Genomic DNA, 230,686 nt, shown 5'->3' on the forward strand with positions numbered 1-230,686 from the left:
GGTGCTGGGGACCATGGTTGCGCTCACCTCCATCGGCGCCGGCGCCCTCGGCACCGTCGCGCTGTTTATCCTCTATCCGTTCCTGGCCACGCGCCGCCTGGTCGGCACCGAGATCGCCCACGCCGTGCCCCTGACCCTGGTGGCGGGCCTGGGCCATGCCGGCATGGGCAATATGGACTGGCACCTGCTGGGCTTTCTGCTGATGGGGTCGCTGCCGGGCATTTACTTCGGCAGCCACATGACCGGCAAGGTCCCGGACGGCGTATTGCGCCCGTGCCTGGCGATCATGTTGATGACCATCGGCTACAAATTGGCCTTTTGAGGCGTACACAGGATTCAAATACACAGGGGCCAAATGTGGGAGGGGGCAAGCCCTAATGCCAGTCAGTTAAGGAGGAACACTGTAACTGTGGTGAGCGGGCTTGCCCCGCGTTGGGCTGCGTAGCAGCCCCAAAACACAGCCCCGGACCTGCCTGGCACACTGCAGCGCTCTTATTGGGGCTGCTGCGCAGCCCAACGCGGGGCAAGCCCGCTCACCACAGGTTACTGTTTGCCCGTTCTATCTCTTAACTGATCGGCATAGCCCCCTCCCACAGTTTTGACCCCGCTCAGCCTCAGGCTTTCGCCGGGCCATTGCCGATCTGCCACACAAACGGCGGCTCGGTGCCATTGATCACCCAGTCCCCCACGATCCGCGCCTTGTAGATCACCGGGTTGTGCGACGACACGGTCCGCGCATTGCGCCAATGGCGGTCGAGGGACTTGCCCTGGCGCACATCCGACGCCCCCAGGGCGTTGAACAACTCACTGGTGGCGCGCTGGATCAGCTCCGACACCACCACTTGCGCGGTGGCTGACTCGATTTCGGCCGCGACGTTGGCTTCGCGCTCGGCGACTTCATCCCCACCGAACCGCGCCAGGTACGCCCGCTGCGCCGGCACAGCGGCTTTCAGCGCGCTGGCTTCGGCGGCGTAGACCAGGGCGGCGACTTCGCCCACCACCTGCTGGATCTGGGCATCCTGGCTGACGTGCTGGGCATTGCCGTGGCTGTAGATGCGCTTGCGGCTGCGCACCTGGTGGGCCACATCGCGCAACGCGGCACGGCCGATACCGGCGAGGCTGGCCAGCAGGACAAGTTGGTAGAACGCGGTCTGGTATTTGAAGCGGGTCGCGAAGTCGATGACGTTTTCCGCCTCCACCACCGCATCGGTAAAGCGCGAGGTGCCGCTGCCGGTGGTGCGCTGGCCAAAGCCGTCCCAGTCATCGCTGTGTTCCACGCCGGGCTGGCGCGCGCGGGTGGCGGCGATCACATCGCCGCCGGTGTCGCTGCGCTGGGCGTACACGTCGATCCAGTCGGAGAAAATACTGCCGGTGCTGTAGAACTTTTCACCGTTGAGTTTCCACCGATCGCCGTCCGGGCTGACCTTGGTGACAACCTCGCCGATGGCCACGGTGCCGATTTCGGTCCAGGCGCAGCCGACGATGTCGCCGTCGACAAAGCGCTTGAACCACAGGTCGCGGCCGGCACTGGGCGGCGCATTCAGGCGGTCTTCGGCAAAGGCGAAATGCCCGCGCAGGGCCTGGGGCACATTGGAGTCGGCCTCGGCCAGTTCGATCAGCAGTTCGAACAGTTGCGGCAGCGAAGCACCGCCACCGCCATATTCCACCGGCACCCGCACCGCGCCGAAGCCGGCTTCCTTGAGCCACTGGATCGGTTCATGGGGCAGGGCGCGGGTTTGTTCGCGCTCCACCGCGCCAGCGGCGATGCGCTGGAAAATCGGACGAAAGCGCGCCGCCAGCGTGGGGTAGTCGACGCCGACAGACAACGGGTTGATAACGTGGTGTTCGGTCATGAGCAAGGCTCCGGGGCAGTGATCGGTGCCGGGAGTGATTGCACACTCCGTGCCGGGTGCCAGGCCCAATGTTTACGGGGGGATGCACGCTGTTTACTGTTGCTCCAGCAACAGCAAACCGACAAAGCGCTGCAATCCCTGACATTGGCATTCCAAGCTTCCCAGCCCCGAATTCGTGTCGCAACCCTTGTGGCGCGGGCGTTTGCCCGCGTCTGGCACGCTTGCTGCTCAACCCCTCAGTACATTCCTTAGTGCGAGGTACCGTTCGATGAGTCAGCAAGCCGTGAAATTTGCCTATTGGGTGCCCAACGTCAGCGGTGGGCTGGTGGTCAGCAAGATCGAACAACGTACCCACTGGGGCATCGACTACAACCGCAAACTGGCGCAATTGGCCGAGGAAGCCGGCTTCGAATACGGCCTGACCCAGATCCGCTTCACCGCCGGCTACGGCGCCGAGAACCAGCATGAGTCCGTGGCGTTCAGCCATGCCTTGCTGGCCGCTACCACCAGGCTCAAGGTTATCGCCGCGATCCTGCCCGGCCCATGGCAACCGGCGCTGGCGGCCAAGCAACTGGCGACCATCGACCAGCTCACCAATGGCCGCATTGCGGTGAACATCGTCAGTGGCTGGTTCAAGGGCGAGTTCCAGGCCATCGGCGAACACTGGCTGGAGCACGACGAGCGCTATCGCCGTTCCGAAGAATTCATCCGCGCCCTCAAAGGCATCTGGACCCAGGACGACTTTACCTTCAAGGGCGACTTCTACCGTTTCAACAATTACACCCTCAAGCCCAAGCCCCTGGGCCAGCCGGAAGTGTTCCAGGGCGGCAGCTCGCGGGCCGCGCGAGACATGGCGGCCCGCGTGTCGGACTGGTACTTCACCAACGGCAACACCCCGGAAGGCATCAAGGCCCAGGTCGATGACATTCGCGCCAAGGCCGCCGCCAACAACCATTCGGTCAAGGTCGGCGTGAATGCGTTCATCATCGCCCGCGACACCGAGGAAGAAGCCCGCGCCGTGCTCGCAGAGATCATCGACAAGGCCGACCCGGAAGCCGTGAACGCCTTTGGCGACGCGGCCAGGCAGGCCGGCAAGGCATCACCCGAAGGCGAGGGCAACTGGGCCAAGTCGAGCTTTGAAGACCTGGTGCAGTACAACGATGGCTTCAAGACCAACCTGATCGGCACCCCGCAGCAGATTGCCGAGCGCATCGTCGCACTCAAGGCAGTGGGCGTGGACCTGGTGCTGGCGGGCTTCCTGCACTTCCAGGAAGAAGTGGAGTACTTCGGCAAACGTGTATTGCCGCTGGTGCGCGAGCTGGAAGCCAAGGCCGGGATCAAGCAGGTGGCCTGACCAGGGTTTTCTCCAGGCGCAGGGCCGGGGTGTGGTCTGCGTAGTAGTCGTTGACCTGGGCGAAACGCCGGTAGCCGTTGCGTTCATACAGCGCCAGGGCGCCGCGGTTGTCGGTGCGCACCTCCAGGCGCAGGTGGGCGCACCCGTGCGTCACCCCGCAGGCCTCGACATGGCTGAGCAACTGCTTGCCCAGCCCGAGGCCGCGTGCGTGCTCGGCAATGGCGATGGAATACAGGCGCGCGAACACGCTGCCACGACGAAACAGCACCAGCGCATAACCGAGCAACTGCCCGTCCTGTTCCGCCACCAGCAACTGGCCGTGGGCGCGGCTGATCATCCAGTGAAAACTGCGCGATGAGAGCCGGTCGGTGGTGAAACACTGGTGCTCCAATGCCACTAATGCCGGTATATCACCGGGTAATGCAATGCGAGAGAAAAGAGCCATATAACCGCCGTAAAAGTTGCGTAACGAAACGGGACTTCCCTAAAAGATCGTGCTTAATAGAAAAGGTCGAGTTCTCTAAAGCGGATCAAATATTATGTCGGCGGTACAAGGTCATTGGCGTGAAGTATCCGAGCAAATCGTCGCGGCGACAATAACATCGAAGGGCTTTTTTTCTTCGCCGCCTCGAAGTAACAGTCAAGTGGTGATCATTGTTGAACGCAAGGAAGATTGGGCCTCCTACTTTCCCAGCGAAGACATCGTCACCGCCCAGGAGTACCTGGAGCAAACCCGCCAGAACGAGTCAGGCAAGCGGGTGCAGGTGATCAACCTGTGCCGCAGCTACAAGTACCTGGGGCACGGCTACTACTGCTCGTTGCTGGCCGAAGCGCGCGGACACAAGGTGATTCCTTCGATGCGCACCATCAGTGAGCTGACCAGGAAGTCGCTGTACGGCCTGGCGCTGGACGACTTGGATAAAACCCTTGATAAAGCCTTGAGTCATCACCTCTACAGTAATACCGAAGGGTTTACCCTGACACTTTACTTCGGCAGGACCACTATAGAGCCGTTGCAGGAATTGGCCCGCCAGTTGTTTGAAACATTCCCATGTCCGATCTTGTTAGTTGAGTTCAGAAAACATAACGGTTGGCATATCGTAGGGGTCAAGTCCGGCGTATTGCACAAGTTACGCGACGACCAGGAAGATCAATTCGCCCACGCCCTCGATAACTTCAGCCGCAGGATCTGGCGCCAGCCCCGTTCACGGCGCCTGGCCCGTTATGACCTGGCGATCCTCCATGATCCCCAGGAGCAATTGCCGCCGTCCAATGCCAAGGCTTTGGATAACTTCATCCGCGTCGGCAAGGGCCTGGGCATCGATGTGGAACTGATCGAGCGCAAGGACTACGCGCGCCTGGCCGAATACGACGCCTTGCTGATCCGCGAGACCACCAGTGTCGACAACCATACCTACCGCTTTGCCAAAAAAGCCGAAAGTGAAGGCCTGGTGGTGATGGACGACCCGGCGTCGATCCTGCGTTGTACCAACAAGGTCTACCTTACCGACCTGCTCAACAGCCATCAGTTGGGTATGCCTGCCACCGAGATTCTCTACAAGGAACGACCGCAGGACTTTGAACGGGTCGGCGAGCGCCTCGGGTTTCCGCTGGTGTTGAAGATTCCCGACGGGTGTTTCTCCCGTGGCGTGATCAAGGTCGAAAGCCAGGCAGCCTTGCTCAAGGCCACCGCCGAGTTGTTCGAGCATTCGGTGCTGCTGCTGGCCCAGGAATTCTTCTACACCGAGTATGACTGGCGCATCGGCGTACTCAACCGCAAGCCGATCTTTGCCTGCCAGTACTTCATGTCCAAGGGCCATTGGCAGATCTATAACCACAAGGCCCTCGGCCAGGCCATCAACGGCGAATGCCGCACCCTGGCCGTCCATGAAGCCCCCAGGGCGGTGGTGGAACTGGCGGTGAAGACCGCCAACCTGATCGGCGACGGCCTCTACGGTGTGGACCTCAAGCAGTCCGGCGACAAGGTGGTGGTGATCGAGGTCAACGACAACCCCAACCTGGATGCCGGCATCGAAGACGCCTACCTGCAGGACGATCTGTACAGCCTGGTGCTGGAAGAGTTCGTGCGGCGCCTGGAGTTGAAACGCCAGGGCCAGGTCTGGTGAGGTTCAAGGCGGTATCTACGGCGGTGGGTGAATCAAGGGCGGGTTTGCAGGGTCAGCACTTCAAAGCCATCCGCCGTCACCGCCACCGTATGCTCCCACTGCGCCGACAGGCTGTTGTCCTTGGTCACCACCGTCCAGCCGTCTTTCAGGCTGCGCACCTTGGCGCCGCCCTGGTTGAGCATCGGTTCGATGGTGAACACCATGCCTTCACGCAGTTCCAGCCCGGTGCGAGGGCGGCCGAAGTGCAGGACCTGCGGTTCTTCATGCATCTGCTTGCCGATGCCGTGGCCGCAGTATTCACGCACCACGCTGTAGCCATTGGCCTGTGCATGGCTCTGGATCGCATGGCCGATATCACCCAGGCGCGCGCCGGGCTTGACCTGGCGGATCCCGGCCCACATCGCCTCGAAAGTCATGTCCACCAGGCGCCGCGCCTTGGGCGCGACGGTGCCGATCATGTACATCTTGCTGGAATCGGCGATAAAGCCGCCTTTTTCCAGGGTGATGTCGATGTTGACGATGTCGCCGTCCTTGAGGATTTCCTTGGCGCTGGGCATGCCATGGCACACCACCTCGTTGATCGAGGTGTTGATGGAGAAGGGGTAGTCGTATTGCCCGAGGCTGGCGGGGCGGGCTTTCAATTCGTTGCGGATAAAGGCTTCGACGGCGCTGTCCAGTTCCAGGGTGGAACGGCCGGCGGCGACAAAACCGTCGAGCATGTCGAACACTTGGGCCAGCAGGCGTCCGGACTCGCGCATCACAGCCAGTTGGGCGGCGGTCTTGATCATCAGCTGCGCCCCCGGATCAGGTCGGGCTTGTCCAGCAACAGTTTGTTGATCAGCTCGTGGTAGGGCAGGCTGGGATTGAGTTCGGCGAGCAGGCCGACCTTGATCCAGAACTCGGCCTGGGCGTTGATGGAGCGGTCCATGGCCGCACTGGCCAGCCGGAGTTGTTCGTGCAGTTGGTCGCTGATCTTGACGATGCCCATGAGGTTCACTGTAGTGGTTGGATATACGAATCGTATATGTTTCATATGTCGTCAGTAAACATGATGTTGACTTGATCCGGATGGCCGGTTAATTTCCAGGCATGACCTATCCAGCCTTCCGCAGCCAGCCAAGCATTATTACCGCCATTCCTCATTTGGCGGGATAGCACACGGCTGCACCCCAACCCGCCTTAGAGGCGGGTTTTGTTTGTTCCGTCTCCAGGGCCTTTAAAAACCAGGAGACACCCATGAGCACGTGCCCCGCACCGCCTACCGCTGATACGGCATTGCTTGAACACTATGTGAAAAAGATCCTCGCCGCGCCGGTCTATGACCTCGCGGTGCGTACGCCCCTGCAAGCCGTGCCGGCACTCTCGGCAATGCTCGGCAACCAGGTGCTGCTCAAGCGCGAAGACCTGCAACCGACCTTTTCCTTCAAGATTCGCGGCGCCTACAACAAGCTGGTGCAGCTTACCGGCGCGCAGAAAGCGCGCGGTGTGGTGACGGCGTCGGCGGGTAACCATGCGCAAGGCGTGGCACTGGCGGCGAAGACGCTGGGGCTCCAGGCGCGGATCGTGATGCCGTGCAGCACGCCGGAATTGAAGGTGCTGGGCGTGCGCTCCCGGGGCGCCGAAGCGGTGCTGCACGGCGAGAGCTTCCCGTTTGCCCTGGCCCATGCGCTGCAACTGGCCGAGATGTCCGGCTGCACCTTCGTTTCGCCCTTCGATGACCCGGAAGTGATCGCCGGCCAGGGCACGGTGGCCATGGAAATCCTGCGCCAGCAACAAGGCCCCTTGGACGCGATCTTCGTGCCCGTGGGCGGCGGCGGCCTGATCGCCGGCATTGCGGCCTACGTCAAATACCTGCGGCCCGAAGTGCGCATCATCGGGGTCGAGCCCGAAGGCTCCAGTTGCCTGCTCGCCGCGCTGCGGGCCGGGGAACGGGTGGTGTTGCCGAGTGTCGACGGGTTCGCCGATGGCACCGCAGTCGCGCAGATCGGCGCCTATGGCTTTGAGATCTGCCGCGATTGGGTCGACGAAGTGATCACCGTCAGCAATGACGAACTGTGCAGCGCGATGAAGTTGATCTATGACGATACGCGTTCCATCACCGAACCTTCCGGTGCGCTGGCGGTGGCGGGGGTTCGCAAGTACGTGGCCAGTCGGGGGGTAAGTGGGCAGACCTTGGTCGCGGTTAATTCAGGTGCAAATATCAACTTTGATAGTTTGCGATATGTTGCTGAAAGAGTGGCGGCACAAGTTGCAGTTTAATTCGAAGCGTGGGGTTAAACGATTAATCGAAGCGGTTCGACGATGATTTAACTGATGTGATCTAAGCTATATAAATTCCTACATTGCTTATGAAGAAAAGTTACAACAAAAACGGAATTTGCCGAGTAGGCTGGTAAAGGTAAGCGTCTTCCAGGGCTGGCGAGACGTGGCAGGCACGCGCCTGCAGACTTATAACAATCGATTGGCAAGTCTCAAAAAAGGAGAGGTTGGCCATGCTTTCGGAATTAGAACTTCGCAGCATTATTGAAGGAAGTTTCCTGCCTAAACGGTGCGAATGCACCAAAGCCGAAGATGCTTCGCTGACGATCAAGGTCTATGACGACCGCGACCGTGACCGGGTGGATTTGGAGGTCAAAGGTATCAATGCTGACAAACTCGACAGCAGTCGAGCTATTTGCAACCTCATTACCGGGTTGCGTGAAGACCTCAAGCACAGCCATGCACCTGTCCAGCAGCGGGCTGGAGGGCGCGGTTACTACTGATCGTTGGTCATGAACGGTGGGCCTGGTAAATGCCAGGCCCAATGCTGTGTATGTTTGCCCATCAATTCTGGAAATCGCAGGCTTCGGACATTTTCCGGTAGCTCACGTCTTCCACTTTGCCCGCCTTGTCCAGGAACTTGATATCCGCATCAATGACTTTGCAGTCGCCGGTTGGGGTTTCGTTCATGGCCAGGACCTTGGCAATGTTCATCGGCATGCCGTAATGATAAGGCACGGGTTTGACCGCCTGGGTTTGATCGTCAGCCTGGGCCAGGCCCGATACTGCCGACAGCGCCAGGGCGCCGCCGAGCATTAAGGTGTGCAGTTTCATGGTGGTGCTCCGCAAGTGAGTGGAATTTCACTCTCGACTTGCGGGATTAACCATCGATTAATTTTGCCCTGGCTGACAAAACCTTCATCCAAGCTGCTGGCGATACGGCAAGTCCGGCCCGGTCTTGCCGCACGTCAGTGCCGCAGCGCGGATGGCGAAGCCGAGCATGGCGTCGATCTGCGCGCGGGTCAGTTGTTGCAGGCCTTGCACCGAGTCCAGCTGGTGCTCGGTCAGCCAGGCAATCAACGCAGCCTGGAAGGTATCCCCGGCACCCACGGTATCCGCCATCACCACGCGCTGTGCCGGTTGCGACCAGGTGCCATGCTGACGGCTGAACACACTGGCGCCATCGCCGCCACGGGTGAGGAACACCAGCTGGCAACGGTGTTGCAGCCAGCCCTGCAGCACGCTTTCCGGCGACTGGCCGGGGTAGAGCAGGTGCAGGTCTTCGTCGCTGACCTTGATCAGGTCGGCATGCTTGGCCAACTCGGCGACGCGGTCGCGCCACAGTTGGATATCCGGCTGCGGATTAAGGCGCACGTTGGGGTCGAGGCTGATCAGGCGCTTGCCGCTTTCGCGCTTGACCAGGTTCAGCAGGGTGTCGCCGATCGGTTGCACCACCAGGGAGAACGAGCCGACATGCAGGCCGCGCACCTCATCGCCAAGGACCGGCAAATGCGCGACTTCCAGCAGTCGGTCGGCGCAGCCTTCACCCCGGAAGTTGTACTGCGGTGAACCGTCGGCGCCCACGGCGACCATCGACAAGGTGGTCGGCGCGGCAAACTCCACCAGGAACCGCTCGCTGACGCCTTCATCCCTGAGCACCTGCAACAGCCGGCGCCCGAGGAAGTCGTTGGACAGGCCGCCGAACAACCCGGCCTCGATGCCCAGGCGGCGCAAACCCACCGCGACGTTGAACGGTGAACCACCGGCAATCGCCTTGTAAGTGACCTTGGAGGCCTGCCCACTGGCATCTTCCTCGCTGAAAAAATCAAACAGCGCTTCACCACACACCAGATACATAGTCGTTCGCTCTTAAAGGGTTGCCACGTGCTGTTGATAGCGTTCGTAAGCCAGTTGGTAGGCGCTGACATTGGCCGCCACCGGCAGGGTACGGCTGGCGGGGTCGACGCTCACGCATTTGTCGCACAGGCTGGCCAGGGACTCGCCGGACTGGCTCCACGCCGCCTGGATCGCCGCGCCCAGGGCGGCGGCTTCGCTTTGTTCGGTGCAGATCACTTCGGTGTTCATGATATCGGCGACCATCTGCCGCCACACCGGGCTTTTCGAACCCCCGCCGATCAGGCGGATGCTCTGGCTTTGCAGGCCGGTGTGACGTAGCAGGTCGAGGCCGTAGCGCAGGCCGAAGGTGGTGCCTTCGACCACCGCGCGGCACAGGTTGGCACGGGTCAGGTTGGTCATGGTCAGCCCATGCAGGCTGCCGGTGGCGTGGGGCAGGGCGGGTACGCGTTCGCCGTTGAGGAACGGCAGCATGCTGACGCCATCGGCGCCAATCGGGGCTTGCTCGACCAGTGCGTTGAAAGCGTTGAGGTCCAGCTCGAACAACTCGCGGATCACCCCGGTAGCGTTGGTCAGGTTCATGGTGCAGATCAACGGCAGCCAGCCGCCGCTGGACGAGCAGAAGGTGGCGACCGACGCCTGGGGGCTGACATTGGGCTGGTCGGCGAAGGCATACACGGTGCCGGATGAGCCCAGGCTCATGGTGATCACGCCGGGGGCGATATTGCCCGTGCCGATGGCACCCATCATGTTGTCGCCGCCGCCACTGGACACCCTGGCATTGGGGTTGATACCCAGGCGTTCGGCGATGGCCGGCAGGATCGTGCCTACGCTTTGATCGGCTTCGATCAATGTCGGCAGCGCAGCTTCAAGGCGGCCGCTGGGGTCGATGTGCTTGAGCAGCGCCATATCCCAGGTGCGGGTGCGCACGTTGAAGTAACCGGTGCCCGAGGCATCGCCATATTCCGCGACCGCGCGGCCGGTGAGCCAGTAGTTGAGGTAGTCGTGGGGCAGCAGCACATGGGCGATGCGCGCGAACACATCCGGGTGCTGCTCGCGGGTCCACAGCAGTTTCGACACGGTGTAGCCCGGCGCAATCGCCACGCCCAGGCGCTCCAGCGAGCCACTCTCGCCGCCCAGGTAGGCCAGCAGGCGCTCGTTCTCCGGCGCGGTTTCGGTGTCGCACCACAGCTTGGCCGGGCGCAGCACCTGGCCGCTTTCATCCAGCAACACCAGGCCGTGCTGCTGGCCGGATACGCCGATGCCGAGGATGTCCTGGCCGTCCACGCCGGCCTGTTGCAAGGCGCGGTGGGTGGCTTCGGTAAAGGCGTCCAGCCATTCCTGGGTGTGCTGCTCGCGACGGCCATTGGCGCCGCTGATCAGGGTGTGCGCGGCGGCGCCCAGGCCCAGTACCTTGCCGCTGGACGCGTCGAGGACGATGGCCTTGGTGCCTTGGGTGCCGCAGTCGATGCCGAGGAACAGGTTTTGCTGGGTCATGAGGGTGTGCTCAGCAGTGTTATTTTTTTGGATTGGCAACCCGGTCCAGTGTGGGAGGGGGCTTGGCCCCTCCCACACTTAAATCGGTTTCTTCAGGAGGTGCTTCAGGGTAGCGGTTACGCCTTTGTCACGCAGGCTCCCATAGCACCGCTCGAACGCTGCCACAAACTCAGGCGAGTTGGGAATAGCCGTACCGAAAATCTCTTCCACTGCCAGCAACCGCTGGCTGATCAACCCCTCATCGCTCACCAGCCCCTGGCAGAATGCTGCGCGCGGATCGGGGATCGTGTAGCTCACGCCATTCTCATCCACACCCTTCAAATACAAGGCCCACGCCGCGACCACCAGCGCCGCACGCTCGGTCTCGCGCCCATCGACTATCAGGCGGTTGATGGTCGGCACGGTGAACTTGGGAAACTTCGACGAGCCGTCCGAACACACCCGTTCCAACTGGTCGGCAATCGCCTGGTTGGAGAAGCGGTCCACCAGGGTCTGCTTGTAGTCGCTCAGGTCGATGCCCGGTACCGGCGCCAGGTTCGGCGTGACGTCGAGGTCCATGTAGGCGCGCATGTAGGCCACGAACAGCGGGTCGTTCATGGTCTCGTGCACAAACCGATAACCCTTGAGAAACCCCAGGTAGGTCAGGGCCAGGTGGCTGCCGTTGAGCAAGCCGATCTTCATCTCTTCATAGGGCGTCACATCGTCGGTGAACTGCACGCCGACCTTTTCCCACGCCGGGCGGCCGTTGACGAATTTGTCTTCCAGCACCCACTGCACAAAGGGTTCGCAAACCACTGGCCAGGCGTCGTCGATGCCGTGTTCATCGTGCAGTTGCAGGCGGTGGGCGGTGCTGGTCATCGGCGTGATGCGGTCGACCATGGCGTTCGGGAAGCTCACATGGGCCTTGATCCAGTCATGCAGCTCGGCATCGTGCAGGGCGGCGAACGCCAGCAGTGCATTGCGCGTGACAGCGCCATTGTGGGGCAGGTTATCGCAGGACATCACGGTAAACGCCGGGACGCCGGCCGCGCGGCGCTGGGTCAATGCCGCGCAGATAAAACCGAACACGGTTTTTGGCGACGACGGATGAGCCAGGTCATGCTGGATCTGCGGCAGGTGGGCCATGAACTCGCCGTTGCTGTCGTCGATGCAGTAGCCGCCTTCGGTGATGGTCAGCGAGACGATGCGAATCTCGGGACTGGCCAGTTTGTCGATCAATGCCTGGGCGCCGTCTTCGGCCAGCAGCATGTCGCTGATCGCGCCGATCACACGCACTTCGGTGTCGTCGGTGTCGCCCAGTTCGTACAGGGTGAACAGGTAGTCCTGGCCGGCCAGGTCGTCGCGGGCCTTGCGGTCCTCGCTGCGCAGGCCGACGCCGCAGATGCTCCAGTCCAGGCCCTCGCCGGTGTTCATCAGTGCATCGGTGTAATAGGCCTGGTGCGCGCGGTGGAAGCCGCCGACGCCGATATGGGCGATACCTTGGGAGGTACTCGCAATGGCATAGGCCGGCAGTTTGACTTCCGGCGCCAGCTGGGTGAGGTTCTGCTTATTCAGTTTCATCGGTCAATACTCGCGAAATCAGGCGGCGGCGCGCAGTGGACGGGCCACGGCAACACCGTCGGTGTCGAACAGATGGCAGTGCGCCGGGTCCAGGTGCAGGTGCAGCGTTTCGCCATACTGGCTGGCCATGTCGCCGCGAATCCGCATGGTCAGCGGCTCGCCGTTCGAGGTGATGACGTGGCAGAAGGTGTCGCTGCCCAGGCGCTCGCCGACGTCGGCGGTGACGGTCAGGGCGGTTTGCCCAGGCGACGCGATTTCCAGGTGCTCCGGACGAATGCCCAGGTTCACCGCACTGCCCACGCTCAGGCTGGCGCCGCTCAGCGGCAGGCTGATCAGGGTGCCGGCGTCCAGCTGCACCTCACAGCCCTGGCCGTCGACGCGGGTGACCTTGCCTTTGAGGAAGCCCATTTTCGGCGTGCCGAGAAAGCCCGCCACAAACAGGTTGGCCGGCTGGTGGTACAGCTCCAGCGGCGAGCCGACCTGCTCGATACGCCCGCTGTTCAACACGACCACCTTGTCGGCCAGGGTCATGGCTTCGACCTGGTCGTGGGTCACGTAGATCATGGTCGCTTGCAGCTCTTTGTGCAGGCGCGACAGCTCCAGGCGCATCTGCACGCGCAGGGCGGCGTCGAGGTTGGACAGCGGTTCGTCGAACAGGAAAATCTTCGGGTTGCGCACGATGGCGCGGCCGATCGCCACGCGCTGGCGCTGGCCACCGGAGAGTTGCTTGGGCTTGCGTTCCAGCAGCGGGCCCAACTCGAGAATGCGTGCGGCTTCGTTGACCTTGCTCTCCACCAGCTGCTTGTCGACGCCGGCCAGGTCCAGGGCAAACGACATGTTCTTGCGCACGCTCATATGCGGGTACAGCGCGTAGGTCTGGAACACCATGGCCAGGTCGCGTTTGGCTGGGGTGACTTCGGTGATGTCGCGGCCATCCAGTTCGATGGTGCCTTCGCTCACCTCTTCGAGGCCGGCGATCAGGCGCAGCAGGGTGGATTTACCGCAGCCCGAGGGGCCGACGAAGACTACGAATTCCTTGTCGTTCACTTCCAGGTCGATGCCCTTGATGATCGAGAAACCTTCGAAGCCTTTTTGCAGATTCTTGATTTTGAGGTTGGCCATGATGGGCCCTCCGCTAGAAATTATTATTTAACTGCACCGAAGGACAAACCGCGCACCAGCTGTTTCTGGCTGATCCAGCCAAAGATCAGGATCGGCGCACAGGCCAGGGTCGAGACGGCAGACAATTTGGCCCAGAACAAGCCTTCGGGGCTGGAGTAGGAGGCGATCAGTGCGGTCAAGGGCGCGGCGTTGGACGAGGTCAGGTTCAGCGACCAGAAGGCCTCGTTCCAGCACAGGATCAGCGACAGCAACACCGTGGAGGCCAGGCCGCCCTTGGCGATCGGCAGCAGCACCCGGACCATTTCCTGCCACAGGGTGGCGCCGTCCAGGCGCGCGGCTTCGAGGATGTCCTTGGGGATGTCCTTGAAGTAGGTGTAAACCATCCAGACCACGATCGGCAGGTTGATCAGGGTGTAGATGATGATCAGCGCAATGCGCGTGTCCAGCAGGCCAAAGCTCTTGGCCAGCAGGTAGATCGGCATCAGCACGCCCACGGGCGGCAGCATCTTGGTGGAGAGCATCCACAGCAGCGTGCTCTTGGTGCGTTTGGTTTCGTAGAACGCCATGGAGTAGGCGGCCGGCACCGAAATCAGCAGGCACAGGGCGGTGGCGCTGAATGAAATCAGCACCGAGTTCCAGGCATAGCTGAAGTAGTTGCTGCGCTCGTTGATGTGCAGGTAGTTCTCCAGGGTCGGCGTGAAGATGAACTGCGGCGGCGTGGCGAACGCGTCGATTTCGGTCTTGAAGCTGGTCAGCACCATCCAGAAGATCGGGAAGAAGATCAGGATCGCGATGGCCCAGGCCAGGGTGCCGAGCAACAGGCTTTGCAGGCGGCGGGATTGTTGAAGCGTCATGGCGCGGCCCTCAAGGCTTGTCAGTCAGGTTTTTGCCGATCATCCGCACCAGGATGATCGCCGCGATATTGGCGATGACCACGGCGATCAAGCCGCCGGCCGAGGCCATGCCCACGTCGAACTGCACCAATGCCTGGTTGTAGATCAGGTAGGCGAGGTTGGTCGAGGCGTAGCCGGGGCCACCGTTGGTGGTGGTGAAGATTTCGGCGAATACCGAGAGCAGGAAGATGGTCTCGATCATCACCACCACGGCAATCGGGCGGGCCAGGTGGGGCAGGGTCAGGTGCCAGAAAATCGCGATGGCGCCGGCACCGTCCAGGCGCGCAGCTTCCTTTTGTTCCTGGTCGAGGGACTGCATGGCAGTCATCAGCAGCAGGATGGCGAACGGCAGCCATTGCCACGACACAATGATGATGATCGACAGCAGCGGATAGTGCGCCAGCCAGTCCACCGGCTCGGCGCCGAAGAACTTCCACACGGCGGCGAGAATCCCCGACACCGGGTGGAAAATCAGGTTCTTCCAGATCAGCGCACCGACGGTGGGCATGATGAAGAACGGCGAAATCAACAACACCCGGACGATGCCACGCCCGAGGAACTCACTGGCCTCCAGCAGCGCACTGATCAACACGCCGAACACCACGCTGATCAACAGCACGCTGCCCACCAGCAACAACGTATTGGTGGCGCCGGGCAGGAAACCCGAGTCGGTGATGAAGTAGGTGAAGTTCTCCAGCCCCACGAATTGGTTCTCGCCGGGGTAGAGCAGGTTGTAGCGGATCAGTGAAAAGTACAGGGTCATGCCCAGCGGCACGATCATCCACAGCAGCAGCAGGGCGACCGAGGGCGTGACGAGGAACCAGCCGGGGTTGGCCAGGCGGTTTTTGGCGGATGTATTCATGATAATCAAGGCCAGTGCGGAGCAAGGATCGGAGTGCGGTCAGTGTGGGAGGGGGCTTGCCCCCGATGGCGGAGTGTCAGTCGATGAATCAGTTGGCTGATCCACTGCCATCGGGGGCAAGCCCCCTCCCACATTTGACGGTGGTGACGCTCAGGTTACTTGGGGTAACCGGCCCGCTTCATTTCCCGCTCGGTGGTGGTCTGCGCGGCGGTCAGTGCAGCATCGACCGTTTGCTGACCGGTCAGCGCGCCGGAGAAGAACTTGCCGACCTGGGTCCCAATCGCCTGGAACTCGGGAATGGTCACCAGCTGGATACCGATATACGGCACCGGCTTGAGGGTCGGTTTGGTCGGGTCGGCGACTTTCAGCGATTCCAGGGTCACCTTGGCGAACGGTGCAGCCTTCATGTATTCGTCGCTGTAGGTCGACTTGCGCGTACCTGGCGGCACGTTGGCAACGCCGTCGGTCTTGGCGACCAAGGCACCGTATTCCTTGGAGGTGGCCCAACTGGTGAACACCTTGGCGGCGTCCTTGGCCTTGGAGCTGGTCGGGATCGCCAGGCTCCAGGAATACAGCCACGACGTGCCCTTGTCGGTTTTTTCGTGGGGGGCAAAGGTGAAGCCCACATGGTCGGCCACTTTGCTTTGGGTCTTGTCGGTGACGAACGAGCCGGCGACGCTGGCATCGACCCAGATCGCGCACTTGCCGCTGTTGAACAGCGCCAGGTTTTCGTTGAAACCGTTGCTGGAAGCACCCGGCGGGCCGGATTTCTTCATGTTGTCGACGTAGAAGTTCAGCGCGTCCTTCCACTCGGGGCCGTTGAATTCAGGCTGCCACTTTTCATCGAACCAGCGCGCACCGTAGCCGTTGGCCAGGGTGGTGATCAGCGCCATGTTCTCGCCCCAACCGGCTTTGCCGCGCAGGCACAGGCCGTATTGCTCTTTGCTCTTGTCGGTGAGTTTGGCCGCGAATTCGCCGATCTGGCTCCAGGTCGGGTGTTCGGGCATGCTCAGCCCGGCGTCCTTGAACAGGTCGGTGCGGTAATAGGTGATCGAGCTTTCCGCATAGAACGGCAGGGCGTACAGCGAACCCTTGACCGACAAACCGTCACGCACGGAAGGGAATACGTCGTCGAGGTCGTAGGACGCCGGCAGGTCCTTCATCGGCTCCAGCCAACCCTTGGCGCCCCAGAGTGCGGCTTCGTACATGCCGATGGTTAACACATCGAACTGCCCGCCCTGGGTGGCGATGTCGGTAGTGAGGCGTTGGCGCAGCACGTTTTCTTCCAGCACCACCCAGTTCAGCTTGATCTCCGGATGCTCGGCCTCGAAGGTTTTCGAGAGCTTCTGCATGCGGATCATGTCGCTGTTGTTGACGGTGGCAATGGTCAGGGTTTGCGCGCCAAGGCTGACGGCGCTGAGGGTCATACAGGTACAGGCAAGCAGAGCTTTTGCTGTGAACTTCATCGCGCACTCCATTTCCGCGCCCAGGGGCTACGGAAGGACAGTTATTGTTGTTGTGTCTTCCTACGGGGAGTCAGGAAGAGTGTGCGTTGATTACAGCCTTCAAATGGGGTTGTGACAAATCCTTGGGAGCACTTGGACTGATACTTTTTTGCACTCGATGATCGTGCCCATGCTTACCTGGGAACGATCTCCATTAGGCCAGGTTCTGCTCGGTCAAGCGTTGTACCGCCAGGCGGCGGTAGTGAGAGGGGGTCATACCCTTGAGTTGCTGAAAGCGCCGGTTGAAGTTGGAAATGTTGTTGAAACCCGACTCGAAACACACATCCGTCACGGCCTTGTCGCCATCGGCCAGCAGCTCGCAGGACTTGCTGATGCGCAGCCGATTTACAAACTCGATAAACGTGCGCCCGGTCGCCTGCTTGAACACCCGGGAAAAGTACGTCGGCTTCATCCCCAGGTGCTCCGCCACTTCCTCCAGGGGCAACTCGCGCGCGTAGTGGGCGAAAATGTAGTCCACCGCGCGGTTGGTGCGGTCGATACTGTGTTCATCCGCCAGTTGCGGCGTGGTCACGCCGGACAGCAACTGGTAGTCCTCACAGCTGCTCAACACTTCCAGCAGGATAAAGAAGTGCCCCAGGCGCGCCATGCCCCGGGCATCTTCGATACGCTGCATCAGGGTCATGGCCTGGGCGATGGTTTTCTTGCAGCGAAACTCGATGCCGGACTGCGCGCGCTCCAGCATGGGTGTCAAGGTCTTGAGCTCGGCGAAAATATGGCTGCCCTGCTCGAACAGCTCATCGGTGAAGTTCACCAGCATGTCGCGCTTGGGCACCACTTCGTCTTCCTCCACCTGGCTGATCCAGTTGTGGGGCAGGTTGGGCCCTGTGAGGAACAGGCTTTCCGGATAGAAGTTGCCGATATAGTCGCCGATAAACACCTTGCCGGAACTGGCGACGATCAGGTGCAGTTCGTATTCCTTGTGGAAATGCCAGCGCACCAGCGGGCAGGGGAAACCATGCTGGCGATAGATGATGGACAGGCCGTTGTGATCGTCCATCAGCTCGTAGGAAGGGTCAGTGATACGCGTTGCTCGGGTCATGCTGCCGTCGCTTTATTGTGGTTGCTGCTGGGGATAATGCCCCCTCGCGCACGACCTCGCCAGCGCCGCGGTTCACAGGCTACGGTTTTTCGCCTCGATCCACTGGGACATGTACTGCGTACTTTTATGGGCATGGTGGCGCAGCATGCTGCCGGTGAAGTTGCTGCGGCGATGGGCGGCGAGGTGGCTGCGGCAGTGTTGCAGGCACTCCACCAGTGCAGGCCCGTGGACAGTGCGGTCATAACGGCCGGCAATCAGTTGGCGCCCATCCTGCTGGGCCTGGGTCCAGCGTTCGCGATCCTGATAAAGCGCCACGGCCGCCGCCGCCAGGGCTTCGGCGCATTGCTCGATGGCGCCGGGCCATGGCCGCTCGTCGCCCATGGCCTCGGCGCCGATGGGGGTGGTGATATTGGGGGTGCCGCAGAGCATCGCATCGGCCAGCTTGCCCTTGATACCCGCGCCAAAGCGCAGGGGCGCCAGGCAGATGCGCGCGGCGCTCATCACTTGCAGGGCATCTTCGGCCCAGTTCATCACATGAAAGCCCTGCGCCGGGTTGTGCAGGGCGGTGGCCTTGGGCGGGGTGTAGGCGCCGTAGATATGCAGCTGGGCACCGGGCAATTGCTGGCGAATCAATGGCCAGACGCTGTTCTTCATCCACAGTACGGCGTCCCAGTTCGGCGCATGGCGGAAGTTACCGATGCTGAGGAAGTGTGCACGCTCTTCGAACGGTACGAAGGCCTCGGTTGGCGGCGTCATCATCAGCGGGCACCAGTGGAGCAGGGCGGCGGGCAGCTTGAACTGTTCGGTGAGCAGGCGGATTTCCACGTCGGAGATCATCAGGCTGATGTCGCAGCGGTAAATCGCGGCGATTTCGCGCTTGGCCAGGTCGGTGTCGGCCATCAGTTGGAACGCCTCCTCCAGGGCCGGGGCGAACAGCGCGCTGAAGTCGTCGCTGCCCGGGTGGGCCTTGAGGTGCGCCTTGAGGCGCTGCTGACGGGCGTCGCGCAGGCTTTGCAGGTCGGAGGTCTCCAGCACGCGCAGGGCGTCGGGGCAACACTTCTCCACGCGCCAGCCAAACTGTTCTTCCATCATGAAACGGTCGAACAGCACGATGTCCGGGGCCAGTTCGCGGATAAAATCGTCGAAACTGCTGTTATTGAGCTCAATCGCGCATTCGGCGATGCCCAGCGCCAGCAGGTCGGCCTTGTGCTCGCCCAGTGCTGCCGGGCTGCTGAAGGTAATATCCCAACCTTGCGTAAGAAAAGTTTCGAGGATCTGCATCATATGCCCGCCCGCGGCCGAGGAACGGGGCTCCGGCCAGACATAACCAATGACCAGGACTTTGGTGGCGGGCTGATTCATTAACAACGGTTTCCTTGGAGGGCAGGCGCAAAGCGCGCAATTAAACCACAACCGCGTGGCATGACAATTTGTGTCTGGCGGTAGGTAGCCACGGTACTTTGTGGTTAACTTCCGCCTCTCGAATTCGTTTAACCAAAACCCAGCATAAGGATTCTGTTCATGGCTCAAGTCACTCTTCGCGGTAACCCTGTCCAGGTTGAAGGCGAATTGCCGAAAGTCGGCTCTGAAGCAGCAGACTTCACCCTGACCGCCGGCGATCTGTCGGATGCAACCCTGGCTACCTTTGCCGGCAAGCGCAAAGTGCTGAATATCTTCCCAAGCGTCGACACCCCGACCTGCGCCACGTCGGTACGCAAGTTCAACGCCCAGGCCAACGAACTGAACAACGCCGTCGTACTGTGTATCTCCACCGACCTGCCATTCGCCCAGGCGCGTTTCTGCGGCGCCGAAGGCCTGGAAAACGTGAAGAACCTGTCGGACTTCCGTGACCCTGGTTTTGCCGTCGATTACGGCGTAGCGATTGCCGATGGCCCGCTCAAAGGCCTGACCGCCCGTGCGGTCGTGGTGCTGGACGAAAACAACACCGTGCTGCACAGCGAACTGGTTTCGGAAATCGGCCAGGAGCCGAACTACGAAGCGGCCCTGGCTGTTTTGAAGTAACTGTTTCGGCGCGTTACTGTCGTTTTGCAGTAACACCCGTAAGACATGATTGCGGCCTGGCCTAGTCCAGGCCGTTTTCATTTGTGGCTCAGACGTTTAGCGAAATAGCCCGCAGACTAAGCCGCAGAAGTTAAAAGTTGTAAGCCCAAGGTAAATAGCCGGTAAAGGCGCTTTTCTTAACGCGCTCCAGTGCTTATCTTTCAGCCTCCCGAAGAAGAAGCTCTCGCGCCCAATGGTTGATCACTCCATGCAATCCTCCCCCCGCAACTCCCGCCGCTGGCTGTTCGGCCTGCTCGTGCTGCTGGTTATCGCCGGCCTGTGCTGGAAATTCTGGCCAGGCGGCGCCGCCCACAAAGACGCACCGGCCGGGCATACCGGTAAAACCGGCATGGCGCGCCCGGGGTTCGGCGGGTCCACCGGCCCGGTGCCGGTGCGTGTAGCGCCGGCGGTGCTGGGGGAGTTCCCGGTGTACTACAAGGCCTTGGGCACGGTCACCGCGCTCAATACCATCAATGTGCGCAGCCGGGTGGGTGGCGAGCTGGTCAAGATCGCCTTTGAAGAAGGGCAGATGGTCAAGGCCGGCGACCTGCTGGCCGAGATCGACCCGCGCAGCTACCAGAATGCCTTGCTCCAGGCCCAGGGCACGCTGATGCAGAACCAGGCCCAGTTGAAAAACGCCCAGGTCGACGTGCAGCGTTATCGCGACCTGTACGCCCAGGACAGTATCGCCAAGCAGACCCTGGACACCGCCGAAGCGCTGGTCCTGCAATACCAGGGCACGGTCAAGACCAACCAGGGCGCGGTGGACGACGCCAAGCTCAACCTCGAGTTCACCAAGATCCGCGCGCCTATCAGTGGTCGCGTCGGCTTGCGCCAGGTCGATGTGGGCAACCTGGTGGCGGCCAACGACACCACCTTCCTTGCGGTGATCACCCAGACCCAACCGATCAGCGTGGCCTTCACCCTGCCGGAAAACACCCTGGAAACCGTGCTCGCCCGTTATCACGCCGGCAACAAGCTGCCCGTGGAAGCCTGGGACCGTGGCGACGTCAAGCGCCAGGCCACTGGTGTGCTGCAAAGCCTGGACAACCAGATCGACGTCACCACCGGCACCCTGAAATTCAAGGCGCGTTTCGATAACAAGGACCAGGCGCTGTTCCCCAACCAGTTCGTCAACGTGCATTTGCTCGCCGATACCTTGCACAACGTGGTGCTGGCGCCGTCCGCCGCGATTCAGTTCGGCAACACCGGTACCTTTGTCTACAAGCTCGATGGCGACAAGAAGGTCAAGGTCCAGCCGCTGGTGGTGGGTGACACCGATGGCGACAACACTGTGATCAAGGAAGGCCTGGTCGCCGGCGACCGTGTGGTGCTGGAAGGCACCGACCGCCTCAAGGACGGCAGCGAGATCGAAGTGGTCAACGACAGCAGCGAAGTGCCGACGACGCCCACCGAACACCTGCAAGGCAAGCCGGCGGCTAAAGGGGAGACCGGCACCACCGCCGGCAAGGCGCAAAAGGTCGGTTCATGAACCTGTCGCGGCTGTTTATCCTTCGCCCGGTCGCCACCACGCTGAGCATGCTGGCGATTGTTTTGGCCGGCATTATTTCCTACCGCTTGTTGCCGGTCTCGGCGCTGCCCCAGGTGGATTACCCGACCATCCGGGTGATGACCCTGTACCCCGGTGCCAGCCCCGATGTGATGACCAGCGCGGTCACCGCGCCCCTTGAGCGCCAGTTCGGGCAGATGCCCGGCCTGACCCAGATGGCGTCCACCAGTTCCGGCGGCGCCTCGGTGCTGACCCTGCGTTTCAACCTCGACATCAATATGGATGTCGCCGAGCAACAGGTGCAGGCCGCGATCAACGCCGCCACCAACCTGCTGCCCAAGGATTTGCCGGCGCCGCCGGTGTACAACAAGGTCAACCCCGCGGATACCCCGGTGCTGACCCTGGCCATCACCTCCAAGACCATGCTGCTGCCCAAGCTCAATGACCTGGTCGACACACGCATGGCGCAGAAAATCGCCCAGATCAGCGGCGTCGGCATGGTCAGCATCGCCGGTGGCCAGCGCCAGGCCGTGCGCATCAAGGTCAACCCCGAAGCCCTGGCGGCCAACGGCTTGAACCTCTCCGATGTGCGCACCCTGATCGCCGCGTCCAACGTCAACCAGCCCAAGGGTAACTTCGACGGCCCCACGCGGGTGTCGATGCTCGATGCCAACGACCAGTTGGTGTCGCCCCAGCAATACGCCGAGCTGATCCTGGCCTACAACAATGGCGCGCCTTTGCGCCTCAAGGATGTGGCGCAGATCGTCGACGGAGCCGAAAACGAACGCCTTGCCGCCTGGGCCAATGAAAACCAGGCCGTACTCCTCAATATCCAGCGCCAGCCGGGCGCCAACGTGATCGAGGTGGTCGACCGCATCAAGGCGCTGCTGCCGAGCATCACCGACAACCTGCCGGCCGGCCTCGACGTGACGGTGCTGACCGATCGCACCCAGACCATCCGCGCCTCGGTCACCGATGTGCAGCACGAATTGCTGATCGCCATCGCCCTGGTGGTGATGGTGACGTTCCTGTTCCTGCGGCGGGTCAGCGCCACGATCATTCCGTCGATTGCCGTGCCGCTGTCGCTGGTGGGCACCTTCGGGGTGATGTACCTGGCCGGGTTCTCCATCAATAACCTGACGCTGATGGCCCTGACCATTGCCACCGGTTTCGTGGTGGACGATGCCATCGTGATGCTGGAGAACATTTCCCGCTATATCGAGGAAGGCGAGACGCCGCTGGCTGCTGCGCTCAAGGGCGCCAGGCAAATCGGCTTCACCCTGATTTCCCTGACCCTGTCACTGATCGCCGTATTGATCCCGCTGCTGTTCATGGCTGACGTGGTGGGACGGCTGTTCCGCGAATTTGCCATCACCCTGGCGGTGGCGATCCTGATTTCCCTGGTGGTGTCCCTGACGCTCACGCCGATGATGTGCGCGCGTTTGCTCAAGCGCGAACCCAAGGAAGAAGAACAGAGCCGGTTCTACAAGGCCAGCGGCGCCTGGATCGACTGGCTGATCGAAGCCTACGGGCGCAAGTTGCAATGGGTGCTCAGGCACCAGCCGCTGACCCTGCTGGTGGCCATCGCGACCCTGGGCCTGACCGTGGTGCTGTACCTGGTGGTGCCCAAGGGCTTCTTCCCGGTGCAGGACACCGGGGTGATCCAGGGGATCTCCGAGGCGCCGCAGTCGATTTCCTTTGCTGCCATGAGCCAGCGCCAGCAGGAACTGGCGCAGATCATCCTCACCGACCCGGCGGTGGAAAGCCTGTCGTCCTATATCGGCGTGGATGGCGATAACGCCACCCTCAACAGCGGCCGCTTGCTGATCAACCTCAAGCCCCACGGCCAGCGCGACTTGAGCGCGGCCCAGGTGATCACGCGCCTGCAACCGCTAATCGACAAGCTGGTGGGTATCCGCCTGTTCATGCAGCCGGTGCAGGACCTGACCATCGAAGACCGTGTGAGCCGCACCCAGTACCAGTTCAGCATGTCCTCGCCGGACGCCGACCTGCTGGCCCTGTGGAGCGGCAAGCTGGTGCACGCACTGAGCCAGATGCCGGAACTCACCGACGTCGCCAGCGACCTGCAGGACAAGGGCCTGCAGGTGTACCTGGTGATCGACCGCGATGCGGCTTCGCGCCTCGGGGTGAGTGTGTCGACCATCACCGATGCCCTGTATGACGCGTTCGGCCAGCGGCAGATTTCCACCATCTACACCCAGGCCAGCCAGTACCGCGTGGTCTTGCAGGCCCAGTCGGGGGAAACCCTGGGCCCGGCGGCGCTGAACCAGATCCATGTGAAGACCACCGACGGCGGCCAGGTGCGCCTGTCCAGCCTGGCCCATGTGGAACAGCGCCAGGCGCAGTTGGCGATTGCGCACATCGGCCAGTTCCCGGCGGTGATGATGTCGTTCAACCTGGCCCCCGGCGTTGCCCTGGGCAAAGGCGTGGAGCTGATCAACCAGGCGCAGAAGGACATCGGCATGCCGGTGGGCGTGCAGACCCAGTTCCAGGGCGCGGCCCAGGCGTTCGAAGCGTCGCTGTCGAGCACCTTGCTGCTGATCCTGGCGGCGGTGGTCACCATGTACATCGTGCTGGGTGTGCTCTACGAGAGCTATATCCACCCGATCACCATTCTCTCGACCTTGCCCTCGGCCGCGGTGGGGGCCTTGCTGGCCTTGCTGCTCAGTGGCAACGACCTGGGCATGATCGCGATCATCGGCATCATCCTGCTGATCGGTATCGTCAAGAAGAACGCGATCATGATGATCGACTTCGCCCTCGACGCCGAACGCAACCAGGGCCTGGACCCGCAGACCGCGATCTACCAGGCGGCGCTGCTGCGCTTCCGGCCGATCCTGATGACTACCCTGGCCGCCCTGTTCGGTGCAGTGCCGTTGATGCTCGCCACCGGCTCCGGTGCCGAACTGCGCCAGCCCCTGGGCCTGGTGATGGTCGGCGGCCTGCTGGTGAGCCAGGTGTTGACGCTGTTCACCACGCCGGTGATCTACCTGTATTTCGATCGCCTCGGCCGCCGCTGGCGCAAAGAGCCGCAAAGCCTGGAGCCGGTTGAGTCATGAACCTGTCCGGACCTTTCATTCGCCGGCCGGTAGCGACCCTGCTGCTGAGCCTGGCGATCATGTTGCTGGGCGGGGTCAGCTTCAACCTGCTGCCGGTGTCGCCGCTGCCACAGATCGATTTCCCGGTGATCGTGGTCTCGGCCAGCCTGCCCGGCGCCAGCCCCGAGGTGATGGCCTCCACGGTGGCCACGCCGCTGGAGCGTTCCTTCGGCGCGATTGCCGGCATCACCACCATGAGCAGCTCGTCGAGCCAGGGCTCCACCCGGGTGATCCTGGCGTTCGACTCCGACCGTGATATCAACGGTGCCGCGCGGGAAGTGCAGGCGGCGATCAACGCCTCGCGCAACCTGCTGCCCAGCGGCATGCGCAGCATGCCCACCTACAAGAAGATCAACCCGTCCCAGGCACCGATCATGGTGCTGTCGCTGACCTCGGACGTGTTGCAGAAGGGCCAGTTGTACGACCTGGCCTCGACCATCCTCTCCCAAAGCCTGTCCCAGGTGCCGGGCGTGGGCGAGGTGCAGATCGGCGGCAGCTCCCTGCCGGCGGTGCGCATCGAGCTGGAGCCCAAGGCCCTCGACCAGTACGGCGTGGCCCTGGACGACGTGCGCAACACCATCGCCGCTGCCAACCAGCGTCGGCCCAAGGGCTCCCTGGAAGACAGTGAGCGCAACTGGCAGATCCAGGCCAACGACCAGCTGGAAAAGGCCAAGGACTACGAGCCGCTGCTGATTCGCTACCAGGACGGCGCCGCCCTGCGACTCAAGGATGTGGCGAAGATCAGCGACGGCGTGGAAGACCGCTACAACAGTGGCTTCTTCAACAATGATTCGGCGGTGCTGCTGGTGATCAACCGCCAGTCCGGCGCCAACATCATCGAGACCGTCAGGCAGATCAAGGCGCAACTGCCGGCGTTGCAGGCGGTGCTGCCGTCCAGCGTCAAGCTCAGCCTGGCCATGGACCGCTCGCCGGTGATCACCGCGACCCTGCATGAAGCCGAGATGACCCTGCTGATTGCGGTGGGGCTGGTGATCCTGGTGGTGTACCTGTTCCTCGGCAACTTCCGTGCCTCGCTGATTCCAACCCTGGCGGTGCCGGTGTCGCTGGTGGGCACGTTCGCGATCATGTACCTGTACGGGTTCTCACTGAACAACTTCTCGCTGATGGCGCTGATCCTGGCCACCGGCCTGGTGGTGGACGATGCCATCGTGGTGCTGGAGAACATTTCCCGGCATATCGACGCGGGCGTGCCGCCGATGAAGGCCGCTTACCTGGGCGCCGAGGAAGTCGGTTTTACCTTGCTGTCGATGAACGTATCGCTGGTGGCGGTGTTCCTCTCGATCCTGTTCATGGGCGGGATCGTCACCAACCTGTTCCGCGAGTTTTCCATCACCTTGTCGGCGGCGATCATCGTGTCGCTGATCGTGTCGCTGACGTTGACGCCGATGCTCTGCGCCCGTTGGCTCAAGCCCCACGTGAAAGGGCAGATGACCGGCCTGCAGCGCTGGAGCCAGAAGATCAACGACCGCATGGTGGCCGGCTACGCCACCAGCCTGGACTGGGTGCTGCGCCATCGCCGCCTGACCTTGCTCAGCCTGCTGCTGACCATTGGCGTGAACGTGGCGCTGTACGTGGTGGTCCCGAAGACCTTTATGCCGCAACAGGACACCGGCCAATTGATCGGCTTTGTGCGCGGGGACGACGGCCTGTCGTTCAGCGTCATGCAGCCGAAGATGGAAATCTTCCGCAAGGCGGTGCTCAACGACCCGGCGGTGCTCAGCGTGGCCGGCTTTATCGGCGGCAACAACGGTACCAACAACGCGGTGATGCTGGTCCGCCTCAAGCCCATCAGCGAACGCAAGGTGTCCGCCCAGGCGGTGATCGAGCGGCTGCGCAAGGATGTGCCGCTGGTGCCGGGCGGGCGCCTGTTCCTGATGGCCGACCAGGACCTGCAATTCGGCGGCAGCCGTGACCAGACCAGCGCGCAGTATTCCTACATCCTGCAAAGCGGCGACCTGGCCGCGCTGCGCCTGTGGTACCCGAAAGTGGTCGCGGCGCTGCGTGAGCTGCCGGAACTGACCGCCATCGACGCCCGCGAAGGCCGGGGCGCGGCCCAGGTCACGCTGATTGTCGACCGTGACCAGGCCAAGCGCCTGGGCATCGACATGGACATGGTCACTGCGGTGCTCAACAACGCCTACAGCCAGCGGCAGATTTCCACCATCTACGACAGCCTCAACCAGTACCAGGTGGTGATGGAGGTCAACCCCAAATATGCCCAGGACCCGATCACCCTCAACCAGATGCAGGTGATCACCTCCAGCGGCGCGCGGGTGCCGTTGTCGACCATTGCCCATTACGAGAACAGCCTGGCGGACGACCGCGTCAGCCACGAAGGCCAGTTCGCCTCGGAAAACATCGCCTTCGACATGGCCCCCGGGGTCACGGTGGAGCAGGGCACGGCGGCCATCGAGCGGGCGATTGCCAAGGTCGGCCTGCCGGAAGATGTGATCGCCAAGATGGCCGGCACCGCCGATGCCTTTGCGGCCACGCAGAAGGGCCAGCCGTTCATGATCCTCGGCGCGCTGGTGGCGGTGTACCTGGTGCTGGGCATTCTGTATGAGAGCTACATTCATCCGCTGACGATCCTCTCGACCCTGCCGTCGGCCGGCGTCGGCGCGATGCTTGCCATCTACCTGACGGGAGGGGAGTTCAGCCTGATTTCCCTGCTCGGCCTGTTCCTGTTGATCGGGGTGGTGAAGAAGAACGCGATCCTGATGATCGACCTGGCGTTGCAGCTGGAACGCAACGATGGCCTGGGCCCGCTGGAATCGATTCGCAGCGCCTGCCTGTTGCGTCTGCGGCCGATCCTGATGACCACCCTGGCGGCCATCCTCGGCGCCTTGCCGTTGCTGCTGGGCACCGGCGATGGCGCGGAAATGCGCCATCCCCTGGGCCTGACCATCATTGGCGGCCTGATTTTCAGCCAGGTCCTGACCCTCTACACCACCCCGGTGGTTTACCTCTATCTCGACCGCGCGCGCCACCGCTTCAATGCCTGGCGCGGCGTGCGTACCGATGCTGCCCTGGACACTGCGCTATGACCGATTCAACCTTTGCCAAATTGGCCATGACCCGGGGTTCCCGTGTTGCGAGCCTGGTGCTTTGCGGCGCACTGCTCAGCGCTTGCGCCGTCGGCCCCGATTACCATCGCCCGGAAGTCACTGAACCCGCGCAGTTCAAGGAGGCCCAGGGCTGGCGCCAGGCCGCGCCGAGTGATTCCCTGGCCCGTGGCGCCTGGTGGGAGCTGTACGGCGATCGCCAACTCAACGACCTGGTGCTGCGCCTGAATAATTCCAACCAGACCGTGGCCCAGGCCGAAGCGCGTTTTCGCCAGGCCCAGGCCCTGGTGCGCAGCTCACGCGGGGCGTTTTACCCCAGCGTCGACCTGAGCGCGGGTAAAACCCGCGCCAGCCAGGGCACCGGCAGCAGCAGCGCCAGCCTCAGCAGTTCCAGCAGCGGGATCCGTGACACCCTCAACGCGCAGCTCGGCGTGAGCTGGGAAGCCGATATCTGGGGCAAATTGCGCCGTGGCCTGGAGGCCAACGAGGCCAGCGCCGAAGCCAGCTCGGCAGACTTGGCCGCGATGCGCCTGAGCCAACAGTCGGAACTGGTGCAAAGCTACCTGCAACTGCGGGTCATGGACGAGCAGACCCGCCTGCTGCAAGCCACCCTGGACACCTACCAGCGCTCCCTGCAAATGACCGAAAACCAGTACCGCGCCGGTGTCTCCGGCAAGGACGCGGTGGCCCAGGCGCAAACCCAGCTCAAGACCACCCAGGCCAGCCTGATCGACCTGATCTGGCAACGCGCCCAACTGGAAAACGCCATCGCCGTGTTGATCGGCGAGGCACCGGCCAACTTCAACCTGGCGGTGAGCAAGGACATCCCGGCCCTGCCGCAGATTCCGGTCAGCCTGCCGTCGCAATTGCTTGAACGGCGCCCGGACATCGCCTCGGCCGAACGCTCGGTGATCGCCGCCAACGCCAATATCGGCGTGGCCAAGGCCGCCTATTACCCGGACCTGACGCTGAGCCTGGCCGGCGGCTATTCCAGCAGCACCTATGCCGACTGGATCAGCCTGCCGAACCGCTTCTGGTCGGTAGGGCCGAAACTGGCCATGACCCTGTTCGACGGCGGCCAGCGCTCGGCGGAAGTCGACCGCAGCGTGGCGTCCTACGACGAAACCGTGGCCAAGTACCGCCAGACCGTGCTCGACGGCTTCCGTGAAGTGGAAAACTACATGGTCCAGCTCAAGGTGCTGGAAGACGAGGCGGTGGTCAGCAACGAAGCCCTCGAGGCCGCCCGAGAATCGCTGCGCTTGACCCAGAACCAGTACAAGGCCGGGCTGATTGCCTATCTGGATGTGGTGACGGTCCAGGCCACGGCGCTGAGCAACGAGCGCACCGTGTTGACCCTGTTGCAGAGCCGCCTGGTGGCCAGCGTGCAACTGATCGCCGCGCTGGGCGGTGGCTGGGATGGGCAGACGCCGATTGCCGAGAAGGATTGATTACGCGTCAAGTGGGGGCCTTGACCTGGCTGAGGGCCCTGAGCTTGCGCCGACGCTTGACCCGCAACATGCCGGTGTAGCGGCGGTGGTTTTTTGAGTTGAGGACCAGGACATAGATCAAGGCCGAGATGAGCGTGGATAGGTTGAGCAGCGTAGGTGGGTGACTGGCGAGATAACCGGTCGCCAATAGAATATTCACGATTGCCACGAGCATGAGTACTCGGGCCGCATAACGAAACCCTTGGCATAGCATTATTTGCCCAGTGTTAAAAACTAGGCAAAGCGTCATGCCGGTCGCAAAAGCATATTCATTGGGCAAGTGATGGCTTTCTGCGTAGTACGCCAGGCTAAGTGACATGTTGGCGGCGATATTGTTGAGACTAAGCAATAGAGCACCGCCGAACGACGGCAAGAATCGATAGGCGTAACGGCGCCATATCCGGTACTCGCGCAGAGGGTCGGTGTCATCAGTCATGGCTGTCGAACTCCTCATACAGGGCAATAATCATGTGGCTGATATTCCCTGACAGCGCGCTGCCAGTAACCGATAGGGTCGCTCCGATTTGATCTTTGATTTGAGTGAGGATGTCCTGGCGTAATTGTGGATTGCTATACCGTTTGGGTAACTCCCCGGCCAGTTGTTTCAGCCGGACGATTTCGAATGGGTGGCGGGGATTTTTAAGCCGCAGGATTTCGTCCGTTAACGCTGCCCGTTCCTGACGGCTCATGGCCCGCAGGATGTCCGTCATGTGGCGCCCCGTCGAACGCCGTATGGCCAACACTGATTTGACCGCTGCGAAGCTGCTGGAGCCTGCTCCCACAAGTGAGATGCCGTCTAAGGCAAGCGTCGTTGCCTGATACCACCTTAACGTGTCGTAGTGATCATTCTGGGCGGGATTGATTAACTCGTTTCGGGTCCTCCATAAACTGTTCAAACACTGTGCCCCACTGGCCGCTGTCCCGACAAAAGCGATGTAGGTCAATACTAGGCTCGCACCTAGGGTAAATGGCGCTGCCGCAATACCCGTTTTCGCCACGATGTAGCTAATCACAGCTCCGCCGCAGGAAATCGCCATCCCCGATGCCTCCTTCCATAGCTGTGATTCACGCGGGGAACTTGCCGCCAGTTCTGCATATTCGTCGGCAGTCTTAATAGGCCCGGCCGCCTCGCGCAAAATCACCCGTTTGGGCTTGATACTGCACAGCGGCACAAACTCGCGTAACACTGTTACCTGATAGTCGCTGCCGATATGCACCACTCCAGCACCAACGATGCCGGGGTCGGCGTCGATGGTTCGATAGAGTTCGGGCAGGTCCAACAGACTCATGAGTCGTTGACGGGTGGTGGAGTGTGCATCCGGCACACCGCTACGCAGGAAATCGCTTGGCATCCTTTCACCGGTGAGTCGATAGAGGTGAAAGAGCCTGGGGAATAGTTCCCGGTTTTTATGTCAGGCCGTTCGCTATGTTTTGTAGGATCATGCCTGCCAGTTATCTGATGCTTTTGAGTCGGTGAATTGACGTCAAATTGCCACTAATGGCCCTCTGATAATTAATCAACTGTCCAAGAATTATTCTCGCTACAATCGCCCGCTTTGCCACTTGGCACGGGCGTTTCGGGTCCGTTGCCCACGAGAAGTCCCATGCTTATCGGTAGCTATTCCCCTTCGCTGGTCGCGATCTCGCTGTTTGTCGCGATCCTCGCTTCCTACACCGCCCTGGACCTTACCGGCCGCATCGCGACCGCCAAGGGGCGCGCTGTGTATTTATGGATAGCCGGCGGGGCCATGGCGATGGGGGTAGGCGTCTGGTCCATGCACTTTATCGGCATGCTGGCGTTGCGCCTGCCGTTTGCCTTGGGCTTTGATATCGGTATCACCGCGCTGTCGTTGTTGATCGCGGTATTGTCCTGCGGCTTTGCATTATGGCTGGTCAGCCAAGCGCGTTTGCCTGCCTGGCAACTGGCGTTTGGCGCGCTGGTCATGGGCAGCGGTATTGCCACCATGCACTACACCGGCATGGCCGCGATGCGCATGACGCCGGGCATCGACTATGACCCCACGCTATTTGGCCTATCGTTGCTGATCGCGGTGGTGGCGTCCGGCGCCGCGCTGTTGATTGCGTTCAACCTGCGCCGCAACACGCCTTACGTACGCCTGGCCCGTGGTGGTGCGGCGGTGGTGATGGGCTTTGCAATCGTCGGCATGCATTACACCGGCATGGCGGCCGCACGCTTTGCCGATGAAAGCTACTGCGCCGCTGTGCTGGACGGTTTGAGTGGCAAGGGCCTGGATAACCTGGTGTTGGTGACGACCCTGGCGGTACTGGCCATCGCGTTGCTGACGTCGTTGCTCGACGCGCGCCTGGAAGCCCGCACTGCGGTGCTCGCCGACTCACTGACCCAAGCCAACCAGGAACTGACCCACCTGGCCCTGCACGATATGCTCACCGGCCTGCCCAATCGCACCTTGCTGGCCGATCGTATTCAACAGGCCATCGAGGCGGTAAAGGAGCAGGGCGGTTGCTTTGCCCTGATGTTCATCGACCTGGATGGCTTCAAGCCGGTCAACGATGCTTTTGGCCATCACATGGGCGACCAGTTGTTGCGCGAAGTCGGCCTGCGCCTGCGCGAAGACCTGCGCAGTCACGACACCCTGGCGCGCATCGGCGGCGATGAGTTTGTATTGCTGGTGCAGTTGACCCAGCCCGACGATGCCCTCGGCCTTGCCGAACGCCAGGTGGTGCTGATCAACCGCGCGTTCCAGGTGGCCGAGCATGAGCTGAAGATTTCCGCCAGCGTCGGCATCGCCATGTTCCCGGGCAATGGCAACACCCCCCAGGAACTGCTGATGAACGCCGACGCCGCCATGTACCATGCCAAGGGCATGGGCAAGAACGGCTACAGCTTCTTTGATGTGTCGATGAACACCAATGCGCGCAAGCAATTGCAGCTGCTGCAAGACCTGCGCAATGCCCTTGAGCACGAGCAGTTCCGGCTGTATTACCAGCCCAAGTTTGATGCGATCAGTGGGATCCCGGTGGGCGCCGAAGCGCTGGTGCGCTGGGAGCATCCGCAACAAGGCTTGTTGTTGCCGGCGACCTTTATCGAACTGGCGGAAAAAACCGGCCTGATCATCCCCATCGGCGAATGGGTGCTCAATGAAGCCTGTCGCCAAATGAGCCTGTGGTACGCCCAGGGTTATGAGCACTGGCGCATTGCGGTGAACTTGTCGGCGTTGCAGTTTTGCCACGCCGGGCTGGTCAACAGCGTGGCCGGCGCCCTGGCGCGGCACCGGTTGCCGGCCAACAGCCTGACCCTGGAAATCACCGAAACCACCGCGATGAGCGATGCCGATGCGAGCATGACGGTGTTGCAGCAGCTGTCGGACATGGGCGTGGACCTGTCCATCGATGATTTCGGCACGGGCTACTCCAGCCTGATGTATCTCAAGCGCCTGCCGGCCAACGAGTTGAAGATCGACCGTGGTTTTGTGCGTGACCTGGAGCATGACAGCGACGACGCCGCCATCGTGTCTGCCATTGTTGCCTTGGGCCAGGCGCTGGGGCTGCGAATCGTCGCCGAAGGTGTGGAAACCGATGTGCAGCAGAGTTTTCTCACACGGTTGGGGTGCAACTCCCTGCAAGGCTACCTGCTCGGCCACCCGTTGCCGGCGGACGGTTTCATGGACCATATCCAGCGCGGTGAAGACGCAGCGGCGCCTGACAAAAGCCGTGCGTGACGGTTAGTATCGGATCCAACCCTAAACACCAGGTTGGATCAGGAGACCGCACGCATGGACAAAGTCCTCATCATCACCGGGGGAAGCCGTGGTATCGGCGCCGAGACGGCATTGCTGGCTGCCCGCGAGGGCTATCGCCTCTGCATCAACTATCGCTCCGATGAAAAAGCCGCCCACAGCGTGCTCGAGCAGGTTCGCGGCCTCGGTGCCCAGGCGATTGCGGTGCGCGCGGATGTCAGTATCGAAGATGAAGTGATTGCGCTGTTTCATCGTGTGGACGCCGAACTGGGCCGGGTCACCGCGTTGGTGAACAATGCCGGCACCGTGGGCCACAAGTCGCGGGTGGATGAGATGTCCGAGTTCCGCATCCTGAACATTCTCAAGACCAATGTGCTCGGTCCGATCCTGTGCGCCAAACACGCGGTGCTGCGGATGTCGCCCAAGCATGGCGGGCAGGGAGGCAGTATCGTCAACGTGTCGTCGGTGGCCGCACGCCTGGGTTCGCCGGGTGAATACGTCGACTACGCCGCATCCAAGGGCGCACTCGACACCTTCACCCTGGGCCTGTCCAAAGAAGTGGCGGGCGAGGGCATCCGCGTCAATGCGGTGCGCCCCGGCTACATCTTCACCGACTTCCATGCCCTGAGCGGCGACCCGGACCGGGTCAGCAAGCTCGAATCCGGTATTCCCATGGCCCGTGGCGGGCGGCCGGATGAAGTGGCGGAAGCGATTATCTGGCTGCTGTCGGACAAGGCTTCGTATGCCACGGGGACTTTTCTGGATTTGGGTGGCGGTCGCTAGCTCATGCAGTGCCTGCACCGGCGCCATCGGGGGTAAGCCCCCTCCCACACTGAGCGTATTCACAGCCCAAAATGTGGGAGGGGGCTTGCCCCCGATGGCGTCAGAAAGCGCAACGCCATCACTCAAAACGACCGCACAATCCGCCCCAACGTCTCCATCGCCTTCTCCGAGGTCTCGGTCCACGGGCTGCCGTAGTTCAGGCGAATACAGTTGCGAAAGCGCTGGGTCGCCGAAAAGATCGGCCCCGGCGCAATGCTGATGCCTTGCGCCAGGGCCATCTGGAACAACTTCAACGAATCGGTCTGCTCCGGCAATTCCAACCACAGGAAATACCCGCCGGCCGGCTGGCTCACCCGTGTCTGCGCCGGGAAGTAGCGGGCGATCGCCGCCAGCATGGCGCTTTGCTGTTCTTCCAGGGCATAACGCAGTTTGCGTAAATGCCGGTCATAGCCGCCGTGTTGCAGGTAGTCGGCAATCGCCGCTTGCGCCGGCATCGAGGGGCACAGCGAGGTCATCAGCTTCAAGCGCTCGACCTTCTGGGCGTAGCGCCCGGCCGCCACCCAGCCGACGCGATAGCCCGGCGCCAGGCTCTTGGCGAAGGAGCCGCAGTGCATCACCAGGCCTTCGGTGTCGAAGGCCTTGGCCGGCTTGGGTGCCTGCTGCCCGTAGTACAACTCGGCGTACACGTCGTCCTCGATCAACGGCACCTGATGGCTGCGCAATAACTCGACCAGCGCCTGCTTCTTTGCTTCCGGCAATGTCGCGCCCATGGGGTTCTGGAAGCTGGTCATGGTCCAGCAGGCCTTGATCGGGTAGCGCTCCAGGGTTTGCGCCAGGGCACCCAGGTCGATGCCGTTGCGCGGGTGCACGGGGATTTCCACCGCCTTGAGCTTCAGGCGTTCCAGCACTTGCAGGCAGGCGTAGAACGCCGGGGCCTCGATCGCCACCAGGTCGCCCGGTTCGGTGACCGCCTGCAGGCACAGGTTCAACGCTTCCAGGGCGCCGTTGGTGATCAGCAGCTCCTCCATGGGCAGCATCAGGCCGCCGACCATATAGCGCAGGGCAATCTGCCGACGCAGTTGCGGGTTGCCCGGCGACATGTCGGTGACCACCAGGCGCGGGTCCATCTCGCGGCTGGCGCTGGCCAGGGAGCGGGCCAGGCGCGGCAGCGGGAACAGCATGGGGCTGGGGAAGGCCGAGCCGAAGGGCACGGTGTTGGGGTCTTTGATCGAATCGAGTACCGAGAACACCAGTTCGCTGACATCGACTTCGGTGGACTCATGCACCTGCTCGCTCACCACCGGTTCGGAGAACGGGCTGGGTGCATGGGTGTTGACGAAATAGCCGGAGCGCGGCCGTGCCCGGATCAGCCCGCGACGCTCCAACAGGTAGTAGGCCTGGAACACCGTGGACGGGCTGACGCCATAGGTCTGGCTGGCATAGCGCACCGACGGCACACGCTGGCCGGGGCCGAGCACGCCGGAGCGGATCAGTTCTGCGATGTCGTCGGCGAATTTTTCGTAGCGTTTCATGTTGGCCTTAAACAAATAAATAATATGAGTGCAGCCCCTCTCACATTTGATCTGCATCATTTTCGACAGCGAGGTCTCAGCGGTTCAGTGGTGCCACAAAGCGACTGTCGGCGGCGCTGTAGATCCACGGCTCGTCCACATCCGAAACCTTGAAGCGCACTGTCTGCGAGCTGCTCGCCGGCTTGTCGGCCAGCAACGCCACCGACACCGGCACATCGACGATTTCCCCCGGTGCCAGGCTGATCTCGGTCTTGCCTTGCAGTTGGAAACCCTGCGCATCCAGCAGCTCCACCCGATATTCCTGGCGCTGCTGTGTCTTGTTGATGACCTTGAGGCTGTAGATGTTTTCGATCTGGCCCTGGGCGTTCTCGCGGAACATGCCACGGTCCTTGGTCACGTCCAGCGATACCATCGGCCGCTCCAGCAGTGCCACCACCAACGCCGCAATCATCACCAGCAGCACCGCACTGTAGCCGATCAGGCGCGGCCTGAGCAGGTGGGTCTTGCCGCCTTGCAGTTGATGCTCGGAGGTGTAGCTCACCAAGCCCCGCGCATAGCCCATCTTGTCCATGATCGAATCGCAGGCGTCGATGCACGCCGCACAGCCGATGCATTCCATTTGCAGGCCGTCGCGGATGTCGATGCCGGTGGGGCAGACCTGCACGCACAGCTGGCAGTCAATACAGTCGCCCAGGCCGACAGCGGCCGGCGTGACCTCGCGTTTACGCGGGCCGCGATGTTCGCCACGGGCGCTATCGTAGGAAATGGTCAGGGTGTCTTTATCGAACATCACGCTCTGGAACCGCGCATACGGACACATGTGCATGCACACCGCTTCACGCAGCCAGCCGGCGTTGATGTAGGTGGCTGCGGTAAAAAACAGCACCCAGAACAGACTCACGCCGCCCATTTGCCAGGTCAGCAGTTCGGCGGCCAGGGGGCGGATCGGCGTGAAGTAGCCGACAAAGGTCAGCCCGGTGAGCACGCTGATGCCCAGCCACAACGTGTGTTTGGCCGAGCGTCGCGCGAGTTTGTTCAGGCTCCAGGGCGCCGCTTGCAGCTTGATACGCTGGTTGCGCTCGCCCTCGGTGACCTTTTCGCACCACATGAACAGCCAGGTAAACGAGCTTTGCGGACAGGTGTAGCCACACCACACGCGGCCGGCGAACACCGTAATCGCAAACAGGCCGAAGGCACAGATGATCAGCAAAGCCGATAACAGGATGAAATCCTGGGGCCAAAAGGTGGCGCCGAAAATATGGAATTTGCTTTCGGCCAAGTCCCACAGCACGGCTTGCCGCCCACCCCAGTTCAGCCACACCGTGCCGAAGAACGCCAGGAACAGAAAGCCCGCGCCAACCACGCGCAAGGTGCGGAACAGGCCGGTGAAACTGCGGGTATGGATCAGGTTATCGCTGGATTTGGCCTTCACCTTCTTTGGGTGCATCGGCTCAAAGGTTTCCACGGTTGGGATTCGTTCGCTCATGGTCGTTCGCTCATCAGCCTCCATCAGGCCGATGAACTATGCGCGCCGGTCTGTTTGCGTAACAGACTCAGGTATGGCGATAAAAAGCGGATCAGATGGGCTTTGGCCAGGGGCCTGCGTCAATGTGCTGCACCCCATGGCGCGTGAGGTGCAGGCAGATCTGGCGCGTGCTGATACAGATCAATTAAATCAGCGAACCAGGTTCTTCAGCCTTTACATGTTGGCGCCCATCATGGGCACCTGCCACCGTCAGGGCGTCGGCCTCGGCCTCGGTGATATAGATCCGCTCGGCCGCCAGTTCCACGTACGACATGGATTTGTCGGTGTCGGTAACGATATGGACGCGGGTCGCCGGCACGCTCTGTTCCTGGCCATTGTCATCGAGCATGAAGTAGCACAGTTGGTTTTCGATACGCAGGGGCATGCCGGTCTCCTTTTTCATGGGGTATGAAGGTTAGGGGGCAGCAAGGTGTGTGGGTTCAAGGCAACTGACTGGCGGTCGCCGCTGTCCATCCTTTATCCATAAATAAAGGACAGCATCCATGGACGCCTGGTGGCACGAAGTGTGGCAAACCCTGCAGGCCGAATTCGCCGACCTTGGCGACGCGAAACAGCTCACTCAAATCACTGTTCGCCTGCTGATCGCAGCGCTGTTGGGCGGCATCCTCGGGTTTGAGCGCGAGCACAAGGGCAAGGCTGCCGGTGTGCGCACCCATATGCTGGTGGCAATGGGCGCCGCATTGTTTGTGCTGGTACCGCAGATGTCTGGCAATCAGGCGGATGCCATGAGTCGTGTGGTCCAGGGGGTGATCGCGGGGATTGGTTTCCTCGGCGCAGGGACGATCCTCAAGGGCAAGGAAGACGAAGAGGGCCAGCACGTCAAAGGCCTGACCACCGCTGCCGGGTTATGGATGACCGCCGCCATTGGGGTGGCGGCGGGAATGGGCCGCGAGTCGACGGCGGTGTTGAGTACGCTGTTGGCATTGGCGGTGTTCAGCGTGATGCCCAGGATTGTCAAATCATTGGAAAAGGAGCCCTGATTAAAAGGAAATCTTCGCTACTTGAGTGGACGAATTACCCGCGTTGGGATTGGCGGTGTCAGGTCCCCGGGAGGCGTGACCAATGCCTGAGGGCGAACGTAGGGCGTCGAGGTTATTCTTCGTCAACAAGCCGCCGAGATCAGAGAAGGACTTGGCTGTTGAGTCAATGTTGGAAAACTTTTGCTGGAGGTTGTCCAGGGCGATGTCGTTTGCGAGGAGGGTGTTCAGCACACCATCGCTTCCATCGGCGTCAATTAATCTTGTCAAATTATTCAGGGCCTGCAGTTCCAATAGATTTATCTGGTGCTTTGTTACCGCGTTCTTGGCCGAGCTCAGGCTTGGGGCAAGTTGGTCTTTTCCGAGTTTATGCCCGATGGTTTCAAGGACTTGTGCGTTAGCTTGAGCGTTAGCGCCCTGCAACATTGAGCGGAGATTGGCTGGGCTCAATGTCGAACGGGTCAGATCAATAATTTCACGGGATTCCTTAGAGTGGGGGTTGCGCATGATCCGATTGAGGTTGGTGGGGGTCAGTAAGGCGTTAACGTCGTTCAGGCTGCTGTGCGCCTGTGTTGCGTCCAGTGAGGGTGCCAGGGGGGTGGATGCACTTGCCGGGTAAGACGACGGTTGTGGGGCGCGGTCTGGTTGAGGAAGTTGAGAAAGAGGCGAAGTGTGCTGGGGGGAGATGATTGACATAAGTATCCTCGCGATCAGATGAATTGTCGTAACGCTACGTCCCTGGATATCGGACGAAGCGTTTACGCGAGGTGAGTATAAAAACCAATGGAGTAACGTTCTTTCAGCCGTAGTTTCCAGATTGTGCAGGAAGCTTCTGTTTTGTTTGTGGTCCGCTCGCGGGGGGACAGCTTTTTTTGTCGAGCGAACCTCAAGCCTCATCGAGTCTTTCAGACAATTACCGGTGGCATGGTCGTCGGCGGTTCTTCCACGGGGGGCGGTTCATTTTCCGGCGGTTCCTTCTCGGGAATGGGTTGCGGTTCTGTAGGCGGCAGGGTCGGGTTGTCGATATTCGGGTCCGGGGTTTCAGCCGGGATCGGGATATTCATCGGTGTGGCCTCCTTTGTGCTTTGCTCTAGCGGTGGACATCCACCGGGGCCAATTGATTCCCCGCCCAATGGCGGAACATCCAGCTGAACTTTTAACCTTGGCCCAGGCTCGGACCTATAGCGGCCCTGCTCAGGGAGAGCGCTGCCGTATCGGAATTCGGATCAAGCAAAGAGCGTCCACAGGGCGTAAGGGGAAGATGCTCGATGACTGCTGAAACACTGGCTCCAGAAGACTCCATATTGCCGCTGTCCCAGGCGCTGTTGCTGCCCAGGATCGCGATTGAAAGCACTTCACCCGTGATCGACGGCGGCGAATTTGCCGTGAAGGCCGTGGTGGGCCAGCGGGTCAACGTCACCAGCAAGGTATTCGCCGATGGCCACGACAAGCTGGCCGTATTGATCCGTTGGCGCCCGCTGCATGACGAAAGCTGGCACAGCGTGGTCATGAACGACGTGGGCAACAATGGCTGGGAAGGGGCGTTTACCGTCACCGTCCAGGGCCCTCACGAATACTGCATCGAGGCCTGGATCGATACCTTCGCCAGCTTCTGCTATGAACTGCGCAAAAAACATGAAGCCGGCGTGCCGGTCAGCCTGGAGTTGCAGGAAGGCCGCAGCCTGGTGCTGCAGGCCGCGGAGCGCAGCGACAACGAACTACGCGACCGCCTGATGCTGTTGCACCACGAACTCTCCGGTTTGCTGGAAACCGAGCAGGTCGCGCTGTTTTTGCACGAAGACAGTGCACACCTGATGACCCAGGCCGACCACCGCGCCTACTTGAGCATCAGCACCGTCTACCCGATTGATGTGGAGCGCGAGGCGGCGCAGTTTGCCAGTTGGTACGAGCTGTTTCCCCGTTCGATCACCGACGATCCGGCCCGCCACGGTACCTTCAACGACGTGCACTCGCGCTTGTCGATGATCCATGACATGGGGTTCGACGTGCTGTACTTCCCGCCGATCCACCCGATCGGGCGCAGCCACCGCAAAGGCAAGAACAATTCCCTGACCGCAGGCCCCGACGATCCGGGCAGCCCCTATGCCATCGGCAGCGAGGAGGGCGGCCACGAGGCCATCCACCCGCAGTTGGGCAGCCGTGATGACTTCCGGCGCCTGGTCAAGGCCGCCGCCGAGCATGGCCTGGAGATCGCCCTGGATTTCGCCATCCAGTGCTCCCAGGACCACCCGTGGCTCAAAGAGCACCCGGGCTGGTTCAACTGGCGCCCGGACGGCACGATCAAATATGCCGAGAACCCGCCGAAGAAGTACCAGGACATCGTCAACGTCGACTTCTATGCCGCGGATGCGATCCCGGGCCTGTGGACCGAGCTGCGTGACATCGTGGTGGGCTGGGTGGAAGAAGGCGTGAAGACCTTTCGCGTCGACAATCCCCACACCAAGCCGCTGCCCTTTTGGCAGTGGCTGATCGCCGATGTACGGGCAAAGTATCCCGAGGTGATCTTCCTCGCCGAAGCCTTCACCACCCCGGCGATGATGGCGCGCCTGGGCAAGGTCGGTTACTCCCAGAGCTATACCTACTTCACTTGGCGCAATACCAAGGCCGAACTGGCCGAATACCTGGCGCAATTGAACGAGTCGCCGTGGCGCGAATGCTACCGGCCGAATTTTTTCGTCAACACACCGGATATCAACCCAGGTTTCCTGCATGAATCCGGGCGTCCGGGCTTTTTGATCCGCGCCGCGCTGGCCACCATGGGTTCGGGCCTGTGGGGCATGTATTCGGGGTTTGAGCTGTGTGAAGCGGCACCGGTGCCGGGCAAAGAGGAATACCTGGACTCGGAGAAATACGAGATTCGTCCTCGGGACTTCACCGCACCCGGCAATATCATCGCCGAGATCGCCCAGCTCAACCGCATCCGCCGCCAAAACCCGGCCTTGCAGACCCACCTGGGGCTGAAGCTCTACAACGCCTGGAACGACAATATCCTGTACTTCGGCAAGCGCAGCGAGGATGGCAGCAACTTCATTCTCGTAGCGGTCAACCTCGATCCGTTCAATGCCCAGGAGGCCCACTTCGAGTTGCCGTTGTGGGAATTGGGCCTGCCGGACGATGCGCACACCCAGGGTGAAGACCTGATGAACGGCCATCGCTGGACCTGGTATGGCAAGACCCAGTGGACGCGGCTGGAGCCGCAGATGCCGTTCGGGATCTGGCGCATCAGCACCTCCTGAGCCTGGTGAAGATCAACATGTGGGAGGGGGCTTGCCCCCTCCCACATTGACCCGGTTCAGTCTGCACGATTTTTCGAGTATTTCAGGAGTTTCCAATGGCGAAGAAACCCAAGGCTGCCACCTTCATCAAAGACCCGCTCTGGTACAAGGACGCGGTGATCTACCAGGTTCACGTCAAATCCTATTTCGACTCCAACAACGACGGCATCGGTGACTTTCCCGGCCTGATCGCCAAGCTCGACTACATCGCCGACCTGGGTGTCAACACCATCTGGCTGCTGCCGTTCTACCCCTCGCCACGCCGCGATGACGGCTATGACATTGCCGAATACCGGGGCGTGCACAGCGACTACGGAACCATGGCCGATGCCCGGCGCTTTATCGCCGAAGCCCACAAGCGCGGGTTGCGGGTCATCACTGAGCTGGTGATCAACCACACCTCCGATCAGCACCCGTGGTTCCAGAGGGCACGCAAGGCCAAGCCGGGCTCGGCGGCGCGGGACTTCTACGTGTGGTCCGATGACGATCAGAAATACGACGGCACCCGCATCATTTTCCTCGACACCGAAAAGTCCAACTGGACCTGGGACCCGGTCGCCGGCCAGTACTTCTGGCACCGCTTCTATTCCCACCAGCCGGACCTCAATTTCGACAACCCGCAGGTGATGAAAGCCGTGCTGTCGGTGATGCGCTACTGGCTGGACATGGGCATCGACGGCCTGCGCCTGGACGCCATCCCTTACCTGATCGAGCGCGATGGCACCAACAACGAAAACCTGCCGGAAACCCACGACGTCCTCAAGCAGATCCGCGCCGAGATCGACGCCCATTACCCCGACCGCATGCTGCTTGCCGAGGCCAACCAATGGCCGGAAGACACGCAACTGTATTTCGGCGACCGCAAGGGCGATGACGGCGATGAGTGCCACATGGCGTTCCACTTCCCGCTGATGCCGCGCATGTACATGGCGCTGGCCCAGGAGGATCGCTTCCCGATCACCGATATCCTGCGCCAGACCCCGGAGATCCCCGCCAACTGCCAATGGGCGATCTTCCTGCGCAACCACGATGAACTGACCCTGGAAATGGTCACCGATAAAGAGCGCGACTACCTGTGGAACTACTACGCCGCTGACCGCCGCGCACGCATCAACCTGGGCATTCGCCGGCGCCTCGCGCCCTTGATGGAGCGTGATCGCCGCCGTGTGGAGTTGCTCAACAGCCTGCTGCTGTCGATGCCTGGCACGCCGACCCTGTATTACGGCGACGAAATCGGCATGGGCGACAATATCTACCTCGGCGACCGTGATGGCGTGCGCACGCCGATGCAATGGTCCATTGACCGCAACGGCGGTTTCTCCCGCGCCGACCCGGCCAGCCTGGTGCTGCCACCGATCATGGATCCGCAATACGGCTACCTGTCGGTCAACGTCGAAACCCAGGCCCAGGACCCGCACTCACTGTTGAACTGGACCCGCCGCATGCTGGCGGTGCGCAAGCAGTCCAAGGCGTTTGGGCGCGGCAGCCTGAAAATGCTCTCCCCAAGCAATCGCCGCATCCTGGCGTATACCCGCGAATTCACCGGCGAAGACGGGCGCAACGAAATCATCCTGTGTGTGGCCAACGTCTCGCGCAGCGCCCAGGCGGCTGAGCTGGACCTGTCGGCCTTTGCCGGCATGGTTCCGGTGGAGATGCTCGGCGGCAATGCGTTCCCGCCCATCGGCCAACTGAATTTCCTGCTGACCCTGGCGCCGTATGGCTTCTATTGGTTCGTGCTGGCGGCGGAAAACCAGATGCCCAGCTGGCACGTGGAGCCGGCGCAAAGCATGCCGGACTTCACCACCCTGGTGCTGAAAAAACGCATGGAAGAGCTGCTCGACGAACCGTGCCGCACCACCCTCGAACAGACCTCGCTGCCCGCCTGGCTGCCCAAGCGCCGTTGGTTTGCCGGCAAGGACACCGCCATCGACAGCGTGCGCATCGCCTACGGTGTGCGCTTTGGCGACCCGCAGCACCCGGTCTTGCTCAGCGAGCTGGAAGTGACCGCCGGTGGCCAGGTCAGCCGTTATCAGCTGCCGTTCGGTTTTCTTGGCGAAGATCAGTTCACCAGCGCCTTGCCGCAACAGTTGGCCCTGGCCCGCGTACGGCGGGTGCGTCAGGTGGGCCTGGTGACAGACGCCTTCAGCCTGGAGCACTTTATTCGCGCGGTGATCCAAGGTCTGCAGGCCGGTACCGTGTTAAACGGCAGCGACGGCGACCTGCGTTTTGAAGCCACGCCACACTTGGACACGCTGCAACTGACGGACGAGTCGCCGGTGCGTTACTTGTCTGCCGAGCAGTCCAACAGCTCGGTGGTGGTGGGCGAGAGCCTGGTGCTCAAGCTGATCCGCAAAGTCAGCGCCGGGGTGCACCCCGAGCTGGAAATGAGCGCCTACCTGACGCAGGCGGGTTATCCGAATATCTCGCCGCTGATGGGCTCGGTGATTCGCCATGATGGCGCCGGCCAGGACAACCTGCTGATGATCGCCCAGGGCTACTTGAGCAACCAGGGTGACGCATGGAGCTGGACCCAGAACAACCTGGAACGTGCCATTCGCGATGAACTGGCCGAGGCCATCTCCGAACAGGAACAGCATTACAACGCACTGGGCGAGCTGGCGGACTTCGCCGGGCTGCTCGGCCAGCGCCTGGGTGAAATGCACGGGGTGCTGGGGGCCAAAACGACCAATAAGGACTTCAAGCCCGAACCGACCAGCGCCAAGGATACCCAAGCCTGGGCCAAGGACGTTGGTGCGCAGATCGACCGTGCATTGCAATTGCTCAAGCTGCATCAAAGCCAATTGAACCCTGCCGATCAGGCGCTGGTCAGTGAATTGCTGGCGCAGAAAAAAGCCATCGGCGCGCATGTCCAGGCGCTGGCGAAAGCCACCTTGGGCGGGCTGCGCATTCGCGTCCACGGTGACTTGCACCTGGGCCAGGTGCTGGTGGTGAAGGGCGATGCCTACCTGATCGACTTTGAAGGCGAACCGGCGCGGCCGCTGCATGAACGGCGCGGCAAGCACAGCCCGTATAAAGATGTGAGCGGCGTGTTGCGCTCCTTTGACTACGCGGCGGCCATGGCCTTGAACGTACAAGGGGTGGATCACTCGCCCGCAGCGGACCAGGCGCGCAGGCGCGTGACCGATCGCTACCTGAAAGAGGCCCGCCAGGCATTTATCCAGGCTTATCAGGCCGCTGCGTCTACACTGGCGCATGACTGGCAGGATGCCAAGGGCCAGGACGCCGCGCTGACGTTGTTCAGCCTGGAGAAGGCCGCGTATGAGGTAGCGTACGAAGCGGAAAACCGCCCGACCTGGTTGCCGGTGCCCCTGCAGGGCTTGCACGGGTTGTTGAGCGGGATTACATCTAAATCGAACACTGCACGCGGTGGGGAGACGTCATGAGCTTTACGAATAAAGAACCGCTGCAACCGAAGTTGACAGCCATGCCGGCGTCCAAGGACGTCGAAGCGCTGGTGCGCGCCGAGCACCACGACCCGTTTTCCATTCTCGGGCCACACGATGACGAGCAGGGCGGCCAATTTATCCGCGCGTTCCTGCCGGAAGCCTTGAGTGTCCAGGTGCTGAGCCGCGATGGCGGTGAACAGATCGGCAGCCTGGATGCGACCCAGGTGCCGGGCCTGTTCGTCGGGCAGTTCAACACCCGCCAGGCGTACTTGCTGAAAATCCAGTGGGCCGGTGGCGAGCAGATCACCGAAGACCCTTACAGCTTCCAGCAACTGTTGCTGGGGGAGATGGACCTGTACCTGTTCGCCGAAGGCAACCACCGTGACCTCAGCAGTTGCCTGGGGGCCCAGGTGACCAGCGTCGATGGCGTAGACGGCGTGCGTTTTGCCGTGTGGGCACCGAATGCGCGGCGGGTTTCGGTGGTGGGAGACTTCAATATCTGGGACGGCCGCCGCCACCCGATGCGCCTGCGGCATCCGTCGGGCGTGTGGGAGATCTTCATTCCACGCCTGCAACCTGGCGCCGCCTACAAGTACGAAATCCTCGGTGCCCACGGGATTCTGCCGCTCAAGGCCGACCCGATGGCGCTGGCGACCCAGTTGCCACCCGATACCGCCTCGAAAGTCGCCGCGCCGTTGCAGGTGGACTGGCAGGACCACGAGTGGATGCAAGCGCGGGTCGAGCGCCAGAAGGCCACGGCGCCGCTGTCGATCTATGAGCTGCACGTGGGCTCCTGGCAGTGCGAGCTGGACGAGGCCGGCGAAGTGGCGCGCCAATACACCTGGCGCGAGCTGGCGGAGCGGTTGGTGCCGTATGTGCAGCAACTGGGCTTCACCCACGTTGAATTGATGCCGATCATGGAACACCCGTTCGGCGGTTCGTGGGGTTACCAGGCGCTTTCACAGTTCGCACCGACGGCGCGTTTTGGCTCGCCGGAGGACTTCGCCTATTTTATCAACGCGCTCCATCAGGCCGATATCGGCGTGATCCTCGACTGGGTGCCGGCGCATTTCCCTACCGACACCCATGGCCTGGCGCAATTCGACGGCACTGCGTTGTATGAATACGCCAACCCGCTGGAAGGCTTCCACCAGGACTGGGACACGCTGATCTACAACCTGGGCCGCACTGAGGTCCACGGCTTCATGCTGGCCTCGGCGCTGCATTGGCTCAAACACTTCCACATTGACGGGCTGCGGGTGGATGCGGTGGCGTCGATGCTGTACCGCGACTATTCGCGCAAGGCCGGCGAATGGGTGCCCAACCGCCATGGCGGGCGCGAGAACCTGGAAGCCATCGACTTCCTGCGCCATTTGAACGACGTGGTTGCACTGGAAGCGCCCGGCGCCCTGGTGATCGCCGAAGAGTCCACCGCCTGGCCCGGCGTCAGCCAGCCCACCCAACAGGGCGGCCTGGGCTTCAACTACAAGTGGAACATGGGCTGGATGCACGATTCTTTGCATTACATCCAGCAGGATCCGGTCTATCGCGCCCATCACCATAACGAGTTGAGCTTCGGCCTGGTGTATGCGTGGTCCGAGCGCTTCATCCTGCCGATTTCCCACGATGAAGTGGTGCACGGCAAGCACTCTCTGATCGACAAGATGCCCGGCGACCGTTGGCAGAAGTTTGCCAACCTGCGCGCCTACCTGGCGTTCATGTGGATGCATCCGGGCAAGAAGCTGCTGTTCATGGGCTGCGAATTCGGCCAGTGGCGCGAGTGGAACCACGACCAGCAACTGGACTGGTACTTGCTGCAGTACGCCGAGCACAAAGGCGTGCAAAAGCTGGTGGGTGACTTGAATCGCCTGTATCGCGAAGAGCCGGCCCTGCACGAGCAGGATGATGCGCCTCAGGGTTTCCAGTGGCTGATCGGCGACGACGCGATCAACAGCGTCTACGCCTGGCTGCGCTGGAGCAAGGACGGCAAGCCGGTGCTGGTGGTGGCCAATTTCACCCCGGTGCCCCGTGAGGCCTACAAGGTGGGCGTACCGTTTGGTGGGCGTTGGAGCGAGGTGATCAACAGTGACGCCGATACCTACGCGGGTTCCAATTACGGCAATGGCGGTGGCGTGTTCACCGAGGATGAGCCACGCCATGGGCAACCGGTGTCACTGTCGTTGAACCTGCCGCCGTTGGGGGTGCTGATTTTGCGGCCTGACGGGAGTTAAAGGCTCTACCCTGCTGGATTCAGTTGTCCACGCTGGTGGCAGGGCGCCACAATGGCGCCTTTGTCATGGCAGTCGAATCAGGCGAATTTCATGAATGGCCTTGGGCATGGGCGGGACCAGGATTGCTTTATAGAGGCACAGGTGCGAACCGACCGTTTGCACCAGTTGTTTCGCCAGTCATTTGCAGCCATTTTCGGCAGCTACATGGCAGCCGCCATGCTCTGCTGGCTGTGCTGGGAGCGCTTCGATCACACGTTGATGCTGGTGTGGCTGGTGGTGTTGGGCGCGTCGTCGCTGCTGCGGGTCAAGATGTTCCTGGACTGGTTCCGCTGCCCCAACAGCGAACGCACCCCGGACCGCTGGGAGCGCCGCTACTGGGTCACGCTGGTACTGTCCGCGGGCATTTGGGGGGCTGGGGCACTCGCGCTGATGCCCCCCGATGATCGGTTGTCCCAGGCGCTGGTGATGCTGTTCACCGTGGGGATGTCGGTCAGTGCGGTGTCGTGTTATTCGGCCTATCGCTATATGACCCTGGTGTCCATCGGCCTGGTGTTGCTGCCGTGCACCCTGTGGCTGTTGTTCCAGCCCACATCGATGCAAGTGGGCATCGGCATCGCGGTCCTGGTGTTTTCCACGTTTGTGGCCAGTGCCACGCGCAAATTGTCCGATGCACTGGAGAAAGCCTTTCGCCTGACCCGGCAAATGGAACGGGCCCATAACATCTCGACCCGTGCCGCACAGACCGATGAGCTGACCGGCCTGATGAACCGCCGGGCGTTTTTCGAACATGCGCAATTGCTGTATGCGCAATGCCGTCATAACCAGCAGCCGCTGTGCGTGCTGATGATGGACATGGACCACTTCAAGCAAATCAACGACACCTATGGGCACCAGGCCGGCGATCAGGTCTTGCGCCAGATTGGCGGGGTGATCAGTGCGTCGTTCCGCAAGGCCGATGTGTATGGTCGCTTGGGCGGCGAAGAGTTTGCCGTGTTGTTGCCCAATACGTCGTTGGACACCGCGCGCACTATTGCCGAGGACCTGATCAAGGCTATCGCCGGTTTGGCCGCCGAGCCGGTCAAGGGGCTGTCAGCCAGCCTTGGGGTGGCGTTCACCCATGCCGTGGACGAGGACCTGCACGGCCTGATGAACAGCGCCGACAAAGCGCTGTACCGGGCCAAGGCATTGGGCCGCAACCAGGTGGCCGTGGCGGAGTAGGGCGCGGCTCAGTCCTTGTGCATGGCCTTGATCAATACCCGCGAAACCTGCTCGGCAGAGTAAGGCTTGGGCAGGAACTCGAAGCCGTCATAGCCATTGTCTGCCAGCTCTTCGCTGTAGCCCGAGGTCAGTATCACCGGCAGGTCCGCTCGACGCTGGCGCAACAGCTTGGCCATGGCGACCCCGGTGATGCCGGGCATGACCACGTCGGAGAAGATCACATCGAAGGCCCTCCCATCGTGCCCGGCAAGGGTCAGGGCCTGTTCGGCATCGGTCACCCAGGTGGCCTGGTAGCCCAGGTCTTGAAGAATCTGGCTGGCAAACCGCCCGATCTCCAGATTGTCCTCCACAATCAGCACCCGGCACTGTGATGTGTCGTGGGACGAAGCCGGCGCTTCCTCGCAGGGGAGTGGCAGTGCTGCTTCGGCTTCGACCTGGGGCAGATACAAGGTGAATACGCTGCCTTGGCCGGGCGTGCTGGTCACATCGATATTGCCCCCCGACTGCTTGGCGAAGCCGAAGACCTGCGACAGGCCCAGGCCGGTGCCTTTACCCACCGCCTTGGTGGTGAAGAACGGCTCGAAAATGCGTTCGACGGTGTCTTCGGGAATGCCGGGGCCGGTATCGGCGAGCGAAATGGCGACATACGCCTTACCCGACCCGGCGTCGCCGCGAATATGGGGCAACGGCTGTGCCCCGAGGACTTTCAGGGTCAGGGTGCCCTGGCCCTCCATTGCGTCCCGTGCATTGAGGGCGATGTTGATCAGTGCGGTTTCAAACTGGCTGGCATCGATCCGCGCAAAACACGGCTGCGAAGGCATCTCGACACGTACATGAATGCGCGCGCCTGTGACGCTCTCCAGCATCTCGCCGATGTTCTGAACGCGCTGGCCCACGTCGAAGACTTCCGGGTTCAGCGGTTGGCGGCGGGCAAAGGCGAGCAATTGGCTGGTCAACTTGCTGGCCCGCTCTACGGTATCCGCCACTGCGCCCATATAGCGCTGGCGACGCTGCTCCGACAGGTCTGGCTGACGCAGGAAGTCCACCGATGAGCGGATGATCGTCAGCAGGTTGTTGAAGTCATGGGCCACGCCGCCGGTGAGTTGGCCGATGGCTTCGAGTTTCTGCGACTGGCGCAGCGCGGCTTCGGCCTTGGCCAGCGCCAGGGTGCGTTCTTCGACGCGCTGTTCGAGAGTGGTGTTCAGTTCGGCATAGGCCGCCAGGCCCTTGCGCACATCGGCATCGGCACGCACGCGCTCGATATGCGCCCAGGAGCGCTCGGTGACTTCCCGCAACAGGGCCAGGTCGTAGGGTGACCAGGGGCGTGGGCTTTTGTCATGGACGGCCATCAGGGCGGTCAGGCGACCGTTCTTGATCAGCGGCATGCAGATCGTCGCCGTCACCCCCAGGGCCTGGAAGGTGGCGGACTCTGCGGGCGGCAACTCGCGCAGATTGTCGTGGATCACCAGGGGGTCGCCGGCGCGCAGGCATTTGACGGCCATCTCGCCGAACGCCGCCAGGCTGTAGCGGCCAATGATGCTGGGCGAGCCGGGCGCGGTCCAATTGTCTCGAATGGTAAAGCCGTCTTCATCGGCGTCCATGTCGGCGTAGGCGCAATTGCTCACCTGCAGGTGCTCGGCCAGCAACCGGGTGGTGCTGGTCATGATGGCTTCGGCATCGACGGCGTTGACCACCGCGTTGCCGATGGCGTCCAGCACCGCCAGGCGGCGTGCCAGGAACACCGTGGCGGTGGTCTCGGTGACGGTGTCGAGCATGCCGACCACCTTGCCTTGGGGATCGCGGATCGGGCTGTAGCAGAAGGTGAAGTACGCCTGCTCCCGCCTCGGGCCGCGTTCAATCACCAGGGGGAAGTTTTCGATATAGGTGGCGTGGCCCTCGAAGGCGGCGTTGGCGATGTGGCTGACGTCATCCCACACCTCGGCCCACACTTCGTTGAACGGGCGCCCCAACGCGTAGGGCTTGCTGCCCAGGATCGGGATAAACGCATCGTTGTAGAGCGTGATCAGTTGCGGGCCCCAGACAATCGCCTGGGGAAAGCTGGAGGCGAAGCACAGCGCCACGGTGGTCTTTAACACGTCCGGCCACTGTTCCAGCGGTCCTAGGGGCGTACTGGCCCAATCATGCTGACGTACTTGCTCAGCCATGTCGCTGCTGCTTTGCAGCCAATTCATCATTGGGAGAACACCTTGTATTCCGGAATCTTCAACGCGCCCGCAAGGATGTGGCGTAAAGCTACAGACCTGTCTGGTCGCTGCCAGTTCAGCACGATTATCCGCTAGATGGCATTTTGATGCTGTATTCGTTTGAAAGAGCGAAGGGCCGGGGGGTGGGCGATTGCCCAACCCTTATTGCGTGCCGAATAAAGCGGTCCAGTAGATGCCCGCGTCACTCTTCGGGTCCATGGCATAGGCTGCGCCCAATTCGCGAAACTGGGGGTTCATCAGGTTGGCGCAATGACCCGGGCTGGCGAGCCAGCCGTCGACCACCTTGCGCGGGGTGTCCAGGCCGGCGGCGATGTTTTCGCCGATGTTTTTCGCGATATACCCGGCCAGTTCCGCGCGGTCGCCAGGCGTGCGGCCGTCGTGGTCCAGGTGGTCGAAGAAATTGCCGTTGGCCATGTTGCGCGTGTGGCTGTTGGCGGCCCCGGCCAACGCCTCGTTCCACGACAATGGCGTGGTCGCGGTAAACGCCTGGGTGCCGCACTGGCGCGGTTGCGTGCGGGCGGCATTGATCAGGTCGAGCAGCTTGCGGCCTTCGGTTTGCCAATCGCCCAGGCCGCTGGACAGCAACGGGCGGGCCAGCACGATGCGCCAGTCCTGGCCGCTGTTGCTCACGCCGATGTCGACGAATTGCGGGTCCAGCACCACCCGGCAGAAACTCTCGCGCACGGCTTTCATGGCTGCCTGGGCGTCCTTGGGCCCGGACAGGCTGATGGCCTGCACATTGACCATCGGGTACGCGGCCCGGGCCAGGGCCTGCTGCAGGTCGCCGACGTTATTGGCCGGCAGCACCAGCCGTGTATCGTTGGCCAACGGTGGCAGTTCCTGGGAACCCTGGTCGCCGCAGCGCTGCACCTGGCTGCGGTACTCGTTGATCTGTTGCACCAACTGACTTTCTTCATTCGCCATCGCGCTGGCGCAGAACACCGTACTGGCGGCCAGCGTCGTAAGACCCATCATCAATGACAGAACGCGCATGGACGTTACCCTTGAGCTTGAAAGTGCCCATGATGCGCGATGTAACCCCGTCTGGCGCAACGCCTTTTTTGTTTTTTTGCCTCAACGGGCATTCTGTGGGGCATTCACGGCGCGGATGCGGCCCGCTGTCATCGCGGTGGCCAGCAGGATCAAGCCCACGGCGACGGTGAAAGTCGCATGCAGGCCACTGGTCACGGATTGCGCGGTGGCGCGGGTGACATCCGGGGTCGCCCAGGCGAACACCGCCCCCAGGGCCGAGGTACCGAAGATCAGCCCGATATTGCGTGACAGGTTGAGCAAGCCTGCGACCGTACCTCGGCGCGCACCGTCTACATCGCACATCACCGCAGTATTGTTGGCGGCCTGGAACAGGCTATAGCCCGTCGTCAGAATCACCAGCCCCCCAAGGTAGGCGATCAATCCCGAGGCCAACGACAATAGTAATGCGCCGCAAACCAGGATGCCCAACCCGGCGAAAGTCATAAGGCGCCAGCCGTGGCGGTCGGTGAGGCGCCCCGCCGGTACACCGCTGAGCGCCGCGACACAGGGCCCGACGGCCATGGCCAGGCCCATCCATTGCGGGTCCAGCCCCAGCCCCTTGGACAGGTAGAAAGGGCCGACCACAAAGGTTGCCATGATCACCGCCGCTACTAACGCACTCATCGCGAGACTCGTGCGCAATGATGCTTCCTTCAACGGTGACCAGACGCTGGAAGGTGAGCCTGCTTGGCGTCGATCAACCGGCAAGTAGCGCCACGCGAGGCTGGCCGTGAGTAACCCCAAGGGCATGCCCACCAGAAACAGCGCGCGCCAGCCCCACACACTGAGCAATAACCCGCCAGCGGCGGGGCCCATGGCGGTACCGACGGCTGACATTGTGCCCAGCAGGCCCATCACCCGGCCGGTGCGTTCCTTGGGCACCGTGTCGCCGACCATCCCCAGCGCCATGGCCATCATGCTCGCCGCGCCCAAGCCCTGCAGGAGGCGTGCGGCAATCAGCCAGCCCAGCGAGGGCGCGCCTGCACACAGCCCACTGCCCAGCGCAAACAGCAGCAGCCCGGCGAGCAACAGCCGGCGACGGCCCAGGCGATCGCCCATTCGGCCGGCCATGACAATCACCGCCGTGATCGCCATCAGGTAGGCGAGCACCACCCACTGCACGGCATGAAACGACGCATCGAATGCCTGTACCAGGCTGGGCAGGCCGACATTGGCGATGCTGGTGCCGAGGGCGGCGAGCAACATGGACAGCGACAGGCTGGCAAGGCCGCCCCGTGAAGACGTATGCATGGAAGATTCCTTGGGTGGACGCAACTGTCACAAATCTACGACCTCGCCTAACATGGCGGAAGACGCAGGGTTTGCAGTTAATACCTGCGTCAAACGCCTGCTAAGGAGCGCCCATGCCCGACTTTAATCTGCTGATCACCCTGGATGTCTTGCTGGCCGAAGGCAGTGTCGCCCGAGCGGCCAAGCGCTTGCAGTTGAGCCCCTCGGCCATGAGCCGGGCGCTGGCGCGCTTGCGTGAGACCACCGGCGATCCGCTGTTGGTCCGCGCCGGGCGCGGGCTGGTGCCGACGCCGCGGGCGCAGGCATTGCGTGAGCAGGTCAGCCGCCTGGTGCAGGACGCCCACGCAGTGCTGCGCCCGGCACACGCCCTGGACCTGGCCCAGGTGGAGCGCACGTTCACCTTGCGCACCAGTGAAGAGTTCGTCGAAAACTTCGGTCCTGCGTTGCTGGCGCGCATCGCACGGGAGGCGCCTGGTGTACGCCTGCGTTTCGTCAGCAAGACCGACAAGGACAGCACGTTGCTGCGCGAAGGCAGCGTCGACCTGGAGACCGGTGTGGTCGACCCCGACGCCAGCCCCGAAGTGCTGACCCAGGCGCTGTTTCGCGACCGTTTGATTGGCGTGGTGCGCAGCGGCCATCCCCTGAGCCAGGGCGACATCAGTGCCGAGCGGTTTGCCCTGGGGCGGCACGTCTATGTCTCGCGGCGCGGGCAGGAGCGCGGCCAGATCGACGATGGGCTTGAAGCCCTGGGCTTGACGCGGCAGATCGGCACCGTCGTCGCCGGGTTCGCCACGGCCATCGCCCTGGCCCGCGACACCGACCTGATTGCCAGCGTGCCCGAACGCTACACTGCCCATCAGCGCGAAGGCCTGTACAGCTTTGCGTTGCCGTTGACGCTGGCACCGTTCACCGTGGCGATGCTCTGGCATCCGCGGCTGGATGCCGACCTGGCCCACCGCTGGTTGCGCGGGTGCGTGCGTGAGGTGTGCGGGCACTGAACGGCCTGCAACAGGTACAATCGCCGCTGCCTTGACGCGAAACCCCAGGAATCTGCATGTTCAGCCTTACCCGCTATACCACACCGTGCCCCGAGCCCATCAATGCCCAGATCCTGCAGATGGTGGTGGACAACCTCACCGACATCAGCAGCGTCGCACTGCCGCCGAGCAACCTGCTCTACAACATTTACCAATACGCCATCGGCTTTGAGGTGCACCTGTACCTGGAGGCAGTGGGCGGGTCGAAGGGGATTGCCGTTGAGTTGATCGTGGCGATGCTCGAGGAGCAGGTGATTGGCTTTTGCCTGTATCTGCCGGTGAAGGATGATCCTGAGGCCTGTGGCATCGCCTTCATGGCGGTGCAGGCTGGTTTCCGGCGCCAGGGTGTGGCGCGCGGGATGATGGCGGACGTGCTGGCGCGCTATCCCCATGCGGAGTTGGCCTGTGCCGTGGAGAAGGTAGCGGCCTTCGAGGCCATGGGGTTTGAAGTGCGGGGTGCGCGGGGCACCCAGGTGTTGATGAATACCCGGGACTACGGCACCGATGGCTTGATGGGCGTGTTGGATGTGGCGGCGATCTACAGTTCGCTGGAGGTACGCCAGATCCATACCTACCTGCTGCAAAAACATGGCAAGCGGGCGATGGTGGACGCCGAGAAACAGCGTGATCGGCACCTCGATCAACTGGCCCGCAAGGTCCAGCTGTTTGTGGCAGGGCGTTAGCCTGGCCTGGTTGGCTTTTTTTGTGGTGAGCGGGCTTCTGTGGTGAGCTTGCCTCTGTGGTGAGCGGGCTTGTTGTGGTGAGCGGGCTTGCCCCGCGCTGGGCTGCGAAGCGGCCCCAGAAACAGCCCCGGATCTGCCTGGCACACTGCAGCGCTCTTATCGGGGCCGCTTCGCAGCCCAGCGCGGGGCAAGCCCGCTCACCACAACAAGCCTGCTCACCACAACAAGCCTGTTCACCACAACAAGCCTGTTCACCACAACAAGTCTGCTCACCACAGCAAAGTTCGTTTACCACAGAAGCTTCTTCAGTCTTCAACGCCGTGGGCGGTTGACCATTGCCAGGATGGTCGCCAGCAACTCATCTTGCGCCTCTTCACGGCTGATCTCGCCACTGGCCGCAGCGTAGGACAACGCTTCCGCAGCGCCCAGCATCGCCCTTAATCCTGCCTGTGATACGTGGCCAAAGGGTTCCAATGCGGCACGGCATTTGTCGAGAAAAATCGCCTCGTACTTACGCTTGAGCGCTTCCAGCTCCGGCGAGCTGCTCAGTGCGGCAATCACCCCCGGAATTTCCCGGCCCTGCAATAACACGCAATCGACATAGCACGAGGCGATCACCCCGGCGCGTTCTTCCAAGGTCGCGCGGCTGGCGTCGAGGGCTTCGGCAAACACTTGGGTCTGACGCGCGTCGAAGTCTTCATACAGCGCGGCGAGCAGCCCGGCACGGGTGACGAAATGGTCGTAGACCACCGGTTTGGTGACGCCGGCCAGTTCCGCCAGGCGGCCCAGGGTCAGGGCTTCGGTGCCTTCCTCGCGCACCAGCTGCCAGGCCACCTCCAATAACTGACGCAGGCGATCTTCACGGGACAGGCGACGACGTGGGGCAGGGGATTCAGGGCTTGACATGCTTATATACCAAAAGTAACTTGTTGGCGTTAACTTACCAAAAGTAGCTTAAACCCAAACGGAGTCAAAGTCATGCACGCACTCATCGTCGTTGCCCATCACGACCCACAATCCCTCACCCACGCCGTGGCCGCGCAGGTGGCTGCCGGCCTGACTGCTGAGGGCCACACCTTCGAAATCGCCGACCTCGCCGCCGAAGGCTTCGACCCGCGCTACACCGCCGCCGATCACCGGGTACACCGCACCCAGGCCACGCCCCCGGCCGACGTGCTGGCGGAACAGGCGCGCATCGAGCGCGCCGATGCCTTGGTGCTGGCGTTCCCGATCTACTGGTGGTCGCTGCCGGGCCTGCTCAAGGGCTGGGTCGACCGTGTGTTCGTCAACGGCTGGGCGATCGACTACGGCCCGGATACCCCGGTGGTGAAAAAACTGCGGCATTTGCAGGTGCACTTGCTGGCCCTCGGCGGTGCGGATGACAGCGCGTTTGACCGTCATGGCTATGCCAAGGCGATGCGCACCCAAATCGACTACGGCATCTTCGATTACTGCGGGGCGAAGGTGATGACGTCCGAGCTGTTGCTGGATTCGGAAGGCGGCGCGGCCCCGGCGCATCTGAAGACGGCGAAAGCGATCGGGCAGAGGCTGTTCGAGGCCGAGACGGTCGCCGGTTGATTCAACCTTCGCGAAACAGGTCGTGGGCGTCCAGCAGGCGGTAGGCAATTTCCGGGTTTTTCTCCAGGCCCCGGCGAATCGCCGCCGGGATCGCTTGCCGGGTCTTGCGGCACATGCCTGGCAGCTCGTCGATGACGATCTGGATGCCGCGCATGCTCTTGACCTCGGTGTGCCCCGGCGCGACATGCACGCGGATGCCCAATAACTCGTGCATCCGCTGTTGCATGCGCTCCAGGTCTTGCAGGCTTTGCAGGTTTTCCAGGCGCTCGACCAGGCGTTTTTCTTCCTGGCGGGTCAGGCTGAGGATACGCAGGTCGGCGCCGGGGGCCTCCAGCAGCTGTTCACGGTCGCAGACACAGGCGCCGGGTGGGCAGGGTTGGCGAATGGTCATGATCCTTACCTCCCCATTCCGACGCCGTTGAGTCAGTCGCTCAACGCGACCCCAAGGCTGCCCAGGGCCTTCCAGTACCCAGGATAGGTCTTGGCCACGCAGTCCGGGTCCTGGATGCGGATCCCCGCGATTTTCAACCCCGCCAGGGCAAAGCACATGGCGATGCGGTGGTCGGCATGGGTGTCGATCAGGGCGTTGCACGACGTGCCGGCCAGCGCCGGGTCGGCCGCGACCAGCAGATCATCGCCTTCAATGCTGGCGAGGCCCGGACGGATCGCATTGAGGCCGTCATGCAGGGCCTGTACGCGATCGCATTCCTTGACCCGCAGGTTTGCCAGCTCCGTGAAGCGCACCGGGGTGTTGTTGAAGGCAGCCAGCACCGCCAGGGTCGGGATCGCGTCCTGCATCTGCGAACCCACCACGGTGGCCTGCATATTCGGGAACTGCGCGATCACCGCCTGGGCCTTGGCGTCCGGTTGGGTGAAGGCGTGGGCGGCCACGCCGATGTCGATGCGGCCACCGGTCAACACTTCGGCAGCCCACAAGTAGGTGGCGGCGGACGCGTCGGGTTCGATCAGGTAATCATGGGCGGTGTAGCCGGTGGGGGCCACGCGCCAGGTGGTGTCGTCGACCACCTCGACCTGGGCGCCGAAGGCCCGCATGCAGTCCAGGGTCAGGTCCACGTAGCCACGGGCACCGATGTCCTTGCCGGTCAGTGCCACTTCAATCGGCGCTTCGCCGCACGCGGCCAGCATCAACAGGGCGGAGACATACTGGCTGGACAAACCGCCGTCGATCTCGAAGCGCCTGGCCTGGACCTTGCCCACGCCGTGCACCGTCACCGGCGGGCAACCGGTCGGGCTGTCGACCTGGATACCGTTCCGGCCGAGGGTGGCCAGCAGCGGGCCGATCGGACGTTTCTGCATATACGCGTCGCCGTCCAGTACCACGGTGCCTTGCACGGTAGCCACGGCGGCCGTCAGGAAGCGCATGGCGGTGCCGGCATTGCCGAGGAACAACGGCTGCGCCGGCAATTGCAGCTTGCCGGTGCCGGTGACCACGAAGGTGGTGTCGTCCGGCTCGTCGATGGTCACGCCCATCTGGCGCAGGGCCACCGACATATGCCGGGTGTCATCGCTCTTCAGGGCGCCGCTCAGGCGGCTGGTGCCTTTGGCCAGGGCCGCCAGCAGCAAGGCACGGTTGGTAATGGATTTGGAGCCGGGGGGCGCGACCTTGCCATTCAGGGGGAAGTTGGGCGGTGTAACGGTCACGGTTTTCTGCGAACTCAAGGTGCAAGGCTCCTGATCAAGGCAAGGTGGTACGGAGTGGCCGACGGGCGGACCCGAATAATCGGCCAAAGGTGCGGTGCTTGTCGAGGTCTAGCGCTTGCTCAACCAGTAATCGTGCAGTGCCCGTGCGGCCGGTTCGATAGCGCTGACCCGTTGCTGATGCAGCTTCACATCCAGGTCGGCGGGCAACTCGAAGTTGTCCTGCTCGGCGCACCAGGAGATTTTCTCCAGGTTCGCTGCCTGCTCCGCGGGCAACTCAGGCCAATTGCCGATAGCGGCGCCACGGATATAACCAAAGCACCATTCTTCGGCGAGGGTCACGACTTGGTCCTGGTGTTCGGTTTCATCGAAGCGTGCCTTAAAGGCCTTGGCGTCAGTCGCCAGTTGTGCGGCCAGGGTGTTGATATGACGCACGCACAGGTCAAGGAACTGCTGGGCCTCTTCGGCGCTTTCCCACTCCGGGTTCTGCCCGCCCCAGATCGCCGGGAACCACTCGGCGATGTCCACCTGTGCCGGGCTGGACACCAGCGCGGTGAAGTAGCCGTCGAGTTCGGCCAGGTTCAGCACCGAATGGTCGTCGCCGTATTTCAACAGGGTTTCTTCGATGAATTCGAAATCGGCGGGGGCGAGGGGTTGGGTGTGCATGGGCATATCCTTTAAACGTCGAACGCCGCTGATGGGGCGGCTCAAAGCGCGAAGGATGGCGTGTGCCGGGGCTTTTATCCAGCGTCTTTTCCATCGCCGTTGCCAGTCCCGCTTTTGGCCGATGCGCCGTCACGTACCCTTGTTATAGTTCAGGCCTTATCACTCGCCAGCCAGGGATCACTGCCATGTCCGAATACCAAGCTTTCGTCGTCGAACTCAGCGGCAACGTAGCCCATGTGCAGATCAACCGCCCGGAAAAGATCAACGCGATGAACGCGGCGTTCTGGACCGAGATCATCGACATCTTCCAATGGATCGAAGACACCGACGCCGTACGCGCCGTGGTGCTCAGCGGTGCCGGCAAGCATTTTTCCTCCGGCATCGACCTGATGATGCTCGCCTCGGTGGCCAACGACTTCGGCAAGGACGTGGGCCGCAATGCGCGCCTGCTGCGGCGCAAGATCCTCGAGCTGCAAGCCTCGTTCAATGCCGTCGATAACTGCCGCAAGCCGGTACTGGCGGCGATCCAGGGTTACTGCATCGGTGGCGCCATCGACCTGATCAGCGCCTGCGACATGCGCTACGCGGCTGAAGACGCGCAATTCTCGATCAAGGAAATCGACATCGGCATGGCCGCCGACGTCGGCACCCTGCAACGCCTGCCACGCATCATCGGCGACGGCATGCTGCGTGAGCTGGCCTACACCGGCCGCCCGTTCGGTGCCGAGGAGGCGCGCAGCATCGGCCTGGTCAATCGCGTGTATGCCGACCAGGAAAGCCTGTTGGCCGGGGTGTTCGAGATCGCCCATGAAATCGCGGCCAAGTCGCCGATTGCGGTCACCGGCACCAAGGCCATGATCAGCTACATGCGTGACCATACGGTCAATGACGGTCTGGAATACGTTGCCACCTGGAACTCGGCTATGTTGCAATCCAACGACCTGCGCGTGGCCATCGCGGCCCATATGAGCAAGCAGAAACCCGAATTCGTGGATTGACTGACATGACCCCAGGCTGGATTACCACAACGCTGCTGGACAACGACGCCCCCGGCGGCTGGGCCGTCGCCCGCAGCCGCGAGGGCTTTTTGCATGACGCCAACGGCCCGCTGTTCCCTCGGGAATGGCTCAAGCGCCAGGAGCTTTCGGTGTTTGCCGAACACGGCATCGGCCACCTCGACGGTGAGCCGGTGTACCTGCTGGAACTCGACTCGGCGGGCGAAGTGCCGGGTTGCGGCTGGCAGGGCCTGCGCGGCTTCATGCTGCAAGGTGATCACACCCTCTACAAAGTGCTGGGCTACGCCGCGCAGATCGGCACCTGGGCGCGGGAGCATCGGTTCTGCGGCAGTTGCGGCCAGGCCATGGTCCAGGTGCCACGGGAACGGGCGATGTATTGCCAGGCCTGCGACCTGCGCAGCTACCCACGGATTTCGCCGAGCATGATCGTGCTGGTGACCCGTGGCGACGAGATCCTGCTGGCGCGCTCGCCACGTTTTGTCACCGGGGTCTACAGCACCTTGGCCGGCTTTGCCGAGCCGGGTGAGTCGGCCGAGGACTGCCTGATCCGCGAGGTGCGCGAAGAAGTGCAGGTGGAGGTCAGGAACATCCAGTACATGGGCAGCCAGTGCTGGCCGTTCCCCCATTCGATGATGCTGGGCTTCCATGCCGAGTACGCCGGTGGCGACATCGTGCCCCAGGCCGACGAGATCGAGGACGCGCAGTGGTTCAGCATCCACGACCTGCCGCCGTTGCCGGCGTCACGCTCGATTGCGCGCTACCTGATCGACCTCTACCTGGCCCGTCGCCTAGGCCACGCTGAACCAGTGCTGCCAGGCTAGGCGCACGGTCAGGCCGAGAACCACGGTGATAAACACCGGGCGAATGAATTTGGCGCCGCCGCTGATCGCGCTGCGCGCGCCAAAAAATGCGCCACACATCACCGACACGCCCATCGCCAGGCCGACAATCCAATCCACCGAGCCGTTGAAGATAAACACCGACAGCGCCGCCGCGTTGCTGACGAAGTTCATGCTGCGCGCCACGCCGCTGGCCTTCACCAGGTCGATGGGGTGCAACAGCAGGGTGCTCACGGTCCAGAATGCACCGGTACCGGGGCCGGCCACGCCGTCGTAGAAGCCCAGGCCGAAACCCTGGGTGCCTTGCCATTTCTTCTTGATCGGTGCGTCGGCGTCCAGTGGCGCCTTGGGCGTGCCACCAAACAGCAAATACACACCGCAAGCGAATACGATCACCGGCAGCATTTTGTTGAGGGTTTCGGCGGGCAGGTAGTGGGCAACCACCGCACCGGCCAGCGCACCGATCAAGGTGCCGACGATCGCATGCACCCACTGGCGCGGGTGGAACAGCTTGCGACGGTAGAAGGTGAAACTGGCCGTGGCCGAACCGAAGGTGGAGCTGAGCTTGTTGGTGCCCAGTACCAGGTGGGGCGGCATCCCGGCGGTGAGCAGCGCCGGGGTGGTAAGCAGGCCGCCGCCGCCGGCGATGGCGTCGATAAAGCCGGCGATAAAGGCCACGACGGCGAGAATGGCGAGGGTGGTGAGGTCTACGCTGAGTTCGAAAGGCATGGGAGGGCTTATGGTTGGCAGGGCGCTGTGCGAAGGGGCGCCATCTTACCTGCCTGATGTGCGCAGAACCAACTGTGGGAGCAAGCCCTCTCCCACAGTTGAACAGTGTTCATCTGGCTATTTGTGGGTTCCCATCCACTCCAGCGCCGTGCGCCACACGCAGATCCCGAGGAAATACGCGGACATCACCGACCACAACCCAAACGTCCACGGGTTGGTGTTGGGATAATCCACCACCATCAAGAAGCTGCAGAGCAACCAGATGGTGGTCACTGCGATATTGATCGGCATGAAGCGCTTGACCCGGAACGGGTGCAGGAACTTCATCGGCGTCACGGTCAGCAGGGCCAGGCCGATCACGGTCAGCAAGGTGACCCAGGCATCCGGCTGGATGATGTATACGCACAAGGCCACCACGTTCCAGGCGGCGGGGAAGCCGACGAAGTAGTTGTCCTTGCTCTTCATGTTCACGTTGCAGAAGCAGAACAGCGATGAAACCAGGATCACCGACACCGTGAACAGGTGGGTAAAGTCCGGCAGGTCGATATAGCGGTAGATAAACAGGGCCGGAATAAACACATAGGTGAGGTAATCGATCACCAGGTCCAGTACCGAGCCGTCAAAGCTGGGCAATACCGTGCTGACATTCACCCGTCGCGCCAGGGAACCATCCACGCCGTCTACCACCAGGGCCAGGCCCAGCCAGAGCAGGCAGGCCTTGGGGGAGTTTTCCAGCAGCGCCAGGGTGGCCAGGAAGGCCAATACCACACCGGTGGCGGTAAAGCCGTGGGCGCCCCAGGCTTTGATTCTGGCTACATGCAGGGTCGATATCACGGGCGGTTCTCCAAAAGGTGAAACGGGGCAGCCGACAACGTGACGCTGTCGAGTCTGGCCGGGGAATGCAGGTATCGACCGGGAAGGGGGTCATAAGGTTCACCGCCCGGCGCATCACATAGCGTAGCAAGCGTAGGACGTTTCGGCATCAGCCCTGGCGAAACACCAGTGCCTTGAGGCCACTTTGCGTGTCGATATCCGGAAATTCCGGCGGGTTTTCCAGCCGTTCAATAAAGCGCAGGCCCGGTGCTTCGCGGGTGACGCCGTCGATCAGGAAGTCTTCGCCGAAGGCCGGGTCGTTCATGCACGCCAGGACAGTGCCCTGGGCCGTGAGTAAATCCGGCAGGCGACGCAGTACGCGCTGGTAGTCCTTGGTCAGCAGGAAGCTGCCTTTCTGGAAGGACGGCGGGTCGATGATCACCAGGTCGTAGGGGCCGCTGTGGGTGACCTTGGCCCAGGATTTGAACAGGTCGTGGCCGAGGAAGGTGACCTTGCTCAGGTCATGACCGTTCAGGCGGTGGTTATCGCGGCCGCGGCTCAGGGCGCCACGGGCCATGTCCAGGTTCACCACGTGGCTGGCGCCGCCCTCGATGGCCGCGACCGAGAAGCCGCAGGTGTAGGCAAACAGGTTGAGCACCCGCTGGCCCTTGGCCTGTTCGCGCACCCAGTTGCGGCCGTAGCGCATGTCGAGGAACAGCCCGCTGTTCTGCTTTTTGCCCAGGTCGATGAGGTAACGCAGGCCGCCTTCGGTGATGGTCAGCTCGTCGATGGCTGCGCCCACCAGCCATTCCGTGGTGCTTTGCGGCAGGTAGCGGTGTTGCAGCGCCACGCTGTGGGCGCCGGATTGGCCCCAGTCGAAGTCGATCAACAGCTGTTTCAACCCCTCCAGGTGGGGCGCTTCGGGCTCTTTGAACAGCGCGACCAGCACCACGCCTTGCAGCCAGTCCACGGTCAATTGCTCCAGGCCCGGCCAGCAGCGGCCACGGCCATGGAACAGGCGCCGGGTTTCAGCCGGCGGGTTGGCCAGGGCGGTGAGCAGGTGGGCGTGCAGGGTAGCGAGTGCGTCTGGGTTCATCGTTGAGCGTCGGTCATTGAGCGGGCGGCATTTTAAACACACTGGTGAGGTTTCGGGTTGTTTGAGCACAACGTGCTGGGAAAAAGCCCATAGGCAGTGATTCATGCTCAAAATTCTGCAAGCTGCGCCTGATAACAGGCAAAAAATCCTCAGGCACCGACATAAACTGGAAAAAAACCCGGAGGTGCCCATGAACGGTTTCGCGAGTGCAGTGAATCACACAGCCCTGGATCAACCAGAGCTCGACGAATGGCGTGACGCGCTGGCGTCGCTGGTAGCCAATGCCGGCCCTGAGCGCGCACGCCAGATCCTCGACCTGCTGGCCCGCGCTGCCAGCGCTGCGCACATCGACTGGAAACCCCGCCACGGCACGCCCTACATCAATAGCATCAGCGTCGAGCAGCAACCGGCGTTTCCCGGCGACCTGGCCACCGAAGAGCGCCTGGCCTCGCTGGTACGCTGGAACGCCCTGGCCATGGTGGTGCGGGCCAACCAGGCCTATGGCGAGCTCGGTGGCCACATTGCCAGTTACGCCAGTGCGGCGGATTTGTTCGAGGTGGGTTTCAATCACTTTTTCCGCGCCCGCAATCACGACTTTGGCGGCGACCTGGTGTTCTACCAGCCGCATTCGGCCCCCGGCATTTATGCGCGCGCCTTCCTTGAAGGGCGCTTGAACGCGGACGACCTGGCCCACTATCGCCAGGAACTCGGTGGCGCCAAGGCCGGGGCGCGTGGGCTGTGCAGCTACCCGCACCCGTGGTTGATGCCGGACTTCTGGCAGTTCCCCACCGGTTCCATGGGCATTGGCCCCATCAGTTCGATTTTCCAGGCGCGCTTCATGCGCTATCTGCAGCATCGCGGCTTGCAGGACACCGCCGAGCGCCATGTGTGGGGTGTCTTCGGCGACGGCGAGATGGACGAGCCGGAAAGCATGTCGGCCCTGACCCTGGCCGCGCGCGAAGGCCTCGACAACCTGACCTGGGTGGTCAACTGCAACCTGCAACGCCTCGACGGCCCGGTGCGTGGCAACGGGCGGATCATCGACGAGCTGGAGGCATTGTTCGCGGGGGCGGGCTGGAACGTGATCAAGTTGGTCTGGGGTTCGGACTGGGACCCCTTGCTCGCCAAGGACGCCGACGGCTCCCTGGTCAACACGTTGTCGAGCACCGTGGACGGCCAATTCCAGACCTTCGCCGCCAAGGACGGGGCCTACAACCGCGAACACTTCTTCGGCCAGAGCGCGGCGCTGGCCAGCCTGGTCGAGGGCATGAGCGATGAGCAGATCGACCGGCTCAAGCGTGGCGGCCACGACATGGTCAAGATCCATGCCGCCTATCACGCAGCGCGCCGGGTCAAGGGCAAGCCCACGGTGATCCTGGCCCAGACCAAAAAGGGTTTCGGCATGGGCGAGGCCGGGCAGGGCAAGATGACCACTCACCAGCAGAAGAAGCTCGATCGCGAGGCGCTGCTCGCGTTCCGCAACCGCTTCCAGTTGCCGCTGAGCGATGAACAGGCCGAGTCGCTGAGCTTCTTCAAGCCTGCGGATGACAGCCTCGAATTGCGCTACCTGCATCAGCGGCGCACGGCCCTGGGCGGCTACGTGCCCAGCCGTAGCAAGGCCGCAGCACCGGTGAACGTCCCGCCCGTGAGCGGTTACGCCGGTTTCGCCACGGCGGCCGACGGCAAGGAAATGTCCACCACCATGGCCTTCGTGCGCATGCTGACCAACCTGCTCAAGGACAAGGCGCTCGGGCCGCGCATCGTGCCCATCGTGGCGGATGAGGCGCGTACTTTCGGCATGGCCAACCTGTTCAAGCAGATCGGCATCTATTCCAGCGTCGGCCAGCGCTATGAGCCGGAAGACATTGGTTCGATCCTCAGCTACCGCGAAGCCACCGACGGGCAGATTCTTGAAGAAGGCATCAGCGAGGCCAGTGCCATCAGTTCCTGGGTCGCGGCGGCCACCAGCTATTCGGTGCATGGCCTGCGCATGCTGCCGTTCTACATCTATTACTCGATGTTCGGCTTCCAGCGCGTCGGCGACCTGATCTGGGCCGCCGCCGACCAGCGCGCCCGTGGCTTCCTGCTCGGTGCCACGGCCGGGCGGACCACACTCGGCGGTGAGGGCTTGCAGCACCAGGACGGCAGCAGCCATCTCACCGCCGCCACCGTGCCCAACTGCCGCGCCTACGATCCGGCGTTTGCCGGGGAATTTGCGGTGATCCTCGACCACGGCATGCGCCAGATGCTGGAACAGGATGTGGACGAGTTCTACTACGTGACCCTGATGAACGAAAACTACCCGCAGCCAAGCCTGCCCGCAGGCGTGGAGGCGGCGGTCATCAAGGGCCTGTATCGCCTGGAAGGCGCCGCTGACGCCCGGGTACGCCTGCTCGGTTCGGGCACCTTGCTGCGTGAAGCCCAGGCCGCCGCGCGGTTACTGGCTGAGGATTGGCTCGTGGCGAGCGAGGTGTACAGCGTGACCAGTTTCAGCGAACTGGCACGGGAGGCGCGGGAAGTGGAGCGCTGGAACCGCTTGCATCCGCAGGCCGGCAAGCGCGTCAGTCACCTGAATGACTGCTTGCCGGCAGGTGCGCCAGTGGTTGCCGTGTCCGACTACGTACGCGCAGTACCGCAGATGATTGCGTCCTATCTGGACTCCAGCTACACCGTGCTCGGCACCGACGGGTTTGGTCGCAGTGATACACGGGCGGCGCTGCGGGATTTCTTTGAGGTGGATCGGCATCACATCGTGCTGGCGGCGCTTACCGCGTTGGTGGAGCAGGGCAGTCTTGAGCGGCACGTGTGCCAGCAGGCGATTGAGCGGTATGGCTTGCAGGTGGATCGCGCAGCTTCCTGGACCTGCTGATTCCCTCGGCAGCTGCTACGACGGTCACATGCTGCTGGCGATGAGAGGCTGACCGAACACTTCGCGTATAAACCCCGGGGCGATATACCGCTCGTAATGCGCCTCGGACAGCAGGAAAAACTCCCGGTCAATGGCATCGCGCAAATCCGCCAGGCTGCGTTCGCGAAACTCCGGCAACAACGCCAAGCCATAGGCGTCCAGCCTGGAAATCACCCGCGCGCCCCGGGCAATCAGCTGGTACGCCCAGCAATACGGCGACTGGTGCGGCATAAAGCGAATCTTGCGGTCTTCCAGTTGTTGGCGCAGGCGCTGGGGGTCGAACACTTCCAGCTTGCTGGCCATCACCTGCACCAGCAATTGCTCAAGGCGCAGCCATACCGCCTGCTTTTCCTCGGCGTTGTAGCCATTCCACTGGATCACTTCATGGTGATAACGCTTGCAGCCCCGGCAGACCAGGTCGCCGTAAACGGTGGAGCACAGGCCGACGCAGGGGGTCTTGATGGTGTGAGGCATTTTCAAGCCTTTGAAGAAAGTGTAAGCGGGTTTTGTCGGTGTTTCTTTATTGCCAGGTGGACAACGATGCCCCCAGTCCACTGAGAGCACCCAGCATGAAAAACCCGATCAACGCTTCAGGTTATTGGCTAAGCGCCCTGATGGTTGCTGCCCTTGCCGGATGTACCAGCCCACCCCGTGAAAGAGTCACTGCCATGCACAAACCCCTGGTTTCCCTCGCCGTACTCAAGGCCAAACCCGGCAAGCAACAGGCCCTTAAAGCAGGCTTGTTGAACCTGATCGAGCCGACGCGCACCGAACCAGGCAACCTTGACTATGTGTTGTTCGAGCAGCGGGACGAACCCGGTACGTTCTACATGCGTGAGGCGTTCAAGGACCAGGCGGCACTCGATGCGCATTTTGCGACGCCATACTTCCAGCGCTTCGCCGCAGCGGCGGATGACTGGCTCGATGAGCCTTTGCAGTTGATCTTTCTGGAGCAGGTCTCGGACTGAACCCCGCCCATGGACCGTGATGCTACGGTCCATGGGGCTGCGGGGTTAATCCCAGCTTAATGCGCCGCCGGTCTGATACTCAATAACCCGAGTCTCAAAGAAATTCTTCTCTTTCTTCAAGTCCATGATCTCGCTCATCCATGGGAACGGGTTGGTCGTCCCCGGATACTCTTCCTTCAAGCCGATCTGCGACAGGCGGCGGTTAGCGATGAACTTGAGGTAATCCTCCATCATCGCCGCATTCATCCCCAGCACGCCACGCGGCATGGTATCCCGCGCATATTCAATCTCCAGCTGAGTCCCCTGCAGGATCATCTGGGTCGCTTCTTCCTTCATCTCGGCATCCCACAAGTGCGGGTTTTCGATCTTGATCTGGTTGATCACATCGATACCGAAGTTCAGGTGCATCGACTCATCGCGCAGGATGTACTGGAACTGCTCGGCCACGCCGGTCATTTTGTTGCGGCGGCCCATGGACAGGATCTGGGTGAAGCCGCAGTAGAAGAAGATGCCTTCCAGCACGCAGTAGTAGGCGACCAGGTTGCGCAGCAGTTCCTTGTCGGTGTCGACGGTGCCGGTTTCGAACTTCGGATCGGAGATCGAACGGGTGTATTTCAGGCCCCAGGCTGCCTTCTTAGCCACCGATGGAATCTCGTGGTACATGTTGAAGATCTCGCCTTCATCCATGGCCAACGATTCGATGCAGTACTGGTAGGCGTGGGTGTGGATCGCTTCTTCGAAGGCCTGGCGCAGGATGTACTGGCGGCACTCCGGGTTGGTGATCAGGCGGTACACGGCCAGGACCAGGTTATTCGCGACCAACGAATCCGCAGTGGAGAAGAAGCCGAGGTTGCGCATGACGATGCGGCGTTCGTCGTCGGTCAGGCCTTCGGGGTTTTTCCACAGGGCGATGTCGGCGGTCATGTTGACCTCCTGCGGCATCCAGTGGTTGGCGCAGCCGTCGAGGTACTTTTGCCAGGCCCAGTCGTACTTGAAGGGCACGAGTTGGTTGAGGTCGGCGCGGCAGTTGATCATGCGCTTTTCGTCAACGGCGACGCGGGCGGAGGCGCCTTCGAGTTCGGCAAGGCCTTCGGCGACGTCGAGTTTGTCCAGGGCAGCCTTGGCGCGCACGATGGCGGCGGAGTCACTGGCGGTGACGGCGCGGGCTTCGATGGCGGCAGCGGCGCCGGCACCGTCGAGGCGGTCCATGTTGGCTTCGCTGGCATGGCCGGCGTTGGCGCCCTTGATCACGGCTGCACCGGTGTCCTCGTTGTCGACTTCATCCCAACTCAGCATTGAAATACTCCCTTCTGTTCTGGTTTGACGGCATGTGAACCCGTCCAAAAAAATCTGATTTGCAGGCTGTCAGGCATTGAAATACTGCGCAGAGTGTGGTCGGTGATTACCGATACTGCACACTATGTAGTGGTCTGTTCTGTTTGTGGGCACACTATATGGTGTGTGGGGGGCATGGTCAACGCACAAGATGTGCGGTCCTGGGTCGCTCCCCGGCGCTCATTCGGCTATAAAGCGTGGGTTCATTGGCCTCGCTCGGAATCTCAAGGGAATGAAAAAACTGCTGATCCGCCCAGCCATCCAGGACGACGCTGAAAGCCTCTTCCTGGTGCATAGACACTCTGTCGAACACCTGTGCAAGGCCGACTATGGCACCGAACAGATTGCCATGTGGCTGGACGGACGCTCGCCCGACACGTACCGCGAAGCCATCGCTGCCGGCAACCTTTGGCTGGCGTACACCGACACTGTGCAAGGTTTCGTCGAGGTGGACGGGCATGAGGTCAGCAAGCTGTTCATTCGTGGGGATGCGGCCGGGCAGGGCGTCGGCGCCCGTCTGCTGACCAAAGCGCTGCTGCTTATCGAGGCTGCCGGCCATAGGTGCGCCTACCTCGAAGCCACCCTTACCGCCGAAAAATTCTATGCCGCGTTCGGTTTTCGCAAGATTGGCGAAGGCACCTTCAGCCGTGGCAACAGTGCGATTTCAATCGAGATCATCAAGATGGAACGCGCCTTCCAGTAGTGGCCGGCGTGGGCTGTGGGGCCGACCCCGACGGCTCGGTAACACAGAAGCTCACCGGCGCACGGCCGTCGGGAGTAAACCCGTCTCATGTTAGGGGGGCGGGGGAGCCCCATCGGATGCAGCCTGCAACAGCGCCGCAAACACCTGCTGCACCCGTGGCTCATCACTGTGGGCCACATTGAAGCGCATCGAGTCGCGGTGCGCCGGGTCATTACCGAACAACGCACCCGGCGCCAGCACCATGCCTTGTTTCAACGCATCCTGGGCCAGTTGCTCGCCGCTTACCCCAGGTGGCAGACGCGCCCAGATAAACATCCCGCCCTCATAGGGCATCGGCAGTTCGCAGCCGCAACGCCGCAGCCACTGTTCGACACGTCCGCCGGCCTCCATCAGGCGCTGGACCATGCGCTTGCGATGCTTGGTGTAGCTGCCTTCGCTGAGCGTGCGGTAGACGATCTGTTCAAGCAGCTCCGAGGTCACGCCGCCACTCATCAGCTTCATATGGGTAAGGTTGGCCGCCAGTTGCGGTGCGGCCACCACATAGCTGACACGGGCGTTGGCGCTGAGGACTTTGGAGAAGCCCGAAAGGTAGGTGACCTGGTCGAGGCCGGCGACAGTGGCCAGGCGCGGCGGCGGGTTGGGGTGCAGGTCGGCGTAGAGGTCATCTTCGATGATATGGCAGTGATACTGCTGGGTCAGTTGCAACAGGCGAAACGCCTGGCTGGGGCTGAAGGAGTGGCCGGTGGGGTTATGCAGCACGCTGGTGGTCAGGTACAGGCTGGGACGATGTTCGGCCAGCAACTGCTCGAGAACGCTGAAGTCGAAGCCGTCGGGGCGCCGCTCGATGGTCACGATCTTGACCCCGTGCAAGGCCAGGTTGGCGTGAAAGTTGAAATAGCACGGTGCGTCCAGCAGCACCGTGTCGCCGGGCCTGGCGAGCAGGCGCATGAGCATGTCCAGGCCCTGCACGGTGTTGGGGGTGGTGATGATTTGTTCCACCGGCACCGACAAACCGTCGGCATGCAGCTTCTGTTGCAGGGCCTGGCGCAAGGGCAGCAGCCCGGCGGATGTGCCCAGTGCGGCGATGCGCAGCGACGGCGCACGCACGGTGCTGCGCATGGCCTGGCGGAAGGCTTCGTTATCCAGCCACGCTTCTGGCAAGTGGCCGCCGCCGGGGCGCAGGTCGCCGTAGACTGAGGCGAGGGGGCGGCGCAATACGCTGAGCAGGTCCTGGGGCAGCAGGTCGACCCAGCTCGCCGAGGCCGGGCGCACCCTGTCAACGGCCACGAAGTAGCCACGGCCCTGGCTGGAGGTGAGCAGGTTGCGCCCGCGCAGGCGGTCCAGGGCTTCGTTGAGGGTGAACTTGCTGACACCCAGGGCCTGGGTCAACTCACGCACCGACGGCAACTTGCTGCCGGGTGCCCATTCGCCGGTCTCGATGAGCTGGCTGAACGCCTCGACGATCTGCTGCACCTTGGGTGTGCCGTTCACAAACGCGATGGCGGGTATAAACATAAACCTTCCTTGTGTTTACCGGTGATTTTACCGGTGAAGTTCGGCCGGATTAGGCCTGACTTTACCTGCCTTATGCAACGCCGCTTGCCTAAACTGCACGCCTTCTCGTCTCAGGTCCAAGGCCATGACCAGCGCATTGACGCTCTCTTCGTTTCTCTACTTCCTGCTGTTTTGCGCCACCATGACCTTCAGCCCCGGCCCCATGACCCTGCTGCTGTTGAGCCTGGGCTTGAAGAGCGGTTTGCGCAGTTCGATCCCGGCGCAACTCGGTGCCAGTGTGTCGTACCTGATTTCCATCCTGATCTTTGCCGTGGGCTTTTCGGCACTGATCAAGGGCAATCTCGCCATCACCCTGACCATTCAGTTGGTCGGAGTGGCCTACATTCTCTATCTGGCCTACAAGCAGTGGACCGGCAGCGGCGTGTCGATCGGCAAGGCGGCTGCCGTGGAGGGCTCGCGCAGCCTGTTCGGCAAAGGACTGCTGACCGGCTTTTCCAACCCCAAGACCCTCATCATGTTCAGCGCTGTATTCCCACAGTTCGCCGGGGCAGGGGAGCACCGTGCAGCGGTGGATATCGCCATCCTCGGGGCGACCTTTCTGGTGCTGCAATTTGCCAGCGGTTGCCTGTATTGCTACTTCGGCCAGCGCATCAAGCACGTGCTGGAAAACCCCCAGCGCCGTGTGCTATTGCAGCGGATCACGGCGGTGCTGCTGCTGGGGGTGGCGTTGATGCTGGCCCGCGGTTTTTCCCACTGAATGTTTTGGCGGGGGAGTGAGCAATGGTGGCTAATTGCTGGCGCCCTGATAGACTCCAGGCATTCATCCAGGATTACAGCCCTCCATGCCAGCCGTCGGAGGAAAAGGACTTCCGCTCGCTACCCGTTTGTATAAATCCCGCACCTTGGGGCTGACGCTCGGTTTCGTGTGCGTGGTGTTTGGCATGTACCCGCTGGATCCGGCGCCATGGGTGTGGGCCTGGATGGTGATCAACGCCTTTGTCTGGCCGGTCGTGGCCTTTCAGCGCTCGTTGCGGACTACCCATACGCTGCGCAGTGAGCGCCGCAATTTGCTGTTCGATTCGTTTTGCGGCGGTTTCTGGGTCGCGGCCATGCACTTCAACCCGCTTCCCGGTGTGACGACCCTGTCGATGATGACCATGAACAACGTCGCCATCGGCGGTCCGCGCTTCATGCTGGCGGGCTGGGCGGCGCAGGCGCTGGGCATCGGCACGTCGCTGTTGATATTCACCCCGGCCTTTATCGCCACGACCACCCCGGTCCAGCTCTATGCCTGCCTGCCGATTCTGATGGTGTACCCGCTGGCGCTGGGTTGGATCTGTTACCGCCAGGCGGTGACCCTGGCCCGGCACAAACGCGAACTGCTGGCGCTGAGTCGCACCGACAGCCTGACCGGCCTGCTCAACCATGGCGCGTGGAAAGACCACCTGGAGATCGAGTTCCAACGTTGCTGCCGCGAACAGCAAGGGGCCGCGATTGCGTTGATCGACATCGACCATTTCAAGCTTATCAACGACACCTATGGCCACGTCACCGGCGACATCGTCCTGCGCCAGCTCGGCAAAGTGCTGCGCCAGAACCTGCGCGCCACTGACCTGGCCGGGCGCTATGGCGGCGATGAGTTCTGCGTGATCCTGCCGGGCATGCCGCTCAACCGCGCCACCGAAGTGATGGATGCGTTGCGCGATCGCTTCAACGCGTTGGCCTACGCCCAGGACCCGTCATTGCGCGCCAGCTTGAGCATCGGCCTGGCGCCGTATCAACCAGGGCACGCCGACTCGACCCGTTGGCTCAATGAGGCAGACCTGGCGCTGTATGAAGCCAAGAGCAGCGGGCGCAACCGGGTCAGTTCGGTGCAAGGCACTTGGTTGCGGTCGGTCTAGTGGGGTAGGGTGAGGCGGCACCCCAACAAAAAACAAGGATCGGTTCATGCCCTTCACCTTCCCGCGTACTTTCCTGGCCGCCACGTTGGCCTTGTCTTTTGCAGTCCCGGCCTACAGCGCCGAACCCCACAAACAGATCCAGGCCGACGCCGAGCAGTACAAGGCCCCGGCCTTGAAACTGCTGGAGCGCCTGGTGAATATCGATTCGGGCTCCGGCTACGGGCCAGGCTTGACCCAGGTGAGTGACATCGCCGTCGATGAACTCAAACAACTGGGCTTCACCATTGAACGGGTGCCGGATGCCGCCGCCAACAGCAGCCATGTGATCGCCACCCTCAAGGGCGACGGCAAGGCCAAAATCCTGCTGATGGCCCACATGGACACCGTGTTCAAGGAAGGTTCGGCGGCCGAACGGCCGTTTCATATCAAGGATGGCCGCGCCTATGGCCCCGGCGTGATGGATGACAAGGGCGGCATCGTCGCCGGCATCTACGCGCTCAAAGTCCTGAAGAACCAAGGGTTCAAGGACTATGCACAGATTACCTTCCTGCTCGATGCCAGCGAAGAAACCGGTTCCGACATCGCCTCTGAACTGATCCGTAACACCGCCAAGGCCCACGACGTCACGCTGAACCTGGAGCCCGGCCGCCCAGCCGACGGCCTGGTGGTGTGGCGCAAAGGCAGTGCCACCGCCGTGGTCGAAGTCAAAGGCAAAGCCGCCCACGCCGGCGTCGCCCCGGAGCTGGGACGCAACGCCGCCATGGAAGCCGCGCACCAGATTCTGCAACTGGGCAAACTCGGCGATGAAGACAAGAAGACCACCATCAACTTCACCGTGATCAACGCGGGCGACCGCACCAACGTCATCCCCGACCAAGCCACCGCCAAGGCCGATGTGCGTGCGGCATTGCCGGAAGAGTTCGACCGGATCGAGAAGGACTTGGTGCGGGTCTCCGCCAACAAATTGATCCCGGAAACCGAAGTGACCACCACCCTCAAACGCGGCCTGCCGCCCATGCCGCAGACGCCGGAGTCGGACAAGCTGGTGGCGATTGCCCAGGGGATTTATGGGGAGCTGGGTAAAAAGTTGACCATTGAAGGCAGCGGCGGCGCGGCGGATGCCAGTTTGTCCGCCGGGGTAGGGACGCCGACGTTGGATGGGTTTGGGATAGTGGGGGGGAATATTCATACGCCGCAGGAGTATGCGGAGGTGGAGAGCGTGGCACCGCGGATTTACTTGCTGAGTCGGATGATTATGGAACTGAGTAAACGCTGATCAGCCTGGGAGGCTCGCCCATTCAATTTGGCTGAGCCTTCATTCCTTGTGGTGAGCAGGCTTGCCCTGCGTGGACTGCGCAGCAGGCCAAAATATTAATAGCAAAGATCGTTATACGGCTGTTTTTTAAGTTGAATATTGGTTTTTTTGTAGGTGTTCATCAAACTTTCGAACTATGTGATTTAGCCATAACGGGCCTGAGGCCCATTGGTGTGGATAGTAGTAATAGCAATGCTGTATATGCAGTAAATTTTCTTGAAGGTCTGGCTCATTGGTATACGAATTTATCAGCTCTAAAATTTCCTGTTTTACTGTCATGATTATTTCTCCAGGCGAGTCCAGTAGAAATGTATCGATGACATCATCGGCCGATGAATGATCTTCCGCCCAATCCTGATTAAAGTAAGCACCAAAAAATTGTTGTAGCTCTGTTAATGGTTCATTCATTTTTCTGGGTATCCTGTTAGCAATAGATAGCCATCTGGCATTTTAGGAGCTCGTTTTATGACTAATAGGAACTTATAAACAGGTACGGATTTTGTTGCTCCATTTAGCATGCTTACCCCTACGGGTTGACTTGAGCTGCCTTTAATTAAGAGTTTTTCCTTGTTTCCACTTAAAAATGTAGTTATTTCTTGCTGGTGTGCAGTCAAGCTTTTGGACACTATAGCCTCAGCCTCTTCTAGAGTTTTGAAGGTGGATGAGGCTGGGATGTGCGGTTCTGATTCAAATCTTGCCGCTAACTGTTCGTCTGTTCGACCGACATGTTTTTCAATCAGGTGTCCTCCAGCCTTCTCGTGAGTAGTTAATACTCCAGGAGGTGCTTTTTTTGTTAAATCGTTTTTTGAATCCGGGCAATTTCCAATCTTACAGCTTAACCCTAACGGATCCACCCACCCCGTCGGATTGGGCACGTACCGGTACGCGTTGATCCCACCCGCCAGCTTCACCGGATCTGGCGTCAGGTAACACCCAATATCCGGATTGTAGTAGCGATGGCGGTTGTAGTGCAGTCCGCTTTCCTGATCGAAGTACTGACCCTGAAAACGTAGCGGGTTGTCGATTGTGCCTTTGTCGAGTCGGCTGATCTGGCCGTAGGCGCGGTAGTGCGCGGACCAGACGATGTCGCCGTCGGGGTCGGTGAGTTCCTGCGGCGTGCCGAGGTGGTCGAGTTGGTAGTGGTAGGGCTTGGTATCTTTTGGGCCGAAGCCTTCCAACAAAACCAGCGGGCGAAAGCTGTCGGGTTCGTAGAGATAGCTGCGATGGCGGTCTGCATGGTGTTCGGCAATCAGCCTGTCGCCTTGCCAGAAAAACTCCGTGGTTATGCCGTCCACGGTTTTGCTGATGCGCCGCCCAAACGGGTCATAGCGATAGCTGGCGGTTTGGCCGTTGGGTTGGGTGATGCCGATCAGTCGGTGCTGGCAGTCGTAGCGGTATTCGGTGACGAGTTGATGCCCTTTGCCGCGTCGTTCACGGATCAGGTTCCCGAAGGCGTCGTAGTCATAGTGGCGGTCGCCCTGGATCATCAGGCGGTTGCCGGCAACGATGTCGGGGCCGGGGCGGTCTTGCATGAGCAGGTTGCCGGCGGGGGTGTGGCCGAAGCGTTCCTGCAGGTCTTGGGAGTGGTCGGCGCGGGTGAGGCGGCCTAGCGGGTCGTAGTGGTAGTGGTGTTCGCCTTTGCGGGTGTCGAGCAGGCGGGTGAGGTTGCCGGTTTTGTCGTAGTCGTATTGGCGTTGGTAGAGGTGGTCTTGTTGCTGGGTGATTGCGTGGGCGTGCAGGCGGTGTTGGTCGTCGTAGTGGTAGTGGCTGAGGAGTTGGCCTTGTTGGCGCTGATGTTCCTGGCCGGCCTTGAATAGGTGAGACGTCAGCAGCGCGCCGTTTAATTCGATGGTGGCGAGGTGGCCGCCTTTGCTGTGGTTGAACACCAGGCGGTTGTTGTCCGGCAGGCGCAGGTGTTGAAGCTGGCCGCAGGCGTCGTAGCCGTAGCGCAAGGTGCCCCAGCCCTGATGTTCGGCGGTGAGGCGGTTTTGTTGATCGTATTCGTAGGCCAGCGCCCAATGGCCGTCGTCGACGCTGAGCAGGTTGCCCTGGCGGTCGTAGGCATATTCAACAACGCTGGCGTCGGGCAGGGTTTTTCGTACGAGGCGTCCGGCGTGATCGCGCTCGTAACGGGTAACGAGCTGACTGCCATCGTCACCGTGTTCGGTTTTTTCCTGCAGGTTGCCATTGAGGTCGTAGACGTAGGCCGTACGCTGCCCGTCAAACCCGGTTTCCTGCAGGATCAGGCCATTGGGGTGGTAGTCAAGTCGGTAGGTCTCGCCGACCTCGTTTTCGATCTCGGTCAGCAATAACCGCACGTTGTCGTAGCGGTAGTTGACCTGAGTGCCATCAGCGTTGATGCGGCGACTGATCAGGTGCAACCCGTCGGCGTATTCGTAGCGGATGACGTGGCCCAGTTCGTCGCGTTCGGCGGTGATTTTTCCGTAGGGGTTGTAGCTGTATTCCCGACATGCACCGCCTGGTAATACGACGCGAACCAAGCGACCCACGCTGTCCCACTGATACTGGGTCAGCGCGCCATGCTCATCCTCGCGGGCCACCGGCCGGCCAAGATCGTCATAGCGATAACGCTTGATCCCGCCATTTGGCAGTTGCTCTTCAAGCAACTGTCCGCGCTCATTCCACACCAGCCGCTGACAACTGTGATCCGGGTACCAAACCCCAACCAGTTGCCCGTATTTGTCGTAGCTGTAGTCGGTGATATTGCCGTCGGGATCGGTCTTGCGGATGACATCGCCCTGGTCATTACGCTCGTACTTCCAGACTGCCAGACCCCGCCTTACAACCCGTACGAAGCCATTGTCATGCTCGTAGGACGTCGGCTCATCATCCCCGGGAAACAACGCCACCAAGCGTCCGGCTTCGTCGTACTGATACGCCGTCACCGACCCCAGCGGATCCTGCTCAACCGTCAGCCGGCCTTTGGCATCGTAGGATTTGAAATGCTGTGCACCGTCCGGATCAATCCGCTGCACCAGTCGCGCCCGGTCGTCATGGGCGTACACTTCCTGACTGCCATCGGCGTTATGCAGCGTGACCCGGCCGTCGTCCCCCCAGGCATACCGCGTATCCATCTGCGAAAAACTGGCCCAATGCCGGACACATCGCGCCGCTTTGCCGGACCGTTCCCATTCCCAAAAGAAACTCGCCCCACCGGCCAGTCCACGTTCAAGAATGACGTGCTGATCGTCGTAGCGATAAACCTCGCTTTCACCTACCGCATTGGTCGCCGAGACCAGTCGGCCAGCGTCGTCATAGGCGTAGGAAACGACGGTCTGCTCGGTAATCCAGACATACGGGCCACGGCCTTCGGCCCGCTGCACCTGGTAGTCCACCGCGACGATGCGTGCCGACGCATAGCGCAGGAACAGCGCACACCCCGCACCGTTATCCAGCCGCTCAATCCGCCCCAGAAAATCCCGAGAAATCCGCAGCCGGTTGTCGTACGCATCACTGATCGAGACCAGCACACCGTCGCGAAAGTGATAAAACCGCGACGCCTGGGCCAACACCAGTTCATCCGGCGACGCGCCCAAATAGATCGCTGCTTCCGCGAGGCTATTGGTGATGGCGGGTCGAGCAACAGTCGGCAGTGGAAACCCAATCGAGCGATTCTCATGGTCCGTCCACACCACCGAATCGCCCGACACCGCAAGCCGATGCGCCAGCGAATGACTCCAGCCAAACCCCAACCCGCCATCCACTTCCACCGCACTGGTGCGGTACAACCGCGTCCACTCGAACGGCAAGATTCCATCCAACGTGCCGTCGGTGAGGGTGAGCAATTCCTCCCCGGTAACCATCGACACGGGGCAGCCGTTGGTGACGGTCTTATCCGAAGGGGCCGCCGCATCCCCGTTCGGGTTCTTCCCTGAAACCGGCACATCATCGACAGGCTCCTGCCTGACCAACGCGGTCTTCTGTGTCTTGTTACGAACCGCCGGCACCGGGTTCGAAACCACATGCTCCCCCGCCTTCAACGGCGCAACCGGTACGGTCTTGATCGACGTCGCAGGGCCACCCAGCAGAACCGGTCTGGCGAGCTCTACATGCTCATCCATGGGCGATTTTCCGAACTGCCCCGCCATGCGCTCCAACCATCGGCGCGCCCGTTGAGACTTGATGCCGCCCAGCACGTTGGTACTTATTCGAACCGCCATCCCCATCCCGGCAGTGGCGAGGCACAGCAACAAGTTGATCAATACGTCGGCGCTGATTTCCCCGAGCAACTCGTTCATATAGGGCGGCGGCAACAGGCGCATCCAGCTGACCATTGCCGACAGATAAATGAACAGCAGCGGCTCGTCGCTGAGCACCAACAAGCCCTTGGCGAGGGTGTCGGCGCCGAGGCTCAGCAGCTTTTCAAGTTCGTCCGCTGACAGGTAGTGCAGCAGTTGTTCGGCATAGGCCAACGGGTCGCCAAGCCACTGGAACAGCTGCTTGACAGTGTCCCAGAGCGAGTAGAGCGCTTCGCCGAAGCCGCGGGCGTAGGCTTGATGCAGGGCGAGGTAACGCTTGGGGAGGCTGGCTTCGGCGTAACCCTTCCACAACGGTTCGAAGATGGTCTCCCATTCACTGCGCAACCAAGCGTCCAGCGGGGCGATAACCGACTGATAAGAGGCATACAGCGCCTTGAAATGGTCTTTGGAGACGTTGGGGTAGAAGCTGATCCGGTACTGTTGGTTGCGATCACACTCGGTGATTTCGAGGATGCCGCTGGGGCCGATGGTCTTGTGGATCGGCTCGCCCAGGGGACCGCCCTCTGGATCGATGCGTTGCACCATCACGGGCGTATTGCCAATGGGCACGAACCGAGCGCTCTGGAACATATGCACCAGGGTCAACGTGCCGTTTGCCTGGCACATTGCGGTCGTGCTGCTGGGAAGGATGGCGCGGTTGATCGGCGCGACGAGCGCCACGTCATCCCCGACCTTGAAGACCTGTTCGATATCCAGGGCCGAAAAGCTAAAGAAGCTTTCCGCCCAGGTCTCGTAGGTATTGAGGCAGCGCCCGAAGTCGCTGAGAACGGATTCGACGTCCCGCGTCTTTGAATCCATGGCGGCCAGCACCAGGTAGCCAATGGCTTGGCGGGTCACCTCGATCATGAAACAGCCCCGTCAACCGGGGCCTTAACGAAAACCACCATCTGCAATCCCTCGCACTGTGTATTCAGGCGAGGGACTTTGCAGCGGTTTTCAGGGCAGGGGAGTAGCGCTTATCCGGCGCTTACGTGGGGCGTTTCGACAATTTTTGTCTTCTCCCGCCCCAGCACCAGGCTGCACAGCGCCGGCAGAAATAACAGCGTCAACACCGTGCCCACCAGCACCCCGCCAATCAGCACGAATGCCAGGGACGACCAGAACACCGACAGCGTCAGCGGAATAAACGCCAGCGCCGCCGCCAGCGCGGTCAATATCACCGGCCGCGCGCGCCGCACCGTGGCCTCGACAATCGCCGCGTGGATCGCCATGCCATGTTCCTGGTTCTGGCGGATCTGGTCGGTAAAGATCAACGTGTTGCGCATCAGGATCCCGCCGATCCCGATCAAGCCCAGGATCGCGTTGAACCCGAACGGCTGGTTGAACAGCAGCAAGGTCGGCACCGCACCAATCAAGCCCAGCGGCGCGGTGGCGAAGACCATGAACATCACGCCGAAGGAACGCACCTGGAACATGATCACCGTGAGGGTCAGCAGGATCATGATCGGGAACAGCGCCGCCAGCGCCACGTTGGCCTTGGCGCTTTCTTCCACCGGGCCGCCGATGTCGATCCGGTAACCGGCCGGCAGCCGGGCGATCAGCGGTTGCAGGTCTTTGTACACGGCCATTTCCACGTCGGGCGGTTGCACGCCGTCGATGATGTCGGCGCGCACTTCCACGGTGCTCGCGCGGTTGCGGCGCTTGAGGATCGGTTCTTCCATCACCGCCTGGAACTGCCCGACCTGGGCCAGGGGCACCGACGTGCCGGCGCTGTTGGTCAGGGTCATGTTGTTGAGGTTGCCGAGGTTCTCGCGCTGGTTGCCCTGGGCCCGGGCGACCACGGACACGGTGCGGTTGCCCTCACGCACTTCGGTGATCGGGTTGCCGCTGAGCAAGGCGTTGAGCTGGGATTTGACCTCGTTGGGGGTAAAGCCCAGCAGGCGCAGGCGGTCTTGATCCAGCACCAGGCGATAACCACTGGTGCGCTCGCCCCAATCGAGAAAGGCGTCCTTGGTCAGCGTGTTGGCGGCAACGACCTTGCGCACGTCCTCGGACACCCCGCGCAGCACCTCCACATTCGGGCCGGACACGCGGAACACCACCGGGAAGGGCACCGGCGGACCGAACAGCAGTTGGGTGACCCGCACCCGCGCCGCCGGAAACTCACCGGCCGCAATTCGCTCACGCATGCGCAGCTTCAAGGCGTCGCGGGCGTGAGAGTCCGGCGTCTGCACGATCAACTTGGCAAACGCCGGGTCCGGCATTTCGGGGTTCAGCGACAGGAAGAAACGCGGTGCACCACCGCCCACATAGGTGTCGACCATGCTGGTCTGCGGCTCTTGCAGCAGTGCCTTTTCCAACTGCGCCGCCACCGCCTCGGTGCTCTTGAAGGCACTGCCGGGCGGCATATACACCTCAAGAATCAGCTCGGAACGGTCGGAGTTGGGGAAGAACTGTTTCTTCACCACGGCCATGCCCAGTACGCACAGTACAAAGGCAGCGATCACCAACCCGGTCACCAGCCACCGTCTGCGTACGCAGGCTTCGACCAAATCACGCAGCTTCTGGTAATAGCGCCCGGCATAAATCGCGTCGTGACCACCGGGCACCGGTTTGATCTGCGGCAGCAACTTCACGCCCAGGTACGGCGTGAACACCACCGCCACCAGCCAGGACGAGATCAGTGCAAAGCCGACGATCCAGAAGATATTGCCGGCGTATTCCCCCGCACCGGACCGTGCAAACCCCACCGGCAGAAAGCCGATGATCGTCACCAGCGTACCGGTAAGCATCGGTGCCGCCGTGGAACTCCAGGCGAAGGTGGCCGCATGAATCCGGTCAAAACCTTCCTCCAGTTTCACCACCATCATCTCAATGGCGATGATGGCGTCATCCACCAGCAGGCCCAGGGAAATGATCAGCGCGCCCAGGGTAATGCGGTCGAACTCACGCCCGGTGAGCAGCATGATCACAAACACCACCGACAAGGTCAGCGGCACCGCCGCCGCCACCACCAGGCCGACGCGAAAGCCCAGGGCCAACAGGCTGATGATCATCACCACCGCCAGGGCGACGAAGAATTTGAGCATGAATTCATTCACCGCCAGGCTGATGTTTTTCGCCTGGTCGGAGACTTTGGCGAAGTTCACGCCCAACGGCAGGTCCGCCTGGATCCGGGCTTCCTCGGCCTTGAGGCTTTTGTCCAGCTCCAGACCGTTCCAGTGCTTTTCCATGATCACGCCGAGCATCAGCGCCGGGTCGCCCTGGTGACGGATGCGGTAGCTCGGCGGGTCTTCATAACCGCGGCTGACGCTGGCCACATCGGCAATGCGCAGCACGCGACCGTTGACTTCCAGGGGCACGTTTTCGATCAGCGCCAGGCTGTCGAAGGCACCGTCGATACGGATATAGGCGCGCGCGCCTGCGGTTTCGACAAAACCTGACGGGGCCACGGCGTTCTGTGCGGCGAGGGCGGCGAAGATCTGCTCCGGCTTGATCCCCAGGGTCGCCAGGCGCTCATAGGAGAACTCGACAAAAATCCGCTGCGCCTGCTCGCCGAGGATATTGACCTTCTTCACCCCCGGCAGGTTGAGCAGGCCCTGGCGCAAGGCCTCGGCCATCTGCACCTGTTGCCGATGGGGCAGGTGCTCGGCCTCCAGGGCGTACAGGGCGAAGTACACATCGGAATATTCATCGTTGAAGAACGGCCCGATCACCCCGCTGGGCAGCCTCGCGGCTTCATCGCTGAGTTTTTTGCGCGTCTGGTAGAACAGCTCCTGGATTTCGCTGGGGCGCGTGGACTCCTTGTAGGTCATGCGCATCGACACAAAGCCCGGCTGGGCGATGGTCTCGACGCGGTCGTAGTAGTCCAGTTCCTGCAGGCGCTTCTCCAGGCGGTCGGCCACCTGCTCCTGCATCTCCTGGGCAGTGGCGCCGGGCCAGGCGGCGGTAATGGTCATGACCTTGACGGTAAACGACGGGTCTTCGGCGCGCCCCAGTTTGCCGAACGAGAAGATCCCGGCGGCGAGGATCGCAATGATCAAAAACAGCGTGACTGCGCGGTGCTTGACCGCCAGTTCCGAGAGGTTGATGCCGCGCATGCTCATTGGTCCTGTTTGCGGTTGAGGGCCAGTACCTGGGCGGGCAACAGGCGCACCGCGTCGCCGCTGTGCAACAGGTGCGCACCGAGGGCGACGACGACCTGGCCGGGGTTCACGCCGCTGTCGAGCAGGGCGTCTTCCTGGCCGAGGCTGGCGACCTTGACGGCGGCGAAGCTGACCTTGTCATCCGCGCCGATCAACCACACACCGGTGCCTTGCCCTGCATCGTGCAAGGCGCCGATCGGTACGCGGGTTTGTTGTGCCTGGCCGTCGCCTTGCAGGCGCACGGTGATGGTCGAGCCGAGGGCGAAGCGCTCGACGTTACCGTGCAGCACATAACGGGCGCGGTAGGTGCGGGTGGTGGGATCGGCGCTGGCCGACAGTTCGCGCAAGGTCGCCGTCACCGCCTGGTCCGGGGCGCCGAAGGGGAAGGCCAGGGCTTTTTGCGCGGCCTGGTCGCGCTGGTTTTCCGGCAGGTTGACGATGGCTTCGCGGGCGCCGTCATGGGCCAGGCGCGCGACGACTTGCCCTTCGGCGACCACTTGGCCGCGGTCCACCCGCACGTCGGTGATGATGCCGTCGCCATCGGCCTTGAGCACCGAATAAGTGCGGCGGTTCTCGATCTGGCTGGCGTCGGATTGCGCCGCGGCCAACTCGGCCTCGGCCACGCGCAGGTTGGTGGCCGACTGGTCGAAGATCTGCCGTGACACCGCACCGGTACTGGACAGGCGCTGGTAGCGGTTTTCATCGTCGCGGCGCTGACGCAGCTGGGCCTGGGCGGCGTTGACGCGGTTTTTCGCCGAACGCAGGGCGAGCTCGAAGTCGCCGATGTCCAGCACCAGCAGGGTGTCGCCACGGGAGACATGCTGGCCGGGGTCGACCTTGCGTTCGATGACCTTGCCGCCGACCCGGAAGCCCAGGTCGCTTTCCGTACGTGCAGCCACCACGCCGGTATAGGCGCTTTGCTGAGTGCCGGCGGCGTCGACCTTGGCGGCGAGTACCGGGCGTGGTTGCGGCGCTTGGGCGGTGGTGTCGGCCTGGCTGTTGCAGCCGCTGAGGACGATCAACACGGCCAGGGGCGTGAGAAGGCGCGAGGGGAGAGGGATCATGTCGGGCTCCGGGGATGACCAGTGGGCAAAAAATTATGGACATAATTTTTTACGCATATTATGGTCGAAATATAAATAAAACCAGCCCCGGATAATCCCCATGTCGAACGCCCCGGCCCCATCGCGAAGCTTGTTGTTTTTACTGGTGGCCTTGACGGCGCTGGGTGAAGTCTCGACCCAATTGATCATTCCAGGCTTGGGTCTGATCGAGCATGCCCTGTTGGCGCCACCGGGTTCGGCGTTGATGGCACTGTCGGCGTTTGTCGCCGCCTTTGGCCTGGGGCAACTGCTGTTCGGCCCGCTGTCGGACCGTATCGGCCGCCGTCCGGTGCTGATCGGCGGGCTGCTGCTGTATGTGCTGGCGACCTTGTCGATGCTGCTGGTCAATGACATCCAGCAATTTATCGCCGCTCGCGTCGTACAAGGCCTCGGCGCCTGCGCTGCGCTGGTACTGGCGCGCACCGTGGTGCGTGACGTGTGGAAGGCCCAGGCGGGGCCGGCGCTGGCGCTGACCATGATCGGCATGCTGTACGCCATCGTCGTCGCACCGATGGTCGGCGGCCTGCTGATCAAGCTGCTGGGCTGGCGTGCGCCGATCCTGCTGGCACTGGCGATTGGCAGTGGGGTGTTGCTGCTGGCGCTGCTGTTCTTCCGCGAGAGCAACCACTTCCTCGACCCCAAGGCCGGCCACTGGCGCACCCTCGGCGGGCAATACCTGGACCTGCTCAAGGGCCGCCCGTACCGCGCGTTCGCCGTGGCGCTGGCGTGTACCTATGGCGCCATGTTCGCGGTGATCGCCGGTTCCTCGGCGGTGTATATCAATCTGCTGGGCTTGAGCAGCCTGGAGTACGGCATCAATTTTGGCCTGATCGTGTCGATGCTGATCATCGGTTCCACCTACACCCGACGCAACATCCAGCGCCTGGGGCCGCAACGGATTGTGGCGATGGGCGTGACGCTGGTGGCCATGGGCGGGATTGCCGCACTGGTGATTTATGCGCTGTTTGGCCTGTCGGTACTGGGCCTGGATATTCCCATTGCGCTGGCGACCCTCGGCGGCGGCCTGGTATTGCCCGGGTCGGTGACCGGAGGGGTCATGCCCAACGCTCACCGCGCCGGTTTGGCGGCGGGCTTGATGGGCTTTGCGCAGATGTTCGGCGCGACCTGCAGCGGCCTGTTACTGAGCCATCTGCGCGACGGCAGTGCCACACCGATGATCGTGATCCAGGCGTGTTTTGCCGTGACGGCCTTCGTGGCCTTCCATCTGTTGCGTGAGCGCCGTACCGCGGAGGTCGCGGCGGCTTGAGTTGTCACACTTTGTCCAAGTTATTCGGGGCTGGATGATTACGATTCTCTTTTGAGTCTAATCCGAAGGTCTTCGCCCATGCTGCCTGCTTTTCGTTTCTCGCCCCTGGCCCTGCTAGTGGCCGCCAGTCTTCATGCCCACGCCGATGAGCCTGTTGCACTGGAACTCAATGATGTAGTGGTGACTGCATCCGGTTTTGCGCAAAGCGTGGAAGACGCGCCGGCCTCGGTCACCGTGATCGATGGCGAGGCGCTGCGTCGCAAGTCCTACCGCGACCTCGGCGACGCGGTTAAAGACGTGGAAGGCGTCACCGTCAACGGCGGTGCGAATGAAACCGACATCTCCATCCGTGGCATGCCGGCCGACTACACCCTGATCATGGTCGACGGCAAGCGCCAGAGTGCGCGGGAATCGCGGGTCAACGGCAACAGTGGCTATGAACAGAGCTTCGTGCCACCCGCTGCGGCCATCGAGCGGATTGAAGTGGTGCGCGGGCCGATGTCGTCGCTGTACGGCTCGGATGCCATCGGCGGGGTGATCAACGTGATCACGCGCAAGGTCTCACCGACCTGGGGCGGCTCCGTCGGGTACGACTACTCGGCGCGCCAGCACAGCGACCAGGGTAATGCACGCCAGACCCAGTTCTACCTCAGTGGTCCGCTCAAGGAAGATTTCCTCGGTTTGCAGGTGTGGGGCCGCTACCTGGACCGCCAGGCCGATGACGACATCGAGCAGACCAATGGCTTCAGCAAGGCTGACCACCGCGACCTCACCGCGCGCCTGGCCTTCACCCCCACTATCGACCACGACATCCTGCTGGAAGCCGGCGCCACGCGCTTGAAGAATGGCGACGGCATGAGCGCCAACTGGGCCACCCGCGAACAGGAAAACAACCGCGATCACTGGTCGCTGTCCCATCAGGGCCGCTGGGGCTGGGCCACCTCGGACATTGCCTTGTCCCAGGAAACCTCCAGCCGTGAAGGCAAGGCGACACCGGCGCAGACTGACATCTACGGGCGCAAACCCGAGATCAAGAACAGCGTGTTCGACGCCAAGCTGGTGGTGCCCACCGCCCACAACGTCAGCACCGTGGGCGTGCAATGGAATAAAAGCGAGCTGACCGACTGGAACCAGGGCCTCGGTGACCGCGTCGACTATAAATTCTCGGTGGTGCAAAAAGCCCTGTTCGCGGAAAACGAGTGGTCGATGACCGACAACTTCGCCCTGACCACCGGCCTGCGCCTGGATGAGCACGAAGAGTACGGCGCCCACCTCAGCCCACGGGTCTACGGGGTGTGGCGCGCCACCGAGCAGTGGACGTTCAAGGGCGGTGTTGCACGTGGCTTTAAGGCCCCCGAACTGCGTGCAGTCGTCGAGGATTACGCCTACCTGCGCCGCAACCGCTTCGTGATGTTCGGCAACCCGGACCTCAAGCCCGAGACCAGTACCAACTACGAAGTCTCGGCGCTGTGGAGCAACCGCGACAACCTGTCCGGCGGCGTGACGCTGTTTTACAACGACTTCCAGGACAAGCTTTCCACCGTCACCACCGACCGGCGCTGGAACGGCTACACCATCATGGAGCGGGTCAACGTCGACAAGGCGATCATCCAGGGCGTTGAGCTCAACGGCCAATGGGACATCAACCCCAGCGTGCTGCTCAAGGCCAACTACACCTACACCGACTCCGAGCAGAAAAGCGGTGCCAACAAAGGTGCGCCCCTGGCCCTCACCCCTGAGCAAAAAGCCAATGTGCGTACCGAGTGGACTATTAACGATCGCACCCAGGCCTGGGCCTCGCTGAGCTACTACGGCGAGGAAACCGGCAACACCATCACCACCGACGAACCGGCGCCGGGCTACACCACCGCCGACCTGGGCGGCTCCTATGACGTGAGCGATTCGTTGACCCTCAACGCCTCCCTCAACAACCTCACCGACAAGCGCCTGGACGATGAAACCTATGGCACGGTGAACTACGGCCGCACCCTGTGGATGGGCGCCACGCTCAACTTCTAGAGCGCTGTGGGCAATCGTACCACCGCGCACAGGCCGGCCGGTGGGCGATTCTCCAAGACCAGTTCACCGCCATGGGCCTGGATGCACGAGCGTGCGATCGCCAGGCCCAGCCCCACGCCGCCGTCACTGACACCCCGTTGTACGAAGGGCTCGAAGACTTTGCTCAACCACGCCTCGGGTAGACCTTGGCCGTGGTCGAGAATCTCGATGCGCAGCCAACCGTTGTCCTCGCGCGCCAGGCTCAGGTCGGCGTCGCCGGCATGGCGCAGGGCGTTGTCAATCAGGTTGGTCAGTGCGCGCTTGAGCGCCAGCGGGCGGCAGGTCAGCAGCAACGCGGGTGCGCCGGCCCAGGTGACGGGCTGTCGCAGGCGTTGGTAACGCTTGGCCAGGTCATCCAGCAAGTCGCTCAACGAAAGCGTGGCAGTCGCTTCCTGCACCGCGTCGTCGCGCACGAAATCCAGGGTTTCACGCACCATCGCACTCAGTTCCCCGAGGCTTTCGAGCATGTCATCGCGGGCTGCGCCGGACTCCAGCAACTCCACTTGCAGGCGCAGTTCGGTGATCGGCGTATTCAAGTCATGGCTGACCGCTGCGAGCATCCGCGTGCGCCCTTCGACATGCCGTGCGAGGTTGACCTGCATGGTGTTGAAGGCGGCAGTGAGGTCGCGGGCTTCCTGTGGGCCGGTTTCCGCCAGCGGGGCGATCCATTCACCGCGGCTGACGCGCTCGGTGGCCTGGGCCAGGGTCTTGATCGGGCGCACCACGCGGGCAATGAAAAACATCACGATCAGCAGCACCGGCAGTGTGGTCACCGGCAGGCTGTAAGCCAGGACGCGACCCCATTCATAGGCGCCGGCGGGGTATTGCACGGCATTCAGGTAGGTACCGTTGGGCAGCGGCACGCTGCTGCGCAGGCGCAACGGCGCCCAGCCGGCGGGGCTGAACACATGGGTGCGGGCGTCGGCGCCGCTGATGCGTTCCAACTGCATGCCAATGGCGGCGCTGTTATCCAGCTGTAATTGGCGGCGCAGCTCGTTGGCCAGGCGCTGTTCTTCCGGGCGTTGCGCAAACGGCGCCACCTCCGGCGTGGGGCCGATCCAGAAGCGCGTGTCGTCGGTGCTCATGCCGGCCAGCAGGTGCGCGGTTTCACCTGGGGTCAGGTCGATTGCCGTGTGATGGGCAATCCCCAGGCGTTCCAGGCTGAAACTGCGCGACAGCGGGTGGATCAGGCTGCCGGTGCGTTGCAAAAACAACATCGCAATGGCGTTCGACGCCAGCAGTGCCAACAACAACAACAGGCTCAATTGCCGTGCCAGGGTGCGCGGCCACAGCCGGTTCAGGGCGTGCATTCGCTGACCTCGGCGGCCAATAGATAACCGCCGCCCCAGATGGTGCGCAACAGTTCCGGCGCCGCATCGCCCTGGGCCAGCTTGCGGCGCAGGCGGCTGACTTGCCGGTCGATGGCGCGGTCGCTGACATCGCTGTCGGCGGCGGCGGTGAGGTCGATCAAGCGTTCGCGGGGCAGCAGGGTGTTGGGGTGGGCGAGGAACACCTGCAGCAACCGGCTTTCAGCGGTGCTGAGTTGGATGTCGGGGTGGGCATCGCGGCGTAAGGTGGCGCTGGTCACACTGAAGTGCCAGCCGGCAAACTCATAGGCCCGTGCGCCGGCGCCGGGCGCGGTGGGGCCGGTAGCGCGGCCCTGACGACGCAGCACGCTGTTGATACGCGCCACCAGCTCCCGGGGCTCGAACGGCTTGGTGACGTAATCGTCGGCACCCAGGTCCAGGCCGCGTATGCGGTCGGCGGCAGTGTCGCGGGCGGTCAGCAGGATCACCGGGGTGTTGCTGCGCCGATGCAACTGGTTGCACAACTCAAAGCCATCGCCATCCGGCAGCAGCACGTCGAGCACCACCACATCGAACGCCTGGGTCTTGAGCAATTGCCACATGCCGGCCGCGTCTTCAGCGGTGCGCACCTCAAAGGTGTAACGTCGCAGGTACGTGGCCAGGGGTTCACGAATCTTGCGGTGGTCATCCACCACCAGTACGCGCGGTGCGGCAGGCGCAGGGGCAAACGGCATTGCAGCCCTCGAGGGTTGAGCGGGAGAGGGTGGATATTACTACGAGTCATTATCATTAACGCTGTTTTTGTGAGGATGCCGCCGTAGATCGTCCTGCCGGTAGGACGATCAAGGTTGTTTTTACCGTCTAGCGCCGAATTGCTGCGAGTTTTAAGGTGTATGCACTTTGGAGGACTACCATGAAAAAACTCATCGGCATCTACACCAGCCCTCGCGCCCATTGGGTCGGCGACGGCTTCCCCGTGCGTACGCTGTTTTCCTACGACTCGATGGGCAAGCACATCAGCCCATTCCTGCTCCTGGACCACGCCGGCCCGGCCGATTTCACCCCGACAGACCAGCGTCGCGGCGTCGGCCAGCACCCCCATCGCGGTTTTGAAACCGTGACCATCGTCTACGATGGCGAAGTCGAACACCGCGACTCCACCGGCGCCGGCGGCAAAATCGGCCCGGGCGATGTGCAATGGATGACCGCCGCCAAGGGCATCCTCCACGAGGAATTCCACTCCGCCGCCTTCGCCCGCAGCGGCGGTGCGTTGGAGATGGTGCAACTGTGGGTCAACCTGCCCGCCAAGGACAAAATGGCCGACGCGGGCTACCAGACCATCGTCGACGGCGATATCCCCTTGCTGCCCCTGGCCAACGACGCCGGCCACCTGCGGCTGATCGCCGGTGAATTCGCCGGCACCCAGGGCCCGGCGCGCACCTTTACGCCGATCGATGTGTGGGACCTGCGCCTCAACGCCGGCAAGCCCGTCACCCTCGACCTGCACGCCGGGCGCAACACCGCCCTGGTGATCCTGCGCGGCACGGTGCTGGTCAATGGCGAAGAAGTCGCACGCCAAGGCCAACTGGCGTTATTCGAACGCGACGGCCGCCAACTCACCCTGGAGGCCAACGACGACGCCAAGGTCCTGCTGCTCAGCGGCGAACCGATTGACGAGCCTATCGTTGGGCATGGACCGTTTGTGATGAATACCGAGCAGGAGATTCACCAGGCGTTTGCGGATTTCCAATCGGGTCGTTTCGGACAGATGCAGGATTAAGGTCGGCCACAAGGCCAATGTGGGAGGGGCGGTGCGACGATTCGACTTGCCCCCGATGGCGGTGGATCAGGTACAGAGGTTCAACCTGACACTCGGCTATCGGAGGCAAGCCTCCTCCCACTTTTTTTCGCTATACCCTGTAACGGCATTTCATGCGATCTTCCCGTCATTCGCCCTGGAGTCGCCTGGATGCCCTAATCTTTAAAGATTAGGCGACGTTCAGTTAAATCGATCGACTGAAAAAGCTGACAGCGAAAAGCTTGCTTGTTGACCAATGGCCATATTAGCCAAGGCATCCCCAATAGCCGGCGCAAATTTAAATCCGTGTCCTGAGCACGCAGAAGCGAAATAGGTTGACTCCAGTGCTTTAGAGTGTCCTATCAAAAAAGATTCATCGCGACTCATTGTATAGAAACAGTTCTTTGCTTGTGTCGGGATACCTTCAAGTTTAGGGAATATGGACTCTATGATTGGGGGGATTTCCGTTATATATCTATGTTGTACGGGAACATTTTCCCAGCCGGGGAGCGAGGGACTTTGCTGCCTATTGTGAAAGCCGATTTTTACGTCGGGTTCATTACTGACTATTGAGGGAACGCCGTAGAGAAGTCCGCCATCCTGCCTCTCGTAAAGAAAAATGGGAAATTGTTCTTGAGAAAATGGAGTTTCGCAGCCTGCTTTTGGTTTGAACCAATAAATTGGTACTCGACGTGGTTCTAGGAACCTAGTGAGCTCCGGCATAAGGTTGGTAGTGATCCACGGTCCTGTTGTGACTATTACCGAGCCAGCAAAATAAATACATCCACTTTTGGTCGTTACACGCACGCCAGTGCCATGTTTCTCGAGTTTTACGACATTGTTGCCGAATTCAGTGAAAGCGCCATTTAGAACGGCATCGTTCAGCATTGCCAGTCTCGCCTCGCTGGCCGAAATTGCATATGCACCAGGCTCGTAAACAACTGCCATCTCATCCTGTATGTTGAATGCTGGCAAATGCTTTCTAGCATCTGAAGCGATCCATACCTCGTGCTCAATTTTTCCCTTTTTCGCGGTTTCAATGCTTCCGGACACTATACGGCTGGATTTATCTCCGATGAAAACTCCTCCCGTGCGAAACAGCAGGTGTCTTTGAGTTACTTGCTCCAGTTCTTTCCACAGCAAAACAGCGTGATTAAGTAGTTGAAGATATTTTTCGCCCTCCCAGTACGCCCGGCGAAATATCCTCGACGCTCCATGGGAGGATCCGTGGCAATGGCTGGGGCCGGATGCGTCGATTCCTAATGATCGGGTGCATTTTGATGCGACTCTCCACAACGCAGCAGCCCCCATAATCCCAAGGCCGATAACGATAACGTCATAGCTTCTGTTCATTTGTGAGTCCTGTTTTTAGAATTTTGGATACTTGTAGTTTTATAAGTTGTGAGGGCGATTAAAATGCTAATTATTATAAGTGGTTATTCTGGTGGTGTGTCTGATGTCTTTTAAGTGTGTGTGAGTATTGAAACTAAAATAAGCGTGGCGGGCAGTATGAATTGTAGGAGGCCAGTTAGGGATAGCGGTATTTTTCCTGTTGAGTAAGACAGCATTAATAAAGGAACTATGGATACTCCGCCCGCCAGCCAGATTAGCTTGTTTGAGTGGGTGAAAAAATCGCTGGGATACATAACTGGAAGGCTGAATGCTAGAGTAGCTATTGCTAGGCATGCAGTTAAGAATATGGTTTCTACAAGCAGTCCGCTTACCATGTCTAAGGGGGTGAGTTTTTTGATGTAGGTGTAAAGCCCCCATGTTGTGGAAATTATAATGTAAGTCAAATGGTTTAGGTTGTTGGAGGATATGATTAGCGCGATTATGAGGCTGAGTGCGATTAGTGCGGAGAGGGCTTTTTTAAAAGTGATTGACTCGTGGTAAAGTGTTATCCCTAAGGCAATAGAAAAGAAAGGAGCTAACAGGTAGCCAAGGCCACTTTCTAAAAAAAGCCCGTGAATGGAGGCCCAGATGAAAGATCCCCAATTTACTGCGATGAGTAACGAAGCAATGCAATGTAGAAAAACTAATTTTATAGTGAGTTTTTTTATGTTTCTTTTTTGACGAAACAAACCGACGAAAAGAGTGAGGATGGCAGCGGATAGTGTGATTCGATAGGCGATCAATGTTATGGGCGAAATATCGCTGAGCTCTCTCCAGTAAAGAGATGAGATCCCCAGGAGAAAGTTTGCCAGTCCACATAGAAATATGGAAAGCGCGTGCGTTGATCTAGATGTTTTATATGCGCTCATGATCGGTTATTTCTGGTGATGAGAAAATTCGATAATTTCATATGACCAGTAAATATCGCCATTTTTATCGGTGGAGTATGTGGCTAAATCCAAAGCCTGCCACTTTTCAAACTCTAATTTTAAGTGTTTCTCTAGTGCTTTCCAGTGCGTTGAATAATGAATAAGTGGGAGCGTGTGTCGCTCAATTAGTTTATAGGTTAATGGAAGGGCGTTGCTATATTTTTGGTTGTACCTTTCCAAAATGTCGCGTATTCCTACCAGCGAGTTTAACCCGACAATTGCTACCCCTGTGGGGTTAAGATATTTTGGTAACTCATTAAGAAAGCGGCTTATAACCTCATCACCGTAGAACATACTGTGTATGGGCAACTGGCCTGTCCGGCCTCGGGTTTCCAATCGCTGAATCAGTGATCGAGAGGGTGTTCGCCAACCAGGAGGGTTAAAAACGATAGTTTGGAATCGTTGTTCCGAAAGACCATCAAATAAATCACTCACAAAAAAGGAAATGGTCGGTTGTTTGAAGTTGAGATGTTCGTTGATTTTTGCCTGTGCAATGGATTTTTCGCAGATATCTGTAGCTGTAATATCATTGCCACCGAGCTTGCGCATCAATAGCGCAAGGACTCCACTTCCTGTGCCAATATCCAAAAAACTGCTATTGAGGTTTTTTGGATTTAATGATTGTACTAGGTAATTTCCTAGTCTTATGCCTGCACGGCTCACTTTAAAGACGTCAGGAGCCTGAGTCAGGCTCACGCTTTGCCCTAAGCCAAAATAAATTTTATAGGGCTCATCAAGACATTTCTTGCAGTTATTTTCAACGTGAAAATTACCTGCCGAGCCATGATCAATTAATCCCAGCATACCTAAGGTCTCCGTCCAAGTTCTCTTGAGCGTGCACAGGCGTATTTCAGCCCGTCCATAATGATTGCTTGTACCTTTTTCTCCTTGAAAAAACTTATGGCTTTTTCTGTTGTTCCATTTGGCGTCATGACGTTTTCACAAATTTTTGCTGGCGACTCTTTATACGACTCCAGAAGCGCTGAGGATCCTCGCAGAGTTTGCGCAACCATGGAATAAGCGTCAGGTTTGTCGAAGCCTGCCATCAAAGCGTACTCAATAAGAGCTTGTGCAAAGTAAGAAACGTAGGCGGGACCTCCGCCTACCAACGCTGTGGCATCGTCAATGAGCTTTTCCTCTTCCACGATGAGAAAACTACCGAGTTTCGAGAATAGTTCGTTAACGACTCGCCTGTTTTTCTGCATAGTTCGGGGTGCGTACATTAATACACTCATGCCTTCGTTGACAGCGCAAGAAAGATTTGGAATGGCTCGGCAGACTTGGGAGGTTTCAAGATGGCCTACTAGATCAGATAGATTGATTCCTGCCATGACTGAAACTGTTATTCCGGCATGATGCTTAATCTGCGAATTGATTTCTGCGAATTTTATAAATGCTTGGGGTGGGATGGCCAGAATCATGACTTTCGAAGCTGAGTGCTCTGGCAAGCTGTTTAGTACATGGATGCCCATATCTTCCATTTCTTTGTCGTGGACATGATCAAGGTCAATAGCTGCTATCGATATGTTTGGAGATGATTGTATTAAACCGGTAGCGATTGCATACCCCATATGGCCCGCCCCAATAATTGAAACGTCTTTTGCTATGGTCATGATTAATTTCCTATTGGCTTTCGCTTACAGCCTCGTACTAAATTTTGTTATTTTCAAAGCAATCACGTCCCAAAGACATGTAGTACATTTCTTTTGGTCTTGGATCGTGAGCGTGTTTAGACTGAGTGGTTTGAATTGTTCGTGATGTTTGTAATGTGTTTAGACGCTTCTTCAGAATTATCTGAAGGAAGTTGTATATGCTAATACCCCTCAGTTAAAACTCTCCTGTCTGTGGTTTTCGAATCACTGTGCCATTGCCCGAATATTTTTTCTGCGCTATACCCGCAACCTCTATTTCATGCGATCTTCCCGTCATTCGCCCTGGAGTCGCCTGGATGCCCTCATTTATCGCTGATCACCCGATGCTGTGCGCCGTGGCGCTGATCTTTATCGACATCGCCGTGTGGCGCCTGATCTCTGCCGACCTGGCCAATTGGAAGCTGGCTGCGCGACTGGCGATTTTTGCCGTGTTCAGTGCCGTGCTGTTCAACGACGGCATGAACCCCATGCAACTTGCGCCCTATGCCGACAGTACCGCCTTGCACCTGGCCGCCACGGCCCTGCAGATCGGCTGGTGGCTGTTTGCGGCGCGCACGCTGACGGTGTTGCTGGGCGCGGTGATGATGCAGCGGGTGGGTCACACCGGGCGGTTGTTGCAGGACTTGATGGGCGCGGTGATTTTCCTCATCGCGATCATCGCCGCCATGGCCTACGTGCTCGACCTGCCGGTCAAGGGCGTGCTGGCCACCTCCGGCGCGGTGGCGATCATCGTCGGCCTGGCGTTGCAAAGTACCCTCAGCGATGTGTTTTCCGGGATCGTGCTCAACACCACCAAGCCTTATCAGATCGATGACTGGATCTCCATCGACGGCACCGAAGGGCGGGTCACCGACATCGACTGGCGCGCCACGCGCCTGCAAACCTCCCAGGGCAGCCTGGCGGTGATCCCCAACTCCCTGGCGGCCAAGGCCAAGATCATCAACTTTTCGCGCCCGGCGGATATGTTCGGCCTGGCGGTCAGCCTGCAGGTCAGCCCCCATGCGCGCCCGCAAACCGTGATCGAGGCGCTGGAGCGTGCGATGCAGGGGTGTCGGCCACTGTTGGCCAAGCCGGCGCCGAGCGTGGCGTTCAAGACCTCTGCCAGTGGCGGCGTGGAGTATGAAATCAGCGGCTTCGTGCCAGCCATGGCCCTCAAGCGCGAGGTGCGCAACCAGCTCTATGACCTGGCGTTCCGGCACCTGCAGGCGGCGGGCGTGGCTGTGCTGTCCGCCACCGAAAGCAGCGCGCCGCCGGCCATGTCCGCCGCGCGGGCGTTGCTGGAGCGGTCGTCGATTTTCTCCACCCTGCGCCAGGAAGAGAAAGACACCTTCAGCCAGAACATGACCCTGCACACCTACCGCGCCGGCGAGATGATCCTGCCGGCGGGGGAGGTCAGCGATCATTTGTTTATCGTCGAGTCCGGTGTGGTTTCGGTGATGTTGACCAAGGGCGGCCATGTATTCGAAGCCGGGCGCATGGGGCCGGGAGAAGTGATTGGCGAGGCCGGGATCTTGTCCGACCAGGCCGCGCTGGCGGACTTTTCCGCCAAGACCTTCTGCACGCTGTACCGCATCGAGAATGAATACTTGAAACCGTGCCTGGACGCGCGTCACGACATCGGCGAGGCGATGAAGGCGCTGCTGGATTTCCGCCTGCACGCCGCCCAGGTCCTGACCCAGGAAGCGCCGGTGGTGCCGGTGAAAAAGGGCTTTTTGCAGTGGTTGCGCAAGCGCGGTCTGTGAGAGGCGAGGGCCTGGAAGTGCTGTACTCGAGGTCGAATGATCGCCAATGTGGGTTTCTTGACTGTCTCTGACCACGTGAGGGCTCGACCTTGATTCGACTCACCGACTACATCGCCAACCTTGCTCAATCCCCCTTGGCCCCGTGGGCCGGCCTGGCGCCCTGGGCCCTGGTCGCCCAGGCGCCGGCCGTTGTTCGTCAGATGCTCGCCGAACTGCCGGCCGACGACTACCGCGTGCACGACGAAGTCGCCATCCACCGTACCGCCATCGTCGAACCCGGTGCCTTGCTCAAGCCGCCCCTGATCATCGGCGCCCATTGCTTTATCGCCAGCGGCTCGCTGCTGCGCGGTGGGTGCTGGGTGGATGAGCACTGCATCATCGGCCCCGGCGCCGAACTGAAAACCACCTTCATGTTCAGCGGCAGCAAACTGGCTCACTTCAACTTTGTCGGTGATTCAGTGCTGGGCCATGGGGTCAACCTCGAGGCGGGAAGTATCGTCGCCAACTACCGCAACGAGCGGGACGACAAGGAAGTACTGGTACGGGTTGACGGGGTGTTGCAGCGCAGCGGCTGCGACAAGTTCGGCGCGTTGCTGGGGGATCAATGCCGGATCGGCGCTAACGCGGTGCTGGCGCCTGGGGCGCTGTTGGTGCCAGGCAGTGTCGTGGGGCGTGGGCGGGTTTTTGATGCCGAGGCGTCGGTATAAACGCGAAGTTGAAAAGATCATGGTGTCCCGGCACGATATTAAATAGAATGAATCTCATTTGAGACTCAATCGCGCCGTGCAGGTTGTTGCCATGACTGATGCTGTTGTCCCCACGCACGCTTCTGAACTGACGCTATCGAGCTTGTACCGTGACCATCGCAGTTGGCTGGAAAGCTGGCTGCGGCGGCGCCTGGGCAACGCCTGGGATGCGGCCGACCTGAGCCAGGATACGTTCCTGCGGGTGCTTGCCAGTGCGCAGCCGATTGCGCAGATGCAGGAACCCCGGGCGTACCTGGTAACGGTGGGCAAGCGCCTGCTGGTGAATTTTCATCAGCGCCGCAGTTTGGAACAGGCGTATCTGAATGCCCTGGCCACCTTGCCCGACACCTGTGTGCCGTCGCCCGAACAGCGCTGGCTGGTGCTGGAAACCCTGCAAGCCCTGGATGAATTGCTCGACGGCTTGCCCGTGCTGGTGCGCCGTGCGTTTCTATGGAGCCAGCTGGAAGGCCTGGGTTACCGCGAGATTGCCGAGCGCCTTGACGTGTCCGAACGTACGGTGAAGCGCTACATGGCCCAGGCCTACGAGCATTGCCTGCTGGTGGAGCTGTGAGCCGCGACGTCGCGCGCGCCGCCGCCCAGTGGCTGGCGCTGCTCGAATCCGGCGCGGCCACCGAGCGCGATCACGTCGCCTTGCAGCACTGGCGCGACAGCCATCCCCAGCATGAACAGACCTGGCAAAGAGCCCAAACCCTGCGCCAGCGTTTCAGCGATTTGCCCCAGGCGCTCGCCATGGCCAGCCTCGACCGCCCGCAACCGGGGCGACGTGCCGTGCTCAAGCGCGCCCTGGGGGGGGCGGCGCTGGTGCCGGCGGCCTGGCTGATCAGCCGCCAGTTGCCCATCGACGCCTGGCGTGCCGATTTGCACACCGCTACCGGCGAACGCAAACGCCTGCCGTTGGCCGAGGGGGGCAGCCTGCAACTCAATACCGCTACAGCCGTAGACGTGGACCTGGCACAACGGCGCATCACCCTGGTCGACGGTGAGCTGGCGCTGAACGTTCCGGGTACGGCGGCGATGACGGTGCAAACCCGCTACGGCCAATTGCTCGTCAGCCAGGCCGAGGTGTGCGTGCGTCAACTGCCTTCCGGCTGCCTGGTGTCGGTGCTCAAGGGCACGGTGCAGGTGCGTGATTTGCGCGCAAACCTGGCGACATTGCAGGGGGGCCAGCAAGCGCCGTTGAAAGCCGCCGGGCTTGGCGCCTCGGTGCCCTTCGATGTGCTGCAATTAGGCTGGCGCGACGGCGTGTTGACCGCACAGAACCAGTTGCTGGGGGATTTTCTGCGCGAGCTGGAACGCTATCGTCCGGGCGTATTGCGCTGGGATCCCAGCCTGGAAACGCTGCGGGTGACCGGCAGTTTTCGCCTGGATGACACCGACCGCATCCTCAACCTGCTGGCCTCGACCCTGGGGCTGGAGGTGCAAGCTCGAACCCGCTATTGGGTGAGCCTGCGCAAGGCGGCATGATGCGGTTTTGTGGCCAGCCTGCTTGTTGCGGTGAACAAGCTTATTGTGCTGAGCGGGCTTGCTGTGGTGAGCGGGCTTGCCCCGCGCTGGGCTGCGCAGCAGCCCCAATCAGGCTCCCTGTGTTCTGTCAGGTAAACCGCAGCGCCTGGTTTTGGGTCTGCTTCGCAGCCCAGCGCGGGGCAAGCCCGCTCACCACAGGTTACGAGTAGTCCTCAGATCACGTGGGGCGTGGAGGTGCAATCTCGAATGCGTTATCGGGTGAGCTTGCGCAAGCTTATTGTGGTGAGCGGGATTGCCACAGGTTACGAGTAGTCCTCAGATCACGTGGGCACGCTGCAACTCGGTCAAGGCCCGCGCCTTGAGCCGGGCCAGCAACGGATCACGCCGATCCCTCGGGTGCGGCAGGTCGATCGTCAGCTCCTGGCGGATGCTGCTGGGCCGGTTGTCCATCACCAGCACCCGGTCACTCAGGTACAGCGCTTCGTCCACATCATGGGTCACCAGCAACAGGGCGATGGCGTGGTGCGCGGCCAGTTGCAGCAGCAAGTCCTGGAGCTTCATGCGGGTGAAGGCATCCACCGCACTGAACGGTTCGTCGAGCAGCAACACCTGCGGACGTGAATACAGGCCGCGTGCGATCGCCACCCGCTGTGCCATGCCGCCGGACAACGCCTTGGGCAGCGCCTGGGCGAAGCCCTTGAGGCCGACTTCCTCGATCAATTGTGTGACCCAGGCCCTGTCGTAGCGGTTGTCATCGCTGAAACCAATGTTCTGCTCCACCGTGAGCCAGGGCATCAGGCGCGGTTCCTGGAACACGAACGCCACGTCGCCGTCAGGGCTGCGCAGTTCGCCCTGGAAGTCCTTTTCCAACCCGGCGACGATCCGCAGCAGGGTACTTTTGCCACAGCCACTGGGGCCCAGAAGGCTGACCGCTTCGCGCGGCTGCAAGGCCAGGCGTACGTCTTTCAACACGGTGGTGCTGGCAAAGCTTTTACGCTCCACCCGAATGTCCAATAACGGCTGCGTACTCATTGTTCCGCTCCTTGGCCGGTGAAGGTGTCGCGCCAGGCCAGGCAGCGTTTCTCCAGCGCCGCGAGCAGGCCGTCGCTGACCTTGCCCAGTAGCGCCAATACGATGATGGCGGCCAGCACAATGTCGGGCCGTGAGGTTTCCCGCCCATCGCTGAGCAGGTAACCCAAACCCTTGGTCGCCGCGATCAGTTCGGCCGCCACGAGGAACATCCACGCCAGGCTCAAGCCACTGCGCAGCCCGGTGAACAGGCCGGGCAGGGCCGCGGGCAGCAGGATCCGGCGCACCAGGCGGCGGCGACTGAAACCGTACATTTGCCCGACTTCCACCAGCTTGCGATCAATATCGCGAATCGCCGCGACGCCATTGAGGTACACCGGGAAAAACGCGCCAATGGCGATCAGCACAATCTTCGAGGTTTCATCGATGCCCAGCCAAAGCAGCAGCAAGGGCACCCAGGCCAGGCTCGGGATCGAACGCAGGCCGGCGAAGGTCGGCTCCAGGTAGGCTTCGGCTTCACGGCTCAAACCGACCCAGGCGGCAAACACCAGGGCCAGGCTGGCGCCGATGGCAAAGCCCAGCAGCACGCGGGCGAGGCTGGCGCTGATGTGTTTCCACAAGGCGCCCTCGGCCAGGTCGGTGAGGGTCACGGCGATCTCGCTGGGGGCCGGCATCTGGTAGGACGGCAGCCAGCCCACCCGCACGACCACTTCCAGGATCAACAGTATCAGCACCGGCAGGACCAGGCCTTTGAACCGTCGTGGCCAGGCGCTGCGCTGGCTGACCGCGGGGACCGGAAGGGGCAATGCCTGGCTTTTGCTGGTCATCGCGCGCCCCTTATTGCTTCGACAGGGTTTGGCCGAACGAAGGGTCGATCAGTTGATCGATCACCTGGTCCACATTCACCCCGCGACGCACCAATTCCTCGGACACCAGGATCGGCGCCGCCGCCTTCGACGACTGCACATCCTTGGCGCTCAACAACGGCGTGCTCAGATCGGTGCGCGACAATTGCAGCTTGGCCACTTCCAGCGGCAGGCCGGATTCATCCGCCAGCAACCTGGCGAATTCATCGGGGTGCTTCACCGCCCAATCCCGGGCTTTTTCATACGCCCCGAGCACCTTGGTGATGGTCTGTGGGTGCGCCTTGGCGAACTGCTCGGTGACGCTCACCACGCCATAGCTGTTGAAATCCTTGTTGCGGTACAGCAGGCGCGAACCGGCCTGGATTTCACTCGCGGCCATGTGCGGGTCGAGGCCGGCCCAGGCGTCCACGTCACCTTTTTCCAGGGCGGTGCGGCCGTCCGGGTGTTGCAGGTGCACCAGTTCCACGTCGTCTTTTTTCAGCCCGGCCTGTTGCAGGCTGCGCAGGGTGAACAGGTACGGGTCGGTGCCTTTGGTCGCGGCGATTTTCTTGCCCTTCAGGTCGCTGACGCTGTTGAGCGGCGAGTCCTTGCGCACCACCAGGGCGGTCCACTCGGCGCGGCTGTAGACGTACACCGATTTGATCGGGCTGCCATTGGCGCGGCTCAACACGGCGGACAAGCTGGCGGACGAAGCGAAATCCACGCCGCCGCTGTTGAGGTATTCCAGGGAGCGGTTGCTGCCCTGGCTGAGTACCCAGCCGACCTTGCTGTGGGGCAGGGCCTGTTCCAGCCAGCCGAAGTGCTTGAGCACCAGGCTGACCGGCGAGTAGTAGGCGTAGTCGAGGTTGACTTCGGCGGGATCGGTTTCGGCGGCATAGGCATGTGCCTGCAGGCTCAGGATGAGGGCGCAGGCGCCGAGTAGACGCTGGGTGAAGGGTTTCATGGAACAGCTCCGGACAAGGCGTTGAGAGAAGGCTTTTCTTATATTCAGAAAGATGATTTTTAATGTCTCATCATGCTTTACAGGAATATGCAGTCTCTATGCCAAGGTTACCGCTACCCCGCGTAGAGATCGTCTTAACCGTAAATATCGCCTTATCCAAATCCGCAGCTGCTACGGGGGTAGCAAATTGTTGATCGGCTGTTGGTGGGGCAACAGTGCGCATATATTTTTATGGAATAAATAAAGAGTTATATATTCCTTTTAATGTTCTGCGTGATGGCGCACTTTGAGGGCCTGCGCATTCGTGCGGATTGACCCAACAGCCAAAAGGAAAGCCGACATGACCATTAAAGCGATCAACGTGCGCAACCAGTTCAAGGGTGTGATCAAGGAAATCCTGCTGGGGGAGGTGGTGTCCGAAATCGACGTGCAAACCGCGTCCGGCATCGTCACCTCGGTGATCACCACCCGCTCGGTGCGTGACCTGGAATTGAAGGTGGGCAGCGAAGTGATTGCCTTCGTGAAGTCCACCGAAGTGTCCATCGCCAAGCTGTGAAGCCCACCGGATGTGGGAGCGCTGCTCCCACATCCATAAAGCCTGCCTCAGCGTTGCTGCAGCGCACGCTCCATACGTTGCAGACCCTCTTCCAGCAAAGCCCGTGGGCAGCCGAAGTTCAGGCGCACGAACTGCTGGCTGTCGTCACCGAATTCGATCCCCGCACTCAGCCCGACCTTGGCCTGTTCGAGGAAGAACTGCTGTGGGTCGTCCAGGCCCAGGGCGCTGCAGTCCAGCCAGGCGAGGAAGGTGCCTTGCGGCGCATGCATCACCACGCCGGGCAAACGGGTTTGCACGGCGTCGAGAAGGTAATCGCGGTTGGCTTGCAGGTAGTGCTTCAGCGCGTCGAGCCATTCACCGCACTGGCTGTAGGCAGCGCGGGTGGCTTCCAGCCCCAGGGGGCTGACGCTGTCGACCATGCCGCAGCGGGCCTGGTTGAAGCGCTCGCGGATCTCGGCGTTCTGGATCACCGCAAAGCAGGTCTTCAGGCCGGCCACGTTGTAGGCCTTGCTCGCCGACATCAGCGTGATGGTGCGCTGGGCAATCTCAGGGCTAAGGCTGGCGGTGGGGATGTGGCGGCGGCCGTCGAAGCACAGTTCGGCGTGGATTTCGTCGCTGATGATCAGCGCGCCGTTTTCCAGGCAGGCAGTGGCCAGGGCCAGCAGTTCTTCGCGGGGGAAGACCTTGCCGATCGGGTTGTGCGGGTTGCTCAGCAGCAGTGCGCCGGCGCCGCTCAGGGCCTCGCGCAGGGCGGGCATGGGGGTGACGTATTCAGCGTTGTTCAATTCGAACGGTACTTCGATGCGCGGCAGGTTCCAGTGGCCGGGCGCCAGGCGAATCGGCCGGTAGTTGGGGGTTTGCAGCACCACCGGCTGGCCCGGTTGGACGAAGGCGTGCAGCGCCATATTGAAGCCAGGCTCAACGCCGGGCAGGAACAGCAGGTCGTCGGGCTGCACGCGCCAGGCGTACTTGGCCCACAGGTCGGCCACGATGGCCTCGCGTACATCCGGGCCGGCCACGCTGTAGCCGAGAATCTGCTGGTCGAGGCGCGCGTGCAGGGCCTGCAGCACGGCGGGCGGCGCGGCGATGTCCATGTCGGCGATCCACATCGGCAACACATCGGCCGGGTAGCGGTTCCACTTGGTGCTGCCGGTGCCGAGGCGGGGGTGGATCGTGTCGAAATCAAAGCTCATGAAGGGGCTCGTGTCAGGGAGGGCAGGCGGGAATGGCGATGATTCTAACGGGATAAAATCCAGATGCCAGCCCCGTCTTTACAGGCCCTGGCTGCCCCGAATCAAGTCATACGCCTTGCGCGCAATCGGGTTCGCCGTATTCGGCCGAATCCACAGGTAATACGTGACCTCCGGCAACCTCGGCAACCCATCCGTTTCGCCCAGCACGCGCATGTCCGGGCCGAGCATTTCCATGCTGCGCGGCGTCACCCCCAGGCCCGCGCGAGTGGCCGCTTTAATCCCGATCAGGTTCGACGCCAGGTACGCCTGGCGCCAGGGAATGTTCGCCCGTTCCAGCGCCTCCAGCGCGTAGCGCCGGTAGATGCTCGGCTCATCCACCAGGATCAGCGGCAGCGGCTCGCTCGGCTGGTGGATGTACTGCGCCGAACAGATCCACCACACCGGCGACGTACGCAGCGCAAAGCCTTCCAGGTTCGGGTCGGCGCGGGTGGAGATCACCATGTCCACCTTGCCCCGGTGCAGGTCGTCCATCAGGAACGGACTGCGGCCCACGTCGATCTCCAGGCGCAGGCGCGGCGCCGAGCGGGCGATATGGCTGAGGATCGGCGGCAGGATGGTGTCGGCAATATCGTGGGGCGAGCCGATGCGCAGCACACCGCTCAGGCTGCTCTCGCGCAGGGAATTCAAGGCATCGTCATTCAGCGCCAGCATCTGCCGCGCATGACGCAGCAGTTGCAGGCCGGGCTCGGTCAGTTGTTTTTGCCGGCCGCGCTTCTCGAACAGGCTGACCCCCACTTGCTGCTCCAGGCGCTGCATATGCTGGGTCACGGACGACTGGGTGCGCGCCAGGTGCGTGCCGGCTTCGGCGAAACTGTGGTGGTCGACCACGGCGATAAAGGTGCGCAGGAGTTCAAGGTCGAGGGTCGACATGGCCATTTCCAGGGGCGGTTTTATATCAAGGACGTGAAGTTAAACATTACAGATATTTATGCTTTTCTGAAGATTATTTTTGCGTGGGTCAATAAATAAAGGGTTATGCCAAAAACGAAGGCGGGGTAGACACGGCAAGTTATAATGATATGAGATATTTGCATTTCCGTTGCCCGCGCACTCTCCCTAGCATGCCCCTCCATCAGGTCGGGGTACGCCGATCATTCGCCAGGGGGAAGTCCAATGATGTTGAAGAAATGGTTGCCGGTGGCCCTGGGGTCGATGATCGCCCTGGGCGGCAGTGTGGCGGCGCAGGCCGATGCGACCCTGGACAAGATCGAGCAGCGCCATGTGCTGGTGGTGGGCGTGTTGTTGTCCGGCGGGCCGTTTGGCAGCATCGATCCGGCCACGCAACAGCCCAAGGGCTTGAACGTCGACCTGGCCAATGAGCTGGGCCGTCAACTCAAGGCCGAAGTGCAACTGGTGCCGGTATTGCCGGCCAACCGTGTGCAGTTCCTGCAGCAGGGCAAGGTCGACCTGCTCATCGCCAATATGGAATGGACCGCCGAACGCGGTGAAATCCTCGGCTTCGTGCCGACGCCGTTCTACCGCGTCGGCGGTGCGGCTGCGGTGCTCAAAGACAGCCAGATCACCCGCTGGGAAGACCTCAAGGACCAACCCGTGTGCACCTCCCAGGGCAGCAGCTACGTCAAGCCGCTGACCGGGTTCGGCGCGCAGCTCAAGGCGTTCAAGAGCTCGTCCGAATCGCTGCTGGCCCTGCGGGGCAACAACTGCGTCGCGGCGGTACACGACTCTACCCTGATCAACCCGTTGATCAACGACAGTGCCGAATGGAAGGACTACCGCGTCCTTGGTCCGGAACTCAACCCGGCACCGTCGGTGATCTGGACCCGTCGTGGCGAGAATGACACCCAGGCCAGGCTCGACCCGATCGTCAAGGAACTGCACCGCAGCGGCTGGCTGATCAACGCCCAGACCCGCAACCGCATCAGTCCGGCATCACCGGCCCTGGTGGAATTGCAGAAACAGTTCAAGGGCGCCTGAGCATGAACCTGAGAACCTTCACCGCACTCGGCCTGGCCCTGTGCGCGGGCCTCGCCCATGCCGACGCCACCCTCGACAAGATCCAGCAACGCCACGTCGTCAGCGTCGGCGTGATCCTCAGCGGTCCGCCGTTCGGCACCATTGATCCCAAGACCGGCGAACACCTGGGCTACAACGTCGAGCTGGCCAAAGGCATCGGCCAGGCGCTGGGTGTCGAGACCCAGACTGTCTCGGTGCTGGCGCCCAACCGCGTGCAGTTCCTGCAACAGGGCAAGGTCGACATCCTGATCGCCAATATGCAGTTCACCGAAGAGCGCGCCGAAATCCTCGACTACGTGCCTACGCCCTATGAAGAAGTCGGCGGCGCTGCGTTGATTCGCAAAGGCGCCGGCATCCAGCAGTGGGCCGACCTCAAGGGCCAGCCGGTGTGCGTGTCCCAGGGCAGCAACTTCATCAAGCCTTTGCAGGAGATCTACGGCGCACAGATCAAGGCGTTCCGCAGCCAATCCGAATCGCTGCTCTCGCTGCGTGGCAATGGTTGCGTGGCCGCCGTACATGTCAGCCCGACCATGCATGCGCTGCTCAGCGATGCCGAGTGGGCCGGTTATGAAATCCCGTTGCCTGGCGATTTGATCCCGTCGAAATCGGTGATCTGGATTCGCAAGGGCGAGCACGACACCCAGGCCAGACTCGATGCCATCGTGAAGGGCTGGCATAAAAGCGGCTTCCTGATCGCCCTCGGCGAGCGCACCGGCATGGCGCCGTCCCAGGCCTTGCGCGACCTGCATGAGCAGTTCAGCCATGAGTGATGCGCTGTTCGCCACCTTGCAACAACTGCTCGGCGCGGCCCATGTACAAACCAGTGATGAGGCGGCGCACCGCCTCACCGATAAACAGGGGCGCTACAGCGGGCGGGTGGTTGCGGCGGTGCACCCAGGGAATACCGAAGAAGTTGCCGCGGTGGTGCGCGCCTGTGTGGCGTTGAAAGCGCCCATCGTGGTGCAGGGCGGCAACACTGGCCTGATGGCCGGCGCGACGCCGGATGCCAGCGGGCGCTCGGTGTTGCTGTTGCTCGACCGCATGAACCGTGTGCGCAATGTCGATACCGACAATGACACCCTCACGGTAGAAGCCGGCTGCATCCTGCAAAACATCCAGGACCTGGCCCGCGAGGCCGGCCGTCTGTTTCCGTTGAGCCTGGGCGCCGAAGGCAGTTGCACCCTCGGCGGCAACCTCGGCACCAATGCCGGCGGCACCGCAGTGCTGCGCTATGGCAACACCCGTGAGCTGACCCTGGGCCTGGAGGTCGTCACCGCCGAAGGCGAGATATGGGATGGCCTGCGCGGTTTGCGCAAGGACAATACCGGCTACGACCTGCGCGACCTGTACATCGGCAGCGAAGGCACCCTTGGCATTATTACTGCCGCCACCTTGAAGTTGTTCCCGCTGCCCAAGGCCCAGGCCACCGCACTGTTGGCCTTTGATGAGCTGGCCCAGGCGGTGGCGTTCCTGTCCCACGCCCGTGCCGGTTTTGGCGCCAATCTCACCGCTTTCGAATTACTCAGCGCCGATTGCCTGGCCTTGCTGCGCGACCAGTTCCCTGAAGGCCCCCAGCCGTTCAGCAGCGCGCGCCAACCCTGGTTTGCCTTGATCGAACTCTCGGATAACCATGGCGAAAGCCATGCCCGCGAGGCTTTTGAACACGTGCTTGGCGAAGCCTTCGAGCACGAATTGATCGCCGACGCCCTGATCGCCGAAAGCCTGGCGCAAAGCGACGCCTTGTGGCTGCTGCGCGAGAACATGAGTGAGGCGCAGAAACGTGCCGGGGGCAACATGAAGCACGACATCTCGGTGCCGATTTCTCAGGTGGTGGCCTTCGTTGCCCACACCGATGCAGTGCTCCAGGAACATTTCCCCGGCGTGCGCAACTTCACCTTTGGCCATCTGGGCGACGGCAACCTGCATTACAACGTGGCCCATCCGCTGGATTCGACGGTGGAGGCGCATATGGCCCATTACGCGCAATTGAGCGCGCTGGTGCATGACAGCGCCAACGCCCACGGCGGTTCGATCAGCGCCGAGCATGGCATCGGCCAGCGCAAGGTCGGCCTGCTCGGCCGCTATAAAAGCCCGGTGGAGCTGGACCTGATGCGCCGCATCAAGCAGGCGCTGGATCCGCACAACCTGCTCAACCCCGGCAAAGTCCTCGAGGTTCAGCCATGACCGTACGCCTGTCCCGGCGCGTGCAGCGAGTGTCGCTGTCCGCCAACGCCGCGGCCAAATCCCGCGCGACTGAATTGCGCGATGCCGGTCGCGACATCCTCGACCTCACCACCGGCGAGCCGGATTTCGACACGCCCGAGCACATCAAGCAGGCCGCCTGCGCAGCCATCGCTGCCGGTGCGACCAAATACACACCGACGCCGGGCGTTAAAGCCTTGCGCGTCGCGGTGCAGCGCAAGCTGGCCGAAGAAAACCAACTCGACTACCCGCTGGCGTCCATCGTGATTGCCAATGGCGCCAAGCAGATCATCTTCAATGCCTTCGCCGCTACCCTGGATGACGGTGATGAAGTGCTGGTGCCGACGCCGTACTGGCCGTCTTTCCCGGACAGCGTGCGTTTCAATGGCGGCGAACCGGTGTTTATCGAATGCGACCTGGAGCAGGGCTGCAAGCTGCTGCCGGCGCAATTGGAGCAGCACATCGGCGCACGCACACGCTGGCTGATCCTCAATGGCCCCGGCAACCCCAGTGGCGCGGTGTACAGCGAAGCCGAGCTGCAGGCGCTGGCCGAGGTGCTGCGGCGTCATTCCCACGTATTGATCCTGCTGGACGAGCTGTATGAACACATCCGCTTCGATGGTCGCCCGGCGCAGAGCCTGTTGAATGTCGCGCCGGATTTGCAGGCGCGCTGCCTGCTGGTGGGCGGCGTGTCCAAGACCTACGCCATGACCGGCTGGCGCATCGGCTTTGGGGCGGGGCCGAAAACCCTCACCGACGCCATGGCGGTGGTGCAATCCCAATCCACTTCCGGCGCCTCATCGGTGGGGCAGGCGGCAGCGTTGGCGGCGTATACCGGCGGGTTGGACTTCCTCGCGGAGCAGGTCGCAGCCTATCAATTGCGCCGCGACATGCTGGTCGAGGCGCTGAAAAACATCGATGGACTGGACGTACTCGAGCCCCAAGGCGGCTTCTTCGTCTTCGTGCGTTGCGCCGGGCTGGTGGGGCGTTCTCGTCCGGACGGCCAGCGTATCGACAATGACGCCGATGTGGTGGCCTGGTTGCTGGAGGAAGGCGTGGCCGGCGTGGCGGGCAGTGCCTATGGCCTGTCGCCGTGGTTCCGCCTGTCCATCGCCACCGCGACCGACAGCGTTGCCGAAGCCGGGCGGCGTATCGCGACAGCCTGCGGAAAATTGCAATGATGGAGCTTTTCGTCGATTGGGCCGCGCGTATCGGCCTGAACTACACCTTCCTGCTCGACGCCTATCAGCGCGGCAGCCTGGTCCAGGGCGCGCTGACCACCGGCCTGCTGTGCCTGTTCACGATCCTCGGCAGCTTGCTGGCGGGGATCACGCTGGCGGCGATGCTGACTTCAGGCAACCTCTGGCTGGCCAAGCCGGCGCGGGTGTTCGTGGAAGTCACGCGCAACACGCCGACACTGGTGCAGCTGTACTGCGCGTTCCTGGTGTTGAACATGCTGTTGACCCAGGCGGTCGGCGCGGCCAACCCGCTGACGCCGTTCGCCTGGGTGGTGATCGTGATCTCGCTGCACAAGGGCGCGTTCCATGCCGAGGCCTTGCGCGCCGGCATCGAAGCGGCGCCCGCCGTCACGCTGGAGGCCGCCAGCTCCCTGGCCTTCAGCCGCCGCCAGTTGCTGTGGAATGTGCAGTTGCCCCTGGCGCTGCGCTTTGCCTTGCCATCGCTGATCAACAACCTGATCGACCTGGTGAAGATGACCGCCGTGGCCTCCGCGATTGCGGTGGGCGACATCACCTACGCGGCGATCATGATCTGGACCCAGAGTGACAACGTGCTGGAGCTGATGCTCCTGATCCTGAGCTTTTTCGGCCTGCTGAGTTTTATCGTCAATTGTGTGGGGCGCTGGCTTGAAGCGCGCCTGAGGATGCCCGGCTATGGCCATTGATTCATTTCCCGTGCTGTCGGCGTTGTGGCAATGGTCGCCGGCGCTGGTCGCAGGCTTTGGCCAGAACATTCTGATCAGCCTGCTGGCGATCGGCATTGGTTCGGTGCTGGGCCTGTTGATCGGTGCATTGGCATTGTCGCCCCTGGGCTTTGTGGCGCGGCTGTGGGTGCAGGTGTTTCGTAATGCGCCATGGCTGGTGCTGATCTACTTCACCACCTATGTGTTCCCGTTCGAGATCCGGATCGGCAGCGGCTACGTGTCGTTCCCCGACTGGGTCAAGGTCACTATCGGCCTGGCCTTGCCGGCCAGCGCCAATGTCGCGGAAATCTTCCGTGGCGCCATCGGTTCGATCCCCAGCACCCAATGGGAAGCCGCGCGGTCCCTGGCGTTCACCCGTGGCCAGCTGTTTCGCTCGATCATCCTGCCGCAGTGCTTCAAGCGCATGTTGCCGCCGTGGATGAACCTCTACGCGGTGGTCACCATGGGCACCGCGCTGGCCTCGCTGGTGGGCGTGCATGATGTGATCGACACCGCGCAGATCGCCAGCAACACCGTGAACATGACCGGCTTTACCGTGGTGATCTACCTGAGCCTGCTGGTGCTGTTCTTTGCGTACTGCTACCCGATTTCCCGCCTGACCCAACACCTGGAGCGCCGTTATGCCTTCTACTGAACCCCTGGTGAGCCTGCGGGATGTGCACTTGTCGTTCGGCGCCAACCCGGTGCTCAAGGGCATCGACCTCGACGTGCTGCGCGGCCAGGCCGTGTCGATCATCGGCCCGTCGGGCTCGGGCAAGTCCACGATCCTGCGCTGCATCACCGGGCTGTTGCAGCCCCAGCGCGGCAGCATTCGCGTGGACCAGACCCAGGTCGACAGCCTGGTCCAGGAAGCCCAGCGCATCGAGTTGCGCAAGCGCGTCGGCTTTGTGTTCCAGCAATACAACCTGTTCCCGCACTTGTCGGTGCTGGAAAACCTGGTGATCGCCCCGCGCAAGGTGCTCGGTCGCAGCCGTGCCGATGCGGAAAAAGACGCGCGGGCGCTGCTGGCCAAGGTGCGCATGGAGCACAAGGCCGATGCGTACCCGGGCCAGTTGTCCGGCGGCCAGCAGCAGCGCGTGGCGATTGCCCGCGCCCTGGCGATGCGCCCGGAGCTGATCCTGTTTGACGAAGTGACCTCGGCGCTCGACCCGGAAACCGTCGGCGAAGTGCTGACGGTGATCCGCGAGTTGACCGAAGAGGGCATGACCTGCGTGCTGGTCACCCACGAAATGCGCTTCGCCGAAGAGATCAGCGACGTCGTGTACTTCACCGAAAACGGCGTGATTGTCGAGCATGGCAGCGCCGCGCAGATCTTCCAGAACCCTGGCAACGAACGCACCCAGACGTTCCTGCGCCATGCCTTGGGCGATTCGGGGCGCCGTGGCCCCATCCACCATGACCCGTACCTGTTGACCCATTTGAGCCGTTACAGCCTGTCAGTCTGATAAGAGGAAAACCGTGATGAGCAACGCAAACCGTGCCGCCGTGATCGAGGCGTTTTTGCAGCAGATCCGCGTCATCAACCAGCGCGGCGTAGACCGTGCGGCCCTGGTGGAAATCGTCGGCCTGCTGGAGCAATTGGCCGAGCGCCGCGACCTGTTCAACTTCGAGGCATTCCCCGCACCTGTGCCAGGGCAGGGCAGCACCGCATTCCGCTATCGCCTCAACGACGACGGCGATACGCCGACCCTGTACCTCAACTCGCTGTTGCCGGGCAAAAGCACGCTCCCGCACAACCATGAGACCTGGGCGATCATCAGCGCGGTGGAAGGCCAGGAGATCAACTACGTCTATGCGCGCAATGACGAAGGCCGCGAACCGGGCTTCACCACCCTCAGCCTGGAGAAAGAAGTGATCGTGCAGCCAGGCACGTCGATCTCGTTCCTCGGTGAAGACCTGCATGGCATCAAGGTTGAAGGTGAGCAGGCAACGTTGCATTTCCACCTGTATGGCTTGCCGTTGGAATCCCTCAATGGCCGCTACGGCGTGGACGCGGACGGCCGCATCCTCAACTACAACGCCTCGCAGATGGCGCCGTCTATTCGCGCTTACTGATCGCGGGGTGTCAACCGGATCAAATGTGGGAGGGGGCTTGCCCCCGATGGCAGAGTGCCAGTCACCGGATGGATTAACTGACACGCCCTCATCGGGGGCAAGCCCCCCCCACAGTTGGTGTTGCAGTCACTTTTCTCTTAATTGTTGGGACTTCCATGAGCCAGACCATCACCCCACTTCAACTGCAGCAATGGCTGTTCGATGGGCAGGAAATCGCCGTGTTCGACGTGCGCGAGCACGGGCAATACGGCGAAGCCCACCTGTTCCATGGGGTGAACCTGCCCTATAGCCGCCTGGAGCTGGAAGTACGCCGCCTGGCGCCCAACCCGCAGGTGCGGCTGGTGATCTATGACCAGGATGGCGGCGAGGTGGCGGCGCTGGTTGCCGCGCGTTTGCAGGCGCTGGGCTACCGCTGCGTGCATGTGCTGGAGGGCGGTGCCGAGGGTTGGCAGGCGGCGGGGTTGCAGCTGTTTGCCGGTGTGCACGTACCGTCCAAGGCCTTTGGTGAGTTAGTGGAAGAGGCCAGTCACACGCCCCATGTCACTGCGCGGCAGCTGGCGGATTGGCAGGCGCGCGGCGAGCCGCTGGTGGTGCTGGACGGACGACCGTTCGAGGAGTACCGCAAGATGACCATCCCCGGTTCCATCTGCTGCCCCAACGGTGAGCTGGGCTACCGCGTACAGGACCTGGTGCCGGATGAAAGCACGCCCGTCGTTATCAACTGTGCAGGACGCACCCGCAGCATTATCGGCGCCCAGACCCTGATCAACCTGGGCCTGAAAAACCCTGTCTATGCCTTGGAAAACGGGACCCAGGGCTGGTACCTGGAAGATTTCCAGCTGGAACATGGCAGTACTCGGCGCTATGCCGATCAGGTCAGCACTGACCTGGCTCGGCAGCGCCTGGCTGCGCGGCAATTGGCAGAGCGGTCAGGGGTGGTGACGGTATCGGCGGATCAGGTTCGACAATGGGCCGAGGACGCGCAACGCAGCCTGTTCCTGTGTGATGTGCGCACCGCTGAAGAGTTTGCCCTTGGCTCGTTGCCAGGCGCGCAACATACACCGGGCGGGCAGTTGATCCAGTCCACCGACTTGTATATCGGCGTGCGCCAGGCACGCATCGTGCTGGTGGACAGCGATGGTGTGCGTGCGCCGATTGTCGCCAGTTGGCTGCGTCAACTCGGGCACGAAGCCTATGTGCTCAGCGGTGGTATCGACAGCGGCCTGGCGCTGCCGGTGTTGCCGACGGTGGCGTACGAGCCGTTGCCGCTGATCAGCGCCCAGGCCCTGGCGCTGGAATTGAGCGATGTGAACCTGATCGACCTGCGCCCGAGCATGGCCTACCGCAAGGGCCATATTGCCGGGTCCCGCTGGTCGATTCGTGCGCGGCTCAAGACCGATCATCGTCCCTTGGTGTTGGTGGCGGATGACCCGGCATTGGCGGCCTTTGCTGCCGAAGGCCTGTCGGCCAGGTTGCTCGACGGTGGCTTCGCTGCCTGGGTCTCGGCCGGCCTGCCGGTCAACCAAGATCCGCAGACACCGCCCGACGCCGAGTGCATCGACTTCCTGTTTTTCACCCACGACCGTCACAGCGGCAACAAGGACGCCGCGCGCCAGTACCTGGCCTGGGAAATCGGCCTGCTCGCACAAATGAGCGAAGCGGAAATCGCCAGCTTCAAGCCGCTGGTACCTGTGTCGCGGGTGCGCACGCGCTTGATCCATGCCGCGCGTACCGAAAAAGGCCACGGCGGCCGCGCCGTCAACGTACCCGTCACGCGCCTGAGCACCGTGCTGTTCGACAACCTGGCGCAGATGCGCGACGCCCGTGCCCGCCGCGACAGCGAACGGGTGCTCAGCTACGGCGCGCGTGGCAACCCGACCTCCCATGCGCTGGAAGACCTGGTCACCGAGCTGGAGGGCGGCTTTCGCACACGGCTCTACGGTACGGGCCTGGCGGCGGCGGCCCAGGTGTTCCTGGCCTACCTGCGCCCCGGCGATCATGTGCTGATCACCGACGCGGTGTATTCCCCGGTGCGCAAGCTGGCACGGGAATTCCTCCAGCCGTTCGGCATCGAGGTCGGCTACTTCGCACCCGATGGCAAGGGGCTGGAAGCGCAACTGCAAGCCAATACCCGGCTGGTCTACGCCGAAGTGCCGGGCTCACTGTTGTATGAGCTGTGCGATCTGCCGGCGATTGCCGCGTTGTGCAAGCCTCGCGACATCCTGCTCGCCGTCGACAACACCTGGGGCTCGGGCTACCTGTACCGGCCACTGGCGTTGGGCGCGGATATTTCGATCATGGCCCTGACCAAATACCTCGGCGGCCACAGCGACGTGATGATGGGCAGCGTGTGCACCACACCAGCGGCCTGGCCGGCGCTGGGCAGGATGAGCGACACCTTCGGCAACGCGGTGAGTGCCGACGACGCCTACCTGATCCTGCGCGGCGCCCGCACCCTGGCCTCGCGCCTGGATGTGCACGAACGCCAGGCCGTGGACATCGCCCTGTGGTTGCAGGGGCAACCCCAGGTCAAGCGCGTGTTCCACCCGGCCTTGCCCGGGCATCCGGGGCATGGGTTGTGGCGCCGGGACTTCACCGGCAGCAATGGCTTGGTGTCGTTTGAACTGGTGAATGCCGAGGCCGCCTACGTCGAGCGGTTTATCGACGGCTTGCAGCTGTTCGGCCTGGGCGCTTCGTGGGGCGGCTATGAAAGCCTGGTCACCGTGGCCGACACCGGCGACCGCGACAGTGCGGCGGACCGTGGGCTGAACCCGGTGGTGCGCCTGCATATCGGTCTGGAAGATGTGGCGGCATTGATCGAGGATCTGCAACGCGGCTTTGCACGTGCCGTTCTGTGACCGACAGGTTCTGTAATAAAAACGCCATTGCGCTGGGGATTAAATTCGGGACGGGCTATTTTGGTGCATCTCAATAACTAGAGTAGCCATGGATGAAATACCAACCCTTCAGCCGCACACTGATTGCCACCGCCCTGGTGTTGACGGTCAGCGGCGTGCAAGCCGCGTCCCAGGCCCCGGTGGCCGGTGAAAATGGCATGGTGGTGACCGCCCAGCATTTGGCCACGCATGTCGGCGTGGATGTACTCAAGGCCGGCGGTAACGCGGTGGATGCCGCCGTGGCGGTCGGCTACGCGCTGGCGGTGGTGTACCCGGCGGCGGGTAACCTGGGCGGCGGCGGGTTCATGACCGTGCAACTGGCGGATGGGCGCAAGACCTTCCTCGACTTCCGCGAAAAGGCCCCGTTGGCGGCCACCGCCGATATGTACCTGGACAAGGCCGGCAATGTGGTCGAAGGCCTGAGTGCCAAGGGGCACCTGGCGGTCGGCGTGCCCGGCACCGTGTCCGGCATGGAGCTGGCCCTGAGCAAGTACGGCACCCTCAAGCGCGCCCAGGTGATTGCCCCGGCGATCAAGCTGGCGGAAAACGGCTTTGCCCTGGAGCAGGGCGATATCGACCTGCTGCACACCGCCACCGGTGAGTTCGAAAAAGACAAGGATATGCGCGGGATCTTCCTGCACAACGGCCAGCCGCTGCAGGTCGGCCAGAAGCTGGTGCAGAAAGACCTGGCCAGGACCCTCAAGGAAATCTCCGCCAAGGGCAGCGACGGTTTCTATAAGGGTTGGGTCGCCAAGGCCCTGGTGGATTCCAGCCAGGCCGGCAAGGGCATCATCACCCAGTCCGACTTGGACAAGTACAAGACCCGCGAACTGGCGCCCATCGAGTGCGACTACCGCGGCTACCACGTGGTCTCGGCACCGCCGCCAAGCTCGGGCGGCGTGGTGATCTGCCAGATCATGAACATCCTCGAAGGCTACCCGATGGCCGACCTGGGCTATCACTCGGCCCAGGGCCTGCACTACCAGATCGAAGCCATGCGTCACGCCTACGTGGACCGTAACAGCTACCTGGGCGATCCGGATTTCGTGAAGAACCCGATCGAGCATCTGCTGGACAAGAACTACGCGGCCAAGCTGCGTGACGCCATCGAGCCGCAGAAGGCCGGGGATTCCCAGGCGATCAAGCCGGGTGTGTCTCCGCACGAAGGCAATAACACCACGCACTACTCGATCGTGGACAAGTGGGGCAACGCGGTCTCTGTCACTTACACCCTCAACGACTGGTTCGGTGCGGGCGTGATGGCGAGCAAGACCGGGGTGATCCTCAACGATGAAATGGATGACTTCACCGTCAAGGTCGGGGTGCCGAACATGTACGGCCTGGTCCAGGGTGAAGCCAACGCCATCGCACCGGGCAAGGCGCCGCTGTCGTCGATGAGCCCTACCATCGTGACCAAGGACGGCAAGGCCGTGATGGTCGTAGGTACGCCGGGCGGCAGCCGCATCATTACCGCGACCCTGCTGACCATCCTGAATGTCATCGACTACAAGATGAATATCCAGGAAGCCGTGGACGCGCCGCGTTTCCACCAGCAATGGATGCCGGAAACCACCAACCTGGAGACCTTCGCGGTCAGCCCGGACACCCAGAAGATTCTGGAAAGCTGGGGCCACAAGTTTGCCGGGCCGCAGGATGCCAACCACCTGGCGGCGATCCTGGTGGGGGCACCGTCCCTGGATGGCAAGCCGGTGGGCAACAACCGCTTCTATGGCGCGAATGACCCGCGTCGTAATACCGGCCTGTCGCTGGGCTACTAACCCCCCCCTAAAACCAAACACCGCGTCCTGTCTGGCAGGCTGCGGTGTTTTTATTGGGGCGGCTTCGCCACCCAGCGCGGGGCAAGCCCGCTCACTACAACAGCTGTTCTACCGCAGCAAACGCGGCGGTGCGGCGCTCCTCCCAACTCCCCCTGATGACCACCACCGCCTGTCGATGCGCCTGCATCCACGCCAGGCTGTCCTGGAAAAACGCCTGGCGGTCGGCCAGTTCCGGTTGGCAGCGCTGCCCGTCGGCGGTCCATTCCACATCATCCGGCGACAGCAGCAGGTGCAGGTCGTAGTGACGCGCCAGCAGTTCGTCGTCGAGCCATGCCGGGTAGTCTCCGAACAGGGTCTGGCTCCAGAGTTTGTTGGTCAGCAGGTGCGTGTCGAGGACCAGCAGGCGCGGCTGCCGGGCGCGGGCGGCATCTTCCCAGGCCAGTTGGCCGTGGGCGATGGCCGGGATATCCGCCAGGCTGGTGTCGCGCTGGTGGCGGTCCATGAAATCGCGCACGTATTCACGCACCATCAGCCCACCGAAATGCGCGTGCAACTCGGCAGCCAGCCAGCTTTTACCGCTGGATTCGGGTCCGGCCAGTACCACCACCTTCATGGTTGCAACGCCGGGTCGGCGCGCCATTCACGCCAGCCTTGCACGGCGATCACGGTGAACAGGGCGTAGAGCGCAGCGGTGAGGTACAAGCCCTTGTAGAGGAACAGCCCGACAAAAATCACGTCCACGGTGATCCACAGCGGCCAGCATTGCACGCGTTTCTGCGCCATCCACATTTGCGCCACCAGGCTGAAACCGGTGAGGGCGGCATCCAGCCAGGGTTGCGCGGCGTCGGTCCAGTGCGCCATCGCAGCGCCCAGCAGCAGGCTGCCGACCGCACCGATGGTCATGCTGATCATGATTGCCGGCCAACCCAGGCGGGTGACCTGGCGCCCTTGCCTGACCTCGCCGGCGCGGGTCCACTGCCACCAGCCGTAGACTTGCAGGGCGGCGTAGACCACTTGCAGCAGCATGTCGGAATAGAGCTTCACGTCATAGAACACCCAGGTGTACAGCAACACCATCACCAGGCCGATGGGCCAGCACCAGGGGTTTTGCTTGACCGTCAGCCAGACAGCGATCACCCCCAGGGCGGCGGCGAACAGTTCAAGCCCGGACATGGCGGTTCCTTGGGAGAGTGGGAGAGGGCGGGGATTGTAACCAGAGGCCAGCAATCTTCAAAACACAGTAAGGCAAATGTGGGAGAGGGCTTGCCCCGATAGCGGAGGGTCAGCTGCACATATGCAGACTGATGTATCGCCATCGGGGTGTAGCCCCCTCCCACATTTGGAGCAGTGTTAGACCTTGAACTGGCGCAAGAGGCCGTCGAGCTGCTCGCTCAGCCCGCGTAAATGCACGCTGGCCACGTTGGACTGCTCGGCCGCCATTGCGGTGCTGTGGGACAGGCTCGCAGCCTGGGTGACGTTCTGGTTGATGTCTTCCACCACATGGGCCTGTTGCAGGGTGGCGCTGGCAATCGAGGCATTCAAACCGTTGAGGTTGTGCAGCGCCTGGCCGATGGCGGTAAGGCTGGCACCGGCCTGGCCGGCTTGTTCGATGGTCAGTTGCGAGGCGCTGTGGCTGTCGCTGATCACCTTGACCGCGGCTTCCGAGTGACCTTGCAGGCGCTCGATCATCGCCTGGATCTCGGCGGTGGATTTTTGCGTGCGCTGGGCCAGCAGGCGGACTTCATCGGCCACCACGGCAAAACCACGGCCTTGTTCCCCGGCGCGCGCCGCTTCGATGGCGGCGTTGAGGGCCAGCAGGTTGGTCTGGTCGGCGATGGAGCGGATCACTTCCAACACGCCACCGATCTGCGTGCTTTCGCTGGACAAGGTGCGGATCACTTCCACGGCCTGGCTGATGGTGGTGGAGAGCTGGTCGATCTGCTGCAGGCTGCTGTCGATATTGACCTGGCCTTGCTGCGCCTGGGCCTGGGCATCGCGCATTTCGCTGGCGGCGTGTTCGGCGTTCTTGGCCACGTCCTGCACGCCGTAGGTGACTTCATTGATGGCGGTGGCCACCAGTTCCATCTGCTGGGACTGCTGCTGGCTGCGGTCGTGGGCCTGGGTCGCGTTGTTGCCCAGTTCCGTGGAGGACTGGCCCAGGGCGTTGGCGCACACCTGCAACTGGCTGACGACCTGGCGCAGCTTGGCCGTGAAGGTGTTGAAGTGCTGGGACAGCTGGGTGACTTCGTCGCGGCCGTGGGTGTCGAGGCTGCGGGTCAGGTCGCTTTCGCCGCTGGCGATGTTGCCCATGGCGTTCACCGCATCCTGCAGGGGGCGCACGATGCTGCGGGCAATCAGCGATACGAGCAGGGCCATCACCAGTGCGATGCCGAGGACGATAAGCGAGGCCTTCCACACTTGGCTGTTGAACTCGGCCTGCACATCGTCCACGTACACGCCGGAGCCGATGATCCAGCCCCACGGCTCGAACAACTGGATATACGAGGTTTTCGCCACCGGCGCCTCCGCGCCCGGCTTCGGCCAGCGGTAGTTGATGATGCCGGCACCCTTGGCCTTGGCCAGGATCACGAACTCGTTGAACACGGCAAACCCGTCGGGATCGCGGATGGCCGAGAGGTTCTGGCCGTCCAGCTTGGGGTTGGCCGGGTGCATGATCATCACGGGGGTGAGGTCATTGATCCAGAAATAGTCGTCGTGGTCATAGCGCAAGCCGCGCACCGCGCTCAGGGCTTGTTTTTGCGCGGCTTCGCGGGTCATCACGCCGGTGGTTTCGAGGCTGTGATAAAACGTCAGGATCCCGCTGGCGGTCTGGACCACGTGCTGGGTCTGCTGGCGCTTGGCCTGGTACAGGTCGTCGTGGATCTGCTTGAGCATCAGCAAACCCAGGGCCATCAGCATCAGCACGGCGACGATCAGGATCATCCAGAGGCGTCGGCTGATCGACATATTGCGCAAACTGTTCATCGTCCTGTCACTCCGGGCTTTTTATAATTGTGGGCGTCGCATCGACTTTTACGCCTCGTCTGATAGGCTTTCGGCCTGAAATCGCAAAACCTGAGTACTGCCTGATTTTTCACAGAATTTTTGCAGGCCGGCATTGACCATGGTCAACACCGGGCACTTGAGTGCGCTCGTCAGTGAACCATTAAAAGATTGATAAGGCATGCCACAGCGCATGACCTTTGGGGGAAGCATGGATTTTTGGACCGCCATTCAGGCATTGATTCTTGGCGTCGTGGAGGGGCTTACCGAGTTCCTGCCGATCTCCAGCACCGGACACCAGATTATCGTCGCCGATTTGCTCGACTTCGGCGGCGAACGCGCCATGGCGTTCAACATCATCATCCAGCTGGGCGCCATCCTCGCGGTGGTCTGGGAATTCCGGCGCAAGATCCTCGATGTGGTCACCGGCTTGCCGACCCAGCGCAACGCCCAACGCTTCACGGTCAACCTGCTGATCGCGTTCCTGCCCGCCGTGGTGCTGGGGGTGATCTTTGCCGACCTGATCCACCATTACCTGTTCAACCCGATCACCGTGGCCGCCGCGTTGGTGATCGGCGGCATCGTCATGCTGTGGGCCGAGCGCCGCGAGCATGAAGTGCACGCCGAAAGCGTCGATGACATCACCTGGAAAGACGCGCTCAAGGTCGGTTTTGCCCAGTGCCTGGCGATGATCCCGGGTACGTCGCGCTCCGGCTCGACCATCATTGGCGGCCTGCTGTTCGGCCTGTCGCGCAAGACCGCCACCGAGTTTTCGTTCTTCCTGGCCATGCCGACCATGGTCGGTGCGGCGGTGTACTCGGGCTACAAATACCGCGACCTGTTCCAGCCGGCGGACCTGCCGGTGTTCGCCATCGGCTTCGTCACCTCGTTCATCTTCGCGATGATCGCGGTCAAGGGCCTGCTCAAGTTCATCGCCAGCCATAGCTACGCGGCGTTCGCCTGGTACCGCATTGCGTTCGGCCTGCTGATCCTGGCGACCTGGCAATTCGGCTGGATCGACTGGGCAGCGGCCAAGGCATGATGATTCAGCATCCGCGCTTGAAAGCGGCGATCTTTGTGCTGCTGTGCGCGGCGCCGCTGGTGGGGTCGGTATTGGTGTGGCAACGCGGCGAAACCGTGATCCCGCTGGTGGCCTATGGGGTGGTCAGCATGATCGCGTTTTTCCTGTACTGGAGCGACAAGCGCAAGGCCCGCACCGACAGTTGGCGCACTCCGGAAAACATTCTCCACGCCGTGGAACTGGCGGGCGGCTGGCCAGGGGCGCTGATTGCCCAGCAGGTGTTCCGGCACAAGACACGCAAGGTGTCTTACCAGGTGCTGTTCTGGGTGCTCGTGCTGTTGCACCAGGTGTTCTGGCTGGACCAATTGTTCCTCGGTGGCACGCTACTGTCCGTTCTCTAGCAGCAACCCCACCTGCGTGCGCTTGGGCAGTTTGCTCACCACCAACTGGTGGGAGCGCTGCAACAGGCTACGCAGTTCCTCGGCCCCCAGCGGGTAGGGCGTGTTCATGATGATCCACTGCGCGCGTGCCAGGTACGGCGCCGGGTGGATGCCGGGACGGTCCACATGGCCGAGGAACAAGTCCTTGTCGACCTTGAACGCCAGCGAGTCGCCGCGCAGGTTTTGCAGGGCAAACATCTTGTTGCCTGCTATCGAGAACACCCGCACGCCACCCCATTTGTAGTCTTCCCGCGCGCCGGGCAGGCTCAGGCAGAACGTTGCGACCTGTGCTTCGGTCATTTTCATAGCAGGCGGTCTCCGCAGCTTTTGAAGCCTTCTTCCAGGTAATCGATCCAGGCGCGAATCGCCGGCAGCACGCCACGGCGATGCGGGTAGACGGCCTGCAGCCAGCCGCCCGGCAACGACCATTCCGGCAGCAATTGTACGAGCCGGCCGCTGGCCAGTTCTTCTTCGCAGTACATCATCGGCAGCACGGTAAAGCCCAGGCCCATGATGGCGCTGGCCTTGCGTACGTTGAAGTCATCGACGCCCAGGCGCGCTTCCATCACCAGGTCGTGGGGGTTGCCTTCGGGATCGAGGATGCGTTGGTGCACCATGCGGTCTGCTTCCAGCGCGCCGAGTATCGGCAGTTGCTTGAGGTCGTCGAGGCTGTTGATGTGCCGACCGTGCAAAAAGTTCGGGCTGGCGACCAGTGCCGTCTGGGCCGGGCGCAGGCGCTTGGTGACCAGCAGCGGGTCTTCATCGCCCAGTTCGCGCACGCGCAGCGCCACATCGATGCCTTCGGCTACCAGGTCGACACGGCGGTTGACCAGGGTCATCTCCAACTGCACCTGGGGGTGGGCGGCCAGGAAACCCGCGACCACATCCGGCATCATGTTTTGCGCCAGGCCCACCGGACACGTCACCCTCAGCCGCCCACGGGGTTCGCTGGACATGCTGGCGACGGCCTCGTCGGCCATTTCCGCTTCGAGCAGCATCGCCTGGCAGTGGCGCAGGTAGCGCTCGCCGACGGCGGTCAGGGTCAGTTGCCGCGTGGTGCGTTGCAGCAGGCGCGCGCCGAGGCGTTCTTCCAGCTCGGCAATGCGCCGCGACAGCCGCGACTTGGGAATGCCCAACAGCCGCCCGGCCGCCGCAAAGCCGCCGGCTTCGACGACTTTGGCAAAATAGTAGAGGTCGTTGAGGTCTTGCATGGTCAGCCTATTGTCCTGTCAGTGGGACAAACTATCGCATTTCAGGCGTCTTATCGACTATTGGTTTCATGCGTAGCATCCCCTTCATCTGATCGCCACTGTCGATCCCACCCTCGGAGATCCACCATGAAACTGTTGCACATCGATTCCAGTATCCTCGGCGACAACTCGGCTTCCCGGCAGCTCAGCGCTGGCGTGGTCAAGGCCTGGCAAGCGGCCGAGCCAGGTGTGGAAGTGACCTACCGTGACCTCGCCAGCGAAGGCATCAACCACTTCTCCGGCGCGACCCTGGGCGCCCTGGGCACCGCCGCCGAACTGCGTGACGCCGCACAACAGCACGAGGCCGACCTGAGCGCCAACAGCCTGGCCGAATTCCTCGCCGCCGACGCCGTGGTGATCGGTGCGCCGATGTACAACTTCACCATTCCAACCCAGTTGAAAGCCTGGATCGACCGCATCGCCGTTGCCGGCCAGACCTTCCGTTACACCGAAGCGGGCCCTGAAGGCCTGTGCGGTAACAAGAAAGTCATCATTGTGTCCACCTCCGGCGGCATGCATGTCGGCCAGGCAACCGGTGTGGCCCACGAGGAATACCTCAAGGTGATGCTGGGCTTCCTCGGTATTACCGACATCGAATTCGTCCGCGCCCATGGCCTGGCCTACGGTGATGAAGTGCGCAGCAAATCCCTGAGCGACGCCAACGTGCTCATCAACGAACAATTGTTCGCTGCTGCGTAAGGCTTGTGTAAATTTCGCCTCTGCTCGGTTTCAATCCGAAGCCGGGCGCCTAAACTCTGTATTCTTGTCGCCTGAAACGACTGGAGTACGGAGTTTTTTCGTTTACCCGCTGTCATTACTTTGGCCCAGGTTATGCACGCATGGGTTTATCACCCGATGCGAGTGCCTTGAACCATGGACTTTTCATATAGACATGCCGCGGGTGTTGAACGTGGTCACGCAGCAAAGGTGGACATCCTCATGATGCGTCTTTGTGCTGTTATGGTTCTTTCCCTGCTCGGCGGCCTGATTTCAGTGCACGCCGCGCCCGCGCCGCACCCCCATTGGAGTGTGGGCTTCCACCGCATGAGCTTTCTCGACCCGCTGGACCTGCAGCCGATGAAAGCCGTGGCCTTCTACCCGTCCACCGACGATGAACACAGCACGCAACTGGGTCCCTACCACGTCGCCGCCAGCGAAGATTCCAAGATCGCGATTGGCCGCTTTCCGATGTTGATGCTGTCCCATGGCAACACCGGTACGCCGCTGGCCCTGCATGACCTGGCCACCTCCCTGGCGCGCAAAGGCTTTGTGGTGGTCGCGGTGTTGCATCCCGGCGATAACTATAAGGACCACAGCCGCCTGGGCACGGTGAGTAACCTGTACGGCCGGCCGATCCAGATTTCCGAAGCGATCACCGCGACCCTGGCCGACCCGATGCTGTCGCCGTTCGTCAACGTCGATCAGGTGGGCGTTATCGGCTATTCGGCCGGTGGCGAAACCGCGTTGATCCTGGCGGGAGCCAAGCCGGACTTCGACCGCCTGCGCCGCTATTGCCAGGAACGCCCCGAAGATCGTGATGCCTGCACCACCAAGGGCGAACTGGTGGTGGACCGTGACGACCTGCAACCGCAATCCGACCCGCGCATTCATGCCTTGATGTTGATGGCGCCGTTGAGCCTGATGTTCGGCCGCCACACCCTGGCCGACGTGCATGTGCCGGTGCTGCTCTACAGCGGCGATGGTGACAAGCTGGTGGCGGTCGACAAGAATGCCGCCGCCCTGGCACGCAAACTGCCGGAGCCACCGGACTTCAAGCTGCTGGCGGGGGCAGGGCACTTCGTGTTCATGGCGCCGTGCGACAGCGACCAACTGGCCGCGATGCCGGCCATCTGCACCGATGCGGACGGCGTCGACCGTGAAGGCATCCACCGCGACCTGATCTCCGAAGCCGGGCGTTTTTTCACCCATACCCTCGGCCAGGCTACCCGCGCCGGCTTGCAGACCGCCGATCAGTAAGCGCGGCGCTTGAGCAGCAAGGTCACGCCCAGCGCCGTGACCGATAACAGCGCTGCGCAGAAGAAAATCCAGCTGTAACCCAGGTTCAACGCCACGGCGCCCATCAACGGCCCGGCAATCGCCAGGGCCAGGTCGAAAAACACCGCATAGGCACTCAGGCCGGCACCGCGGCTGCTGTTGGGCACCTGCTTGATGGCCTCAACGCCGAGCGCCGGGTACACCAGCGACAAGCCAAAGCCGGTCAGCCCTGCACCGATCAAGGCTACGCCGGTGGACGGTGCCAGCCATAGCAGTGTCAGGCCCAGGGTCTCGATGATCATGCAGGCAATCGCCGCCCTGAAGCCGCCAAACCGGCTGATCGCGGAGATGAACAGTAGCCGCGAGAGGATAAAACATACGCCAAACACCGTGAGGCAGTACGCCGCGCCGGCCCAGCCGCGATTGAGGTAATACAGGGTGATAAAGGTGGTCAGGGTGCCGTAGCCGATGGATGCCAGGCACAGGCTGGCACCAAAGGGTGCGATGCGCCCGAACACCGCCCAGAACGGCAGGCGCTCGCCACGCACCACCGGCACCGAGGGTTTGTTGCGGATCAGCATCAGGCCCAGCGCCGCCAACACCGACAGCGCGATACCCAGGCTGGTGTAGCCATATTCGGCGACCATCACCACTCCGAGCGGCGCGCCGATGGCGATGGCACCGTAGGAGGCAATGCCATTCCACGAAATCGACCGCGCCGTGTGCTCCGCCCCGACCTGGCCCATGCACCAACTGATGGTGCCCACGCCGATCAGACCCTGGGCCACGCCCAGTAACAGCCGGCCGACGATCAGAATCCCCAGGCTCAGGCTGGGCAGGCTGTCCACCAGGGTGGCGAAGAACGTCAATACACCGCTGACCAGGATGCCCGCCAGCCCCAGCACAATCGCGCGCTTGGTGCCGACGTTGTCGGACATGCGCCCGGCCATGGGGCGGCTGAGCAGGGTTGCCAGGTACTGCGAGCCGATGGTAATCCCGGCCACCACCGCGCTGAAGCCCAGTTGCTCATGGACATAGCCCGGGATTACCGCAATCGGCAGGCCGATGCAGATAAAGGCGATGAAGGTGTAGAACACGATGGAGACGATCTGCAGGGTGATCGACAGGGAGGAGGGGGCGGCGTTGGACATGGGCACTCGTTCGCGGGCGGGCGGTGAATGCATCATGGCAAGGGCTTGGGGGAAAAGGAAGCAGGCTAACTACTTTGGCTGAGAAACCGGCCTACTGTGGTGAGCAGGCTTGTTGTGGTGAGCGGGCTTGCCCCGCGCTGGGCTGCGCAGCAGCCCTGAAAACGAACACCGCGTTTTGCCTGGCAGAATGCGGTGTTTTTTATTGGGGCTGCTGCGCAGCCCAGCGCGGGGCAAGCCCGCTCACCACAAAAGCCCGCTCACCACAAAAGCCTGCTCACCACAAAAGCCCGTTCACCACAACGAGCCTGTTCCCCAGGGTTTCACGTCGCTACTGTTAGAACACCACGCCCTGGCTGCGCAGGTAATCGTCGTAGGTGCCGCTGAAGTCGATCACGCCGTTGGCGCTCAACTCGATGATGCGGGTGGCCAGGGACGATACGAACTCACGGTCATGGCTGACGAAAATCAGCGTGCCCGGGTAGTTCTCCAGCGCCAGGTTCAGCGCCTCAATGGATTCCATGTCCAAGTGGTTGGTCGGTTCGTCCATGATCAGCACGTTCGGCTTTTGCAGGATCAGCTTGCCGAACAGCATGCGGCCTTGCTCACCACCGGAGATCACCTTGACGGACTTCTGGATTTCATCGTTGGAGAACAGCATACGACCCAGGGTGCCACGGATCATTTGCTCGCCTTGGGTCCACTGGCCCATCCAGTCGAACAGTGTGACGTCGTCTTCGAAGTCGTGGGCGTGGTCCTGGGCGTAGTAGCCCAGTTCCGCGGCGTCGGTCCACTTGATGCTGCCGGCATCCGGGGTCAGTTCGTTGACCAGGGTGCGCAGCAGGGTGGTCTTGCCGATACCGTTCGGGCCGATGATCGCCACGCGCTCGCCGGCTTCGATCTGGAAGCTGAAGTCCTTGAACAGCGGCTTGCCGTCGAAACCTTTGGCCATGCGCTCGACGATGACCGCCTGGCGATGCAGCTTCTTGTTCTGTTCGAAACGGATGAACGGGCTCACACGGCTCGAAGGCTTGACCTCGGCCAGTTGGATCTTGTCGATCGCCTTGGCGCGGGAAGTGGCCTGCTTGGCTTTCGAGGCGTTGGCCGAGAAGCGGCTGACGAAGGACTGCAGCTCGGAGATCTGCGCTTTCTTCTTGGCGTTGTCCGACAGCAGTTGCTCGCGGGACTGGGTCGCCACGGTCATGTACTCGTCGTAGTTGCCCGGGAACAGGCGCAGCTCGCCGTAGTCCAGGTCAGCCATGTGGGTGCACACGCTGTTCAGGAAGTGACGGTCGTGAGAGATGATGATCATCAGGCTGGAGCGCTGGGTCAGGATGTTTTCCAGCCAGCGGATGGTGTTGATGTCCAGGTGGTTGGTCGGTTCGTCGAGCAACAGCACTTCCGGGTCCGAGAACAGTGCCTGGGCCAGCAACACACGCAGTTTCCAGCCGGGGGAGACTTCGCTCATCGGGCCGAAATGCTGTTCCAGGGGAATACCCAGGCCCAGCAGCAGTTCACCGGCACGGGATTCGGCGGTGTAGCCGTCCATCTCGGCGAATTCGGTTTCCAGCTCGGCCACGGCCATGCCGTCGTCTTCGCTCATTTCCGGAAGCGAGTAGATACGGTCGCGCTCGGCCTTGACCTTCCACAGCTCCTCGTGGCCCATGATCACGGTGTCGAGCACGGTGAATTCTTCGTAGGCGAACTGGTCCTGGCGCAGCTTGCCCAGGCGCACATTCGGCTCCAGCATGACCTGGCCGCCGGACGGATCGAGGTCGCCGCCGAGGATTTTCATGAAGGTCGACTTGCCGCAACCGTTGGCACCGATCAGACCATACCGGTTGCCGGCGCCGAACTTGACCGAGACGTTCTCAAAGAGCGGCTTGGCGCCGAACTGCATGGTGATGTTAGCTGTGGAGATCAATTACTTTACCTATCAATGGGTTGCGAGCGTGGCGGCAGGAGCCTTCAGGCATGCATCAACAGCGACATCAAGGCGCGAAACCCGGTCGCTGAGCAAAAAATGGGGGATGTGTGTTGGAATTTGGCGCGCATTGTCGCATATGTCAGGCGACAGTTGTATGGCGGCCGACGACGGATGTTCAGCGTTTTGAATGTGGCAAGCCGTTCTCGACGAGGCCGCGCTCAGTAAGTTGTTGCGATTGCCTGTGCGAGCTGCATATCGGTCATGGGGCGCGTGTGAGGGGCCGAGCGGTAGTGTAGAGATGCCTGCTCAAACTGAGCGCCGCGAATTTCGCCCTCGGAGCCAATGAATGCAAGGGCATCATCCTTCGCTTTTTTCATTACTGAGGGCGAGTAGACCGTAAATGCCGTGGTCCCGCCGAGGACAATGGTCGGGAACAGGGTGGTGGCGCTCAGCGCTCTCTCGACCGGGTTCTCCACATACCATGCCATAGCGTTGGTGCTGATCGATGCCATGAGGGCGATTGCCAGCGTCTTCCAGGAATTCATTCTTCGATGCTTCCATTGCGGTCGAAGGACGCACGGTAACAGAGTCGGCTGAGCGCCAGAAACCCGGCCCGTCAGCAATTAAACACAGGCGCATAACGCTCTTCGCGTTTCTTGAAGTGAATCGGGGCCATAGGGACTTTTTCACCGTTGACGAATATGTCCGGGAAGGTGAGCGTGAAATCATCCATGTCGCCTTGGCCCAATGCTGTCCCTTTGAACTCGCTGTGGAATGTTTTCCTGGGGTCGAAACCGGTTTTGAGTTGTTCAATGGTGACAGGATAGCTTTGCCCATTCGCCAGGGTGACCGTGACAACGGGCGACGCTGCACTGACCCAAAGCGCCGGGTCGGCCTGTTTGACGGCTGCTGTGCTATTGGATGGGTAGAGCCGTCCGAACAGGCGCAGTTCAGCAGCGGTTGAGCGCTGGTTACCCGGCCAGCTGGATGTGCCGGGTGGCGCCACATAGACCAGCACATGAACCCAGTTGAGTTCTTCTGCCAGTGGGGCATAGCTCATCGCCGCTTTCGGGCCGGGGCAGGTGCGCGAAAGCAGGGCGTTGCTGCCCACCGTCGACTCCGGATGCAGATAGGGCCCCGTGCTGCATCCTGCGAGCAGAAGCAGTAGCGGATACAGGATGTATTTCTTCATAGGGGCAACTCCATTTGCTGTTTGGGTTCGGCGCACAGTGTCGCTTATATCATGCGGCAGATGCGTGGGGGGCCAAGATGGGCTTCGCCAGCGTCTCCGGCATCGCCAGCCATAACAGCGCCAACGCGACGCCCGCCACCCCGGCCAGGGTGAGGAAGGCCGCATTGTAGCCCGCCTGCTGCACCACAAAACCGGCCAGGCTGCTGCTCAAGGCCGCGCCCAGCCCAAATACGGTGGACAGCGCCCCCAGGCTGACGTTGAAACGCCCGGTGCCCTGGGTCAGGTCCTTGACGATCACCGGGAACAGCGCACCGAAGATCCCTGCGCCGATACCGTCGAGCATCTGCACGGCCACCAGCCAGTAGGGATCGCTGGACAGGGTATAGAGCACGCCACGCAGCGGCAGGATCATGAAGCCGAACAGCAACAGCGGCTTGCGCCCCCACACGTCGGCCTTGCTGCCCACCAGCCAGGCCATCGGCACCATCACCAATTGTGCGGCGACAATACAGGCCGAGGTCAGCGGCGTGGCCATCTGCAGGTTGATCTGCGAGAGCTTCTGGCTGACCAGTGGCAGCATCGCCGCATTGGCCAGGTGGAAGAGGGCGCAGCAGACGGCAAACAGTAATAACGGCCGGTTGGCCAGCAAGACCGCAATGCCGGACGGCTGCTCATGGTCGCTGTGGTGGGCAGGGTCGAAGCCCCGGGCCACCTCATGGTCGATCGCCTTGGCGGAGACGCAACTGACCGCGACGACGCTGGCCACCGCCATAAAGGCCATCAGGTAGAACACCACCACGGGTCCGAACAGGTACGCCAGGCCACCGGCCAACAGCGCCGCCACAGCGTTGCCGGCGTGGTTGAAGGTTTCGTTGCGCCCGGTGCGCCGGGTGAACGCACGTGGCCCGGTAATGCCCAGGGAAATCGCGGAAATCGCCGGCGCGAACACCGAGGCGGCGATGGCACTGGCCGCCTGGGTCAAGGCAACCAGGCTGAATGAACTGACGAAGGGCAGCAACAGGCAACTGCCGGTCACCAGCAGGGCGGCAACGGCAATCACCGCGCGTTTGCTGCGCGTGCGGTCGATCAGGGCACCCGCCGGGCCCTGGGTGATCAGCGCGGCGATACCTGCCAGGGTCATGACTACGCCGATACTGGCCGGATCCCATTTGTGCACCGCCAGCAAGTAGATGGCCAGGTATGGACCGAGGCCGTCGCGCACATCCGCCAGGAAAAAATTCAGGCTGTCCAGGGACAGGGTATTACGCAGGTCGGCGTGTGTGGCCATGATCAGGACTTCGCAGGGGGCGTTCAAAGGCTGAACACTCATTGCGCTAGTGACCTGCGCGCAGTTCATTTAGTTTCGCCTGCTGCTGGGGTTTTAATCTGCGGGCTTGTGGCTTATTTTCTTTGCCTCGCCGTATGACTTATCTGGAGACGCAATGGACATGCCCTCAGCTCAACAGGCGATTGCCTGCAACAAGGACGCCTGGGATCAATCCGCCGACCTGCACAAAACCACCGAGACCTGGAGCGCCCTGCTTAACGGGGTCCGCGACCCTGGGTTTTCGTGCCTGGACCCCACCCTTACCGGGCTGTTGCAAGACATCGGCGTTGCCGGCAAAGAGGTGGTGCAGGTGTGCTGCAATAACGGCCGCGAAAGCCTGTCGCTGTTTGGCCTGGGCGCGCGTTTGGTGGTCGGTGTGGATCAATCCCGGGCGTTCCTGCAGCAGGCCCGTGAGCTTGCCGACGTTTCGCCCCACAACCCGGAATTCATCGAAAGCGATATCCACCAGTTGCCATCCCGCTTGCACGAGCGCTTCGACATTGCCTTGGTGACCATCGGCGTGCTGGGCTGGATGCCGGATGTGGCGCTGTTCATGCGCCATGTTGCGAGGACCTTGAAACCCGGTGGCACGCTGGTGATGTATGAAACCCACCCGTTTCTGGAAATGTTCGACCCGCGCGCGCCAGACCCACTGTTGCCGGCCAGTTCGTACTTCCAGCGTGAGCCTTTTGTGCTGCAGGAGTCGATTGTCTATGAGGGGCAGGGCGAAGTGGCGGGGCCGACCTCCTATTGGTATGTGCACACCCTGGGGGATGTGGTGAGCGCGGCGATTGCTGCGCAATTGCAGATCGACCATCTGCAGGAATATGCCCACTCCAATCGCGAAGAACTTTACGACCAGTACGAGCACCAGCCTGCCCAGTTGCCCCTGTGCTTCACGCTGGCCGCCACCAAGCGTCCCGCCTGAGCCGATTCGCACCAGGCAAAAAAAAGCCCGCGAACTGGCGGGCCAAGGGATTTACTGGAGTAGGTAGGCTTCACCCTATAGGGCTGAAAGTGAAGGCTTTGTGAAAATGCTGTCACGCGTTCGGATGGCGTACAGCATCAAGCGCGGCGCACGAAAGTGCGCATGGTTTGGCCTGGGCCGGTACTGAACACGATGGGCCTGGGCATACCTTCATCCGCCGCAATGAACACAAATGAATCCCCCTCGAGGCGATAACTGGCGGGCAGGTGCTTACCGGCGTCATCGCCCAGGGCGTCCACCCAGGTAATGCTTTTGGGAACCGTGCTGCTGTCGAGGAAAAACCGACCCGCCAACAACACCTCGCCACTGACGGTCTTCACTTCGAAGCGGTCGCCGCTGATAGTGGTTAAAGCACCCGGAGCGCTGTGGGCATCGATGGGATTGAGTACGCCACTGTCTTCGAGTGAGGTTTGCTCCCAGGCGCCTTGAAGGGCTTGAATATCCGGGTCTGAAATGGATGACATACAAATTCCTTTTTGCTGCAGGAGTAATTGCCGGACGTTGCCGGCGGTGCTGCCTTTTACCATCTTTCGCCGTTCGATGATCGGTGGTTGCCGGGCCCCAAGGCCAGCCCGTCGAGGCGTCTGCAAGGCACATTCGGTAGACAGGTTTTCACAATTCTTGATTAACTTTTGGTTACAAACTGTGGCTAAATAACTGCCACGGACCACGTATCGGGACATTACTCAGCCGTTCGTGCCAATTGTGTGAATTGTGATTTCAGATGCTGCTATCCATCCTCAGCCGTTGTGGGCGCGCAGGAGCAGCCTGTTTTCTCCTGACATGTGACGAAATCCCTTGAAACTCATCATTGTTGTTCTCTACGTTGCCTCCATTGCGTATGTACACCTGCGTGGTCGGGTGCGGCATAAGCTGGGCCGCCAACTCAGTGATCATTCGACCTTCCTGGCCCCGATCAACTGCTTGCTGTACCTGTGCTCCAGGTTACCCGGCCGTCCCTACCTGTCACCCAGTGACTTTCCTGACTTGAGCCCCCTTGAGGCGCATTGGAAGGAGATTCGCGAGGAGGGCCTTAACCTCATGCACATGGGTGAAATCAAGCGCTCGGACCAGTACAACGATGTAGGTTTCAACTCGTTCTTCAAGTCTGGCTGGAAACGCTTTTACCTGAAATGGTACGGCGAAAGCCATCCTTCGGCGATGAAACTGTGCCCGCGTACTACCGAGCTGTTGCAGGGCATCGGCTCGATCAAGGCGGCAATGTTCGCCGAGTTGCCACCGGGCTCCAAGCTGGTGCGCCACCGTGACCCCTACGCCGGTTCGTACCGTTATCACTTGGGTCTGGTGACCCCGAATGATCCGGGCTGCTATATCAATGTGGACGGCGAGAACTATTACTGGCGTGACGGTGAGGCAGTGATGTTTGACGAGACCTACATCCACTACGCCGAAAACACCACGCAGCAGAACCGCATCATCCTGTTTTGCGATATCGAGCGGCCGATGAAATATCGCTGGGCTGCCACGTTCAACCGTTGGTTCAGTCGTAACGTCATGGCCGCTGCAGGCTCGCCCAACGATGCAGGCGACAAGACCGGCGGGCTCAATCGCGCATTTAACCGGCTGTACAAGATTCGCTTGCGTGGCAAAGAGCTGAAAAAACGCAACCGCACACGTTACTACCTGGAAAAATGGGCGATCTTCGCGGCCCTGGCACTCATCTTCATACTGATTTGAAGTCGATTCGGGCGTTAGTCACTCCGGTGGCTTTGCGCCCAACTTTTCCCACATTTTTTTACTGATCTTCTGCCGATTGGCGTAGCCGGCCCAAGGATCAACCTTCAGCTCCTGCAAGCGTTGGTGCAGGTTGGCCACCGTCCATTGCTGAGCGCCGCGCAATCCCTTCAATTCCTCGCGACTGACCGGCACCGACACCGGCAGCCCAGCGCGTGCGCGCACCGAATAAGCCGCCACGGTGCTCGCGCCTCGTGCATTGCGCAGGTAATCGATAAAGATCTTGCCTACACGGTTTTTCGGCCCGGAGGTGGCGGTGAAGCGCTCGGGCAGTTGCTCGGTCATGAAATGGGCAATGGCCTTGGCAAAGGCCTTTACGCTGTCCCAGCCATCCCGCCGCGCCAACGGTATGACCAGGTGCAAGCCTTTGCCGCCGCTGGTCTTGACGAAGGCTTCCAACCCCAGCTCGTCGAGTACCGACAAGGTGAGCTGAGCGGCTTCCAGCATGGTTTTCCAGGGCAGCGCCGGGTCCGGGTCAAGGTCCAGCACAAACAGGTCCGGGGTTTCGATCTTGTCCGAGGTGGCGCCCCAGGTATGCAGTTCGAGGGTGCCCATTTGCACGGCCCCAATCAGCGCTTTTGTCGTGTCGATCTCCATCAGGCGCGCATGGCCTGGGTCCAGTGCCGGGTCCAGTTGCTTGATGTTCGGAATCGCCAGGCGCTCCGCGTGCTTCTGGAAGAACTGCTCGCCCTCGATGCCTTCCGGAGCCCTGAGCAGGGACACGGGGCGATGGCGCAGGAAGGGCAGGATCCATTCGCTGATGCCTTCGTAGAACTGCGCCAATTGCTGTTTCTGCGTGCCGCTTTGCGGGTCGATGACGCGGTCGGGGTGAGTGATCGTCACCCCGCTGGCTTTGCGGGCCGCCGGTGCTTTCAGGGTTTTGGCCGCGCGGGGCTGCTCCCGGATGACCTGCGCGGCGGGTTTGTCCGTGCGCAACCCCACAAACGCTGCCTGGCGTACCACGCCCTCTCGGGTCCATTGGGCAAACTGCACCTCGCCCACCAGTGTCGGCTCCACCCAATGTACGCCGCGCGCCTGGGCGCCGGTAAGCGGTTTTGCCAGGGGCGACGCGGTGCGTTCCAAAGGCTTGAGCCGGGCATGGATATTTTTCAGTGAGGCCTGGTCGAACCCGGTGCCCACGCGCCCGGCATAGACCAGCGCGCCATCGGCATGGACGGCCAGCAGCAGCGCACCAAAACCGCTGCGTGAGCCCTGGGGGAGGGTGTAGCCGACGATCACGAACTCCTGGCGCAGGCGGCATTTGAGCTTGATCCAATCGGTACTTCGACTGGAGACGTAGGGACTGCCCTTACGTTTGCCGATCACGCCTTCCAAGGCCAGCTCGCATGCGCTTTCGACAATATCGCGCTGGTTGGCGGCAAACGCCTCGGAGAAACGCAGCAATTTGCTGCGGCTGCCGGACAAGGCGTCTTTGAGCGCGGCGCGACGCTCCTCCAGTGGCGCCTGGCGCTGATCGCTGCCGTTTAAAAACGGCGCGTCGAACAGGTAGTAGACGATGTCCAGGCTGCGGCCGAGCTCAAAGGCATTTTGCAGCGCCTGGAAGTCCGGCAGGCCGTCGTCATTGAGGCTGACCACCTCGCCATCGAGCCAGCTGTCCTTGAGCTTCAGGGCCTGCAGGGCCTTGACCTGGCGTGGCAGGCGCTCGGTCCAGTCGTGGCCATTGCGGGTAAACAGGCGTACCTCGCCGTCGCGGATGCGGGCGAGCATGCGGTAACCATCGAACTTGATCTCGTAGTGCCAGTCGCCTTCGGGCGCACGGTCCACCAGGGTCGCCAGTTGCGGGGCGAACTGCTCGGGGAGGGCCGTTGCCCGCTTCTGTGGTTTGGCGCGAGGCCTGGTCTTGGGTTCACCGACCGAGGCGTCACTGAGCACGCTCTTTGGCTGGGCCTGGACGATATCGTATTCGGTGGCGGGGCGGGCCTGCTGGTCTTTTTCCTTGATCAGCAGCCACTGCTCCTTGTCGCCGCTGCCCTTGAGGCGCGTACGTACCAGCGCCCAGTCACCGGAGAGCTTTTCACCGACCAGGGTAAATTTGAGTTTGCCGGCGGCATAGGCCTTGCGCGGGTCGTCGTGGGGTTGCCAGATGCCGCGGTCCCACACGATCACATCGCCGGCGCCGTACTGGCCGGCCGGGATGCTGCCCTCGAAACCGCCATAGCTCAGGGGATGATCTTCAACGTGCACGGCCAGGCGTTTCTGGCTCGGGTCCAGGCTCGGCCCCTTGGGCACTGCCCAACTGAGCAGCACTCCGTCAAGCTCAAGACGGAAGTCATAGTGCAGGTTGCGCGCAGCGTGCTTCTGGATCACGAAGCTCAGGGTCGACGCCTTGGGCTTACGGCCCGGTGCGCGGCCTGATGGCTCGGCGGTGACCTCGAAATCGCGTTTACGGTTGTATTCGCTCAGGGGCTTGGCCATGTGGTTCTCCCGCATACGTCAGGCTCAAGAGGCCTTTTTGCCGGTTTTTTTCGCGGCCGGTTTTTTCGTCGTCGGCTTGCCGGCCAGGCTGCGCTTGAGCAGCTCGGTCAGGTCGATCACATCGGCGGACTTGCGTTCCTCGCTGCCTTCCTGGGATTCGACGTCTTCGATCTTGCCGGCCTTGGCCTTCCTGGCCACCAGCGCCATGATCTTTTCCTGAAAGCTGTCGCGATATGCCTCGGGCTGCCAGTCGGCGCTCATGTCTTCCACCAGGCGCCTGGCCATGTCCAGCTCGCCCTTGGCCAGGCTGGGTTTGGTCACATCGCTGGGCAGTTCCAATTCATCCAGGCTGCGCACTTCAGCCGGCCAGCGCAGCATCACCAGCACCAGCGCCGACTCCAGGGGCATCAGTGCCGCCAGGTGTTGCTTGGTGTGCAACACCACATTGGCCAGGGCCACCTTGCGGGTTTTCTTCAACGTTTCGCGCAGCAGTGCGTAGACCTTGCCACCGCGTTTATCCGGGGCCAGGAAGTAGGGCGTGTCGATGTTCTGCAACGGAATCTGGTCGCTGGCGACAAACGCGATGATTTCGATGGTCTGGGTCGACTTGGGGTGGGCAGAGCGGATCTCATCTTCGCTGAGTACCACATAGCGGCCTTTCTCAAACGCTACGCCCTTGACGATATTCTCCTTGGTGACCTCCTTGCCGGTGGCCTTGTTGATGCGCTTGTAGCCCACCGGGTCCATGCTGCGCTTGTCCAGCCAGTCGAAATCCACGCCCTGGGCGGACGTGGCCGAGACCAGCGATACCGGAATATGAACCAGGCCGAAACTGATGGCGCCTTTCCAGATTGCCCGTGGCATACGTGCGATTCCTTAACAAGAAGCTGTGTTCTGGTGACTCGAAGGCTGCGTGAAAAGTTTCGCCGGGCAGATGCGTGGACAGATCTCGTTACACCTGATCAGAAACTATTTAGTTACGAAAGCCGAACCCAGGGCGTAGCGTGGTATCGAAAGCACGTACTCCTCGCCCCAGAGAGGCTTTGTCATGAACAGCTGTGTGCGTCATCTCGCGGTGCTGGTGTTGGGCCTGGCACTTGGGCCAGTTGCCCTCGCGCAAAACCTGCCCGGCAGAAGCGATTCCAATACCGGCCCGATCCACCGGGCCAACCCCAACAGCATGCAGGGCACCCAGCCCAATACGCCGGTGGTGCGTGGTATTCAGACCGTGCCAACGCCGCGCACACCGACCCTGGAAAACGGTGGTATCGGCAATCGCTACCCGCAACGCGATGCGGCCCCCAGCCGTCCCGCCACCGAAACCAAAGCCCCCACCTATGATGCCAACGGCAATCGCCGGTAAGGACGCTGTCTTATGTTTATACGCAAAACCCTGCTCGCCACCCTGTGCGCCACCGCGCTGCTTGCGCAGACGGCCGTTTATGCCGCCGATGGGCAGCAGTTCCCCAGTGAACAAGGCAGCATCACCGCGACTCCGATTGCCAAAGGCCTCGATCACCCGTGGGCCGTGGCGTTTCTACCCGACCAGCAAGGTTTCCTGGTGACCGAGCGTCCGGGGCGCCTGCGCTTTGTCAGTCCGGACGGCAAGCTGTCTGCGCCGTTGACCGGCGTGCCTGAGGTGTGGGCCAAGGGGCAGGGCGGTTTGCTCGATGTGGTGCTGTCGCCGGACTTCAAGCAGGACCGCATGGTCTACCTGACGTACGCCGAAGGCGGTGGCAAGGGCGGCACGGCCGGCACCGCTGTGGGTCGCGGGCGCCTGGCGCCGGACCTGAGTGGCTTGACCGATTTCAACGTGATCCTGCGCCAGGAGCCGAAACTCTCCACCGGCAACCACTTCGGTTCGCGCCTGGCCTTCGACCGCGATGGCTACCTGTTCGTGACCCTGGGGGAAAACAACGACCGCCCGACCGCCCAGGACCTGGACAAGCTGCAGGGCAAAGTCGTACGGATCTACCCGGATGGCCGCGTACCCGATGACAACCCGTTTGTCGGTCAAGCCGGGGTACGTCCCGAGATCTGGTCCTACGGCCAGCGCAATCCGCAAGGGCTGGCGCTGAACCCATGGAGTGGCACGCTCTGGGAAAACGAACACGGGCCGCGCGGCGGTGATGAAATCAACATTATCGAGCGGGGCAAGAACTACGGCTGGCCGCTGGCGACTCACGGCATCAACTATTCGCTCACACCGATTCCCGAGGCCAGGGGCAAGACCGCAGAAGGCACCGTGGCGCCCCATCATGTGTGGGAGAAATCACCGGCCATCAGTGGCATGGCCTTCTACGACGCCGACCGGTTCAAGGCGTGGCAGCACAACGTGTTCATCGGTGCGCTGGCCAGCCAGGAACTGATTCGTCTGCAGTTCGATGGCGACAAGGTTATCCATGAAGAGCGCTTGCTGGGCGGCTTGAAGGCACGCATTCGCGATGTGCGGCAGGGGCCGGATGGCTTTCTGTATGTGCTGACGGATGAGGACGATGGCGTGCTGTATCGAGTGGGCCTCAATCAGGATTGAGCAATGAACCGCAAGCTTGAAGTTTCAAGCTTGCGGCTTCAGTCAAAGCCCGAGTTCGGACAACCCCGGATGCTCATCCGGGCGCCGTCCCAGCGGCCAGTGGAACTTGCGCTCGCTCTCATTGATTGGCAGGTCGTTGATGCAGGCAAAACGATTGGCCATCAGGCCATTCTCGTCGAACTCCCAGTTCTCATTGCCATAGGAGCGGAACCAGTTACCCGAGTCGTCGTGCCATTCGTAGGCATAGCGCACGGCGATGCGGTTGTCGGTAAAGGCCCATAGCTCCTTGATCAGCCGATACTCCAGCTCCCTGGCCCATTTCCGGGTGAGAAAGCCCTTGGCCTCTTCGCGGTTATGGGCGAATTCGGCGCGGTTACGCCACTGCGTGTCCAGGGTGTAAGCCAGCGACACCCGATGCGGGTCGCGGGAATTCCAGCCGTCTTCGGCCAGGCGCACTTTTTCAATCGCCGATTCACGGGTAAACGGCGGCAAGGGCGGACGTGTTTCTGCGGTAGATGACATCAGGCGGCTCCTCAAAACCATACAGCGTTATCGAAAGTTGCCAGGCGGGTGCGTTCACAGTCCCAATAACGTTCGCGCCATGCATTGCGCATTATCGGCAGCTGTTGAATCACCCATGACCAGGGCAACGGTAATGGCGCCATCGATCAGGATCAGCAGTTGCGCGGCCTGCCGTTCGGGGTCGGGGGTACCATGTGCTTGGCACAGTTCGAGTGCGTACTCGAACAGTTTCTGTTTATGGGCCTTGGCCAGCAGGCGGACCGGGTCGTGCGGGTCGCCGGTTTCGCCACTGGTGTTGATAAAGGCGCAGCCGCGAAAATCCGCCGAGCCGAACCAGGCCTTGAGCGCGTCGAACAGCGCGAGCAAGCGTGCGCCGCTGCCATCGACGCGCTCCACTTCGGCGCGCAGCCAGTGCATCCAACGCTCGTCACGGCGCTGCAGGGCCGCGATCACCAGCTCATCTTTATTGGCGAAGTAACGGTAAATGCTTTTTCGCGAGACGCCGGCGGTTTTCACCAGGAAGTCCATGCCGGTGGCGGCGATGCCGTGGCGATAGATCAACTTCTCGGTGACGTCGAGGATAATGTCGCGTGTTTCATTGGGGGTCATATCGTTCATGGCTGCTAAAGTAGAACGATCGTTCTTCTTGGTCAACAGGAATTTTACTCTCTGCCACTGCGAGACCTGAGCACCCCCATGGTGTAAGCTCGGGGCCTCTTCGGATTCGACCCATTGCGAGCCTTATGCCGTCGTTCTTCAAACGCTCCCTGTTGCCCAAACTGCGCGGTTTTCCCCTGACCCCCGACGCCATTGACGTGCTGTCCGGCGCTGACGCGTTCCGTCGCTGCCTGCTGGAGAACATCGCCACGGCCACCCGCCGCATCTACATCGTCGCGTTGTACCTGCAGCAGGACGAGGCAGGGCAGGAGATCTACGACGCCCTGCACGCCGCCAAGGCCGCACGGCCGGAGCTGGACATCGTGGTGGTGGTCGACTGGCTGCGCGCCCAGCGCGGGCTGATCGGTGCCGGCAAGCAACCGGGCAACAGCGCCTGGTACCAGGCCATGACGCAGCGCCATGCCAGTGAAGTGCCGGTGTACGGCGTACCGGTGCAAACCCGCGAGCTGTTCGGCGTGCTGCACCTCAAGGGCTTCGTGATCGATGACAGCGTGTTGTACAGCGGTGCCAGCCTGAACAACGTGTACCTGCACAAGTTCGATAAATACCGCTTTGACCGTTACCACCTGATCCACAGCCAGCCCCTGGCGGATTCCATGCAGCACTTGGTGGAACACGGCCTGGTGGCCTCCAAGGCCGTGCACCGCCTCGACCTGCCCAACCCGCCGACCACCCGCAGCCTGCGCAACGACATCGGCGACCTGCGCAGCCGTCTCAAGCACGCGGCCTACGACACCACCGCAGGGCAGTTGCCCAACGGCCACCTGTCTGTCAGCCCGTTGCTCGGCGTGGGCAAGAACAACCCGTTGAACCGCGTGATCCTCGAACTGATCGCCAGCGCCCAGCACCAACTGACCATCTGTACGCCGTACTTCAACCTGCCGCTGCCGGTGACCCGGGAGATCAACCGCGCCCTGGCGCGTGGGGTGAAGGTCGACATCATCGTCGGCGACAAGACCGCCAACGATTTCTACATCCCGCCCAGCGAACCCTTCAAGGTGATCTCGGCACTGCCGTACCTGTACGAAATCAGCCTGCGCCGTTTCGCAAAACGCCATCAACCGGTGATCGACAGCGGCCAGTTGAACCTGCACCTGTGGCGCGACGGCGACAACACCTACCACCTCAAGGGCATGTGGGTCGATCAGCGCTACACCTTGCTCACCGGCAACAACCTCAACCCACGGGCGTTTCGTCTCGACCTGGAAAACGCCTTGCTCGTCGATGACCCCCAAGGCCAGTGGCTGGAGCCGCGACGCACGGAGCTGGCGCAGATCTTCCAGCACACCACGCGGATCGAGCGTTACCAGGACTTGCAAACCCTGGTGGATTATCCGCAGGCGGTGGGCAAGTTCCTGCGTCGCGTCAGCCGGGTGAGGATTGAGCGATTGCTGTACCGAATCCTTTAAGCCGCCTTGTGAAATCATCAGCAATGCAATCGTAGAGGGTATCGGACAGTTCCTATATCCAGCCTGGGATAAGCGTCTTTAGATTGCCTCTCACCGTTCACGGATGGACGGATCCATTCTTAATGGACTCATCCGAGAGAGCGATGACTATGTTGATGCTACTGCCTCACAGCCGCCCATCCGTTCCGGAGTTTCCCACCCCACCCAGCGCAGTGCCTGCTGCGCCTGATCCCATACCGACTCAACCACCCACCCTGCGCAGGCGGCGATCCACTGCCGATGCAACGCCGGCCGCGGCTGGCCCGTGGACGCGACTGCCTCCCCGGGATCAGGCGCGCACTGCCGCCGCCGACACTCAGTTGGCTGAGCGCGTTGCCGCCGCTGAAAGCAGCGGCTACACGATGGTCGAGGTGCCGCCGGACAGCAGTCCGGGCCTGGCAACGCGCTTGTACCAACACCTGCTGAACCGGCCAGCGTTGCAACAGTGGATTGCCGAGCAGCGCCTTGAGCCTGCGACCCTGACCTTTCACCGCGATCATATCGAGGGCTACGCCAACCATAATGGTGTACGCAGCGCCGTCAGATTCAGCCTGACCGATAACTCCGGCTGGAACGAAGTTTCCCGCACCCTGAGGCCGATTCGAGAACTGCTGGACCCCTCGGACCAGGGGCTGCCTTTTATCGGGCCAGACGACGCATTGTGGCTGCCGCGCCAAGGGGTCGGCCAGATCACTGCCGGCAACCTTGAGCAGACCTGGCAAGTGATCAGCGAACTGGAGGAGCGCCTTGCCCTGGCCGATCGCCTTGAAGCAGAACTTGAAGAACTGCCGGACACTGCGCGTACGGACTGGTCGGATCATGAGACCGAGCTTTCACCGGCATCGTCATTGCCCCGGCATAGCCAGGCTGCGGTGGAGCGTTTGCAGCGGTTTGTCACGTGCCCGCAAATGGTTCGCCTGCTGGAGCAGGAGGGCTTCGCCTGGGCCGGTGCGCCATTCAGGGTGTCTGAAGGCAGGCTTGAGCGCCTGAGTCCGGTAGGCGGTTGGGTGAATCTGACCCGCTACGTGGAAGCCGTACCGGAACTGAACGATGAGTTCGAGGCACTGGCGGCGCTCAGCGTGCCCTTGGGCAACGCCCTGTACTCGACGCCACGCTACGACATGCGCCAGCTCCTGGATTTCAAGGGCTTGGGCTCGGCGCGTACCGTGAGTGAAACGCGCAACCTGGTTGCCTGGTTGCGCACTGCCTTGCCAACGCCGCCGCCATTGGGGGACTACGGCGCGTTGTTGCCCCAGGAGTGGAAGCCGGGCACCTTGACCGCAGACGATCAAAAGCACATGGGCACCATGGCCGACATCCGCCTGCGCGGTCCCCTGGCTCGTGGGTTCAGCGCATTGTCCGGGGTCACATTGCAGGCGTTGCAGGCCGACCCGCAGGCTCACCTGGACAGGCTGCTGGACAGCCCGGATGCCTTGGCGTTCGGCGAGCAAATGGCTGGCGCGCTGCGCTGGCAGGTGGGCCAGGGCGCTAACTCGACGCTGCCCAGGACGCTGCTCCAGCAACTGGTAACCGCCGCGATCAAGCTGCACGTCGATCCCTCGATGTCCGACAAGCCCGGGGAAGTGGCGGGCTATCCGATCTACCAGCCGACGAACATGGGGCGCTCGTTCAGTCAGGTACGCCGTGACATCGAGCGCCACCTTCAGCACAACAAAGGCCTGGACCCCAAGCTGGCGGTGTTGGCTGCCCACGTGTGCCTGGCGCAGGCGGCGCCGGAAATGCTCGTGCGCGATGTGCCCGAGTCCGTGAGTATCGGCACGCCGGCCTGGATGGAGCTGCGCCTGGGCTGCGCATTGGCCGATCACAATGCGCCAGGGACGTCGAGGATGATGAATGAACAGCAGGTCACCGACTTGACCACCCTGGAACCCGTCAGTGACGCGCAGGCGACGCTGATGCAACTCAATGCCTTGAAAGTCATCGCTGATTGGGGGGTGTTGAACGGCTGTATCAGGCAGCGCAGTGACAGTGGATACTCGTCGGGGGATATCCAGGAGGCTGCGCGGGTATTTTTCCGCCAGCGTGAAGACGTCGCCACCGCCTTCACGACTGCGAGCAGTGAACTGCCGACGCGCAAGGCGCTGGCGATCAAGGAATTGCTGCGCGTGTTTCCTGGTATCACCCAGGCCGAACTGGAAGGCATGACCGTGCATGTGGCCAGTGCAGAGGATCGTCGCAACCTGCCGGTCTCGGAACCGCGCACCCGCTCGTTGGTGGAGACCTATATGACCGGCGACCTGGCACCGGGCAAATGGGTGCTCAGTGACGACATGCCTGCTTTCCCCGCGACGGCGAAAACGCCTTACCAGCACGCGCGGGCACCCCAGGTAACCGAGGCGGCGCGGGCCAGGCTCGATACACGTATTCGCCGTCTGCCCGAGCTGGATAAGTTGCTGGAAAACTCGGTGCTCCAGCACCGGAAAAAGCTCCAGGACGCGTACGCCACCAAGCTTAAGCTGATGTTTGCCGAGTTGCCTCTGGAGGATCGCAAGTTGCTTGAACTGGGCAAGGTCGAACTGTTCACCTTGCGCCGGGAAACCGGGAAGATCCAGGCCGAGGAGACCGACGCACTCAAAGACGCCAGCAGGGCGCGCCACGGCACCCTGATGCGCGTTGAGCATGGACCCACGGTCGTGCATTTCGAGGTGTTCGCCAACGGCAAGATCATCAAGCGTACGGATCTACCCGACGCGATGGAGCTCGACGGCGTCATTCACCGCGAGGGTTTTCCATCACCCCATGGCCCGGTGTATTTACCGGTGGTACGCGGCGCGCAGATGAACCTTGATTTGGACGCCTATGCCAACGGTTCCCATCCTGATCCCAACCCAGCATTCCAGGCGGTGATCGTGTCGGCGTTGGGCGGCGCATTTGCTGCGCGAGAATTACCGCCCAGCCATACGCCGGAATCGTTCGTCCCGGACACCTACAGTTCGCGAAAAACAGCGAGCATCGTCAACAGGATCGCCCAGGACAACTTTTACGAGCCCGCCGAAAGCATGTTGCAACGCGCAAGCGAGTCACTGCCGCTGGAGAAGCACCGTGAAGCGCGGGCACGCGATCATGCCTTTCTACTGGGGTTCGTGCCGTTCGTGGGGGCGTATCAGGAGTTCAAACAAGGCAATATCAGCGCAGGTCTGGCCAACCTGGCACTGGATGTAGTCGGCGTGGCCATTGGTGCGGGTAGCCAGGCCCGGGCGCTGATCCGCTCGGCCAGGGCCCTGGTGCCCAGCCGCCTGACCCAGCTTGTTACACGACTCAAGCCATCGGCGATTGCAGTGCCCCAGGTGAAAGCTGGAGCGAGTTTCAGCGATCGAGCATTTGACTTCATCAAGCAGTCCGGTTTGTTTACCAGTGCGGCGCTGAACCCGCTGGATGGTTACCCGCAGATGATCAATGCCGCGACCAAGGGACTGGTAAAACTGCCGGCGTTGCTGGCGGGTGGGGCAATGAAGTGGGGCAAGACGGTCCCGCATCTGGTGACCGCCGAGGAGAAGTTGCGTGCGTATCTGCTGATTGCAGCCGGGCAGGCGAGCGGCACGGAGGCGCCCGTGGTGACACCGACAGCGGGCAAGGCGGGGCGTTATCGGGAGGTTGACGTGCACGCCACGCCATACAACGGCCGCTGGTATGCGATTGACCCGCGCAGCGGCACGCCTTTCGGCACGCCACTGAACGGCTTCCAGCCAACCCGTTGAGCCGACGACCTCCCGCGCCAGGCGCGGGAGGCCGTATCAGTTCAGGCCCAGCTTGCCGCGCAGGGTCGACAGGTCTTCGGCCAGGGTGTTGACCGGACCTACCAGCGCCTTGCGGTCGTTTTCCTTGACCTTGTCGTAGGTCTGGAAGCCGCCGTCCTTGGTCTTGTACTTGGCCAGGATCTTGTCCACGCTGGCGAAGTTCTTGTCGACCTTGGCCAGGAAAGCCTTGTCCTGTTTCTCGATCTGGCCACGGAACAGGTCGACGATTTTCTTCGCACCGTCGATGTTGCCCTGGAAATCATACAGGTCGGTGTGGCTGTAGCGGTCTTCTTCACCGGAGATCTTGGTGGCGGCAACTTCTTCCAGCAACGCAGCGGCACCGCCGACGACTTTCTCCGGCGGGAAGGTCAGGCCGTCGACACGGGTTTTCAGGTCGTTGACGTCAGTGTTGAGCTTGGCCGTCAGGGCTTCCAGGCCTTTGGTGGTGTTCTGGGAGAACAGCGCGTACTCGATGCGGTGGAAACCGGTGAAGTCTTCGGCGGTCACGCCTTTTTCGTGGTCATCGACCCGGGAGTCAATGGACGCATCCAGGTCGCTGAACAGCTCGGCGATCGGCTCGATGGACTCATAGTGCACGCGGGTCGGCGCGTAGAGCTTCTTGGCGGTGGCCAGGTCGCCTTGGTTGATGGCGTCGGTGAACGCCTGGGTCTGGGTGACCAGCTCGCCGATTTCTTCGGTGACGTAGATCTTGTAGTCCGACACCGGGCCTACCAGGTCCAACGGCGCGGTAGCGGCAAACGCTGCCAGCGGCGAAAGGGTCATTAACAACGACAACGCGATAGTCGACTTCTTCATGGGACGTGTTCCGCTCTGGTTTGTTTTAGGTGTGGGCAGTGGTTTGAAAAGGCGTTGCAGCGAGCAGCGTGCGCCCGATGAAATCCTTAGGTCCGGTGACCCCCGGCAAGGTGAAGAAATACCCGCCGCCGACCGGCTTGAGGTATTCCTCCAGGGGTTCGCCGTTGAGCCGGGTTTGCACGCTGATAAAGCCTTTCTCCAGGTCAGCCTGGTAGCAGATGAATAACAGCCCCATGTCCAGCTGACCGTTTTTATTGACGCCGTTGGAGTAGTTGAACGGCCGACGCAGGATCAGGTTGGCCTGGGTCTGCGGGGTGCGCGGGTTGGCCAGGCGGATATGGGCATCGAGCTTGGTCAGCTTGCCTTCCGGGTCCTTGCTGTAGTCGGGCACCTGGGATTCTTTCTGGCCATCCATGGGCGCGCCGCTGGTCTTCACACGGCCGATGATGCTTTCCTGCTCCTGCAGGGGCGTGCGGTCCCAGCGTTCGACGAAGTTGCGGATGATGCGCACCGCCTGGTAGCTGCCATGGGCCGCCCAGCTCGGTTCGTCGCTGCCGGGTTGGACCCACACAATCTGGTCCATGGCCTTGTTGTCGTTGGAGTTGGGGTTGGCCGAGCCGTCGCGGAAACCCAGGAAGTTGCGCGCGCTTTGTGCCGGTTCGCCGGGTTTGGCCGGTGCCTGGGGCGGCACGCTGCCTTCCTGCTTCCAGCGCACCAGCAGCAGGTCGGGCAGGTTTTTCACGATGTCGCGCAGGGCGTGGATATTGGTGTCCGGGGTGTTGGAGCTGAATTGCAGGCTCAGGTCGCCGTGGCACTGCGCCGGTTCCAGCGCATCGTTGGGGAAGCCCACCATGCGGATCAGGCGCTTGGGTTTGACGGCGGCCAGGCCGAAGCGCTCATCGAACAACGATGCGCCGACGGACACGGTGATGGTCAGGTTATCCGGCGTGACCACCGGGCCGAGGATGCCGGAATCGGTGGGCGGCAGCTTCGGTTCGACCTGGGGTACGGTGCCGCCGGTCATCAGGAAGCCGATGCGTTCGTTCAAGGTGCGGAACAGGCGCTCCAGGTCTTCGCGGTCGCTGGCCAGGACGTCGAACGCCACGAGCATGCCGCAGGCCGGGCGTGGGGTGACGATGCCGCTCTGGTGCTGGCCGAAAAAATCGTGGTGGTCCTGGGTCTTGTCGCTGCGCGGTGCGGTGGTGACTTGCTCGGCGGCGGCCGCCATGGCCGGGCAGGTCAGGGTGCTGCCGGCAATGGCGGCACCGGTGGCGGCCATGCCCAGGAGGACACGGCGACGTTGTGCTGAAAACTGTTCTGAATCACTCATGTGTGCGGTCGTCTTCACTGCAGGCCGGAAAGGCCAAGGGCGGGGTCGATTCCATCGAGTGCGGCGGCCAGAGCCTTGGCCTTGTCGGCGATCTGCTTGCGCTGATCGGCGGTAACGCTGTCATACGTGGCGTAGCCCTTATCGAGCTTGAAACCCTGGAGCTCGGCATCGAAGGCGGCGAGGGCGCTGTCGACTGTCGGCAGCAGGTCGGCGGCGGACTTGGTCAGCAGCGGACGCATCAGTTCGACCACCTTGTGCGCGGCCTCCAGGTTGGCGGCGAAACCATTCAGGTCGACATGGCTGTAGCGCTCTTCTTCACCGCTGATGGCGCGTACATCCGCCAGGCTGTTGAGGTTGCGCACCACGATGCTCACCAGTTGTTCCGGCGGCAGTGACTGCGCCAGCAACTGCTGTTTGAGGCGGGTGACATCGGTGACCAGGCGCTGCGCAATCGGCCCCAGGCCATCAAGGCTGCGTTGCTGGAACAGGCTGTATTCGAGGCGATGGAAGCCGCTGAAGGCCGGGTCTTGCTCACGTTTTTCAAAGTAATCGGCCCGGGCGTTGATGGCGTTGTCCAGCTCGGCCAGGCGCTGCGAGGCCGGGGCCAGGCGTTGGTAAGCCTCACGGGCCGGCACGTACAGCGCTTGCGCCTGAGCCAGGTCACCGGCGTCGATCGCCTGTTGCAGGGCGGTCACGGCCTTGACCAGGGCACTGCCCTGGCTGCTCAGGTACACGCGAAACTCCGACAGCGGGCCGATAAACGCCACCATCGACGGCTTGGCCTTGGCCTGTGCGTCGGATTCTGCGGTTGGCGTCACATGCAGGGTGCCGCGCGGGTTGCTCAGCAGGCCGCAGGTAATTGCATAGTCGCCTGGCAGCAGGTTGGCGTTGATCACCTGGCTCAGGCCGGGGGCGATGTTTTCGCGCTCTTCGACCACCAGCACGCCGTCGAGGATTTCCCACTCCACCGCCCGGTCAGAGCGGTTGATGATGCGAAAGCTCGCCCGGCCGGCCGGCACCGTCAGTGCATTGGGCTCGCAGGCATGGCCATGGATGGTCACGGCGATTTCATCGTGGTTGGTCTGGCGCTTGCTGGCCGCCAGTTGCGAGGCGTAATAGAACAGGCCACCGGCGGCGATCATCACGACCACCGAGCCGGCTACCGCCCAGCGCAGGGCGCGGGGGGGCGAAGCGGGTTGAGGCGTTGGGTTGGACAAGAGACGGTCCTTACTGGCTGGAAACGGAAGAAGGGCTGGCGGCAGGCTTGGGCGGTGCCGCGGGCAGGAAAAACATCACCAGCGCCACCACCAGATACATCAGATAGGCGCCCAGGGTGCTGACGGTCGGCGCTTCCTGATAGCCGAACATGCCGGCCAGTACCGAACCGAGCGGGCTGTCCATCGGCAGCTCGGCGCTGAAATCGAACAGCACGGTCTGCCAGTGGTTCCACACGCCGGCTTCATGCAGGGCTTGCACCGAGTTGGCGAGGATGCCGGCGGCGACCACGAGAATGAACAGGCCGGTCCAGCGGAAAAATGCACCGAGGTTCAGGCGCATGCTGCCGGTGTAGATCAGGAAGCCGACGATGATCGCCAGGACCAGGCCGAGCAGGGCGCCAATCGGTGCGCCTGGGCCTTCGCTCTGTTGGAACACCGCCAGCAGGAAGAACACGGTTTCCAGGCCTTCACGAGCGACGGCGAAGAACACCATGAGGATCAACGCCGTGACCTGGTGTTTGGAACCGGTCAACGCCTGATCGAGGGAGGCATGCAGCGAATGTTTGATGGAGCGCGCGACCTTGCGCATCCAGAACACCATGGAGCTGAGGATGCCCACGGCGACCAGGCCGACGATGCCTTCGAACAATTCCTGCTGTTTCTGCGGAAACTCGGCACTGACCAGTTCCAGGCCACCGCCCACCAGCAAGGCCAGGGCCGCGGCGAGGAACACGCCGATCCACACCGCCGGCATCCACTGGCCGCGGCCGGTTTGTTGCAGGTAACTGGCGATGATGCCGACGATCAGCGCGGCTTCAATGCCTTCGCGCAGCATGATTAAAAAGGGAACAAGCATCGGGCACCGCAGCTTAAGTAGATAGGAAGCTAAGTTGTAACATAATGATACTCATTGCTAAACAGGAAAACTTGACGTTTGCTGAACAATGGCTGAACGGTGGTGGCGAATCGCAAGCCACCTTATGATGCGCGGCATCGATAGCGCCGCCGGATTGCCCAACCTCCCATGTCGGAAAAAGACACCATCTCCATCCATCTCGTGCGCGAGGCCTTGTTGCAGAGCTGCGCACCGGGGCCGGCCACCGTCGAAGCCTTGAGCAAGGTCGGGATCGATCCAGCATTGCTGGAGCAACCCGACGCCCGGGTTCCGGCCACCGCCTACGCCCGTTTGTGGCGTCTGCTGGCCAGGCGCATGGACGATGAGTTCTTCGGCATGGACCCGCGCAAGCTCAAGTCCGGTAGCCTCGAGTTCCTTTGTCGCGCCGCCATTGCACAGCCCAGCCTGGCATCGGGCCTGCACACCGGCCTGGGGTTCCTCTCGCTGATGCTGGAACACCTGCCAGCCCAGCTGGTGCGCCAACAGAGCCTGGCGGAAATTGTGTTGCAAGAACCCGAGCCAGCGCCCAAGCGCGCATTCACCTATTTCACCTACTGGATGATCGTGCACGGCGTCGCCTGCTGGCTGGCAGGCCGGCGCATCCCGATCCTGGCCATCGAACTGCGCTGCCCGCAGCCGGACTTTTGCGATGACTACCAGGTGATGTTTTCCGACAACCTGCGTTTTGATCGGCCACGCACGCGGATGATCTTCTCCGCCGACTGCCTCGACCTGCCGATCAAGCGCAGCCCGGAAGAACTCAAGCGCTTCCTCGCCCATGCGCCGGCCAACATCCTGGTCAAATACCGCAACCCCGACAGCCTGGCTACACGCATCAAGCACGACCTGCGGCAAATGCCTCCCGACACCTGGCCTGAGACCGAGGGCCTTGCGGCCACGCTGTGTATCTCCGCTTCCACGCTGCGCCGCCGCCTGGCGGAAGAAGGGCAGAGCTACCAGGGACTCAAGGACAGCGTGCGCAAGGAGTTGGCGATTGTCTGGCTGGCCGAACCGCAGATCAGCTTTGCCGAGATCGCGGCGCGGTTGGGGTTTGCCGATACCAGTTCGTTTTATAAGGCGTTTCGCAAGTGGGTGGGGTCCAATCCTGGGCATTACCGAAGTTTGATCCTGGGGGAACCTCGTTGAGTCGCGCACAGGCTGCTGGCGGCCAGGACTTTTCCGATCCCATCCATTCGTGTTCCGGGGCAGGGTAGACACTCTTCAATCGTGAAAGCGAGTTCTCCTGATGTCCAAGGTCGTTGCTACGCCTGAACCTGTTGCAGTGGGTTTGCCATCCACGGCCGCCGGGATTCAGCCAGATCGTTCCCCAGAGGTCATCCGTCCGGAGCCTTTGCTGCGCCCTTCGACACTGGTTCATCACATTCCAGGCCAATTGCAGGGCATCAGCGATTTTTCGCAAGCCCTGCTCGACACGGCGATACTGGAAGCCAGAAATAAGGAACGCTGGATCGCTGCCCTGGAGCACCACGTGCAGGGCAAGGCGGATCAGGACACTATCGACCTCGCCGAGATCCGCTTTTCAAGCGTCACGAGATCCACGCTGGCGACCGATGTACAGCGTGGGCGCAAGGCCCTGGCCGCTTTGGCAAATCGTCCCGGCATGCAGGCGGCCTTGGAAAAATATGGAATCGACAGCCAGACTGCCCATCTACGCATCTTCGATGGACGCTTGGAGGTATTGGACAGTGCAGGGCGCTGGATCGATTTGAGCGACTCTGTATCCGCCCGGCCAGGCTTGAAGAAACGCTTCGACACGCTGTTGGATATGGCGCAAACCACCGGACATATTCTGCACTCCACGGGCGAAGTCGATGCATTGCAGATGCTGCGCGTGACGCTGCCCAACGCCGACGGGCAGGATGTCCCGCGCTCGGCCAAGGTCATTCGCAACCTGATTGGCTGGCAGCGCCATCCGCTTCCCTCCAGCCCGCCGATGGGCAACTATACCGGGCCCTGGCTGGCGCTGGACTCGCCGCTGAAACTCAGCCAGCAAGACCGCCAAACGCTGGTTGGGTCCTTTGAACGCTTCGTCGGCCCGCAGTGGCTGGATAAGCAGCCGCCTCTTTCCGGAGACGTCGATGCGCACATCCTTGGGCGGTTACGCAGCCAGAAGAATCTCAATGTGTACCGCCAGCACCGCTTGCTGGAAGGGCTGAACGCTCCCCACGATGGTTGGCGCAAACAGCAGCTCAATCAGTTGCAGGTTACCGCCCATCTGTTGCGTATTGATCCGCACCTGGGGCAGCAGAGAAATCACGTGGCGGGGTATGACCTGTACTCGCTGCAAAATGCCGGGCTCAAGATGGCCGATGCCCGCGAAGACCTGCACATGCACCTGGTGCACCGCAAAGGCGTGAGTCCGGACGCCGTGGAGGTTGTCAGCCATCTATTCCTGGCGACTGTCGCGCCGGAATTTCTGGTGCGGGATATCCCCGACACCGTGCATATCGGTTCTCCCGCCTGGCTGGTGTTGAGGAAAACCGTTGCCCTGCTTGAAGCCCACGCGCCAGGATCGAGTCGGACCCTGACCTATGCTCAGGTGCTGGAACGCGCGGCTCTCCAGCCTCCGGCACCCCCACTGGTGCCGTTGTTCCAGGCAGCCGAGGCAGATGCGTTGCTGGATTGGGGCGTGCTCAATGGCGTGATCGCGGGCCGTGCCGATGACCGTTACACCGTGGAAGATCTGCGCAAGAGCGCGGGCAAATACAAGGACTATATCGAGACCACTCAAAAGGCCACTGCGGTCCTGCAGACCCCTCCCGTGACGCGCAGAGCCTTGGCCCAGGCGGACCTCAAGGCGGTGTTCCCAGGGCGGGACTTGGATAAGCCCGTGCAGAGAGATACCTATCCGATGCCTTTTTTCATGGCTGATCCCTCCCATGAATTGAGCTTGATCGACCTGCATATGATGGGGGCGTTGAAGAACGGTGGGTATGCGCAAAAAGTGGCCAACGGCCCCTTTGGCGGGACTACGGCAGACATAGGTAGAGAGCTCGCCGACCTGCAGGCGGGTTTTAATCGGCTTCGGTTTACCAAAGACATGCTCGACCGCTCGGTAAAGTCGGAGGTCGACACGTTCACCTCAGCCATCACCACATGTCTCAAGGACCTGTTCAGCAAAATGCCCTATCAGGACCGACAGCTGCTGGAGCGAGAAGAACTGACGTTTTACCGGGTCGAGGGCGAGTCCATCACCGCCGAAGGAAAGGCCATCAGCGGTGCGGCGGAACAAACGGAGCGGGTAAAGGGGCGCTATGGTTTTATCGTCCAGGCGGGACAGGGTGACAATGCGAAATGTTTTGAGTTTTGGCCCTTGAGGGGCGAGTACTTCGAGCGTCCCGATTTCCTCAAGGCACTGGCCCGAGGCGAAGCGCAGGTGCCCCGTGTGTGGGTGACGAAACTGCAATCCCACGCGGACGGCCATGGGGCCAGGGAGTCCCAGGTACAGATACGGGCCCTGCGCGAGACCCTGCCGGCCGGCAGCGGGCGCGGATCATTGGCAGACGGCGGATACTTTTCGCAGAAAACCAGGGATTTTGCCGCCTATGTGCGGCGCCATGACCTGGTGCTCAATCGCCAGGAACTCCTGGACTCCGCCATGGGCACGACGCCGCGTGAGCGTTTCGAGGCGCGCACGCAGGAAGCGGTCAAGACCATTGAAGACCTGCTTATTCCGTTCAAGGGATGCTACGACGACATCGCCTCCGGGCGCGTGAAGACCGAGCTGGGCGCGCTCACCGGCTGTGCGCTCGACGCCGTGATGATTGGCTCCGTGGTCGCTGGCGAGGTTGTGGAAGGGGCGCAGGCTGTCAGTCGGGCAGAGACTGCCTTGTCCAAGATGTCGGCGGCCACCAGAGCGTTTGGTGCGCTGAGCAATAACCTGTTCAACCCTGTTGCGGGTTTGGAGCAGCCGTTACAGGCAGGCTACGAATGGTTGAGCAGCCGCCCTGTTTTTCGTCTTGGCAGGCCGCTGGGGGAGCTCCGTGCGACCTGGAAGACCGCGATGAAGGAGCAACTGGGCGCGCCGCCTTTTGCCACCGAGCGTCCCCGGAAAATGCGCAGGCCTTCCGTTGACGGTGAGCAACCGCGTCCGCACGACCCGGCTCGACTGCCCACCCTGGAGACCGCCGAAGCGCCCGCCGCGACAAGCCCTCTTGAGCAAAGCCGCCAAGCCATTGAACGAGCACTGCCCATCGCCCGGGAGCGACTCCATGGTGCCTTGAGTGCGTTGTCTGATCCTGAGTTCGAGAAAGACCTCAAATTCGTGTGCAAAACCTTCTTCGGCGCGGATTCCGAGGAGGTCGTGGCTGCCTTTACACGCAAGCAGCGCACCATGAAAGTGGACTTGGACAAGCTGGATCTTTCCAACATCAACTTCCTCGAAAACGAAGGCTCGGAGTGGCAGGCCCAGCTCCTGCCGTCGTCCTATAGCCGTTACAAAGCAGGCTATCGCCAGGAAAAATACATAGAGGTGAATGTGAACGGCGCCACGGACTATTACCGCAGCATGGGGAGTAGCGACGATGCCATGGCCAACACACTGATCCATGAGCAGGCCCATGGTTTTCCCGGTGATGAGGATTATGTCTATTCCGGCGCGATCAAAGGCGGACGCGAGGACATTGCAGACCTGCTCAACCTGGGGAACACCACGGACCCCAAGCACTTTCGCCACTTGGGTGACGAGGTGAAGGAGGCGACCTTGAGCTTGTTCGCCAAGGCGCCCCAGGCGCATAACGCCGACTCGACCCTGTTCGGCATTGCGTTGCTGGACCAGGCTAAAAACAACCGGCCGTTGTACGAGGAAAATGTGAAAGCGATTCAACAGGCGTTGGAAAAAGCCAAGGCCACAGGTGGTGTCATTACCGAACACTTGCCCGTCAGGATTATTCGCAAGCGTGCAGTCAGCAGCGCTCCCTTGCCGCGTTTTGTACTGGTACGCCATGATCAGACCGGCAAAATCGTCCAGGTGCTGGAGCGGCTTCCCCGGCCGGGCGGGCACGGGCCTCATGCTCCACGGTCTGTCAGCGATGTTGTTCAAGAGGTGTTCAAGTGGCACTGAAGCGCATGTTTGAATGCACTTGGGGAAGCAACGGCGTGGCTGAGATTTGCCGTTTAAAACCACGATAGTTCAACGACTCGACGGCCCCGTGGAAAACCTGGGACGATTCAAGCTTCTTGTTTTTTTAAATGGTCTTTTTGCCCACTTGACAGCAATGTTGTACTTACACCCAATAAACCAACAAAACAGGAGACTGCAACGATGATCAACGTCACCGAAAAACCATATGCATCCAGCAAACCGCCGAAAACAGTATAGGAGATGCCGATAATAACTGAGTTAACCAGGTTCGCAACAGAGAGACACGATGCTCGGATGTGTGACTCAATATTGTCATGAATATAGGTTTCGTATGAGGTTTCATATATGGCAGGGAGCGACATGATTAGAAGGAAGCTTGCGACTGAAGTGGTTGTACCGATATTCAATGAAAGAATGAAAAGAAGAAAGGTGGCAATAAGGGTGGTAGAGAAAGCAATTATGCCGAGAGAAAAACGAGAACAAAAAAAGCCAGCAGCCATGAACATTAATGCCGATAGGGCTTCAACAGCAGCATAAATGCCAGCGATGATAGGTACCTCTAAACCCTGCATGGAAAAAAAGGGTTGGCCATAGATGAACAAGGGGATCGTTGAAAGCTCGAATAAAGCATATCCAATAAACAAAGGTATAAGAAATGCGCCTTTTTTAGACCGAAAAAAAATAATCAGCGAGGTGAGATGTCCCTCCGTTTTTTCATTACTTTTCTGACTTTTTTTATTCAAGTTCAGTGAGAGCGCCGGGAGCTTCATTTCGGGAATGAATGTCACAACAACAGCTCCAATGAGCTTTGATACCGCAAAACAAATATAAACACTGTTCCAAGACCATGTGTCTTGTAATACGCCACCAAGCAGCATAGATAAGCCTAATGAAATCGCACCAATAGCGCGGGTGCGTGAGAGTATTTTAGGATACTCTTCGGCGCGATGCTGGGCCAGTAAGTTATCATACAGTAATGCCCTGTCCGAACCGGAGCCCATGGCAATGCTGGCGCCGAACAGACAAAATATTATGGCGAAAGGAATAAAGGAGGAAAATAGCAGAAATCCAATGCCGCTTATAAATAGCCCTAAAAAGCCGAGTATGAGAGAACATTTACGACCATATCGATCTGCGAGCAAACCGGATGGGATTTCTAACGCTACGGAAGAGAAGAATAAAAAAGATTGAAGAATGCCTATTTCTCCTTGTGTGATTCCAAGTTGCAGCAGGTAAAGGACAAACAGGCTTCTTTGGACATCCAGGTTCATAAAAATTGATAAGGAGTAATATAGGTTATCGTGCTTGTTTTTGAGTGGGTTCAGGGTGCTCATTTTTATTTAAATATCTGTCTTTTTAAGCTGACGATATTTAAAGTTTAAGGTGCATGCATTTGTTTTAGAAGGCCTCATTTTCTGTGTTGTAGAAGAAATGGCAGCCGCAATAAAAAGCATGTACTCCTGATTGCCAGGCGCAGCGCGGTATTAGGAAGTGACCTACGAAGGACTTCTTGTTTCGCTTACAGAAGTAACTTTCAACATTTTAGGACGCTCCAAACAAAAAAAGCCCCATAACCAAATAGGCTACGGGGCTAAAAATTGGCTGGATGCGACCAACCAAAGGAGCTCTTTACGTTACTGGGCAGTCGCCACGACGGTGTCCGGCTTCCAGCCACCCCCCAGCGCCTTGTAGATCGCCACAATCCCGCGATACAGGTCCACTTCGGCCTGGGCCTGGGAATCTTCGGCGGCCAGACGCTCACGTTGCGCGTCGAGCAGGACGAGGAAGTCCACGGTGCCTTCGCGGTAGCGGATCGCGGCGAGGTCGGCGGCGGCGCGGCTGGATTCGCTTTGGCGGATCAGCGAGACCAGGCGTTGCTGACGCTTGCCGTAATCGCTGAAGGCATTTTCGGACTCTTCCAGCGCCAGCAGTACTTGCTGCTCGTAGGTCGCCAGGGCGCCATCGGCTTCGGCGTCTGCACCCCGCAGACGGGCGCGGACGCTGCCCAGGTCGAAGGCGGCCCAGGTGATGCTCGGGCCAAGGGCCCAGGCATTCGCGGCGGATGAGCCGATCTGCGAACCGCGCCCGGCGGTGAAGCCGAGGAAGCCGCTGAGGCTGACCCGTGGGAACAGGTCGGCCTTGGCCACGCCGATGCGCGCGGTGGCGGCGGCCAGTTTGCGTTCGGCGCTGAGGATGTCCGGGCGCCGTTGCAGCAGTTGCCCCGGGTCGCCGATCGGCAACGCCTTGGCAATCGCCGGCAGGTCTTTCGGGCTCAGGTCCACGGTCAGCTTGTCGGGACGCTGGCCGAGGAGGGTGGCGATGCGGTTGCGCTCGCGCACCTGTTCGGCCTGCAGTTGCGGCACGCTGGCTTCCACTGCGGCGAGGCGTGCGTCGGCGCGCTCCACGTCGAGTTGGTCACCCACACCGGCATCCCGCAGGCTGACGGTGATGGTGCGCGAGTCCTGCTGGTTCTTCAGGTTGTCGAGAGCGATGCGTTCACGCAGTTGCGCGCCGCGCAGTTGACCGTAGGCGTCTACCAGTTCGGCAATCAGGGTGACTTGCAGTTGGTACAGGTCGGCCTCGGCGGCTTGCTGGTCGGCATCGGTGGCTTCCAGGTTGCGCTGGATGCGCCCGAACAGGTCCAGTTCCCAGGCCATGTCCAGGCCCAGGTCGTACCGCTCGGTCTTGACCCGGCTGGTGGTCTGGCCGGGGATCTGGCCCTTGCCCTGGTCGCTGCTGACGCGGCTGGTAATCGTCGGCATGGCGTCATTGCTGGCGTCATCGCGGATTGCACGGGCAGCACGCAGACGGGCAAACGCCACGCGCAGATCACGGTTACCTTGCAGCGATTGCGTGACCAGCTGGTTGAGGGTCGGGTCGTCGAACTGCTGCCACCAGATGCCTTCGAACTTGGCGTGGTCATACTGCTTGGCGTCCGCGGCGGCGGTGATGTTCGCCGCCTCCGGGGTCTGGGTCTTGTAGTCCGGGCCCACGGCACAGGCGCTCAGCGCCAGGACCAGCAAGCTCGGCAGGAATACTTTCACACTCATTGCTGTGTCTCCAGCTTCAAGGCCTTGGCCGCTTTGCGCGCTTCGCTGCGCTCCACATAGCGACGGATCAGTACGTAGAACACTGGTGTCAGCAACAGACCGAAGAAGGTCACCCCGATCATCCCGGAGAACACCGCCACGCCCATGGCATGACGCATCTCGGCACCGGCGCCGCTGGACAACACCAGTGGCACCACACCCATGATGAAGGCGAACGAGGTCATCAGGATCGGCCGCAGACGCAGGCGGCAGGCTTCCAGTACCGCAGCGAGCGGGTCGAGGCCTTCCTGCTGTTTGTCCTTGGCGAACTCGACGATCAGAATCGCGTTCTTGCACGCCAGGCCCACCAGTACGATCAGGCCGATCTGGGTGAAGATGTTGTTGTCGCTACCCGAGATGATCACCCCGGTAATGGCCGACAGCAGCGTCATCGGGACGATCAGGATCACCGCCAGCGGCAGGCTCCAGCTTTCGTATTGGGCGGCCAGGACCAGGAACGCCAGCAGTACGCAGAGCGGGAACACGAACAGCGCGGTGTTGCCCGAGAGGATTTGCTGATAGGTCAGGTCGGTCCACTCGTAGGTCATGCCGTTGGGCAGTTCATCCTTCAACAGTTTTTCAATCGCCGCCTGGGCCTGGCCGGAGCTGTAGCCCGGCGCCGCGTTGCCGTTGATTTCGGCAGTGATAAAGCCGTTGTAGTGCATCACGCGGTCCGGCCCCGAGGTGTCGCTGACCTTGATAAAGGTCGCCAGCGGGATCATCTCGCCCTTGTTGTTGCGTACTTTCAGCTGGCCGATCTGGTCGGCGTCCTGGCGGAACTGTTGTTCAGCCTGCACGTTGACCTGGTAGGTACGCCCGAAGCGGTTGAAGTCGTTGGCATACAAGGAACCCAGGTAGACCTGCAGGGTGTCGAAGATGTCGCTGATCGCCACGCCGTGGGTCTTGGCCTTTTCGCGGTCGATGGCGGCATCGACCTGGGGCACGTTGACCGTGTAGCTGGTGAACAGGCCGAACAACTCGGGCACGCCACGGCTCTTGGTGATGACGTTCTGCACTTCTTTGTACAGCTCGTCATAGCCCAGGTTGCCACGGTCTTCGATCTGCAGGCGGAACCCGCCGATGGTGCCCAGGCCCTGTACCGGCGGCGGTGGGAAGATCGCCATGTAGGCTTCTTCGATGTTGGCGTACTGGCCGTTCAGCGCACCGGCAATCGCACCGGCAGACATGCTCGGGTCTTTACGCTCATCGAACGGCTTCAAGGTCACGAACACGATGCCGCTGTTCGGGCTGTTGGTGAACCCGTTGATCGACAGGCCGGGGAACGCAATCGCAGCTTCCACACCGGGCTGCTTCAGGGCGATCTCCGACATGCGCTTCATCACGTTTTCGGTGCGGTCCAGGCTCGCAGCATCGGGCAGTTGGGCGAAGGCCACCAGATATTGCTTGTCCTGGGCCGGTACGAAACCGGTCGGGGTGTGGGCAAACCCGAAGAAGGTCAGCACCATCAGGCCGGCGTACACGAACAGGGCAATGCCCGTGCCGCGAATCACCCGGCGTACGGTACCCACGTAGCCATGGCTGGACTTTTCGAAAAAGCGGTTGAAGGGACGGAACAGCCAGCCACCGAGGAGCTTGTCGAGGACCTTCGAGAAACGATCCTTCGGTGCATCGTGACCGCGCAGCAACACGGCGGCCAGGGCAGGGGACAGGGTCAGCGAGTTAAACGCCGAGATCACCGTCGAGATCGCAATGGTCAAGGCGAACTGTTTGTAGAACTGCCCGGTCAAGCCACTGATAAACGCCGCTGGAATGAACACCGCACACAGCACCAGCGCCGTGGCGATGATCGGGCCGGTCACTTCGCTCATGGCTTTTTCAGTCGCCGGGAACGGCTCCAGGCCCAGCTCGATATTACGTTCGACGTTCTCCACCACCACGATAGCGTCGTCCACCACGATACCGATGGCCAGTACCAATCCGAACAGCGACAGCGCGTTGAGGGAGAAGCCGAACAGGTGCATCACCGCAAAGGTCCCGATCAACGAGACCGGCACCGCCACCAACGGAATGATCGAGGCGCGCCAGGTCTGCAGGAACAGGATCACCACCAGCACCACAAGGATCAGCGCTTCGAACAGGGTGTGCACCACCGCTTCGATGGAACCGCGCACAAAGATCGTCGGGTCATAGGCGATGCGGTAATCCATGCCGGCCGGGAAGCTCTTTTTCAGCTCGGCCATCTTGGCGCGCACATCGTTGGAGATGTCGATGGCATTGGAGCCGGGGCGTTGGAAAATCGGAATTGCGACGGCCGGCTGGTTATCGATCAGCGAGCGCAGCGCGTATTGGCTCGACCCCAACTCGACCCGGGCGATGTCCCTGAGGCGCGTGATTTCACCGTTGGCGCCGGCGCGGATCACAATGTTCTCGAACTCTTCCTCGGTGACCAGGCGGCCCTGGGTGTTCACCGACAACTGGAAGCTGGTGTCCGACGGTGCAGGCTGGGCGCCCAGGGCACCGGCTGCCACCTGGCGGTTCTGCTCGCGGATCGCGGTGACCACATCGGTCGCAGTCAGGTTGCGCGAGGCGGTCTTGTTCGGATCCAGCCAGACACGCAGGGAGTAGTCGCCCATGCCGAACAACTGCACGTCGCCGACGCCGCCCAGGCGGGCCAGTTCATCCTTGATATTGAGGATCGCGTAGTTGGACAGGTACAGCATGTCGTAGCGCTGATCCGGGGAGGTCAAGTGCACCACCATGGTCAGGTCGGGGGAGGCCTTGTCCACGGTGATACCGATGCGCGTCACTTCCTCAGGCAGTTTTGGCTGAGTCCGTGTCACCCGGTTTTGCACCTGCACCTGCGCATTGTCCAGGTCGGTGCCCAGGGCGAAGGTGATGGTCAGGGTCAGCTTGCCGTCGGCCGTCGATTGCGAGGACATGTACAGCATGCCCTCGACGCCGGTGATGGCTTGCTCCAGCGGCGCGGCCACGGTTTCACCGATGACCTTGGGGTTGGCGCCCGGGAAGTTGGCGCGTACCACCACGGTCGGCGGCACGACTTCCGGGTATTCGCTGATCGGCAATTGGAACAGCGAGATCGCACCGGCGATCAGGATCAGCAGCGACAGCACCGCTGCGAAGATCGGCCGTGAAATGAAGAACTTGGAAAAATTCATCTTGAGTCGTATCCCTTAACCGCGTGGAGACGCAACGGCTGCGAGCTTGGGCGCGGTTTTTTCCGGCGCCACTTGCTCCAGGTTGCTGGCTTCAAGCGCTTGTCGTTGTTGGGCCAAGGCGGCGAGGGTTTCCTTGCTGGCCATCGGAATGGTTTCCGGGGCGACCGGCGAGCCGGGGCGCGCGCGTTGCAGGCCCTTGACGATAATGGTGTCGTCCTTGTTCAGGCCGCTGCGCACGATGCGCAGGCCTTCGATCTTCGGCCCCAGTTCCACCGCGCGATACGCCGGCTTGTCGCCTTCCATCACCAGCACGAACTTCTTGCCCAGGTCGGTGCCGACGGCCTCGTCGTTGATCAGCACGGCGGAGTAGGTGCCGCTGCCGACCAGCTTCAGGCGCGCATACAGGCCAGGGGTGTATTCGCCCTTGCTGTTATCGAACACGGCGCGCCCACGGATGGTGCCGGTGGCCGGGTTGACCTGGTTGTCGACGAAGTTCATCTGGCCGAGGTGCGGGTTACCGGTTTCATTCGACAGGCCCAGGTACACCGGGGTGGTGGCACCACGGCGGCCTTGGCGAGCGAGTTCGGTGTACTTGAGGTACACACGTTCATCGGCGTCGAAGTAGGCGTAGACCTTGTCGGTGGAGACCACGCTGGTCAGCGCGGTGACGTCGGCGGTCACCAGGTTGCCGGCGGTGATTTCGGCACGGCTGACGCGGCCGCTGATCGGCGAAGTCACGCGGGTGAAGCTCAGGTTCAGCTTGGCCAGGTCCAACTGCGCCTGGATCCCGGCGACGGCGGCGCGGGCTTCCTGGGCGGCGGTGGTGCGCGAGTCGGCCAGTTCGGCGGAGATCGCATTGCTCTGGCGCAGGCGTTCGCCGCGCTGGGCTTCGTTGTCGCTGCGGGTGGCGGCGGCTTTGGTTTGAGCCAGTTGGGCTTCCAGGCGGCGCACTTCGGCCTGGAACGGACGCGGGTCGATCTGGAACAGCAGGTCGCCTTTCTTGACCAAGGCGCCTTCGGTGAAAGCGACTTGGTCAATCTGGCCAGACACCCGTGGACGAATCTGTACGGTTTCGGGCGCTTCCAGGCGACCGGTGAATTCATCCCACTCGTTGACCGGCTGCTCAAGCACCTTGGCCACGCTGACTTTTGCCGGTGGCATGGCGGCCGCTTGGTCCGGGGTCTTGCCGCACGCGCTCATCACCACCACGGCCAGGATCGCCAGGGGGAAGCGCAAATGTTTGAGTGACTGTTCCATGAGGTGCATCCGCCAATGTATTTGAGATGGGCGGATCATGCGCGGCGACGCGGTATGTCACGAATCGAATGAAGCAAAGGTAACTATCATTCGGAATGATATAAGCGCGGGATTAGCCCTCTAGCATGGGGCTTTCGTTAGGGGGCTATCAATGGGCGTGATGACAAAGGACTGTTGTCGAGGGTGCAAGGAACTATTTCAACAGCGGTTTGCAGGGGGCGACGAAGGCCAGGATGGGTAAAAAAACGCCCGGTTCACCTGAGCCGGGCGCCAATCTCCAGGGTGCGTCAGGCGGTACCGAACCCCACCTGCACCGTCAGCGCCCCCTGGTTATCCCCCAAACCAATGCCATAACGCCCCTCCAGATCATCATTGATACACAGCTGCAATTCCCCGGTCTGCCCCGCCGGAATCTCCGCCAGGTCACCCACCAGAAACGGTGTCCCGCTGCTGCTCACCCGGCCAATCAGCGCCCCCTCATTGGCGCCCGGCAAGGTGTAGCCCGCCTTGGCGATCAACCCCGGGCTGCCGTTGCCATCGACCATGCCGCCCACCGGGCTGGCCAGCCACTTGCCGCTGACATACCGCACCCGGCGCGGGCTCGGGCCGCTGATCTGCACGCCGGTGCCTTGCCATGGCTGGTTGGCCTGCACCTGTAGCGTCGCGGCCTTGAGCTCGTTGCACAGGGTGTCGCCGGCCTGGATCGACAGCGCGGCGATGGTCAGGCTGGGGTTGGAGGTGCCGGTGGTGGGGAACACGCCGTCACCCACCAGGAACAGGTTGTTGTGGTCCCAACTGCGTTGGCTCTTGTCCACCACCGAGGTCTTGGGGTCGTCCCCCATGCGGTAGGTGCCCATCAAATGCCCGGCACCCTGGAACGAATAGGATTGCCCTTGGTAGGTGAACACCCCGGGCGGGATGTCGGCAGTCAGTTCGGTAGCCCCGAGCAGTTCGGTGATGACATGGCTGGCCAGGATCCGCGCCTGTTTGAAGCCTTCCTTGGTGTAGTCGGACAGGTCGTAGTGGATTTCCGGGCGCGGGATGCCCAGGCGGTCCTTGTATTGGCTGGAAGGCACGATATAGCAGTTGGCGTTATTGGGATCTTCCTCCACTTGCTCCACCAGGAAACCTATCCGAAATTGCCGTGTGAGCAGGTTGTTCAGCTGTTGCACCAGCGCCGTGCCGAACAGCACCTGGGACGCGCCCGTGGCGTTTGGCAGCGGGTTGGTGTGGCTGACGTTGGTGCCATCGATCAGGTCGGCGACGGTGGTGTAGGGATCGCCGATCGGCCAGTTGAAGCCCTCGTTGCCGATCTCGATCCGCCAGGCCGCGCGCTGGCTGCGGAAGGCGCCGTCGCGCAGGCTTTCGATGCCGGAGGTGGACACCGGGCCGCGATACGGGAAGACCGTCTTGCCTTCGGGCATCAGGCCCCAGGCCAGGTAGATCGGGTGGTCCGCCAGGCTGCGCCCGACCTGGCCGCTGCTGTTGGCCACGCCGTTGGGCCAGGCGCTGCTGGTGGAATTGAGCAGCAACTTGGGCGTCTCGATGGCATGGGCGGCGATCACATAACGTTGCCCCACGGCCACGCCGGTGCCGGTCGGTGGTCCATCGCCGAGTTGGTACTGGATGAACTCGATACCGCTGATGCTGTTGTCCGCCGCCACGGTGACCTTGCTCGCCACGGTCTTGTACAGCACCCGCACATTGCCGGTGTTGAGCGCGTTGTTCATGGTCACCGTGGCATCGTACTTGGCCTGGATCGGGCAGATCGGCGTGCAGTTGGTGTTACCCGCGCACACCCGTCGCCCGGCATACGGCTGCGAGTTGCGCCCGGCCGGCGTCGGGCTGACCACCAGGGGCAGGCCCTCGAACGACTGGCCCTGCACCGCGCTGACGAAGCTGCCATCGACCAGCGACAGCGGGATACTGGTCATCGGGTATTCATAGTTGGCCGGGAAGGTAATGCCCAGGTACGCCTGGTCGGCCACATTCGCGGCCACACCGATTTCCGCCTCGGCACGGCAATAGGCGCTTTGCAGGTCGTTGTAGCTGATCGGCCAGTCCACCCCTACGCCATACAGCGTCTTCATCTTGAAGTCATTCGGCAACATACGCAGGCAGGTGGCGACCCAATGCCAGGTGGTGCCGCCGCCCACGCGCTCGTAGGTACTGGTGAACGGCAGCGGGCCTTTTTGCACCAGGTAGCTGATGTCGGGGTTGTTCCAGCCGTTGATCAGGTCGGCGATGGTCGCGCGCGGTGCGTTCTGTTCGGCGGGGTTGCGCGCCGGGCTCAGGGTGCTCACCGGCGGGTAGGGTGATTCGGGGGTCTTCAACGTCGCGGTATAGAAACGCTCCAGGTACTGGTTACGATTGGGCGGGATCTCCGGCCCCGATTCCAGCACCAGCACTTGCACTCCGGCCAGGCCCAATTGATAGGCAATGAGGCTGCCCGCAAGGCCCGCACCGACAATCACCACATCTGCTTGTTCGCTACTCATGACGATGCTCCTGGCTGCGTGCTGGCGTTAACCCCGGTGAAGTCTTCCAGGCTGGGCGGCGGGCTGTTCCAGTAGCCGAAGAAGAACTCGCTGTAGCCCATGGGGTGGGCCTGGGCAATACTCCACGCCCAGCTCTGGGTGTAGGCCTCGTCACTCACCACGGTTTGCTCGTCGACCGGGAAGGCACCCTGGGTATACGGCTGGTACCACACGCCCAGCAGCCAGAGCTTCATGATCGCGCGTGCCACCTGGGCGGTTTGCGTCGGTGCCGGTTGGCCGTTCTGCATCAGGATCGCTGTGCCGATTTGCTGCGGTGTCGCCTGCTCGGCCGCCAGCGTGGCGTACTGGGCCAGCAGGGCGCTGAGCACGCTTTGGCCGACACGCGGGCCGATGAAGTTGAGAAAGGTGCTGGGCAGGCCGATGGGATCCACGGAGGGCGCCAGCAGTTCCTGATCGATGCCGGTGAGCACCACGCTCAGGCCGGTGAAATTGTCCAGGTCGGTACTCATGGCTGACTCCTTGTCGCACCGGTGGATTGGGCGCGCTCGAGCAGGTAGGTGAAGTCCGCGAAGCTGGTGCGCGGCGACTGGGTCACGTGGGTGGCGGCATTGCCGTGACAGGCGATGCAACTGGACGACGCCTGGGGTACGGTGCCCTGGATATAGGTCTCCAGCGTGGCATTGGCGAGGAACGACGGTGCCGGGTTGCCCAGCGGCCGGGTTGCGGAGATCTGGCACGGCGGCTGGCCGCTGAGCGTCGGCCACTGGGTGCTGATCAACTGGTAGTTGGCCCATACGCTGTTGGGATTCACCGTGCGCAGCAGGGTCTGGTAGGTGGTGTTGAGGGCCTTGGTTTCATCCGTCAACGGTATCTCGCGCACGATCTGCGAGGGCGTGGCCTTCACCGCCGGGTTCCATGGCCGGGGCGGCGGCTGGTTGACCTCGGCCTGGCTGCTGGCGTTGTAGAACAGGTACGGGCCTTTGCGCTCGGCGGGCGGCGTGGTCTTTTCCGGCACATTGTCGACGTGCTCGAAGGTCGACCACACCCACTGCGGCGCGCTGGTGGTCTTGTGCACGATATGCAGGCCCACCAGCCCGACCGGCTCGGCCACGCAGGACTCGGCCACCACCGGCCCCTTGCTCGGGTCGCTGTTGCCCGGCGTATACACCAGGGCATCGACACTGTGGAAGCTGGCGGGATTGTCGTTGCCGTCCAACACCTTCCACGCGGCCTTGACCATCAGCGAACCCACCTCACTGGTGCTCGGGTTACCGCAACTGAACGCCACCGCATTGGTCGGGCTGGCGGCAAAAAACGCCTGTTGGCCCTGGATGCTGTAGAGGCCGTTGTTGACGATGCCGTCGAACATGGCTTGGTTGACCACGATTTCATTGCGCGTGTACACGCCGCTCTGGTCCACCAGGGGGCCGCTTTCAAACGGCTGGATAAACTCGTCGAGCACATCCGGAACCTTGCCCATCTGTTGCAGCAAGCGCCCGGAACCCTTGCCTTCACAGGCTTTCGGTATGCTGGCGGGCGCATGAAAAGGCAGCGGCTTCTGCCCTTGGGCCAGGAATATCTGATAGCTCTCCTTATAGCTTTCCCACACGGTGGCCGCGTCCTGCTGGCCGATCTGCACAGCGCTGTTGGGTTGACCCGTGTCCAGGGCCGGCCAGTTCAGCGCGATGAACGTCTGCCACGACATTTCATCGAAGTTGGCTTGCAGGCTGGACAGGGAAAAGGGCGGGGTCGCCGTGACATCGAAGGGTATTTGCGTAGACAACGTGGGGGCCGCGACGACCAGGGGGCTCAGCAACGCGCCAAACAGCGCACAGCCGAACCCGGGCCGGGGGCGATGGGTTTCCATTCTCATCGGTATCTCCTAGGCATCAGGCGCCGGGAGACAGTGGGTCCGTCATGGACTCTTCAATGCGCCTCCTGGCACGGGCTAGAGCGTAGATAAGGTTGGCGGCGCAGGTGTATGGGCGGCTAGATTTGTTCGTAATAAAAACAATCGCCAAGAGGCGGTTCAGGCGCGCCCTGTTCGAATGTAAGTGCGAAACACATGGTCCCACAGCGGTGAAGACACCCCGAAGTTCTTCTCGATGCCTTTGCGATGGTGCAGGTCGTGATTGGCCACCAATCCCGGAATAAAGGCGTAGGCCCAATGCTGCGGGCGGTGCATCACGTAGTGCAGCGAGATGTAGACGAAATAGCCCGTCACCGCGCCGATAAACGCCGAGGTAAGGCCGGTGGACCAGGCGAGCAGCAACAGCACGGCGAAGGTCGAACTGGTTTTCCAGCTGGACACGCCGATGTAGGCCAGCACGTCGATGTGGTGGGTCCAATGCTCGCGGCGATACAGCGAGTGGAACAGGAAACGGTGCGCCGAATATTCCACCAAGGTCCAGGCCAGCAGGCCCGACAGTGCCAGCCAAGGCTCAAAGGGCGCCAGATAGAGGGCTGCCACCACGAACAGCGGAACGGTGAAGAAATCGAGGTAATAAGCAACCGATGACATCAGCCATTTATTGGAAGCAGCCATGCGCGGAATATCCCTGTAGGGCGAAATGGACGGGCGCAGGATTGTCCGGTGTCGGGCCGCCGTATACAACTGCCCGGCGCTGGCTACGTGGTGGATTTGTGAGCCAATCGCCCTAGCAGCGTCGAATAGCCGTTGATCCGCTGCGCTGCAACAACTCAATCCGGTCCGCCGGCACCAGCGTACGCAAGGTCTTGTACAGCACCCGGGTTTCCAGCAGGTTCCATACCCGCAGCATGGTTTCCAGCGCGTCCAGGGGTTTGCTGATGAAGTCCCGGGCGCCCAGGGCCAGGGCACGCAGGCGCGTGTCGCGGGTGGCGTCGGCAGTGAGCACCAGGATCGGCAGGTATTCACCCTGGGGGATGCGCCGGTTGAGTTGCTCCAGCACGGCAAAGCCGTCGAACTCCGGCATGTGCAGGTCGAGGATCACCAGGTCCGGCTCGAAGCTGTTGAACAACTCCAGGGTGCGCAGCGGCTGGGTGCTGCTCAGCACGTTGGTCAGCCCTTCGCGCGCCAGCAGTTGCTCCACCAGGTCGAGGTTCGGGCGTTGGTCGTCGATGATCAGGATACGCAGGTCGAGGTTCACGCGGGCTCCGGAAAGGCTTGGTCGAGGTGGGCGAGAAACGCCGGCACGTTGATCGGTTTGTTCAATACCGCGGTGGCGCCGGCCTCCTGCAAGGCCTGGTGGGTAAGGTCGCTGGCGTCGGCGGTGATCATCAGCACCGGTGTGTCGCGGGTGATCGGTGACTGACGCAGGCGTTGCAGCACCTTCAAGCCATTGATGTCCGGCAGCGACACATCCAGCAGAATCAACTGGGGTGCGTGCTGCGCGGCGAGGTCCAGGCCCAGTTGGCCTTGCATGCTCGACAGCAGCCGTATGCCGGGCCGGCGTTGCAGCAGGGTTTCGATCAGCGCCAGGCTGGAGAGGTTGTCCTCGATGCACAACACCTTGCCCTCGAAGGTGCTGACGACGGGAGCCGGGCGCTTCAATTCGGTGTCGATGCCGGGCGTGGCAATACTCTGGGCGTGGGCCACGCGCACGAAGGGCAGTTCCAGGGTGAAGCGCGAACCGACGCCAGGCTGGCTCTGCACCTTGAGTCGGCCGTCCATGTTCTCCAGCAGGCTTTTACTCAGTGCCAGGCCCAGGCCGCTGCCTTCCACATTCGGGTCGGCCCCCAGGCGTTCGAAAGGCTTGAACAGTTGCCCCATATGATCGGCTGCGATGCCGTTGCCGGTATCGCACACAGCCACGCTGACTCGTTGTCCACGGATATCGACCTCAAGGCTCACCTGACCATCGCGCCGGTTGTATTTGATCGCATTGGACAGCAGGTTCAGCAGCACCTGGGTCAGGCGCTGGCGGTCGGCAACGATGCCCGTATCCGCCGCCAGTGCCGGCAGCGGCCGCAACTGCACGCCTGCGTCGGCGGCCATGGGCGACACCAGCGTCAGCGCCTCTTGCAAGGTGCCCGCCAGCGGGATCGGCACGATATTCAACGCCAGGCTTCCGGCCTCGATCTTGGCGATGTCCAACACCTCGTTGATCAGCGTGAGCAGGTGCTGGCCGGCGCGCAGAATGTGACCGACATCGGCCTTTTGCGCCTTGGGCGCGTCCATGTCCAGCAGTTGCGCAAAGCCCAGGATCGAGTTGAGCGGGGTCCGCAGTTCGTGGCTCATGCGCGACAGGAATTGGCTTTTGGCGCGGCTGGCGCGTTCGGCTTCCTCGCGGGCGGTGCGCAGGGCGATCTCCGCCGCGCGGCGGTCGGTGATGTCGCGGGTGATCTTGGAAAAACCGCGCAGGGCGCCGGTGCCGTCGTACTGCGCCGTGATCACCACGCTGGCCCAGAACCGCGTGCCGTCCTTGCGGCAGCGCCAGCCTTCTTCGGTGTAATCGCCGTTGCGGGTGGCCTCGCGCAACGCCATGTCCGGGTGCTGCGGGCATTCCTGGGGCAGGTAGAACAGCGAGAAATGCTGGCCGATGATCTCCTGCTCGGTATAGCCCTTGATCCGCTCGGCGCCGTTGTTCCAACTGGTGACATGGCCCGCCGTGTCGAGGGCGAAGATCCCGTAGTCCTTGACCCCATCGATGATCAGCCGCAAGCGTTCTTCGTTGTCGCGCAAGGCGCGCTCGCGCTCGGCCAGCAACAGTCCGGCCTCCACCAGGCTGGTGCCCAACTGGCCGATTTCGTCTTTTTCCGGCGGCTGTGGCAGCAGCGGCGAGCCCAGGGCCAGGCGCTGGGCATTGCGCTGCACATTCTGCACCCGGGCGACAATGCCCTTGGACAGAAACAGCACCGCGACAATCGCCCCGAACAACCCGCAGATCGCCGCCAACCAGGTCGACAGCAACAAGCGCTGGCGGGTCTCGGACGCAGCGGCGCTGCGCTCGGCCAGCAACGACGCCTCAAGGGTGAGCATGGTGCTGATGTGTTGGCGCAGGGCGTCGAGGATGTGCTTGTTGCTGATCAGGATGGCACTGATGGACTCCGGTGTGGCGTCGCTGTCCTTGAGCATTTCCTCCAGCCCGTCGACCTTGCCGTCGATCAGCGGCTTGATCGCGCTGAGCTGCTCGCGCACCCGTGGATCGCGCACGTTGCGGTCCAGTCGGTGCAGGGCCGACTCGATCTGGGGCTTGGCGTTCAGGTAGCTGGGCAGGAAGTCTTCGCGGCGGGTGAGCAGGTAACCGCGCACACTGGCGGCGGCTTCCGCGAGCAGGGTATGCACGGCCTGGATATCGCCTTGCACGCGTAAAACCCGGCGCACATCCTCTTCGGCACGGGCGGTCTGGCGTTCCGTGGTGTAGATCAGCACCAGGGACAGCAACAGCACCACCAGTGGCAGTGAAATCACCACCAGCGCCTTGCCGCGCAGCGGCAGGTCGGCCCAACGCTTTCTCATTTGGGCCGCCTCATGTGGGTGTCACCAGGCCCAAAGCGATGCCCCGCACGGCGGCCTGGGTACGGTCAGCCGCGCCGAGCTTGCCGATCACCCGCTCGACATGGGCCTTGGCCGTGCCGGTGGTAATGCCCAGGTGTTCGCCGATGGCGCGGTTGCTCATGCCGTTGGCGACCAGGCCGAGGACCTGGCGTTCCCGTGGGGTGAGCGGTTCGCCGGGGGCGGCACCGCTGGCCTGGCGTTCGGTCATGCGCCGCAACAGCCGGGCGCTGACCGCCGTGTTGAGCGCTTCGCCACCGGCGGCCACGTGTTGCAGCGCCTGGATCACCTCGGCGCGGCTGGCGTCTTTGAGCAAGTAGCCCACCGCACCGGCATTCATGGCCGCCTCCAGGTACTCGGGGCTGTCGTCCATGGTGAACATCACCACCTTCACCGCCGGCAGGCGTTGTTGCAGCAAGCGTGCGGCGCCCAGGCCATTGAGCCCGGGCATGCGAATGTCGAGGATGACAATATCCGGCAGCAGTTGCTCACACAGCTCCACCGCTTGCAGGCCATCGCTGGCCTGGCCGACCACCTCGAACTGCGGATGGCCGGCCAGCAGGGAGACAAAGCCGGTGCGCGTGACTTCATGGTCGTCCGCCAGCACCAGGCGCAGGACGTGGGTCATTGGGGGACTCCAATCAAGTGCGCAGGCACGCGCGCGTGCAGCCGGGTACCGCCGTCGACGGTGCTGACGCAGGTGAAGCTGCCGCCCAACAGGCTGGCGCGCTCCTGCATGGTGGCGAGGCCCAGATGCTGGGAGTCATCCGTTGATGGCTCTGCCTTGAAGCCTCGGCCATTGTCGTCCAGCCGCAGGGACGCCTGGCCGTCGTGCAGCGCCAGGGCCAGTTGCACTTGGCTGGCGCGCGCATGCTTGAGCACATTGTTGATGGCTTCCTGGCCGATCCGGAACAAGGCGATTTCCACCTGGCTGGGTAAGCGCGCCTCACAGTACGCCTGCCACACCACGTTGATGCCGGCGTCACGCAGGCGGTCGGCCTCCTTATCGAGGGCTTTGAACAAGCCGAAATCATCCAGCACCGTGGGACGCAGGCCCGCAATCAGTTGCCGGCCCTCGCCAACCGAGTGTTGGGCCAGGGTAAGAATCGCCTCGAGGTCGGCGGCCAATGCCTCCGGCAGCGGCGGGCAGCGCCCGGCAAAGCCTTGCAGCCGCTGGTGCAGGCCCGCCAGGGTTTGCGCCAGGCCATCGTGGAGGTCGTAGGCGACGCGCTTGCGTTCGTCTTCCTGGGCGCGGAGCAAGCGGTTGACCAGGTCGGACAGGGTTTTGTCGCGCAGCTTGAGGGTGCTCAGCAGCCGGTCGTTTTCCAGGTGGGCGGCCAGCAATGTGGCGAGCAGTTGCAGGGATTCGCTGTCTTCGTGCTCCGGCGCCCGCAGGCTGACGCTATTGCCCAGCACCAGTACACCAAAGGCAGCGCCGTCACCGGCGCGCAACGGCACTTGCAAGACGCTGGGCACCTCCTCGGATGGCCGCTCCTGCCAACACGCCGTGCGCAGGCTGCGGTCGGCGAGGGCGGCCAGGCTGCCCAAGCGCGACGGATTGCCATGGCGGGCGCTGGTATAGGCGATGCCCTCGGCGTCCCACTCCTGCAGCAGCCCGTGGTCCATGGCCAGAAACGCGCAGGCCCGCGCGAGCACGCGTTCGCGCATGGCGTCGGGGGGCAGTTGGCGCAACTCCTGGCCGGTATCCACCAACAGCCGCAGGCGCGCCGTACGACTTTGCGATTGGCGAAAGTGCGCGCGCATGGCCAGGGCGCTGCCGGGATCATGGGGCGTGTCATGCATGGTTGATGCTCCATTGCTGCGGGCGCGAGGGGGATCTATTAGACAGGGTCGGACCCCTTGGGCGCTATCTGCCAAATGGCATAGGTAAATACCTCCGGTTGGCCGATGGCGGCCGGTGGGCAGGTTGGCAAAGTGGCCGCAACGACGACCACTGGAGTATCGCCATGAAATTCAAGATTGCCCCGATCGCCCTGATGTTTGCCCTGAGCGTACCGTTTGTTCATGCCGCCGAGACGGCCCCGTATGTCTACCGTGAAGTCGCCCAGGCGCCGGCCAATGTCAAAGACCGCGAGATTGCCGGTTTATTCGACCGCTGGAACAGCGCCCTGCAGACCGGCAACGTGAAATCCGTGGTCGACCTCTACGCGCCGGGCGCTGTGTTGCAGCCGACCGTGTCCAACCAGGTGCGCACGACGCCGGAGCAGATCACCGACTACTTCGACCACTTCCTGGCGCTCAAGCCGGTGGGCCAGATCAACTACCGCGAGATCCGCCAACTGGGCAGCAACGTGGCCATGGACAGTGGCGTCTACACCTTCACCCTGACCGAGTCGGATGGCAAGGTGCGTCAGGTGCAGGCGCGCTACACCTTCGTCTATGAGCAGGTGGGTGGCCAGTGGAAAATTCTTAACCATCATTCTTCGGCGATGCCTGAAGTCCAGGCCAAGCACGCCAAGCAGTAATGGTTGGAGGGAAAATGCCCATCCCTTGCCGGGGGTGGGCATTTTTTTGTTGGGGCTGGGAGATTGTTCCTGTGACGGCTCGGGAACCGGCGCCTGTCTAACTGATGGTCCGCGACCTGAATGTGGGAGGGCGCTTATCCCCCCGATGGCCATAGGTATCTACACAACTTTCAGCGGTCTGTGGCTTGCTTCCGTGGCGGCCTTAGAGCCGACCGGAGTTGGGTCTGGTGTACTGGGTAAATGTGGGAGGGGGCTTGCCCCCGATGAGGGAGTGTCAGTCACTTATTTTTTAACTGACCCGGCGCTATCGGGGGCAAGTCGAATCGTCGCACCGCCCCTCCCACATTTGGATCTCCACATATCAGCTAGAACTCGGTCTGCTTTTGCTCTGCTTTTGCTCTGGCTTTTGATCTTGATCCTAGGCGCCCCGTCAAACACGCTGGCCGAACGCAGGCTTGAATCCGTGGGTAACCCGGCAGGACGCCGGGTTAGCCGTCCTGGGCCAAGGATGGCCCATGACGGCGGCCCACGGATTCAAGCCTGCGTTCGGGCACACCGAGCCTGGGCGAGGTGCCGAGTGTTGGGGCAAGAGCCCTTTGGTTACTTTGGGGCTTTTCCAAAGTGACCCGCTGTAAGAGCGGAACCATAGGTGGTCGTGACCGCAGCAACGGATATGTACTCATTCCAACTCCAGCGCATGGTCGGCCCGAAGGCCGCCACGGAAGCAACCACCCTCACCACTCGGCACCTCGCCCAGACTCGGTGTACCCGTCACCCGGTGAGTGCAGCAACGCTTTGGCGCCGTCCGGGTCATACCAGGCGTACTCGTAGTAGCGGTTGGTGAGGCTTTTCAGTTGCAGGTCGACGCTGACGACCGAGCGCGGTGTTGGTGGCGCAACAGCGGTTCAATAAAGTGTTCGATTGTCCTGGTCGTGAAGGGTGACCGGTACAGCGCCAACCCTCGAATGTGAGGGCTTCCAGGCTTGGCATGAATTGTGTTGTGACCCGATTGGCGCTGACCCGACAACGGGAGGGAAACCTCACCTTTCATAAGAAACCACACCCATGCACAACGTCTTGCAACGCACAGTCATCGCCAGCCTGCTGGCACTCGGCGCCTTGGGCGGGCCGGTGGCCCAGGCCGCCAATGATCAACAGTTCATCCCGCTGGCTACCTACCGGGTCGGCGCCTATGCGTCCAGCGGCATTCCGTGGTGGGCGGGGGAGATTGATTACTTCCGCTACATCAACGAGGTCGAAGGCGGCGTGAACGGCGTCAAGCTGGTCTGGCAGGAATGCGAGACGGAGTGGAAGACCGACCGCATCATCGAATGCTATGAGCGCTACAAAGCCGGTCTCGACGGCGCACCCACCGGGTTCTTCTTCACCCACAGCACACCGGCCTCCTATGCGCTGATGGACCGTGCCGCCATTGACCACATCCCGTTGATCGACGGCGCCGGCGGGCGTACCGAATCCACCGATGGCCGCGTGTTCCCCTACGCGTTCCCGCTGTTGCTCAACTACTACGGCCAGGCGTCGGTGGGCATCAACTACATCGCCCAGCGCGAAGGCGGCCTGGACAAGCTCAAGGGCAAGAAGATCGTCACCGTCTACCACGACTCCGCCTACGGCCGCGAAACCCAGGCGGCCATGCAGTTGCTGGCGCAAAAGTACGGGTTCGAGAACATCCAGATCCCCGTGGCCGATCCCGGCAACGAGCAGTCCACCCAGTGGCGCCAGGTGCGGCAGATCAACCCGGACTGGGTGTTCCTGCGCACCTGGGGCGTGTCCACCCCCGTCGGCATCAAGACCGCCGTGCGCTTTGGCATCCCCGTGGACCGCCTGATCGGCGATGTGTGGGCCGGCTCCGAAGCCGATGTGATACCCGCCGGCACCGCCGCCAAGGGCTACCAGGCGCTGGCGCCGTTCCCCGGTGGCGACAGTTTCGACATCCATAAAAAGCTCAAGCAGTTCATCCTCGATCCCGGCAAGAGCAACCTCAAGGACCCCAGCTACTTCGGCAAGGTCTACTACAACATCGGCCTGATCAACGCCGCGATTGCCGTCGAAGCGCTGCGCACCGGCCAGGCCAAATTCGGCAACCGCGCGCTGAACGGCGAGGAAACCCGCTGGGCATTCGAACACCTGGACATCGACGCCGCGCGCCTCAAGGCCATGGGCTTCGAAGGTCTGCTGGCACCGTTGAAGCTGTCCTGCGCCGACCACGAAGGTGGCGGTTCCGCCCGGGTGCAGCAATGGGATGGGCAAAAGTGGGTGCTGGTGACCGACTGGCTGCAGGCCGACCGCGCCACCTTGCGCCCGTTGATCGAAGCCAAGTCGGCTGCGTATGCACAGGAGAAGGGCATTGTGGCGCGTGATTGTTCGGCTGAATGAACTAATGACTTTAGTGGAAATGCACCGGTTTATAAGTGATAACTCTATCGACATAATGCGCCGGTTGTCCCACTTCAGCTACGTTAATGCTCATGGTGCTACCGTGGTTTTTTTGAATTTGTGGTGTTATTTTCCCGACAAAGCGATCTCGCAATATATCGTCTGCTGTTTGCTCGATGAGTGAGTTCCTGGCGTTAGGGTACGCACTTCGTGCCGCCTGCATTACCGTATTTCGCTTGTTGGTCATAGTGGTAGATCCGTAGTCCATAGTCACTTCACCTTCAAAAGCCTTGACTGGTCGCCGGAGTTCTCGCTGAAGCAGTCGGCCAAAAGAGCGACTTCCGCCCTCGCCGGAGTAGCAAACCAATAGTCTGATGTTGTTGTAGTTGGACGGATTAACCCCCTTGCTCCGTAACAAAGAAAGCAGCTCTTTAGCAGAGTAAGGCTTGTTGTCAATAACGATTTCGGTACCGCGCGCCAATACTTTATCAACGAAACCACGAGGGCGTCCGTGCGCAACGATATTAAGACGGTCAAGTTTTTTGTACTCGTCAACAAAAGTGTGTATTTCGTTGGCGATCATTCTAAGGTCTTTCATGGGGTTTACCTTAATAAGGTTGTCAGCTCCAAGGCTTTGGTCGAGCCTGTTAGGTGGCGAGGCAGCTGCTGAAGGACTGTTTGACACCGGACTGGGTGCTTGCGCTGAAAAGTTATTTATTGCTTTGCCGTAAGCGCGGTCTTTGGCTGCGTCATAATGAAACCAATCGCCTGTTTTTTTATCGCGTATGGCAGTCGCTTTGATCCGTTCAGCGCTCGCGCCTACCTGATAGGTGCCTTCAGCCACATCCGCTCTTTTGACGAACTCTCTGAATTGCGCATTGTTCATCCCACTTTGTTGCAATTGGCGGGTATTTGCGAACTTTGCGCCGGCCGAAGCGGGCCCATTACTGGCGGGCAGGCTCGGGGTTTTTCCCAGCACGCCGCGGCCAAATGACTTGCTCGTCGTGCCTGCTGCTCTCGACACTCCGGACGTGCCTGCTGCTCGGGTCAGTCCGGATGCGGTTCGTCCGGCCGCGCCTGCGCCTTTGGCGAAGGCTGCACCTGTCAGGTAGAGGATGCCGTCAGAAAGCACATCGCCAAGTGCTTCCAGGTAATTACCTTTGAAAAGGTTTGCGAGGAATATGGCTCCCGGTATGAGTGCCAGGATGATACTTAATATTAACTCCTCCTTGGCTTCCTCTTTATCAAATGTGGTAATTTCCTTGGTTAGCTCAAATAATTCATCGAATTTGTACACGGAGAAACAATAAGCAGTAACCCGTTCGCTGATATAGTTGCTGCGTGCACTGTTGAGCGAGTCCGGCGTGATGACAGGCAAGGGGCTGGCTGCTTGTTTGGAAGCCTGCTCCGACGTCGGAGGACGCTCATGAATCATGGTGTTTTTCCAGACTTGGTCACTACTCTTAAGGTCTCTGATCCACTCGCCTTGCAAACCCTCCTTGAAGTTTTTTTTCAAGTCGTCACGTTTGGTTATTTTCCCTTCCTGAGATGACATTTCATAAAACTCAAATTTGCCATCACGCTCGGTCTGGAAAATAAGTGATCGCTTGCCCTGTGGTTGTGTTGGTGTATTGTCTTGACTATGAATGCTTCCGCCGGGGTAGTGCCTTATTGACTTTGTGACTTCGCCTTCAGTGAAAATGCGCAGTTTGCCGAACTCAAGGTTTTTCCGGTCTTCCGTAGGGAGGCTGGCAATCTGATTTTTTATAATCGTGGCGCATGCATCGAGATACTGTTTTTTGTAGGTGTTAAATAGTCTCTCATGTTTGGTCTTAGGCGCAGGCAAACTCGAAAGTTGATTGATCATGCTAGTGGAGAAGCGAGCGTCATCGGACACCCAATTTGAGTATCTACTTAATGTAGGATTGGACAGGTAAAAATCCAAGAGTGAAAACATCGGTTGTGTAGGACTGGCTAGGTTTCCACTGTTACGTCCTCTAGGGCTGTTATCCCTGAAGCAAGGAAGATCGTAAGGTAGTTCTACGCCGAACTTTTTCTTGAGTTCCGCCAATGCAACATCTCGCTGGGTGGGCACCTTGGCGGCAAGGTTTTCGAGGGTGGTTTGCAATAGCCTTATTTTGTCCTGAAATGCTTTTTGGGTCTGCTCGATTTGCGCTTGAGGATAGTCGCCGTCTTCCCGGGGGGTGAGCTTGCCGTGTAGTTTCCCCCATTCGATCAGCGCCAGGCGCGAAGTCTCGTTCTGAATCGCCTGGCCTGAAGAGGAAATCGGGTCCTTGGCATCCTGTGCCGACACCTGAGCAAAGGTCATTTGCGCTGTGATGCCAGGGCTGTAGGCTTCGATGCGCGCTACGGCTGCCTTCAACGCCACCCACGCGGTCGACCCGTAAGTCACGTTGTTGGGAATATTTTTTACCAGCAGTTCCGGCGCTGCACGTGCCAGCAGCAGGTGCGCGGCAACAGGGGCCATTTCTGCCGATACCCGCCTGAGCTTTATCAGGTGGTCGGCGAGCCCCTGTTTGATCGTTTCAAGAGGCTTCCCATTGAAACGATCGTCTGCCAGGTTATATCCAGCCACATGGTTGAGCTGCGGACGAAACATGCTCTCCTGGTCCAGGGTTGTCGCGATAGCGGTCAAGACCCAGTCATGGGGAGAAGTGGTTTGCCATTGCTCGCCCATCTTTTCTTTCAGGGCCGATTCGAGTTCAGCGGCTTTGGGCGTTTTGAGTATTTTCTCTATGACTTTCACAGGATCGCGAAATTCTCGCGCCGAAAATTGCATATTTTTCGTCAGGTAACCCAACGCGCCTCGTTTGTCCGGCAGTGATGTTCCATCGTTGATCAGGTCTGGCAGTTTGAGGTTGTAGCCAAAGTGGCTGTAAACCGCTTTTTGTTCGTATTCCCCCAGCGGCACTGGCCAGGACAGCGCGCCGCCCAGATTGCCGAGCTTGGCCACCGGCAGCGGTGGGGCATTGATGACAGCCCTGAAATTATCGCGTTCGTCCGGTGTTTTTGGCGGGATCCAGTTGTTTGCAAGAATAAACGCCTCGAGGGTAGGCGACGAGGTGTGGCCCAATTCGCTCAGCCGGCCGTATGACGAATCCGGATCCACATTCATGGTTGTGCTTTTCAACGCGGCTTCGATTTGGCGAGATCCGCTGTTCGCCAGTTGCGTCAACTTTCCTGACAGTACGTGGATATCCGCAAGATCCCCCAATGCGGTTTTTTCCGCATCCAGTTTGTCCAGGCTGACAGCCACCGCCGCCTGACTTTCTGCAACGTTGGCGGCGTTTTTTTTGAAAGCCGGGTTCTGCTGCAACTGATTGGCTCGCGCAGCAGTGGCATTGCCATCTTCGCCATAAAAATTCGCCACGACCTCAAAAGGCGCGGAGGAGGGCGCAGTGCCCGGCGTTACTTCCACAGGGTTTTTACCCGCCGCCACGACGTCTATAGCGCGCAGCAACGGCGCAACGACGGTGTCCCATAACGGGTCTTTATCAGCGGCCCTGAACGTTTGGCGCCGACCACCGGCAGTTGCGGTGAAATGACCGAAGGAACTGATCGACAGCGGCTTGGAAAGATCGATGTTCTTGTGCCAGGCCCAGTCCACGAACTGTGGATTTTTAAGCAGCTTGTGCAGGTGTGTCCACCACTGCCCGAAGGTCGATTCAGGCGGGATGTCGTCGAGTTTGTCGGTGCCGTCAAATGAAGGCCCGGTCTTCGCGATGTTATGCAGGGCCTTGGCGAAAACCAGTGCAAGGTCTTTGTCCCCCTTGGCTGCAGGTGTTTCGTAAGGGGCTTCGTCGGGCGTGTGTGCAGCAGTGCTGTCTTCTGCTGATGGGAGAGGCGTGGCGCCCTCCGGAGGAAGCGGCAGTCTGGTTTCGATATCCTGGCGTGCACCGGTTGCTGATAGGGTCATTAAGGTTTATCTCCCTGCCTTACTCAAACATGGGCGCCCGGCTCTGGTTCGATCGACCGGGCTCGTAGCCTGAGTGAGCAGTGGTGACGTTTGATTCCACACAAGAGTGTTATCGATTGCTTCCTTCCTGGGGCTGCGCGACGCAATCAGGCTCAGGCGGCGCTTGCCGTGACGTGACGGCCAGGGATGGCCGCAATCAATTCACGGGTGTAGTCGCTGGCCGGCTGGTTGAAGATGCGCTCCACCGAGCCCTGTTCAACCACGCGGCCATTGCGCAGCACCAGCACCTCATGGGCGAAGTTGGCCACCACTGACAAGTCGTGGGACACCAGCACGTAGGCGATGCCCATTTCCCGTTGCAGCTCTTCCAGCAGGTCAAGAATGCGCGCCTGCACCGACACGTCGAGGGCGCTGACCGGTTCATCCAGCAACAGCAGGTCGGGTTTCAACGCCAGGGCCCTGGCGATGGCGACCCGTTGGCACTGGCCGCCGGACAGTTCACGGGGCAGACGATCGAGAAAACTCGCCGGCAGGTGCACGCGGCTGATCAACGCCCGCGCCGCCTGTTCCAGGGCAGCGCCCTTGAGCAAGCCAAACGACACCAGCGGCTCAACAATGCTGTCGAACACGGTGAAACGCGGGTCCAGCGCCGCGAAGGGGTTTTGTTGCACCAGTTGCAGGCGTTGGCGCAACGGGCGGAAGTCGCGCCAGCTCAGGTCGGTGACGTCTTGCTGCTCGAACCGGACGCGGCCCTGGGTCGGCTTCTCCAGGCCCAGGGCGATACGCAGCGCGGTGCTCTTGCCCGAGCCGGACTCGCCGACGATGGCCAGGGTCTGGCCGGGGTAGACCTCCAGGCTCAGATCCTCCAGGGCCACGAAGGTCGAGGCTTCGCCCTTGACCTTGGGCAGGGCAAACGTCTTGCCGACGTTGTCCAGGCTCAGGATCGGCTCACGTCCCAGGTCGAGGTTGAGCAACGGTTCACGCCGCCTGGCGAAGGCGGGTGCGGCGGCGATCAGCGCGCGGGTGTAATCGTGGCTGGGCTGCGCGAGGATCTGTCGTGGCGGACCTTGTTCCACCACCTCACCCTGTTGCATCACCAGGATACGGTCGGCACGGTCGAGCGCCACGCCCAGGTCATGGGTGATGATCAGCAGGGAAATGCCGCGTTCACTGACCAGGCGCTGCAAGTGGTCGAGGATCTTGCGCTGCACGGTCACGTCGAGGGCGCTGGTGGGTTCGTCGGCGATGATCAGGCGCGGGTTGCCGGCCAGGGCGATGGCGATCAGCACGCGCTGGCGCATGCCGCCGGAGAGTTCATGGGGGTACTGGCGCGCGCGCAATACCGGGTTGTCGATGCCCACCTGTTGCAGCAGCTCGACAATGTCGGCATCGACGCCGGGGTAGCGTTTGCCCTTGGCGAGTATCAGCGCCTCGGCGATCTGCTGGCCGATGCGCAGCGTGGGGTTGAGGCTGACCATCGGGTCCTGGGGCACCAGGCCGATGGTGCGCCCGCGCAGCTTGCGTTTCTGCCGTTCGCTGGCGTGGGTCAGGTGGTGACCATCCACCCACAGTTCACCGGCGCCGATCTGCGCATTCTCGGGCAGCAGGCCTAGGATCGCATTGGCCAGGGTGGATTTGCCTGAGCCGGACTCGCCGACAATCGCCACGGTCTCGCCCTGGGTGAGTGAAAACGACAGGCTGCGCACCGCCGGATTGAGCTGGCCGCCGGAACGGTAGTCGACACTCAGTTGGCGCACATCGATTAAACGCGGTTGGGTATTCATCGCTGGATCTCCTCGAACGTGCGGGCGATATGGTTGAGGCTGAACACCACGGCCACCAGGAACAGGCCGGGCAGCAAAGACACCCACGGTGCGGTGATCAGGAAGTGGCGGCCGTTGGCGATCAAGGTGCCCCATTCCGCCGCCGGAGGGGCGGCGCCGAAACCGAGAAAACTCAAGCCTGCGGTGGCGAGGATCGCGGCGCCGAAATCCAGAGTCGCCAGCACGGCTACCGGGCCCCAGGCGTTGGGCAGGATGTGCCGCAACAACGTGCGGCCCCAACTGGCACCGCCCAGGCGAGCGGCTTCGACATAGGGCAGGGTTTTCACCCGCAGCACTTCGGCACGGGTGGTGCGGGCAAAGCCGGGAATGATGCCGATGCCCACGGCAATCGCCACCGGTACCGTACCGAAGCCGATGGCCGTGACAATCGCCAGGGCCAGCAACAGGCCGGGCAGGGCCAGCAGCACATCGACAACGCGCATGATCAGCGCATCGATACGGCCACCGGCAAACCCGGACAAAATGCCCAGCCCCAACCCGCCCACCAGGGCGATGCCGACCGCCAGGGAGGCGGCCAGCACTGACAGGCTGGCGCCGTAGACCACGCGGGTAAACAGGTCGCGGCCCAGTTCATCGGTGCCGAACCAGTGGGTCAGGTTGGGGGCGCTGAGTTTGGCGGCCGGCGCGGTGGCGTAAGGGTCGAAGCTGCTCAGCAGCTGCGGCGTCACGGCGGCGACCAGCGAGAACAGCACCACCAGCACCGCCAGGCTGAACCCTGGGCGGCGCAGCAATGGCAGGAGTGTCGCCGTTGCGCGTTGTAAGGGGCTGCGGCGGCGCCAGAGTGTTTCGCTGCGGATCAGTTTCCGGGTAAGCGTCGTCATGGTCTAGGACACCTTGGGCGTGTGGGAGATGCGCGGGTCGAGCCAGGGATAAAGCAGGTCCACCAGCAGGTTCACCAGGACAAATGCCGCCGCCGAGACCGCGACGATGGCCAGCACCACCGGAATATCCTGGCGCAGCACCGCTTCCTGGGCCAGGCGGCCGATGCCGGAGCGGGCGAAGATGGTTTCCACCAGCACCGCGCCGGACACGGTGTTACCCACCTGCAGGCCGATCAGGGTGAGGATCGGCAGCGCGGCGTTCCTGAACCCGTGGCGCGCCTGCACCTGGCCGCGGCTCAAGCCCTTGGCGTAGGCGGTGACGATATAGGCCTCTTTCCACACGCCCTGGAAGCTGCGTTGCAGCACCTGGGCGTACACCGCGGCGCTCGGAATCGCCAGGGTGACTGCCGGCAGCACCAGACTTTCGAAGCCCTTGCTGCCGGTGGCGGGAAACCAGCCCAGGCCAAATGCAAATACCTGGATCAGCAGCAAGCCCATCCAGAACACCGGCACCGAAAAGCCCAGGGACGGCAAGCGCGCCAGGGCTTTTTTCAACGGTTGCCAGCGGATATACGCGGTGAGGTAAGCCAGGCCGATACCGCCGAGCAGCGAGAGCACAATCGCCAGGCCGGCCAGGGAAAGGGTCTGGGGCAGGCGTTCGGCGAGTAACTCGGCCACCGGGCGATTGAGCGACAGTGACTGCCCGAAATCACCGTGCAGTGCCCCCAGCAGCAGGTCGATATATTGCTCGAACAGGCCTTTATCCAGCCCGTAGTAGGCGCGCGCCTTGGCCAGGTCTTCCACCGACAGGGCGTCGGCTTCCATGCCGGATGCACTGAGCATGATCGACAAGGTATCGCCCGGCAGCAGATAGAGGATGAAGTAGGTGATGCTATAGGCCCCCCATAGCACCAGCAGCGCCTGGCCGACCCGGCCGATCAGGTAGCGGCTCATGGCGTGCCGACCTCGATGTCACCCAACAAGGCAAAGCCTTCGGCGGTCCAGCGGAAGTTTTTCACTTTGGGCGACGTCGCGGCCTGCCACACGCGCTCGTACACCGGGAACGCCGAGCCTTCGTCGATCAGCAGGTCCTGCAGGTCGCCGTAGGCTGCCGCCCTTTGAGCGCTTTGGGTGGCGGTGATGCCGGCATCGAACAGGCCCTTGGCTTTTTCCAGGGTCGGCGCTGCGTAAAGGTTGGTGGCCAGGGTCGAGCTGTTGGCGGTGCGAGGGTCGAGGATGGTCTGCAAGATGATCGGATCGGCGCGGGTCATGTAGGTGCTGGTCAGGTCATAGTTACCGGCCGAGTTGTTGGCGACCCATTCGGCGCGAGTGACCACGTTGAGCTTGACCTCGATACCGACCTTGCGCAGCTGGTCCTGGAGCAGCACGTCCCCGGCAGTTTCCGCCGGGGTGATGTTGTAGCTCAGGCTCAGGCGCTTGCCGTCTTTGTGCCGGTAGCCATCGGTGCCCTTGGCCCAGCCGGCCTGGTCCAACAGGCGCTCGGCACCCGCGGGGTCGTAGGCCAGCTTGGCGCCCTGGCTTTTGAAGTAGGGCGTGGTGACGTCGTAGATACCGTCCACCACCGGGAATTCGGCGTTGTACACGGTGCTGGCGTAGCTCTTGCGGTCAATGGCCTTTTGCACCGCCAGCCGTACTTGCTTGTCGGCCAGTGCCCGCTCGCCGCGGGTGTTGGGGTACAGGTTCAGCGCCGGCCCCGGCAGCGAGCGGCTCTGGATGGTGGCGCCCTTGGATTGGAACAGTTTCAGGTCGACTTCCGAGAACGGGTTGCGGGGCCACAGGATGTCGGCCTTGCCTTGCAGGAACAGGCCGTTACGCACGCTTTCCTCGGGGATGTAGGTGACGTCCACCGCCTCCAGGTGCGCTTCGCCCTGGTTTTTCATATTCGCCGACGCCCAGGCGTAACCCTTGCGCTTGGTCAGGTGCGCGCCGACTTCCGGGGTGTAGCTGGCCAATACGAACGGGCCGGTGCCGATGATCTTGCCAAGCGAACGCTCCTTGACGCTCAGCGCGTAGGAGGCCGGCGCGAGGATCGCCAGGTTGGTGGTGGAGGTCGCCTGCAGGAAGCCCGCATTGGGCTTGGCGAGCACCAGCTTGACGGTGAAGTCGTCGACTACTTCGGCGCGATCAAAGCCCGCCAGGTACGTCGCGCCGAAGGTGGCCGGCAGCTCGGTCGCCAGCGCCTTGTTGCTGTCAAAGGCGGTTTTCACGGCCTTGGCATCGAAGCGTTCGCCGTTGCTGAAGGTGACGTTGTCGCGCAGGTGGAAGGTGTAGGTCAACGCGTCGTCGCTGACTTCCCAGCTTTTCGCCAGCCAGGGAATGATCCTGCCGGTCTGCGGATCCTGGTCGGTGAGGGATTCGGCGATATTGCGCAGCAGCACCCGGTGTTCGAGCCAATAGACCTGGAACGGGTCGACGCTGACCAGGGTGGTGTTGTCGCCGAAGAAGGCGATGTTCAAGGTCTTGCCGGCCTGGCTGTCAGTGCCCGCAGGCGAGCAGGCGGCCAGGCTCAATGCCAGGGCGCAAGGGGCCAATAGACGGCTCATCAAGTTGGAGGTGTTCAATGGGATGCCCTCGTATGGCGATTGGCTTAGAAGTCGTAGGCCAGCTTGGTGTACCAGTAGCCGCCGCCGGGGTAGAACGGCGGGTTACCGTAGGGCGCCAAGCCCAGGTTGCTGTACACGGCGTGCCGGTCGGGGCGCACGTCGAAGATATTGGTGCCGCCGATGCTGACGGTGATCTGGTCGACGAAGGTGTAGCTGACGTCCAGGTCGGTGATCCATTTCGCACCGAAGCTGCGGTCGCCGGATGGGTTTACCGCCAGGGTCTTGACCGCACCGTAGCGGCTGGTTTGCAGGTTCACTGCGAGGTCCTCGACCTTCCAGTTGGCGCCCAGGATCCATTTGGTCTTGGGCGAGGCTTGGGTGAGATCGCCTTCGCGGTCGCGGCCCACCAGGGTGACGCCGGAGTTGGCCAGCGCACTCGGGGTGTCCCGTGTGCCTTCGATAGTGGTCTTGTTCCAGTTGAAGCCCAGGCTCCAGCGCACATCGCCCCAGGCATCCAGCGGCGTGGTGTGGTCGGCGACCACGTCCAGGCCACGGGTGCGGGTATCGAAGGCGTTGGTGTAGTAGTTGACCCAGGTCCCCGAGGGCACGCCTTGGGCGCTGAGGATGCCGTTGATCACGCCGTTGCCCTGGTCGTAGATATTGCTGGTCAGGGCGATGCGGTCGTCGATGTCGATCAGGTAAGCGTCGGCGGTGACGCTGGTGCGCGGTGCCGGCTGCCAGGTCAAGCCCAGCCCGAGGTTGCGTGACTTTTCCGGTTTGAGGTCGTCGCCACCCAAGGCCTTGGCCAGGTTGCTGCCCGACGGGGTCAGGCGGGTCACGGCGGGCACCACGTTGCCGTTCACATCCACGGCCACCCGGTTGTCGGCCACGGTGTAGCCGATCTGCGTCAGCGACGGCGCCCGGAAGCCGGTGCCGACGGTGCCGCGCACGGCGACGCTGTCGGTCAACTCGTAGCGCGAATTCACTTTGAGGCCGAAGGTGTTGCCCGAGTCGTCATCGTAATGTTCGATCCGCCCGGCGACGTCGAGAAACCAGCGTTCGGTCAGGTCGAAGCCCAGGTCCAGGTAGCCGGCGTAGTTGTTGCGGATCAGGCTGACTTCATCCTCCGGGCGAATCGTCACCGCCGCCTGTGCGCCCGATGCCGCCGGGTAGGTGCCGGTGATATAGGCTTCGGGGTCACCGGCGAAAGTGCTGAAATGTTCCCAGCGATGCTCCAGGCCGGCCGACACTTGCACCGGCGAGGTCAGGTTGAACAGGCTGTCGTAGCGGCGGGTGACGTCCAGATTGTTCACCCACTGCTCGAAACGGAAGGTGGCCAGGTTGTCGAACCTGGTCGGCGACGCGGTGCCCAGGGACGGGTTGATATTCAGGTCGCTGGAATGGTGGACGTTGTTGCGTCCGTAGGTGGTGCTCAGGTCCCAGTTCCACTCGGCCGCCTGGCCCTTGCCGCCGAACAGCAGTTGGTAGTCGCGGTCCTTGATGTTGTTCAGCGGGTAGTAGCCGTCGGGGAACACCTCGGGCACGGCGGCCCGGCCGGTCGGCAGGCGGAAGTAGTTGGCGGCCTCGGCATCGCGCTCGCCGTAGGTCGAGAACGAGTAGAGCGTCAGGTCTTCCAGGGGCAGTTCGGCGTTATAGGCGAGGTTGAAGGCTTTCAGGTCCGGGTCGCCGTTCTTGATGGCCACGCGGTCCCAGGCCGCTTCCCTGGCCGGGTCGTTGAAAGCGCGCACGCTGCTGTCGGCCTTGTCGTTCCAAGAGGCCTCGCCGCGCTTGCGGGCGTCGGCGGAGAGGTGGAAAAAGCCGCCGTCGCCGAGCTTGAAACCCTGGTCGCCGGCCACCTTGATCGTTTCCCCCTGGCCGGAAAACAACTGGCCGTAACTGGTTTCCAGGTGTCCGCCGCTATTGCCGGCCTTGAGGATGATATTGATTACCCCGGCCACGGCATCGGAACCGTACTGGGCCGCCGCGCTGTCTTTAAGCACCTCGATATGGTCCACCGAACTGACCGGGATCAGGTCGATGTCCACCGCATTGGCGCCGCTGTTGTCGATCGACCCGCGCTGGCCGGTGGCGCCGTTGTGTCGGCGTTTGCCGTTGACCAGCACCAGGGTATAGGCCGGGCCGAGGCTGCGGTTGCTCAGCGGACGCGTCACCGAGTTGTAGCCGGCGATATTGGTGCCGAAGTTGAACGACGGCAGCAGCTTGGCAATCGCCTCGGACAACTCGGCGCGCCCGGTCTTGAGCAGCTGTTCGCTGTTGATCACGTCAATCGGCGCCGGGCTGTCGGCCACGGTGCGTTGCTGGCCACGCAAACCGGTGGAGATCACGGTCACCGTATCGAGCTTGGCCTCGTCGGCGGCGGCCTCGGCGAAGGAGGGTGCGCCGGCCAGCAGCAGGGAACTGGTCAGCAGTGACAGGTGGAATCTTCTGCGGGGTAGGGGGGCGGCGATGTCTGGCATGTCGGAAAGGGTCCATGTAAGCCTGCTGAAGGCTCCTGGTGATCGGGGGTACGTCCTCCGCCAGGCATGGGGTCGGTGTGTGGAATGAAGATATCCCTATAAAAAACCGTGGGGAAAGTCTTTTTTGGAATAAGCTAATTATTAGATATTGTTATCTTGCGAATTTATAAGATCATCTATTTTTATTATGTGCAGGGCCTTGGCGTGGGTTGAGTGTTCGACATCCAAAACATCCACGTGGGGTGGCATGCCGGAGGCCGGCGTGAGGATTCCTTGCGGCTGAACGTAAATCTTTAGTCTGGCTGGCGCCGGCTGTAAATGAGACTACGATAGTCTCCATCAAGTGCCGGGCAATGCTATCCATAGGGTGTTGTTTTTGTGGGCACCCGTTGGGCATACATTCAATTGAATGGGTTTCAGGCTTTTATGGAGCGAGCCAGCACGGACTGATGAAGTATTTACGCTGGGTTTTTCATCGTAAGCGTGAACGCATGCAGGAGCGGTAATGGCAGACAAGGATGTGCTGCAAACCCTTGAAGGTGTGCTGGATTGCCTGTCGGGCGCGGTTGTGGTCCTGGATCGATCTGCCCGGGTCGTGTTGGGCAACCCTGGGTTTTCAAGGTTGCAGTGCCAGAACGGCGTCCCTCCCGAGACGACCACTGAGTTTCTCTCCTTGCTGCGCCCCCAGGACAGCCGGCTTTTTTATGCGGCACTGGAAAAGGCCGATGGGCGATCCCGGGTGTGTTTCGAGGCGACCGCGAGGCAGTCCGGCCGGTTGAACCTGTCGATGACACCGTGGCGCGACGACTATTTTATTGTTGAAATCCTTCCCCTGCCTGGGCCCCCAACCGCGCATTCCCACAGCGAGCGCTTCTCCGAGATCCCCCTTGAAGCCATTTTCGATTCCTCCGGCACCGGCTTGGCGCTTGTGTCACTGGACGGTCGTTGGCTGAGGGCCAACAGCGTCATTTGCAGGCTGCTTGGCTACAGCGAGGCACAGCTGCAAAACACCACGTTCATGGCATTGACCCACCCCGAAGACCGCGAAGTGGGCAAGCAGCTGATAGAAGAGTTGAAGGGCGGTACACGGCAGGGCGCCACCTTGCATAAACGCTACATCCACCACGACGGCCAGGTTGTCTGGGTGCGCCTGACCGTGGGGCTGGTGCGGGACGACCAGGGGCAGCCGATCTGTTTTGTCTCCCAGCTGGAAGACATCACCGAGAACTGGCAGCTTCGCGAAACCTTGCTGGGCAGCGAGCTGAAATTCCTCACCCTGGCGGAGAATTCACCCAACATCATTGTGCGCTACGATCGCAACCTGTCGCGTACGTACGTCAACCCGACGTTCCTGCTCTTGACCGGCATGTCTTATGACGAAGCCATAGGCGCCGGCCCCGAGGAGCAGCCCGGCGATTACCTCGACCATCTGCGCCATGTGGCATCCACAGGCCAGACCGCTCAATTCCTCAACAGTTGGCCGGCCGGCCCCGGTGGTGAAGCGGTGAGTTGTGTCGTCAGCCTGATGGCTGAGCGCAGCCCATCCGGTGAGGTGGCAGGCGTGCTGGCACTGGCCCACGACATCACTGAGTTGCGCAAACAGCAAGTGCTTGAGGACGCACGTCTGCGCATCTTCGAAACAATGGCCACGGGCGCCTCACTGGACGAAACCCTGGGGTTGCTGGTGAGTTATCTTCAACTGGCCTTGCCTCACTGCTCCTGTGGCGTCGTGCTTGCTGACCCGCAAAGCCCCGGCTCGGGGGAGTCCATGGCTTCTTCCCCAGGCTGGTACGAGCCCATCCTCGGCAATCAGGGGCAGGTCCTTGGGGCTTTCGCGTTGTCGCGCTCACCCGGTTCTGCGCTGGACGAGAGCGACCGGCAGCGCGTGCGCCAGACCTGTCACATTGCCGCGATTGCCATCGAGCGCTGGCGCTCCGAATCCTTGCTCAGGGAGCGCGAGCGCCGCTACCGGGATATTTTCGACCATACCCTGGACATGTTGTGCCTGCTGGAGGCTGCGCCACGGGGTGAGCTGCGCTGTGTCGAGGTCAATCCGGCCCTGTTGCAGGTGCTTGGGAAACCCCATGGCGAGGTTATTGGCGAGACGCTGGCGTCGATATTTGGCCGGCTCAACGCGGAAAGAATCCAGACCCTCCATGACCAATGCAGGGCCGCCGAACGGGTGGTGGAGTCTGAGGAGAGCATGGTGCTGCGCAACGAAGTGCGCAACCTGCACTTTACCCTGGTGCCGGTGGCCGACTCGGGGCGCGAGGGCCAGCGGGTGTTGGTGATCGGTCGTGATGTGACCCATTTGACCCGGGCCCGGCAGAAAGAACTGGAACGCCAGCACGACATCAACGCCCTGGTGGAAAACAGCCCGGACGCCGTCGCGCGCTTGAGTGTTTTCGGGGAGGTGCTCTACGTCAATGCGCAGTTGCGAAAATGGGTGGGCGGGGCCTGGCCGGAACTGATGGGCATGCCCATGGATGAAGTGGTGCCGCTGAACGCCCAGTCCCAGCTTTTTCGAGAATTGGTGGCCCAGGTGATTCGCCAGAACAAAGCCACGGAACAGGAGTTCTTATTGTCGGGTTTGAAAACCGCGCCCAAGGTGGTGTTGATCCACTTTGTTCCCGAGGTCGACGGCCAGCGGGTCGTCAGCGTGCTGGCCGTCGGGCGCGATATTTCCAAGCTGCGCGCGGCGGAGCGGCGCCTGGCCAATTCCAACGCGCAATTACGCGACCTGTCGACCCGCCGGGAAACGGCGCGGGAAGAGGAACGCAAACTGATTGCCCGGGAGATCCATGACGAACTGGGGCAGCACCTGACGGCGCTGCGCATGGGCATCTCGTTGCTGAGGTTTCAGTTCGGCACCGATACGCCTGAACTCACCCCTCAGGTCGAGCGGTTGATGGCGCTGACCGACAAGACCATCCAGGTGGTGCGCAACGTGTCCACGAGCCTGCGCCCCTCCGCGCTGAACCTGGGGCTGGTGTCCGGTCTTGAATGGCTGACAGCCGAATTCGTCACCCTGACCCAGGTCCCCTGTGCGTTGAACCTGCCGCTGATTGCCCTGACCCTTCCGGATACCCACGTGACCGCAGCGTTTCGCATCGTGCAGGAATCGCTGACCAATATCGCGCGTTATGCCGAAGCGACGCAGGTCAGCGTCACCCTGAGCCCGCAGGAGACCCACTGGGTGCTCGAGGTCCAGGACAACGGCAAGGGCTTTGACCCGGATGCCGTCGGCCGCCAGACCCTGGGCTTGGCCGGCATGCGTGAGCGCGGCCTGATGCTGGGCGGCAAAGTGATCATTTTCAGTCATCCTGGGCAGGGCACTACGGTCCAGGCGTTCATTCCGATGCACAAGGATAGGTATTGATGATTCGCATGCTGATCGCCGATGACCACACCATCATGCGCGAAGGGCTCAAGCAACTGTTCTCGCTGGTCGCCGACGTGCAGGTGGTGGCCGAAGCCGAGAGTGGCACGCAACTGATCGAACTGTTGCGCCAGGTCGAGATCGACCTGCTGCTGCTCGACATGAATATGCCGGGTATCAGCGGCGAGATTCTGATTGCGCGCCTGCATACCCAATACCCGAAACTGCCGATTCTGGTGTTGAGCATGCATAACGAAATCCATATCGCGCAACGGGCATTACGCGCCGGTGCACTGGGCTACCTGACCAAGGATCGCGATCCCGAAACCCTGTTGGTCGCGATGCGTCGAGTGGTCAGTGGCCAACGCTACCTCGACCCCGGGCTGGCGGAACAGATCGCGCTGCAAAGCAGTGGCTTGAAGCAGCAGACCTTTGTCGAGAGTTTGTCCGATCGCGAGTTCCAGATCCTGCGCCTGCTGGCGCACGGCATGAGCGTCAACCAGATCGCCGAGCAGTTGGTCATCAGTAACAAGACGGTCAGCACCCATAAGACCCGGCTGATGGAAAAGATGGGGTTCTCCTCCACCGCCGACATTGTGCGTTTCGCCATGACCCTGGGTATTTCGTGAAGCGTGTACGGGGGTAGGGATTTTCCTAGGCGGTTTTCCAGGATCCCTACCCCAGAATAGGGATGCTCCGATGGTGGCAGTGCCATTATCGGGCCAGTATCTCTTTCAAGCAGTCGAATGGCCGGTCAGGTCGTGACGACATGCCTTGACAGGGAGACAGACCGTGAGCGCACCGACACCACCCCCTTCCGCTGCTTTGACCCTGTTTCCGGTTGCGTTCGCGGGCCTGCTGGGCGGGCTTGCGATTGCCTGGAGCGAGCGCTTCAGCATCGGGGCGCTGGCCGCCGGCGGCGCGGTGTTGGCGTTGTGTATCGGCATGGGCCTGTGGGCAAACGGCAGGAGCCGGGCGCAGTGGAGGGGCCTGCAGCAGCTCGATCAACAGGCATCCATTGCTCCGGCACTGGCCGTCGATAACGGCCTGGCACAGGTGTGCGTCAGCGTGCTGCCGATCTGGTCGCGGCAGATAGAAGCGGCGCGTTCGATCAGTGAAACCTCGATTCTCAGCCTCAGCGAGCGTTTTGGCACGCTGTCATCCAACATCAGCCACAGCGTCTCCAGCAATGGCGGCCAGGACGCTTCGCAACAATTGGTCGACTTGCTGGAGGTCGGCCAGGCCGACCTCAACTCCATCGTCATGGCCCTGCGCGCCGCGCTCACCAATAAGGAGAATGAGCTCAAGGAAGTCATGCAGCTCTCGAGCTTCACCGAGCAGCTTCAGCAGATGGCCAAGTTTGTCGGTGACATCGCCAGTCAAACCAACCTGCTTGCCCTCAACGCGGCTATCGAGGCTGCGCGAGCCGGGGAGGCGGGGCGAGGGTTTGCGGTGGTCGCCGATGAAGTGCGCAAGTTGTCGAGCATGTCCGGCGAGACCGGGCGCAAGATCAGCGAAACCGTGATCACCGTCAACGCCGCCATCGCCCGCACGGTGCAGATGTCCCGCCACCACGCCGAACAAGACACCCTGACCCTCGCCGATTCGGAGCGCGTGGTGTCGGAGGTTATCGAACATTTTCGCACGACCGCCCAGACCATTGTGCGCAACAGCCATGACCTGCAGCAGCAGAGCGCCAACGTCGCCGACGAGATTGCCCAGGTGCTGGTTGCCCTGCAGTTCCAGGACCGCGTCAGCCAGATGCTGACCTTGATTACCCGCGACCTCGACAAATTGCAGCAGCAGTTGGACGAACGTCATGAGTCGAGCCTCAGCGGACAGTCCCTGGCGCCAATGAGCAGTGACCGTTGGCTGCAGGAGCTGTCAACGGCCTACACCATGCCGGAGCAGCACGCCATTCATGGTGGTAAAGCGCCTGCCCAGGCCGATGCCAACGAAATCACGTTTTTCTAGAGGAGTTTTTCCGATGAGCAAGACCATTCTGATCGTCGACGACTCGGCCTCCATCCGCCAGGTGGTGAGCATCACCCTCAAAGGCGCCGGTTACGACGTGATCGAAGGCTGTGATGGCAAAGACGCCCTGAGCAAACTGGACGGCCGCAAAATCCACCTGATTGTCAGTGACGTGAACATGCCCAACATGGATGGCCTCAGTTTCGTCAAGGCGGCCAAGCTGTTGCCGGCCTACAAGTTCACGCCGGTCATCATGCTGACCACCGAAGCCAGCGATGCGATGAAGCAGCAAGGCCAGGCCTCCGGCGCCAAGGCCTGGATGGTCAAGCCCTTCCAGCCTGCGCAAATGCTGACCGCCGTCTCCAAGTTGATCCTGCCATAGCGATGACCAGCGACCGCTGGCCAGGAGGTTTACATGAAAAGCGCCGTCCCGATGCTACGTCGAATCCAGGTCATGGAAGGCCCCCTGACGATCTACACGGCTGCCGAGCAAAAGGACGTGCTGTTGTCGTTGTTTCCCCTGGCCCATGAAGTGGAGTTGGACCTGTCCAGTGTCGATGAACTCGACAGTGCCGGTTTGCAGCTGTTGATCCTCATCAAGCGCGAGTCTCTCAAGGAAGGCACCCAGTTGTTGCTGAGCAACCCCAGTTCGACGGTGAGCGAAGCTTTTCGCCTCAGCGGCCTTGACGACTACTTCACCAATGCGAGTTTCACCCAGTCGGTCGGAGCGTAAGCGTATGAACATGGATGACGTGCTGCAGACGTTCATTGCCGAAAGTCGCGAGCTTCTGTTGCAAATGGAAGATGCGCTGCTGCAGATCGAGAAGTCGCCCCAGGACCTGGACACCATCAACGGCCTGTTCCGCGTGGCCCACACCATCAAGGGGTCGGCCGGCCTGTTTGGCTTGATGCCGATCGTTGAGTTCACCCATGTCGCCGAAAGCGTGCTGGACCGGGTGCGCAGCCTGGAAGTGCGCGTCGACGAGGCGTTGAGTGCGTTGTTCCTCGACGCCCGTGACCATATTGGCCAATTGATCGACCTGCTGGCCGAGGACGGCAACCTGGATCGCCTGGACGAACCAGTGCGGGCTCAGGGTCAATCTATCATTGAGCGGCTGTCGCTGTATCTGGACGCGGCGGTCTCGACCTCGGCGCCGGCCCTTCAAGCGCCGGCGCCGGCGGATGAGCCAGGCGGCAGTCCCGGCCATTGGCATTTGTCGCTGCGCTTCGGCCCGGATGTGTTGCGCAATGGCATGGACCCCTTGGCGTTCCTGCGTTACCTGAGCACGCTGGGGCGTTTGCTGCACACCGTTACCTTGTTCGATGGGTTGCCGCCCATGACCGCCATGGACCCGGAAACCAACTACCTCGGGTTTGAACTCGCACTGGCCAGCGACGCGTCCCTGGAGGTCATCGATGGCGCCTTTGATTTTGTCCGCGAGGACGCGCTGGTTCGCATCCTTGCACCGAATGCCACGGTGCAGGCGTGTCGGACCCATCTCGACGGCTTGCCGGAAGATAACGCCACGCTGGTCGAGCTGCTGGTGCGTTGCGGCACATTGACCGAGGCCCAGGCCTTGCTCGTGACCCAGGACGCCGAGCAGGCACCGGTCGAAACGCGCAGCGAGCCTGATGTCCAGGAGTCGACAACGCCGCCGGTCAAGGCCGGCAAAAGCGCGGCGAGCAACGAAGGCAACCTGATTCGGGTTGATGCCGCCAAGCTGGACCAACTGATCAACCTGGTCGGCGAGCTGATCATTGCCGGTGCCGGCGCCAACCTGGTGGCGGTACGCAGTGGGATTGGCGAGATGATCGAAGCCACCAGCCTGTTATCGCGGCTGGTCGAGGAAGTCCGCGACTCGGCGCTGACCCTGCGCATGGTGCAGATCGGCGCAACCTTCACGCGGTTCCAGCGGGTGGTGCGGGACGTCTCCAAAGAGTTGGGCAAGGACATCGTGCTGCACATCGGCGGCGGTGAGACCGAGCTGGACAAGACCGTCGTCGAACGCATTGGCGACCCGCTGACCCATTTGGTGCGCAATGCCATGGACCACGGCATCGAGCCTGCGTCGACGCGCCTCCAGCGGGGCAAGCCGGCCCAGGGCACGGTCCGCCTGAATGCCTATCACGAATCCGGCAGCATCGTGATCGAGGTGTCCGACGACGGCGGTGGCCTGGCCAAGGACAAGATCCTGGCCAAGGCCCGTGAGCGTGGTTTGGTGGGAGAGGGCCAGCAGCCGTCGGACAAAGACATTCTGAATCTGATTTTCGAGCCGGGATTCTCCACCGCCGACCAGGTCAGCAACCTGTCCGGCCGTGGCGTAGGCATGGACGTCGTGAAGCGCAATATCACGGCGTTACGCGGCAGTGTCAGCCTCGAGAGCGAAGTCGGGCAGGGCACCACGGTGCGCATCCGCCTGCCGCTGACGCTGGCGATCATTGACGGTTTCCTGATCGGGGTGGGCAAGGCTTCTTACGTGATTCCGCTGAACATGGTGGAGGAGTGCATCGAGCTGGCACCTCAGCGGGGCACCGAAACCGGCTACCTGGACCTGCGGGGCGAGGTGCTGCCGATCCTGCGGCTGCGCGACATGTTTGATGTGCAAGAGCCTGGAGGCAACCGGGAAAACGTGGTCGTCGTGCAATACGCAGGCTTGCGTGCCGGCCTGGTGGTCGATCGCCTGCAGGGGGAGTTCCAAACCGTGATCAAGCCACTGGGCAAAGTGTTTGGTGATGCCCATGGGCTGGGCGGGTTCACCATCCTCGGAAGTGGAGCCGTTGCGCTGATCCTGGATATCCCGAATTTGCTAGGACAGGTTGCCAAGGAAACCCCCCATCGTTCGATCCCAAGCCCTTTATCGACTCATTGAAGCGTCATCAGGAGTGCCTCGCCATGACTGTTATCAGAAATATCATGTTGCTGGTTTTCACAGCCATGCTGGGTGTCTTCGTGTTGGGTGGCACCAGCCTGTACCTGGCCGGTGAAATCAATACGAGCGCCAGCTATGCCAACGTCAATACGGTGCCCAGCCTGCTGGAGATCGACCGCGCCGCCGCGGCCTTCACCGACCTGCATGCCTTGCAATGGCAACGCTTGAACGAGACCGACAAAAACAGCGTGCCGGCTTACGCGGCCAGCGTGGCGCAGGATTTCAGCGCCGTTGGCAAAGCCCTGGATCGCTATCAGGCCGAGTTGACCTCCGACGAGCACGATGCGGCGTTGTTGAAACAACTGCGCGGCCACTTGGCTGAGTTTGCGGCGTTGCAGACCCACTTCGACAAGCTCATCGATGACGGTGACCAGGCCGCGGCCCGTGCATTGATCGAGACCAGCCAGCCCCTGCAGACCGCCGTGCTCACGGCGATCGGCGAGCTGCGTGAATACAACCTGGAACTGGGGCGCAAGGGCCAGGTGCTCGCCACCACCACCGAGAAGAACGCACGCACCCTCATCCTGCTGGTGAGCGGCCTGACCCTGGTGGCTACCCTGCTGATCGGCGTCTTGCTGGGGCGCAATCTGATGCGCCGGCTCGGGGCGGAACCTACCGTGGTGCAAGCCTATGCGGCACGCCTATCGGCCGGCGAATTGAATGCCAAGGCGACGCTCAGGGCGGGAGACACCACCAGCCTGATGGCGAGCATGCAGCAGTTGGGCGCGAACCTGCATGAATTGATCGTGGAGATGGACCGTATGTCCAGTGAGCACGACAAGGGCGAGATCGATGCACAGATCGATGCCGGCCGCTTTCATGGCAGTTACCGCTCCATGGCCCAGGGCATCAACGATATGGTCAACGGCCACATCGCGGTGAAGAAAAAAGCCATGGCCTGCATACGCGCCTTCGGTAACGGTGATCTGTCTGCGCCCCTGGAACAATTCCCCGGCAAAAAAGCCTTTATCAACGACAGCATCGAGCTGTTGCGCAGCAACATCCTGGCGCTGATCAATGAAATGCAGCACATGTCCAGCGAGCATGAAAAAGGTGACATTGACGTGATGATCGATGTCGAGCGCTTCGCGGGTTCGTATCGGGATATCGGCCAGGGCATCAATGACATGGTCAACGGCCATATCAACGTGAAGAAAAAGGCCATGGCCTGTATTCGCGCGTTCGGCGAAGGGGATTTGTCCGCGCCCCTGGAGCGTTTCCCTGGCAAGAAAGCCTTTATCAATGAAAACGTCGAGCAACTGCGCGCCAATATCCTGGCCCTTGTGGAAGATACCAGCGAGATCAGCGACAGTGCGCTGATCGGCAAGCTGGACACCCGCCCTGACGCCGCCCGGCACCAGGGCGATTTCCGCCGCATCATCCTCGGTATCAACGGTTCTCTGGACGCGATCATCGTACCGATCACCGAGGCCATGGAGGTGCTGTCGGCGATGGCCGCCGGCGACCTGACCCGCAGCATTACCGGCGACTACCAGGGCAAGTTCCTGGAGCTGAAGCACTCGGTCAATGGCACCGTGGAAAAACTCTCGGAAATCATCGGCGAAGTGCGCGGCTCGGCGGACTCGCTGTCGAGTGCTTCGGAAGAGATTTCCGCCACCGCCCAAAGCATGGCCCAGTCGGCTTCCGAGCAGGCGGCATCGGTCGAACAGACCTCGGCGTCGATGGAGCAAATGTCAGCGTCCATTTCCCAGAACACCGAAAATGCCAAGGTCACCGACGGCATGGCGGGCAAAGCCAACAAGGAAGCCTCGGAAGGCGGTCGAGCCGTGAAGGACACCGTGGCGGCGATGAAAACCATCGCCGAAAAAATCGGCATCGTCGATTCCATTGCCTACCAGACCAACTTGCTGGCGCTCAACGCGGCAATCGAAGCGGCACGGGCCGGCGAGCATGGCAAAGGCTTTGCGGTGGTCGCGGCCGAAGTGCGCAAACTGGCGGAGCGCAGCCAGATTGCCGCACAGGAAATCAGTGAGGTGGCCAAGAACAGCGTGGCCTTGGCCGAACGGGCGGGCAACCTGCTGGACGAGATTGTGCCGTCGATTGCCAAGACCTCCGACCTGGTGCAGGAAATTGCGGCTGCCTCGGAAGAACAATCCATCGGTTCCGAACAAATCAACAGCGCGATGTCGCAGATGAGCCAACTGACCCAGCAAAACGCGTCGGCCTCCGAGGAGCTGGCGGCGACGGCCGAGGAAATGAGTGGCCAGGCCGAGCAGTTGCAGGAACTCATGGGGTTTTTCACCGTGCAAAGCAAACGTGCCGGGCGCAATGTCTCGATGCCCCAGATCAGCCGAGCCATGTCCACCCAGGACCTGGACAGTCGCTCCTCGGACGGCGGTTTCGTCCGCTTCGGGAGTTGACCCATGGGCACCTCAGCGGGCATGCAGGGCGCTGTCGAAGCTACGTCGCCAGTGGATGAACCCTTGCAGTACCTGACCTTCCTGGCGGCCGAGGAGATGTACGCGGTCAATACCCTGAGCGTTCGTGAAATCATCGAATACAACCAGGTGACCAGCGTACCAATGATGCCGGAATTCCTGCGGGGGGTTATCAACCTGCGCGGCTCGGTGGTGCCGGTCGTGGACCTCAAGGCGCGTTTCGGCAAGGGCACGACGGTACTGGGCAGTCGCACCTGCATCGTCATCCTTGAGGCGGCGAAGGAGGGCGAATCCCAGGTCCTGGGGGTGGTGGTGGACTCGGTCAGCGAAGTGATCGAGATACTCGAGATCGATATCAAGCCCGCTCCGGCGTTCGGCAATCACATTCGCACCGACTTCATCGGGGGGATGACCAAGGTGCGAGGCGAGTTCGTCACGCTCCTGCAGATCGAGCATGTGCTGTGTGTCGATGAGATAGCCGGCCTGATCGCTGTCTAGGTATCTCCCCGGCGGATAGAGCTGTTGTGGTGAGCGGGCTTGCCCAGCGCCGGGGTGCGAAGCGCCCCTGATGAAGACGAAAACGTATGTGACCCGAGGTGAATCATGGCCCCACCCATCGACAGTCCAGGCAATGCCAGCGTCTCGAGCCCGAGCCAGTACCTCACCTTTGTGCTGGGGGAGGAGATGTTCGCCGTGGGCACGCTCAACGTTCGGGAAATCATCGAATACGGGCCGATCACCAGCGTGCCGTTGCTGCCTCCCAGCATACGTGGGGTGATTAACCTGCGTGGCGCGGCGGTGCCCGTGCTCGACCTGGGGGTGCGCTTTCGCGGCGAACGCTCGGTGCAGACTCCAAGGACCTGCGTTGTGATTATCGAGGTGCAGGCCAATGCCCAGCGCAAACCAGTGGGCATCATTGTCGATGCGGTCAGCGAGGTCCTGGAAATCGCCGACCAGGACATCGAGCCGTCGTTGAATTTCGGCACCGATGTCAGGGCCGACTTTTTACTGGGCATCGGCAAACTGGAGAGCGGTTTCGTGCTGTTGCTGGACATCGGTCGCGTGTTGTCCCTGGAACAGGTCGATGCGCTGGTCAACCTTGAGTCTTCGCTACCTTCGATCGCCTGAACAGGCTGGGGGAATGTCCTGATGAACGTGATCCTCTCTGACGCCGAGTTCGTGCAGTTTCGTGACCTCATCTATCAAATCGCCGGCATCAGCCTGTCCGATGCCAAGAAACAGTTGGTGAGCGCTCGCCTGGCCAAGCGACTGCAGGTGTTCAAGCTCAATACCTACGGCGCTTACTACAAGGTGCTGATGAAGGACAGCGTGGAGTTGCAGGTCGCGGTGGACATGCTGACCACCAACGAGACCTACTTTTTCCGTGAGCCCAAGCATTTTGATTTCCTGCGCGATGTAGCGTTGCCCGAGCTGCGGGGCAGCGGGCCGTTGCGCATATGGAGTGGCGCCTGCTCGACCGGCGAAGAACCCTATACCCTGGCGATGGTGCTGGCGGACAACCTCGCCGGCCGGCCCTGGGAGATTGTCGCGTCGGACATCAGCAGCCGGGTATTGGAAAAAGCCCGCCTTGGGCGTTATCCCCTCGACGGCATACGCGGCATCCCTGAGGCGCTGTTGAACAAGTATTGCCTCAAGGGCGTGGGCGCCAACCACGGTTGTTTCATGGTCGACCCGGCGCTGGCGGCGAAGATCGATTTCCAGTCGATCAATCTGAATAACCCGCTGCCGAAACTGGGGATGTTCGATGTGATCTTCCTGCGCAACGTGATGATCTATTTTGACAACGACACCAAAGTGCAGGTGGTCAAGCGCCTGGTCAGTCACCTCAAGCCGGGCGGGTACTTTCTGGTCAGCCATTCGGAGAGCCTCAACGGCATTACCGATCAGCTGCGGCTGGTCAAGCCTTCCATCTACCGGAGGCCGCATGCCTGACCGTCGACCGCCCAACGAGGTGTTCCTGAATCCCGGCGATTGGTTTTTCGGCTCGGGTGCGATTCGCCTGCGTACGGTGCTGGGATCCTGTGTTGCATTGGTGTTCTGGCATCCCCGGCGCTTGCTGGGGGGCATGTGTCACTACCTGCTGCCACAGCGCGCCGTGACCAAACAGGGCGTCCTGGATGGTCGCTACGGCAACGAAGCCTTTGAACTGTTGCTCGCTCGAATACAGTCGATCAAGGCCCTGCCGACGGAGTTCAGGATCAGCGTATTCGGCGGTGGAAACATGTTTCCCGGGCTTGTGCGCTCGGACAATGATTACGTCGGCCAGCGCAATGTCGAACAGGCCATGCGCCTGCTCGACCTGCATCAGTTGCGGTGTCAACACTTCCATGTGGAAGGCGTGGGTTATCGGACGATTGTGTTCGATCTGGCCAACGGCGAAATCGAACTCAACTACCTGGCCTTGAAGTGAACCCCCAGCAGCCCTCGTGGAGAGCGTGCGACATGAGCCTTATCAAAGTGCTGATCATTGATGATTCCGCCGTGGTGCGTCAGGTGCTGACGGCGACCCTGGGGCAAGACCCCGCTATCGAGGTTATCGGCGCGGCGGCAGACCCGGTGTTCGCCATGGACAAAATGAACAAGCAATGGCCGGATGTGATTGTGTTGGACGTGGAGATGCCACGGATGGATGGCATCACGTTCCTCAAGAAGTTGATGGCCGAACACCCCACGCCCGTGGTCATCTGCTCCACGCTGACCGAAAAGGGTGCGGCCACCACCATGCAGGCGCTGGCGGCCGGCGCGGTCAGCATTGTGACCAAGCCACAACTCAACCTGCGCCAGTTTCTCACCGACAGTGCCGATGAATTGGCGGGGGCCGTCAAGGCCGCCGCGCGGGCCAACATGAAACGCATGGTGCCTTCCAGCGAACGCGCTCCCGCCAGGCTGACGGCCGACGTCATATTGCCGGCGGGCACCCAGGCAATGGCGCGCACCACCGAGAACATTGTCGCCATTGGGACGTCCACGGGCGGCACCCAAGCCCTGGAGTTGGTGTTGACCGCCTTGCCCAGGGTCTGTCCGGGCATCGTCATCGTGCAGCACATGCCCGAACACTTCACCGCTGCGTTTGCCGAGCGCCTCAATCGACTGTGCGAGATCGAGGTCAGGGAGGCGAAGAACGGTGACCGGGTTATCCCCGGTTGTGCACTGATTGCCCCCGGTGGCCGGCACATGGTGCTCAAGCGCAGCGGTGCCCAATACCAGGTGGAAATTGTCGACGGACCTCCGGTCAGCCGGCATCGACCTTCCGTTGATGTACTGTTTCGTTCGGTGGCCCGCAGTGCCGGGAGTAACGCGCTGGGGATCATCATGACGGGGATGGGCGACGATGGCGCCCGGGGCCTGAAGGAAATGCACGACAACGGCGCCCGCACCCTGGGCCAGGATGAAGAGTCCTGCGTGGTGTATGGCATGCCCAAGGAGGCGTTCAAGCTCGGTGCGGTGGAGCGTGAGGTGCCCCTTGAGCAGATCTCGGCGGCGATTCTGCAATCCATGCACCAGCGGCGCTGACGGTTCGGGGTTCTGTGCTGATTGATAAGGCGCTCCGGCAATCCGCCTCGGGCCAGCCTGGGGTTTCAGTATGGGTCATGGTGGGCTCAGGGCAGGGAATCAATGGCCTGTAACACCGCACAGGCGATGGTCTTCGTAATCGTTCGCCGCTGGGCGTTATCGAGCATCGGGCTTAACCAGGTGGGTAGACTGTTCAGCATGGGCAAAATGGCCGTGAGCGCGCCCTCGCGCAACGGCCCGCCCGGTGGATGGCCTGCCTGGCCGATCAGATCCATTATTTCCGACTCATAGGCCCGTCGCAGTTGCTGGACGCTTGCCTGCATCGGGTCGCCCAGGCAATTGGCGTCCATGACCGCCAGCTTGAAGTGTCCGGTCATGTGTTCATGCAATTGAAGGTGACAGTCGATCAGTTGGGCCAGGCGTTGGTCGGGTGCCAATCGGCGATTCTTGATGCCGTGCACCTGGGACAACAGGGTTTGATACAGCTCCATCAGCAGTTCGTAAAGCAGCGCCTCTTTGCTTTCCACATGGTGATAGATCGCCCCCGGGCTTATGCCGACATGGGCGGCGAGTTCACGCATGCTGACCTGGTTGAAACTGCGCTCCTTGAATAACTCCGAGGCTTTGCGCTGGAAGTCTGATCGGTTCAGCACACGCTTTGCCCCGTATTGCGCGCACGCCTGGCGCTCCGGCACGCCGGCCACGGGTTCATGTCCCGGGCGCCTGCTGCCGGGCAATTTCCTGATTGCGCAGGATAAAGCGCTGCAACTTGCCACTGGGGGTCTTGGGGAGTTGCTCGACGAACTCCACTTCCCGGGGATAGGCATGGGCGGCCAGGCGCTGCCTTACATGCAGGCGCAGTACTTCGGCCAGCTCGGCGCTGGGCTGGTACTGGCTGTCGAGCACGACAAAGGCTTTGATCAGCTCGGTGCGTTGCGGGTCGGGCTTGCCGATCACCGCCGCCTCGATCACCGCCGGGTGTTCGATCAGCGCGCTCTCGACGTCGAACGGCCCGACGCGGTAGCCGGACGTGGTGATCACATCATCGTTGCGGCCGACGAAGCTGATACTGCCGTCGTCATTCAGCTCCACACTGTCGCCGCTGAGGTAATAGCGCCCCACAAAGGCCCGGGTGGGCATACCCAGGTAGCCGTCGAACCAGCACAGGGGCGAGCGTTCGCGATCCACCGCCAGGACGCCCGGCTGACCCGCCGGCAATTCCCGATGCGCGTCGTCCAGCACGACGATGCGGTAGCCGGGCACCGCATAACCCGCCGAGCCCTCACGGACCGGGTGACGCAAACCATGGTGATTGCACAACACCATGCCGATTTCCGTCTGGCCGTAATGATCGTGAATGGTCACGCCGAGTTGCTCGGCAAACCAGCGGATCACGTGTGGGTTGAGCGGCTCGCCGGCACTGCTGACGGCACGCAGGCGGCCGCGCACGGCGTCGGCGAACGCTGCCCCCTCGGCAATCAACAGGCGATAGGCCGTCGGGGAGCCGGCCAGATTGCTGACGGCGTACTTGGCAATGACTCGGCACGTACTCTCCACCGTAAAAGGGCCGTTGTAGAACAGCGTGGCATGACCACAGGCCAGCGGGCCGGTCACCGCGTAATACAGGCCATAGGCCCAGCCGGGATCGGCCAGGTTCCAGAAGCGGTCGTCCTGCTGCAGGCCAATGGAGTCGCGTATATAACCCTTGAAGGCGAGAATGGCGCGCAACGGCACTTCCAGAGGCTTGGCCGGCCCCGTGGTACCCGATGTGCACATCAACAGGAATGGCGCGCTGGCGTCCAGCAGTACCGGTTCGCACTCGACGTCTTGGCCGTCCAGGATGCTCCAGAACGGATAATCGCTGGGGTTCTGCGGGCCCCCGCCGGTTACGATCACGCTTGGGCAGTTGCCGATCTCATCCAGCTTGGGACGGTTCTGCGCATCCGTCACGATCCAGCGCGCGTTGAAGCAGCCCAATCGTTGCTCGATCGCCTTGGGACCAAATGCGGTGAAGAGCGGTTGATAGACCGCGCCCACCCGCCAGGTCCCCAAGATGGCAATCAGCAGTTCAACCGTGCGCGGCATCAGGCCGGCGACGCGGTCGCCCGGTTTTACCCCTTGCTCACGCAAGAAATGGCCGAAGCGGGCGGCGCTGGCCTGCAATTGGCTGAATGTGTATTGGGCGGCGCTGCCATCCTGTGCTTCGCAATACAACGCCACGGCGTCGTCGTGGGCGTGCCGGTCGCAGCATTCGACGCAGGCGTTCAGGGCAGTCAGGTCACCTTGCAAAGCCAGTTCGGCGGTCTGTTGGTAATTGAAGGATGTGGCCACAGCTTGATAATCACGCATAACGATACCTGGTTCTTATTGTTGGGTTTGTACGGCCAATAGTTGCGCTGCTCACGACTCGGCGCGGTGGCGCTAGCTGTCCATCATGTCGGCCGCTTGTTGGGTCGCCTGGCTGGTGCGGGTCGCCAGCTTGCGAACTTCATCGGCGACCACCGCGAACCCGCGTCCGGCGTCGCCAGCGCGGGCGGCTTCAATGGCGGCGTTCAAGGCCAACAGGTTGGTCTGGCTGGCGATGCCCTGGATGGTGGCGACAATGTGCGTCAGCTTGCGCAGGGTCTCCTGCATCACTCGGTGCTGGTGTTCCTGAGCCTCACGCATGCTGTTTTCTTCATGGTGGGCATGGATATCGGTGATGGCACCCACCACCCTTTGCGGGGAGCCGTCCTCTGCGCGTCGCGTCTGCCCACGGCCGCGAAACCAGCGGTAATTGCCACTGCTGTGCTTGAGCCGATAATCGACATCAAAGGGTGTTTTACCGCTGTGGTCTTCGACGTGGGCGACAAACGCCGCGATTGCCCGTGCGCTGTCGTCTGGATGCAAGCGTGAGGTCCAGCTTTCCAATGTGTTGGGAAATTCCTCAACCGTGGTGTACCCCAGCAGTCGCCGCATTTGCGAAGACCACCAGATGGTGTTGTTCGGGTTCGCCGGGTCACCCGCCACCACCTCAATGTCCCAGAGCCCGTCATGGAGCATTTCACGGGAAATCTCGAAGCGTGTGGCCGCCAGTTCGAGTGACTCTTCGTGCAGGCGCTGTTCATGAATGTCACGCAGGCTTCCGCCGATGGCGACCGGTACGCCTTGCGCATCGCGGCGCGCCACACCGCTGATCCTGCACCAACGATAGTCACCGTCTGATGCAAGGGCCATGCGTACGTCCAGCGCAAAGGGCGTTCGCCCGCTGCGATCAGCCAGGTGCCGGGCCAGCGCGTCGAGAAAGCGTTGCCGGTCCGTCGCGTGCAGGTGCTCGTTCCAGCGACCAAGTTGATCAATACCTTGGGTCGGGATCGACGCGGACCCTGTCCACTTCATAGCCCACTCCGGTGCGGGTGCAGCCATACCTGCCGGTTGCAGTTCCCAAAACAGTTCACCTGCGCCTTGGGCGATAAGTGCCCAGCGCGCTTCCTGCTCCTGCAAAAGCGCGTCGCGGCGGGCCAGGTGCTCGGTCAATTGGGTGGCTTCCAATGCCAGCGCGTGTGTCTGTGCTTTCAGGGCTCGCCGCTCTTGCAGCAATGTCTCGACGCCCGCCAGGATGCGTCGCAATAACGGGTTGCTCGACGACAGCGGTGTACTCGCCTGGTCAGGCTCATCCAGTCTGTCGGCAAGCGGAGCCAATACCCAGCGGTTGGTTCGGCTGAAAAAGAGCATGGGGCACCTCTATCTCGGATCAAATGGGGGCAATCGCCATGGGCTGTGTGGGGGTGCGGGCAAGGGCCTGTCGGTCAAAGGCGGTCGCCCCCGGCAGTGCCTGCCAGGCCAGTGGGCCGGCGGCGATTTCCTGGGCGCTCAGCAGGCAGTGGTCGAGCTCGCGCTGTAACGCGTCGGTGTCGAGGCCCTGGCCGATAAACACCAACTCCTGCCGGCAGTCGCCGACCACGCTGTCCCATTTGGCCCTGATGCCCTGCATCCGGTATTCGTCCCGGGGCCATTGCGACGGCTCGATGAAGTTCCACCAGCGCCCGACATAGTCCCATTGGAACCGCTTGCCGCTTTGCACCAGCAGGCCGGTTTCCAGGTGGCGGCTGGCGAGCCAGAAGTAACCTTTGCTGCGCAGCAACCGCCCGTTGCTCCAGGGCTGCTGGAGAAAGGCGAGCAACCGCTGCGGGTGGAAAGGTGCGCGCTCACGGTACACCCAGGACGTCACGCCATAGGTGTCTGACTCGGAGGCCGGCGCGTCTGCCGCCTCCATTTTCCGCATCCAGCCCGGCGACGCCGCGAGGCTGGGTAAATCAAACAGATGGGTGCCGAGGAGGCTGGCTGACGGGATGTTACCGTGGGCCATCGGCATGATCCGCGCCGTCGGGTTAAGCCCCGTGAGGATCGCCTGCACGGCCTGGTACTGCGCAGCATCGATGAGGTCCAGCTTGTTGACGAGAATGACGTTGGCGTACTCCACCTGTTCGATCAGCAGATCGGCCAGGTGGCGCTTGGGTGCGTCTGGCGTGGCGTCATCCTGGTCAATGGTGTGCGGCGATTCGAGCAGTTCCTGGAAACGACTGCCGTCGACCACCGTCACCAAGGTGTCCAGGCGCGCCAGTTCGCTGAGGCTGAAACCCTCAGCGTCAAGGAAGGCGAACGTCTCCGCGACCGGCATCGGCTCGGAGATCCCCGTGGATTCAATCAGCAGGTAATCGAAACGCTGTTGGCGTGCGAGCATACTGATCTGCTCGAGCAAATCGGCGCGCAGGGTGCAGCAGATACACCCGTTGCTCATCTCGATCAGCTCATCGCGACCACGGTGCAGCGCGACATCGCGCTGCACTTCTTCGGCATCGATATTGACTTCGCTCATGTCATTGACGATGACGGCCACGCGCAGGCCTTCGCGATTGCGCAGGATGTGGTTGAGCAGGGTGGTCTTGCCGGCGCCGAGGAAGCCCGAAAGGACCGTCACCGGCAGTCGGCTTGCCTGGGCGCCGTCTGTCATGGGTTCACCGCGCGCGGGCCGGCGGCCTTGTCCAGGTAGCTTTCGAACAGGTCGACCACCACAAAACCCTCATCGGCGGCATCTCCCCACAGGTCCTTCACGGCGAACTCGACGTGGTAGGTGGGTTGATGGGCTGCGCTTACATCGCCATGGCCGATTGCGTCGGGGAACGGCCATTTCTCTGACGTGCGGTGCAGGACCACGCCTTCCTTGCCGCGCACGTAGGCGGGCATGCGGATGTGCCCAGCCACATATTCGTCTCGCACCACCACCCGATCCCCCACCTCGAAGGGCGGCCGCCCCGTGATCGCCGGGCGGCCCTCGGCATGGGCGGGATTCGCCAGCTTGAAGTGGGAGCCCAAGGCCTGATCAAGCTCCGCCTGGGTGATCACGCCGGTTTCGACCAGCAGGGTAGCGGTCGCGATGACGTAGCGTTCGTAGTACTGGGTGCCGACATGCTGGCGCACATCCAGGCGTTCGACGGCGTGACGCACTTCGTCCACGCTGAACTTTTTCAAGTGGTCGGCACCGATGAACATCAAGCTGTAGGCCAGATGCTCCCAGTCCTGCTTGAACACCTGTTTGTAGCTCAGGCTGTTGATGGTGTGGGGGACTTTTCCAAAGCCTTGGAAACCGCCGAGATCGTGAAAGCCATCCATAATCAAAACTCCGGGAGTGAACGATGATGAGGTGTTGTTTTCAGCCCACGCGGGGCAGGGCGACGCCGATCAGCACGTCTTTGGTCACCAGCGCTTGAAGCTGCTCTTCGCTCATGTGTTCTGAGCCTTCCGGCCTGACCGGCAGCACCAGGTAGCGGCTTTCGGCGCTGGTATCCCAGACCTTGACCACCATGTTCCGGGGCAACTCCGTCCCCAGCTCGCGCAGTACCGTGCGCCCCTCCCGGACCAGGCGTGCGCGGAACTCGAAACCCTTGTACCACTCCGGTGGCAGGCCGAGGACCGGCCAGTTGGTGCAGGAGCACAGGCTGCAGACAATCACGTTCTTCAGCGTCGGCGTGTCCTCCAGGGCGACGATGTATTCGCCCTGGGGGCCGGTGTAGCCGAACTGGGCGCAGGCCGCCGTGCCGTCCTTGAGCAACAGTGCCCGGAACTGCGGATCGACCCACGCCTTGGCCACCACACGGGCGCCGTTCTCGGGGCTCCAGCCGTGCTCCATCAATTGCGTGAGCTGCTCGACATAGCCCTCCGGGATGAGTTCCTTGCTCTTGAGGACTTGAAACAATGCCCAGGCTCTTTCGCCGGGCGTTGAAGTCGCTGTATTCATGGGGTCACTCCTATCAGTCAACACGGTGGTAAAAGTCATTGGATTTCTTATTGTTCTACGGGCGCCGGCGGCGCCCGTAGACGGCTCAGAGCGTGCGCCAGTCCACGGAGGCTTCAAACGCCGCCGCAGCCTGGTAAAGGGTGCCTTCGGCATAGTGTCTGGCGACCAGCATCAGCCCGACGGGCAGGCCGTCGACCCGCCCGCATGGAATCGACAGGGCGGGATGCCCGGTGATGTCCTGTGGCGCGGTGTTGCCGATCATTTCCAGCGCGCGCGCCACGTACTCGGTGATCGAGCAATCCGCCGGTGGATGGGGTTGGGCAATGATCGGTGTGGTCGGCATCACCAGCAGGTCGTAGGTCTGCAGCGCCTTGTCATAGCCCTGCCGGGCGAAGCGCGCGAGGTTTTGCGCCTTGGCGTAATAACGTCCGTTGTAGTGGTTCAGCCCGTATTGGCCGACGAACATGCACAGCTTGAGCGACGCGGACAATTGGTCGGCCTGCTCGCGCCAGCCGACCTGTTTGTCCAGCAGGCCGACATCGTAGAGGCCTTTCCAGTTAAAGCCCGCGCCGTTGCCATGCATCATCTGCATGGTCAAGCCTTCGCAGCCGATGGGGTGCCACAACGAGCCCGCCAGGTTGTGCTCGGGAACGGACACCGCCTCGACCTGCGCGCCCAACGCCTCGAGACGGGCGATGGCGTCACGCACTTTCTCGGCGACGCGAGGGTCCTGGTTGGCCAGTGCGAAGCCCTCTTGCAACACACCGATTTTGAGCCCGCGCACGCCCCTCGTCAGGTAGCTGTGATAGTCGTCGACTTGCGGCGCAGCCTGGCGCGGGTCAAGCCCATCCGCGCCGGCCATGGCTTGCAGCATCAGCGCGTTGTCGCGCACGTTGGCGGTAATAGGGCCGACATGGTCGATCGTGGCTTCAATCGCCATGACCCCGGAGTAGGGCACCAGGCCGTGGGTCGGCTTCATGCCGTAGGTGCCGCAGAAGGACGACGGGATTCGGATGGACCCGCCTTGATCTCCGCCAACGGCCATGTCCACCTCTCCGGCCGCGACCAACGCCGCACTGCCCGATGAAGATCCACCGGCGGCATAACCGTGACGATGGGGGTTGTGCACGGGGGCAGGGTCTGAGGTGTGACTGCCGCCGGACAAACAGTAATGCTCACAGGTGGCCTTGCCCAGGATCGTCGCCCCGGCATCCAGCAGACGCGTGACCACAGTGGCGTCGAATGACGGTACGAAACCGGCCAGGGGCGCGGCGCCATTCATCAGCGGCACGCCTGCCAGGGCGATGTTGTCTTTCAGCGCGACGGTTTTGCCGGCCAGCAGGCCCTCCCGGGCCCCGTTCACTTCAGCCCGGTAGTACCAGGCGTTCAACGGGTTTTCCTTGTCCGAGGGCCGATAGCCCGAACTGCGTTCGTAGCGTACGGGCGGAACGAAATCAGGCAGCTCATCGACCAGGTCGTACGCGTCGAAACTCGGTTGCATCAGGTCCAGGTACTGCGCAGCCTGCTCTGGCGTCAGCTGCATGTGCAACTGGGTGGCGAGGTCCTGCAGTTGATCAAGCGTGGGTCGAATAATGGCCATGATTTTCCTTGATGTCATCGATGAACGGCGGGAAGACTTGAGACTGTTCAAACACTTCCAGCACTGTCGGGGTCGGATCATTCCGGGTCGTAATGGAGAACAAATTAGGCCTCTTTTGCCACTGCGGCTTGGTTGAACAGGACACTCGCTTGGCTGAACAGGACAGCTCAGCGCGGTGCCACTTCGTGGTCAGATGCCTGTCAAAAAGTGGCCCCGACCCCATGCGCTAGAGATGAGGGCCAAAAAATAATCGGGACGAATGGGGCGGTGCCGGGTGTCAGCTTTGCGCGACACCTGCATCACGCAACATGCCGGTCTGCGGGTGGCAGTTGATGTACTCGAACAGCTGGCTCTTGGCGTCCGAGACCGACACTTCGTGGTACAGCCGCAACTTCACCAGGCCGGCCGCCACACGGAAGAAGGTGACAAAGATGCGCAGGTGGGTGGGATGGGATTCCGCCCAGCGTTCCAGTTTCTCGACCGAGCGCCAGTGGCCGATGTTGTAGCTCATGTCGAGGAAGTTGCCGTCGAGGTCGATATTGCGCACGAAGCGATTGCTGTAGCAGCCCAGGGGCGCACCGTTATCGCGCAGGAAATCCATGCCGTCCTGCAATGTCGGCAAGATTTCGTCGAGGTACAGTGAACGCTCGTCAGCCTCGGCGTCAGCCCAATCCTGGCCGGAGCGAATCAGCGCGATGTTGTCATGGCCCATGACGATGACGCGGCCACCTTTGGCCGGATCTCCCTGCACCACCTTCAGTTCGCCCGTGGGGCTCATCCAGTCGGTCTGGGACGCCGGGAAACGATCGCGCATCGACCCCCAGTAACCGTGCTCTTCGATCTCGCCGCTGGTGGTGTCCATGATCGCGCCCACCCCCGGCAACTGCGTCTGGAACGCATAGAGGGTTTCGAACTGCTCGGCACGCGGCGCGGTGATTTCGCGAAAATAACCCAGGCCATCGTTCAGGCGATCCGGCGATGCCCACCAGTCATTGACGGGCGGTGATCGCAACCAGCGGCAATAGGCTGCGGCGTCCTTCCAGTAGCCGACGATCATCAGGTTGTCGTAGCCACTGTTGTCCGTGTGATGGGTCAAGTCGTGGGTCTGCGGGCCGTCGGGCAGGCTGAAGCTGCCGACGATGTCGCGCATGGCTTTAAGGGCACGCTCACGCTGCGCCTCACCGCGAAACTGCACGCCCAGGTAGGCCATCGCTACCTGCTTCAATTGTTCGCCAGCGCGGCCGACCCACATAGGGAAGGGCGGCTGGTAGTCCTCGGGCACCCGGCGGGACAACGTCCGTGGGCATCTAAGGTGTTTGTCGATCGCAGATTCCATGGGCGGCTCCTTGTTTTTTTCAGGTTCAGGCGTAGCGGGCTGGACAGGCTGTGAGGTCATAGTCAGGCAGGTACGAACCGCCTCGCTTTGTTCGCCAGGACAACCGTTTGGTTGGAAAAGACAGATGCCCGATGCCAGGGCTCAGGCGCGATAAAGGGGGCTGTGCGTGGTCTGAATTTTGCTTTCCAAGATCGACCGGCAGCGTGTCGCTGCTTCAAGTCGTTGCATTAAGGTGAGTGCCATGGCTCAGAACAATCACTATTCCACCCTTGCCGTTTCGCAACCGCGTCGCTTCGATTACTGGAAAGAAGTGGTGTGTCGCCATTGTCTTATGGCTGACAGCAAACCCTCGACCCAGAGCGATTTCAACGGAACGCTCCAGGTCTCCGGCGTAGGGGCGTTGGATGTCTCCAGGCTGTCGTCCCCGCTGCACCATTGGGTCCGTTCCGAGCGGCATTTACGCAGTGGCCCCGCCGACGACCTGTGGCTGGGCTTCACCCTCAATGGGTATGGCGAACTTGAGCAAGAGGGGCGCAAGGCCACACTGGGCGCGGGTAATTTGTTCCTTTATGACGCAACCCGACCGTTCCGATTCAGCCTGGGGGGGAGCGAAAACCACTTGATGCGCATCCCTCGGCAGTTGCTGACCGAGCGGTTGCCGCGTGTGGCGGAATGCACCGCAATGGTGCTGGATGACCGCCGCCCCGGCGTGGTGCCGCTGCGCGAGATGCTGCGCCAGATGGCGAACACTCCCGTGCTTCTGGAGGATGGAGGCATTTGCAATCGTTACTCCAACACGATAATCGACCTGCTCGTGATCAGCCTGGAACTCCAGGACCTGAAGACCACTCACCAAGAGCTGGATCTGTATGCGCGGATAATGACCTACATCCAGCACCACTTGAGCGACCGAGAACTGTCGATCGAACTGATCGCCCAAGCCCACCACGTGTCCACCCGCACGGTGACCCGTGCATTCGCCCGTCATCAGAAAAGCCCGGTCGCGGAGATCTGGAAAGAACGGCTGAATGCCAGTCGCGCGGCGATCGAGTGCGGCCAGGTGCGCAGCGTTTCCCAAGCCGCACTGGATTTCGGTTTTTCCGATTTCTCCCACTTCAGCCATGCTTTTCGCAAGGCGTTTGGGGTTGCGCCGCACACGCTCTTGACGCGCAACTGATGGGCCCCCCAAAAAAAAGGCGGGGGTTATTGGCGTCCTGCTCGATAAAATGGACGAGATGAAAGGGTTAAGTTGCTAGCGATCCCCCTGCCGATTCAAGCCCGAGTCCCGGCCGACGCAGCCTCGCCAGGGCTCGGCAGCTACGGATTTGACAGGCGTCAAGGTGCTCCCACCTCAGGAATGCTCGATCACCATCACTGCCGTGGTGTCCGCCTCAAGTGCCTCGAACACATGCGGCACATTCGCCAGGTAGCTGATGTAGTCGCCGGCGTTGAGCAACACCGGGCCACTCGCCGGGCCGATACGTGCACTGCCACTGCACAGCACCACATGCTCTACGGTGCCCTGCGGGTGAGGCTGAGACAGACGAACTTCGCCGGGCTGCACCTTGAGTCGGTAGATGTCGCGCTGTACGCCAGCCGGGCAATCGGCAAGCAGGGTCGCTGCGTAATGGGCCGTCTCGGCATAGGCGGTCATGCCCTCGTTGGCGCGAATCACCCGCAGGGCCTGCCGGGGTTGCTCGAAGAACCGGGTGACTTGCAAGCCCATGGCCATCGCCAGCGACCACAAGGTTTCGATGCTGGGGTTACCGATGCCCGACTCCAATTGAGACAAGGTCGACTTCGCTAGCCCGGCGCGCTTCGCCAGCTCGGTCAAGGAAAGCCCGGCGGCCAGGCGCTCGCGCTTGATTGACAGCGCCAGCAGATCGATTCGAGTCAGATTATTTTTCGGTAGGTCGTTCGTTATATCGGTCATTTGTTTTATAAACCATCCCTAAATGGGTTGACGCTCTTGGGTACCATGTTCAGTATATCGGCCATACGTTCATTATAAAGTTGTATTTGCCAGCCTATTTCCCCGCGAACGGTGGCTTGGGCCATGGCGATGTCGATAGCAAGGAAGCCGTGAGTGATGAAGTCGCAAACCCGTGGGACGCTCGAAATGATCTCGGCCATGGTCATCTCCGGCACAGTCGGCTGGTTCGTCGTCATGTCGGGGCAGGGCCCGGAGGCGGTGGTGTTCTGGCGTTGCCTGTTCGGCGCCCTGGCGATGCTGGTCGCGTGCCTGGCGCTTGGGGTGCTGCGTCGCTCCCGGATCACTGCCCGGCAATTCCTTCTGGTGTGCCTGGGCGGGGTGGCGTTGGTCCTCAACTGGGTGCTGCTGTTCGGTGCCTACACCCATTCCTCCATTGCCATTGCCACGGTGGTCTACCACGTCCAGCCGTTCATGCTGGTTGGCCTGGGTGTGCTGTTTTTTGCCGAACGCCTCAGCATCGCCAAGGTCGGCTGGCTGCTGTTGGCCTTCGCCGGGCTGATGCTGATTGTGTCCGCCAAGGGCCGTGGGCAGGCCACCGGTGCCGACTACGTGCTGGGTGTCTGCCTGGCCCTGGCTTCAGCCTTCTTCTATGCCGTGGCGGCGGCGATCACCAAGCGTCTCAAGGATTTGCCCGCGCACCTGATCGTGCTGATCCAGATGGTGGTCGGCGTGCTGGTGCTGGCACCGTTCGTGGACTTCACTGGGGGCGAAACGCTCAAGGGCGCCTGGACTTACCTGATCATTATCGGGGTGGTCCATACCGGGCTGATGTCGACCCTGTTGTACAGCGCCATCCAGAAAATCCCCACGGCACTGGTCGGGGCGCTGTCGTTCATCTATCCGATTGTTGCCATCCTGGTCGACTGGGTAGCCTTCGCCCATCCCCTCAGCACCCTGCAGGTGATGGGCGCAGGCGCGATCCTGCTGGCGGCGGCGGGCATGAACTTTGGCTGGTCGCTGGGCCGCGCGGGGCGTCAGGACTTGACCTAAGGTCGGGCGCCCAACCGCCATCGAGTCAAAAGACGTCACGCCAACCACTGGCGACGACGCGCCTGGGAAGAACATCGATGAATACGCGTGGTTCTGGTGTCACGGCCTGTCATAATCCGGGGCGCGCCTGGATCCGGGAGCGAGTGGCGCAGTGACCCGCCCATCTCCATGGCTCTCGGCCGTCCGGCCTGATTTCACCCCCCTCAAGGAGTCCGTGCCATTCATGGTGCTGTTCAATCGATTGAGCGCGTTTTCGACCCAGGCGCGCAGGGCACTGGGACTGGTGTGGGAAACCTCGCGGCCACTGTTCACGGGGCTGTTGCTGGCGACGATTGTCGCCGGACTGCTGCCTGCACTGGCCGCCTGGATTGGACAGCGCATCGTTGATGGCGTGGTCCACGCCATGCAGGTTCATGCGGCCGGCAGCCAGGCCCCCGTGTGGCCGGCGATGCGCTACGTGCTGGCCGAGGCCGGTGTGCTGGCTTTGTTGGCGGCGGCGCAACGGGCGCTGTCGATGCAGCAGTCGCTGTTGCGGGTGAAGCTGGGCGTGAAGGTCAACCTGATGGTCCTGGAGAAAGCCCAGACCCTTTCGCTGCTGCAATTTGAAGACGCCGAGTTCTACGACAAGCTGGTGCGCGTGCGCCAGGGGGCTTCGACGCGCCCGCTGAGCCTGGTCACCAAAGGACTGGGGTTGGTGCAGAACCTCATTTCGCTGGTCAGCTTTGCAGTCCTGCTGGTGCACTTTTCGCCGTGGGCCCTGTTGATTCTGGTGGTCGGTGCGTTGCCGGTGTTCTTCGCCGAGACGCATTTTTCCGGCAATGCGTTTCGCCTGTTCCACCGGCGTGCACCGGAGACGCGCCGGCAGAACTACCTGGAATCCTTGCTCTCCCACGAGTCCCATGCCAAGGAGGTCAAGCTGTTTGGCCTGGCACCGCTGTTCCTCCAGCGCTATCGCGACAACGCCCAGCGCTTGTATACCGAGGACCGCCAATTGACGCTGCGCCGCGATGCCTGGGGCTTTGCATTGGGCCTGCTGGGCACCGCAGCGTTTTACCTGGCCTACGCCTGGGTGGTACTCGACACCGTGCGTGGCCAGACGAGCCTGGGCCAGATGACCATGTACATCGTGCTGTTCAAGCAGGGGCAGGCCGCAATCACCGCCAGCCTCAGCGCCATTGCCGGGCTGTACGACGACAGCCTGTTCCTCTCGGACCTGTATGAATACCTTGAAACCCCGGTGATCACGCCGCGCGGCCGGCTCACCGAGGGCGCGCGCCCCGGCGATGGCCTGCGCTGCGAGCAGGTGGGGTTCACCTACCCAGGCGCCGGATCCGCCGCGCTGCGCAATATCAGCCTGCACCTGGCACCGGGGAAAAGCCTGGCCCTGGTGGGTGAAAATGGTTCCGGCAAGACCAGCCTGATCAAACTGCTGACCCGTCTGTATACCCCGGATGAAGGCCGCATCCTGCTGGATGGCAGCGACCTGCAGGAATGGGACGAACACACCCTGCGCCAGCGCATCGGCGTTATTTTCCAGGACTACATCCGCTACCAGATGAGTGTCGGCGAGAACCTCGGCGTGGGGGACGTCGATGCCCTGGACGACCAGGCCCGCTGGCGCAGCGCTGCCACTCAAGGCGTGGCGGCGGAATTTATCGAGCGCTTGAGCCATACCTATTCAACCCAACTGGGACGCTGGTTTGGAGGCCAGGAACTGTCCGGGGGGCAGTGGCAAAAAGTGGCCTTGTCGCGGGCGTACATGCGTCAGGATGCCGATCTGCTGATCCTCGATGAACCCACTGCCGCGCTGGATGCCGGGGCTGAAGCGGCGGTGTTCGAGCACTTCCGTGAGCATGCCAGGGGCCGCATGACCCTGCTGATTTCCCACCGTTTTTCCAGTGTGCGCAGTGCGGATCACATTATTGTGTTGGAACGCGGGCAGATTCTGGAGGAGGGCAGCCATAACCAGCTGATGGCTGCGGGTGGACGTTATGCCGAGCTGTTCGACGTTCAGGCGCGGGGCTATCGCTAGAAGACCCAGCGCCGCGTGTCTGCCGATCCCTTCAAATGACCTGTACAGATCGCTATTTGGCAGGGCCGGATTTGAATACGCCGCTGAGGACAAACGCATAGCGTTCCGGACGGATAAAGAAGGTGGTGCGGTCGCAGCAACGGCCGTCGGCAAAGTAAGAGCTGCGTTCCATCACCAGCAATGCGGCACCGCGTTTGACGTGCAGGGCACTGGCCAGGCTTGCATCGGCTGCTTGCGCACGGATGGCCAGGTCGGCACGGGTGACGGCCTGGCCGGTGATCGATTCCAGGATCGAGTAGATTGGTTGATGCTCGACGTCTGTCCAGACCACGCCGGCCAACTCGGCCGGTAGATGGCTGCGGCCCAGGGCGATGGGCTCATCGTCCACGAAATGCAGGCGCTCCAGCAGCAGGCAATCGTGGGCGCCTTCAAACAACGCCATCAAGGCTTCCGGAACGGGCTGCAGCGTGTGGCTGATCACCTGCATGCTCGGTTTGAGCCCTTGCAATAACAAGGCTTCATGGAAACTGCGCAACGCATCCAGGCCATGCCGAACCTGCTTCGCGGCGACGAACGTGCCCTTGCCTTGCTTGCGCTCCACCACGCCGTCGTCGCTGAGCTTGCCCACCGCCAGGCGCACCGTGACGCGACTCACGCCAAAGCGTTCGCCCAGTTCGGCTTCTGACGGCAGTTTGCCGGTGGGTTCGAAATCGCCGCGCTGAATCTCTTCCAGCAAACGATGGGCGATCTGTTCGTAGAGCGAGGTGGTGCTGTCGCGCAGAATGGACGTGGACACGGTCGGCTTCCAGGGGCCTAGGAGTGGGGCGGTGCGCCTTCACTTCTAAGGTTATAAAAATAGGTTATTGGGACAACTTGTATTAATACGTATTATGTCAGGCATTCCCATTGTAAACGACCTGACGATACTTGCCATGCCCGACTCCTTGCCTTACGCACCACCGCAAGCCGACGCCCTGACGGTCGATCACATCAGTTTCAGCTACCCCAACGGCCATCGGGTGTTCAACGCGTTCAGCCTGAATGCCAAGCCGGGCGAATTCGTCGCGATCCTCGGGCCGTCGGGCTGCGGAAAAACCACGTTGCTGAATCTGTTGTCGGGTTTTCAGCAACCCCAGAGCGGCCGGATCAGCATCAACCAGACCGCCGTGCGCCCGGAGCGCTCGGAGTTGGGGTATGTGTTTCAGGCGCCGCAGTTGTTTCCCTGGTTGAGCGCGCTGGAGAACGTGCGTTTCGGCCTGCGGATGACGGCGCAGCTCAGCGAGGCGCAACAGCGTGCCCAGGCGTTGCAGTATTTGCGCCTGGTCGGCCTGGAGAACGCTGCACAGCGCTTGCCCCATCAGCTGTCGGGCGGCATGCAGCAGCGCGTCTCCCTGGCCAGGACCTTGGTATTGGAGCCCAGCGTATTGCTGATGGACGAACCCTTCGCCGCGCTGGATGCCATCAGCCGCAACAGCATGAATGAAGAGACGCTGCGGATCTGGGCCGAGCTGGGTCAGACGGTGCTGTTCATCACCCACGACATCGACGAAGCGGTGTTCCTGGCCGACCGGGTCATCGTGCTCAACATCGCCCCCGGCGGTATCCATAGCGAACTGGATATCCATTTGCCGCGCCCGCGTTCCAACCTCAAAACACGACGCCTGCCGGCCTTTCTCGATTACCGCAATGAGCTGATGGAGCGCATTTCCCAGGTCATGGGCGCGGCCGAAGCCATCCCTAACCCCACCTGCCAACCCGAGTTAACCCCATGATCAAACGTTCGCTGCTTGCTCTTTCCTTGTCTGTTGCCGCCTTGGCAAGCAGCACAGGTGCCGTGGCCGCTGAAGAGAAACCCCTGCGCGTGGGGTATGTGTTCGCCATGGCCAACGCTCCGGCGCTGATCGCCGACAAGCAGGGTTACTACCGCGAGGAAGGCTTGAATGTCGACCTCAAGGCCTTGGGCGATGGCCCGGTGATCCAGCAGGCGCTGGCCGCCAATGAGCTGGACGTGGCCTATGTGGGCACGCCGCCGGTGTACCAATGGTTCTCCCGAGGCTTGCAAAGCCGGATTCTGGCCAAGGTCAATTACGGTCAGGCGGCGGTGATTGTCGATGCAAAAAGCCAGATCAACAGCCTGGAGCAGCTCAAGGGCAAAAAGCTCGCCGGGGTCAAGAAGGGCAGTGGCATGGACGTGCTGCTGCGCGGCTATGTGCTGAAAGAAAAAGCCGGGCTCAACCCGGACAAGGACCTCGACATCATCGACATGCCACCCGGCAACATGAACGCGGCGCTGGAGCGCGGTATCGTCGACGCGGCGTTTTCCTGGGAACCCTTTGTCAGCCAATCGTTGCTGCGCGGGTCGAGCCGGATTCTGCTCGACGTCAACCAGGCGCTGCCGAACTACCCGTGGTACGTGGTGATCGCGCTGCCCAAAACCTTGCAGGAGCGACCGGACGACGTGGTCAAGCTGCTGCGTGCGCACCGCAAGGCCATCGCGTTCCTCAACGAGCATCCCGACGAGTCGAATCGCATCATCGCCGAGGCGTTCAAGCTTGAAGCGGTCCAGGGGCCTGACGGCAAGACCATTGCCCCGGAGGCCATCGTCGCCCAGGCGCGCACGCGATTGGGCTGGTCGGCGGACTTGCAGCCTGCGGATATCCAATTCATCCAGCGCCTGATGAATTATTCCCACGACCTGGGCTTTATCGACACCACGCTCAAGACCGAGCAGATCGTGGATACCGCCTACCTGGAAAAAGCCTCGCGCTGAGTCTGAGCCTGTCATGTCCTTGCCAAAACCTAATTGGGGATGGGCTTCGCTGCCATTCCTGCTGTTGATCTGGATGGCCCTGGCCAGCCGCTTTCCCACCTACATCCTGCCGCAGCCCTGGGATGTGGCGCGCGAAGCGCTGCGTTGGCTCAGCGACAGTTCGCTGTGGCAGCACCTCAGGGCGAGCGTCCTGGAGGAAGTCGGCGGCTTCTGTGCGGCGGTGCTTGTCGCGATTGTGCTGGGCACGGCCGGCGGCTTGTCTTCGCGCTTTCGCGATTTCATCTCGCCGCTCAACAGCCTGTTCATGGCGATCCCGCCGATTGCCTGGGCGCCGCTGATCATGATCATTTTCGGCCTGGGCTATGTCTCCATCGTGCTGGTGATTTTCATTGCCGCGATGTTCCCCATGGCGGTGACCATCCAGGAAGGCGTGCAGAGCATTCGCAGTGGCGAAGTCCGCGCGGCGCGCACCTTGGGTGCCAACCCCTGGCAATTGCTGGCCCACGTTTACCTGCCGGCCTCATTGCCCTTCGTGACGGCGGCCTTGCGCATCGGTTTCAGCCAGGGCTGGCGGGCACTGGTCGCCGCAGAAATGATCGGCGCCTCCCAGGGCATCGGCTGGATGGTCTCCACCGGCGGGCAGATCGGCAACAGCAGCCAGGTGCTGCTGGGCATCGTGCTGATCGGCCTGATTGCCTGGCTGATGGAGAGTCTTGTGTTCCGGCGCATCGAGCGTCACTACCAGAAATGGCGCGTGCAGTAAGCATCGTCCTTTGCCTTCGAACCCTTTCAAACCTTCAGTGGACCACTGCACGAGGTGTCATGTGAGTAACGTATTCGATCCCCGCGAAGCCGGGCATTACATCGCCCCCCAAGGCCTCTACGAACGCAACAAGCAACGCCCGTTCCTCGGCAGCATCGACTGTGATCGGTACACGCTGATTGCCGGGCAATGGGATGAAATCACCCTGGTCTACGAGGTCGGCGGCAGCGGCCTGGCGGATGGCGCCTGGTTGAAACTGGCGTTCAAGTTCTACTCCGATTGGGCACTGTTCCAGACCTCGAACCCGGCCGGTCCCAACTACGTCAGTGCCGAGTACCAGGCGGGCGAGTTGGTCCCCGGGCAGAGCCAGGCCACCGTGCAGCACCTGAAAGTGCGCTTCGACCAGAAGGGTCACGAACGGCCGTTCCAGAAAGCGATCATCATCGACATCATCGACGGCTACCTGAATCCCGGCGACAAAATCACTATTCGCCTGGGTGACCGTCGCCAGGGCGGGGCGGGCACACGGGTGCAGAGTTTCGTCGAGAAAGACTTCCGTTTCCGGCTGTTTATCGACCCCTTGGGCAGCTCGAAATTTGCCGAGGTGCCCGGCGATCCGTTGCTGAACATCGTGCCGGGACCGGCGCAGAGTGTGCAGCTGATTGTGCCGCGCCTGGTCGGCGCCGGTGAGGCGTTCGACGTGCTGCTGCGAGTCGACGATGCCTGGGGCAACACGTGCCGCAACCTGCCGCTCAACGGGGTACTGACCCTGGTTGATCCGGAAGGCGGCGAGCGCCAGCAAGCGTTTACCCTGGCCAATGAAGGGTGGGCGACGGTGCGGCTCGAGGGGTTTGACCTCGGGGCGGTGGGCGAGTGGCGTTTGTCCGCCGAGGTGCAGGCGCCCGGCGTGCGTGGCGCCCAGGCCTTCGTGACGGTTGACCCGGCCGGCAGCACGTTGCGCCCGCTGTACGCCGACCTGCATGTGCATTCCGATGACACCGTGGGCACCAACGACACGCTCTACAACCTCAGCTACGGCCGCGATGTCGCCGGCCTCGATGTGCTCGGCTACACCGCCAACGACTTCAATATTACCGAGCAACGCTGGGATCAGGCGGTGAAGCTGATTCACGAACTCAACGAGCCCGGCCGTTTCGTCTGCTACCCCGGCACCGAGTGGTGCGGCAACTCCTGCGCGGGCGGCGACCGTAATGTCGTCTTCCTGCATGATCGCAAGCCCGAGTTTCCGTTCGACAACCAAGGGCGCCTGGTGCGCTCTTTCGAGTGGAACGAGTTCACTGCCGGCACCATCAAACCGGGCGCCTGGCCGGTGGACGAGTTGTACGCGGCCTATGCGAAAGACCCGGAAGGTCACCTGATGATGCCCCATGTCGGCGGGCGCCGCTGCAACCTCGACTGGCACCATCCGGAGCTGGAACGCTTGATCGAAGTCGGCTCGGCCTGGGGCCAGTTCCATTGGGTCTACGCCGAAGCCCTTCAGCGTGGCTATCGGGTCGGCGCCGCGGCGAACAGCGATGAGCATCAGGGCCGTTGCGGCGGCGGGGTTCCGGCCACGGCCGTGTTTGGCTCTCGCGGCGGGTTGACCGGTGTGATTGCCGAGTCTTTCGACCGTTCGAGTGTCGGCAAGGCCCTTCGCGCCCGTCGCACCTTTGCCACGACGGGCGAGCGTGCATTTGCCAGCCTGCGCCAGGGCCAGCACTTCATGGGCGAGGTCTTCAGCGCCGATTCGAATGCGACGCTGGACTATCGATTGCTGGGCGAGGCGGGCTGGGAGCAGGTGGACCTGTTCGACGGCGATAAACTGATCTGGTCGCGCAACCTGCATCAGGAGCTGGGGTTTTCCGCCCAACGCATCCGGCTGCGCCTGGGGGGCGCACGCATCAAGGACCGTTATCGCGGCGCGTACTGGACCGGCGAAATCCGGGTGACGGGCGCGGTCATCAATGGTTTTCGCGCCTTGGGCCTCGATCATCCGGAGCAAACCGTATGGCGCAAGGACGCCACGACCCTGGCCTTTCGCACCGACACCAACGGCGACACCGACAGCATCGAAATCGACCTGTCGCAATTGGCCGGCGCGACGTTGCAGGTCCGCAGCCGCATCGACAACTACATCAAGGTCGGCGATCCGTCCGAACCGCAGCCCTACGTGCATGCGCCGACGGTGCTGATGGAACTGTCCGGCGAAGAACTGCTGGCGCAATCCCAGGTGATCGAAGAGCTGCCAGGGGCGGAGCTGAAAGTCTCCCTGGAAAGGACCACCGCCGAAGCGCTGCCCCGTGAACTGCAGGGGCAGATCGAGCTGGCGCCACTCAATCTGCACGCGGGGCGCGAGCATCCGCTGTTCATCTGCGCGCGCCAACGCGACCAGTCCCGGGTCTGGACCTCGGCATTGTTCCTCACGCTTGCTTAAGGCCGCCGTGGCTGAACCCTGTCCGGGAGAGCGCAAAGAAACCTGTGGCGAGCGGGCTTGTTGTGGTGAGCGGGCTTGCCCCGCGTTGGGCTGCGCAGCAGCCCCAAAACCAGGCGCAGAGGCGTGCCTGATACACCGCATTCGTCTTCATCAGGCGCTGCTTCGCACCCCAGCGCGGGGCAAGCCCGCTCACCACAGGGGCCGATTCAATCCAGGCATTGCGCCCCGGCTAGATTGCTGGGGGCTTCGGTGCGTGCAGCTGCAAGGATTCTGCAGTACCTGGTGAGGGCAACGCGGCCTCGACCAGTTCGATCCAGTGCCTGACCGGGGTGCGTCCCGCGCCGTCAAGGTGGGACTGACAGCCTATATTGGCGGTGACGATGACGTCGGGGTGGCCGCTTTCCAACGCATTCAGCTTGTTATCGCGCAGTTGCCGCGACAATTCGGGCTGGGTCAGCGAATAGGTGCCCGCCGAGCCGCAGCACAGGTGGCCGTCGGGAACCGCGGTCAGGTTGAAGCCCAGGCTTGTCAGCAGAGTTTCAACGGCTCCGCCGAGTTTTTGCGCGTGCTGCAAGGTGCAGGGGCAGTGGAACGCCAGGCGCTGGTCGCTGTGTACACCGAGCTTATCCAGCGGCTCGCCGCGCAGCACTTCAACCAGGTCCCTGGCCAGGGCACTGACCCTGTGCGCCTTGTCGGCATACGCCGGGTCGGTGCTGAGCAGGTGGCCGTAATCCTTGATAAAGGCCCCGCAGCCGCTGGCGGTTTGCACAATGGCCTCGGCCCCGTTTTCGATGCTCGGCCACCATGCATCGATGTTGCGCCGGGCGCGCTCAAGGCCCGCCGCCTGAGCGTCGAGGTGATAATCCACCGCACCGCAGCAGCCTGCCTCGCGGGTGGATATGACGCTGATCCCCAGGCGATCCAGCACCCGCGCCGTGGCGGCGTTGGTATTGGGGGACAGACTCGGTTGCACGCAGCCCTCAAGCATCAATACCTGGCGGGCGTGGCGCGTGGTCGGGCGCGGTTTGGGCGGGTAGACGCGGCGAGGCAACTTGGCCTGCAAGGTGTTGGGCAACAATGCCCGAAATAGCTGGCCACTGCCGATCAGCAGGTTGAATAGGGCGGGATTGGGAACGACGCTGCGCAACCCCTCGCGCAGCAAACGCTGACTGAGTGGGCGTTGCACTGCCGCGTCGACCACCGCCCGGCCGATGTCGAGCAAGTTGTGATAGTCGACGCCAGAGGGGCAGGTGGTTTCGCAGTTACGGCAGGACAGGCACCGGTCCAGGTGTTGCTGGGTCTTTTGCGTGACTTCATTGCCTTCGAGCACCTGCTTGATCAGGTAGATGCGTCCCCTCGGGCCATCCAGTTCATCGCCCAGCAGTTGATAAGTCGGGCAGGTGGCATTGCAAAAACCGCAGTGCACGCAACTGCGCAGGATGCGTTCGGCTTCTTCGGCGCGCGGCAGTCGGCGGGCGTCTTCGCTCAAGGTGGTCTGCATGGTTCAAAGCTCCGCGTACAGGCGACCGGGGTTGAAGATGCCCCGTGGATCGAGTTGCTGCTTCAGGTTCCGGTGGTAGCGCATCAACGTGTCGGGCAGCGGTTGGAAGGGACTGTCGATCAGGCCCGGGTGGTAGCAGGTCCCATGCCCGCCGGCTTTTTCGACCACCGCGCGAATGACCCTCGCGTCGGCGTCGGATTTGAGCCAGCGCTGGGCGCCACCCCAGTCGATCAATTGGGTACCTGGCAGCGCCAGTCGGGGCGTGTTGTGCGGCAAGGACAGGCGCCAAAGGGGCAGATCCCCATCGAAAAAACCCAGCCGGTGTTCGTTCAGGTCTTGCCAGTAGGCAGCGTCCAGCACCTCGCCGCCCAAGCGCTCATGGGCCGCCGCCACCGAGCCTTCACCCCCTTCGAGCCGCAGGTGCAGGCGCTGGCCATCGTGACACGCCGCGCTGATCGGCAGCGGTTGCTGCCCCCATTCCGCCAGGCGCAGCAAGGCACGGTCGGTGTCCATTTCCAGGCTGATACTCAAGGTTTGCCGTGGTTTGGGCAGGACCTTGAGGGACACTTCGGTCACCACCCCAAGTGCGCCGTAACTGCCGGCCATCAAGCGCGACAGGTCGTAGCCGGCGACGTTCTTCATGACCTCGCCGCCGAAGCGCAAATGCTTGCCCTGTCCGGTGATGACCCGCGTCCCGAGGACAAAGTCGCGGACCGATCCTGACCAGGGGCGTCGCGGTCCCGAGAGTCCGCAGGCAATCATGCCGCCGACGGTGGCGTGCTCACCGAAGGAGGGCGGTTCGCAGGGTAGCATCTGGTGCGCGGCGTCCAGCACTTCTGCCAGCTCCGCCAAGGGCGTGCCGCAACGGGCGGTGATCACCAGTTCCGTCGGGTCGTAGCTGACGATGCCCCGGTGGACGCGGGTGTCGAGGACTTCCCCGGTGACTGCGCGGCCGAGGAACGCCTTGCTGTTGGAGCCCTGGATACGCAGCGGCGTGGCGTCTTTCAGCGCCTGGTTGACCTGCTCCAGCAGCGCTGCGCTGGCGTCGATAGGGTGTTCGCTGCGCATCAGAAACGCTCCAGGTCGGGGAAGGGCATCTGACCCAGATGAACGTGCATGGCGCCAAACTCGGCGCATCGATGCAACGTCGGGATGTTCTTGCCGGGGTTGAGCAATCCGCCCGGGTCGAAGGCGGCTTTGACGGCGTGGAATACGGTCAGCTCATCGCTATTGAACTGGGCACACATCTGATTGATCTTCTCGCGGCCCACACCATGTTCACCGGTAATGCTGCCGCCGACCTTCACGCACAATTCGAGGATCTTGCCGCCCAGGGCTTCGGCGCGGTCGAGTTCGCCCGGTTGATTGGCATCGAACAGGATCAGCGGGTGCATGTTGCCGTCGCCGGCATGGAAAACATTCGCTACCCGCAGGCCGTACTCGGTCGATAACGCCGCGATAGTGTGCAGCACCCCAGGCAGTTCGCGGCGCGGGATTGTCCCGTCCATGCAGTAATAATCCGGTGAGAGGCGGCCCACCGCCGGAAACGCATTCTTGCGCCCGGCCCAGAAACCCACGCGTTCGGCCTCATCCCGAGCCTGGCGCACTTCGGTGGCGCCGGCCTGTTCCAGCACCTGGCGCACGCGGTGGCAGTCGTCGTGGACGTCGGCTTCCACGCCATCGAGTTCGCACAACAGAATCGCTTCGGCGTCCACCGGGTAGCCGGCGTGAATGAAGTCTTCGGCGGCGCGAATGGCCAGGTTGTCCATCATCTCCAGGCCGCCCGGGATGATGCCGGCGGCAATGATGTCACCCACCGCATGGCCAGCCTTCTCAACGCAATCGAAGGCTGCCAGCAACACTTTGGCGGTTTGTGGTTTGGGCAGCAGCTTGACCGTGACCTCGGTGATCACCCCGAGCATGCCTTCGGAGCCGGTGAACAATGCCAGCAGATCGAAACCCGGAGCATCGAGGGCCTGGGAACCCAGGCTCACGTGTTCGCCGTCGACGGTCAGGATGTCGACCTTGAGCAGGTTGTGCACGGTCAACCCGTACTTCAGGCAATGCACGCCACCGGCGTTTTCCGCCACGTTACCGCCGATGGAACAGGCGATCTGCGAGGAAGGGTCCGGCGCGTAATACAAGCCGAACGGCGCAGCCGCCTGGGAAATCGCCAGGTTGCGTACCCCCGGCTGAACCCGGGCGGTGCGGGCGGCGGGGTCGATGTGCAGAATGTTGTTGAAGCGCGCCATCACCAGCAGCACGCCTTTTTCCAGCGGCAGCGCACCGCCGGACAACCCGGTGCCCGCGCCGCGAGCCACCACCGGTACACGCCGCTCATGGCAGACTCGAAGCACGCCCTGGACCTGATCGATGTGGCGCGGCAGCACCACCAGCATGGGCGTGGTGCGATAAGCCGAGAGTCCGTCGCATTCGTACGGCTTGAGCGCTTCGTGCTGGTGCAGGATTTCCAGGTCAGGCAAGCGAGTCTGCAGGGCGTGCAGCAGCGCCTGTTTGTCGACGTCAGGCAGGACGCCGTCGACGCGTTCATCGTAGAGAATGTTCATAGTCGGTAGGCAACCCTCCGTTGTTTTTATTCGAGGTCTGTTCCGATGTAGCTGGCTTGCATCGTTCGCCTGGATCACTTATTCATTTTAGGAATAAGCATAATAAAATATAGTCCTTGATCGTATTAATCATCATGCTACCTTGCTGTCACCGGACCGCCGGATATGTTCAATCCTATTGTTATGGTACGACTATGTCCGGCGCCCGAATCTTCCAAATCAGCCTTGAGGCTCTGTCACATGACGGCGCCCATGTCGCGATTTCTCACGCCGACAATATCAGCACCCGTCCTTTTTCTTCCATTGCCGTTCCATCCGTTACCGGCAAACCTCTCCCTTGTCAGGCCAACAGCGAAGCCTGCAGTGCAATCAGCGAAGGCTTGGCGTTTCTTCTCTACGCCATGTGAATCGTCGTTGTTGGGCACTTCCATACCGTTAGTCCAGCCATTCATCTTCAGGTAATCCCGGTTTATGGGTTGCAGCTTGAAGTGTGAGTGATTGGGCGCCCGTTCCGAGCACGTTCTATCGCGACTGACAACAATGCCAAACTATTTGGATGACGCTCATCGAGCGGAAATCGTCAAGCTGAGCACTACCCTGACCAGTAGAACCGAATGGCCCACCTGGCTTTTGTTAGTCGGGTTTTATCTGGCCTGGGCGTTTATTGTTTTTTATGGGCAAGTACTTGGCGAAGTATTCAGCCTTGTCCTGCTGGTGCCACTGGTTGTGCTGTGGATGTCGATTCAGCATGAGCTTATCCATGGTCACCCAACCCGTTGGCCCGCCATAAACAAGTCCTTGGGATTTCTGCCGTTTGCCGTTTGGTACCCCTATGACATTTACAGGGACACCCATTTGGCACATCACAACGACGAAGTGCTGACGGTACCCGGGCAAGATCCGGAAAGTCGTTATGTCAACGGTGCTTTTTGGTTGCGCTCGCCTCGGTATATCAGAACGTTGTTATGGGTAAACAAGACCTTGGGCGGTCGTTTGCTTATGGGCGCGCCACTGGCGGTGATAGCCCTTGCGGGTAGCGAAATCAGAGGGCTGTTTCATACCGGCCGAATCGCTTGGCGGATGTGGGCCGCGCATCTACTCAGTGTTGGCGTAGTGCTGGCTTTGGTTGAGGAATACAGCGCCATCAGTGCCATACAGTACTTATTCCTGGTTTCGTTGCCGGCTTTGTCGATTGCCATGATCAGGTCGTTTTACGAACATCGTCCGTCAACGTATCCGGAACACCGCACGGTTATCAATGAATCGTCGGGGCTGTTGAGTTGGCTGTTTCTCAACCTCAATCTTCACCTGGTTCATCACGATCTTCCCGGTTTGCCCTGGTTTTACTTACCCAGGGTGTATAGAGCCAGGCGTGAACAATGGATCGCGCGAAACAATGGCTATGTCATTCATGGCTACTTCCAGTTATTGCAGAAACATCTGGTCAGTCCCGTGGATTGTCCTCGCCATCCTGCTGAGCACTAACACTAGGCAAGCTAATGTGGGCGTCGGAAAATGATACGTTTTGAAGCCATCAGGAAAACTCATAAAGGCAGCCCGCGAATGGCCGTGAGCGATTTAACGCTTCACGTCCGGGAGGGGGAGATCTGTGTATTTGTCGGGCCGAGTGGCTGCGGCAAAACCACCATTCTGCGCATGATCAACCGGCTGGATACCCAGGACAGTGGCCGCATCCGTGTCAACGGCGTGGCGACCGATGAACTTGACGTCGTTACGCTACGTCGCGGCATTGGTTTCATGATGCAGAGCGCCGCCTTGTTTCCTCACCAGACGGTTGCCGAAAATATTGGCGCAGTCCCGCGGCTGCTGGGCTGGAGCCAACATAAAATCCGCCAGCGCGTGAGCGAGCTCATTTCCCTGGTTGGGCTTCAGCCGGAATTTCTGGACCGCTACCCTAATCAGCTGTCGGGCGGGCAGCAAAGTCGTGTCGCCCTGGCAAGGGCATTGGCCTCGGACCCACCGGTTGTATTGATGGACGAACCCTTTGCCGCGCTTGATCCGGTGATACGCGAGCGACTGCAGGATGAACTGGTTGCGCTTCAGCGACGTCTGCATAAAACCATTATCCTGGTGACCCATGATATGGAGGAGGCCATCAAGATTGGTGATCGGATTGCGATCTTCGAGGGCGAAGGGAAACTTGTCCAGTTCGATACCCCTCACAACATCCTTGCCCATCCTGCCAGCGAGTTTGTGAGGAGCTTTATCGGCAAAGATCCGCTGTTAAAAAGACTTTCGCTGATGAAGGTTTCTGATCTTCCGGTGGATGAGGTCAGTTGTGAATTCAAACTTCTACTGGATGACAAGTCCAACCCGTTGAAGTGGGTCAGTGACTCGGACATGCCTGTTCCGGAGCTGACAACAGTGTCGAGTCACGACTCGTTGCATCACGCTCTGGTTAAGATGCTAACGGCGCCTATGGGTGTGGTTGTTCGCGTGGACGAGGCCGGCGGTTACGAAGGTTGCCTGTCGATTGCCAGCCTTCACAGCGCACTTAATGAACGCCGCTTCGGAAGTGCGCAATGATTGACTGGTCCTGGATCGTTGAAAACTGGCAGCAGATCGGCCAGCTGTTGGTCGATCATATTCAACTGGTGACCCTGGGCCTGTGTATAGGGATGCTGTTGGCGGGTGCAATGGTGCTCTTGACGTTGTGGCAGCCAGGATTGGCGCGGCCGATGATTTATGCCTGCGGCATACTTTTTACCATTCCGTCCCTGGCACTGTTTATTTTGATAATGCCTTTTACCGGCTTATCCAAGACCACTGCGGTCATTGGTTTGAGCCTGTATTCCTTGCTTATTGTGTTGCAAAACACCTTGGCGGGACTTGCGAGCAACCCTGCGGACGTATTGGAGGAAGCCCGCGCGCTTGGGTATACGCGCATGCAGAGGTTCCTCGGGGTTGAACTTCCACTGGCGCTGCCTGCGTTATTGGCGGGCTTACGAACAACCTCGGTTACTTTGGTGGGGCTGGTGACGGTTACTGCCTTGATTGGTCAAGGCGGATTGGGCCAGCTGTTCATTACCGGGCTGGCTCAAAGTTTCACTACACCTGTGGCAGTCAGCCTGGTCCTGACCGTGATGTTGGCGTTATGTTTTGATTTTCTGTTTTATTCAATCAATAAATGGCTGGTGCCTTGGGTGCGCTGATGAACATGATCGCAAGTGTCTACCTTTGGTTTTCTCTACCTGATAATTGGTTGGGTGAAAACGGCATACTGACTCGGCTGGCAGAGCATATTTATTATGTGTCCTTGAGCCTGGCCATTGCTTGCGCAATAGCGTTGCCGCTCGGCGTACTACTGGCTAACTACCGCAAAGGCGCGCAGGTGGCGATAGGGCTGTTCAATATTGGGCGAGCATTACCGTCCCTGGGTATTGTGATACTTGCAATCATGCTTATTGGCTATGAAACCAGCACGGTGATTATCGCGTTGGTGACCATGAGCATCCCGCCGATATTAACCAATACCTATGTTGGCATCGATCAGGTGGATTCATCCCTGAAGCAGGCTGCCAGATCGATGGGCATGCGCAGAGGGCAGATGTTTTTTCAGCTCGAGTTGCCGCTGGCTTTTCCGCTGATCTTTTCAGGGTTCCGCTCAGCCCTGGTGCAACTTATCGCCACGGCCACCATCGCCGCGTATGCCGGCTTCGGCGGGCTGGGCAGGTTTCTGATTGATGGACTGGGCCGAAATGATACGCCGCAAATCATTGGCGGCGCACTGATGGTGTCGGCACTGGCGATTGCCAGTGAGTGGGTTTGTTCAATGATAGAAACATTCATGGTTAGAAAATGGCGCGCGGGGAAAATCGAACTAAGCGCTACATGACCTGAGGCACTTGAAAGTGTGTATTAACTCTGCAGAGGTGCAAACCCACATGAAAAACAAACAACGTTCGAAGGCTCGCTCAGCGCACTCGGTTTCATTGCTGCTGGGGCTGGGCTTGCTGGTGGGCAGCGCGTTGGCCAGCGCTCAGTCCATCACCATTGGAGGGGCCAATTTTTCCGAGCAGACGATTCTCGCCAACATCTATGCGTCAGCCTTGAAAAATCAAGGGATAGACGTCAAGACCCGACTCAATCTGGGCAACCGCCAGATCATCGCCCAGGCCCTGGAAAACGGCGATATAGACGTCGTCCCCGAATACCTGGGGTCACTGTTGAGTTTCTATGACGACAAGACCGCCCTGACCACCCAAAAGGAGATCCTCAGCGCTTTGCAACAGAAGTTGCCGGCGGACCTCCAGCTGCTTGAGCCTTCGTCCGCAGGCTCTATTACTGCCTGGGCCGTCACCCAAAAGACCGCAGAAAAGTACAACCTGCGCACCTTGTCCGACCTGGCGCCCGTCTCGGGTGATTTCACCCTGGGCGGGCCTCCCGAAGTCGCCACGGCCGCGTTAGGCCTGCCCGGGTTGAAGGCGGTCTACGGCATCAACTTCAAGAGCGTCAAGTCGCTGGACATGGGCGGGCCCTTGTCGCGGCTGGCGTTGAACTCCGGCGCCATCGACGTGGCCACGGTGGTCTCCACGCAAGGCATCCTGGCGAAAGAGCCTTGGGTTGTCCTCGAGGACGACAAGCACCAACAGCCCCTGCAAAACATCACGCCACTGGGGCGCAAGGCGTTGCTGACCCCGGAAGTCACCCAGGTGCTTAACGAGGTTTCTGCAAAGCTGACCGATGACGACCTCAAGCAACTCAATCGCCTGGTTGATATCGATCACAAGGACCCCGCGAAAGTCGCGGCGCAGTGGGTCGCCGAACATACCGTCAAGACGGTCCAGTGAAAATCAATGCGACGTGGGTAAGGTCGCGGAGGCGTTATGTCGAATAAAAGTATGATTTTGAATTTGTTCTTTTTTAACCCCCAGGGCGATCATCGTTTTTCCTGGCGCCACCCGCAGGCACCGACCCAAGAGATATTGACCCTGGGTTACTACGTAAAACTGGTGCAGGCGGCGGAGGCGGCGAAGTTTGATGCGGTTTTTGTTGCGGATCACGTTGCGGTCTGGGACTCCGTGGCCAGCGGGCTGAGGCACTATGCCAACGCCCGCCTGGAACCGATTACGCTGTTGTCCGCACTGGCGGCGGTTACCGAGCACATCGGGCTGATGGGCACGGCTTCGACTTCCTATAACGAGCCCTTCAACCTCGCGCGCTATTTTGCTTCGCTGGACTACCTCAGCGCAGGGCGGGCCAGCTGGAATATCGTGACGTCCTGGCTGGAAGAAGAGGCTTCGAATTTCGGATTGTCAGGCGTGACGAAACACGGCGATCGTTATCTGCGGGCCGAGGAGTTCATCCAGGTCGTCAAGCAGCTTTGGGACTCCTGGGAGGAGGGCGCGCTTGAATTTGACAAGGGCACCGGCGACTTTGCCGACCCCTCGAAAATCCACCCGATCAATCACAAAGGCGCACATTTCAGCGTACGTGGGCCGCTTAACGTGCCGCGTCCACCCCAGGGGCATCCGGTCCTTGCCCAGGCGGGGTCTTCTGAAGCCGGCAAGAACCTGGCCGCCGCCCATGGGGACGTACACTTCTGTTTTATCAACTCGGTCGAGGAGGGACTGGCGTACAGGGCCGATTTGAATCGCCGACTCGAGTTGAAGGGCAGGCATTCCAGTGATCTGAAAATCATCACCGGCGTGCTGCCGGTGGTGCTCGGGGATGAGACTGAGGAGGAACGACGTCGGCACCTGGAGGACAGCCTGACTATCGATGCGGTGGCGATTGACCTGGTCTCCAGCTACACCCGCCTGGACCTGACAGGACTATCGCCGGACGGCCCGTTGCCAGCGTTGCCGGATGAGTCCGAGTTTGATGGCATTCGAACCGAGCTGGCCCTGCTCAAGCAGTACGACACCTCCCTGTCCATCCGCGAAATAGGGCGCCGGTTGGTCAAGAGCTCCAGCACCTGGCTGTTGATCGGAACGGCGGAGCATATTGCCGACAAGCTTTCAGCGTTATACGAGTCGAATGCCGTCGATGGCTACAACCTCATGTTTCCGTTTTTGCCCACTGACTTCGAAACCTTCACCCGTGGCGTGGTGCCTCTGCTGCAAGCCAGAGGGGTGTTCCGCCAGGAATATGAGCCCGGGACACTGAGGGATCGCTTGGGCTTGAAGACGCCGGCCAACCGTTTCCTGTTGTGAGCAGTATCAATCGCACCCTCTGAATGGATGTCATATGACCAGCGATCTATCCATGTACCTCGCTCCCGCCAGGGTTCTACACGCACAGGATGCCTGGCTTGAGCGCATCCTGGCGATTCTCGGCGAGCGCCGTGGGCAAACACAGGTCGTTGATCTCGCGGCGCACTGGCTTTCCCCGGATCTGTTGTTATCCCAGACCTGCGGCTATCCATTCGTTACGTCGCTGCGGGGAAAGGTAAAGCTGGTAGGGCGCCCGAGCTATGAGCTTACCCATGGCTCCGGCGGGGACCATTGCAGTTTGCTGCTCTGCAGGGCTGATTCGGCCGTGACTGACCTGGCGGGTTTCCAGGGCCGCCATGGCCTGATCAACGCCCGGGATTCCAACTCTGGAATGAATTTATTTCGCCACACGCTGGCCGGGATCAGCGACCGAGGTTTTTTCTCGAAACTCACCTTCACCGGATCCCACAGGGAGAGCCTGCGAAGGCTTAGAGAAGGCGAGGGTGATTTGGCTTCCATCGACAGTGTCACCTACGACTATCTTGCGAGAGATCACAGTGACGAGATCGAAGGCCTCAGGATCCTGACACGAAGTGCGCGCAGTCCCTGCCTGCCTTACATCACCTCGATTGGTCAGGACGCCGTTTCAATCAGCAACGCAATGAACGAAGCCTTGGGGCAGCTTCCTGAGGTGTCCCGTGACCTCGCGATCAAGGAAGTCCTGCCGGCCAGTGAGGCTGACTATGAGTGTCTCCTGGAATATGAGCGCAGTGCGGCCAGTCGCGGCTTTTCGTTTGTAGCGTCCTGAGCGGCCCCACCTCAAACGGAGGCACTCCTGCAGGGGATTCATTCAGTCCCCAGCAGGTTCAAACCCTATAGCCAACCCTTGATCTGCGCGCACACAGCCTGGGTGGAAATACCGTAGCGATCGTGCAACGTCGGAAGCGCTCCCGCATCGAGAAACGCGTCCGGCAGCGCTATTTGCCGGAACGTCGGGGTAACGCCATTGCGCAACAGCACGGTTGCCACCGCTTCGCCCAATCCGCCAATGATGGAGTGGTTTTCGGCCGTCACTACCAGTCGTCCCGGCTTTCTGGCTTCAGCCAGAATGGTCTGCTCATCCAAAGGCTTGATAGTGGGCACGTGAAGCACCGCGACATCCACGCCATCTGCCTGTAGTTCCTTGGCGGCTTCCAGGGCGCGCATGGTCATCAAACCGGTGGAAATGATTAAAACCTCATTGCCCGTGCGCAGGGTCTTGGCCTTGCCGATCTCGAATGTATAGCCATATTCGTCGAGCACCAGCGGTACGTTGCCGCGCAGTAACCGCATGTAGACCGGCCCTTGATGCGCAGCAATGGCGGGCACGGCTTGTTCGATTTCCAGGGCATCGCAGGGGTCGACGATCATCAGGTTGGGCATGGCGCGGAAAATCGCCAGATCATCCGTTGCCTGGTGGCTGGGGCCGTACCCGGTGGTCAGGCCCGGCAGGCCGCAGACGATTTTGACGTTGAGGTTTTCCTCGGCAATCGCCATGCAGATGAAGTCATAGGCCCGGCGCGACGCAAACACCGCGTAAGTGGTAGCGAAGGGCACGAACCCCTCCCGAGCCATGCCGGCTGCCGCGCTCATCAACAGTTGCTCGGCCATGCCCATCTGGTAGAAACGCTCCGGATGCGCCTTGGCAAAAATGTGCAGGTCGGTGTATTTGGACAAGTCAGCCGATAAACCCACGATGTCCTGGCGCTGGTCCGCGAGTGCGGCCAATGCGTGACCGAATGGCGCTGGTTTTGTGGCCTGGCCTTCAGCGGCAATCGAGGCAATCATCGCCGAGGTGGTCAGCTTTTTCTTCGCCGCTGCGGGTGCCTGAACGTCAGTCTTGTGTGCGTTGCTCATACGGTTTTGCCTTCTTCCAGGTTGTTCAGGGCCACATCCCATTCATGCTCGTCGACGCGGATAAAGTGAGTCTTTTCGCGGGTTTCCAGGAACGGCACGCCTTTGCCCATTTTGGTATCGCAGATGATGACGCGCGGTTGTGCGCCGGGGTGGCTGCGGGCCGCGTCGAACGCCTTGACCAAGGCATCCAGGTCGTTACCGTCTACCCGCTGGGTGAACCAGCCAAAGGCTTGCCAGCGGTCAACGATGGGTTCAAATGCCAGCACTTCGCTGGAATGTCCGTCGGCTTGCTGGTTATTCACGTCGACAATGGCGATCAGGTTGTCGAGCTTCCAGTGCGAAGCGGACATGACCGCTTCCCAGGTGGATCCCTCATTCAGCTCGCCGTCCGACAGCAGGTTGTAGACGAATGAGGCGGACTGTTTGCGCTTCAAGCCCAGGCAGGCACCCACTGCGATGCCCAGCCCCTGGCCCAGGGAGCCGCCGGTAATCTCCATGCCGGGGGTGTAGGCGGCCATGCCGGACATGGGCAGGCGGCTGTCATCCGAACCGTAGGTTTCAAGCTCATCCAGTGGGATGATTTGCGCTTCAATCAGCGCCGCATACAGGGCGATCGCGTAGTGGCCGATGGAAAGGTAAAAGCGATCACGCTGTTCCCATTCCGGGTCTTCGGGCTTGTAGTTCAAGGCGTGGAAGTACGACACGGCGAGCAAGTCTGCCGCGCCCAGCGCCTGGCCGACATAGCCCTGGCCCTGGACTTGGCCCATGCGCAAGGCATGGCGGCGAATGTTATGGGCGCGCTGCACCAGCGTGGTGGAGGACGCGCGAGATAAAGTGGCAGTCATGG

At 61.5% G+C, this 230,686-nt stretch carries 185 protein-coding genes and 5 pseudogenes (1 of these 190 running past the window's edge); 87 read left to right on the plus strand and 103 right to left on the minus strand.

The genetic code is table 11. From position 1 onward, the window contains the following. Nucleotides 1-322: the final stretch of a sulfite exporter TauE/SafE family protein gene (locus tag FX984_RS00245; RefSeq protein WP_027606416.1), read on the plus strand. 464 nt of this gene lie to the left of the window's left edge; 322 of the gene's 786 nt are visible here — the last part of the coding sequence; the start codon falls outside the window, past its left edge; it ends in the stop codon at nucleotides 320-322. A 292-nt stretch (nucleotides 323-614) separates the two neighbouring features. On the opposite strand, the gene FX984_RS00250 is transcribed toward FX984_RS00245, so the two are convergent. Beyond that, a complete protein-coding gene (locus FX984_RS00250) occupies nucleotides 615-1,853 on the minus strand; it encodes an acyl-CoA dehydrogenase family protein (RefSeq protein ID WP_092357835.1) in 1,239 nt (412 codons plus the stop codon). A 268-nt stretch (nucleotides 1,854-2,121) separates the two neighbouring features. Here FX984_RS00250 and sfnG point away from each other — a divergent pair, with 268 nt between their 5' ends. Beyond that, entirely contained in the window at nucleotides 2,122-3,207 is a 1,086-nt protein-coding gene (gene sfnG / locus FX984_RS00255) for a dimethylsulfone monooxygenase SfnG (RefSeq protein WP_092357837.1), read from the plus strand. Here sfnG and FX984_RS00260 read toward each other — a convergent pair. Further along, nucleotides 3,203-3,652: pseudogene (locus FX984_RS00260) on the minus strand (GNAT family N-acetyltransferase); the annotation flags it as partial. The gene sfnG and the pseudogene FX984_RS00260 overlap by 5 nt on opposite strands. A gap of 94 nt (nucleotides 3,653-3,746) precedes the next feature. On the opposite strand from FX984_RS00260, the gene FX984_RS00265 reads away from it, so the two are divergent. Further along, on the plus strand, nucleotides 3,747-5,333 hold the full coding sequence (locus FX984_RS00265; protein ID WP_146477941.1) for a RimK family ATP-grasp domain-containing protein: 1,587 nt from the start codon (nucleotides 3,747-3,749) through the stop codon (nucleotides 5,331-5,333). A gap of 32 nt (nucleotides 5,334-5,365) precedes the next feature. Here the strand turns inward: FX984_RS00265 and map are convergent, their stop codons facing one another. Next, entirely contained in the window at nucleotides 5,366-6,121 is a 756-nt protein-coding gene (gene map / locus FX984_RS00270) for a type I methionyl aminopeptidase (RefSeq protein WP_146477943.1), read from the minus strand. Continuing rightward, nucleotides 6,121-6,321, minus strand: a complete 201-nt coding sequence (locus tag FX984_RS00275) for a ParD-like family protein (RefSeq protein WP_027606410.1) — start codon at nucleotides 6,319-6,321, stop codon at nucleotides 6,121-6,123. Before FX984_RS00275 ends, map begins: the two co-directional genes overlap by 1 nt. 248 nt (nucleotides 6,322-6,569) lie before the next feature. Here FX984_RS00275 and ilvA point away from each other — a divergent pair, with 248 nt between their 5' ends. Together ilvA and FX984_RS00285 are read left to right on the plus strand one after the other, a co-directional pair. Further along, nucleotides 6,570-7,592, plus strand: coding sequence for a threonine ammonia-lyase, biosynthetic (gene ilvA, locus FX984_RS00280; RefSeq protein WP_146477945.1), 1,023 nt, complete (start codon nucleotides 6,570-6,572; stop codon nucleotides 7,590-7,592). Nucleotides 7,593-7,825: 233 nt separating this feature from the next. Beyond that, nucleotides 7,826-8,095: a DUF1652 domain-containing protein gene (locus FX984_RS00285; RefSeq protein WP_027606409.1), complete on the plus strand. Its 270-nt coding sequence runs from the start codon at nucleotides 7,826-7,828 to the stop codon at nucleotides 8,093-8,095. 61 nt (nucleotides 8,096-8,156) lie between these two features. On the opposite strand, the gene FX984_RS00290 is transcribed toward FX984_RS00285, so the two are convergent. The 10 genes from FX984_RS00290 to FX984_RS00335 form a co-directional block, all read right to left on the minus strand. Beyond that, the gene (locus FX984_RS00290) at nucleotides 8,157-8,426 is read right to left on the minus strand and encodes a DUF2790 domain-containing protein (RefSeq protein WP_098479680.1); all 270 of its coding nucleotides are present in this window, start codon (nucleotides 8,424-8,426) and stop codon (nucleotides 8,157-8,159) included. 84 nt (nucleotides 8,427-8,510) lie between these two features. Then, a complete protein-coding gene (locus tag FX984_RS00295; RefSeq protein WP_108574329.1) occupies nucleotides 8,511-9,449 on the minus strand; it encodes a carbohydrate kinase family protein in 939 nt (312 codons plus the stop codon). Nucleotides 9,450-9,461: 12 nt separating this feature from the next. Beyond that, complete coding sequence (xylB, locus tag FX984_RS00300) at nucleotides 9,462-10,943, minus strand: xylulokinase (RefSeq protein ID WP_098479678.1); 1,482 nt, start codon at nucleotides 10,941-10,943, stop codon at nucleotides 9,462-9,464. Nucleotides 10,944-11,021: 78 nt separating this feature from the next. Continuing rightward, nucleotides 11,022-12,503 carry a mannitol dehydrogenase family protein gene (locus FX984_RS00305; RefSeq protein WP_146477948.1) on the minus strand — a complete coding sequence of 494 codons (1,482 nt, stop codon included), beginning with the start codon at nucleotides 12,501-12,503 and terminating at the stop codon, nucleotides 11,022-11,024. A gap of 18 nt (nucleotides 12,504-12,521) precedes the next feature. Continuing rightward, entirely contained in the window at nucleotides 12,522-13,625 is a 1,104-nt protein-coding gene (locus FX984_RS00310; protein ID WP_146477950.1) for an ABC transporter ATP-binding protein, read from the minus strand. A gap of 23 nt (nucleotides 13,626-13,648) precedes the next feature. Continuing rightward, a complete protein-coding gene (locus tag FX984_RS00315; protein WP_027606403.1) occupies nucleotides 13,649-14,479 on the minus strand; it encodes a carbohydrate ABC transporter permease in 831 nt (276 codons plus the stop codon). A 10-nt stretch (nucleotides 14,480-14,489) separates the two neighbouring features. Continuing rightward, on the minus strand, nucleotides 14,490-15,380 hold the full coding sequence (locus FX984_RS00320) for a carbohydrate ABC transporter permease (protein ID WP_051429369.1): 891 nt from the start codon (nucleotides 15,378-15,380) through the stop codon (nucleotides 14,490-14,492). A gap of 155 nt (nucleotides 15,381-15,535) precedes the next feature. Continuing rightward, nucleotides 15,536-16,846, minus strand: coding sequence for an ABC transporter substrate-binding protein (locus tag FX984_RS00325; protein WP_027606401.1), 1,311 nt, complete (start codon nucleotides 16,844-16,846; stop codon nucleotides 15,536-15,538). 193 nt (nucleotides 16,847-17,039) lie between these two features. Beyond that, nucleotides 17,040-17,945, minus strand: coding sequence for an AraC family transcriptional regulator (locus FX984_RS00330; RefSeq protein WP_027606399.1), 906 nt, complete (start codon nucleotides 17,943-17,945; stop codon nucleotides 17,040-17,042). Nucleotides 17,946-18,017: 72 nt separating this feature from the next. After that, on the minus strand, nucleotides 18,018-19,307 hold the full coding sequence (locus FX984_RS00335) for a glycosyltransferase (protein ID WP_146477952.1): 1,290 nt from the start codon (nucleotides 19,305-19,307) through the stop codon (nucleotides 18,018-18,020). Nucleotides 19,308-19,466: 159 nt separating this feature from the next. Here FX984_RS00335 and tpx point away from each other — a divergent pair, with 159 nt between their 5' ends. The 5 genes from tpx (at nucleotide 19,467) to FX984_RS00360 (ending at nucleotide 29,166) form a co-directional block, all read left to right on the plus strand. Then, entirely contained in the window at nucleotides 19,467-19,967 is a 501-nt protein-coding gene (gene tpx / locus FX984_RS00340) for a thiol peroxidase (protein WP_027606397.1), read from the plus strand. Nucleotides 19,968-20,199: 232 nt separating this feature from the next. After that, nucleotides 20,200-21,498 (plus strand): MdtA/MuxA family multidrug efflux RND transporter periplasmic adaptor subunit, encoded by a 1,299-nt coding sequence (locus FX984_RS00345; protein WP_027606396.1) that lies wholly within the window; start codon nucleotides 20,200-20,202, stop codon nucleotides 21,496-21,498. Then, nucleotides 21,495-24,596, plus strand: a complete 3,102-nt coding sequence (locus FX984_RS00350) for an MdtB/MuxB family multidrug efflux RND transporter permease subunit (RefSeq protein WP_146477954.1) — start codon at nucleotides 21,495-21,497, stop codon at nucleotides 24,594-24,596. The genes FX984_RS00345 and FX984_RS00350 overlap by 4 nt, the downstream gene beginning before the upstream one ends. Then, nucleotides 24,593-27,700: an efflux RND transporter permease subunit gene (locus tag FX984_RS00355; RefSeq protein ID WP_027606394.1), complete on the plus strand. Its 3,108-nt coding sequence runs from the start codon at nucleotides 24,593-24,595 to the stop codon at nucleotides 27,698-27,700. Before FX984_RS00350 ends, FX984_RS00355 begins: the two co-directional genes overlap by 4 nt. Then, complete coding sequence (locus FX984_RS00360; protein WP_146477956.1) at nucleotides 27,697-29,166, plus strand: efflux transporter outer membrane subunit; 1,470 nt, start codon at nucleotides 27,697-27,699, stop codon at nucleotides 29,164-29,166. Before FX984_RS00355 ends, FX984_RS00360 begins: the two co-directional genes overlap by 4 nt. 7 nt (nucleotides 29,167-29,173) lie before the next feature. Here FX984_RS00360 and FX984_RS00365 read toward each other — a convergent pair whose 3' ends face one another. Both FX984_RS00365 and ssp4 read right to left on the minus strand, forming a co-directional pair. Further along, entirely contained in the window at nucleotides 29,174-29,641 is a 468-nt protein-coding gene (locus FX984_RS00365) for a hypothetical protein (RefSeq protein ID WP_098479671.1), read from the minus strand. Next, nucleotides 29,634-30,557 (minus strand): Ssp4 family T6SS effector, encoded by a 924-nt coding sequence (ssp4, locus tag FX984_RS00370; protein WP_146477958.1) that lies wholly within the window; start codon nucleotides 30,555-30,557, stop codon nucleotides 29,634-29,636. The genes FX984_RS00365 and ssp4 overlap by 8 nt, the downstream gene beginning before the upstream one ends. A gap of 252 nt (nucleotides 30,558-30,809) precedes the next feature. Between ssp4 and FX984_RS00375 the strand changes: the two genes are divergently transcribed. Next, nucleotides 30,810-32,906: a putative bifunctional diguanylate cyclase/phosphodiesterase gene (locus tag FX984_RS00375; RefSeq protein WP_098479669.1), complete on the plus strand. Its 2,097-nt coding sequence runs from the start codon at nucleotides 30,810-30,812 to the stop codon at nucleotides 32,904-32,906. 54 nt (nucleotides 32,907-32,960) lie between these two features. Further along, complete coding sequence (locus FX984_RS00380; RefSeq protein WP_146477960.1) at nucleotides 32,961-33,707, plus strand: SDR family oxidoreductase; 747 nt, start codon at nucleotides 32,961-32,963, stop codon at nucleotides 33,705-33,707. Between the two features lie 122 nt (nucleotides 33,708-33,829). Here FX984_RS00380 and mapR read toward each other — a convergent pair whose 3' ends face one another. The 3 genes from mapR to FX984_RS00395 all read right to left on the minus strand — a co-directional run bounded on the left by mapR (nucleotide 33,830) and on the right by FX984_RS00395 (nucleotide 37,149). Further along, nucleotides 33,830-35,239 carry a GntR family transcriptional regulator MpaR gene (gene mapR, locus FX984_RS00385; RefSeq protein ID WP_146477962.1) on the minus strand — a complete coding sequence of 470 codons (1,410 nt, stop codon included), beginning with the start codon at nucleotides 35,237-35,239 and terminating at the stop codon, nucleotides 33,830-33,832. Nucleotides 35,240-35,315: 76 nt separating this feature from the next. Beyond that, nucleotides 35,316-36,725, minus strand: coding sequence for a cytochrome c oxidase accessory protein CcoG (ccoG, locus tag FX984_RS00390; RefSeq protein WP_092357859.1), 1,410 nt, complete (start codon nucleotides 36,723-36,725; stop codon nucleotides 35,316-35,318). Nucleotides 36,726-36,909: 184 nt separating this feature from the next. After that, the gene (locus FX984_RS00395) at nucleotides 36,910-37,149 is read right to left on the minus strand and encodes a DUF3203 family protein (RefSeq protein WP_027606388.1); all 240 of its coding nucleotides are present in this window, start codon (nucleotides 37,147-37,149) and stop codon (nucleotides 36,910-36,912) included. Between the two features lie 118 nt (nucleotides 37,150-37,267). Between FX984_RS00395 and FX984_RS00400 the strand changes: the two genes are divergently transcribed. After that, nucleotides 37,268-37,765 carry an MgtC/SapB family protein gene (locus tag FX984_RS00400; RefSeq protein WP_027606387.1) on the plus strand — a complete coding sequence of 166 codons (498 nt, stop codon included), beginning with the start codon at nucleotides 37,268-37,270 and terminating at the stop codon, nucleotides 37,763-37,765. On the opposite strand, the gene FX984_RS00405 is transcribed toward FX984_RS00400, so the two are convergent. Together FX984_RS00405 and FX984_RS32355 are read right to left on the minus strand one after the other, a co-directional pair. Continuing rightward, the gene (locus tag FX984_RS00405; protein ID WP_141543038.1) at nucleotides 37,766-38,458 is read right to left on the minus strand and encodes a hypothetical protein; all 693 of its coding nucleotides are present in this window, start codon (nucleotides 38,456-38,458) and stop codon (nucleotides 37,766-37,768) included. A gap of 209 nt (nucleotides 38,459-38,667) precedes the next feature. Then, entirely contained in the window at nucleotides 38,668-38,826 is a 159-nt protein-coding gene (locus FX984_RS32355) for a hypothetical protein (RefSeq protein WP_166655319.1), read from the minus strand. Nucleotides 38,827-39,030: 204 nt separating this feature from the next. Here FX984_RS32355 and FX984_RS00410 point away from each other — a divergent pair, with 204 nt between their 5' ends. The 4 genes from FX984_RS00410 to FX984_RS00425 all read left to right on the plus strand — a co-directional run bounded on the left by FX984_RS00410 (nucleotide 39,031) and on the right by FX984_RS00425 (nucleotide 47,914). After that, nucleotides 39,031-41,019, plus strand: a complete 1,989-nt coding sequence (locus tag FX984_RS00410) for an alpha-1,4-glucan--maltose-1-phosphate maltosyltransferase (protein ID WP_027606385.1) — start codon at nucleotides 39,031-39,033, stop codon at nucleotides 41,017-41,019. A 95-nt stretch (nucleotides 41,020-41,114) separates the two neighbouring features. Next, on the plus strand, nucleotides 41,115-44,462 hold the full coding sequence (treS, locus tag FX984_RS00415) for a maltose alpha-D-glucosyltransferase (protein ID WP_098479668.1): 3,348 nt from the start codon (nucleotides 41,115-41,117) through the stop codon (nucleotides 44,460-44,462). Then, complete coding sequence (gene glgB, locus FX984_RS00420; RefSeq protein WP_065927837.1) at nucleotides 44,459-46,696, plus strand: 1,4-alpha-glucan branching protein GlgB; 2,238 nt, start codon at nucleotides 44,459-44,461, stop codon at nucleotides 46,694-46,696. Before treS ends, glgB begins: the two co-directional genes overlap by 4 nt. Before the next feature lie 51 nt (nucleotides 46,697-46,747). Continuing rightward, complete coding sequence (locus FX984_RS00425) at nucleotides 46,748-47,914, plus strand: GGDEF domain-containing protein (protein ID WP_027606382.1); 1,167 nt, start codon at nucleotides 46,748-46,750, stop codon at nucleotides 47,912-47,914. Between the two features lie 8 nt (nucleotides 47,915-47,922). Here the strand turns inward: FX984_RS00425 and FX984_RS00430 are convergent, their stop codons facing one another. The 3 genes from FX984_RS00430 to FX984_RS00440 form a co-directional block, all read right to left on the minus strand. After that, on the minus strand, nucleotides 47,923-50,109 hold the full coding sequence (locus FX984_RS00430) for a hybrid sensor histidine kinase/response regulator (RefSeq protein ID WP_146477963.1): 2,187 nt from the start codon (nucleotides 50,107-50,109) through the stop codon (nucleotides 47,923-47,925). Nucleotides 50,110-50,280: 171 nt separating this feature from the next. Beyond that, nucleotides 50,281-51,132, minus strand: coding sequence for a CAP domain-containing protein (locus tag FX984_RS00435; protein WP_027606380.1), 852 nt, complete (start codon nucleotides 51,130-51,132; stop codon nucleotides 50,281-50,283). A gap of 81 nt (nucleotides 51,133-51,213) precedes the next feature. Then, a complete protein-coding gene (locus FX984_RS00440; protein WP_027606379.1) occupies nucleotides 51,214-52,422 on the minus strand; it encodes an MFS transporter in 1,209 nt (402 codons plus the stop codon). Between the two features lie 113 nt (nucleotides 52,423-52,535). Between FX984_RS00440 and FX984_RS00445 the strand changes: the two genes are divergently transcribed. Beyond that, on the plus strand, nucleotides 52,536-53,420 hold the full coding sequence (locus FX984_RS00445; RefSeq protein WP_092357865.1) for a LysR family transcriptional regulator: 885 nt from the start codon (nucleotides 52,536-52,538) through the stop codon (nucleotides 53,418-53,420). A 56-nt stretch (nucleotides 53,421-53,476) separates the two neighbouring features. Then, nucleotides 53,477-54,142: a GNAT family N-acetyltransferase gene (locus FX984_RS00450; protein ID WP_027606377.1), complete on the plus strand. Its 666-nt coding sequence runs from the start codon at nucleotides 53,477-53,479 to the stop codon at nucleotides 54,140-54,142. Nucleotides 54,143-54,454: 312 nt separating this feature from the next. Here the strand turns inward: FX984_RS00450 and FX984_RS00455 are convergent, their stop codons facing one another. Continuing rightward, entirely contained in the window at nucleotides 54,455-55,048 is a 594-nt protein-coding gene (locus FX984_RS00455; protein ID WP_027606376.1) for a TetR/AcrR family transcriptional regulator, read from the minus strand. Between the two features lie 72 nt (nucleotides 55,049-55,120). Here FX984_RS00455 and FX984_RS00460 point away from each other — a divergent pair, with 72 nt between their 5' ends. After that, nucleotides 55,121-55,720 (plus strand): NAD(P)H-dependent oxidoreductase, encoded by a 600-nt coding sequence (locus tag FX984_RS00460; protein ID WP_146477965.1) that lies wholly within the window; start codon nucleotides 55,121-55,123, stop codon nucleotides 55,718-55,720. Between the two features lies 1 nt (nucleotide 55,721). Here FX984_RS00460 and FX984_RS00465 read toward each other — a convergent pair whose 3' ends face one another. The 3 genes from FX984_RS00465 to FX984_RS00475 form a co-directional block, all read right to left on the minus strand. Beyond that, nucleotides 55,722-56,111, minus strand: a complete 390-nt coding sequence (locus FX984_RS00465; protein ID WP_092357871.1) for a hypothetical protein — start codon at nucleotides 56,109-56,111, stop codon at nucleotides 55,722-55,724. 32 nt (nucleotides 56,112-56,143) lie between these two features. Continuing rightward, complete coding sequence (gene aroA / locus FX984_RS00470) at nucleotides 56,144-57,400, minus strand: 3-phosphoshikimate 1-carboxyvinyltransferase (RefSeq protein ID WP_146477966.1); 1,257 nt, start codon at nucleotides 57,398-57,400, stop codon at nucleotides 56,144-56,146. A 90-nt stretch (nucleotides 57,401-57,490) separates the two neighbouring features. Further along, the gene (locus FX984_RS00475) at nucleotides 57,491-58,045 is read right to left on the minus strand and encodes a UPF0149 family protein (protein ID WP_092357875.1); all 555 of its coding nucleotides are present in this window, start codon (nucleotides 58,043-58,045) and stop codon (nucleotides 57,491-57,493) included. Nucleotides 58,046-58,230: 185 nt separating this feature from the next. Here FX984_RS00475 and FX984_RS00480 point away from each other — a divergent pair, with 185 nt between their 5' ends. Together FX984_RS00480 and nudC are read left to right on the plus strand one after the other, a co-directional pair. Then, nucleotides 58,231-59,043: a crotonase/enoyl-CoA hydratase family protein gene (locus tag FX984_RS00480; RefSeq protein WP_027606371.1), complete on the plus strand. Its 813-nt coding sequence runs from the start codon at nucleotides 58,231-58,233 to the stop codon at nucleotides 59,041-59,043. A gap of 5 nt (nucleotides 59,044-59,048) precedes the next feature. Then, nucleotides 59,049-59,882, plus strand: a complete 834-nt coding sequence (gene nudC / locus FX984_RS00485) for an NAD(+) diphosphatase (protein WP_027606370.1) — start codon at nucleotides 59,049-59,051, stop codon at nucleotides 59,880-59,882. Here the strand turns inward: nudC and FX984_RS00490 are convergent. From FX984_RS00490 to FX984_RS00500, 3 genes are all read right to left on the minus strand, one after another. After that, a complete protein-coding gene (locus FX984_RS00490) occupies nucleotides 59,850-60,629 on the minus strand; it encodes a TSUP family transporter (protein WP_146477968.1) in 780 nt (259 codons plus the stop codon). The genes nudC and FX984_RS00490 overlap by 33 nt on opposite strands. Nucleotides 60,630-60,746: 117 nt before the next feature. Continuing rightward, nucleotides 60,747-61,463 (minus strand): phosphatidylcholine synthase, encoded by a 717-nt coding sequence (gene pcsA / locus FX984_RS00495; RefSeq protein WP_027606368.1) that lies wholly within the window; start codon nucleotides 61,461-61,463, stop codon nucleotides 60,747-60,749. A gap of 148 nt (nucleotides 61,464-61,611) precedes the next feature. Continuing rightward, nucleotides 61,612-62,538 (minus strand): class I SAM-dependent methyltransferase, encoded by a 927-nt coding sequence (locus tag FX984_RS00500; protein WP_108574316.1) that lies wholly within the window; start codon nucleotides 62,536-62,538, stop codon nucleotides 61,612-61,614. Nucleotides 62,539-62,728: 190 nt separating this feature from the next. Here FX984_RS00500 and mdeB point away from each other — a divergent pair, with 190 nt between their 5' ends. Further along, nucleotides 62,729-65,407 (plus strand): alpha-ketoglutarate dehydrogenase, encoded by a 2,679-nt coding sequence (gene mdeB / locus FX984_RS00505; protein WP_154905222.1) that lies wholly within the window; start codon nucleotides 62,729-62,731, stop codon nucleotides 65,405-65,407. Between the two features lie 24 nt (nucleotides 65,408-65,431). On the opposite strand, the gene FX984_RS00510 is transcribed toward mdeB, so the two are convergent. Next, nucleotides 65,432-65,920, minus strand: coding sequence for a DUF1289 domain-containing protein (locus FX984_RS00510; RefSeq protein WP_027606365.1), 489 nt, complete (start codon nucleotides 65,918-65,920; stop codon nucleotides 65,432-65,434). Between the two features lie 194 nt (nucleotides 65,921-66,114). Here FX984_RS00510 and FX984_RS00515 point away from each other — a divergent pair, with 194 nt between their 5' ends. Then, complete coding sequence (locus tag FX984_RS00515) at nucleotides 66,115-66,414, plus strand: putative quinol monooxygenase (RefSeq protein ID WP_098479661.1); 300 nt, start codon at nucleotides 66,115-66,117, stop codon at nucleotides 66,412-66,414. A 45-nt stretch (nucleotides 66,415-66,459) separates the two neighbouring features. Here FX984_RS00515 and FX984_RS00520 read toward each other — a convergent pair whose 3' ends face one another. Then, complete coding sequence (locus FX984_RS00520; RefSeq protein ID WP_046067981.1) at nucleotides 66,460-67,710, minus strand: ribonucleotide-diphosphate reductase subunit beta; 1,251 nt, start codon at nucleotides 67,708-67,710, stop codon at nucleotides 66,460-66,462. A 271-nt stretch (nucleotides 67,711-67,981) separates the two neighbouring features. On the opposite strand from FX984_RS00520, the gene FX984_RS00525 reads away from it, so the two are divergent. Beyond that, nucleotides 67,982-68,452: a GNAT family N-acetyltransferase gene (locus FX984_RS00525; RefSeq protein WP_027608107.1), complete on the plus strand. Its 471-nt coding sequence runs from the start codon at nucleotides 67,982-67,984 to the stop codon at nucleotides 68,450-68,452. Nucleotides 68,453-68,542: 90 nt separating this feature from the next. Here the strand turns inward: FX984_RS00525 and FX984_RS00530 are convergent, their stop codons facing one another. Beyond that, nucleotides 68,543-69,967: an aminotransferase-like domain-containing protein gene (locus tag FX984_RS00530; RefSeq protein WP_027608108.1), complete on the minus strand. Its 1,425-nt coding sequence runs from the start codon at nucleotides 69,965-69,967 to the stop codon at nucleotides 68,543-68,545. A gap of 124 nt (nucleotides 69,968-70,091) precedes the next feature. On the opposite strand from FX984_RS00530, the gene FX984_RS00535 reads away from it, so the two are divergent. The 3 genes from FX984_RS00535 (at nucleotide 70,092) to FX984_RS00545 (ending at nucleotide 73,144) form a co-directional block, all read left to right on the plus strand. Then, a complete protein-coding gene (locus FX984_RS00535) occupies nucleotides 70,092-70,724 on the plus strand; it encodes a LysE family translocator (protein ID WP_027608109.1) in 633 nt (210 codons plus the stop codon). An 85-nt stretch (nucleotides 70,725-70,809) separates the two neighbouring features. Then, nucleotides 70,810-71,868 (plus strand): diguanylate cyclase, encoded by a 1,059-nt coding sequence (locus FX984_RS00540; protein ID WP_027608110.1) that lies wholly within the window; start codon nucleotides 70,810-70,812, stop codon nucleotides 71,866-71,868. A 46-nt stretch (nucleotides 71,869-71,914) separates the two neighbouring features. Then, complete coding sequence (locus tag FX984_RS00545; protein WP_027608111.1) at nucleotides 71,915-73,144, plus strand: M20/M25/M40 family metallo-hydrolase; 1,230 nt, start codon at nucleotides 71,915-71,917, stop codon at nucleotides 73,142-73,144. Between the two features lie 126 nt (nucleotides 73,145-73,270). On the opposite strand, the gene FX984_RS00550 is transcribed toward FX984_RS00545, so the two are convergent. From FX984_RS00550 to FX984_RS00565, 4 genes are all read right to left on the minus strand, one after another. Beyond that, the gene (locus FX984_RS00550; protein ID WP_146478387.1) at nucleotides 73,271-73,591 is read right to left on the minus strand and encodes a contact-dependent growth inhibition system immunity protein; all 321 of its coding nucleotides are present in this window, start codon (nucleotides 73,589-73,591) and stop codon (nucleotides 73,271-73,273) included. Continuing rightward, nucleotides 73,588-78,309 carry an RHS repeat-associated core domain-containing protein gene (locus tag FX984_RS00555; RefSeq protein WP_154905223.1) on the minus strand — a complete coding sequence of 1,574 codons (4,722 nt, stop codon included), beginning with the start codon at nucleotides 78,307-78,309 and terminating at the stop codon, nucleotides 73,588-73,590. The genes FX984_RS00550 and FX984_RS00555 overlap by 4 nt, the downstream gene beginning before the upstream one ends. Before the next feature lie 110 nt (nucleotides 78,310-78,419). Next, nucleotides 78,420-81,503: an efflux RND transporter permease subunit gene (locus tag FX984_RS00560; RefSeq protein WP_146476489.1), complete on the minus strand. Its 3,084-nt coding sequence runs from the start codon at nucleotides 81,501-81,503 to the stop codon at nucleotides 78,420-78,422. A 2-nt stretch (nucleotides 81,504-81,505) separates the two neighbouring features. Beyond that, entirely contained in the window at nucleotides 81,506-82,612 is a 1,107-nt protein-coding gene (locus FX984_RS00565) for an efflux RND transporter periplasmic adaptor subunit (RefSeq protein WP_027607938.1), read from the minus strand. Between the two features lie 100 nt (nucleotides 82,613-82,712). On the opposite strand from FX984_RS00565, the gene FX984_RS00570 reads away from it, so the two are divergent. Further along, a complete protein-coding gene (locus tag FX984_RS00570) occupies nucleotides 82,713-83,918 on the plus strand; it encodes a multidrug effflux MFS transporter (protein ID WP_092359409.1) in 1,206 nt (401 codons plus the stop codon). Nucleotides 83,919-83,996: 78 nt separating this feature from the next. Beyond that, nucleotides 83,997-85,937: a TonB-dependent receptor domain-containing protein gene (locus tag FX984_RS00575; protein ID WP_146476488.1), complete on the plus strand. Its 1,941-nt coding sequence runs from the start codon at nucleotides 83,997-83,999 to the stop codon at nucleotides 85,935-85,937. Here the strand turns inward: FX984_RS00575 and FX984_RS00580 are convergent. Together FX984_RS00580 and FX984_RS00585 are read right to left on the minus strand one after the other, a co-directional pair. Next, entirely contained in the window at nucleotides 85,934-87,253 is a 1,320-nt protein-coding gene (locus FX984_RS00580) for a sensor histidine kinase (protein ID WP_175472338.1), read from the minus strand. The genes FX984_RS00575 and FX984_RS00580 overlap by 4 nt on opposite strands. A gap of 20 nt (nucleotides 87,254-87,273) precedes the next feature. After that, entirely contained in the window at nucleotides 87,274-88,017 is a 744-nt protein-coding gene (locus FX984_RS00585) for a response regulator (RefSeq protein ID WP_027607934.1), read from the minus strand. Nucleotides 88,018-88,196: 179 nt separating this feature from the next. Between FX984_RS00585 and FX984_RS00590 the strand changes: the two genes are divergently transcribed. Further along, nucleotides 88,197-89,063, plus strand: coding sequence for a pirin family protein (locus FX984_RS00590; RefSeq protein ID WP_027607933.1), 867 nt, complete (start codon nucleotides 88,197-88,199; stop codon nucleotides 89,061-89,063). A 219-nt stretch (nucleotides 89,064-89,282) separates the two neighbouring features. On the opposite strand, the gene solA is transcribed toward FX984_RS00590, so the two are convergent. The 4 genes from solA to proC form a co-directional block, all read right to left on the minus strand. Then, the gene (gene solA, locus FX984_RS00595; RefSeq protein WP_146476487.1) at nucleotides 89,283-90,434 is read right to left on the minus strand and encodes an N-methyl-L-tryptophan oxidase; all 1,152 of its coding nucleotides are present in this window, start codon (nucleotides 90,432-90,434) and stop codon (nucleotides 89,283-89,285) included. 110 nt (nucleotides 90,435-90,544) lie between these two features. Next, nucleotides 90,545-91,342, minus strand: coding sequence for an EamA family transporter (locus FX984_RS00600; protein WP_146476486.1), 798 nt, complete (start codon nucleotides 91,340-91,342; stop codon nucleotides 90,545-90,547). 6 nt (nucleotides 91,343-91,348) lie between these two features. Beyond that, nucleotides 91,349-92,206, minus strand: coding sequence for a methyltransferase (locus FX984_RS00605; protein ID WP_098479648.1), 858 nt, complete (start codon nucleotides 92,204-92,206; stop codon nucleotides 91,349-91,351). 2 nt (nucleotides 92,207-92,208) lie between these two features. Next, a complete protein-coding gene (gene proC, locus FX984_RS00610; protein WP_098479647.1) occupies nucleotides 92,209-93,015 on the minus strand; it encodes a pyrroline-5-carboxylate reductase in 807 nt (268 codons plus the stop codon). A gap of 335 nt (nucleotides 93,016-93,350) precedes the next feature. Here proC and FX984_RS00615 point away from each other — a divergent pair, with 335 nt between their 5' ends. From FX984_RS00615 to FX984_RS00630, 4 genes are all read left to right on the plus strand, one after another. Further along, nucleotides 93,351-94,796: a mechanosensitive ion channel family protein gene (locus tag FX984_RS00615; protein WP_027607932.1), complete on the plus strand. Its 1,446-nt coding sequence runs from the start codon at nucleotides 93,351-93,353 to the stop codon at nucleotides 94,794-94,796. An 89-nt stretch (nucleotides 94,797-94,885) separates the two neighbouring features. After that, nucleotides 94,886-95,503, plus strand: coding sequence for an LbetaH domain-containing protein (locus FX984_RS00620; protein WP_146476485.1), 618 nt, complete (start codon nucleotides 94,886-94,888; stop codon nucleotides 95,501-95,503). A gap of 91 nt (nucleotides 95,504-95,594) precedes the next feature. After that, a complete protein-coding gene (locus tag FX984_RS00625; protein WP_146476484.1) occupies nucleotides 95,595-96,113 on the plus strand; it encodes a sigma-70 family RNA polymerase sigma factor in 519 nt (172 codons plus the stop codon). Continuing rightward, on the plus strand, nucleotides 96,110-97,027 hold the full coding sequence (locus FX984_RS00630) for a DUF4880 domain-containing protein (protein ID WP_146476483.1): 918 nt from the start codon (nucleotides 96,110-96,112) through the stop codon (nucleotides 97,025-97,027). The genes FX984_RS00625 and FX984_RS00630 overlap by 4 nt, the downstream gene beginning before the upstream one ends. 315 nt (nucleotides 97,028-97,342) lie before the next feature. Here FX984_RS00630 and FX984_RS00635 read toward each other — a convergent pair whose 3' ends face one another. From FX984_RS00635 to FX984_RS00645, 3 genes are read right to left on the minus strand one after another with little or no spacing between them, the layout of a single operon-like run. Further along, the gene (locus FX984_RS00635) at nucleotides 97,343-98,059 is read right to left on the minus strand and encodes an ABC transporter ATP-binding protein (protein ID WP_027607928.1); all 717 of its coding nucleotides are present in this window, start codon (nucleotides 98,057-98,059) and stop codon (nucleotides 97,343-97,345) included. After that, a complete protein-coding gene (locus tag FX984_RS00640; protein ID WP_027607927.1) occupies nucleotides 98,056-98,883 on the minus strand; it encodes an ABC transporter permease in 828 nt (275 codons plus the stop codon). Before FX984_RS00640 ends, FX984_RS00635 begins: the two co-directional genes overlap by 4 nt. Nucleotides 98,884-98,893: 10 nt before the next feature. Further along, nucleotides 98,894-99,865, minus strand: coding sequence for an aliphatic sulfonate ABC transporter substrate-binding protein (locus tag FX984_RS00645; protein ID WP_027607926.1), 972 nt, complete (start codon nucleotides 99,863-99,865; stop codon nucleotides 98,894-98,896). Nucleotides 99,866-100,205: 340 nt separating this feature from the next. Here FX984_RS00645 and FX984_RS00650 point away from each other — a divergent pair, with 340 nt between their 5' ends. Beyond that, a complete protein-coding gene (locus FX984_RS00650) occupies nucleotides 100,206-100,421 on the plus strand; it encodes a TOBE domain-containing protein (protein WP_003173733.1) in 216 nt (71 codons plus the stop codon). A gap of 47 nt (nucleotides 100,422-100,468) precedes the next feature. On the opposite strand, the gene FX984_RS00655 is transcribed toward FX984_RS00650, so the two are convergent. Next, nucleotides 100,469-101,614 (minus strand): MalY/PatB family protein, encoded by a 1,146-nt coding sequence (locus FX984_RS00655; protein WP_027607925.1) that lies wholly within the window; start codon nucleotides 101,612-101,614, stop codon nucleotides 100,469-100,471. Nucleotides 101,615-101,692: 78 nt separating this feature from the next. After that, entirely contained in the window at nucleotides 101,693-102,544 is an 852-nt protein-coding gene (locus FX984_RS00660) for a LysR substrate-binding domain-containing protein (protein WP_370671275.1), read from the minus strand. Between the two features lie 243 nt (nucleotides 102,545-102,787). Between FX984_RS00660 and FX984_RS00665 the strand changes: the two genes are divergently transcribed. The 10 genes from FX984_RS00665 to ggt all read left to right on the plus strand — a co-directional run bounded on the left by FX984_RS00665 (nucleotide 102,788) and on the right by ggt (nucleotide 114,522). Beyond that, nucleotides 102,788-103,609 (plus strand): transporter substrate-binding domain-containing protein, encoded by an 822-nt coding sequence (locus FX984_RS00665; RefSeq protein WP_098479644.1) that lies wholly within the window; start codon nucleotides 102,788-102,790, stop codon nucleotides 103,607-103,609. Nucleotides 103,610-103,611: 2 nt separating this feature from the next. Further along, the gene (locus FX984_RS00670) at nucleotides 103,612-104,418 is read left to right on the plus strand and encodes a transporter substrate-binding domain-containing protein (protein WP_146476482.1); all 807 of its coding nucleotides are present in this window, start codon (nucleotides 103,612-103,614) and stop codon (nucleotides 104,416-104,418) included. Beyond that, nucleotides 104,411-105,832, plus strand: a complete 1,422-nt coding sequence (locus tag FX984_RS00675) for an FAD-binding oxidoreductase (RefSeq protein ID WP_146476481.1) — start codon at nucleotides 104,411-104,413, stop codon at nucleotides 105,830-105,832. Before FX984_RS00670 ends, FX984_RS00675 begins: the two co-directional genes overlap by 8 nt. Then, nucleotides 105,829-107,031 carry an aminotransferase class I/II-fold pyridoxal phosphate-dependent enzyme gene (locus FX984_RS00680; protein WP_146476480.1) on the plus strand — a complete coding sequence of 401 codons (1,203 nt, stop codon included), beginning with the start codon at nucleotides 105,829-105,831 and terminating at the stop codon, nucleotides 107,029-107,031. The genes FX984_RS00675 and FX984_RS00680 overlap by 4 nt, the downstream gene beginning before the upstream one ends. Beyond that, nucleotides 107,028-107,753: an amino acid ABC transporter permease gene (locus FX984_RS00685; protein WP_146476479.1), complete on the plus strand. Its 726-nt coding sequence runs from the start codon at nucleotides 107,028-107,030 to the stop codon at nucleotides 107,751-107,753. Before FX984_RS00680 ends, FX984_RS00685 begins: the two co-directional genes overlap by 4 nt. Continuing rightward, nucleotides 107,743-108,426 carry an amino acid ABC transporter permease gene (locus FX984_RS00690; RefSeq protein ID WP_027607918.1) on the plus strand — a complete coding sequence of 228 codons (684 nt, stop codon included), beginning with the start codon at nucleotides 107,743-107,745 and terminating at the stop codon, nucleotides 108,424-108,426. Before FX984_RS00685 ends, FX984_RS00690 begins: the two co-directional genes overlap by 11 nt. Continuing rightward, the gene (locus FX984_RS00695) at nucleotides 108,413-109,237 is read left to right on the plus strand and encodes an amino acid ABC transporter ATP-binding protein (protein ID WP_027607917.1); all 825 of its coding nucleotides are present in this window, start codon (nucleotides 108,413-108,415) and stop codon (nucleotides 109,235-109,237) included. The genes FX984_RS00690 and FX984_RS00695 overlap by 14 nt, the downstream gene beginning before the upstream one ends. A 16-nt stretch (nucleotides 109,238-109,253) precedes the next feature. Further along, entirely contained in the window at nucleotides 109,254-109,847 is a 594-nt protein-coding gene (locus FX984_RS00700; protein WP_146476478.1) for a cysteine dioxygenase family protein, read from the plus strand. A gap of 155 nt (nucleotides 109,848-110,002) precedes the next feature. Further along, entirely contained in the window at nucleotides 110,003-112,705 is a 2,703-nt protein-coding gene (gene metC, locus FX984_RS00705) for a cystathionine beta-lyase (protein ID WP_146476477.1), read from the plus strand. A gap of 92 nt (nucleotides 112,706-112,797) precedes the next feature. Beyond that, entirely contained in the window at nucleotides 112,798-114,522 is a 1,725-nt protein-coding gene (ggt, locus tag FX984_RS00710) for a gamma-glutamyltransferase (RefSeq protein ID WP_027607914.1), read from the plus strand. A 94-nt stretch (nucleotides 114,523-114,616) separates the two neighbouring features. Here the strand turns inward: ggt and FX984_RS00715 are convergent, their stop codons facing one another. The 3 genes from FX984_RS00715 to FX984_RS00725 form a co-directional block, all read right to left on the minus strand. Continuing rightward, nucleotides 114,617-115,135 carry an AAA family ATPase gene (locus tag FX984_RS00715; protein WP_065927763.1) on the minus strand — a complete coding sequence of 173 codons (519 nt, stop codon included), beginning with the start codon at nucleotides 115,133-115,135 and terminating at the stop codon, nucleotides 114,617-114,619. Further along, nucleotides 115,132-115,695, minus strand: coding sequence for a nicotinamide riboside transporter PnuC (gene pnuC / locus FX984_RS00720; RefSeq protein WP_092359429.1), 564 nt, complete (start codon nucleotides 115,693-115,695; stop codon nucleotides 115,132-115,134). Before pnuC ends, FX984_RS00715 begins: the two co-directional genes overlap by 4 nt. Before the next feature lie 177 nt (nucleotides 115,696-115,872). Further along, nucleotides 115,873-117,507, minus strand: coding sequence for a methyl-accepting chemotaxis protein (locus tag FX984_RS00725; protein ID WP_027607911.1), 1,635 nt, complete (start codon nucleotides 117,505-117,507; stop codon nucleotides 115,873-115,875). Between the two features lie 229 nt (nucleotides 117,508-117,736). Between FX984_RS00725 and FX984_RS00730 the strand changes: the two genes are divergently transcribed. Both FX984_RS00730 and FX984_RS00735 read left to right on the plus strand, forming a co-directional pair. Next, a complete protein-coding gene (locus FX984_RS00730) occupies nucleotides 117,737-118,567 on the plus strand; it encodes an undecaprenyl-diphosphate phosphatase (RefSeq protein ID WP_027607910.1) in 831 nt (276 codons plus the stop codon). Continuing rightward, on the plus strand, nucleotides 118,564-118,947 hold the full coding sequence (locus tag FX984_RS00735; protein WP_146476476.1) for a DUF1294 domain-containing protein: 384 nt from the start codon (nucleotides 118,564-118,566) through the stop codon (nucleotides 118,945-118,947). Before FX984_RS00730 ends, FX984_RS00735 begins: the two co-directional genes overlap by 4 nt. Here FX984_RS00735 and FX984_RS00740 read toward each other — a convergent pair. Both FX984_RS00740 and FX984_RS00745 read right to left on the minus strand, forming a co-directional pair. After that, the gene (locus FX984_RS00740; protein WP_065941321.1) at nucleotides 118,930-119,292 is read right to left on the minus strand and encodes an MmcQ/YjbR family DNA-binding protein; all 363 of its coding nucleotides are present in this window, start codon (nucleotides 119,290-119,292) and stop codon (nucleotides 118,930-118,932) included. The two genes, FX984_RS00735 and FX984_RS00740, sit on opposite strands and share 18 nt — an antisense overlap. Continuing rightward, the gene (locus FX984_RS00745) at nucleotides 119,289-120,197 is read right to left on the minus strand and encodes a LysR substrate-binding domain-containing protein (RefSeq protein ID WP_027607907.1); all 909 of its coding nucleotides are present in this window, start codon (nucleotides 120,195-120,197) and stop codon (nucleotides 119,289-119,291) included. Before FX984_RS00745 ends, FX984_RS00740 begins: the two co-directional genes overlap by 4 nt. A 126-nt stretch (nucleotides 120,198-120,323) precedes the next feature. Between FX984_RS00745 and FX984_RS00750 the strand changes: the two genes are divergently transcribed. After that, nucleotides 120,324-120,935 (plus strand): FMN-dependent NADH-azoreductase, encoded by a 612-nt coding sequence (locus FX984_RS00750; protein ID WP_027607906.1) that lies wholly within the window; start codon nucleotides 120,324-120,326, stop codon nucleotides 120,933-120,935. 240 nt (nucleotides 120,936-121,175) lie between these two features. Further along, complete coding sequence (locus tag FX984_RS00755; protein WP_027607905.1) at nucleotides 121,176-122,213, plus strand: alpha/beta hydrolase family protein; 1,038 nt, start codon at nucleotides 121,176-121,178, stop codon at nucleotides 122,211-122,213. On the opposite strand, the gene FX984_RS00760 is transcribed toward FX984_RS00755, so the two are convergent. The 5 genes from FX984_RS00760 to FX984_RS00780 form a co-directional block, all read right to left on the minus strand. Next, complete coding sequence (locus FX984_RS00760) at nucleotides 122,207-123,382, minus strand: MFS transporter (RefSeq protein WP_027607904.1); 1,176 nt, start codon at nucleotides 123,380-123,382, stop codon at nucleotides 122,207-122,209. The two genes, FX984_RS00755 and FX984_RS00760, sit on opposite strands and share 7 nt — an antisense overlap. Nucleotides 123,383-123,716: 334 nt before the next feature. Then, nucleotides 123,717-125,303: an ABC-F family ATPase gene (locus FX984_RS00765; protein ID WP_027607903.1), complete on the minus strand. Its 1,587-nt coding sequence runs from the start codon at nucleotides 125,301-125,303 to the stop codon at nucleotides 123,717-123,719. A 221-nt stretch (nucleotides 125,304-125,524) separates the two neighbouring features. Continuing rightward, complete coding sequence (locus FX984_RS00770; protein ID WP_027607902.1) at nucleotides 125,525-125,851, minus strand: DUF2388 domain-containing protein; 327 nt, start codon at nucleotides 125,849-125,851, stop codon at nucleotides 125,525-125,527. A gap of 71 nt (nucleotides 125,852-125,922) precedes the next feature. Continuing rightward, nucleotides 125,923-126,498 (minus strand): hypothetical protein, encoded by a 576-nt coding sequence (locus tag FX984_RS00775; protein WP_027607901.1) that lies wholly within the window; start codon nucleotides 126,496-126,498, stop codon nucleotides 125,923-125,925. A gap of 49 nt (nucleotides 126,499-126,547) precedes the next feature. Beyond that, the gene (locus tag FX984_RS00780) at nucleotides 126,548-127,786 is read right to left on the minus strand and encodes an MFS transporter (protein ID WP_027607900.1); all 1,239 of its coding nucleotides are present in this window, start codon (nucleotides 127,784-127,786) and stop codon (nucleotides 126,548-126,550) included. 154 nt (nucleotides 127,787-127,940) lie between these two features. Here FX984_RS00780 and FX984_RS00785 point away from each other — a divergent pair, with 154 nt between their 5' ends. Beyond that, a complete protein-coding gene (locus tag FX984_RS00785; RefSeq protein ID WP_092359433.1) occupies nucleotides 127,941-128,753 on the plus strand; it encodes a class I SAM-dependent methyltransferase in 813 nt (270 codons plus the stop codon). A gap of 137 nt (nucleotides 128,754-128,890) precedes the next feature. Here the strand turns inward: FX984_RS00785 and FX984_RS00790 are convergent, their stop codons facing one another. Then, complete coding sequence (locus FX984_RS00790) at nucleotides 128,891-129,277, minus strand: TIGR03067 domain-containing protein (protein ID WP_098479636.1); 387 nt, start codon at nucleotides 129,275-129,277, stop codon at nucleotides 128,891-128,893. 334 nt (nucleotides 129,278-129,611) lie between these two features. Between FX984_RS00790 and lpxO the strand changes: the two genes are divergently transcribed. Next, nucleotides 129,612-130,511 carry a lipid A hydroxylase LpxO gene (lpxO, locus tag FX984_RS00795; protein WP_065948679.1) on the plus strand — a complete coding sequence of 300 codons (900 nt, stop codon included), beginning with the start codon at nucleotides 129,612-129,614 and terminating at the stop codon, nucleotides 130,509-130,511. A gap of 18 nt (nucleotides 130,512-130,529) precedes the next feature. Here lpxO and ligD read toward each other — a convergent pair whose 3' ends face one another. Both ligD and ku read right to left on the minus strand, forming a co-directional pair. After that, nucleotides 130,530-133,004, minus strand: a complete 2,475-nt coding sequence (gene ligD / locus FX984_RS00800; RefSeq protein WP_146476475.1) for a DNA ligase D — start codon at nucleotides 133,002-133,004, stop codon at nucleotides 130,530-130,532. A gap of 24 nt (nucleotides 133,005-133,028) precedes the next feature. Next, complete coding sequence (ku, locus tag FX984_RS00805; protein ID WP_027607894.1) at nucleotides 133,029-133,868, minus strand: non-homologous end joining protein Ku; 840 nt, start codon at nucleotides 133,866-133,868, stop codon at nucleotides 133,029-133,031. Between the two features lie 184 nt (nucleotides 133,869-134,052). Here ku and FX984_RS00810 point away from each other — a divergent pair, with 184 nt between their 5' ends. Both FX984_RS00810 and FX984_RS00815 read left to right on the plus strand, forming a co-directional pair. After that, a complete protein-coding gene (locus FX984_RS00810; protein WP_092359439.1) occupies nucleotides 134,053-134,367 on the plus strand; it encodes a hypothetical protein in 315 nt (104 codons plus the stop codon). 12 nt (nucleotides 134,368-134,379) lie between these two features. Then, a complete protein-coding gene (locus FX984_RS00815) occupies nucleotides 134,380-135,537 on the plus strand; it encodes a PQQ-dependent sugar dehydrogenase (protein ID WP_092359442.1) in 1,158 nt (385 codons plus the stop codon). Nucleotides 135,538-135,579: 42 nt separating this feature from the next. On the opposite strand, the gene FX984_RS00820 is transcribed toward FX984_RS00815, so the two are convergent. Together FX984_RS00820 and FX984_RS00825 are read right to left on the minus strand one after the other, a co-directional pair. Next, nucleotides 135,580-136,059, minus strand: coding sequence for a nuclear transport factor 2 family protein (locus tag FX984_RS00820; protein ID WP_027607891.1), 480 nt, complete (start codon nucleotides 136,057-136,059; stop codon nucleotides 135,580-135,582). Nucleotides 136,060-136,113: 54 nt separating this feature from the next. Further along, nucleotides 136,114-136,677: a TetR/AcrR family transcriptional regulator gene (locus tag FX984_RS00825; protein WP_027607890.1), complete on the minus strand. Its 564-nt coding sequence runs from the start codon at nucleotides 136,675-136,677 to the stop codon at nucleotides 136,114-136,116. Nucleotides 136,678-136,802: 125 nt separating this feature from the next. Here FX984_RS00825 and pssA point away from each other — a divergent pair, with 125 nt between their 5' ends. After that, nucleotides 136,803-138,146 carry a CDP-diacylglycerol--serine O-phosphatidyltransferase gene (gene pssA / locus FX984_RS00830; protein ID WP_092359446.1) on the plus strand — a complete coding sequence of 448 codons (1,344 nt, stop codon included), beginning with the start codon at nucleotides 136,803-136,805 and terminating at the stop codon, nucleotides 138,144-138,146. A gap of 359 nt (nucleotides 138,147-138,505) precedes the next feature. Continuing rightward, complete coding sequence (locus FX984_RS00835) at nucleotides 138,506-141,904, plus strand: hypothetical protein (RefSeq protein ID WP_146476474.1); 3,399 nt, start codon at nucleotides 138,506-138,508, stop codon at nucleotides 141,902-141,904. A gap of 36 nt (nucleotides 141,905-141,940) precedes the next feature. Here the strand turns inward: FX984_RS00835 and efeO (FX984_RS00840) are convergent, their stop codons facing one another. The 4 genes from efeO (FX984_RS00840) to efeU are packed head-to-tail and all read right to left on the minus strand — an operon-like array spanning nucleotide 141,941 to nucleotide 146,162. Further along, a complete protein-coding gene (gene efeO, locus FX984_RS00840) occupies nucleotides 141,941-142,759 on the minus strand; it encodes an iron uptake system protein EfeO (RefSeq protein WP_027607887.1) in 819 nt (272 codons plus the stop codon). Nucleotides 142,760-142,784: 25 nt separating this feature from the next. Continuing rightward, nucleotides 142,785-144,089 (minus strand): iron uptake transporter deferrochelatase/peroxidase subunit, encoded by a 1,305-nt coding sequence (efeB, locus tag FX984_RS00845; protein ID WP_146476473.1) that lies wholly within the window; start codon nucleotides 144,087-144,089, stop codon nucleotides 142,785-142,787. Nucleotides 144,090-144,103: 14 nt separating this feature from the next. After that, nucleotides 144,104-145,306 carry an iron uptake system protein EfeO gene (efeO, locus tag FX984_RS00850; protein ID WP_027607885.1) on the minus strand — a complete coding sequence of 401 codons (1,203 nt, stop codon included), beginning with the start codon at nucleotides 145,304-145,306 and terminating at the stop codon, nucleotides 144,104-144,106. 10 nt (nucleotides 145,307-145,316) lie between these two features. Then, complete coding sequence (gene efeU / locus FX984_RS00855; RefSeq protein WP_027607884.1) at nucleotides 145,317-146,162, minus strand: iron uptake transporter permease EfeU; 846 nt, start codon at nucleotides 146,160-146,162, stop codon at nucleotides 145,317-145,319. Nucleotides 146,163-146,330: 168 nt separating this feature from the next. Here efeU and FX984_RS00860 point away from each other — a divergent pair, with 168 nt between their 5' ends. After that, entirely contained in the window at nucleotides 146,331-147,347 is a 1,017-nt protein-coding gene (locus tag FX984_RS00860) for an AraC family transcriptional regulator (protein ID WP_027607883.1), read from the plus strand. A 100-nt stretch (nucleotides 147,348-147,447) separates the two neighbouring features. After that, on the plus strand, nucleotides 147,448-151,284 hold the full coding sequence (locus FX984_RS00865) for a hypothetical protein (protein WP_146476471.1): 3,837 nt from the start codon (nucleotides 147,448-147,450) through the stop codon (nucleotides 151,282-151,284). 107 nt (nucleotides 151,285-151,391) lie between these two features. On the opposite strand, the gene FX984_RS00870 is transcribed toward FX984_RS00865, so the two are convergent. From FX984_RS00870 to FX984_RS00925, 12 genes are all read right to left on the minus strand, one after another. After that, a complete protein-coding gene (locus tag FX984_RS00870; RefSeq protein WP_223841578.1) occupies nucleotides 151,392-152,639 on the minus strand; it encodes an MFS transporter in 1,248 nt (415 codons plus the stop codon). Nucleotides 152,640-152,939: 300 nt separating this feature from the next. After that, nucleotides 152,940-154,355: an efflux transporter outer membrane subunit gene (locus FX984_RS00875; RefSeq protein WP_027605654.1), complete on the minus strand. Its 1,416-nt coding sequence runs from the start codon at nucleotides 154,353-154,355 to the stop codon at nucleotides 152,940-152,942. Next, the gene (locus FX984_RS00880; protein ID WP_027605655.1) at nucleotides 154,352-157,531 is read right to left on the minus strand and encodes an efflux RND transporter permease subunit; all 3,180 of its coding nucleotides are present in this window, start codon (nucleotides 157,529-157,531) and stop codon (nucleotides 154,352-154,354) included. Before FX984_RS00880 ends, FX984_RS00875 begins: the two co-directional genes overlap by 4 nt. Nucleotides 157,532-157,546: 15 nt before the next feature. Continuing rightward, entirely contained in the window at nucleotides 157,547-158,788 is a 1,242-nt protein-coding gene (gene mexE / locus FX984_RS00885) for a multidrug efflux RND transporter periplasmic adaptor subunit MexE (protein ID WP_027605656.1), read from the minus strand. Nucleotides 158,789-159,075: 287 nt separating this feature from the next. Continuing rightward, complete coding sequence (locus FX984_RS00890) at nucleotides 159,076-161,286, minus strand: GMC family oxidoreductase (protein ID WP_108574465.1); 2,211 nt, start codon at nucleotides 161,284-161,286, stop codon at nucleotides 159,076-159,078. After that, entirely contained in the window at nucleotides 161,283-161,795 is a 513-nt protein-coding gene (locus tag FX984_RS00895) for a sorbitol dehydrogenase (RefSeq protein WP_027605658.1), read from the minus strand. Before FX984_RS00895 ends, FX984_RS00890 begins: the two co-directional genes overlap by 4 nt. After that, nucleotides 161,792-163,159 (minus strand): cytochrome C, encoded by a 1,368-nt coding sequence (locus FX984_RS00900; RefSeq protein ID WP_146476470.1) that lies wholly within the window; start codon nucleotides 163,157-163,159, stop codon nucleotides 161,792-161,794. The genes FX984_RS00895 and FX984_RS00900 overlap by 4 nt, the downstream gene beginning before the upstream one ends. A gap of 156 nt (nucleotides 163,160-163,315) precedes the next feature. Further along, nucleotides 163,316-163,831 (minus strand): sterol desaturase family protein, encoded by a 516-nt coding sequence (locus FX984_RS00905; protein WP_146476469.1) that lies wholly within the window; start codon nucleotides 163,829-163,831, stop codon nucleotides 163,316-163,318. A 112-nt stretch (nucleotides 163,832-163,943) separates the two neighbouring features. Continuing rightward, nucleotides 163,944-164,414 carry a response regulator gene (locus FX984_RS00910; RefSeq protein ID WP_065927726.1) on the minus strand — a complete coding sequence of 157 codons (471 nt, stop codon included), beginning with the start codon at nucleotides 164,412-164,414 and terminating at the stop codon, nucleotides 163,944-163,946. Then, complete coding sequence (locus FX984_RS00915) at nucleotides 164,411-166,726, minus strand: ATP-binding protein (RefSeq protein ID WP_146476468.1); 2,316 nt, start codon at nucleotides 166,724-166,726, stop codon at nucleotides 164,411-164,413. The genes FX984_RS00910 and FX984_RS00915 overlap by 4 nt, the downstream gene beginning before the upstream one ends. 10 nt (nucleotides 166,727-166,736) lie before the next feature. After that, a complete protein-coding gene (locus tag FX984_RS00920) occupies nucleotides 166,737-167,390 on the minus strand; it encodes a response regulator (protein ID WP_027605673.1) in 654 nt (217 codons plus the stop codon). After that, nucleotides 167,387-168,565 carry a sensor histidine kinase gene (locus FX984_RS00925; protein WP_146476467.1) on the minus strand — a complete coding sequence of 393 codons (1,179 nt, stop codon included), beginning with the start codon at nucleotides 168,563-168,565 and terminating at the stop codon, nucleotides 167,387-167,389. The genes FX984_RS00920 and FX984_RS00925 overlap by 4 nt, the downstream gene beginning before the upstream one ends. A gap of 164 nt (nucleotides 168,566-168,729) precedes the next feature. Between FX984_RS00925 and FX984_RS00930 the strand changes: the two genes are divergently transcribed. Both FX984_RS00930 and FX984_RS00940 read left to right on the plus strand, forming a co-directional pair. Further along, nucleotides 168,730-169,248 carry an SgcJ/EcaC family oxidoreductase gene (locus tag FX984_RS00930; protein ID WP_027605675.1) on the plus strand — a complete coding sequence of 173 codons (519 nt, stop codon included), beginning with the start codon at nucleotides 168,730-168,732 and terminating at the stop codon, nucleotides 169,246-169,248. Nucleotides 169,249-170,313: 1,065 nt separating this feature from the next. Further along, entirely contained in the window at nucleotides 170,314-171,645 is a 1,332-nt protein-coding gene (locus FX984_RS00940; protein WP_146476466.1) for an ABC transporter substrate-binding protein, read from the plus strand. A gap of 10 nt (nucleotides 171,646-171,655) precedes the next feature. Here the strand turns inward: FX984_RS00940 and FX984_RS00945 are convergent, their stop codons facing one another. The 6 genes from FX984_RS00945 to FX984_RS00970 form a co-directional block, all read right to left on the minus strand. Next, on the minus strand, nucleotides 171,656-175,582 hold the full coding sequence (locus FX984_RS00945) for a hypothetical protein (protein WP_146476465.1): 3,927 nt from the start codon (nucleotides 175,580-175,582) through the stop codon (nucleotides 171,656-171,658). 152 nt (nucleotides 175,583-175,734) lie between these two features. Further along, nucleotides 175,735-177,366: a dipeptide ABC transporter ATP-binding protein gene (locus FX984_RS00950; protein ID WP_146476464.1), complete on the minus strand. Its 1,632-nt coding sequence runs from the start codon at nucleotides 177,364-177,366 to the stop codon at nucleotides 175,735-175,737. After that, entirely contained in the window at nucleotides 177,363-178,247 is an 885-nt protein-coding gene (locus FX984_RS00955) for an ABC transporter permease (protein ID WP_027605678.1), read from the minus strand. Before FX984_RS00955 ends, FX984_RS00950 begins: the two co-directional genes overlap by 4 nt. 3 nt (nucleotides 178,248-178,250) lie before the next feature. Further along, entirely contained in the window at nucleotides 178,251-179,201 is a 951-nt protein-coding gene (locus FX984_RS00960; protein ID WP_098479622.1) for an ABC transporter permease, read from the minus strand. Beyond that, nucleotides 179,198-180,811, minus strand: coding sequence for an ABC transporter substrate-binding protein (locus FX984_RS00965; RefSeq protein WP_098479999.1), 1,614 nt, complete (start codon nucleotides 180,809-180,811; stop codon nucleotides 179,198-179,200). The genes FX984_RS00960 and FX984_RS00965 overlap by 4 nt, the downstream gene beginning before the upstream one ends. A gap of 44 nt (nucleotides 180,812-180,855) precedes the next feature. Then, nucleotides 180,856-183,288 (minus strand): TonB-dependent receptor plug domain-containing protein, encoded by a 2,433-nt coding sequence (locus FX984_RS00970; protein WP_027605681.1) that lies wholly within the window; start codon nucleotides 183,286-183,288, stop codon nucleotides 180,856-180,858. Between the two features lie 505 nt (nucleotides 183,289-183,793). Between FX984_RS00970 and FX984_RS00975 the strand changes: the two genes are divergently transcribed. From FX984_RS00975 to FX984_RS01030, 13 genes and pseudogenes are all read left to right on the plus strand, one after another. Beyond that, nucleotides 183,794-186,667: a PAS domain-containing sensor histidine kinase gene (locus tag FX984_RS00975; RefSeq protein ID WP_146476463.1), complete on the plus strand. Its 2,874-nt coding sequence runs from the start codon at nucleotides 183,794-183,796 to the stop codon at nucleotides 186,665-186,667. After that, a complete protein-coding gene (locus tag FX984_RS00980) occupies nucleotides 186,667-187,296 on the plus strand; it encodes a response regulator (protein WP_065927714.1) in 630 nt (209 codons plus the stop codon). The genes FX984_RS00975 and FX984_RS00980 overlap by 1 nt, the downstream gene beginning before the upstream one ends. A gap of 634 nt (nucleotides 187,297-187,930) precedes the next feature. Further along, nucleotides 187,931-188,641 (plus strand): methyl-accepting chemotaxis protein, encoded by a 711-nt coding sequence (locus FX984_RS33020; protein ID WP_371263376.1) that lies wholly within the window; start codon nucleotides 187,931-187,933, stop codon nucleotides 188,639-188,641. A gap of 13 nt (nucleotides 188,642-188,654) precedes the next feature. Beyond that, the gene (locus tag FX984_RS00990; RefSeq protein ID WP_027605685.1) at nucleotides 188,655-189,023 is read left to right on the plus strand and encodes a response regulator; all 369 of its coding nucleotides are present in this window, start codon (nucleotides 188,655-188,657) and stop codon (nucleotides 189,021-189,023) included. Nucleotides 189,024-189,056: 33 nt separating this feature from the next. Beyond that, nucleotides 189,057-189,374 carry an STAS domain-containing protein gene (locus FX984_RS00995; RefSeq protein ID WP_027605686.1) on the plus strand — a complete coding sequence of 106 codons (318 nt, stop codon included), beginning with the start codon at nucleotides 189,057-189,059 and terminating at the stop codon, nucleotides 189,372-189,374. A gap of 4 nt (nucleotides 189,375-189,378) precedes the next feature. Further along, nucleotides 189,379-191,511, plus strand: a complete 2,133-nt coding sequence (locus tag FX984_RS01000; protein WP_146476462.1) for a chemotaxis protein CheA — start codon at nucleotides 189,379-189,381, stop codon at nucleotides 191,509-191,511. Between the two features lie 23 nt (nucleotides 191,512-191,534). Continuing rightward, nucleotides 191,535-193,055: pseudogene (locus FX984_RS32585) on the plus strand (MCP four helix bundle domain-containing protein); the annotation flags it as partial. A gap of 60 nt (nucleotides 193,056-193,115) precedes the next feature. Beyond that, a pseudogene (locus tag FX984_RS32590) lies at nucleotides 193,116-193,832 on the plus strand (methyl-accepting chemotaxis protein); the annotation flags it as partial. Nucleotides 193,833-193,955: 123 nt separating this feature from the next. Next, entirely contained in the window at nucleotides 193,956-194,468 is a 513-nt protein-coding gene (locus tag FX984_RS01010; protein WP_223841580.1) for a chemotaxis protein CheW, read from the plus strand. A 105-nt stretch (nucleotides 194,469-194,573) separates the two neighbouring features. Continuing rightward, nucleotides 194,574-195,098 (plus strand): chemotaxis protein CheW, encoded by a 525-nt coding sequence (locus FX984_RS01015; protein ID WP_027605690.1) that lies wholly within the window; start codon nucleotides 194,574-194,576, stop codon nucleotides 195,096-195,098. Between the two features lie 21 nt (nucleotides 195,099-195,119). Beyond that, nucleotides 195,120-195,923, plus strand: a complete 804-nt coding sequence (locus FX984_RS01020) for a CheR family methyltransferase (RefSeq protein WP_027605691.1) — start codon at nucleotides 195,120-195,122, stop codon at nucleotides 195,921-195,923. Further along, nucleotides 195,916-196,401 carry a chemotaxis protein CheD gene (locus tag FX984_RS01025; RefSeq protein WP_027605692.1) on the plus strand — a complete coding sequence of 162 codons (486 nt, stop codon included), beginning with the start codon at nucleotides 195,916-195,918 and terminating at the stop codon, nucleotides 196,399-196,401. The genes FX984_RS01020 and FX984_RS01025 overlap by 8 nt, the downstream gene beginning before the upstream one ends. Before the next feature lie 32 nt (nucleotides 196,402-196,433). After that, complete coding sequence (locus FX984_RS01030) at nucleotides 196,434-197,504, plus strand: protein-glutamate methylesterase/protein-glutamine glutaminase (protein WP_098479617.1); 1,071 nt, start codon at nucleotides 196,434-196,436, stop codon at nucleotides 197,502-197,504. An 86-nt stretch (nucleotides 197,505-197,590) separates the two neighbouring features. On the opposite strand, the gene FX984_RS01035 is transcribed toward FX984_RS01030, so the two are convergent. From FX984_RS01035 to oxdA, 9 genes and pseudogenes are all read right to left on the minus strand, one after another. Further along, a complete protein-coding gene (locus FX984_RS01035) occupies nucleotides 197,591-198,154 on the minus strand; it encodes a TetR/AcrR family transcriptional regulator (RefSeq protein ID WP_223841637.1) in 564 nt (187 codons plus the stop codon). Between the two features lie 58 nt (nucleotides 198,155-198,212). Continuing rightward, complete coding sequence (locus FX984_RS01040) at nucleotides 198,213-199,853, minus strand: AMP-binding protein (RefSeq protein WP_154905224.1); 1,641 nt, start codon at nucleotides 199,851-199,853, stop codon at nucleotides 198,213-198,215. Nucleotides 199,854-199,949: 96 nt separating this feature from the next. Next, nucleotides 199,950-200,219, minus strand: a pseudogene (locus tag FX984_RS33025) (methyl-accepting chemotaxis protein); the annotation flags it as partial. After that, nucleotides 200,205-201,218 (minus strand): annotated as a pseudogene (locus FX984_RS32905) (PAS domain-containing protein); the annotation flags it as partial. The pseudogenes FX984_RS33025 and FX984_RS32905, both read right to left, overlap by 15 nt. A gap of 19 nt (nucleotides 201,219-201,237) precedes the next feature. Continuing rightward, a complete protein-coding gene (locus FX984_RS01050) occupies nucleotides 201,238-202,497 on the minus strand; it encodes a GTP-binding protein (RefSeq protein WP_146476459.1) in 1,260 nt (419 codons plus the stop codon). Continuing rightward, nucleotides 202,494-203,156 (minus strand): nitrile hydratase subunit beta, encoded by a 663-nt coding sequence (gene nthB, locus FX984_RS01055; protein WP_027605698.1) that lies wholly within the window; start codon nucleotides 203,154-203,156, stop codon nucleotides 202,494-202,496. The genes FX984_RS01050 and nthB overlap by 4 nt, the downstream gene beginning before the upstream one ends. A 40-nt stretch (nucleotides 203,157-203,196) precedes the next feature. Next, nucleotides 203,197-203,781 (minus strand): nitrile hydratase subunit alpha, encoded by a 585-nt coding sequence (nthA, locus tag FX984_RS01060; protein WP_146476458.1) that lies wholly within the window; start codon nucleotides 203,779-203,781, stop codon nucleotides 203,197-203,199. An 85-nt stretch (nucleotides 203,782-203,866) separates the two neighbouring features. Beyond that, nucleotides 203,867-205,381, minus strand: coding sequence for an amidase (locus FX984_RS01065; RefSeq protein WP_098479612.1), 1,515 nt, complete (start codon nucleotides 205,379-205,381; stop codon nucleotides 203,867-203,869). A 277-nt stretch (nucleotides 205,382-205,658) separates the two neighbouring features. Further along, complete coding sequence (gene oxdA / locus FX984_RS01070; RefSeq protein ID WP_092358134.1) at nucleotides 205,659-206,717, minus strand: aliphatic aldoxime dehydratase; 1,059 nt, start codon at nucleotides 206,715-206,717, stop codon at nucleotides 205,659-205,661. Between the two features lie 241 nt (nucleotides 206,718-206,958). On the opposite strand from oxdA, the gene FX984_RS01075 reads away from it, so the two are divergent. After that, on the plus strand, nucleotides 206,959-207,894 hold the full coding sequence (locus FX984_RS01075) for an AraC-like ligand-binding domain-containing protein (protein WP_027605702.1): 936 nt from the start codon (nucleotides 206,959-206,961) through the stop codon (nucleotides 207,892-207,894). Nucleotides 207,895-208,068: 174 nt separating this feature from the next. Here FX984_RS01075 and FX984_RS01080 read toward each other — a convergent pair whose 3' ends face one another. Then, nucleotides 208,069-208,650: a helix-turn-helix domain-containing protein gene (locus FX984_RS01080; RefSeq protein WP_027605703.1), complete on the minus strand. Its 582-nt coding sequence runs from the start codon at nucleotides 208,648-208,650 to the stop codon at nucleotides 208,069-208,071. A 156-nt stretch (nucleotides 208,651-208,806) separates the two neighbouring features. Between FX984_RS01080 and FX984_RS01085 the strand changes: the two genes are divergently transcribed. Further along, complete coding sequence (locus FX984_RS01085) at nucleotides 208,807-209,700, plus strand: DMT family transporter (protein WP_092358130.1); 894 nt, start codon at nucleotides 208,807-208,809, stop codon at nucleotides 209,698-209,700. A gap of 223 nt (nucleotides 209,701-209,923) precedes the next feature. Further along, nucleotides 209,924-211,732: an ABC transporter ATP-binding protein gene (locus FX984_RS01090; RefSeq protein WP_146476457.1), complete on the plus strand. Its 1,809-nt coding sequence runs from the start codon at nucleotides 209,924-209,926 to the stop codon at nucleotides 211,730-211,732. Nucleotides 211,733-211,784: 52 nt separating this feature from the next. Here the strand turns inward: FX984_RS01090 and FX984_RS01095 are convergent, their stop codons facing one another. After that, the gene (locus tag FX984_RS01095) at nucleotides 211,785-212,528 is read right to left on the minus strand and encodes a GntR family transcriptional regulator (RefSeq protein WP_108574450.1); all 744 of its coding nucleotides are present in this window, start codon (nucleotides 212,526-212,528) and stop codon (nucleotides 211,785-211,787) included. 136 nt (nucleotides 212,529-212,664) lie between these two features. Between FX984_RS01095 and FX984_RS01100 the strand changes: the two genes are divergently transcribed. The 4 genes from FX984_RS01100 to FX984_RS01115 all read left to right on the plus strand — a co-directional run bounded on the left by FX984_RS01100 (nucleotide 212,665) and on the right by FX984_RS01115 (nucleotide 217,699). Further along, the gene (locus FX984_RS01100) at nucleotides 212,665-213,504 is read left to right on the plus strand and encodes an ABC transporter ATP-binding protein (RefSeq protein ID WP_146476456.1); all 840 of its coding nucleotides are present in this window, start codon (nucleotides 212,665-212,667) and stop codon (nucleotides 213,502-213,504) included. After that, the gene (locus tag FX984_RS01105) at nucleotides 213,501-214,502 is read left to right on the plus strand and encodes an ABC transporter substrate-binding protein (RefSeq protein ID WP_146476455.1); all 1,002 of its coding nucleotides are present in this window, start codon (nucleotides 213,501-213,503) and stop codon (nucleotides 214,500-214,502) included. The genes FX984_RS01100 and FX984_RS01105 overlap by 4 nt, the downstream gene beginning before the upstream one ends. Before the next feature lie 13 nt (nucleotides 214,503-214,515). After that, nucleotides 214,516-215,265: an ABC transporter permease gene (locus FX984_RS01110; protein ID WP_027605709.1), complete on the plus strand. Its 750-nt coding sequence runs from the start codon at nucleotides 214,516-214,518 to the stop codon at nucleotides 215,263-215,265. A gap of 61 nt (nucleotides 215,266-215,326) precedes the next feature. Beyond that, nucleotides 215,327-217,699, plus strand: a complete 2,373-nt coding sequence (locus FX984_RS01115; RefSeq protein ID WP_146476454.1) for a hypothetical protein — start codon at nucleotides 215,327-215,329, stop codon at nucleotides 217,697-217,699. A gap of 229 nt (nucleotides 217,700-217,928) precedes the next feature. Here FX984_RS01115 and glcF read toward each other — a convergent pair whose 3' ends face one another. From glcF to FX984_RS01135, 4 genes are all read right to left on the minus strand, one after another. After that, nucleotides 217,929-219,200 carry a glycolate oxidase subunit GlcF gene (glcF, locus tag FX984_RS01120; protein ID WP_098479606.1) on the minus strand — a complete coding sequence of 424 codons (1,272 nt, stop codon included), beginning with the start codon at nucleotides 219,198-219,200 and terminating at the stop codon, nucleotides 217,929-217,931. A gap of 3 nt (nucleotides 219,201-219,203) precedes the next feature. After that, nucleotides 219,204-220,268 carry a glycolate oxidase subunit GlcE gene (gene glcE / locus FX984_RS01125; RefSeq protein WP_146476453.1) on the minus strand — a complete coding sequence of 355 codons (1,065 nt, stop codon included), beginning with the start codon at nucleotides 220,266-220,268 and terminating at the stop codon, nucleotides 219,204-219,206. Further along, the gene (gene glcD / locus FX984_RS01130; protein WP_146476452.1) at nucleotides 220,268-221,767 is read right to left on the minus strand and encodes a glycolate oxidase subunit GlcD; all 1,500 of its coding nucleotides are present in this window, start codon (nucleotides 221,765-221,767) and stop codon (nucleotides 220,268-220,270) included. The genes glcE and glcD overlap by 1 nt, the downstream gene beginning before the upstream one ends. Before the next feature lie 236 nt (nucleotides 221,768-222,003). Next, nucleotides 222,004-222,198 (minus strand): hypothetical protein, encoded by a 195-nt coding sequence (locus FX984_RS01135; RefSeq protein WP_027605713.1) that lies wholly within the window; start codon nucleotides 222,196-222,198, stop codon nucleotides 222,004-222,006. Nucleotides 222,199-222,307: 109 nt separating this feature from the next. On the opposite strand from FX984_RS01135, the gene FX984_RS01140 reads away from it, so the two are divergent. From FX984_RS01140 to FX984_RS01170, 7 genes are read left to right on the plus strand one after another with little or no spacing between them, the layout of a single operon-like run. Further along, nucleotides 222,308-223,252 carry a fatty acid desaturase gene (locus FX984_RS01140; RefSeq protein WP_146476451.1) on the plus strand — a complete coding sequence of 315 codons (945 nt, stop codon included), beginning with the start codon at nucleotides 222,308-222,310 and terminating at the stop codon, nucleotides 223,250-223,252. Nucleotides 223,253-223,282: 30 nt separating this feature from the next. Next, nucleotides 223,283-224,314, plus strand: a complete 1,032-nt coding sequence (locus FX984_RS01145; RefSeq protein WP_141606355.1) for an ABC transporter ATP-binding protein — start codon at nucleotides 223,283-223,285, stop codon at nucleotides 224,312-224,314. Further along, nucleotides 224,311-224,940: an ABC transporter permease gene (locus tag FX984_RS01150; RefSeq protein ID WP_027605716.1), complete on the plus strand. Its 630-nt coding sequence runs from the start codon at nucleotides 224,311-224,313 to the stop codon at nucleotides 224,938-224,940. Before FX984_RS01145 ends, FX984_RS01150 begins: the two co-directional genes overlap by 4 nt. Then, nucleotides 224,940-225,623, plus strand: coding sequence for an ABC transporter permease (locus FX984_RS01155; protein ID WP_043293549.1), 684 nt, complete (start codon nucleotides 224,940-224,942; stop codon nucleotides 225,621-225,623). Before FX984_RS01150 ends, FX984_RS01155 begins: the two co-directional genes overlap by 1 nt. 49 nt (nucleotides 225,624-225,672) lie before the next feature. Then, nucleotides 225,673-226,578 carry an ABC transporter substrate-binding protein gene (locus FX984_RS01160; RefSeq protein ID WP_092358108.1) on the plus strand — a complete coding sequence of 302 codons (906 nt, stop codon included), beginning with the start codon at nucleotides 225,673-225,675 and terminating at the stop codon, nucleotides 226,576-226,578. A 51-nt stretch (nucleotides 226,579-226,629) separates the two neighbouring features. Then, nucleotides 226,630-227,943: an LLM class flavin-dependent oxidoreductase gene (locus tag FX984_RS01165; RefSeq protein WP_223841581.1), complete on the plus strand. Its 1,314-nt coding sequence runs from the start codon at nucleotides 226,630-226,632 to the stop codon at nucleotides 227,941-227,943. A gap of 34 nt (nucleotides 227,944-227,977) precedes the next feature. Continuing rightward, the gene (locus tag FX984_RS01170; protein ID WP_146476449.1) at nucleotides 227,978-228,751 is read left to right on the plus strand and encodes a phosphate/phosphite/phosphonate ABC transporter substrate-binding protein; all 774 of its coding nucleotides are present in this window, start codon (nucleotides 227,978-227,980) and stop codon (nucleotides 228,749-228,751) included. A gap of 65 nt (nucleotides 228,752-228,816) precedes the next feature. Here the strand turns inward: FX984_RS01170 and FX984_RS01175 are convergent, their stop codons facing one another. Both FX984_RS01175 and FX984_RS01180 read right to left on the minus strand, forming a co-directional pair. Next, the gene (locus tag FX984_RS01175; protein WP_027605720.1) at nucleotides 228,817-229,839 is read right to left on the minus strand and encodes a transketolase family protein; all 1,023 of its coding nucleotides are present in this window, start codon (nucleotides 229,837-229,839) and stop codon (nucleotides 228,817-228,819) included. After that, entirely contained in the window at nucleotides 229,836-230,684 is an 849-nt protein-coding gene (locus tag FX984_RS01180; RefSeq protein WP_027605721.1) for a transketolase, read from the minus strand. Before FX984_RS01180 ends, FX984_RS01175 begins: the two co-directional genes overlap by 4 nt. Nucleotides 230,685-230,686: the final 2 nt, after the last annotated feature.

This window comes from Pseudomonas marginalis, assembly GCF_008692035.1.
Taxonomy (GTDB): Bacteria; Pseudomonadota; Gammaproteobacteria; order Pseudomonadales; family Pseudomonadaceae; genus Aquipseudomonas; species Aquipseudomonas marginalis.

Bases quoted from the DNA above. Each gene is read 5' to 3' on its own strand.
- FX984_RS01020 (WP_027605691.1), top strand. From the start codon at position 195,120: ATGAACGTGATCCTCTCTGACGCCGAGTTCGTGCAGTTTCGTGACCTC.
- FX984_RS00900 (WP_146476470.1), bottom strand. From the start codon at position 163,159: ATGAGAATGGAAACCCATCGCCCCCGGCCCGGGTTCGGCTGTGCGCTG.
- FX984_RS01100 (WP_146476456.1), top strand. From the start codon at position 212,665: ATGCCCGACTCCTTGCCTTACGCACCACCGCAAGCCGACGCCCTGACG.
- FX984_RS01050 (WP_146476459.1), bottom strand. From the start codon at position 202,497: ATGACAGACGGCGCCCAGGCAAGCCGACTGCCGGTGACGGTCCTTTCG.
- FX984_RS32355 (WP_166655319.1), bottom strand. From the start codon at position 38,826: ATGAATATCCCGATCCCGGCTGAAACCCCGGACCCGAATATCGACAAC.
- ligD (WP_146476475.1), bottom strand. From the start codon at position 133,004: ATGGCCAAGCCCCTGAGCGAATACAACCGTAAACGCGATTTCGAGGTC.
- nudC (WP_027606370.1), top strand. From the start codon at position 59,049: ATGACCCCAGGCTGGATTACCACAACGCTGCTGGACAACGACGCCCCC.
- FX984_RS00360 (WP_146477956.1), top strand. From the start codon at position 27,697: ATGACCGATTCAACCTTTGCCAAATTGGCCATGACCCGGGGTTCCCGT.
- FX984_RS01140 (WP_146476451.1), top strand. From the start codon at position 222,308: ATGCCAAACTATTTGGATGACGCTCATCGAGCGGAAATCGTCAAGCTG.
- FX984_RS00605 (WP_098479648.1), bottom strand. From the start codon at position 92,206: ATGCTGGGATTAATTGATCATGGCTCGGCAGGTAATTTTCACGTTGAA.
- FX984_RS00715 (WP_065927763.1), bottom strand. From the start codon at position 115,135: ATGAAGGTGGTGGTACTGGCCGGACCCGAATCCAGCGGTAAAAGCTGG.
- pssA (WP_092359446.1), top strand. From the start codon at position 136,803: ATGCCGTCGTTCTTCAAACGCTCCCTGTTGCCCAAACTGCGCGGTTTT.
- FX984_RS00635 (WP_027607928.1), bottom strand. From the start codon at position 98,059: ATGAGTACGCAGCCGTTATTGGACATTCGGGTGGAGCGTAAAAGCTTT.
- FX984_RS00410 (WP_027606385.1), top strand. From the start codon at position 39,031: ATGACTGCTGAAACACTGGCTCCAGAAGACTCCATATTGCCGCTGTCC.
- FX984_RS00560 (WP_146476489.1), bottom strand. From the start codon at position 81,503: ATGCGCGGCATCAACCTCTCGGAACTGGCGGTCAAGCACCGCGCAGTC.
- FX984_RS00535 (WP_027608109.1), top strand. From the start codon at position 70,092: ATGACCAGCGCATTGACGCTCTCTTCGTTTCTCTACTTCCTGCTGTTT.
- FX984_RS01015 (WP_027605690.1), top strand. From the start codon at position 194,574: ATGGCCCCACCCATCGACAGTCCAGGCAATGCCAGCGTCTCGAGCCCG.
- mexE (WP_027605656.1), bottom strand. From the start codon at position 158,788: ATGGAACAGTCACTCAAACATTTGCGCTTCCCCCTGGCGATCCTGGCC.
- FX984_RS00675 (WP_146476481.1), top strand. From the start codon at position 104,411: ATGAGTGATGCGCTGTTCGCCACCTTGCAACAACTGCTCGGCGCGGCC.
- FX984_RS00750 (WP_027607906.1), top strand. From the start codon at position 120,324: ATGAAACTGTTGCACATCGATTCCAGTATCCTCGGCGACAACTCGGCT.
- FX984_RS01030 (WP_098479617.1), top strand. From the start codon at position 196,434: ATGAGCCTTATCAAAGTGCTGATCATTGATGATTCCGCCGTGGTGCGT.
- FX984_RS00275 (WP_027606410.1), bottom strand. From the start codon at position 6,321: ATGGGCATCGTCAAGATCAGCGACCAACTGCACGAACAACTCCGGCTG.
- FX984_RS00250 (WP_092357835.1), bottom strand. From the start codon at position 1,853: ATGACCGAACACCACGTTATCAACCCGTTGTCTGTCGGCGTCGACTAC.
- FX984_RS01170 (WP_146476449.1), top strand. From the start codon at position 227,978: ATGACCAGCGATCTATCCATGTACCTCGCTCCCGCCAGGGTTCTACAC.
- FX984_RS00775 (WP_027607901.1), bottom strand. From the start codon at position 126,498: ATGAAGAAATACATCCTGTATCCGCTACTGCTTCTGCTCGCAGGATGC.
- FX984_RS00660 (WP_370671275.1), bottom strand. From the start codon at position 102,544: ATGTCGACCCTCGACCTTGAACTCCTGCGCACCTTTATCGCCGTGGTC.
- glcF (WP_098479606.1), bottom strand. From the start codon at position 219,200: ATGCAGACCACCTTGAGCGAAGACGCCCGCCGACTGCCGCGCGCCGAA.
- FX984_RS00365 (WP_098479671.1), bottom strand. From the start codon at position 29,641: ATGACTGATGACACCGACCCTCTGCGCGAGTACCGGATATGGCGCCGT.
- FX984_RS00960 (WP_098479622.1), bottom strand. From the start codon at position 179,201: ATGAGCCGCTACCTGATCGGCCGGGTCGGCCAGGCGCTGCTGGTGCTA.
- FX984_RS01010 (WP_223841580.1), top strand. From the start codon at position 193,956: ATGGGCACCTCAGCGGGCATGCAGGGCGCTGTCGAAGCTACGTCGCCA.
- FX984_RS00815 (WP_092359442.1), top strand. From the start codon at position 134,380: ATGTTTATACGCAAAACCCTGCTCGCCACCCTGTGCGCCACCGCGCTG.
- FX984_RS00600 (WP_146476486.1), bottom strand. From the start codon at position 91,342: ATGAGCGCATATAAAACATCTAGATCAACGCACGCGCTTTCCATATTT.
- FX984_RS00930 (WP_027605675.1), top strand. From the start codon at position 168,730: ATGAAATTCAAGATTGCCCCGATCGCCCTGATGTTTGCCCTGAGCGTA.
- pnuC (WP_092359429.1), bottom strand. From the start codon at position 115,695: ATGTCCGGGCTTGAACTGTTCGCCGCCGCCCTGGGGGTGATCGCTGTC.
- FX984_RS00905 (WP_146476469.1), bottom strand. From the start codon at position 163,831: ATGGCTGCTTCCAATAAATGGCTGATGTCATCGGTTGCTTATTACCTC.
- glgB (WP_065927837.1), top strand. From the start codon at position 44,459: ATGAGCTTTACGAATAAAGAACCGCTGCAACCGAAGTTGACAGCCATG.
- glcE (WP_146476453.1), bottom strand. From the start codon at position 220,268: ATGCGCAGCGAACACCCTATCGACGCCAGCGCAGCGCTGCTGGAGCAG.
- ssp4 (WP_146477958.1), bottom strand. From the start codon at position 30,557: ATGCCAAGCGATTTCCTGCGTAGCGGTGTGCCGGATGCACACTCCACC.
- FX984_RS00545 (WP_027608111.1), top strand. From the start codon at position 71,915: ATGCCCTTCACCTTCCCGCGTACTTTCCTGGCCGCCACGTTGGCCTTG.
- FX984_RS00445 (WP_092357865.1), top strand. From the start codon at position 52,536: ATGCCCGACTTTAATCTGCTGATCACCCTGGATGTCTTGCTGGCCGAA.
- FX984_RS00700 (WP_146476478.1), top strand. From the start codon at position 109,254: ATGAGCAACGCAAACCGTGCCGCCGTGATCGAGGCGTTTTTGCAGCAG.
- FX984_RS01090 (WP_146476457.1), top strand. From the start codon at position 209,924: ATGGTGCTGTTCAATCGATTGAGCGCGTTTTCGACCCAGGCGCGCAGG.
- FX984_RS00460 (WP_146477965.1), top strand. From the start codon at position 55,121: ATGCACGCACTCATCGTCGTTGCCCATCACGACCCACAATCCCTCACC.
- FX984_RS00550 (WP_146478387.1), bottom strand. From the start codon at position 73,591: ATGAATGAACCATTAACAGAGCTACAACAATTTTTTGGTGCTTACTTT.
- FX984_RS00860 (WP_027607883.1), top strand. From the start codon at position 146,331: ATGTCGGAAAAAGACACCATCTCCATCCATCTCGTGCGCGAGGCCTTG.
- FX984_RS00785 (WP_092359433.1), top strand. From the start codon at position 127,941: ATGGACATGCCCTCAGCTCAACAGGCGATTGCCTGCAACAAGGACGCC.
- FX984_RS00770 (WP_027607902.1), bottom strand. From the start codon at position 125,851: ATGAATTCCTGGAAGACGCTGGCAATCGCCCTCATGGCATCGATCAGC.
- FX984_RS01085 (WP_092358130.1), top strand. From the start codon at position 208,807: ATGAAGTCGCAAACCCGTGGGACGCTCGAAATGATCTCGGCCATGGTC.
- FX984_RS00350 (WP_146477954.1), top strand. From the start codon at position 21,495: ATGAACCTGTCGCGGCTGTTTATCCTTCGCCCGGTCGCCACCACGCTG.
- FX984_RS01135 (WP_027605713.1), bottom strand. From the start codon at position 222,198: ATGGAAGTGCCCAACAACGACGATTCACATGGCGTAGAGAAGAAACGC.
- FX984_RS01080 (WP_027605703.1), bottom strand. From the start codon at position 208,650: ATGACCGATATAACGAACGACCTACCGAAAAATAATCTGACTCGAATC.
- FX984_RS01175 (WP_027605720.1), bottom strand. From the start codon at position 229,839: ATGAGCAACGCACACAAGACTGACGTTCAGGCACCCGCAGCGGCGAAG.
- FX984_RS00455 (WP_027606376.1), bottom strand. From the start codon at position 55,048: ATGTCAAGCCCTGAATCCCCTGCCCCACGTCGTCGCCTGTCCCGTGAA.
- FX984_RS01145 (WP_141606355.1), top strand. From the start codon at position 223,283: ATGATACGTTTTGAAGCCATCAGGAAAACTCATAAAGGCAGCCCGCGA.
- proC (WP_098479647.1), bottom strand. From the start codon at position 93,015: ATGACCATAGCAAAAGACGTTTCAATTATTGGGGCGGGCCATATGGGG.
- FX984_RS00760 (WP_027607904.1), bottom strand. From the start codon at position 123,382: ATGTCCAACGCCGCCCCCTCCTCCCTGTCGATCACCCTGCAGATCGTC.
- FX984_RS00735 (WP_146476476.1), top strand. From the start codon at position 118,564: ATGATGATTCAGCATCCGCGCTTGAAAGCGGCGATCTTTGTGCTGCTG.
- mapR (WP_146477962.1), bottom strand. From the start codon at position 35,239: ATGAAACGCTACGAAAAATTCGCCGACGACATCGCAGAACTGATCCGC.
- FX984_RS01165 (WP_223841581.1), top strand. From the start codon at position 226,630: ATGATTTTGAATTTGTTCTTTTTTAACCCCCAGGGCGATCATCGTTTT.
- FX984_RS00680 (WP_146476480.1), top strand. From the start codon at position 105,829: ATGACCGTACGCCTGTCCCGGCGCGTGCAGCGAGTGTCGCTGTCCGCC.
- FX984_RS00395 (WP_027606388.1), bottom strand. From the start codon at position 37,149: ATGCCCCTGCGTATCGAAAACCAACTGTGCTACTTCATGCTCGATGAC.
- sfnG (WP_092357837.1), top strand. From the start codon at position 2,122: ATGAGTCAGCAAGCCGTGAAATTTGCCTATTGGGTGCCCAACGTCAGC.
- FX984_RS00465 (WP_092357871.1), bottom strand. From the start codon at position 56,111: ATGACCATTCGCCAACCCTGCCCACCCGGCGCCTGTGTCTGCGACCGT.
- FX984_RS00585 (WP_027607934.1), bottom strand. From the start codon at position 88,017: ATGCCGTTTGCCCCTGCGCCTGCCGCACCGCGCGTACTGGTGGTGGAT.
- FX984_RS00305 (WP_146477948.1), bottom strand. From the start codon at position 12,503: ATGAAACTGAATAAGCAGAACCTCACCCAGCTGGCGCCGGAAGTCAAA.
- FX984_RS00405 (WP_141543038.1), bottom strand. From the start codon at position 38,458: ATGTCAATCATCTCCCCCCAGCACACTTCGCCTCTTTCTCAACTTCCT.
- FX984_RS00730 (WP_027607910.1), top strand. From the start codon at position 117,737: ATGGATTTTTGGACCGCCATTCAGGCATTGATTCTTGGCGTCGTGGAG.
- FX984_RS00285 (WP_027606409.1), top strand. From the start codon at position 7,826: ATGCTTTCGGAATTAGAACTTCGCAGCATTATTGAAGGAAGTTTCCTG.
- FX984_RS00345 (WP_027606396.1), top strand. From the start codon at position 20,200: ATGGTTGATCACTCCATGCAATCCTCCCCCCGCAACTCCCGCCGCTGG.
- FX984_RS00920 (WP_027605673.1), bottom strand. From the start codon at position 167,390: ATGACCCACGTCCTGCGCCTGGTGCTGGCGGACGACCATGAAGTCACG.
- FX984_RS00435 (WP_027606380.1), bottom strand. From the start codon at position 51,132: ATGCGCGTTCTGTCATTGATGATGGGTCTTACGACGCTGGCCGCCAGT.
- FX984_RS00925 (WP_146476467.1), bottom strand. From the start codon at position 168,565: ATGCATGACACGCCCCATGATCCCGGCAGCGCCCTGGCCATGCGCGCG.
- FX984_RS00915 (WP_146476468.1), bottom strand. From the start codon at position 166,726: ATGAGAAAGCGTTGGGCCGACCTGCCGCTGCGCGGCAAGGCGCTGGTG.
- ccoG (WP_092357859.1), bottom strand. From the start codon at position 36,725: ATGAGCGAACGAATCCCAACCGTGGAAACCTTTGAGCCGATGCACCCA.
- FX984_RS00695 (WP_027607917.1), top strand. From the start codon at position 108,413: ATGCCTTCTACTGAACCCCTGGTGAGCCTGCGGGATGTGCACTTGTCG.
- FX984_RS00740 (WP_065941321.1), bottom strand. From the start codon at position 119,292: ATGAAAATGACCGAAGCACAGGTCGCAACGTTCTGCCTGAGCCTGCCC.
- FX984_RS01180 (WP_027605721.1), bottom strand. From the start codon at position 230,684: ATGACTGCCACTTTATCTCGCGCGTCCTCCACCACGCTGGTGCAGCGC.
- FX984_RS00315 (WP_027606403.1), bottom strand. From the start codon at position 14,479: ATGACGCTTCAACAATCCCGCCGCCTGCAAAGCCTGTTGCTCGGCACC.
- solA (WP_146476487.1), bottom strand. From the start codon at position 90,434: ATGAACAGAAGCTATGACGTTATCGTTATCGGCCTTGGGATTATGGGG.
- FX984_RS00865 (WP_146476471.1), top strand. From the start codon at position 147,448: ATGTCCAAGGTCGTTGCTACGCCTGAACCTGTTGCAGTGGGTTTGCCA.
- FX984_RS00980 (WP_065927714.1), top strand. From the start codon at position 186,667: ATGATTCGCATGCTGATCGCCGATGACCACACCATCATGCGCGAAGGG.
- FX984_RS00650 (WP_003173733.1), top strand. From the start codon at position 100,206: ATGACCATTAAAGCGATCAACGTGCGCAACCAGTTCAAGGGTGTGATC.
- FX984_RS00955 (WP_027605678.1), bottom strand. From the start codon at position 178,247: ATGACGACGCTTACCCGGAAACTGATCCGCAGCGAAACACTCTGGCGC.
- FX984_RS00590 (WP_027607933.1), top strand. From the start codon at position 88,197: ATGAAAAAACTCATCGGCATCTACACCAGCCCTCGCGCCCATTGGGTC.
- FX984_RS00450 (WP_027606377.1), top strand. From the start codon at position 53,477: ATGTTCAGCCTTACCCGCTATACCACACCGTGCCCCGAGCCCATCAAT.
- ggt (WP_027607914.1), top strand. From the start codon at position 112,798: ATGAAATACCAACCCTTCAGCCGCACACTGATTGCCACCGCCCTGGTG.
- FX984_RS01025 (WP_027605692.1), top strand. From the start codon at position 195,916: ATGCCTGACCGTCGACCGCCCAACGAGGTGTTCCTGAATCCCGGCGAT.
- FX984_RS00965 (WP_098479999.1), bottom strand. From the start codon at position 180,811: ATGAGCCGTCTATTGGCCCCTTGCGCCCTGGCATTGAGCCTGGCCGCC.
- FX984_RS00440 (WP_027606379.1), bottom strand. From the start codon at position 52,422: ATGCATACGTCTTCACGGGGCGGCCTTGCCAGCCTGTCGCTGTCCATG.
- ilvA (WP_146477945.1), top strand. From the start codon at position 6,570: ATGAGCACGTGCCCCGCACCGCCTACCGCTGATACGGCATTGCTTGAA.
- FX984_RS00525 (WP_027608107.1), top strand. From the start codon at position 67,982: ATGAAAAAACTGCTGATCCGCCCAGCCATCCAGGACGACGCTGAAAGC.
- FX984_RS33020 (WP_371263376.1), top strand. From the start codon at position 187,931: ATGGCCCTGCGCGCCGCGCTCACCAATAAGGAGAATGAGCTCAAGGAA.
- FX984_RS01110 (WP_027605709.1), top strand. From the start codon at position 214,516: ATGTCCTTGCCAAAACCTAATTGGGGATGGGCTTCGCTGCCATTCCTG.
- FX984_RS00430 (WP_146477963.1), bottom strand. From the start codon at position 50,109: ATGATGAATTGGCTGCAAAGCAGCAGCGACATGGCTGAGCAAGTACGT.
- FX984_RS00790 (WP_098479636.1), bottom strand. From the start codon at position 129,277: ATGTCATCCATTTCAGACCCGGATATTCAAGCCCTTCAAGGCGCCTGG.
- FX984_RS00725 (WP_027607911.1), bottom strand. From the start codon at position 117,507: ATGAACAGTTTGCGCAATATGTCGATCAGCCGACGCCTCTGGATGATC.
- FX984_RS00500 (WP_108574316.1), bottom strand. From the start codon at position 62,538: ATGAACCCAGACGCACTCGCTACCCTGCACGCCCACCTGCTCACCGCC.
- FX984_RS00335 (WP_146477952.1), bottom strand. From the start codon at position 19,307: ATGAATCAGCCCGCCACCAAAGTCCTGGTCATTGGTTATGTCTGGCCG.
- map (WP_146477943.1), bottom strand. From the start codon at position 6,121: ATGATCAAGACCGCCGCCCAACTGGCTGTGATGCGCGAGTCCGGACGC.
- FX984_RS00330 (WP_027606399.1), bottom strand. From the start codon at position 17,945: ATGACCCGAGCAACGCGTATCACTGACCCTTCCTACGAGCTGATGGAC.
- efeO (WP_027607887.1), bottom strand. From the start codon at position 142,759: ATGAAGAAGTCGACTATCGCGTTGTCGTTGTTAATGACCCTTTCGCCG.
- FX984_RS00515 (WP_098479661.1), top strand. From the start codon at position 66,115: ATGCACAAACCCCTGGTTTCCCTCGCCGTACTCAAGGCCAAACCCGGC.
- FX984_RS00540 (WP_027608110.1), top strand. From the start codon at position 70,810: ATGCCAGCCGTCGGAGGAAAAGGACTTCCGCTCGCTACCCGTTTGTAT.
- FX984_RS00625 (WP_146476484.1), top strand. From the start codon at position 95,595: ATGACTGATGCTGTTGTCCCCACGCACGCTTCTGAACTGACGCTATCG.
- FX984_RS00265 (WP_146477941.1), top strand. From the start codon at position 3,747: ATGTCGGCGGTACAAGGTCATTGGCGTGAAGTATCCGAGCAAATCGTC.
- FX984_RS00375 (WP_098479669.1), top strand. From the start codon at position 30,810: ATGCTTATCGGTAGCTATTCCCCTTCGCTGGTCGCGATCTCGCTGTTT.
- FX984_RS00665 (WP_098479644.1), top strand. From the start codon at position 102,788: ATGATGTTGAAGAAATGGTTGCCGGTGGCCCTGGGGTCGATGATCGCC.
- FX984_RS01075 (WP_027605702.1), top strand. From the start codon at position 206,959: ATGGCTCAGAACAATCACTATTCCACCCTTGCCGTTTCGCAACCGCGT.
- FX984_RS00825 (WP_027607890.1), bottom strand. From the start codon at position 136,677: ATGAACGATATGACCCCCAATGAAACACGCGACATTATCCTCGACGTC.
- FX984_RS00670 (WP_146476482.1), top strand. From the start codon at position 103,612: ATGAACCTGAGAACCTTCACCGCACTCGGCCTGGCCCTGTGCGCGGGC.
- FX984_RS00295 (WP_108574329.1), bottom strand. From the start codon at position 9,449: ATGTATCTGGTGTGTGGTGAAGCGCTGTTTGATTTTTTCAGCGAGGAA.
- efeB (WP_146476473.1), bottom strand. From the start codon at position 144,089: ATGAGTGATTCAGAACAGTTTTCAGCACAACGTCGCCGTGTCCTCCTG.
- FX984_RS00880 (WP_027605655.1), bottom strand. From the start codon at position 157,531: ATGAATTTTTCCAAGTTCTTCATTTCACGGCCGATCTTCGCAGCGGTG.
- FX984_RS00655 (WP_027607925.1), bottom strand. From the start codon at position 101,614: ATGAGCTTTGATTTCGACACGATCCACCCCCGCCTCGGCACCGGCAGC.
- FX984_RS00645 (WP_027607926.1), bottom strand. From the start codon at position 99,865: ATGAAACCCTTCACCCAGCGTCTACTCGGCGCCTGCGCCCTCATCCTG.
- FX984_RS00875 (WP_027605654.1), bottom strand. From the start codon at position 154,355: ATGAGTGTGAAAGTATTCCTGCCGAGCTTGCTGGTCCTGGCGCTGAGC.
- FX984_RS00890 (WP_108574465.1), bottom strand. From the start codon at position 161,286: ATGAGTAGCGAACAAGCAGATGTGGTGATTGTCGGTGCGGGCCTTGCG.
- FX984_RS00810 (WP_092359439.1), top strand. From the start codon at position 134,053: ATGAACAGCTGTGTGCGTCATCTCGCGGTGCTGGTGTTGGGCCTGGCA.
- FX984_RS00995 (WP_027605686.1), top strand. From the start codon at position 189,057: ATGAAAAGCGCCGTCCCGATGCTACGTCGAATCCAGGTCATGGAAGGC.
- FX984_RS00510 (WP_027606365.1), bottom strand. From the start codon at position 65,920: ATGCCTCACACCATCAAGACCCCCTGCGTCGGCCTGTGCTCCACCGTT.
- FX984_RS00520 (WP_046067981.1), bottom strand. From the start codon at position 67,710: ATGCTGAGTTGGGATGAAGTCGACAACGAGGACACCGGTGCAGCCGTG.
- FX984_RS00755 (WP_027607905.1), top strand. From the start codon at position 121,176: ATGATGCGTCTTTGTGCTGTTATGGTTCTTTCCCTGCTCGGCGGCCTG.
- efeU (WP_027607884.1), bottom strand. From the start codon at position 146,162: ATGCTTGTTCCCTTTTTAATCATGCTGCGCGAAGGCATTGAAGCCGCG.
- FX984_RS00970 (WP_027605681.1), bottom strand. From the start codon at position 183,288: ATGCCAGACATCGCCGCCCCCCTACCCCGCAGAAGATTCCACCTGTCA.
- FX984_RS00290 (WP_098479680.1), bottom strand. From the start codon at position 8,426: ATGAAACTGCACACCTTAATGCTCGGCGGCGCCCTGGCGCTGTCGGCA.
- nthA (WP_146476458.1), bottom strand. From the start codon at position 203,781: ATGAATACAGCGACTTCAACGCCCGGCGAAAGAGCCTGGGCATTGTTT.
- FX984_RS00310 (WP_146477950.1), bottom strand. From the start codon at position 13,625: ATGGCCAACCTCAAAATCAAGAATCTGCAAAAAGGCTTCGAAGGTTTC.
- tpx (WP_027606397.1), top strand. From the start codon at position 19,467: ATGGCTCAAGTCACTCTTCGCGGTAACCCTGTCCAGGTTGAAGGCGAA.
- FX984_RS00690 (WP_027607918.1), top strand. From the start codon at position 107,743: ATGGCCATTGATTCATTTCCCGTGCTGTCGGCGTTGTGGCAATGGTCG.
- FX984_RS00950 (WP_146476464.1), bottom strand. From the start codon at position 177,366: ATGAATACCCAACCGCGTTTAATCGATGTGCGCCAACTGAGTGTCGAC.
- FX984_RS01160 (WP_092358108.1), top strand. From the start codon at position 225,673: ATGAAAAACAAACAACGTTCGAAGGCTCGCTCAGCGCACTCGGTTTCA.
- FX984_RS00575 (WP_146476488.1), top strand. From the start codon at position 83,997: ATGCTGCCTGCTTTTCGTTTCTCGCCCCTGGCCCTGCTAGTGGCCGCC.
- FX984_RS00570 (WP_092359409.1), top strand. From the start codon at position 82,713: ATGTCGAACGCCCCGGCCCCATCGCGAAGCTTGTTGTTTTTACTGGTG.
- ku (WP_027607894.1), bottom strand. From the start codon at position 133,868: ATGCCACGGGCAATCTGGAAAGGCGCCATCAGTTTCGGCCTGGTTCAT.
- FX984_RS00745 (WP_027607907.1), bottom strand. From the start codon at position 120,197: ATGCAAGACCTCAACGACCTCTACTATTTTGCCAAAGTCGTCGAAGCC.
- FX984_RS01040 (WP_154905224.1), bottom strand. From the start codon at position 199,853: ATGCGTGATTATCAAGCTGTGGCCACATCCTTCAATTACCAACAGACC.
- treS (WP_098479668.1), top strand. From the start codon at position 41,115: ATGGCGAAGAAACCCAAGGCTGCCACCTTCATCAAAGACCCGCTCTGG.
- FX984_RS00490 (WP_146477968.1), bottom strand. From the start codon at position 60,629: ATGCCTTTCGAACTCAGCGTAGACCTCACCACCCTCGCCATTCTCGCC.
- FX984_RS00975 (WP_146476463.1), top strand. From the start codon at position 183,794: ATGGCAGACAAGGATGTGCTGCAAACCCTTGAAGGTGTGCTGGATTGC.
- FX984_RS01065 (WP_098479612.1), bottom strand. From the start codon at position 205,381: ATGGCCATTATTCGACCCACGCTTGATCAACTGCAGGACCTCGCCACC.
- FX984_RS00530 (WP_027608108.1), bottom strand. From the start codon at position 69,967: ATGTTTATACCCGCCATCGCGTTTGTGAACGGCACACCCAAGGTGCAG.
- FX984_RS00480 (WP_027606371.1), top strand. From the start codon at position 58,231: ATGTCCGAATACCAAGCTTTCGTCGTCGAACTCAGCGGCAACGTAGCC.
- FX984_RS01105 (WP_146476455.1), top strand. From the start codon at position 213,501: ATGATCAAACGTTCGCTGCTTGCTCTTTCCTTGTCTGTTGCCGCCTTG.
- FX984_RS00400 (WP_027606387.1), top strand. From the start codon at position 37,268: ATGGACGCCTGGTGGCACGAAGTGTGGCAAACCCTGCAGGCCGAATTC.
- glcD (WP_146476452.1), bottom strand. From the start codon at position 221,767: ATGAACATTCTCTACGATGAACGCGTCGACGGCGTCCTGCCTGACGTC.
- mdeB (WP_154905222.1), top strand. From the start codon at position 62,729: ATGAACGGTTTCGCGAGTGCAGTGAATCACACAGCCCTGGATCAACCA.
- FX984_RS00870 (WP_223841578.1), bottom strand. From the start codon at position 152,639: ATGAGCACCCTGAACCCACTCAAAAACAAGCACGATAACCTATATTAC.
- FX984_RS00820 (WP_027607891.1), bottom strand. From the start codon at position 136,059: ATGTCATCTACCGCAGAAACACGTCCGCCCTTGCCGCCGTTTACCCGT.
- FX984_RS00615 (WP_027607932.1), top strand. From the start codon at position 93,351: ATGCCCTCATTTATCGCTGATCACCCGATGCTGTGCGCCGTGGCGCTG.
- oxdA (WP_092358134.1), bottom strand. From the start codon at position 206,717: ATGGAATCTGCGATCGACAAACACCTTAGATGCCCACGGACGTTGTCC.
- FX984_RS00380 (WP_146477960.1), top strand. From the start codon at position 32,961: ATGGACAAAGTCCTCATCATCACCGGGGGAAGCCGTGGTATCGGCGCC.
- FX984_RS00320 (WP_051429369.1), bottom strand. From the start codon at position 15,380: ATGAATACATCCGCCAAAAACCGCCTGGCCAACCCCGGCTGGTTCCTC.
- FX984_RS00555 (WP_154905223.1), bottom strand. From the start codon at position 78,309: ATGATCGAGGTGACCCGCCAAGCCATTGGCTACCTGGTGCTGGCCGCC.
- FX984_RS00780 (WP_027607900.1), bottom strand. From the start codon at position 127,786: ATGGCCACACACGCCGACCTGCGTAATACCCTGTCCCTGGACAGCCTG.
- FX984_RS00945 (WP_146476465.1), bottom strand. From the start codon at position 175,582: ATGACCCTATCAGCAACCGGTGCACGCCAGGATATCGAAACCAGACTG.
- FX984_RS00940 (WP_146476466.1), top strand. From the start codon at position 170,314: ATGCACAACGTCTTGCAACGCACAGTCATCGCCAGCCTGCTGGCACTC.
- FX984_RS01155 (WP_043293549.1), top strand. From the start codon at position 224,940: ATGAACATGATCGCAAGTGTCTACCTTTGGTTTTCTCTACCTGATAAT.
- FX984_RS00565 (WP_027607938.1), bottom strand. From the start codon at position 82,612: ATGATCCCTCTCCCCTCGCGCCTTCTCACGCCCCTGGCCGTGTTGATC.
- FX984_RS00425 (WP_027606382.1), top strand. From the start codon at position 46,748: ATGGCGCCTTTGTCATGGCAGTCGAATCAGGCGAATTTCATGAATGGC.
- FX984_RS00640 (WP_027607927.1), bottom strand. From the start codon at position 98,883: ATGACCAGCAAAAGCCAGGCATTGCCCCTTCCGGTCCCCGCGGTCAGC.
- FX984_RS01000 (WP_146476462.1), top strand. From the start codon at position 189,379: ATGAACATGGATGACGTGCTGCAGACGTTCATTGCCGAAAGTCGCGAG.
- FX984_RS00355 (WP_027606394.1), top strand. From the start codon at position 24,593: ATGAACCTGTCCGGACCTTTCATTCGCCGGCCGGTAGCGACCCTGCTG.
- xylB (WP_098479678.1), bottom strand. From the start codon at position 10,943: ATGACCCAGCAAAACCTGTTCCTCGGCATCGACTGCGGCACCCAAGGC.
- FX984_RS00475 (WP_092357875.1), bottom strand. From the start codon at position 58,045: ATGCACACCCAACCCCTCGCCCCCGCCGATTTCGAATTCATCGAAGAA.
- nthB (WP_027605698.1), bottom strand. From the start codon at position 203,156: ATGGATGGCTTTCACGATCTCGGCGGTTTCCAAGGCTTTGGAAAAGTC.
- FX984_RS00325 (WP_027606401.1), bottom strand. From the start codon at position 16,846: ATGAAGTTCACAGCAAAAGCTCTGCTTGCCTGTACCTGTATGACCCTC.
- FX984_RS00685 (WP_146476479.1), top strand. From the start codon at position 107,028: ATGATGGAGCTTTTCGTCGATTGGGCCGCGCGTATCGGCCTGAACTAC.
- FX984_RS01150 (WP_027605716.1), top strand. From the start codon at position 224,311: ATGATTGACTGGTCCTGGATCGTTGAAAACTGGCAGCAGATCGGCCAG.
- metC (WP_146476477.1), top strand. From the start codon at position 110,003: ATGAGCCAGACCATCACCCCACTTCAACTGCAGCAATGGCTGTTCGAT.
- FX984_RS00990 (WP_027605685.1), top strand. From the start codon at position 188,655: ATGAGCAAGACCATTCTGATCGTCGACGACTCGGCCTCCATCCGCCAG.
- FX984_RS00895 (WP_027605658.1), bottom strand. From the start codon at position 161,795: ATGAGTACCGACCTGGACAATTTCACCGGCCTGAGCGTGGTGCTCACC.